The organism is Catenovulum agarivorans DS-2, from assembly GCF_000568405.1.
Taxonomy (GTDB): Bacteria; Pseudomonadota; Gammaproteobacteria; order Enterobacterales; family Alteromonadaceae; genus Catenovulum; species Catenovulum agarivorans_A.
Map to the genome: position 1 here is coordinate 1 of NZ_ARZY01000003.1, position 171989 is coordinate 171989.

General features: G+C 41.0%; 142 protein-coding genes and 2 pseudogenes. 82 read left to right on the forward strand and 62 right to left on the reverse strand.

The genetic code is table 11. The features are described 5' to 3' along the window. From DS2_RS20525 to DS2_RS02475, 7 genes are all read left to right on the forward strand, one after another. Positions 1 to 1071, forward strand: a 1071-nt coding sequence (locus tag DS2_RS20525; protein ID WP_035013056.1) for a hypothetical protein, incomplete at its 5' end; no start/stop codon positions are given. An 85-nt stretch (positions 1072 to 1156) separates the two neighbouring features. Next, positions 1157 to 1861, forward strand: a complete 705-nt coding sequence (locus DS2_RS02450; RefSeq protein ID WP_035013057.1) for a SapC family protein — start codon at positions 1157 to 1159, stop codon at positions 1859 to 1861. 14 nt (positions 1862 to 1875) lie between these two features. Further along, positions 1876 to 3342, forward strand: coding sequence for a hypothetical protein (locus DS2_RS02455; RefSeq protein WP_035013058.1), 1467 nt, complete (start codon positions 1876 to 1878; stop codon positions 3340 to 3342). Between the two features lie 187 nt (positions 3343 to 3529). After that, positions 3530 to 5449 (forward strand): POTRA domain-containing protein, encoded by a 1920-nt coding sequence (locus tag DS2_RS02460; protein WP_035013059.1) that lies wholly within the window; start codon positions 3530 to 3532, stop codon positions 5447 to 5449. Continuing rightward, positions 5433 to 6119, forward strand: a complete 687-nt coding sequence (locus DS2_RS02465; RefSeq protein ID WP_035013060.1) for a sulfotransferase — start codon at positions 5433 to 5435, stop codon at positions 6117 to 6119. The genes DS2_RS02460 and DS2_RS02465 overlap by 17 nt, the downstream gene beginning before the upstream one ends. 4 nt (positions 6120 to 6123) lie before the next feature. Beyond that, positions 6124 to 6375, forward strand: a complete 252-nt coding sequence (locus tag DS2_RS02470; protein ID WP_035013164.1) for a DUF2960 family protein — start codon at positions 6124 to 6126, stop codon at positions 6373 to 6375. Position 6376: 1 nt separating this feature from the next. Then, on the forward strand, positions 6377 to 6952 hold the full coding sequence (locus DS2_RS02475; protein WP_035013061.1) for a tRNA-(ms[2]io[6]A)-hydroxylase: 576 nt from the start codon (positions 6377 to 6379) through the stop codon (positions 6950 to 6952). Here DS2_RS02475 and metJ read toward each other — a convergent pair. Beyond that, on the reverse strand, positions 6949 to 7293 hold the full coding sequence (gene metJ, locus DS2_RS02480) for a met regulon transcriptional regulator MetJ (protein WP_035013062.1): 345 nt from the start codon (positions 7291 to 7293) through the stop codon (positions 6949 to 6951). The genes DS2_RS02475 and metJ overlap by 4 nt on opposite strands. A 197-nt stretch (positions 7294 to 7490) precedes the next feature. Between metJ and metB the strand changes: the two genes are divergently transcribed. Continuing rightward, positions 7491 to 8642, forward strand: coding sequence for a cystathionine gamma-synthase (metB, locus tag DS2_RS02485; RefSeq protein ID WP_035013064.1), 1152 nt, complete (start codon positions 7491 to 7493; stop codon positions 8640 to 8642). 55 nt (positions 8643 to 8697) lie between these two features. On the opposite strand, the gene DS2_RS02490 is transcribed toward metB, so the two are convergent. After that, entirely contained in the window at positions 8698 to 10062 is a 1365-nt protein-coding gene (locus DS2_RS02490; protein WP_035013065.1) for an ATP-binding protein, read from the reverse strand. A gap of 465 nt (positions 10063 to 10527) precedes the next feature. On the opposite strand from DS2_RS02490, the gene argC reads away from it, so the two are divergent. From argC to argH, 5 genes are read left to right on the forward strand one after another with little or no spacing between them, the layout of a single operon-like run. Beyond that, the gene (gene argC / locus DS2_RS02495) at positions 10528 to 11541 is read left to right on the forward strand and encodes an N-acetyl-gamma-glutamyl-phosphate reductase (RefSeq protein ID WP_035013066.1); all 1014 of its coding nucleotides are present in this window, start codon (positions 10528 to 10530) and stop codon (positions 11539 to 11541) included. Beyond that, positions 11542 to 12315: an acetylglutamate kinase gene (gene argB, locus DS2_RS02500; protein WP_035013067.1), complete on the forward strand. Its 774-nt coding sequence runs from the start codon at positions 11542 to 11544 to the stop codon at positions 12313 to 12315. Positions 12316 to 12350: 35 nt separating this feature from the next. Then, complete coding sequence (locus DS2_RS02505) at positions 12351 to 13262, forward strand: ornithine carbamoyltransferase (protein WP_035013068.1); 912 nt, start codon at positions 12351 to 12353, stop codon at positions 13260 to 13262. 12 nt (positions 13263 to 13274) lie between these two features. Then, positions 13275 to 14498, forward strand: a complete 1224-nt coding sequence (locus tag DS2_RS02510; protein ID WP_035013069.1) for an argininosuccinate synthase — start codon at positions 13275 to 13277, stop codon at positions 14496 to 14498. Beyond that, entirely contained in the window at positions 14498 to 15862 is a 1365-nt protein-coding gene (argH, locus tag DS2_RS02515; protein WP_035013070.1) for an argininosuccinate lyase, read from the forward strand. Before DS2_RS02510 ends, argH begins: the two co-directional genes overlap by 1 nt. 299 nt (positions 15863 to 16161) lie before the next feature. Here argH and DS2_RS02520 read toward each other — a convergent pair whose 3' ends face one another. After that, positions 16162 to 16479 (reverse strand): hypothetical protein, encoded by a 318-nt coding sequence (locus tag DS2_RS02520; RefSeq protein WP_035013165.1) that lies wholly within the window; start codon positions 16477 to 16479, stop codon positions 16162 to 16164. Positions 16480 to 16626: 147 nt separating this feature from the next. Between DS2_RS02520 and DS2_RS02525 the strand changes: the two genes are divergently transcribed. Genes DS2_RS02525 through DS2_RS02535 form a run of 3 tightly spaced genes read left to right on the forward strand, consistent with a single transcriptional unit; the run spans position 16627 to position 17488 of the window. Then, positions 16627 to 16881 carry a type II toxin-antitoxin system Phd/YefM family antitoxin gene (locus DS2_RS02525; protein ID WP_035013071.1) on the forward strand — a complete coding sequence of 85 codons (255 nt, stop codon included), beginning with the start codon at positions 16627 to 16629 and terminating at the stop codon, positions 16879 to 16881. Next, a complete protein-coding gene (locus DS2_RS02530) occupies positions 16878 to 17132 on the forward strand; it encodes a Txe/YoeB family addiction module toxin (protein WP_035013072.1) in 255 nt (84 codons plus the stop codon). The genes DS2_RS02525 and DS2_RS02530 overlap by 4 nt, the downstream gene beginning before the upstream one ends. A gap of 20 nt (positions 17133 to 17152) precedes the next feature. Then, complete coding sequence (locus DS2_RS02535; RefSeq protein WP_035013073.1) at positions 17153 to 17488, forward strand: zinc ribbon domain-containing protein YjdM; 336 nt, start codon at positions 17153 to 17155, stop codon at positions 17486 to 17488. 10 nt (positions 17489 to 17498) lie between these two features. Here the strand turns inward: DS2_RS02535 and DS2_RS02540 are convergent, their stop codons facing one another. Further along, positions 17499 to 18554 (reverse strand): pyridoxamine 5'-phosphate oxidase family protein, encoded by a 1056-nt coding sequence (locus DS2_RS02540; protein ID WP_160168533.1) that lies wholly within the window; start codon positions 18552 to 18554, stop codon positions 17499 to 17501. Positions 18555 to 18576: 22 nt separating this feature from the next. Continuing rightward, positions 18577 to 19206, reverse strand: a complete 630-nt coding sequence (locus tag DS2_RS02545) for a glutathione S-transferase family protein (protein WP_035013075.1) — start codon at positions 19204 to 19206, stop codon at positions 18577 to 18579. Positions 19207 to 19334: 128 nt separating this feature from the next. Here DS2_RS02545 and DS2_RS02550 point away from each other — a divergent pair, with 128 nt between their 5' ends. The 3 genes from DS2_RS02550 to DS2_RS02560 all read left to right on the forward strand — a co-directional run bounded on the left by DS2_RS02550 (position 19335) and on the right by DS2_RS02560 (position 24020). Further along, on the forward strand, positions 19335 to 20228 hold the full coding sequence (locus DS2_RS02550) for a LysR family transcriptional regulator (protein WP_035013076.1): 894 nt from the start codon (positions 19335 to 19337) through the stop codon (positions 20226 to 20228). A 142-nt stretch (positions 20229 to 20370) separates the two neighbouring features. Continuing rightward, complete coding sequence (locus DS2_RS02555; RefSeq protein WP_035013077.1) at positions 20371 to 22848, forward strand: ThuA domain-containing protein; 2478 nt, start codon at positions 20371 to 20373, stop codon at positions 22846 to 22848. Between the two features lie 107 nt (positions 22849 to 22955). Further along, entirely contained in the window at positions 22956 to 24020 is a 1065-nt protein-coding gene (locus DS2_RS02560; RefSeq protein WP_035013078.1) for a peptidase M42, read from the forward strand. A 30-nt stretch (positions 24021 to 24050) separates the two neighbouring features. On the opposite strand, the gene DS2_RS02565 is transcribed toward DS2_RS02560, so the two are convergent. The 4 genes from DS2_RS02565 to DS2_RS02580 form a co-directional block, all read right to left on the reverse strand. Beyond that, positions 24051 to 24731: a phosphoglycolate phosphatase gene (locus tag DS2_RS02565; protein WP_081754165.1), complete on the reverse strand. Its 681-nt coding sequence runs from the start codon at positions 24729 to 24731 to the stop codon at positions 24051 to 24053. A gap of 136 nt (positions 24732 to 24867) precedes the next feature. Continuing rightward, positions 24868 to 25191 carry a hypothetical protein gene (locus DS2_RS02570; RefSeq protein ID WP_035013079.1) on the reverse strand — a complete coding sequence of 108 codons (324 nt, stop codon included), beginning with the start codon at positions 25189 to 25191 and terminating at the stop codon, positions 24868 to 24870. A 253-nt stretch (positions 25192 to 25444) separates the two neighbouring features. After that, complete coding sequence (locus DS2_RS02575) at positions 25445 to 26773, reverse strand: DUF1552 domain-containing protein (protein ID WP_035013080.1); 1329 nt, start codon at positions 26771 to 26773, stop codon at positions 25445 to 25447. A 15-nt stretch (positions 26774 to 26788) separates the two neighbouring features. Next, the gene (locus tag DS2_RS02580; protein WP_035013081.1) at positions 26789 to 33355 is read right to left on the reverse strand and encodes a starch-binding protein; all 6567 of its coding nucleotides are present in this window, start codon (positions 33353 to 33355) and stop codon (positions 26789 to 26791) included. A gap of 721 nt (positions 33356 to 34076) precedes the next feature. Here DS2_RS02580 and DS2_RS02585 point away from each other — a divergent pair. The 7 genes from DS2_RS02585 (at position 34077) to DS2_RS02615 (ending at position 42535) form a co-directional block, all read left to right on the forward strand. Then, the gene (locus DS2_RS02585; protein WP_035013082.1) at positions 34077 to 35249 is read left to right on the forward strand and encodes a 3-dehydroquinate synthase; all 1173 of its coding nucleotides are present in this window, start codon (positions 34077 to 34079) and stop codon (positions 35247 to 35249) included. A gap of 177 nt (positions 35250 to 35426) precedes the next feature. Continuing rightward, positions 35427 to 36323 (forward strand): UbiA family prenyltransferase, encoded by an 897-nt coding sequence (locus DS2_RS02590; RefSeq protein WP_160168534.1) that lies wholly within the window; start codon positions 35427 to 35429, stop codon positions 36321 to 36323. Between the two features lie 12 nt (positions 36324 to 36335). Further along, positions 36336 to 37118: an EboA domain-containing protein gene (locus DS2_RS19590; RefSeq protein ID WP_051479549.1), complete on the forward strand. Its 783-nt coding sequence runs from the start codon at positions 36336 to 36338 to the stop codon at positions 37116 to 37118. A 4-nt stretch (positions 37119 to 37122) separates the two neighbouring features. Then, the gene (locus DS2_RS02600; protein ID WP_035013084.1) at positions 37123 to 38007 is read left to right on the forward strand and encodes a TatD family hydrolase; all 885 of its coding nucleotides are present in this window, start codon (positions 37123 to 37125) and stop codon (positions 38005 to 38007) included. A 43-nt stretch (positions 38008 to 38050) separates the two neighbouring features. Further along, positions 38051 to 39286, forward strand: coding sequence for a metabolite traffic protein EboE (gene eboE / locus DS2_RS02605; RefSeq protein ID WP_051479550.1), 1236 nt, complete (start codon positions 38051 to 38053; stop codon positions 39284 to 39286). A 247-nt stretch (positions 39287 to 39533) separates the two neighbouring features. Next, positions 39534 to 40925 carry an alkaline phosphatase family protein gene (locus DS2_RS02610; RefSeq protein ID WP_035013085.1) on the forward strand — a complete coding sequence of 464 codons (1392 nt, stop codon included), beginning with the start codon at positions 39534 to 39536 and terminating at the stop codon, positions 40923 to 40925. 95 nt (positions 40926 to 41020) lie between these two features. Continuing rightward, the gene (locus DS2_RS02615) at positions 41021 to 42535 is read left to right on the forward strand and encodes a tetratricopeptide repeat protein (protein WP_035013086.1); all 1515 of its coding nucleotides are present in this window, start codon (positions 41021 to 41023) and stop codon (positions 42533 to 42535) included. Between the two features lie 32 nt (positions 42536 to 42567). On the opposite strand, the gene DS2_RS19595 is transcribed toward DS2_RS02615, so the two are convergent. Then, the gene (locus DS2_RS19595) at positions 42568 to 43521 is read right to left on the reverse strand and encodes an SRPBCC family protein (protein ID WP_051479551.1); all 954 of its coding nucleotides are present in this window, start codon (positions 43519 to 43521) and stop codon (positions 42568 to 42570) included. 195 nt (positions 43522 to 43716) lie between these two features. On the opposite strand from DS2_RS19595, the gene DS2_RS02625 reads away from it, so the two are divergent. From DS2_RS02625 to DS2_RS21025, 7 genes and pseudogenes are all read left to right on the forward strand, one after another. Next, positions 43717 to 45822, forward strand: coding sequence for a TonB-dependent receptor (locus tag DS2_RS02625; protein WP_035013087.1), 2106 nt, complete (start codon positions 43717 to 43719; stop codon positions 45820 to 45822). Between the two features lie 11 nt (positions 45823 to 45833). Further along, the gene (locus DS2_RS02630) at positions 45834 to 46094 is read left to right on the forward strand and encodes a hypothetical protein (protein ID WP_035013088.1); all 261 of its coding nucleotides are present in this window, start codon (positions 45834 to 45836) and stop codon (positions 46092 to 46094) included. After that, positions 46087 to 46761 carry a nicotinamide riboside transporter PnuC gene (pnuC, locus tag DS2_RS02635; protein ID WP_051479552.1) on the forward strand — a complete coding sequence of 225 codons (675 nt, stop codon included), beginning with the start codon at positions 46087 to 46089 and terminating at the stop codon, positions 46759 to 46761. The genes DS2_RS02630 and pnuC overlap by 8 nt, the downstream gene beginning before the upstream one ends. A 14-nt stretch (positions 46762 to 46775) precedes the next feature. After that, on the forward strand, positions 46776 to 47531 hold the full coding sequence (locus DS2_RS02640; RefSeq protein WP_035013089.1) for a phosphotransferase: 756 nt from the start codon (positions 46776 to 46778) through the stop codon (positions 47529 to 47531). 79 nt (positions 47532 to 47610) lie between these two features. Next, complete coding sequence (locus DS2_RS02645; RefSeq protein WP_035013090.1) at positions 47611 to 48480, forward strand: YicC/YloC family endoribonuclease; 870 nt, start codon at positions 47611 to 47613, stop codon at positions 48478 to 48480. A 66-nt stretch (positions 48481 to 48546) separates the two neighbouring features. Beyond that, a pseudogene (locus tag DS2_RS21020) lies at positions 48547 to 48948 on the forward strand (transposase); the annotation flags it as partial. A gap of 32 nt (positions 48949 to 48980) precedes the next feature. Further along, positions 48981 to 49319: pseudogene (locus DS2_RS21025) on the forward strand (IS3 family transposase); the annotation flags it as partial. Positions 49320 to 49428: 109 nt separating this feature from the next. Here the strand turns inward: DS2_RS21025 and DS2_RS02660 are convergent. Genes DS2_RS02660 through DS2_RS02685 form a run of 7 tightly spaced genes read right to left on the reverse strand, consistent with a single transcriptional unit; the run spans position 49429 to position 56301 of the window. Beyond that, positions 49429 to 49890, reverse strand: a complete 462-nt coding sequence (locus tag DS2_RS02660) for a hypothetical protein (protein ID WP_035013092.1) — start codon at positions 49888 to 49890, stop codon at positions 49429 to 49431. Continuing rightward, complete coding sequence (locus tag DS2_RS02665; protein ID WP_035013093.1) at positions 49883 to 50410, reverse strand: type II toxin-antitoxin system MqsA family antitoxin; 528 nt, start codon at positions 50408 to 50410, stop codon at positions 49883 to 49885. The genes DS2_RS02660 and DS2_RS02665 overlap by 8 nt, the downstream gene beginning before the upstream one ends. A gap of 9 nt (positions 50411 to 50419) precedes the next feature. Beyond that, complete coding sequence (locus DS2_RS02670) at positions 50420 to 50851, reverse strand: hypothetical protein (RefSeq protein WP_035013094.1); 432 nt, start codon at positions 50849 to 50851, stop codon at positions 50420 to 50422. A gap of 38 nt (positions 50852 to 50889) precedes the next feature. Next, positions 50890 to 51771, reverse strand: a complete 882-nt coding sequence (locus tag DS2_RS20690; RefSeq protein ID WP_235188528.1) for a hypothetical protein — start codon at positions 51769 to 51771, stop codon at positions 50890 to 50892. 45 nt (positions 51772 to 51816) lie between these two features. After that, on the reverse strand, positions 51817 to 52920 hold the full coding sequence (locus DS2_RS20695; RefSeq protein WP_200870112.1) for a DUF2357 domain-containing protein: 1104 nt from the start codon (positions 52918 to 52920) through the stop codon (positions 51817 to 51819). A gap of 5 nt (positions 52921 to 52925) precedes the next feature. Then, positions 52926 to 56066, reverse strand: coding sequence for a DUF3427 domain-containing protein (locus DS2_RS02680; protein WP_035013095.1), 3141 nt, complete (start codon positions 56064 to 56066; stop codon positions 52926 to 52928). A gap of 10 nt (positions 56067 to 56076) precedes the next feature. Then, positions 56077 to 56301 carry a helix-turn-helix domain-containing protein gene (locus DS2_RS02685; protein ID WP_235188529.1) on the reverse strand — a complete coding sequence of 75 codons (225 nt, stop codon included), beginning with the start codon at positions 56299 to 56301 and terminating at the stop codon, positions 56077 to 56079. A gap of 925 nt (positions 56302 to 57226) precedes the next feature. On the opposite strand from DS2_RS02685, the gene DS2_RS02690 reads away from it, so the two are divergent. Together DS2_RS02690 and DS2_RS02695 are read left to right on the forward strand one after the other, a co-directional pair. Next, positions 57227 to 58540, forward strand: a complete 1314-nt coding sequence (locus tag DS2_RS02690) for an ATP-binding protein (RefSeq protein WP_035013173.1) — start codon at positions 57227 to 57229, stop codon at positions 58538 to 58540. A 510-nt stretch (positions 58541 to 59050) separates the two neighbouring features. After that, positions 59051 to 60031, forward strand: a complete 981-nt coding sequence (locus DS2_RS02695) for a Fic family protein (RefSeq protein WP_235188530.1) — start codon at positions 59051 to 59053, stop codon at positions 60029 to 60031. A 19-nt stretch (positions 60032 to 60050) separates the two neighbouring features. Here DS2_RS02695 and DS2_RS20970 read toward each other — a convergent pair whose 3' ends face one another. Together DS2_RS20970 and DS2_RS02700 are read right to left on the reverse strand one after the other, a co-directional pair. After that, positions 60051 to 60176 carry a hypothetical protein gene (locus DS2_RS20970; protein WP_268745612.1) on the reverse strand — a complete coding sequence of 42 codons (126 nt, stop codon included), beginning with the start codon at positions 60174 to 60176 and terminating at the stop codon, positions 60051 to 60053. Positions 60177 to 60493: 317 nt separating this feature from the next. After that, positions 60494 to 62488 (reverse strand): cation:proton antiporter, encoded by a 1995-nt coding sequence (locus DS2_RS02700; protein WP_035013098.1) that lies wholly within the window; start codon positions 62486 to 62488, stop codon positions 60494 to 60496. A 242-nt stretch (positions 62489 to 62730) separates the two neighbouring features. Between DS2_RS02700 and DS2_RS02705 the strand changes: the two genes are divergently transcribed. Both DS2_RS02705 and DS2_RS02710 read left to right on the forward strand, forming a co-directional pair. After that, positions 62731 to 63690: a FecR family protein gene (locus DS2_RS02705; RefSeq protein ID WP_035013099.1), complete on the forward strand. Its 960-nt coding sequence runs from the start codon at positions 62731 to 62733 to the stop codon at positions 63688 to 63690. Between the two features lie 125 nt (positions 63691 to 63815). Beyond that, positions 63816 to 66599 carry a TonB-dependent receptor domain-containing protein gene (locus DS2_RS02710; RefSeq protein WP_160168535.1) on the forward strand — a complete coding sequence of 928 codons (2784 nt, stop codon included), beginning with the start codon at positions 63816 to 63818 and terminating at the stop codon, positions 66597 to 66599. Between the two features lie 13 nt (positions 66600 to 66612). Here the strand turns inward: DS2_RS02710 and DS2_RS19600 are convergent, their stop codons facing one another. Next, positions 66613 to 67101 carry an RNA polymerase sigma factor gene (locus DS2_RS19600; protein WP_051479554.1) on the reverse strand — a complete coding sequence of 163 codons (489 nt, stop codon included), beginning with the start codon at positions 67099 to 67101 and terminating at the stop codon, positions 66613 to 66615. A gap of 213 nt (positions 67102 to 67314) precedes the next feature. Here DS2_RS19600 and DS2_RS02720 point away from each other — a divergent pair, with 213 nt between their 5' ends. From DS2_RS02720 to DS2_RS02730, 3 genes are all read left to right on the forward strand, one after another. After that, complete coding sequence (locus tag DS2_RS02720; protein WP_051479555.1) at positions 67315 to 68418, forward strand: Ca2+-dependent phosphoinositide-specific phospholipase C; 1104 nt, start codon at positions 67315 to 67317, stop codon at positions 68416 to 68418. 31 nt (positions 68419 to 68449) lie between these two features. Then, on the forward strand, positions 68450 to 71164 hold the full coding sequence (locus tag DS2_RS02725; RefSeq protein ID WP_035013101.1) for a TonB-dependent receptor: 2715 nt from the start codon (positions 68450 to 68452) through the stop codon (positions 71162 to 71164). A gap of 142 nt (positions 71165 to 71306) precedes the next feature. After that, the gene (locus DS2_RS02730; RefSeq protein WP_051479556.1) at positions 71307 to 73112 is read left to right on the forward strand and encodes a metallophosphoesterase family protein; all 1806 of its coding nucleotides are present in this window, start codon (positions 71307 to 71309) and stop codon (positions 73110 to 73112) included. A gap of 32 nt (positions 73113 to 73144) precedes the next feature. On the opposite strand, the gene DS2_RS02735 is transcribed toward DS2_RS02730, so the two are convergent. Next, a complete protein-coding gene (locus tag DS2_RS02735) occupies positions 73145 to 73396 on the reverse strand; it encodes a DUF2999 family protein (protein ID WP_035013103.1) in 252 nt (83 codons plus the stop codon). Between the two features lie 233 nt (positions 73397 to 73629). Between DS2_RS02735 and DS2_RS02740 the strand changes: the two genes are divergently transcribed. The 4 genes from DS2_RS02740 to DS2_RS02755 all read left to right on the forward strand — a co-directional run bounded on the left by DS2_RS02740 (position 73630) and on the right by DS2_RS02755 (position 77391). Continuing rightward, entirely contained in the window at positions 73630 to 74175 is a 546-nt protein-coding gene (locus DS2_RS02740; protein WP_035013104.1) for a GbsR/MarR family transcriptional regulator, read from the forward strand. Between the two features lie 110 nt (positions 74176 to 74285). Beyond that, positions 74286 to 75653, forward strand: coding sequence for a cytochrome ubiquinol oxidase subunit I (locus DS2_RS02745; protein WP_035013105.1), 1368 nt, complete (start codon positions 74286 to 74288; stop codon positions 75651 to 75653). Then, on the forward strand, positions 75646 to 76653 hold the full coding sequence (locus DS2_RS02750) for a cytochrome d ubiquinol oxidase subunit II (protein WP_035013106.1): 1008 nt from the start codon (positions 75646 to 75648) through the stop codon (positions 76651 to 76653). Before DS2_RS02745 ends, DS2_RS02750 begins: the two co-directional genes overlap by 8 nt. A gap of 78 nt (positions 76654 to 76731) precedes the next feature. Then, complete coding sequence (locus DS2_RS02755; protein WP_035013107.1) at positions 76732 to 77391, forward strand: dUTP diphosphatase; 660 nt, start codon at positions 76732 to 76734, stop codon at positions 77389 to 77391. Between the two features lie 30 nt (positions 77392 to 77421). On the opposite strand, the gene DS2_RS02760 is transcribed toward DS2_RS02755, so the two are convergent. After that, the gene (locus tag DS2_RS02760; protein ID WP_035013108.1) at positions 77422 to 78087 is read right to left on the reverse strand and encodes a YceH family protein; all 666 of its coding nucleotides are present in this window, start codon (positions 78085 to 78087) and stop codon (positions 77422 to 77424) included. Between the two features lie 219 nt (positions 78088 to 78306). On the opposite strand from DS2_RS02760, the gene DS2_RS02765 reads away from it, so the two are divergent. After that, positions 78307 to 79200 carry a sugar kinase gene (locus DS2_RS02765; protein ID WP_035013109.1) on the forward strand — a complete coding sequence of 298 codons (894 nt, stop codon included), beginning with the start codon at positions 78307 to 78309 and terminating at the stop codon, positions 79198 to 79200. Positions 79201 to 79230: 30 nt separating this feature from the next. Here DS2_RS02765 and DS2_RS02770 read toward each other — a convergent pair whose 3' ends face one another. Then, a complete protein-coding gene (locus DS2_RS02770) occupies positions 79231 to 81174 on the reverse strand; it encodes a sulfatase (protein ID WP_081754160.1) in 1944 nt (647 codons plus the stop codon). Positions 81175 to 81216: 42 nt separating this feature from the next. After that, positions 81217 to 81420 (reverse strand): hypothetical protein, encoded by a 204-nt coding sequence (locus tag DS2_RS02775; RefSeq protein WP_035013110.1) that lies wholly within the window; start codon positions 81418 to 81420, stop codon positions 81217 to 81219. A 255-nt stretch (positions 81421 to 81675) separates the two neighbouring features. Between DS2_RS02775 and DS2_RS02780 the strand changes: the two genes are divergently transcribed. Continuing rightward, positions 81676 to 82953, forward strand: coding sequence for an O-acetylhomoserine aminocarboxypropyltransferase/cysteine synthase family protein (locus DS2_RS02780; RefSeq protein ID WP_035013178.1), 1278 nt, complete (start codon positions 81676 to 81678; stop codon positions 82951 to 82953). Positions 82954 to 83111: 158 nt separating this feature from the next. On the opposite strand, the gene DS2_RS02785 is transcribed toward DS2_RS02780, so the two are convergent. The 3 genes from DS2_RS02785 to DS2_RS02800 form a co-directional block, all read right to left on the reverse strand. Next, positions 83112 to 85040, reverse strand: coding sequence for a sulfatase-like hydrolase/transferase (locus tag DS2_RS02785; RefSeq protein ID WP_081754161.1), 1929 nt, complete (start codon positions 85038 to 85040; stop codon positions 83112 to 83114). A gap of 152 nt (positions 85041 to 85192) precedes the next feature. Then, a complete protein-coding gene (locus DS2_RS02795) occupies positions 85193 to 87058 on the reverse strand; it encodes a hypothetical protein (protein WP_035013113.1) in 1866 nt (621 codons plus the stop codon). Then, entirely contained in the window at positions 87055 to 87693 is a 639-nt protein-coding gene (locus DS2_RS02800) for an RNA polymerase sigma factor (protein ID WP_051479558.1), read from the reverse strand. The genes DS2_RS02795 and DS2_RS02800 overlap by 4 nt, the downstream gene beginning before the upstream one ends. A gap of 208 nt (positions 87694 to 87901) precedes the next feature. Here DS2_RS02800 and DS2_RS02805 point away from each other — a divergent pair, with 208 nt between their 5' ends. Together DS2_RS02805 and DS2_RS02810 are read left to right on the forward strand one after the other, a co-directional pair. Beyond that, on the forward strand, positions 87902 to 89773 hold the full coding sequence (locus tag DS2_RS02805) for a sulfatase-like hydrolase/transferase (protein ID WP_035013114.1): 1872 nt from the start codon (positions 87902 to 87904) through the stop codon (positions 89771 to 89773). A gap of 18 nt (positions 89774 to 89791) precedes the next feature. Further along, positions 89792 to 92155, forward strand: a complete 2364-nt coding sequence (locus DS2_RS02810) for a beta-galactosidase (protein ID WP_035013115.1) — start codon at positions 89792 to 89794, stop codon at positions 92153 to 92155. Between the two features lie 147 nt (positions 92156 to 92302). Here the strand turns inward: DS2_RS02810 and ccoG are convergent, their stop codons facing one another. Further along, entirely contained in the window at positions 92303 to 93736 is a 1434-nt protein-coding gene (gene ccoG / locus DS2_RS02815; RefSeq protein WP_035013116.1) for a cytochrome c oxidase accessory protein CcoG, read from the reverse strand. A 119-nt stretch (positions 93737 to 93855) separates the two neighbouring features. On the opposite strand from ccoG, the gene DS2_RS02820 reads away from it, so the two are divergent. Both DS2_RS02820 and DS2_RS02825 read left to right on the forward strand, forming a co-directional pair. Further along, complete coding sequence (locus DS2_RS02820) at positions 93856 to 94230, forward strand: hypothetical protein (protein WP_035013117.1); 375 nt, start codon at positions 93856 to 93858, stop codon at positions 94228 to 94230. Positions 94231 to 94367: 137 nt separating this feature from the next. Then, the gene (locus DS2_RS02825) at positions 94368 to 95600 is read left to right on the forward strand and encodes a hypothetical protein (protein WP_035013118.1); all 1233 of its coding nucleotides are present in this window, start codon (positions 94368 to 94370) and stop codon (positions 95598 to 95600) included. Between the two features lie 31 nt (positions 95601 to 95631). Here the strand turns inward: DS2_RS02825 and DS2_RS02830 are convergent, their stop codons facing one another. The 5 genes from DS2_RS02830 to DS2_RS02850 all read right to left on the reverse strand — a co-directional run bounded on the left by DS2_RS02830 (position 95632) and on the right by DS2_RS02850 (position 102316). Further along, positions 95632 to 96048 carry a CBS domain-containing protein gene (locus DS2_RS02830; RefSeq protein ID WP_035013119.1) on the reverse strand — a complete coding sequence of 139 codons (417 nt, stop codon included), beginning with the start codon at positions 96046 to 96048 and terminating at the stop codon, positions 95632 to 95634. Positions 96049 to 96073: 25 nt separating this feature from the next. Next, positions 96074 to 96682 carry an HD-GYP domain-containing protein gene (locus DS2_RS02835; protein ID WP_152537529.1) on the reverse strand — a complete coding sequence of 203 codons (609 nt, stop codon included), beginning with the start codon at positions 96680 to 96682 and terminating at the stop codon, positions 96074 to 96076. An 86-nt stretch (positions 96683 to 96768) separates the two neighbouring features. Then, the gene (locus DS2_RS02840) at positions 96769 to 97986 is read right to left on the reverse strand and encodes a hypothetical protein (RefSeq protein WP_035013120.1); all 1218 of its coding nucleotides are present in this window, start codon (positions 97984 to 97986) and stop codon (positions 96769 to 96771) included. Beyond that, positions 97983 to 98618 carry a condensin complex protein MksE gene (locus tag DS2_RS02845; RefSeq protein WP_035013121.1) on the reverse strand — a complete coding sequence of 212 codons (636 nt, stop codon included), beginning with the start codon at positions 98616 to 98618 and terminating at the stop codon, positions 97983 to 97985. The genes DS2_RS02840 and DS2_RS02845 overlap by 4 nt, the downstream gene beginning before the upstream one ends. Further along, on the reverse strand, positions 98615 to 102316 hold the full coding sequence (locus tag DS2_RS02850; RefSeq protein ID WP_035013122.1) for an ATP-binding protein: 3702 nt from the start codon (positions 102314 to 102316) through the stop codon (positions 98615 to 98617). The genes DS2_RS02845 and DS2_RS02850 overlap by 4 nt, the downstream gene beginning before the upstream one ends. Positions 102317 to 102453: 137 nt before the next feature. On the opposite strand from DS2_RS02850, the gene DS2_RS02855 reads away from it, so the two are divergent. Further along, the gene (locus tag DS2_RS02855) at positions 102454 to 102927 is read left to right on the forward strand and encodes a hypothetical protein (RefSeq protein WP_035013123.1); all 474 of its coding nucleotides are present in this window, start codon (positions 102454 to 102456) and stop codon (positions 102925 to 102927) included. 61 nt (positions 102928 to 102988) lie between these two features. Next, positions 102989 to 103285 carry a hypothetical protein gene (locus DS2_RS02860; RefSeq protein WP_035013124.1) on the forward strand — a complete coding sequence of 99 codons (297 nt, stop codon included), beginning with the start codon at positions 102989 to 102991 and terminating at the stop codon, positions 103283 to 103285. A 7-nt stretch (positions 103286 to 103292) separates the two neighbouring features. Here the strand turns inward: DS2_RS02860 and DS2_RS02865 are convergent, their stop codons facing one another. Continuing rightward, positions 103293 to 103526 (reverse strand): hypothetical protein, encoded by a 234-nt coding sequence (locus DS2_RS02865; protein ID WP_035013125.1) that lies wholly within the window; start codon positions 103524 to 103526, stop codon positions 103293 to 103295. A 357-nt stretch (positions 103527 to 103883) separates the two neighbouring features. On the opposite strand from DS2_RS02865, the gene DS2_RS02870 reads away from it, so the two are divergent. Next, on the forward strand, positions 103884 to 105821 hold the full coding sequence (locus DS2_RS02870) for a CRTAC1 family protein (RefSeq protein ID WP_152537530.1): 1938 nt from the start codon (positions 103884 to 103886) through the stop codon (positions 105819 to 105821). Between the two features lie 149 nt (positions 105822 to 105970). Then, entirely contained in the window at positions 105971 to 107740 is a 1770-nt protein-coding gene (locus DS2_RS02875; protein WP_051479560.1) for a DUF5060 domain-containing protein, read from the forward strand. Between the two features lie 86 nt (positions 107741 to 107826). Here the strand turns inward: DS2_RS02875 and DS2_RS02880 are convergent, their stop codons facing one another. Next, a complete protein-coding gene (locus tag DS2_RS02880) occupies positions 107827 to 108924 on the reverse strand; it encodes a hypothetical protein (RefSeq protein ID WP_035013126.1) in 1098 nt (365 codons plus the stop codon). A 226-nt stretch (positions 108925 to 109150) separates the two neighbouring features. Here DS2_RS02880 and DS2_RS20775 point away from each other — a divergent pair, with 226 nt between their 5' ends. Further along, positions 109151 to 109360, forward strand: coding sequence for a hypothetical protein (locus DS2_RS20775; protein WP_235188531.1), 210 nt, complete (start codon positions 109151 to 109153; stop codon positions 109358 to 109360). Positions 109361 to 109431: 71 nt separating this feature from the next. Continuing rightward, positions 109432 to 110322: a prohibitin family protein gene (locus tag DS2_RS02890; RefSeq protein ID WP_035013127.1), complete on the forward strand. Its 891-nt coding sequence runs from the start codon at positions 109432 to 109434 to the stop codon at positions 110320 to 110322. Between the two features lie 87 nt (positions 110323 to 110409). Here DS2_RS02890 and fghA read toward each other — a convergent pair whose 3' ends face one another. The 5 genes from fghA to DS2_RS02915 all read right to left on the reverse strand — a co-directional run bounded on the left by fghA (position 110410) and on the right by DS2_RS02915 (position 118140). Further along, the gene (fghA, locus tag DS2_RS02895; protein ID WP_035013128.1) at positions 110410 to 111252 is read right to left on the reverse strand and encodes an S-formylglutathione hydrolase; all 843 of its coding nucleotides are present in this window, start codon (positions 111250 to 111252) and stop codon (positions 110410 to 110412) included. 8 nt (positions 111253 to 111260) lie between these two features. Then, the gene (locus tag DS2_RS02900; protein ID WP_035013129.1) at positions 111261 to 112391 is read right to left on the reverse strand and encodes an S-(hydroxymethyl)glutathione dehydrogenase/class III alcohol dehydrogenase; all 1131 of its coding nucleotides are present in this window, start codon (positions 112389 to 112391) and stop codon (positions 111261 to 111263) included. 217 nt (positions 112392 to 112608) lie between these two features. Next, on the reverse strand, positions 112609 to 115023 hold the full coding sequence (locus DS2_RS02905; RefSeq protein ID WP_035013130.1) for a PVC-type heme-binding CxxCH protein: 2415 nt from the start codon (positions 115021 to 115023) through the stop codon (positions 112609 to 112611). 24 nt (positions 115024 to 115047) lie between these two features. Further along, complete coding sequence (locus tag DS2_RS02910; protein WP_035013131.1) at positions 115048 to 115761, reverse strand: 3-keto-disaccharide hydrolase; 714 nt, start codon at positions 115759 to 115761, stop codon at positions 115048 to 115050. Positions 115762 to 115812: 51 nt separating this feature from the next. Next, positions 115813 to 118140, reverse strand: a complete 2328-nt coding sequence (locus DS2_RS02915; protein WP_035013132.1) for a beta-galactosidase — start codon at positions 118138 to 118140, stop codon at positions 115813 to 115815. Between the two features lie 140 nt (positions 118141 to 118280). On the opposite strand from DS2_RS02915, the gene DS2_RS02920 reads away from it, so the two are divergent. Then, positions 118281 to 120317 carry a hypothetical protein gene (locus DS2_RS02920; protein ID WP_051479561.1) on the forward strand — a complete coding sequence of 679 codons (2037 nt, stop codon included), beginning with the start codon at positions 118281 to 118283 and terminating at the stop codon, positions 120315 to 120317. 132 nt (positions 120318 to 120449) lie between these two features. Next, positions 120450 to 122483, forward strand: a complete 2034-nt coding sequence (locus DS2_RS02925; RefSeq protein WP_035013133.1) for a hypothetical protein — start codon at positions 120450 to 120452, stop codon at positions 122481 to 122483. 64 nt (positions 122484 to 122547) lie between these two features. Here DS2_RS02925 and DS2_RS02930 read toward each other — a convergent pair whose 3' ends face one another. After that, positions 122548 to 123003, reverse strand: coding sequence for a hypothetical protein (locus DS2_RS02930; RefSeq protein WP_035013134.1), 456 nt, complete (start codon positions 123001 to 123003; stop codon positions 122548 to 122550). Positions 123004 to 123013: 10 nt separating this feature from the next. After that, positions 123014 to 123880: an MBL fold metallo-hydrolase gene (locus DS2_RS02935; protein ID WP_035013185.1), complete on the reverse strand. Its 867-nt coding sequence runs from the start codon at positions 123878 to 123880 to the stop codon at positions 123014 to 123016. A gap of 127 nt (positions 123881 to 124007) precedes the next feature. On the opposite strand from DS2_RS02935, the gene DS2_RS02940 reads away from it, so the two are divergent. The 7 genes from DS2_RS02940 to DS2_RS02975 all read left to right on the forward strand — a co-directional run bounded on the left by DS2_RS02940 (position 124008) and on the right by DS2_RS02975 (position 133629). Then, positions 124008 to 124751 carry a sulfite exporter TauE/SafE family protein gene (locus DS2_RS02940; protein WP_035013135.1) on the forward strand — a complete coding sequence of 248 codons (744 nt, stop codon included), beginning with the start codon at positions 124008 to 124010 and terminating at the stop codon, positions 124749 to 124751. A gap of 8 nt (positions 124752 to 124759) precedes the next feature. After that, positions 124760 to 125149 (forward strand): rhodanese-like domain-containing protein, encoded by a 390-nt coding sequence (locus tag DS2_RS02945; protein ID WP_051479562.1) that lies wholly within the window; start codon positions 124760 to 124762, stop codon positions 125147 to 125149. 30 nt (positions 125150 to 125179) lie between these two features. Then, complete coding sequence (locus tag DS2_RS02950) at positions 125180 to 125599, forward strand: YeeE/YedE family protein (RefSeq protein ID WP_035013136.1); 420 nt, start codon at positions 125180 to 125182, stop codon at positions 125597 to 125599. A gap of 16 nt (positions 125600 to 125615) precedes the next feature. Continuing rightward, the gene (locus tag DS2_RS02955) at positions 125616 to 126044 is read left to right on the forward strand and encodes a DUF6691 family protein (RefSeq protein ID WP_035013137.1); all 429 of its coding nucleotides are present in this window, start codon (positions 125616 to 125618) and stop codon (positions 126042 to 126044) included. A gap of 562 nt (positions 126045 to 126606) precedes the next feature. Then, complete coding sequence (locus DS2_RS02965; RefSeq protein ID WP_035013139.1) at positions 126607 to 130176, forward strand: TonB-dependent receptor; 3570 nt, start codon at positions 126607 to 126609, stop codon at positions 130174 to 130176. Positions 130177 to 130194: 18 nt separating this feature from the next. Next, positions 130195 to 132690 (forward strand): hypothetical protein, encoded by a 2496-nt coding sequence (locus DS2_RS02970; RefSeq protein WP_035013140.1) that lies wholly within the window; start codon positions 130195 to 130197, stop codon positions 132688 to 132690. 201 nt (positions 132691 to 132891) lie between these two features. Next, entirely contained in the window at positions 132892 to 133629 is a 738-nt protein-coding gene (locus DS2_RS02975) for a 3-keto-disaccharide hydrolase (RefSeq protein ID WP_051479564.1), read from the forward strand. An 18-nt stretch (positions 133630 to 133647) separates the two neighbouring features. On the opposite strand, the gene DS2_RS02980 is transcribed toward DS2_RS02975, so the two are convergent. Beyond that, complete coding sequence (locus tag DS2_RS02980; protein WP_051479565.1) at positions 133648 to 136179, reverse strand: glycoside hydrolase family 2 TIM barrel-domain containing protein; 2532 nt, start codon at positions 136177 to 136179, stop codon at positions 133648 to 133650. Positions 136180 to 136338: 159 nt separating this feature from the next. Next, positions 136339 to 137352 (reverse strand): zinc-binding alcohol dehydrogenase family protein, encoded by a 1014-nt coding sequence (locus DS2_RS02985; RefSeq protein WP_035013141.1) that lies wholly within the window; start codon positions 137350 to 137352, stop codon positions 136339 to 136341. Between the two features lie 155 nt (positions 137353 to 137507). Between DS2_RS02985 and DS2_RS02990 the strand changes: the two genes are divergently transcribed. Continuing rightward, complete coding sequence (locus DS2_RS02990) at positions 137508 to 139142, forward strand: sulfatase (RefSeq protein ID WP_035013142.1); 1635 nt, start codon at positions 137508 to 137510, stop codon at positions 139140 to 139142. Between the two features lie 56 nt (positions 139143 to 139198). Here DS2_RS02990 and DS2_RS02995 read toward each other — a convergent pair whose 3' ends face one another. After that, positions 139199 to 139486: a SemiSWEET family sugar transporter gene (locus DS2_RS02995; protein ID WP_035013143.1), complete on the reverse strand. Its 288-nt coding sequence runs from the start codon at positions 139484 to 139486 to the stop codon at positions 139199 to 139201. Positions 139487 to 139676: 190 nt separating this feature from the next. Here DS2_RS02995 and DS2_RS03000 point away from each other — a divergent pair, with 190 nt between their 5' ends. Then, positions 139677 to 140516, forward strand: coding sequence for a helix-turn-helix transcriptional regulator (locus DS2_RS03000; RefSeq protein WP_051479566.1), 840 nt, complete (start codon positions 139677 to 139679; stop codon positions 140514 to 140516). 64 nt (positions 140517 to 140580) lie between these two features. Here DS2_RS03000 and typA read toward each other — a convergent pair whose 3' ends face one another. Beyond that, on the reverse strand, positions 140581 to 142404 hold the full coding sequence (typA, locus tag DS2_RS03005) for a translational GTPase TypA (protein WP_035013144.1): 1824 nt from the start codon (positions 142402 to 142404) through the stop codon (positions 140581 to 140583). A gap of 119 nt (positions 142405 to 142523) precedes the next feature. Then, positions 142524 to 143750: an EAL and HDOD domain-containing protein gene (locus DS2_RS03010; protein ID WP_035013145.1), complete on the reverse strand. Its 1227-nt coding sequence runs from the start codon at positions 143748 to 143750 to the stop codon at positions 142524 to 142526. A 385-nt stretch (positions 143751 to 144135) separates the two neighbouring features. Here DS2_RS03010 and glnA point away from each other — a divergent pair, with 385 nt between their 5' ends. From glnA to DS2_RS03040, 5 genes are all read left to right on the forward strand, one after another. Beyond that, positions 144136 to 145542, forward strand: a complete 1407-nt coding sequence (gene glnA / locus DS2_RS03020; protein ID WP_035013147.1) for a glutamate--ammonia ligase — start codon at positions 144136 to 144138, stop codon at positions 145540 to 145542. 123 nt (positions 145543 to 145665) lie between these two features. After that, complete coding sequence (locus DS2_RS03025; RefSeq protein WP_200870113.1) at positions 145666 to 146205, forward strand: DUF4124 domain-containing protein; 540 nt, start codon at positions 145666 to 145668, stop codon at positions 146203 to 146205. 59 nt (positions 146206 to 146264) lie between these two features. Continuing rightward, on the forward strand, positions 146265 to 147347 hold the full coding sequence (glnL, locus tag DS2_RS03030) for a nitrogen regulation protein NR(II) (protein WP_051479567.1): 1083 nt from the start codon (positions 146265 to 146267) through the stop codon (positions 147345 to 147347). 13 nt (positions 147348 to 147360) lie between these two features. Further along, positions 147361 to 148776, forward strand: a complete 1416-nt coding sequence (gene glnG, locus DS2_RS03035; protein ID WP_035013148.1) for a nitrogen regulation protein NR(I) — start codon at positions 147361 to 147363, stop codon at positions 148774 to 148776. Positions 148777 to 148892: 116 nt separating this feature from the next. Next, a complete protein-coding gene (locus DS2_RS03040; protein WP_035013149.1) occupies positions 148893 to 149867 on the forward strand; it encodes an alpha/beta fold hydrolase in 975 nt (324 codons plus the stop codon). Positions 149868 to 149875: 8 nt separating this feature from the next. On the opposite strand, the gene DS2_RS03045 is transcribed toward DS2_RS03040, so the two are convergent. Genes DS2_RS03045 through DS2_RS03055 form a run of 3 tightly spaced genes read right to left on the reverse strand, consistent with a single transcriptional unit; the run spans position 149876 to position 151265 of the window. Continuing rightward, positions 149876 to 150346: a tRNA (cytidine(34)-2'-O)-methyltransferase gene (locus DS2_RS03045; RefSeq protein WP_035013150.1), complete on the reverse strand. Its 471-nt coding sequence runs from the start codon at positions 150344 to 150346 to the stop codon at positions 149876 to 149878. Positions 150347 to 150355: 9 nt separating this feature from the next. After that, a complete protein-coding gene (locus tag DS2_RS03050) occupies positions 150356 to 150820 on the reverse strand; it encodes a ribonuclease E inhibitor RraB (RefSeq protein ID WP_235188532.1) in 465 nt (154 codons plus the stop codon). Then, on the reverse strand, positions 150786 to 151265 hold the full coding sequence (locus DS2_RS03055) for a GNAT family N-acetyltransferase (protein ID WP_035013151.1): 480 nt from the start codon (positions 151263 to 151265) through the stop codon (positions 150786 to 150788). The genes DS2_RS03050 and DS2_RS03055 overlap by 35 nt, the downstream gene beginning before the upstream one ends. Before the next feature lie 147 nt (positions 151266 to 151412). Here DS2_RS03055 and DS2_RS03060 point away from each other — a divergent pair, with 147 nt between their 5' ends. The 3 genes from DS2_RS03060 to DS2_RS03070 all read left to right on the forward strand — a co-directional run bounded on the left by DS2_RS03060 (position 151413) and on the right by DS2_RS03070 (position 155264). Next, positions 151413 to 151904 (forward strand): VOC family protein, encoded by a 492-nt coding sequence (locus DS2_RS03060; protein ID WP_235188533.1) that lies wholly within the window; start codon positions 151413 to 151415, stop codon positions 151902 to 151904. Between the two features lie 69 nt (positions 151905 to 151973). Next, entirely contained in the window at positions 151974 to 153053 is a 1080-nt protein-coding gene (locus tag DS2_RS03065; RefSeq protein ID WP_035013194.1) for a PepSY-associated TM helix domain-containing protein, read from the forward strand. Between the two features lie 75 nt (positions 153054 to 153128). After that, positions 153129 to 155264: a TonB-dependent receptor gene (locus DS2_RS03070; protein WP_035013152.1), complete on the forward strand. Its 2136-nt coding sequence runs from the start codon at positions 153129 to 153131 to the stop codon at positions 155262 to 155264. Between the two features lie 64 nt (positions 155265 to 155328). Here DS2_RS03070 and DS2_RS03075 read toward each other — a convergent pair whose 3' ends face one another. From DS2_RS03075 to DS2_RS03085, 3 genes are read right to left on the reverse strand one after another with little or no spacing between them, the layout of a single operon-like run. Further along, a complete protein-coding gene (locus tag DS2_RS03075; RefSeq protein WP_051479569.1) occupies positions 155329 to 155946 on the reverse strand; it encodes a glutathione S-transferase family protein in 618 nt (205 codons plus the stop codon). A 9-nt stretch (positions 155947 to 155955) separates the two neighbouring features. After that, a complete protein-coding gene (locus tag DS2_RS03080; RefSeq protein ID WP_035013153.1) occupies positions 155956 to 156162 on the reverse strand; it encodes a tautomerase family protein in 207 nt (68 codons plus the stop codon). After that, a complete protein-coding gene (locus DS2_RS03085; RefSeq protein WP_035013154.1) occupies positions 156162 to 156542 on the reverse strand; it encodes a nuclear transport factor 2 family protein in 381 nt (126 codons plus the stop codon). The genes DS2_RS03080 and DS2_RS03085 overlap by 1 nt, the downstream gene beginning before the upstream one ends. 89 nt (positions 156543 to 156631) lie before the next feature. Between DS2_RS03085 and DS2_RS03090 the strand changes: the two genes are divergently transcribed. Together DS2_RS03090 and DS2_RS03095 are read left to right on the forward strand one after the other, a co-directional pair. Beyond that, positions 156632 to 157498, forward strand: coding sequence for a LysR family transcriptional regulator (locus DS2_RS03090; RefSeq protein ID WP_235188534.1), 867 nt, complete (start codon positions 156632 to 156634; stop codon positions 157496 to 157498). Positions 157499 to 157543: 45 nt separating this feature from the next. Beyond that, positions 157544 to 159190, forward strand: coding sequence for a GGDEF domain-containing protein (locus DS2_RS03095; RefSeq protein ID WP_035013155.1), 1647 nt, complete (start codon positions 157544 to 157546; stop codon positions 159188 to 159190). A 54-nt stretch (positions 159191 to 159244) separates the two neighbouring features. On the opposite strand, the gene DS2_RS03100 is transcribed toward DS2_RS03095, so the two are convergent. From DS2_RS03100 to DS2_RS03115, 4 genes are all read right to left on the reverse strand, one after another. Beyond that, positions 159245 to 159487: a Rho-binding antiterminator gene (locus tag DS2_RS03100; RefSeq protein ID WP_035013156.1), complete on the reverse strand. Its 243-nt coding sequence runs from the start codon at positions 159485 to 159487 to the stop codon at positions 159245 to 159247. Between the two features lie 59 nt (positions 159488 to 159546). Continuing rightward, positions 159547 to 160083, reverse strand: coding sequence for a CC0125/CC1285 family lipoprotein (locus DS2_RS03105; protein ID WP_035013157.1), 537 nt, complete (start codon positions 160081 to 160083; stop codon positions 159547 to 159549). A 222-nt stretch (positions 160084 to 160305) separates the two neighbouring features. Next, complete coding sequence (locus tag DS2_RS03110; RefSeq protein ID WP_035013158.1) at positions 160306 to 161079, reverse strand: anti-sigma factor family protein; 774 nt, start codon at positions 161077 to 161079, stop codon at positions 160306 to 160308. Next, a complete protein-coding gene (locus tag DS2_RS03115) occupies positions 161076 to 161570 on the reverse strand; it encodes an RNA polymerase sigma factor (protein WP_035013159.1) in 495 nt (164 codons plus the stop codon). The genes DS2_RS03110 and DS2_RS03115 overlap by 4 nt, the downstream gene beginning before the upstream one ends. A 190-nt stretch (positions 161571 to 161760) precedes the next feature. Between DS2_RS03115 and DS2_RS19605 the strand changes: the two genes are divergently transcribed. After that, positions 161761 to 163227 carry a S8 family serine peptidase gene (locus DS2_RS19605; protein ID WP_051479571.1) on the forward strand — a complete coding sequence of 489 codons (1467 nt, stop codon included), beginning with the start codon at positions 161761 to 161763 and terminating at the stop codon, positions 163225 to 163227. A gap of 64 nt (positions 163228 to 163291) precedes the next feature. Here the strand turns inward: DS2_RS19605 and DS2_RS03125 are convergent, their stop codons facing one another. Next, the gene (locus DS2_RS03125) at positions 163292 to 164095 is read right to left on the reverse strand and encodes a DUF2145 domain-containing protein (protein ID WP_051479572.1); all 804 of its coding nucleotides are present in this window, start codon (positions 164093 to 164095) and stop codon (positions 163292 to 163294) included. Between the two features lie 80 nt (positions 164096 to 164175). Then, the gene (locus DS2_RS19610; protein WP_051479573.1) at positions 164176 to 164577 is read right to left on the reverse strand and encodes a hypothetical protein; all 402 of its coding nucleotides are present in this window, start codon (positions 164575 to 164577) and stop codon (positions 164176 to 164178) included. Positions 164578 to 164740: 163 nt separating this feature from the next. Here DS2_RS19610 and DS2_RS03135 point away from each other — a divergent pair, with 163 nt between their 5' ends. From DS2_RS03135 to DS2_RS03150, 4 genes are all read left to right on the forward strand, one after another. Next, positions 164741 to 165472 (forward strand): helix-turn-helix domain-containing protein, encoded by a 732-nt coding sequence (locus tag DS2_RS03135; protein ID WP_035013160.1) that lies wholly within the window; start codon positions 164741 to 164743, stop codon positions 165470 to 165472. 126 nt (positions 165473 to 165598) lie between these two features. Beyond that, a complete protein-coding gene (gene yiaA / locus DS2_RS03140; protein ID WP_035013161.1) occupies positions 165599 to 166033 on the forward strand; it encodes an inner membrane protein YiaA in 435 nt (144 codons plus the stop codon). A gap of 205 nt (positions 166034 to 166238) precedes the next feature. After that, on the forward strand, positions 166239 to 168902 hold the full coding sequence (locus tag DS2_RS19615; protein WP_051479574.1) for an ATP-binding protein: 2664 nt from the start codon (positions 166239 to 166241) through the stop codon (positions 168900 to 168902). 124 nt (positions 168903 to 169026) lie between these two features. Continuing rightward, positions 169027 to 169428, forward strand: a complete 402-nt coding sequence (locus tag DS2_RS03150; protein ID WP_081754164.1) for a DUF2721 domain-containing protein — start codon at positions 169027 to 169029, stop codon at positions 169426 to 169428. A 75-nt stretch (positions 169429 to 169503) separates the two neighbouring features. Here the strand turns inward: DS2_RS03150 and DS2_RS03155 are convergent, their stop codons facing one another. The 3 genes from DS2_RS03155 to DS2_RS03165 all read right to left on the reverse strand — a co-directional run bounded on the left by DS2_RS03155 (position 169504) and on the right by DS2_RS03165 (position 171806). Beyond that, positions 169504 to 170409 carry a hypothetical protein gene (locus tag DS2_RS03155; RefSeq protein ID WP_035013162.1) on the reverse strand — a complete coding sequence of 302 codons (906 nt, stop codon included), beginning with the start codon at positions 170407 to 170409 and terminating at the stop codon, positions 169504 to 169506. 81 nt (positions 170410 to 170490) lie between these two features. After that, positions 170491 to 171420: a hypothetical protein gene (locus tag DS2_RS03160; protein ID WP_035013163.1), complete on the reverse strand. Its 930-nt coding sequence runs from the start codon at positions 171418 to 171420 to the stop codon at positions 170491 to 170493. A 143-nt stretch (positions 171421 to 171563) separates the two neighbouring features. Beyond that, positions 171564 to 171806, reverse strand: coding sequence for a (2Fe-2S)-binding protein (locus DS2_RS03165; RefSeq protein ID WP_051479575.1), 243 nt, complete (start codon positions 171804 to 171806; stop codon positions 171564 to 171566). Positions 171807 to 171989: the final 183 nt, after the last annotated feature.

Consider the following 171989-nt stretch of genomic DNA (forward strand, 5'->3'; position numbering starts at 1 on the left):
ATTACTGCTGAAACAACACGAGCAACAACTGCAGAAGCTGCGTTGCAAGCAGATGTTGATCAAAACGAAGCAGATGCAGATAGCGCAATCGCAGCGGTACAAGCCGATGTTGACCAAAACGAAACTGATGCAGATACTGCAATAGCAGCGGTACAAGCAGATGTTGATCAAAACGAAGCAGATGCAGATAGCGCAATCGCAGCGGTACAAGCCGATGTTGACCAAAACGAAACTGATGCAGATACTGCAATAGCAGCGGTACAAGCAGATGTTGATCAAAACGAAGCAGATGCAGATAGCGCAATCGCAGCGGTACAAACCGATGTAGACCAAAATGAAGCTGACGCAGATACTGCAATTGCAGCAAACGCGGCGGCAATTACTGCTGAAACAACACGAGCAACAGCTGCAGAAGCTGCGTTGCAAGCAGATGTTGACCAAAACGAAGCAGATGCAGATAGCGCAATCGCAGCGGTACAAGCCGATGTTGACCAAAATGAAGCTGACGCAGATACTGCAATCGCAGCGGTACAAGCTGATGTTGACCAAAATGAAGCTGATGCAGATACTGCAATCGCAGCAAACGCGGCGGCGATTACTTCCAACAACAGCAAAAAACTTGCTGCATTGGCAAGCTTTACTATGGATGACAATGGCGATATTACAGACACCAGCATTAACAACACTGTAAACCTAGCTTCAGGTGGAAGCCAAGGTAGCTTATCTGCAAGTGTTGCCGACATCACAACAAATGCTAGTGCGATTAGTGATAATGCTGCGGCCGCCAGTGGGGCGCAAGCAACTGCCGACCTAGCTAATGCGAAAGCAGATGCAATTGCAGACTTTAGAGTAGGCCAAGGTGATACCACGACTGCCGCAACTAAGGTATCAGAAGTAGCAAGTAGTAATGTCGTGCTTAAAGCGGTAGATGCAGGTAGTGCAACTGTTGGCGATGAGACTCTGGATGAACTAGGCCAAGATGTGAAAGATCTACAAGACGATACTTCGACTGGTAACGGCTTCTTAGATTTCTTCCGCAAATTATTTGGAGACTCAAACTCAGACCAATAACATTGAGTTAGACTCAACTACGTAGGGCAGTTAAGCTGCCCTAACCCTGCACTGATATTAGTTAATAAATATAAGAGAAAACACAATGGAACTTGGCATATATCAAAAAATCGAAATTTTAAACAAAGATCAGCATTTCAATTTAAAAGTAAATCCATTAGAAGGTTATCACTTTAGCGAGCAGTTACGAGAATGCGTAGTTACGGCAGACGAGTTTTTCGAATGTGCCAAATCTTTACCTATTTTATTTACTCAAAATGAACAGAAACGATTTGTCGCATTTGCTTTGCTAGGGATAAAACCGCAACAGAACGTGTTGTTAGATGAAAATGGTCAATGGCGAGCTGGAGAATATGTACCGGCATTCATTCGACGCTATCCATTTGTATTTGTTCAAGAACAACAGCAATTAATGTTGGCATTGGATGCAAGCTCACCTAGCTTGAGTCAAACACAAGGACAAGCTTTATTTACTGACCAAGGTGAAGCGACTGAGTTTACCTTGAATGTTATGAAATTTATGAAGCAATACGAGTCAGCTTGCCGGAAAACAGAAAAAATTATTAGCCAATTTGATGAGCTTAGATTGTTAGAAGACGCACAAGCGCAAATGAACTCGGGCGGTAAGAATTATAAAATTAAGGGCTTTAAACGCATAAACGAAGATAAACTCTCAGAGCTGGCTGACGAGCAGAAATTGCAGTTGGTCAACACAGGTGCATACAAATTGATTATCGCCCACCTAATGAGTTTAGGTAACTTTAAAAAGCTATCTGTATTAGCTAATTGAGATGGAGTAAAACGATGCAACAAGGCTCAAAGGTTTATAAACCTCTAAAATATAGTGCTTTTGCTTTGGCGACTCTAATACTAGCCGCTTGCTCTAGCTCTGAATCAGCAAAAGATCAGGTGAAAAATCAATATACGTATGTTGCGGAAGACGCACTAATTATTGGCTTGTCAGTGGTTGATGGTGATGGTAACACAGCAACCGAAATTGCACCGGGTGAATATCAATTTGCCGAAGGGGTGACACCAGTGCCGCCAGTTGAATTTGCCAGCCGAAATACCGACGAGCAAGCTTTTTTGACTTTCCAAGATATTGATGAAAGTGGCGACTTGTCTGAGGCTGATATCGCTTATAACGTTGGGTTTGAAATGCAATTTGTGCCAGAAGCAGATCCAGCAACTGGGCAAGTAGCACTGTTTGCCAATCCAATTGCTGCATTAATTCCAGCGACAGGAATACCTGCCAGTGGTATAGGTGGTTTGACGCAGGAGATTGTACAAGAGGCTCTGACCAAAGGGGTTAAAGCAGCTTCAACAGCCCCTACCACGATAAATGGTGAGGTAACGACAATCAAAGATGTCATAGCCAAAACCTCGGCTAAATTAACCGCGGTACAAGAGGCTATTGTCGCAAAAGAAGGTAACAAGGTCTCAGCTGGAAATAAGAACTCGTTAAATTTATTGAAAGAGGCAGCCAGTTCTACTAATGGTAGCTTAGTCTCTGATACTGGCCTAAGTGACTTTTTAAACAGCGCGATAAACACGCTCGGTTTAAGCACAGGTGACCAAGAACTTGTCAAAGAGGCTGCAAAACAAATAGCTTTGACAATTTCCGCTTCTAAAGTCGGCAGTGGTACTCAAAAGGTATTATATGAATCTATTATCAAAGTTGTACAAACAAAGGTAAAACCGACTAGTTCAACACAGCAGATTACCACATCGATAACAACTGATGCGGTTAAATCAAGTGCAGAGGGGTTAAATACATCGATTGAGCTGGCTGAACAAGTTAAACAAACTGGCGGCAAAGCTGCGTTTATCAACTCGTTACTGTTAGCGCCTGTACCAGGTAATGAGGGGGAGTTATTGGATAATTCGGTCGCGGGCTTTGAAATGACTTTCAATTCAGCTAGCAACCAAATTACGTTAGCAGCAACAGGCGCATCGTTTGATGGATTGGTGTTGTCATATACACCTGATTCTGGCGTTTATGCAGGCATTGCGGGTAACCAAGCTGTGTTTGTTAGTTTAAGTGCGAATGCTGAGTTTTTATCAGGTTTTGACTTAGCGAATGTGCGGTTAATGGCAAGTTGTACCTTTGATTTTGAATTGGGTATGTGTGGTAGCGACAATCAAGACATGGGGATATACCCGCTTGCGACTAAAGCCGAGCTATGTGCCGCTATGGATAGCACCACTCCGAGTGAGTCGTTTCTACAAAGCTTAAATGCGAATTATGGCGAAAATTGCCCAGCGCAATAATCAATCAGTCTAAAGTTTTAGGCACAGCAAAGCAGCAACTCTGTGCCTAAAATATTGCTTTCATCATCATGTAAATAATTATTAAATAAATAAAACTTCAAATTTCATAACGTACGATTGAGCAATCGTTGAATTAATGTTTTACTTTCTGTTGCGCTAACCAATAAAAAAATAATCAGGGAGTTATATGAATACACGCCAGCCTGCATTTAACTTGACGGCAGTTGCGTCAGCTATGTTATTGTCGAGCAGCTTAGTATCATCGCCTGTAGCCGCCAATACCATTCAAAAATTACAGCAAGACCAACAAGAAAACTCGCAACAAACCCAAGATAACTTGGATAAGCCGACAGATATTCAAGATTTACAAATAGATCAAAATATTCAGCGCCAAGGTCAATCTCAGTTGGCTAAAACAGTAAAATTTCAGCTCAATAGTATAAGTGTAAAGGGCAATACGCTGTTGAAAAATCAGCAAATAATTCCCATCGCCAAACCTTATATTGGCAAAATGGTTACTTCGGCAGATTTACAAACTATCGCGCAGCAGATTACACAAATTTTTCATCAGCTAGGTTACACAACCTCTCGTTGTGTAGTACCAGCGCAGCAAATTAATAATGGAGTGGTGGTTCTACAAATAGAAGAAAACCGCCTCAACCAAATTCAAATCATTGGTGAAAATAGCTTTGAGTACGACAAAAAGTTATTTTTGCGCCATCTAAACGATCTAACTGGCAAAGTAATTCATGCGCCTACGCTTAAAAAGCGATTGTCACGACTGACTTTCTTGCCTTCAGCGCGAATTACGCCAGAGCTAAACAGTGTCGGTTTTGGTAAAACTGATCTCGTACTCAAGATAGATGATATCAAAGCGACTAAAGCTTTGTCGTTATACACAAACGCATCTCGATTAACTGGAGACAAACGGTTGAGTTTGAGCGGCTTGTTTGTAAATCCAACTGGCAGCGGCGATTATTTACAGCTAGGTGCCACAATCGACCCTGCAGAAACTGCAAATTTTTCATCACTAACAGCTAAATATGTTATGCCTTATGGTCAAGAAGGAGGGCGCCTTAGTGCTCAACTAGCTGATATTCGTTATCGAGTTTCTGACGATGTAGTCAACTCGTCGGTATTTGAAATAGGTGGGCAAAGCCGCTTGTTTAAATTATCGGTTGAAAATCCGTTGGCGCTTGGACAAAACAGCCAATACTCGGTTGGGGTGGAACATAAAACTACCGCAAACGAACAAATTCAACATGTAAACTTTAGTGAATTTGTGCCCATGGTTAGTTTAGATGAATGCCCGACGGGTCAAATTGTTACCCAAGACTCGGTTGATTATTGCCAATTCGATGACGCAGATTTACTTGCAGGCTTTAAATGGCTCGACACAGAAGAAACTTTAGTGATGTTGTCGGCCAGTTTATCAAGTTCATTTCGTTATCAACTATTAGGCAATGCAGCTTTTACCAAAGTAGATGTCAAAGTTGCTAAGGCGTTAGAAGGTGCGTTTGGCGGCTTAACGCAAGCGCAAGTTGAAGATAAATTTAAGAATAAAAATGCTCAAACCAATGGTGATGAAATTCGCACGTTAACCGGCCCCGTTGGTAATGACAGCCTGATGCAAGCTGATTTCTGGAAAGCTTATTTAGATTTAACCCATTATAGCCGTATCAATGCTAAACAAAATATTATTCTGGGTGGACATTTTGAATTTACGCCTGAAAAAGCGATTCCAGGCTCGTACAAGTATGGCGGTGCCGACTCGGGTGTCTGGGGGGGAGATATAGATATTGCTTGGCAATACGTATGGACCGACAGACTACAAACCAAACTGGGGTGGCATAGTGAATTTGCGATGAATTATGTCTCGGAGCAAGATTATCCAGATGCCGACGGCGACGGAAAAGTTAAACACTTAACCTGTGGCATTAAAGAAGTTGAAGTTAATGCTTATTTTAGTTGTTGGGTGCATTACCCTTACTTGCAAGCGAGTTATGATTACAACCAGCACAGTTTTTCGGCTATGGTTAGAACTCAGCCGAAAAAGTTTGAATCGCGAGAAAAAGCGCTGACTTTAGGTTATGTCTATCGATTCTAATTTGTCACAAGCCAAAGTTTTTGTGGTGGGTTTACCACGTACAGCAACAACGAGTCTGTGCGTGGCTATGTTAGAATTGGGGTTTAAAACCGCACATACAGCTTTCACCCAAGATGCATTCACTCAGGCACAAGTTATTGCCGATGCGCCTATCTTTGCCGACTTTGTAAAATTATCTCAAGTCTATCCAGAGGCTAAATTTATTTATTTGCAACGAGAGCTTAGCGCTTGGCTACCCTCTATTCAGCAGCTATTGCGGCGGATGCATAAAAATATTGTTCGTCCAGATGGCGGTTTTAACCCTCATTTGAAACGAGTTTATCAGCAGGTTTTTCAGCCATTTAACATAAAAAATATTGATGATGTAATGTTTTTGGCCCAGTGTTACCAACAACACCAGTTGAACGTAGAGGCATGGTTTAGTAATCAGCCAAGCCGATTATTGAAATTGGATGTTGCCAACCCAGGCAGCTTTGACGCCTTAGTTGAATTTTTACAGCAGCACCAATTATTGCCAATGAATCAATTAATTAGCAACAAAGCTTTTAAACCGATAAATATCGCAGGTAAGGTGACTGCTTGGCAACAAATAAGCCATCCCAACAAAGTTGAGTCGACAAGGTTCGGTAAGGTCGATAAACTTGCGTTCTTAACTGATGACCTTAGGTAGTGGCATGGCCGTACGTAAAATTTCATATACTTTTAAAAAACAACCAAAACAAATTAGTTTTGCCTACGACAAATTTAATGATATGCACGAAGCTGTAGCTGCGGCAGAGAATATTGATTTAACTGCTTTTTTACGAATGGAGCAGCAGGTTGCTGCGACCAGTAAAACCTCAGCTGCGGTTAAAAACTATCGCGAAGAATACTTTAAAAAATTGGGTTTTGAGCAGATCCAAATGCTTAAAATTGAAGACGAATAATATGTTTGAATTAAAATACCACACCCCTTTTGAATGGACTGAAGCAGTCTTGGCTGACTTCGACACTTTTTTGCAAGACCATGCTGCAGCTGAAAAAAAAGCCTCGGGTATGGCAGTGTCTATGTTGTCTCACTATCCTGACCGCGAAAAGCTAGTGCGGGCTATGGCTGATTTAGCAATAGAAGAAATGATCCACTTTAAGGAAGTGGTGAAGATTTTGTATAAACGTGGCGCTATTTTGGGCAATGATCAAAAAGACCCGTACATCCATGAAATTCGCGCTTTGTTTCGTAAAGGTACCGATGAGTTTTTTATCGACCGCTTATTGGTTGGAGCTGTAATTGAAGCGCGTGGTTATGAGCGTTTTTCTCTGGTTGCTCAAGCTTTACCTGATGGTTCGCCTGAGCAAGAGTTTTATCAACAAATTGCTGATTCGGAAAAAACACATAAGAACTTATTTGTCGAATTAGCGTATGAGTATTTTGATAAAGCAACGGTTGATACAAGGTTGGAAGAAATTCTCATAGCTGAAGCTGAGATTTGTGCTCGCCAGCCATTTAGAGCTGCTCTTCATTAATCTTCTAACTCATCTTCTTCTTCAAACTCGATACCCATTTCGGCCATAATTCGGCGGGCTTCTGCGGGTATTCTATGCGATGAGTCTTTGGCTAAATCTTCATCGGTTGGCAATGGCTGGCCAGTAAACGCATGTAAAAAGGCTTCACACAATAATTCACTGTTGGTTGCATGTTTTAGGTTATTGATTTGCCGGCGGGTACGCTCGTCGGTCAAAACTTTTAAAACATTGGTTGGAATAGACACAGTGATCTTTTTAACCTTTTCACTCTTTTTGCCGTGCTCGACATATGGGTGAACATAGTTTCCATCCCAAATTGTAGTACCGCTACGTTTTGTCATTGTTGTTCGTACCTTAATAAAGCGAATGCCGAGTATAGCTTAGATAAAATGAGCATTGGGCAACTCAGCTATAGAGTATATAATGTAAAAATTTCCGCAATAATGGTCAAATAAGATAAATTGCTTGACCCATATAGTGCATAACGATACATTTTAGCCGTATAGACGTCTAAAATAAACCCAAAGCAGCAGAATTTATGAGCAAAAAAAATTTAGCAACCATCGCCGTGCGTGGTGGTATTGAATCGGATGGCCAATATAACGCCGTTGTTCCACCTATTTATTTATCAAGCACCTATGCATTTGAAGGCTTTGATCAAAAAGGCCCGTACGATTATAGCCGTTGTGGTAACCCATCGCGCGACATTTTAGCTAATACTTTAGCTGAATTAGAGCACGGTGCACATGGTGTTGTTACTGCAACTGGTACAGCTGCTATTCACTTAGTTTGCCAATTATTGCGTCCAGACGATTTATTAGTTGTACCACACGATTGTTACGGTGGTAGTTATCGATTATTTGTTAACTTAGCGCAACGTGGTGCGTTTAAACTGCAAGTTATTAATCAAACCAATCAACAAGAGTTAGACGCAGCATTTGCGGCCAAACCAAAAGTTATTTGGGTAGAAACGCCAAGTAACCCGCTTTTACGAATTACTGACTTAGCTGATATTTGTAATCGTGCGAAACAAACTGAAACTTTGGTAGCAGTAGACAATACTTTCTTGTCACCAGTATTCCAACAACCACTTACTTTAGGTGCAGATATTGTTGTACATTCAACCACTAAATACATCAATGGTCATAGTGACGTTGTTGGTGGTGTTGTCGTAACCAAAACTAAAGAGTTAGGTGAAGAACTAGCTTGGTGGGCAAACTGTATCGGTATTACAGGTTCTGCGTTTGACAGTTACATGACTTTACGTGGTGTACGTACTTTGGTTCCACGTATGAAGCAACATCAAGAAAACTCATTGGCATTAGTTGATGTATTAAAAGACCATCCAGCGGTAGATAAGGTATATCACCCTAGTTTACCAAGCCACCCTGGTCATGAAATTGCCAAAAAGCAACAACACGGTTTTGGTGCTATGTTGTCGTTTGAATTAAAAGGCACGACAGACGAAGTTACGCGCTTTATCGACAAATTAGAACACTTCAGCTTAGCTGAGTCATTAGGTGGTACTGAAAGTTTAGTTTGTCACCCATCTACCATGACACACGCTGCCATGGATGAAGCTGCACAATTAAAAGCTGGCATTACTCAAACATTAGTGCGTTTTTCTGTTGGTATTGAAGACAGCAGCGAACTAGTTGCTGATGTAAAACAAGCGTTAGATGCGCTGTAATTCACTTCTTTGACTACTTTATTAGCCCGCTGAGATATAGCGGGCTATTTTGTTTTTAGAAACGCGTGAGTTTGTTGTACAAAGATTTGGCTAGATAAATTGGCCATTGCTCAATATCTCTGTTGGAATTTACCTGAACACTTTTCGCCGTTAACTTGTAACCCTTTTTTAATTCAGACTTTTTCATCAAAGCAACTAGACTTTTTGCTTTGGTGTTGTTGCCACTTTTAACCTCTACAGGGATTGGAATTCCATCTTTTCCTTGAATAATATATTCAACTTCTAAATCACCTTTTTTGTATGAATAAATACTAGAAGCATGCGGCGAAGTATGAGAGCTCAACATTTCATTTAAAACAAACACCTCGGCAAGGAATCCATTGAAGGCAAAATCTTTGTTCCTGATTTGGGTAAATTGTATATCTAACATAGCATTTAGTAATCCTATATCCGTTAGACATAATTTAAATAACGATTCTTTGACCATAGCTTTTAACGGAAATTTTTGATTCACCGTATCAATCTGATGGATGCGTCTGACCAATTTTAGTCGTTCAAGAAATGAGACGGGTGAACTTACCTCGTTATAAGTCGTTTTTCTATTGTTCATTGCATCTCGAAATTTGAAACGAGGCATTGGTTTTTCTTCGTGGGTGAGAGACAGCTGTACAGGTATGCTTTTGTAGATCCTTTCTGTGATCATTGGCGATACTTTGTCATCTTCAGCAAATTTGCCAAAATCCATTATGTAATCATCTATAATGTTATTTTGCTTTTCCCGAACGTCGTTTAATCTTGTAATAATATTTGTGTTTGGCGCATTCCAAGCGTGAATAGCTGCGGGCATACCACCTACATACAGATATTCTCTGAATGCTGTCATCAACTTATCATGTGCAAGTTCAGATATTGCATTTGGCTCTTTATGCAGATAATTGGCCAGTAACTCGTTATCCGTTGCCCATAAGAATTCTTCAAAGGTAAATTGATGAATGGTCATTCTAACGGTTTTGCCAACAGGAAATCTTCCAAATAGATCAATGTTTGAGCCAGTCGCTATTAGGTGAATGTCAGGAGCATCTTGGCTGAAAAATTTCAACGACTCGAGTGCATTCCGACACAAGCCAACTTCTTCAAAAAACAATAGATCTGTTTCGCGGTTAAATATCTGATTGGTCGCTAACTGAACTTCTTCTAAAATATTATCAACGGATAGCGAGCCGTTAAAAATTGAATGTAAACTTGGATCTTTCATGAAATCCAATTTTAGAATGTTATTAAAATACTTTGGGGCAATGACTTGTTCAACTAAATAGCTTTTTCCGACTTGGCGAGCGCCGTCAATCAGTAGGGGATGTCTTTCTTTTGTATCTATCCAAGATTGAATTTTTTCTTCGTAAATTCGTTTAAACTTAACCATTGTTGTCAGTCTTGAGCAATTGTTTTTAGTAGGCTATCAGTGATTGCGACTTTTTCAAGGGAAAATTTCCCCATGTTTGAGACTTATTTTGATTTTTAGGGCATGGTTGGCGTGACTTTTTGTCACCAATGCTCCATGTCGTTTTGAAATGCAAATTGTTAGATGCTTCAAAACTCTATAGGTGTACAATTTTCTATGGTCTTTCAAAGTATGCAAAACCAGCAAAACTAAGTTATCCTTTAGCTAGTTTTCTCAACAATACCGACAATTTTATATTTTTGGGTATTTATGAATAATAAGTGAATATATATTCAAGTCTTGCTTGTTATTCGGTTTTTGTTTGGTTAATATATAAACACTTTATGACGCGCACAGAGTTAACGAGAAATCGTTCGCTCTGTGCGCTTTATTTTTTGTGGTTGATTGCTACAATACGCCTTTGGTTTTGCGCTGGGAGTGGGGAATATGATTCGAGTATCTATCGTTGGAGCAAGTGGTTATGCTGGTGCTGAGTTAGCAGGCTTAATCCATAAACATCCTGAATTTGAAATTGCAGGTTTATACGTATCTGAAAATAGTGCAGATGCTTACAAAGCATTTTCGGCACTACATGGTAAATATGCATATCAAATCGACCGTACATTAATTCCAATTAGCGAAAGTCAAATCGCTAAATTAGTACCAGAATGTGACGCAATTTTCTTATGTACACCACACGAAGCCAGTGTTGAAATGGCGGCACGTATTGTTGAAGCCGGTGGTGTAGTTTTTGACTTATCTGGTGCTTACCGCTTATCAGATTTATCCGTAATCAAAGAATATTATGGCTTCTCGCATAAATATCCTGAATTATTAACGCAAGCTGTATATGGTTTAGCAGAGTGGAATGCGGCTGAAATTCGTCAAGCTAACTTAGTTGCTGTACCTGGTTGTTACCCAACGGCTTCTTTGTCTGCGTTAAAGCCATTGCAAGAAGCAAAATTAATCGATAGTTCGGTTATTCCAAATATTAATGCCGTTAGTGGCGCATCAGGTGCAGGTCGTTCTGCTAAGCTTTCAACAAGCTTTTGTGAAGTGAGCTTTAACCCTTATGGGGTATTGTCGCATCGCCATACACCAGAAATTGCTGAGCACCTATCCAACCCAGTTATTTTTACCCCACATTTGGGTAACTTTAAGCGTGGTATATTGGCAACCATCACTTTGAAATTAAACGACGGTACTAACATTCAACAAATTAACCAAGCGTATAACGATGCCTACGAAGGTAAAAAATTAGTGCGTTTACGTCAGTCGTGGCCTGCAATTCAAAATGTTGAAGGTACCCCTTTTGTTGATTTGCACTGGGCGTTAGACGAAAAAACGGGTTATTTAATTGTCGTCAGTGCCATTGATAACGTATTAAAAGGTGCGTCTTCACAAGCTGTTCAATGTGCTAACTTGCGTTTCGGTTTCGACTCTGGCCGAGGTTTAGTATAAATGGCAAAAACCTTAGTTATTAAAGTAGGCGGTGCGTTATTAGAAGACGCAGAGTGCTTAAACGCATTTTTTGTTGAGCTAAAACGCATTCGTGATACCCAACCAGTAGTTGTTGTTCATGGTGGCGGGGCTTTAGTACAAAAGCTATTAACTGATTTAGGCCTAAAAAGCGAAAAGAAAAACGGTTTACGCATTACCCCAGCTGAGCATATCCCTTATGTAGTGGGTGGTTTGGCTGGTAGCGCGAATAAACAAATGGTCGCTATGGCTAAATCGGTTGGTGATAATGCTGTTGGCATTTCGTTAGCCGACGGTGGCGAAATCAACTGTTTTGTACCAGATGCCGATTTAGGCTGTGTTGGTCAAGTTGATGGTGGCCATGCAGGTTTAATCGAAACTTTGGTTAAAACAGGTTATTTGCCTTTGGTCAGTTCAATTGGTTGTGATGAAAACGGCCAGTTATTAAACGTAAATGCCGACCAAGCGGCAGAAGCAATCGCAAAAATGTTACGTGGCCAATTATTATTGTTGTCGGATGTAGACGGCATTTTAGATGGCGACAAAAAAGTAATTCCTCAAATGACCAAAGAATTAGCCGCGCAATTAATTGCTGACGGCGTAATTACTGATGGCATGATAGTTAAAGTGAATACCGCAATAGATACAGCAACCGAGTTGGCTGCACCTATCGGTATTTTAAACTGGCGCAATCCGGCATTAATTGGCCAATGGTTACAAGATCAGTCTTGTGGCACAACGGTTCAGCCTGAATAACAGCAGCCAGATAAATTTAGAAGCGGAGCAGGATCTTGCAAAACTTTCTTAGCGTAAAAGACTATAGCAAAGAGCAGTTGCTCGATATTATTAAGCTAGCAGTCGATTTTAAACAAAACCCAGCTAAATATAGCCAAGCTTTAGCGGGTAAGAGCATTGCAACTATTTACGAAAAGCCTTCATTGCGTACGCGCGTCAGCTTTGATGTTGGTATTGCTAAAATGGGCGGTCATGCGGTTTATTTAGATCAACAAAATGGTCAGTTAGGCAAGCGTGAATCAGTAAAAGATTTTGCTTTAAATCTATCATGCTGGGTAGATGCAATTGTCGCTCGTGTATTTGACCACAACACTCTAGTTGAAATGGCAGAGCACGCAAGTGTGCCAGTTGTAAACTCATTATGTAATTTGTATCACCCATGCCAAGCAATGGCTGATTATCAAACTCTATATGAAGTAAGAGGCGGCTCGCTAGAAGGCGCTTCAATTGCGTATATTGGTGATGGGAACAATGTAGCACATTCGCTTATGTTAGCGGGTGCTATATTAGGTGTTGATGTACGAGTAATCACCCCATTAGGGTACTCAGCGGATGCTAATATTATTCAGTTGGCTCAACACTTGGCAGCGCAAAATGGCGGCAAAATTAGCATTAGCCATGATGTCGACTTAGCCAACGGCGTAGAAGCCATCTACAATGATACATGGATTTCTATGGGCGACTCTAAGTCGCTTGAAGATATACAAAAAATCTTTGCACCTTACCAAACTAATGCCGAACTAATGGCAAAAACAGGTGCAAAATACTTTATGCACTGCCAACCCGTTTATCGAGGTATCGAAGCAACTGATGACGTGGTTGACGGTGAAGGTTCGTTGTTAATTCAGCAAGCAGAAAACCGCATGCATGCGCAAAACGCGGTTTTAATGACGCTATTGTCCAAGTAGGAGCAAATTTAAATGTCAGATATTAAAAAGGTTGTATTGGCCTACAGCGGTGGCCTAGACACTTCGGCTATCATTCCTTGGTTAAAAGAAACGTACAACGGTTGTGAAGTTGTTGCTTTCTGCGCTGATGTTGGACAAGGCGAAGAAGAATTAGAAGGTATTCAAGAAAAAGCAATTGCTTCAGGTGCTTCTGAGTGCCATGTAGTTGACTTGAAAGAAGAGTTTGTAAAAGACTACATTTACCCAATTGTTAAAACCGGTGCGGTATACGAAGGTGAATACTTATTAGGTACGTCTATGGCGCGCCCTGTAATTGCTAAAGCGCACGTTGAAGTTGCGTTAAAAGTAGGTGCAGACGCTGTATGTCATGGTTGTACTGGTAAAGGTAATGACCAAGTACGCTTTGAGTCTTGTTTTGCTGCATTAGCACCACACTTAAAAGTAATCGCGCCATGGCGTGAGTGGTCAATGCGTTCACGTGAAGACCTATTAAACTACTTAGCAGAGCGCAACATTCCGTGTTCAGCTTCATTAACTAAAATCTACAGCCGCGACGCAAACGCATGGCACATTTCACACGAAGGTGGTGAAATTGAAGATCCATGGAACGAGCCGTCAAAAGGCATTTGGACTATGACAGTTGATCCTATGGATGCACCTGACGAGTCTGAAACTATTCAGCTTTCTTTCGATAAAGGTGAGTTAGTTGCAGTAGATGGTAAAGAATTATCACCTTACAATGCTTTAATGTACTTAAACGAAAAAGCAGCAGCACACGGTGTTGGCCGTATCGACATAGTTGAAAACCGTTTAGTGGGTATGAAGTCTCGTGGTTGTTACGAAACACCAGGCGGTACTGTATTAATGAAAGCGTACAAAGCGCTTGAGTGCATGATTTTAGATAAAAACGCGCTTAAATTCCGTGAGCAAGTTGGTTTAGAGTTCTCTCACGTAATTTATGATGGCCGTTGGTTTACTCAATTGTCTAAATCATTATTAGCTGCAGGTGCTTCTTTTGCTGAAGACATCACAGGTGATATTGTTATCCGTTTATACAAAGGTCACGCAACAGTGATTCAACGTCGTACACCAAACAGCTTGTACAATGAAGAATTCTCAACTTTTGGTGAAGACGAAGTTTACAACCAAAAAGATGCAGAAGGTTTCATCCGATTATTCAGCTTATCTAGCCGTATTAAAGCGTTAAACGAACTAGAGAAAAAGGCAGGTAAATAATGGGACTTTGGGGCGGCCGTTTTACCGGTCAAACAAGTGATTTATTTAAAGAGTTTAACGACTCTTTGCCAGTAGATTACCGTATGGCTGAACAAGACATTATTGGTTCGGTCGCTTGGTCACGTGCGTTAGCTTCGGTTAACGTACTGACTGCTGATGAACAGCAAAAGTTAGAAGCTGCACTCAATGCGTTATTAGCCGAAGTGCAAGCTGATCCAAAAGTTATTTTGCAGTCTGACGCGGAAGATATTCACAGCTGGGTTGAAGGCAAACTAATTGATGCAGTGGGCGATTTAGGTAAAAAATTGCACACAGGTCGTAGCCGTAATGACCAAGTAGCAACCGACCTAAAACTTTGGTGTCGCAAACAAGGTGAAGAGTTATCTGAATTATTAGCTGCGTTAATTGACGCGTTAGTCACTTTAGCTGAGCGTGAGCAAGACACTGTATTACCGGGTTATACCCATTTACAGCGTGCACAGCCAGTAACTTTTGCACACTGGTGTTTAGCTTATGTAGAAATGTTCGAGCGCGACAAGCAGCGTTTAGCTAATGCATTAGAGCTAATGAATGCATCACCATTAGGTTGTGGCGCATTAGCAGGTACAGCATACGCAATTGACCGTGAAGCTTTAGCACAAGACTTAGGTTTTGCTCGTGCGACACGCAACAGCTTAGATTCAGTATCAGATCGTGACCACGTATTAGAGTTATTATCAGTTGCGTCTATTTCATCTGTGCATTTATCGCGTATGGCAGAAGACATTATCTTCTACAATACAGGTGAAGCTGGTTTCTTAGAAATGGGCGACGAAGTAACCTCTGGTTCATCGTTAATGCCACAAAAGAAAAACCCAGATGCGATGGAGCTTATCCGTGGTAAAGCGGGTCGTGTGGTTGGTTCATTAACCGGCATGATGGTGACTATGAAAGCTTTACCTTTGGCATACAACAAAGATATGCAAGAGGATAAAGAAGGTTTATTCGATACAGTCGACACTTGGAGCATTTGTTTAAAAATGGCCATTTTGTGTATCGAAAGCATTAAAGTAAACAAAGAGCGTACTTACCAAGCTGCGCAACAAGGTTACTCAAATGCAACCGAATTGGCTGATTATTTAGTTGCTAAAGGCATTCCATTCCGCGAAGCGCACCACATAGTGGGCCGTGCTGTGGTTGGTGCAATTGCTGCGAACAAACCACTAGAAGATATGCCAATTGCGGAGTTAAAAACTTTCAGTGACCAAATTGAAGACGATGTATACCAACATCTAACGATTGAAGCTTGTTTAGAAAAACGTGTTGCTAAAGGCGGTACGTCGAAAGAACAAGTTAAAGCTGCATTGGCTGCGTACAAAAAGTAAGTTTTAAAAACGCTTTTCTAGATTTTTCTCTAAAAAGCTGCCTGAGATGGCAGCTTTTTTGTTTTTATCCCTAGAGCTAAATCAATATAAATAGCGATACTCGCAATTTATATTGATTTAGCTCTAAAATAATTTATTAAATTTGAATAATGTCCAAAATTGACAATCGGCGAACCCTAATTCACTAGGAATTGTGTGAGTGTTACAGGGACGCATGGATATAGCTAGGCATGCTTTGTTGTATAGCTATGTGTTTAAATTAGTTCTTAATAGACTCAAGAATGCTTTGAGTTTTTTAATCAATGAGCTTCGAAAAATTTATCAATGCAAATACTCAATTTGTTACCTATATCTTCAGAGATTTCAGTAAAAGAGGTATCTAACATAGATAAATATTTCTCTGCTTGTTCAGGGGTTAATTTACGCCCTTCAAGTTGCAGTTCTACTTCATCAAGCGACTTGTCATATCTTGGCACAAGCTGCCAATTTAGTGCTTGCTCTCTAATTCTGCTAAACACTGGGTTGGCAAAAGTGCAAAAGTCTTCAACATAATCTTTGCCAGTGGGGCCTAAACATCCAGGTTCAACACGCACCAATATAGTTAGTTTTTTAGTCACTTTTTTGCCTAAAATATGTACATATCTTACAAGTGTATATCTGTATTTAATTTTTACCAAATTTACTACTTTTTTGCGCAATAATGAAATTGCGTACAATGATAAGTGCAAGTACAATGACTTGTACGTTTTAATTAGGAGACGACTATGGATGCAATGAGTTATTCTGCATTTCGCAATCAATTAGCAGGCACTTTAGACAAAGTGAATGACGACCATAAACCAGTTTTGATCACCCGTCAGAATGGTAAGCCAGCAGTGGTCATGAGTTTAGAAGATTTTCATGCTTATGAAGAAACCGCTTATTTGATGGCGAGCCCAAAAAATGCCGAACGATTAAATAAAGCCATTGCAGAAGTTGAAGCTGGCATGGTTGTGAATCAAGGATTGATTGAGGAATGATAATCTCGTGGGCTGAGACTGCGTGGCAAGATTACCTATACTGGCAGGGTGTAGATAAAAAAACACTAAAACGGATTAACACATTAATAAAGGATATATGTCGTCAGCCATATGTCGGTATTGGCGATCCTGAACCTTTAAAACATAATTGGTCAGGCTACTGGTCAAGGCGAATAGACAAAGAGCATAGGTTAGTTTACAAAGTAACAGACTCTGCGCTAATTATTGTACAATGCCGTTACCACTATTAAATTTCTGTTAAGTTGTAATTATGAGTTGTCCACCTTGCCCACATTGCCAATCTGAATTTGTTTATCAAGACCAGTCTTTATTTATCTGCCCTGAATGCGCACATGAATGGAATGCTCAGGATTTAGCGGATGAAAATGAACTCAATGTGTGTGATGTAAATGGCACACAGTTAGCCGAAGGCGACAAAGTTACCTTTGTGAAAGATTTAAAAATTAAAGGTAGTTCGCAAGTACTGAAAATTGGCACTAAAGCGGTTATTCGCCGTATTCACGATAAAGCGGATCACCAGTTAGATTGCAAAGTAACAGGTGCATCGGATATGTTTATCACAGCTAAATTCGTCAAAAAAGCTTAAGTGAGTACAGCTATTTGCGCTGGGTGTATTTTGTTGATTCTTGCAAACCTGCTTTGAACATTTGTTGCACTTGTTGCGAAGGTGATAGTTTCAATTGATTGTGCATATTGTTGGTAGCTGCAGTCAAATTTTGTCGCGCTTGCTGCCAAGTTCCTGTTTGATTTAAATGCGGCGATTGTTCACCCTCGACAAATGTATAAGGCCAAGCATGTTCAGTCCAATACCCATGGCTGATATCAAACTGGACAAATCGTAATGCGCCTTTAAAGTGTGCTAGCAATGGATGTTTAGTTATTATTTTTGCCTGGCCTGTCAGTTGCAGCATATGGCCATTGTTATGCTCTATGAATGTCAGTCCGGCCAAACCGTTTTGCTGAATATTGCCAAGCGTATTAAAAAATTGATTGCCAGAATAGTCTGGAAACAATATGCGATTGCCTTCAACTTTAACAAATCCTGCTAAGCCACCTCTATGTGAAATATCCGCTCCCTGATAAAAACTCGCAATATAAAATGTGTCCGCTTGCTCTATCAATCCTGTTTGCTGAGCGTTTAACTGCTCTATGCGTGTGCTTTGTGTAAACCCCACAGAACGATTAATGCGAGCATTCATTTGGCGAGCTTGAATGTATTTAGGACAATTGCCGAACGATTGTTTTACTTTGAGTTCTATGGCTGTATTTGTCCAGTGAGATATCGATACTGACAAACGGTTGCGCCGCCTTGTCCAAGGTTCGATGCCCAACAAAGCAATATCACTGAAAGCATTCGATGGTTGGAATTTGTTATCTTGCAACTGTGAGTCAAATGTTATGGCTAATTCTTTATCATTTTTGATGGTAACCAATTGATCTTGTGTATTAAATAGTGCGGTTGCCCAAGGTTGCTTGTGTTTATCCACAAATCCTAGCCAAATAAAGGGTAATTGTTGATAAAAGCTTTGGTGCTGTTCTGGCATAAAGTTACGTATATATTGGTTACCAATCTTTTCCATTTTTCGACTGATACCAAGTTGTTGGTGCAGCTTTTGCTCGCCCGCATGAAAAGCACTGTTTTGCTCATTCATAACAATTACCCTTTGATAAGCGTTAAAGTTTTGTTTGCAGTGCGACATAGGTTTTTGGCATAGCGACAAACCCAGGTAATTGTTCAAAACGATTCAACCAAGCTTGCACATTTGGGTACAGGTTTAGGTCTATACCGCCTTCTGGCGCGTGTGCAATATATGAATAATTGGCAACATCAGCTATGGTCGCATGCTTAGCAGCTAACCAATCTCGCTTGGCTAGGTGGGCGTTTAAAGCCGTTAAAATTTGCTCACTTACCTGATGTGCTTGCACTAAGTCTAGCTCGTGATTGAACACATGTTTTATGCGTGCACGCGCAGGACCAAACGCAACTGGGCCAGCAGCAGTTGATAAAAATCGTTGAATTTCAGCCTGTTGCTGTGGGCTTTCAGGATACCACTGGCGGCTAGGGTCGTAAGTGGTTGCTAAATACAGCAAGATAGCGTTTGAATCTGCAATAAACTGCCCGTTATCCTCTAGCACTGGTACTTGACCAAAACTATTTTTGGCTAAAAAGTCAGCTTGTTTGTGTTCACCGCTGGCTAAATCAACCTGAATAATTTTTGCTTTTAAGCCTAATAAAGATAAAAACACACTCGCGCGGTGTGAATGTCCTGATAGCTCAAATCCGTATAATTTTAGATTGTTCATTTTGTTCACCTGTTTAGTGTTGGTTTGATTAATTGCTTGGATGTATTGTTATCCAATTCAATTTATTGATAAACGTGTGTATTATTGATTTATTGTCAATAAATCGTGAACAATGATCTGAGGGATATGTGGATAGATTAGACGGAATGCAGGCCGTAGTCGCTGTGGTTGAAACTGGCTCTTTTACTGCCGCAAGTGAGCGTTTGGGCTTTTCCAAAGCTCTAGTGAGTAAATATGTCGGTGAAATTGAAGCTCAATTAAAGGTAAGGTTGTTTAACCGTACTACCCGGCGAATATCACTTACGTCAGCTGGGCAGCAATATTATGCCCATGCAATACAAATGCTTGGCATGTATCAACAAATGTTGGATGACGTTCGCATTGGGCAATCTAACCCATCGGGTAAACTCAGAATCAGCGCACCTCATACATTTGCCGATGTAAAACTTTCACCCGTTCTGGGCGAATTTTTAGCACGCTACCCAGATCTTTCAGTTGATCTTATCGCATCCAATAGAGCGGTTGATATGGTTGAAGAGGGCATTGATGCGCGCATTCGGGTTGGTTCGGTGCAAGATTCTAGTTTAATTGCGAAACGCATTAACACCTGTCATTTAGTTGTCTGTGCTTCCCCTTGGTATTTAAACCAGTTTGGTGAGCCTGCAGCACCAGAAAAACTTGTTGAGCATGCGTGTTTAGTCGATAAAAATTTATCCATTGCTAATCAGTGGCCTTTTACTGATAGCGCGGGGCAAAAAACCATTGTTCAAGTGAATGCTCGGTTTTCTTCCAATAGCCCAAAAGCTTTGGCAGAAATGGCTGCAGCCGGCAACGGCATTGCTTTGGTTACACAAAACGTGACTGATGAATATATCATAGCCGGCAAGCTTGTGAGGTTATTCAGCAACTATGTCATCGATGAGTTTAACTTGTATGTGCTATACCCGCATCGAAAATATGTGCCTTTAAAATTGCGCTGTTTTTTAGATTTTATGCAGGAAAAATTTGGTGTTGATAACTAAACTGAACAAGATTTGTCCACGAATGAGCAACAGGTGCTAGCTCACGCTGAATTTGTCCTAGTGCTCAACGAGTTTGTTAGATTTATTTGTTTAATAAATGTTGTAAATTAGACTATATTACTTGTATTTTGTTGACATTAAGATGAAATTTATTAAAACAAAAACTATATTTTTTATACTCACCGTAGGTTTGTTAACTGCTTGTAGCCAAGACAGCAAAAAAACACCAGCCGAAAAAACCATAACAAATCAGCTAGACACAATTTTAATTTACTCAAAAACGACAGGGTGGCGGCACGACTCAATTGAAACTGGCGTTGCCACTGTGAGTAAACTTGCAAAAGACAAAGGTTTAAAAGTTATTGCTACCGAAGATGCCAGTGTTTTTAACGATGAGCAATTAGCCAAAATGGCGGCAGTTGTATTTGTCAATACCACTGGAGATGTGTTGGATGATGACGGCCAATTAGCGTTCGAAAGATACATACAAGCAGGTGGCGGTTTTGTAGGTATTCATTCAGCAACCGATACTGAACACAAAGGTGATTGGTATTGGTACCGTCGCATGATAGGTGGGGTATTTTTGTCACACCCAGATGACCCATCGAACGTACAACAAGCACGTATTAAGGTTGTCAACGATGCACACCCAGCAACACAAAATTTACCAGCAGAGTTTTTAATCGCTGATGAATGGTACGACTTCAAAGACCTATCTGACAGGCGTAAAGATTTGTTGGTACTGGATGAAAGCAGCTATCAACAGGGCAAACAAGGGTTTTACCATCCATTAGCTTGGTATCATGAATTTGACGGTGGTCGCGTCTTTTATACCGGTATTGGCCATACTAAAGCTGTTTATCAACACCCGCTTTATTTAGAACACCTGTCTGGCGGCTTAGATTATGCACTAGCCCAACGTAAACCATTAGATTACTCCAAAGCTAAGCCGGACATGCGCAGGTTTGAACAAAAAGTTGTAACCGATAATTTAGTTGAGCCGGTTAGTTTTTCCTTGTCACCTGATTTAACGACAGCTTTGATCACACAGCGTCGTGGCAAGCTGTTATGGGTGGATATCGAGTCTGGTGAAAGACATATCATGGTTGAGTTAGACTTATTTGCCAAAGAGCATAAACGCAGCGAGTTTGGTTTTTTGTCGGCCATATTCGACCCTAAATTTGAGCAAAATCAACTGGTTTATTTAATGTATGATTTGGTTGATGCATCAAAACAGCACGATTTAATTCAACGCATTTCCCAAGTTAAAGTAGTGGATAAAAAGCTCGATATGGCGAGCGAACAAGTACTGTTAGATATTCCAATGGATGATACCTGCTGCCATACAGGTGGTAATTTAGAGTTTGATCGCCACGGCAACTTATTTATCACCATAGGTGACAATACCAACCCGTTTGAATCAAATGGCACAGGGCCTATCAGTAATGTTGCAGACAGAGCACATCATGATGCGCTGCGAACTTCAGCTAATACTCAAGACTTACGCGGTAAAATTTTACGTATTACCCCTAATAAACAAGGTGGTTATACTATTCCGCAAGGTAATTTATTTGCCGATAGCAGCAAAGGCCGAGCTGAAATATACGTAATGGGCACACGTAACCCATATACAATGGCAGTCGACCCACAATCAGATACGATTTATTTTGCGGATATAGGGCCTGATGCGCGTAAAGACAGTGATGAGTTTGGTCCACGTGGTTATTGTGAAATTAATAAAGTGACCGAGCCGGGTAACTTTGGTTGGCCAACTATGATAGCAAATAATCTACCGTATCGAATGTACGATTATGCGCAAAAGAAAACGGGCAAATTATTTAACCCATTGGCACCGCAGAACTTCTCTCCGCGTAACACTGGTCTAACCGAGTTGCCGCAAGCACAACCCGCTGTTTTATATTACCCGTATGCGCCATCAGCGGAATTTCCTGAATTGGGCCAAGGCGGACGTAACTCTCTAGTCGCTGGTATTTACCCTTCTGGTGACGGTTATGCCTACCCAAAATACTTTGAGAGAAAACTCTTTATTGGCGACTTTATGCGCCATTGGTTAAAAGTTGTAACTTTGGATAAATTTGACCGAGTGGTAAAAATTGACAATTTTGCTGAGCATGTCGAATTTGCTGGACTATTGGATATGCAAATAGATGCAAAAGGCCGTTTATGGGTTCTTGAATATGGTGTGAAATGGTGGCCAGAAGAATCGCCTGAAGCTAAATTAAGTTTCTTTGATTTTAACCATGCGCCAATTGAACAAATTATCGCTAAATTGAGTGTAGGCAAAGAGCAAGAAGTTGAACCGCAGTCTGATAAGGTGGTTGATCATCAAACTCAAGTAGCAATCAGTGAAGGTAAAGACGCCGCGAAAGAAAACCGATGTATTGGCTGTCATCAAGAAAAACAAACTTCAGTTGGCCCAAGTTTTATGCAGGTCGCGAATAAATACAGTCAAGTGGAAGAAGGTAAAAATAAGATAGCTGAGGTTATTGCTAAAGGTAGCTCAGGGCAGTGGGGCGAGCATCAAATGCCACCACATGACTTTTTACCACAAGATACACGTGAGCTGATTGCCGAATATATTTTGTCATTGGCAGAATAGCTCGGAGTTACTGAAATCTTATTGGGTAAAAAATCTGCAAAAAAGCTTTGTAATTATAGCTAATAAGCGTATAAGGCAGTTAAATTTTGACTGCCGAGGTTACCCTAATGAACCTACATTTTGCTGATTTTATTGACCTACTAAAAATATTGGTGCGCGAGCCTTGTGTGGTCGGCTCTGAGCACGCTTTTTACCGCGTTTTGCAACGTGAATTAGAAAGCCGAGGTGCTAAGGTAACTTGGTACGAAGGTTTGTTAGTTGCACAAGGCAATCAGCCACAATCAGGCTATTTTTCTGCGCATATAGATCGCCATGGTTTGGTGTGTACAGGCCCGAATGAATTTCAATTTGCAGCATTTGTCGCCGGTAGTCGTTCAGATTTATTGGGTAACTCTGTATCTGAAGCTTTAGTGAAAAAAGTCGCTGGGCGTTTTACCCAAACGCCAGTGTACGCTTACGAGCCTTGGTCAGGCGCTTACCGTGGTGCAGGTGTGATTAAAGGCAGTTATACCTGCGAGCACAGAAACAATCTAATTTTTGAAGTTGAAGGTTTAGAGCACTTAGTTGCTGGTACACCAGTGGCCTTTTCTGACAAATTAGCCATCAATGAAAACTATTTATCTGCACAGCTAGATAATGTGATATCTGCGGCTGTATTGGTGCATTTATTTAGTTTGGGTTTTCAGGGTACGGTATTTTTTACCGCGCAAGAAGAGGCGGGCAAAAGCTGGCGTTATTTACTTGAATGGTTTAGACGATTCGGCGCACAGAACAATCAATTATATGTGGTAGATACCTCACCATTTCCAGACCGAAAAACCGCGGATGACCAACAACTAGTATTACGCAATAAAGACGCCAATGCTGAATTTGCCAAAGGCGCTACTGAACGTGTTGCAACTATTTGTAGTGAGTTAGGTATTAGCGTTATTTTTAAAGATGAATACGTGCGCTTGAAAAACGAAGAAGCCGCTCAAGCTGGTGGTGAACAGCAGTCTTATGGTAGTACCGAGCTTGGACGTATTATAAGCGCATCGAACGGCAAAGTGACAGGCACGACGATTCAAATCCCAACCACGGGTTATCACACAATGGAAGAAACAGCGTCTATCAGTTCAGTGAAAGATTTTATTCGAGTATTGATGGCTTTGTGTCGTAGTGAGCATGCTTAGCCAAGCCAAAAGTATTAATTTGTTGCTGATTTATTCTGATTTTAATAACAGCTCCGCTATATCCGCAAAATTTTCAAACACCCATTCTGGTTTATGTTTGTTGATGTCTTCGCCATAGTTATAACCATAAGTTAAGCCTATGCTTTGCATATTCGCAGCTTTAGCTGCCAGAATATCATTGTGTGAATCACCTATCATTATGGTGTTTTCAACCTTGGCATTCAGTTGTTGGCATATGTGCAGTAGTGGTTGAGGAGACGGTTTTTTCTCTGGCAAGCTGTCGCCACCAAGGCTTGCTGCAAAAAACTCTGCAATTTGTAATTTTTCTAAAATTGGCTGAATAAACTTTTCTGGTTTATTGGTGACTATCGCTAAGGTGTAGCCTGTGTCTTTTAGTTTAGCTAATGTTGGTGCGACACCTTGGTACAGTTTTGAATGCACACAGACGTTTTCTTGGTAGTTGTTTAAAAACAGTGTCAGCGCATCATTTGCTAAGGCTGTGTCTAAGTTCGGATCTATTTGTTGGCTACCAGATAAAGCGCGCTCAATCAGTACTTTAGCGCCATTACCAACCCAGGTGCGAATTTGTTGTTCGCTATAAGTGTTTAGGTTTAATTGGGTTAATGTTTGGTTTACTGCTGCGGCCAAGTCAGGTGCGCTGTCGACTAATGTGCCGTCTAAATCGAATAGTAATGTGCTGATATTTTGCATTTGTGTTTTATCTTTGCTCAGAATTGACGGCATTTTAGCATGTAGGTGCTGGTGCTGCGAGTAATGTGCAATCAAGCCCGTTTGAAGCATAATTTTCCTGCAGACTTCTATACCACGATTTCTCAGCGCTAAAAGGTTAGTGCACTAAAGTCCATTGGGAGAATAATTTTCTAAAATCGCTGTTCGCCAATCCATGGCCGCTCGCAAAAGGCATCCATGCCTTTTGAAGTTTTAGAAAATTAGCATCCCAACAGACTTCAATCTGGCAATCTTGTTGCTGTTGTTTTTGCTGTGAAAAATGAGCTTGGTAGGGATGGGAATTGCGAATAAACATTCCACCAGCAGTAAAAATGTTAAGGCGGGAGAATGGATGTGTTGCGAGCAAAACTTCACAAAACATGGATGTTTTGTGCGAGCGAGTCAGGACGACCTTGAAGCGTTTTTGCGAGGAATACTCCATTTACTTGCTGACTTCTTTGGCACGATTTCTCAGCGCTGAAAGGTTAGTGCACCAAAGCCCATTGGAAGCATAATTTTCTAAAAACGCTTTTCGCCAGTCCCTGGCCGCTCACAAAAGATATCCCTATCTATTGAAGTTTCAGAAAATTAGCATTCCAACAGACTTCTATCTGACATTTTTATTACTGCGCCTAAAACAAAAAAGCCACCTATTTTTCAATAGGCGGCTTTGCGCTCACACAACATAAAACTAACTAAATTTGGAAGCCGTTTATGCCCCCAAAGCTATTACCATAATTCCCCCAACCTAAACCAAAGGCGTTGGATATATCCCAAAATAGATTCGACATACCCGCGCCGCCAGCGTCAATCGCATTACCAGTACGAATTGCACCGCCTGCGCCGCCAGCAACATAAGTGCCTGGGTTGTCCATTTGGTGATTACCACCACCCACTTCAGACATAACTAAAATCAAAGTATTGTCGATTAAGGTGCCGCCATAAGCATTGTCAGGGCGTGCTGCCAATTCATCGATTAACTGGCTGATCATTAGGTTGTACCAGAATGTTTGCGTCGTAAATAAATCTGACTCATTATGCGAACTGACATGGCTACGTGTTTCGTTCCAATACAATTTAGGTTCTATACCAAATTCACCCATTCGTTCTCGTATACTTTCAAAATTAATTCGCACGGATTCATCTTGTGCGCCCATAAATTGAAAGGTTGCTGTTCGGGTAATGTTGGCTTCAAACGCCATTGCAATGTTACGCATTTGCTCTTGTGCAATTAACTCAGCATCAGCATCGTTATCTGTCATGCCAATTGTCGGACGCGAGTAACTACCATTACCGACATTTAAACTATTGGTTAAGGTGTTTTGGTAAAAGTTAAGCGCTTCTTCATGCTGCATTAATTTACCTTGTTGTTGTACATTTAAACTATTGGCTTGTAATAAGTCTAAGTTTTCATGCAAAGATTCTAATACGCGGCGACGGCGTAAAGTTTCTGGCGATGGGTCGCCAGTTGGTTGCCCAACAACATCTGCAAGCAAGTTATCGTAAATTAACTGTGGATCATCTGGCACTAAAACTTTATTGCCGTTTTTATCGGTAAAGGGCATATAGTCGGTGCTTATAGCTTTTGATGAAAAACAGCCAACATGCATATTGTTGGTCAGTTGTCCGCCCAAGCTTTCGCCAATGCTAGTGTCAAAAGTAGGGGCGTAAGACTGACCACCTGAAAACACACCACGACATGCTTCAGGATGGCCTGTACTACCGCCATGACCCGCTAATGTTAAGTTTTTAATAGGTAACATTTTGTCCCAATGTTTCCCAAGTGGCGCCAGTGGACTGGCATCAAAGCTATTGGCATTGAGCGGCCCTGTGGTGTAGTTGTGCCAGCTATCGCGGACACAACCATTTGGGTAAAACACCATGATAAAGCGCTTTGCGTCACCCGCAGCCGCAAAGGCTTTGGATGAAAAAGCAAATTGGCTAGCAAAAGCGGTCGTTAGACCGGCTTTTGCCATAGTGCGTAAAAAATCACGGCGTTGCATTTTGTTTTTTAAGATATTCATATTCATCTACCTCAATTATTTACGCAGAGTGAAGTTTTTGGTTTGAGTAAACTCAACCATTAAATCTAACAAGTTTGCACTGCTTGACGACTTAAAGTTGTTGCCAAAGGCTTGCAAGGTACAGTTATCGTCAGACTCTTCATGTAAACCGCGTGAATATCTAAACCATTGACGTGCATAACAAGACTTACCATGCGCACTATCAGCAACTAATTGCGCTAACTCGTCTATGCCTTGGTAGTTAACTACTGGCTCGCTTGCTGATAAGAAGGTTTCAGCTGAGGTTAAGCTGCCAATATAACCAGCGGCGTTGATTTGTTTAACTTCACCCGCATCGGTTGTTTCAGTTGTCACGTATTGACCAAAGGCATTGTAGTTTTCAAAACCAAAGCCTATACCATCAATAAATTGGTGACATGATTCACAACCATCTTGTAAATGCGCATGTTCGAAACGCTCACGCACTGTTAGTGTTGGATCTTCTTGAGGTTTTAACTCAGCACCAATTGGCGGTGGTGGGAAGTCCTGACACATTAAGTTTTTACGCACGAATAAACCACGTTTTACTGGGTGGGTTTTTTCCGATGCTGATTGAATGGCAAGTATGCTTGCGTGGCCTAATAAACCAGAACGTTCGCCATTGCTTTCTGCTGCTGTGTAATCAACACGTTGCCAACCTGAACCGCCCGGCCATGCAAAACCATAATGTGCAGCAAGTTGTTCTGACATATAGCTGTATTTTGCAGTGAGTAGCTCTGAATATTCGCCGCCACCAAATACAATTCGCTTAACAAACTCTATGGTTTCTTGGCGCATATCGGCTTTTAAGCTGTCAGATAACTCCACTGTTTTGATTTCTCTGTCCAAGTTCAACCAGCCTGCGATAAAGCGTTCAAATGCAACTTCTGCTTTAGCGTCTTGCAACATGCTTGTTAAGGTTGTGGCAATTTGATTTGGTGTGCTGAGCTCACCATTGTCAGCTTTACTCATCAACCAGCTATCAGGTGTGGTAGCCCAATAAGTGTATGCAAGTAAGGTCGCTACTTCGTAATCAGTTAGTTCGAAGTAACCATCAGTATTTACTTCACCTACTTCAGAGCGATACAACATGGCTGGTGAAGATAAAATAGTGCTTAATAGCGCTAATTGACCTTGGTCGTTGTATACACCTGTTAATGACGTTTTTTCTGTTGTCGTTAACGGGCGTCTAAATGCACGCTTAGCAAAATCATCTAAGAAACAGTTAATGTTATTACAACCTGAAGTTAGGTTGTACATATCTGTCACCATAGATGCAGCAGCTTCAGCGGCTAGCACATAACCTTTAGCATAGTCATTGGTAAAGATGGTATTGGCGTTGGTTTTAAAGCCATTCGCTGGAATGTCTGCCGGTACATTACCTGTGGTCACGTCAACGTCGTTGGCAAGGCCAAGTAAATCGCGCACTGAGTTGTTGTACTCAAGTGTTGATAATAAACGATAGCTTCTGTCTTGTGGCACAACGTCGGTTAAATCATCTGCGTTACATACATTCGACGGTGGAGTGAAAGCTTCATCTAAAATCATAGCGGCTGTCGTGCTTGCACATTCACCACTACACATGCCTGGATTACCAATTGGCATGTTGTTTTGGATGTAGTCAGTTAACTCGCTCAATGTATATTGAGTACTCAAACCCAATAGTGAAGGAGAGCCTGTTCCATCTGCACCATGACAACCAGCACAACCTTGGTCGTTGTAGTAGCTGCGGCCAACTAAGTGGTCATCTGTTGCAGGGCCGAATACTGCTAGTAGTGTGAAGGATAGTGCATCAGCGACAACTATTTGAGTGTTTGCAGCTTTAGCGTCAACTAAGTATGCCGCACCTGAGCCTTCCCATTGTTTAAACTTTAAGCCTGTACCAGCTTCATCTGCTGTTACATCTAACACTGTGCCAACTGGGAATAATTTACCAGTTAAGTCTGAACTGCCAGATAAAGTAACAACACCGTTACCAATTTGGATTTGTGTGCCAGCTTCGCTGCCATCACCTGTCGGTACTTGTGCTAACCAGCCTTGGTCGTAATAGCTTGGGTTTGCAATATTCACTGATAAGTCTGCAGTTTGGTTTGCGCCTGCATTGTTAAAGATAATATTGATATCACCATTGCTATTTGCCCAGTTCACCGGAATTAACACTTTCTGCCAAGTGCCGCCTAAGTTATCTGCAGTTTGCGTCACTGCAGAGCCAGGCCAAGCAGCTGAGCGTGTCGTTAACGCACCGTTTTCATTGCTCCAAATATACGCCGTTGGGTTAGTCCAATTGGCAGGTGTATTGAAGTAGATGTATTGAGCAACACCTAGGTTTTCAACTTGAATATTTGTGCTGATACCTTGGTTAGTTACAGTGATGGTCGTAACACCCGCTGTAGAACCTGCACTTAACAAACCTGAGTTAGAAACAGATACAATATTGTTATCTGCACTTGTCCAGCTAGAGCTTAGGGTTGCAGACATGGTTTCATCACCAGCATTTGCAACAGCGACCAGTTGACGACTTTCACCGCTGATTAATTGTACATTTGCTGGTGCAACTATAGTTAAACCATCAATAGGAGCTGGATCTTGTGTTTGTGCATTTACGCTTGCTGGTGCTGAATCAACTGATGTGCCTGTTGCTACAACTTGATAATAGTAGACAGTTGAAGCTGCCAAACCAGAATCTGTCATGCCAGTTGCATTAGCGCCTAGAGTTGAAACGAGTGTGAATGGTCCATTAGCTGAAGTTGCGCGGCTAACTTGATAGCTAACTTCGTTTGTTGCGACATCACTCCAAGATAAGTTAATGCTGCTATCTGACGCGGCAGTTGCGGTTAAATTTGTTGGTGCATCAGGGCCTGTTTCTACATTAATCACAATATTGCCGCTGTAACCACCACTGCTAGCGGTAATAGTCGCAGAACCACTATTCACACCTTGTACTGTCGCTTGACCTGTTGTACCAGACACACTGGCAACCGAAGTATCACTGCTTGACCAAGTAACACCCGCAGTTGGCACCATTTCAAAGCCATTGTCGTACAATGCCATGGCTGAAACCGTGGTACTTGCACCTATGCCGACTGAACTTGCATCTGCAGTTACTTGCATGGCTGTTTGGCTTGCGCCTACACCATCAATCCAATCTGCAATTAATGTACTTGCTAGCGGGTTGGTGATTAAGCTGCCTTTAGGCATACGGTTGGCATCGTCTGCTTGATAGGTATGGACAATACTGACGCTATGATCAAACGGCAACATACGGTAAACCGCACCACGTTTGATGTTCATAATCTCCATGTCTTTTATGTCAGTTTCATAGTTCATATCCATAAAACCGCCACCATGACAGTGAGAACAGTTAGTATCTAGATAAGCACGCGCTCGTTGTTCAATCGATTTACTGTTGTCAGTTGGATCTGGTAATTCTGCTAAGTTAGCCGCAAAACCGATATTTTGGTTGAAAATACCTACTTGGTTGAAGCTATCTAACTGATTAGCAACCATACCCTGGTAATCAAAAGTTTTATTCAACTGTTTAGTATCAATTGCCAGTGGATCTTTACTACCTGTGCCAATGTGACAAGAAGAACATTCAGCACCAGAACGCACTCTATGTTGTACTAAACTTGGCGCTTGATCGTAAAATTGTTCAACCGTTTCTTCAAAAGCTTGGTAAACCAAATCAGCATCTGTACCTTGTGCATTCCAGTAGTAGTTTGCCGCAGCCCAGTTGCCAGCGCTTTGGCGGAATAACACTGAGGTTTGATATGGTGCTGAATCAGTGGCATTCATTGGACGGTCTAGATGTTTAACCAGTACTGTTCCAACCGGTAAATCCCACACATTGTTGGCATCAAAGTTAATGGTTTCCCCATTAGGAATAGCAACAAAGTGGCGCGCGATTAAACCATCAAACCAACCATCAGAGTTTACATCGTATTCAATGACGCCATGCATTGGTGTAAGGCTCGCTAAGTCAGCAAAGAGGCCTGTTGCAGATAAGGTCGCAGGAATAACAGCAGCTTGTACATCACTGTCTACCATGCGGTAAATTGATGATAAACCGCCGTATTCTTCACCGTGTGAGCTGATAAATACTTCTTCACCACTTACGTCTGTACCAAATGATGAGATGTTGCTTGGGAACGCATCACTGACTAACACATCAGTGTCGCCCTCGGCGGCAGACCACATTTTTTTACTAACATAGTCACCATAGATAAAACGACCAGTTAACCCTGGCAGTTGGCTACCTCGGTAAACAAAACCACCTATGATAGACACTGAACCTGTGTTGTGATCATATCCGCCTACAGGGCCGGTTAAGTCATTAGTACAGTCGCGGCTAAAGTTAGCATCACCACCATCGCTGCCTCTGTGAATGTTACCTTCACAGATAGGCCATCCGTAGTTGTTGCCTGCTTGGATGATATTAACTTCTTCAAAGCCTTGTTGACCGATTTCAGTTTCCCACAATGTGTAAGGTAAAACTGTATCAAACGCCCAACGCCATGGATTTCTGTGGCCGTATGACCAAATCTCGTCACGTACATTCGGGTCGTTTACAAATGGGTTGTCATTAGGTATGTCATAGTACAAACCTTGTGCATTTGGTGTATCACGCATAATAATGCGGATAAATGAACCTCGTAAGTTATTGGTTTGTTGTGAGCTGTTATTGGTACGAGGATCTGGCTGAGTTGGCGTAATTGCCGTGTCACCATAGGCACCGTCACCAATACTTAAGAAAAATTCACCAGTCGACGGGTGGAATTGCATCATACCGCCTTTATGATCTGGCCCAGGTTGCGGGATACGTAAAATTTCTACTCTGTCACTCGCAGCGGTTGGCAAGGTTGTATCGTTTAAGGTAATTCGCTCAAGTACAGCATCACCAAATACACCATTGTCACTTTCGTTATCGTTGTTACCTTCAATGTAGAAAATATAGGCGTAACCGTTTGTTGCGAAATTTGGATGGAAAGCAACAGATAGCATGCCTTGTTCATGGTAATCACGCACTTCGCCTGTGATATCCAATAGGGTGGTCACTTGTGCTTGCGTTACATTAGGGTCATTGGCAAAAACGGATAATGTACCTTTTTTGTCCACTACATAGATTAGATCATTTACCCCATCGTTGGTTACATGTACAGGTGATGCAAAATAACCATCTAACGCTGGGAATGCAGATTCATAGGTATAGTTGCCAGATGAAACACTACCTGATAGTGGGAAGTTATGAGGTTTGAGCAACTGTGGACGCTCAGGTAAAGCTTGAGTTGCTGCGACTACTTCTAGTTGGAAAGTGTCGGTTGCACCGCTTGCGAGTGTCATGGTTACAGTGTAAACACCTTGCACAGTTAGCTCAGGGGTTACAACAGTTTCACCCATTAACGAACCAGACCAAGCGTCACTTTGCCAAGTTGTTGCAGCTAAATCACCATTGCCGGCAACTACAGTTAAAGCAAGTTTACTGTCTTGGTTGGCTTTTCTGTCAGGACCCGCGTCAGCAGTGGTTTGAGTTGGAATACCACAAGCGCTAGCTGTCATCCAAACACCATTGTTGTAACACAGGTTATCACCTGTGAAATCTAAATCAGCGGTTTGGTTGGCGCCATTATCAGTGAATATGACTTTACCCGACACAACATCTTCAGGAATATCTAATAACCACGCGTTAAATCCACCAAAGTCTTCAAGTGCATGACCTGGCCAGTTTGAATTCGGCCAACTGCCAGCTGGTAAAAAATCCCAGGTGTGCGCTGTTGGTTGGGCAAAGTTGTTGGTGTTTATGAAATATATGGCTTTGCCTTGAGGGTAGTTGTAGGCTGGCTCTGGACCAGTATCGACGTTTAATCCACAAGCCTCTAACGTTGTCCATTGATTGTTTTGATAACAAACATTAGGCCAAGTTGCCGCTAAGTCGCCAGTTTGATTTGCGCCATTGTCATTAAATATAACGCTGATTGACGTTAAATCAGCTTGGGTGTCGTAACAATGCACATTGCCTGTGGCGGTTAATGCTTCACCTGGCCAGCCTAAATTGGTGAATGCGCCTTGAGGTTGTCCATTCCATAAATACACTGTTGGGTTAGCAAAATTCGCTGAGTTGTCATAACAGATATTACTTGCCGTTACAGTTGGTTGTTCAACTGAAATTAACCCACAATCAGCAAGGCTGCGCCATTGGTTGTTTTGATAACAAGTTGCACCTGCTGGCATAACTAAGTCGGCAGTTTGTGGGTTGCCATTGTCATTAAAAATAACGTTTAGCGAATCAACTGCAACGCCCGGGTCGTAACAAACAAAGTTGCCTTCGGCAGTGAGTGTTTGTCCTGGCCAATTGGTATTGTTTATTGCACCGGCGGGTGCTGAATTCCACATGTGTACTTTAGGGTTGTTGTAACCATTGTTATTGTCATAACAAATGGAGGTGTTTGTTACCGCGGCTTCGGTTTCAAAGCTGAGTGTGCAGCTTATGGCTGAAACGCTTAACACCGGCAACAAACAGTAGTGTAAGGCGCGTTTACTGCGCCCTCTATCCTTTGTTGTGTGCATATATCCACCTCATTTTGTGTGTAAGTACCCTTGTCTCACTAGCCCTAGGGGTCCGTAGCTGAACAAAGCGTCATTTTTGTTCAAACTGGCGCACTGTTCATAACAAAAATTAACACAGCCCTAAACCGCTGACTATGTAACCAAAGTGTAATAAAATGATTCGAACTTGAGTTCTTGTTAACTTTAAGTTTACATGTTGACAGCTCACATCTAGCTGCTTTGTTTAGTCAATTGGATATTTATAACTGTAAATCTACATGAGTGTCATAGGGTAAATGCCATTTATTATCAATGATTTAATACTTTTAACTTTCGAGCTTGTGCTAATTCTATTGAGTGATTTTTTGTTTGAATGTAAAATTGTATTTTTATACTTAATTTATATCGAGCGGTGAGAGTATTAACGATCTTTGAGTTAGGTTTAAATTTATTGACGTTAAAAATTTAATTTTTAAGGTAGTTAATTTTGTTTTATTGTTGACAATTTTGGTTTGGGATGTTTATATTTCCTTATAAATCAAATGGATATGTTTTATGCTTCCAGATGGGGAGCTAGGCAAAAACTCGATAGACAACAAGTGCATACGTATTCAATAGATGATTTTTATGAATACGTATTCATAAGTTGCAATCTATTGACTTGTTTTTAAACAGTATGAAAAAGCCGTATAGTTAACTCGGCATTAACATTTGTTCGACATTTAAAAAAAGCGGGGTCTGTATGTCAGATTTTAGTCGATTGCAGCATAAAACCATCCAACAGAGTTTTACTGTGCAGTATCAATATCCAGTTCTGTTTTTGCGCAACAGTTTTGCGTTAGACAACAGTTCCCTGTCTGAATTAATTGATAACCGCGACGAGCAGCCAAAAATCTTGCCTGTGATTGATGAGCAAGTTGTCGCAAAACAGCCACAGCTAGCACCGCAAATTTATCAGTACATGCAGCATCATAAATTAGATTGTTTGCCTGCCATTCAAATTGCTGGTGGAGAAGCTTGTAAAAATGATACGCAAGTTTTAGACACCATTTATTCAGCGGTTGAAAAACATGCAATAGACAGACATTCCTACATTTTAGTGATTGGTGGTGGCGCCGTAACTGACGCTGTAGGCTATGCCGCCGCAACTGCGCACCGCGGTATTCGTTTAATTAGAATGCCGACCACAGTGCTGGCTCAAAACGATGCGGCAGTTGGTGTGAAAAACGCCATTAACTATAACAAACGAAAAAATTATTTAGGTACATTTGTCCCGCCATTTGCCGTGATTAATGATCACGATTTGCTTGATACTTTGGAAGCGCGCGATAAACGTGCCGGCATAGCCGAAGCGATTAAAGTTGCATTAATTAAAGACCGTGCTTTTTTCTATGAGCTATATAGTGACAAAGATGCGCTGGCTAAATTTGAACAAACCGCAATGGAAAGCATGATTTACAAAGGGGCCAAATGGCATTTACATCATATTGCCACTAGCGGTGATGCATTTGAATTTGGCTCGGCACGTCCACTTGATTTTGGCCATTGGTCTGCGCATAAACTAGAAGAAATTTCTAACAACAGTTTACGCCATGGTGAAGCGGTTGCGATTGGTATTGCGTTAGACAGTATTTATTCACACTTAATGGGCTACATTCAACAGAATGAACTGGCACAAATTTTAATTTTATTAGAAACCCTAGGATTTGAATTAACCCATCCAGCCATTTATCAATTAGACGTTAAACAAGCGCTAAATGAATTTAAAGAACATTTAGGTGGGCGTTTGTGCATTACTTTATTGTCACAAATTGGTAGTGGTTTTGAGGTTAGAGAAATAGATATTTCCGTTATGCAGGATGCAATTCAAGCGTTGCAGTTGCAGGAGTATCTCAACTGGACCGAAGTCGCATAGTATCCTTATCCTTCGTATTTGACGCCACAGCGTTGTTGGCTGCATAAACTCGCCTTAGTCACTTAGTGGCCTAAGCTCCCAAGGTCGAGTTTATTTGCCGCCTAGCTGCGACGCCAACTACTTTGGATAAGCTAATTATGTATGTGGTTTAGGATAAATTTATTTGGAAATCGTAAGTTGAAAGCATATTTACAGTTAATTCGTGCGCCAAATGGCATAACTGCTGTGACCAATATTGTCGCGGCGGCAGCTATTGTTAGTGGTGGGCAGTTAACTTGGCAATTGTTGTATTTAGTTGTTGCTAGCATGTGCTTTTATTATGCGGGCATGGCGCTAAACGATTGTTTAGATTTTGCTGAAGATGCACAAGAGCGGCCATTTCGGCCATTACCAAGTGGGCAAATTTCTTTAGTGCGCGCTCAAAAAATAGTGTCGGTCCTATTTTGTATTGCGCTAGTTGCATGTTATTTATTCAATCCGAATAACTTAACAAGCTTAGTGTTGGGTGTATGTTTAACCCTAAGTATTGTTTTGTACAACGCAGTATTTAAACAAGGCTTACTTGGGGCTTTTACCATGGGCAGTTGCCGCTTATTCAACTGGTTATTGGGCGCCAGCTTCGTTACTGTTACCACAGAGCAATTTGACCTTATTTTTGCGCTGCTAGTTGCCAGTCCTATTTTCTTTTACATCACAGCGGTCACTTTTTTAAGCAAACAAGAAACCCATGCAAGCAATAAAGATACGTTAATAATGGTTGAGTTATTATTAGGCTTAGCGTATTTGCCATTGGTTTATTTGCATTGGTCAGTTTTTCAATTAACTGGCTGGCCAAGTTTGCTTTCATGGATTTTATTAACCGTTGCAGCGTTATTTTTATTGCAGCGTTTTGTGTTGTTAACAACCAATTTTACCCCGAAACAAATTCAGCTGACGATAAAGTGGATGATAATCGCAGTCATCCCATTTGATGCTATGCTTGTAGCTATGGCTGGGCATTATTCAATTGCGCTAATGCTCCTAGTGTTACTGTTTCCATGTCGTATGCTCGCGCAAAAACTTTATATGACCTGATGGGTGGTTAGCATGCAATCTCAAAAAATAATCCAATTACAACAATGGGTTGAGCAACATTTAACGCAAGCTCAAATAGATTGGCTATTATCAGCAAAACAAAGTTTAGTTGAATCCGATCCAGAGAAACAACTCGACGAATTATTAAATATTTCGGCAGGAGTTAAACGCTCGGTACCCGACCAATCACTTGAAGGTGCAGACCAAGCATTTGCCCATTTTGATTTTGCTGAAACCATACGTTTATTGTTATTGGTGCAGGTGGCAAAAACCTGCCCAGATATTGCTTATTTAGTGAAGAGTTACTATCAATTTGGCGATCAAAGTGAAAAAACCGCTCTGCTTAAAGGGTTAAATTTTATCGACCCAAATGGCCAAGCAGTACAAACCGCGATCAAAGCAAGTCGTTGTAATACGACTGTTGAGTTTAGTGCGCTTGCGCTGCGTAACCCATATCCAGCAGAGTTTTTTCCTGAACTAAATTTCAATCAGTTGGTCTTAAAAGCCTTGTTTATGGGGTTGGAAATAGATCAAGTTGTCGCTTTGGATGCACGGCAAAACGCTGAACTTTCAAACATGTGTTTTGCTTATGTTATTGAACAAGCGTTGGCAGACAGAACCCCACCAGCGTCAATATGGTTGGCTATTCAACTGAATAATTTACACGACCATCATTTAGGCGAGCTGGAGCGCTACACCCAACACTTTTATCAAATGAGTGTTGAGCACAAACAACAAATAACGCAGTTACTTGGCAAACAGAACGCCGAGTTACTCGAACAAATAAAAGGATAAACACATGCAGTATTTCGACCCACATATTCATATGCTTTCACGTACAACTGACGATTATCAAAATATGGCAGCAGCTGGCGTTGTTGGTTTAGTTGAGCCTGCTTTTTGGAATGGTCAGCCTCGCACTCAATTGGGCTCGTTTATCGACTATTTTGATTCATTAATTGGCTGGGAACATTTTCGTGCATCACAATTTGGCATTATGCACTTTTGTACTATGGGTCTTAATTCTAAAGAGTCAAATGATATTGAACTCGCTGAAGGTGTGATGAAATTATTGCCACGCTACTGCAAAAAAGACAATGTAGTCGCTGTTGGTGAAATTGGTTACGACGATATTACACCTGAAGAGCATAGATTCTTTTTAGAGCAACTTGAGCTTGCGAAAAACGAAAAATTGCCAGTGTTAGTTCATACCCCACACAGAGACAAAGTAACTGGCACAATTAAAACTATTGAAGCCATTCGTGAAGTGGGTGTACCAGAAGAAATGGTATTAATTGATCACTTAAACGAACAAACTTTGCCCTTGGTACTGGAAACAGATTGCTGGCGTGGCCACAGTATTTACCCAAATACTAAGATGTCTGAAACACGTATGGTTGCTTTATTACAGCAATATGGCCTTGAAAAAATGGTTGTGAATAGCGCGGCGGATTGGGGGATTAGCGATCCATTAGCTGTACCAAAAACTGCACAAGCTATGTTAGATGCAGGTTTTTCAGAACAAGATGTAGAGCTGGTTATGTTTAAGAATCCAATTAACTTTTACGCTCAAAGCGGCCGTATATCGTTAGACATGGTACGCAAAACTACAATCGACCAAACTAAAACCTACAAAGACAACCGCGTAACCCGTGGTCAAACGCCAATTGTGGAGTCCGAGTAGAGTCACAAGCTTAAATGAATCCTTTAAATAACAAAGCTCTAGTATGTCGTTAGCGGCGGGAAAATGGCTGGCCAGCGAACTCGCCTACTGCAGTAATGTGCACCCAGGCGAGACAGCCCAGCAGGTACAATCCAATATAAAAAATCATATCAGCCAAGTGCGTGAGCAACTTGGCTGGCCAGTTATTAGTAGTGGTTTATGGTTATCAGCCAAAGCCGCTGATGAGCTGACTAGAAATCTAGACCAATTAGCTGAATTTAAGCGCACACTAGCAGATCAGCAATTGCAGTTAACTAGCTTAAACGGTTTTCCGTTTGGTGATTTTCATCAAGCTGTGGTGAAACAATCAGTTTACCAACCGACTTGGGCAACGGATAAGCGGCTTGATTACACTTACAAGCTCGCTGGTATTTTGGCTGAATGTTTACCTGAAAACGAGCAAGTCGGCGCTATTTCAACTTTGCCGTTGGCGTATAAAGCGCAGTGGAATGACGAGCTAAATTATTTAGCCATGCAGAACTTATTGCGTTTGGTTTGTATGCTGCAAAAGCTTGAGCAACAAACCGGTAAATGCATTCAAGTTGGTTTGGAAATGGAGCCTGACTGCGTATTTGAAAAAACGTCTGAACTGGTTGGTTTTTTTACCGAACAATTATTGCCCCAAGCTAAACTGCAAAATATCTCAGCTGAAACTGTGCTGCGTTATTTGGGTTGTTGTTACGACACTTGCCATCAAGCAGTGTTGTTTGAAGATATTCAAACATCACTTAGCCAAATCACCCAAGCAGGTATTCCTTTGGTTAAAGTGCAAATATCCAACGCGATTAGTGCCGACTTGTCTGTAGCTGGCATGGCTGAAAAACTTACCACAATTTTTGCTGATAAGAAGTTTTTGCATCAGTGCAAAATCAAGCAAGCTGATGGTGATGTGTTGGTGATTGATGATTTGTCTTTAGTGGCACTTAAGCAAGCTCAAAACAATCATTTAAACAAGAACGACAAACTAGAATGCCGCATTCATTACCATGTGCCGATTCATCTGCAAAAAATTGCTTTGTCGGAAGGTATTGAAATAGCTACAACCCAGCAGGCGATTATCGCAACCTTAAATTTTTTACAAACGAACCCGCAGCTAAAACCTAAATTAGAAGTCGAAACCTACACTTGGCTAAATTTTGTTGAAGACAACAAATTATCGAGTGGTGATTTAATTACGGGTTTAACCCAAGAGCTAGAGTTTTTACAACAACAAATGCAGCGGCTTGGCTTATTAAAATAAGTTGGATTATTGATCGAGCATTTTTGCGAACTGCGAACTGCGAACTGCGAACTGCGAACTGCGAACGACGCAAGATCTTAGACTTAGGGTACTAACTACTAAGCAGACCCTCGATAGCATGGATGCTATCGCGGAGCCTATAGGGATATATTCACGGCGAGTCTGCGTGTAGTTAGTGCCCTGAGTCTTTTGTAAAGCACGAACCAATGGGTTGATAAACAGATAAATAATTGGAAATAAAAAACACATGACAGCCCCACTAATTGTATTAAACGTAGTCGCCCTTAGCCCATATATGTTGGGTGAACATACCCCGAACCTAAATAAATTACTAAAACAAGGCTACGCAGCACAGCCACTGCATGTGCAATTTCCTGCGGTCACGACAACCTCACAAGCTTGTATGTTGACCGGTAAACAACCAAGCGAACATGGCATAGTCGGCAACGGTTGGTATTTTAAAGACTTAGCTGAAGTGATGTTTTGGAAACAAGCCAATCAATTAGTTCAAGGCGATAAAATTTACGATCAGCTCAAAGCTAATCAACCAGACTTTAAAGTTTCTAAACTATTTTGGTGGTACAACATGTACGCCAATGTGGATGCTAGCATTACTCCGCGTCCGCATTACCTTGCCGATGGTGGCAAAATTTTCGACTGTTATTCAACGCCAACAGGTTTGCATCAACAAATTGAAAGCAACATAGGCACTTTCCCATTCTTTAACTTTTGGGGGCCAAAAGCAGGTATAGGTGCGAGTCGTTGGATAGCGCAAGCTGCGGTGGAAGAATTCAAACAGAATAAACCTAACTTGCAGTTGGTTTATTTACCGCATTTAGACTATTGCCTACAAAAATTGGGGCCTAATCATCCGGATATTCCACAAGAAATAGCCGCGATTGACCAAGTGGTGGGGGAGTTAATGGCAGGTTTAGCTGAGTTTAACCCTAACTATTTAATTGTGTCAGAGTACGGCATTACTCAAGTTGATAAAGTTGTCCACATCAACCGCCTGTTGCGTAAAAAAGGCTGGATAAAAGTGCGCGAAACCGCAGGGCAAGAAAATCTAGATTGTGGTGCAAGCCAAGTATTTGCGGTAAGCGACCATCAATGTGCGCATGTTTATCTAAACGACAAAAGCCTACTTGCTGAAGTTAAAAGTTTGCTTGAGCAAACGGATGGCATAGAGCAAGTATTAGATAAACAGCAACAGGCCGCAATGGGTTTAGCGCATGAGCGCAGCGGTGATTTAGTTGCCATTAGCCATGCCAATGCTTGGTTTAGTTATTACTTCTGGTTGGATGATAACAAAGCGCCAGATTTTGCACGTACGGTTGATATACACCGCAAGCCCGGTTATGACCCAGTGGAAATGTATATCGACCCCAATATTAAATTTCCATTGTTGGCTGTTGCTAAACGCATCCTAAAGAAAAAACTCGGTTTTAGAATGTTGATGGATGTTATACCACTCGATGCGAGTTTAGTTAATGGCAGCCATGGGCGTATAACAGATGATGCAAATCAGGGGGCAATTATTATTGCACCAAACCATTTATTGACAGATCAGCAAAACATTCAAGTCACTCAAGTAAACGAACTTATACAACGGCATTTTAGCCGAGACAGCCATAGCTAAGAGCGGGTAATGTAAAGGTTTTGTGATTTTTGTGGACGATTATTCAGCTAAGTTGTATAAGTTGCTTCATCTTACGTTTATAAAAGGCAAGGGACATGAAAAATTGGATTGCGTTCGGTTTACTATTTAGTTGCAGTGCACATGCATTAACAACTGTGATGGATGCGGATGCATTATTTGAAAAACAGCAATATAGCCAAGCCGTGGCTGCTTACCAAGAAAATTTAGATGTTGGCAGCCCACATGCCTATTATCAATTGGGTTATATGTATTTTCAGGGGCTGGGGGTAAAAAAAGACATAGCTGTGGCACTGATATATTTTTCAATGGCAGCTGAATATAACATTTCAGACGCACAGCAAGTCGTTGAACACATCATAGCCAGCTTACCTGAAAAAACACGAAAGCAACAACAGGCTTTTATCGAAGATTTAGTGGCAAAACATGGCAAGCAGGCACATCATCAAAAGTTATTCCCACAGACAATTAATGCATTATTGACCGAAAAAATTACGCTTGAACAATCGGTATATGATGAAGATTGGTTTGAACAATCTGTTGATGAGGTTGATGATAGCTTTGATCTCTCATCCAACGATTTTGCTAGCAGTTTTGCCGAGGAGGGAGAGTTTTCTGATTTAGGCTCTGATAGTGCATCTAGCCAAGCCACAGCGCGTCAATCTAGTTTTGTCAGTTTAAAAGACCGACCTTATTTTGCAGTTATTGATTATCAAATTGCCAAAGATGGTACAGCTCGCGATGTCGAAACCAGCCAAAAAATGGGTTATGTGAAAAGACGCGTTGATGATTTTAGCCGCTTTTATAAATCACCAGTGCTGTTTAATCAACAAGCCAGCTATTTTGTTGGTCAGCAAGTTTTAGGCATTGCTGATATGAACAAGTTCGAGATCAATGACAAACACCCAGAGTTATATTCGCGCATGCGTCGAGTTGCAAAAAAATTGCGAGCTAGTGAAAAACTAGCTGATCAAACTCAACTTGCTTTAGCTTTAATGCGTTTTAAATTTTTAGCGAAAACCCCTGAAGAAGGTATAGAGCTACTCAAACATGCGGCAGAAAAACATTGGCCGATCGCACAATATGAATATGGAATGTATTTGTATCGAGAACAAATTGATATTGCAAAAGGGATCGAGTACATCGGCCTTGCTGCACAGTATGGCTATAGCAAAGCCAATTTTCAGCTCGCAACTTTATTGCAAACAAGCCCATGGGTAAAACAAGATTTAAACAAAGCGTTATTTTGGTATGAACGAGCGGCTGAACAAAACCTATCTCATGCTAAATTGCGCGCTGCCTATATCAGGTTAATGGACGATAAAAAAGAGTACTACAACCCAATGATCGCCAACAAGTATTTAGCTGAGTTAGCAGAAGAGCGTTCGCGTGATCCAGACTACCATTTCTTAAAAGCACTAAGTTATCGAGATAACAACAACCGTCAATTAAAACTTGCTTTTGAGCATATGCGTAAAGCAATTGATTTAGCGGATGATTTAAATTGGGATACCACAGAATGGGAGAACTTATATGCAAGTTGGACTGAAGGGCGGATTTTAGTTTCTGACGATATTAAATCAGACTCTTAACTTCCCCCAAACAGAGATAAAAAGGCGCTCAGTTATTTTACTGGCGCATATATCACGGTTTTGAGCTCACTTTCGGAAACTTGTTCGGGTGAGTTTAAATACACCTCGTACTCAGGTATTTTTTTGTTGGCTTTCAACTTGTTCTCTCTGTTTTGTAAATAACCCATCAAGGTGGCCCAGCCATTGGCTAAATTGGCGTAACTGCCGATGTGGGTCACCGCTAGTGCCTTATGTTCGGGGACAAAACTCTCAACCACATCAGCCGGAAATTCAAAGGTCGGCTTAGTGTGATATGCCATAGCAACAATTAGCTGACTTTGTTTGCTGACAAAATCAAACTTTTCAACTTGGGTGATAACTAAATCAGGCTCTGGAAAGCCAGCGCTGCAAAGCTTTTGAAATACAGGGCCAACGTCGGCAGAAACTGTCTCAGTTGAGCCAGCAACTCGATAACCATAACTATAAAATGCTTTGTTCTGTTTTACGCCGTCTACTGTTACTTTTGAGTTGACAGTGCCTGTTTCTAGCTGCTCTTTTAGCATTTTCAGCCCACGTTCGTAATCACTACCGACTAACGCTGACATAAGTTTTTTCCAGAAAAACATAAATATCGGCAAACTGCCTTGCATAGACCAAACAACATGGCAGGCTTGTTCACCAGTCTCTGTGGTGGATTCTGTTAGCTTAAATTGAGTCTTCGATTGGCTTTTCCATGGGGCGTAAAAAGTTAAATCGTAATCAATCGACTTATCTTGTTGCAAGGCAGATATTTTAATTTCCCCTTTGCCTATTTGTTTGCCATTCCATGCTTGAGCGTGTCCAACGGTTGCGGGTTCAGCCGTGCGAGTAATTGGGCAATCAGGTTCTTGAATTAACCAAGGAGACCAGCAATCCCAATTGGCAAAATCAGCAATATAGTTAAATACTTGATTAACAGGTTGATTGATCGTGATCGACTTTTCGGCGGTAAAAGGTATTGAAAACATAAGCATCCCTACATATTTAGCAAGTAAGTTTTGAGTATAGCCAACTTTGTAAGAATGTTTAATCAATGTTTGTTACACTCCGCGGCAAATAACAACGTGTTTATATTTTTATACAGAATTCGCAAACCCGTGTTCGTCTGTGCGGGATGAGCCTATGTTGCACCAATTGATGAGCGAAAGAAATTTGAGGCAGAAATGACATACACACTCTCTCCAATCACAAAAGCCATTATCATTACGGGTTTAATAGCAAGCTCTGTGACCAGCGTATCCGCTGAAAATGCCGACAATGAAGTTGAAGTTATTGAAATTCAAGGCGACTATCGCAGCCAGAATATCCATACTGCGCCAGTGTCGGTTTCGGTTTTAGGTGCAGACACAATTGATTTTCGCGCTGCCAATCATTTAGATGAAATACTCAATGTCGCCCCCAATGTAAACTTTAATGGTGGCAGTAATCGTGCGCGCTTTATTCAAATTCGTGGTTTAGGTGCAAGCTCTGAGTATGATGCACCGACAAGTTTTCCCGTTGGTTTGTATTTAGATGATGTTGATTACAGCCCAATGGGCGGCGCGGCTACCTTGTTTGATACCAAACAAGTTGAAATTTATCGTGGTCCGCAAGGTACTCGTTTTGGCGCAAACGCACTTGCTGGTTTGATATACGTTAAGTCAAACGAACCAACATCTTATCAATCAGGCCAATTAAAACTGGGGTTAGCTAATTATAATAGCCAAGACATTGGCATAGCTTATTCAAATGGATTAACCGACAACTGGTCGTATCGAGTTTCCGCTTACCAGCATTTTTCTGATGGATTTATGGAAAACATCTATTTAGATAAAACCGATACCAATGGTCGAGATGAATTGAGTTTGCGTGGCAAATTACGCTACGACAACCAGAATGATATTGTTTGGGACTTCACGCTATCACATATCGACATAGACAATGGCTATGATGCGTTTAGTTTAAATAACGACCGTACAACTTTATCTGACCAGCCAGGTTTTGATAAACAAGAATCTTCTAGTTTCAGCAGTAATTTAGCTTATCAGCTAACGGCTGGTATTAAATTACACGCTATCGCCAATTTAGTGGATACAGACACTGCTTATGGTTTTGACGAAGATTGGTCTTATGTTGGCATAGCGCCCGATTCAGAATACTCATCGACTGACTATTATTTTCACGACAAATCAAATCATTCGATTGAAATTAGGTTAAATTCGACCGACCAAGGGCGTATTTTCAACCAATCAACAGAATGGGTTGTGGGCGTGTATGCACAAAACGCAGCAGACGACTTAGTCCGTCAATATACTTGGTTCGCCAATGATTTTACTTCAGAGTTTAATAACGACAAGCGTGCAATATTTACTCAATTGGACAGTCAATTGAGCGCGAGTTGGAAGTTAACCTTAGGCGCAAGGTTTGAAGCGCATGATTTTAGTTATGCAAATAACCAAGGTGTTAGTTCAAGCAAAACTTACGACATGTTTGGCGGCAAGGCGGTTATCGGCTATCGACCAAATAGCTCGGGGTATTATTATGCATCAATCAACCGCGGTTATATGGCCGGTGGCGGCAATATTGATGGTGATTTTCCAGAAGAACAAAGGTTATTTAAGCCAGAATATTTAACTAATTATGAGCTTGGGTACAAATATCAAAATAATGGTTTGTCATATGCAGTAACAGCGTTTTACATGGACAGACAAGATGTACAGTTGACCCGATACGTTGTTGCTGACCGTAACGACGCGGGTGATGGTTTTAGCCCATTGATTTCAAATGCGGATACAGGCTATTCTCAGGGGCTTGAATTTGAAATAGACTATTTGTTAACAGCTGAAACTAGTGTTTATGGTAGCTTTGGTTGGTTAAAGGCCATGTTTGATCACCAACAGAAAGTGCCGACTGAAATTGAAGGCGAGTACAAACTTGTGACGAGCTCACGCGAATTATCGCAAGCCCCTAGCTATACCTATTTAGTTGGTGCTGTTCATACCATTTCTAGTGATTTATGGGTGAGTGCAGAAGTTGAAGGTAAAGACGACCATTACTTTTCAGATGACTATGAAACACGCTCGTACAAAACCAACATAGTTAACGCAACGGTTAACTATCAAGCAGGTGATTGGGTATTTAAATTATGGGCACGTAATTTATTCGACAAAACTTACCCAATTCAAGGTTTCTATTTTGGTAACGATCCACGTGATGGATATGCTGATAAACATTGGTACCAATACGCAGAGCCGCGCCGCGTTGGTTTAACTGCAGAATTAGAATTTTAAGGATTAGCTTGATGCAATTATCAGTTGAAATTAGTTTGTATCCGTTAGCTCAGCAAGAGTTTGAGGAACAAATTTGGGATTTTATAAAACGTATTCGTCAATACCCAGATATACGCATAAAAACCAATGGCATGAGTTCACAAGTGTTTGGTGAATACCACCAAGTGATGAACTGTTTAACTGTTGAGATGGAACGTGTTTATCAAGAAATCGGTCGTGCTGTATTTGTGTGTAAATACATAATGGGCGACAGGTCGCATATTGATGAGTGACACGATGAGCGCAATTGCGCAAGAAATACTGGCGATGAACTGGCTGGAGCTGATAGCGGTGATCGCCAGTTTAGCTTATGTACTATTGGCCGGTAAAAGTAACATATGGTGCTGGCCAGCGGCCATTATTGCCAGTGGGATATATTGTTACATTTTTTTAGATATAAACTTGTTTATGGATAGTGCGTTACAAGTTTATTATATTGCTATGGCTGTATATGGCTGGGCGCAATGGCGGCAAATTAAACTTGGCCTAGATGACAGCGATGACTCAATGGTACAAACCTCAGCGTCTGAAGAGGTTGCACCCGTGCAGTCGTGGCCGCTAGCACTGCATTTAAAAATGATTAGTGCATTGTCGCTTGCATCATTGATTTTGGGGTATGTGATGGAAAATTACACCCAAGCCGATTTTGCCTATTTAGACACCTTCACCACTGTGTTTAGTGTGTATGCAACCTACCTAATTGCCATTCGCTTGCTTGAAACTTGGCTGTATTGGATAGCGATAGATATTGCAGGCATCTACATCTATAGTGAAAAATCACTTAACTTAACCATGTTATTATTTGCCGGTTACACCTTGTTAGCCGCTTGGGCTTATTGGCAATGGCGCACACTTTACTTACAACAGCAAGTTGGTTATCGACAACAACCGACTAGCTAGGCGAACTCTTGGTTATGCTATCAACTGCACAGCAGCAATTTATTCAACAACATCTGGGCTCAATACTCGATATTGAGCCTATCGCTCAAGGGTATAGCAATCAATGTTATAAACTGCTGGTATCGGTAACAGCACAAGTACCACAAAGGGTATTCGTAAAATCGCTCGACAATAAAGACTCTGCTCATGTCCAACATGAACAACAAGCAAGATGTATTGCCGAAAAGGCGCTGCTAACACCAAAGTGTTTATTGCAAAGCGCCAAACTCAAATTGCTCGTGACTGAATACGTGCAAGTGGATACACAAGCATGTATCGAAGATATTGCTTTGCTATTAGCACTTACCCACAGCATTGATAGCGAATTAGTGCAAATTCACCAACCAAATATTATCCCGCAGCAGCTTGCTGCGGATATTCAAGCGCTAATCTCAGCAGACAAAGTAGATAAAACCCAACTTAAACTTGCGCAGCAGCTAGATAATGAATGCACAAACCAAGTGTTCTGCCATGGTGATATATCGCGCGACAATATATTAAAAACGCGGAATAAAGCTTATTTAGTCGACTGGGAATATGCCCGTATGGCTTGCATTGAGTATGACTTGGCTGCAAGTATTTGTATAAACCAGTTTAACCCATCTGAACAAAAGCAGTTGATTGCCCACTACCAACAACAGAGCAACTGCAAAATTAACCAGCAGGCTTTACAGCAATATATTCAGGTATTTGAGTATTTAAATAAACTGTGGTTTGAGCACGCCATTTAGTGCGTACAAGCCTGAATATGCTATAGTATTCACTTTTAATGCATGACTTTAATCAATCTTTTTTGGAGATATAACTTCAATGGCAATTCATAGTATGACGGCATTTGCTCGTCGCGAGCAAAAAACAGAGTGGGGCACATTTGCATGGGAAATCCGCTCAGTAAACCAAAGATACTTAGAAACTTATTTTCGATTGCCAGAACAATTTAGAGGATTAGAGCCAGTACTGCGCGAAAAAATTCGTAAAGCCATGCAACGCGGTAAAGTTGAAATTAACCTACGCATTACCGACACAGACAAAAGCACGGGCAACTTAACTATAAATCAAAACCTAGTTGACCAACTGTGCAACCACGCCCTTAAAATTCAAGCGCAGCTTAACAACGCAGTTGTTAACCCTGTAGATATAATGCGTTGGCCTGGTGTAATGCAAGCTGAAGAGCAAGATTTAGACGAGCAACAAGCTCAGTTACTATCTGAGTTCGATTTAACCATTAAAGACTTTTTAGCTGCACGTGCGAGCGAGGGTGCAAACTTAAAAGCTCTTATCGAACAAAGGTTAGAAGGCATAGCAAGCCAAGTTGCAATAGTGCGCGAACAAATGCCACAAGTGTTAGTTTGGCAACGCGAGCGCTTAACTACGCGTTTAGCTGAATTAAAAGAGCAAGTTGACGAAAGCCGCGTAGAGCAAGAGTTGATTATGCTTGCACAGCGCGTAGATGTAGCCGAAGAACTTGACCGTTTAGACTCGCACATAAAAGAAAGCCGCGACAAAATTTTGAAAAAAGGCGGTGCCTGCGGCCGCCGCTTAGACTTTATGATGCAAGAATTCAACCGCGAAGCGAATACCTTAGCATCGAAATCAATTAATACTGAAGTAACCAATGCCGCGGTAGAGGTTAAGGTGTTGATTGAGCAGATGCGTGAGCAGATCCAAAACATCGAGTAGTGTAATGGTCTAATACAACTGTAGAGATTTATAGCTTACAATTAGCGAAATCTTAAAGGTATAAAAATGACCAGAAAAACCAAAGTTACATTCAGTACGAAGCAAAAGTTAGAATACGCCAAGCTCATGGTAGACGAAGGCTACAGCAATAAACAGATAGAAGAAATATCTGGTGCAGGCAAATCGGCAGTATCACGTTGGAAACAACAATATCTTGCAGAGCTTCAAGGCAAAACACCGGAAAACTCAAAAGCATTAACACCTGAGCAACGGCGAATACAAGAATTGGAGGCGCAGCTTAAACGTGCTCAAAGGGATAATGATATATTAAAAAAAGCAGCAGCTTTCTTCATACTGGACAATCCAAACCACAAGTAGTGAAGCAAATGAAGAAAGCACATCCAGACTTTGGCGTCACAGAGTTATGCAATGCGCTCGGTGTTTGTAGCAGTAGTTTTTACTATGATGCCAAAACACCATCAACAGAAGATGAAGCGCTAAACGTCTTGGTTAAATTGATATTTAATGAAGCAGGCTGCACGTACGGTAGACGAAGAATACAAGCTGAGTTAAAAGCTATTGGGTGTCACGTAGGTTTATACAAAATATCAAAAATAATGAAAAATCAAAGGTTAAAGGCAATAAGACCTAAAACTCAACACCACTACCCAACGTCAGGAACTGGGCATAAATATGCTCCCAATAGGCTCAAGCGTAAGTTTGTTCCAGAAATGTATAATACTTACTATGTTGGTGACATAACGTACATCAGACACCATCAAGGATGGGGTTATTTGGCATGCGTATTAGATTTAGCAACAAAATATATTGAGTTTTATAATTACCAAAGAAGGCATTCAGCCCTTGGTTGCATGACGTCGCACCAAAAGTATATTGAAATGAAAAATGCCGCTTAGAATTTCTACAGGAAAAGTTGACCAATACAAGTTACTGTTTGCTAAATTGTACAGTTGGTAAAACAACCCTTGGCAAACGCAGTCGTTCACATTGAGTACTCAAGAACTCGCGCCAATAGGGCCAAACATGGTAACTCGCGTTTTTTCGTGCAAACTCATCAATGGCCGCCTGTTCAAGTTCCGTATTCACTTGATATTCAGCAATAAAGTCAGCTTCAACAAAAGCTTTAATATCAGGATCACTATCTTCTTTAGGATCAACCCAACGTGTCCCCAAACGAATATAAATACGCACCAGCTGTCCATCACCATCAATATCAACCAATTCACTGCGGTGAACAACATGCATTTGCTGTACTAACAGTTCACCTGTTTCCGTAGACTTTGGATCAAAGCCATCAATACACTGGGCTTGACACGATTTAACGTAAACATCTTGGATCACCAAAGCATCAATAGCCTGTTGTAGTGATATTGATATTTTTTTAGCCATAACACGCCTCTAGTTCGAGTTCGTGCGATGTAATAACTCTCGTCTTTCGAGCAGTCGATGAGAAATCCACTACAGCTACATTTTTCCAGCTTGCCTGGATGTTGCGCTCAACACCCGCATCCGACATTAACTTATCTAAAGCAGCTGGCACTTCCGCCGCTAAACGGAGCAGTTTATCCATTGCGTCTGATTGCATCACATCGTCAGATTCGTACTTGGAAAAAGCAACAGGGCCACCACCAAACACTTTTGCAGCATCACCCTGTTTTAAGCCCCAGCGTTTACGCAAGACCTGAAGTTCATTACCCGTTAACAAGCCTTGCACCTGCTTTTTAAACGCAATCATTGCACGCTTGTTAAAGCGAGCTTCAGCAGTACCTACCTGTTCACTGCCGCAGCAATCACACACGGCATACTGGCTGTCAATTTGGCCTTGCTGACCTAAATGCTCAACTGTAACCCTCTCAGTATGGAGTGTTAATTGGCCCATTTCACAAATTGGACAAGTTTGACTATTCATCACATATCCTCAGCGCGATAAATGACAAGAAACCAGTAATAACAACTTACCTGTCTTGCCTATCGCAAATTTCACATAGTATTCGTAGCGCATTTCTTTGTACGCATACTCCACCCATTCATCCCGAAACAAGCGGTAACCATCGCATGCAGCCCAAGGTCCAGTTGGTTTTTGTACACACCATTGCGAATTCACATACTGACCTTGAGTAATAGCTTGCCTTATAAGCTTTTGCACATCAGCTATCTCATACGACAGCTGCTGAACATGACTTTTACACTGCCTAGTCCATAAAATAGTTGTACTCTCACCTACTTCCAATAGGTTTAATATATCTTCTACCGGATATAACGGCCCGTCAGAGATATAATGTCTGTCATCCCCAACTTCGCTAGGAGGTAGGCCTTTATAGGCGCTTACATTTATCGCATTATTTACCATAATGGTAATTTAATCCAGTTAAAGTTGAACATTTAGCCTCACACCACTGCCGCTGCGTACACTATTTCAACCTCGGTAAACTTAGTGACACTCTCTAGGCGAGTTGAGGTTGTGAGTTTCATCGAGTTTTTCATTGGGCGATGTGGCACATTGGTTACTGGCGTTTGTAGCGACAGCGGTTTGCCTAACTCAAATAAATAATACAAATCAGCAGAACCTGACTTCTTACCCGCTTGATCTTCGGTAATGGCGTAGCGTGGTAACACTGTGACTCGTTTAACCGGCCAAAGTTTGTCAATTTGCTTGGTTGAACTTTGGGAGTCAGAAGTCGACGCCAACGCTAAATAGCGAATTTCCTCGGCAATATGCTGCTCAAATTTCTGCAAAAACGTGCTTTGCGGCAGGTGATACCACTGCGCTGTGCCTTGCTCAAATTGTTCAAAGTAGCCATTGTCACGACCACGTTGCCCACCCAATGCCACAGTCATCGTCAAATCAGGATACAGCACTTGGCGCATGCCGTAATACGGTATGCGTGCTGCTTCTTGTACGTAGAGCCTGTCCGCCATGCCAGCCACAGGATAAATGGCTTCATTGTTTTGCCCTGTTTGTTCATGCGGCGCTGTGCCAATTTGCGCTTGCAAAAACTCTAACAACCACTGATGACCGCAATACCCGCTCCCAGTCTGGCTAAGATCAGTTTGACTAAGTTCGTTTTGGCTAGGCCTATTTTGACTAGGCTCATTTTGGCTAGGTAATAGGGCAAACGCGCCAATACCTACTGCTTCTATCGCGGCTGCGTAGGGATTGGGTGTTGTGGTTTGATCAAAAAAGCCTGGGTATAAAGCAAAGGCACCAAAAACTGGGCGGCTTTTTTTAGCTGGTTGCCCTTCGACTTTACAGGATGGGGACTCAGACAAACGGGGCTCTGATAGGCGAATCAAGGCATCTCGATAACGGTGCATTTAGTTGATGGCATCGTCTGGTACGTAATCCTTACTTTCGATATCTTCATTGCCGTCATCAAAGCGGTTTTTCTCGGTTTTAATACGGTACTTGGCATCAAATAGCCAAATAAACTGCTTTTCTTCTGCTGAGTCTGCTTTCGTTAAATCAGCGCTTTTAGGCAATGTCACTTCCAACACAATATCCGGCTCTTGGTTAACCAAGTACGAGCGGATTGATTGGCCCTTTTTGGTAAATTTCGGCTCGTGTGCCAGCCTAGCGGTCACACCATTGCTGCGTTTAAAACGAAAGGCTCCAGCAAAACCATCTTTTAGTTGGTACTCAAAAAAGTCATTATGGGCGAGCTTAATCGCCCCGTTTTCCTCCAATTCAAAACCGAGATCCTGCTCTAAAATCTGTTTCAAACACAAAAAACACCACACTTCGTAAATCTCGGCCACTGATTTCATTGAAATGCTCGACTGATTGCCAAACACATCTAAATAAAATTTCAGCTCCTGCCAAACACGATACACCGCGCTGTAACCGGTTTTTTGCTGAAGCACTAACGACTCACGCCTTAACCCTGTGTATGCACCCACCTCTTTTAAAAAACTCTGACCTAGCACTTTTTGTAGCGGCTGCTGCCAACTATGCAGCTCATTTAAAAATGAATCTGACAACCGTTGCCGTTCTGGTGCTTGGTTACTCTCCCTAAGCTTTTGTTCAAACTCCGCTAATTGCCGCTTGCTTTTACTCACCGCCATTTTGATAAAGCGATTTTCAGGGGTATCAACACTCAGTTGTTTTTTCTCAACTGCATAGCGCTTATCGTACTGGCCATTGGCAAAGTCTTGCTTAACTTTCTCGGCTAACTTATGTGGCAGGCGGCCTTTTAATTTGGCCGCTTTAATATTGGCTACCGTCGGTTGCAAACGGCTATGTGGTGCGGCACAAATCACTTTTAAGCCTTGCTCAAAACGCTTCCGCAACGCGGCAAAATTAGCCAACCACATCAGTGGAAAATGCCCGCGTTGCTGGCTAGTCGCTGCATCTTGCTCGGTTTTTTCGACCAAACTAAAGCGCCAAAGAGGGTACACTTTGTCGATAGCTGGAGTCATCATTATATTTAACCTACAGCTAACTTCGCAGCTTGTTGCCACATAAAGTGTGGCATTGGCTCTTTTAACTGCCAAGTAATGCTCATTGGTTGTGAGCCTGTATGCGAAACATAGTCCACTTCACCATAATTCACAAAACCCATAGTGCGGCCAAATTCATCTTTGCTTTGCTCACGCACAAATAAAAACAGTCGCTTACCCATTTTTTGGTGTTGGATGTACTCCAAACCACGGCCTTTATCAGGTCTTGCACTGTTTTGCGACTGCCAGTGAAACAGGTGTTCGTTGATCGCGTAATCGTGATACATAGTAGTGGGTGAAAATTGCTTTTCGTTTTTGTCCAAGGTGACAAACATCAGTTCAATATTTTGATCTTTCAACACAAACACCCCTTCGCGTGCTGGCGGTTGGCGCTCAAAAGTGGTCGCACCAAATGCCACCAATATTTGCTCACGCGCATAACGTGCATGCAGCCTCAATGCGACCTCAGGCAAAGCGTGCATTGTTCGTTGCTCATGCTTGGTTTGTGCGAGTTGCCAATTCACAACATCCATTAACTCTGCTTTTAACTCGCAAGCATCCAGTTTCGCCAAGCTTTGTACAATGGAATCGAATCCACATTCAGGCCCCGTTTTCTGCCAGAAATCGTAATGACACATTAAGGCATAACGATGGTCAGCATCTTTAATAACAAAGTTATTTTGGCAAAGCTGTTTTAAGAAACTCAAATAGGCATGATCATCACAGGTCAAAATTCGGTTATGAATGGCCTTTCTAAGCATTTTCAGCAGATCTTCATCAACTGAATTTTCGTTGATTTCATCCTTAGCTTGCTGAACCAGCTGCGACCAACTCCCTCGCTTATAAAGCTCATTCAAGTCGATGTGAGGATTTAAGGTTAAGAAATTCGACAATGTTAACGGCAGTGTGGAATGCTGAGGATATTGGCGGATCATTGCGACTAGGCGCTTCAACGTTAATGAAGCTTGACGAATGTTGCTGAGCACCATTTCTTGAGTGCGCTTACTCAACTCAATGCGACAACCCAGTGGTGCGTGGGGGAACCCTTGCTTTATTTCTTCGCTGATCGCTCGATGACTTTTACCGACTAAGGCTCTAAATTTATTGGCAAAGTCATACTCTGGGCGGGAATTACCAACAAAATCGAGTACTGTGCAGCACTCTTTACCACCCGATAAACGCAATCCTCGGCCAAGCTGTTGCAAGAAAATGGTGAGGCTTTCTGTCGGTCGTAAAAACAATAACGTATCGACTTCGGGAATATCGACACCTTCATTAAAGATATCGACCACGCAAAGCACGTTAATGCTGCCAGAATGAATCGCTTGCTGCTTTTGTTGCCGCTCGTGGCTGTTATCACTGGTCAACACATCCGCTTTAACACCTTTTAATAAGAGTTGCTCTGTCATGTACAGTGCGTGTTCTTTGCTCACACAAAAGGCCAATGCTTTCATTTTGCCTATATCAGTGATGATCTCCTGCATACTCAGCAAAATCTTGTCAAAGCGGACTTGGTTGTGGGTATACAGATTGGTCAGTTGAGCGATATCGTAACCTCCACGACTCCATGCAATGTTGCGAAGGTCGGTATCATCATCAATAGCAAAATACTGAAATGGACAAAGGTGGCGACGATTAATCGCTTCCGGCAAACGGATCTCTGCCGCAATCACGCCACCAAAATCCGCTAAAATATCACCGCCATCATGCCTCTCAGGTGTTGCAGTCAGGCCAAGTAAAATAGTTGGGGAAAAGAGCTCCAGCAGCGCGCGATAACTAGTCGCTGCAATATGGTGCACTTCATCAATGACAATGAAGTCATAATAGTCAGCAGTTAGATTAAGTTGTTTCAGTTGATTGTTCAGAGTTTGGATAGAAACAAACAGTTGTCGATAGTGCTCCGGCGTATGTCCGCCAACCCAAAGTTCACCAAACGTACCATTACGCAATACCCCACGATAGGCAGATCTGGCTTGTTTTAAGATTTCTTCTCGGTGCGCAACAAACAGGAACTTTGCTGTCGGTTTCTCTTTGATAAAGCGCGCAAAATCAAAGGCTGAGATCAGGGTTTTCCCCGTGCCGGTAGCCGCAACGACTAAATTACGAAAGCGCTGGTGAACACTACGCTCAACGGCCAGTTGTTCCAAAATGTCACTTTGATGAGGAAACGGAGAGATATCAAAGAAGTGCGTCGGGCTGGACTCAAAATCTCCGCGCTGCTGACCCAGGGCTTTTTTGAGTTTTTCACTGCTTGTTGCATCGCCACTAAAGTGTTCAAAATCATTAGAAGCCCAATAGGTTTCAAAGGTTCTCAATGATTTATTGATAATGTGTGGGATTTCTTGTGAAGTGATTTTTAAATTCCACTCTAAGCCATTGGTTAGCGCTGAATGGGAAAGATTGGAAGAGCCGATATAACCAGTGTGATAACCCGTGTTGCGTAAAAATAAGTAGCTCTTGGCATGTAAACGTTCACGCTCAGTGTTGTAACTCAGCTTCACCTCGGTATTCGGTAAGCTCGCCAGATATTCCACCGCTTTAGCATCTGTCGCCCCCATGTATGAGGTAGTGATAATTTTTAGCTCGCGACCGCTAGAAGTAAACTCTTCAAGCTCTTGTCGAAAGATCCTTATCCCTGCCCACTTAATAAATGACACTAACCAGTAAATCTTATCCGCAGACAAGATCTCTCGCTTCAATTCAGATTCAAGCGACAATCCCGCATTACTGCCACAAAACAGCTCGCTTTGGCTTAAGCCTGTTAACGGAAAAATGTCGTTAATATAATTTTTTAAATCGGCTGAGACAGGATTTTCGAGCTCATAGAGTGCAGTCAGAATTTTACCTTGACTGGCAAGCAAATTGTCTTCGATAAAATCGTTATCTTGAATTTGTGTTTTTAGCCAGAGTAACAATTGATTGGATAAAGCAATTTGCTGTTGCAGACGATCATCACTTGAGGGGACGGACTCAATCGCGTACTCAAGTATGTGTGATAGGAAACGAGATAACCATGTTGATGCTTCACTGCTATTAAGCTCACGTTTGCCCACATAGAATCGCTCTCGGTCAATACGACTCTCGATAAGCTGTGTTATAAGCTGCTCATAAATTCCGACTTGTTGCATGATATTCCTTTTATTCTAATGGCTGGATCAATAACAACATCGATTGATATCGCGGTTTTACCGCCAATCCATTTTGTGATGTTGTCATCTCAACCAAGTTGTACTCGCCCAATGTTTTTAATGTTCTCGACACATCACTGACAGCTCGGCCTGTAAGCATGGCAAGCTCAGTGACCGATTGCGGCTGTTGCTCGGCGATTACTCTTAACAACTGCTGGTTTTCTTTCGACAGCACATTGGCCACCGATTTCAGGGAATCGAACCAGATATCAACGGGGTAATCGGGGTCTGGGCTTTGCCCCTTAATCCCTATCACGCAGCGCGATTGTTTGCGTTTTTCATTGCTTTACTCACATAGCTTATCGAATCGTTTACTCACTAGGTTCTCGGCAAGTAGATGAAAAGCATTTCACCAATAAAAAGACTGTACACTTATACATAAGCTACTCATATTATCAACTGATGATAATAGCGCAAGGATATTTCCATCATTCAATGCAATGACAATCACTGACCGCAGTAGGTACACAACCAGTACACTAGCGGTATTGTCTGCCTTAGCCTTCAAACCTAGCCATGCTCTTAGGTTGATTGGCGGTTCACTGCCAGGCAACAAGCCCACACAAGATTAATCGCCTCTTTAGTCATCCAAAATACTGCCTTTAACACCCTGTCTAGTTCAAGAGAAGTGCGTGGGCGGGTGTTGTCGGGCAGGCTGACTTTGCGCTGTGGTATGTTAGGAAAAACAGATAGAGGGTGTGTAGGTAATTGTGTAGTTGGGTTCAGTTAGGCGTTTGCCCCGCTATTATCAAAGAGTTAACCGGACGCAGTAGGCAGATAAATACTCAGATCGTGCAGCTTTCTGAGGGTACAGATAGCTAGCTGCCCCAGAATTTTACATAATGCCCCAAGTCATAAATACCCTGTGGGCAGGGTTAGTGTGTGCCTAAGTGGCGTGAACTAAGGCTTTGCCCAAACTGCCCCAGATGCCCAAAGGGTAAGTGCCCAAAGCCATCTCAAGAGGGAAAGCCTTGCCCAACGAAAACGTCATAACACTTTTATGCGCATAAAAATGTAAAATTCCGCACTTTTCTGCGCGTAAAAGTGTAGACTGAGTTATACTACAGGCAGTTAACAGTCTTAATTGGCGGGAAATGACAATGCAGCGCAACTTACTCAACGCCCTAATAGCATGGAAAAGTCAACCTGTGCGCAAGCCATTATTGATCGATGGCGCAAGACAAACAGGTAAAACCTATCTACTGCAAGAATTGTTTGGGAATACCTTTGCCAACATTCTTCGTATCGACTTCCTTGAAAACCCAGCTTACAAAGAAGCGTTCGATGGCTCGTTGTCACCTGACGAGCTAGTAATGAACATTGAGTTGTTAACCAACCAAGCGTTCAATCCAGAAACCGACTTACTGATATTAGATGAAATTGGCGAATGTGAACGAGCCGTAACTTCGCTGAAGTATTTTGCCGAAAAAGCACCGTCTTATTTTGTCGCAGCCAGCGGTTCGAACATTGGTTTGCTCAATACCTTCCCTGTAGGCAAGGTAGAACAATACAATTTACGACCACTGACCTTCCAAGAATTTATTTACGCATCCAACGAGCAAGCACTGATCAAAGCATTTGATAGTCAAGCAAGCACACCGGCGGTGCACACTAAATTGATGGATAAACTAACCGACTATTTTTTTACCGGTGGTATGCCGGAAGCCGTTTCTGCTTGGTATCAGTTTAAGGATTCAAGCATTCTAGAGCGTGTTGAAAAAGTCACAAAAATTCATGCCGATTTAGTTGAAGGTTATCGCCGCGATTTCGGTAAGTACGCGGGCAAGGTCGATGCCACACTGATTGAATCGGTGTTTAATAGCATTCCAGCCCAGCTATCACTTGTCAGCGATGAGTCGGTTAAACGCTTTAAATTTAAGCATGTGCATGAGCGTAAATCTCGTTATAGCGATTTTGAAACCGCGATCCATTGGCTTAACTGCTGCCGCTTAGCTTTGCCAAACTACCCTATTGAAGGATTACCGAAATCTCCGTTGGCGGCCTATAAAAAAGACAATATGGTTAAACTATTTCTGTTTGATGTAGGCCTGCTCAATCATATGCTGGGCAGCAGTTATAAAGAGATTAAGCAACAAAACTATGAATACAAAGGCTATGTGGCTGAAAACTTTGTGCAACAAGAGCTCACAGCTATTGGCGTTGACCCAAGCTATTCATGGAATGACGCCCGCGCCGAAATCGAATTTATTTTGGCGACCGACGAAGGCGATATCATCCCTGTTGAAGTCAAAAGTGGTAAACGTACAAGAGCAAAATCGTTGGCATCCTATATTGAAAAATGTACTCCAAGTAAAACCTTTAAGTTAACGGGTACTCAAGGCTCTTCAGCGTTAGAACAAACCAATATCGTGATGCCTTTGTATTTCACGCAGTATTTACCAGAGAGATGGTAAAGGCACGTTGCCTAGCCCCGAAAGTCTACACAAAGTTACCTTAGGGATAACAATTTGTAGACCTGATGCTTACCATTCGACACTCAGTCTTATCTCTCTTGGATACCATAGTATCCATATTGAGCTTATTTCTATTAAAATGGACACCATAATGCCCATTTCAGGCTAAGTGAGCTTTCTGCTGACTCATTACTATCGTGTAGAACCAGTGAAAAAATGGCAAAGCTATGTTGACGGAAATCATGCTCGATAAAGCCCTTCAAAACTGCTATGTTTTAGCTCTAACAGCAGCATAAAAACGGCACTGTTTTTCCATTGCTAACCACTAAGATTTAGTAAAAGCCATAGGCAAGTGGTGGGCAGTTTGGTGGGCAAACAGGCATTTTTGAATCGCTTATTTCACCTTGAATTTTGTTAAAAAAGGATATAATAAACCTAATTTATAAAAGCTTTCCTTTAAATGACTAAGGTCACACTATGAACATCAATGCCATTAACAATGATAATCCGTTGAATAAACAAAAAGTTAATGAGCTTTTGGTTTTGAAAGAGCGCTTTAATTTATCACTCTTGGCTATTATGGAAAAAACAAAAAGGTACACAGCAAATTTGGATTTGCTGAAAATTTGGCCTGAAACTAAAAATTTGCCAGACTTATTTAATCAGCTATCCGAACTAAAAGCTTGTTTGGATGGTTTCCGTCCGTTCAACTCTTCTATGGTTGAGGCTCTGAATAAGCAATTAGATATTAAATATACTTATGAATCTAACTGCATTGAAGGGAATTCATTAACTTTAAATGAAACTGAACAAGTTATTAATACTGGCTTAACTATTGGTGGTAAGCCGCTTGTTGATCACTTGGAGGCAATTAACCACCAAGAAGCCATTTATTATATTCGTGACTTAGCCACTAGAGATATTGAAATATCTATACGTGAAATCCAAAACATTCATGCACTAGTTTTGAAAGGAATTGATGATCAGCAAGCTGGGCGCTTTAGAAAACATCCCGTGTTTGTAATGCAAGAAGACGGTTCTAAACATGAATTTCCTCAACCATTTATTTTAGAAAAGTTGATGGAGGATTTTATGCTGTTTTTTAACAACAACAAAACCACAATGCATCCAGTTGAAATGGCTGCTCATCTGCATCAAAAACTCGTTAATATTCATCCCTTCATTGATGGTAATGGTCGCACATCTAGGCTACTGATGAATTTGTATTTATTTCAGAATGGCTACCCTGTCACTGTAATAGATTCAGAAATGAGCAAGCGTAAAGAATATTACAGCATTTTATCAAATTACGATGGTGTGTTGACTGGCGGAGATAGTCAACCTTTTCAATTATTTGTTGCACAAAAAACCAAAGAATCTTTGATTGAACAACTTAACTTTTTTGCACAAGATACAAGTGACGAAAGTAGCGAAAAAGGTTATTTATTTTTCAAGAAAGTTGAGCCCTTGTTAGTTCAAAATAAGAGCTAAAAAAATAAAGAAGCCGAACTTATTGTTCAGCTTCTTGTTGTTTTTTCTCTAAAAATTCAATTACATCTTGATTATCAACTCTGTTGTAAATTTCTTCTACCGACACAGTGAAATCAATCGATTCAAATGCTATTGACGTGGTCAATTCAATTAAACCACGTCACATTGAGCTTTTGAATTGATTTAAAACTCATCTTTAAGGACCTCTTCTATACTAGTAGGTAAAGCAGTGCGGTCTGCGCCTGCTTGTGTTAGCCGATAAAGCCTATCGAGTGAGTTATAATGGTCAATTTTTCTTGTGGAAATTCTAAGCGGCCTTTTTCATTTCAATAGATTTTGGTGTGGTGTCATATAACCAAAGGCTGGGTGCCGTCTTTGGTAGTTGCTAAATCAAGCACACATGCTAAATAACTCCATCCTTGGAGGTAACATATGAATCTAACCCTGAAAGGGTTATAGATACTAACCTAGTGCCAATTTATGTATTTCTTTATCAATATCTTCCAATAGTTTTTCTGATTCAGCTGGTTCAAGTACACCTTGTTCGGCTAAATCTTCTATCTTATGGCGGCGTTTGTTGAGTAAAACGCGAGTAGCCAGCAAGGTCTGAATTTGCTTTACCCGTTCGGGTTCAAATTGATTGATGGCGTTTAAATAATGTTGCATCTGTTCAATATTTTGTTTTAGCTCATCAGCGATAGCGTGGTAAATATGTTTAGGGGCTTCCAAGTCACTTAAATGTCGCCAGTTGCTTTTTTGCGCTTGTATAAAACTATGCGCAATGAAAAAGGTTAACTCAAAGTTATGCTCATCAATCGGTTCAAGGTAAATTTCTTTGCGCGGATAAATCTTAGGCTCTCCATCTAGCGCGTGTTCAACGGCTTGATTCAGTGTTTCTACCGCCTTAATATTCATCATCCCTTGGTCAAACTGATACCAGTAAAAGCGTTTTTCGGCTTCCAGTATTCGGCGTTTATATGCAACAATTAGTTCGTGCTCGTCGTCGGTTAAATGGTTTATTTCTGCTTCGGTATTTAGTATTTGAATGTGCTCGTGTTGAAGAATCGTATTCCAATCGGCACTGGAAAAATTATCATCTTTACGTAGTTTTTCCATTTCTCGTTGTAAGCTAAATTGAATATGTAGTTCGGCTTTATCCACCGTTTTTTGCTTTGCTTCGGGCAATTTGTCTAAGCCCAATTTGGTTAATAGTAAGCGAATGGTTCCACCGTTAATGATTATGGTTAGTACCACAATCCCTGCGGTTAAAAATAGAATTTGTTCACCAATAGCTGCTGGAATATGGTCGCTCTGTACGACAGATAAAGCCAAGGCTAGTGCTACCGCACCACGCAAACCACCCCAAATAAGCACAAGAGATTTGTGTTTGGTTAAGCCTATGCCTATTTGTTTTAATAATGGTGACAACGAGATTATTGAAACTCCTCGTATTAGCAATATCGCGATATATAACACGGCCAGCATCAACCAAGCTTGTGGATCATCCAAACGTATCTTTACAGCGACAATAATGCCAACTAAAACAAAAATAAGGGTGTTGGCAAGGTAGGCCATAAGCTCCCAAAACTGATGCAAAAAGTGTTTCACCTCAGCAGAAATTCGCGTGCGGCCTTGAGCCGCTAACAACACGCCTAAAGTAACTACAGCAACTACGCCAGATACATGAAACACCCCTTCTGCGATATAAAAGACTAAATAAGCAGTGGCGATAGAAGAGGTGATTTCAATTAACGGGTCATTAAATATTTTGCCTATCCACAAGATCATTAACCAGCCGCCAGCAAGGCCAATTAAAAAGCCAAAACTGACCACCCAAGTAAAGTCGCCTATAACGCCCAACGCGGTAATATCAGTAGCATGGCTTGCACTTAACATGCTATAAAACAGCGTGAATAATACGATAGCTGTACCATCGTTTAATAATGACTCGCCCTCAATTAAGGTTTCCAAGCGTTTTCGTGAACTCAGTTCTTTAAGTAGTGCTACCACTGCAACTGGATCGGTTGCACTTATCAACGCACCAAACATAAAACAAATTGGCCAACTCCAATCCCAAGGGAATACATATTTAACAAATACAGCGGTTATGCTGGTACAAACAATTAAACCAGGCACTGCCAGTAAGGCGATTTGACTAAAGGTGCGTTTAAACAGGTGAGTTTCTATGGCGTAGGCAGATTCAAATATAAGCGTAGGTAGAAACAAAAAAAGAATTAAATGCGGGTCAATATCGGCAACAAGTTGCACGGTTTGATTATATAAACCCGGCATATCATTGTGGTCAAATCGGTAAATTAGCCCAAATAATATGCCGACTATCAGTAGTGCAACCGTGTATGGGATAGCCACTTGTTTGAGCAACTGGCGCAAGATTACCCCTACCAATAAAGTAACACTAACAAATAATAGAATCTGCACTCCAACATGCTCAAGCATAGTTCAATCCTTAAAGTAAGCTACTGGCTAAGTGTAGCCTAGTTTGGGGAAGACAATCTATTTGGAAAGTGTAACTGGCTTTAAAAATGCAGTTTTTTGTTGAGTGGTTAAACCCTGCAGTAATTTAAATCTTATTTATTTTAGACCGTTATTTTTACTTAGTTTGATATTTCGTATGTCTGTATTATAACCGTAACATTTATATGTTAGAAATTGTCTTTCAGTAGTGTATTGATCAAAGCATGAAAGACAAACAAGCCATTTTCGAACAGGCTGCCGAGTGGGCGGAAATTGTAGATGAGTTAACAGAGCAACAGCAGCAAGAGTTGCAGTTGTGGTTGGCAGCCGACCCCGCACATCAACAAGCTTATGAAAAGTGCATGGCAATTTTGCATTCGCAAGAATTGTCTTATGCATTGCAATCTTTACCTAATCAAATCTCGAAAAAAACAGCAGATAAACCAAGGTTTCTCTTTACTAAAAAGCAGCTGCTCGGAAGCTGTTGTTTAGCCCTGTTGGCTTTGTGCGCCAGTATATTTACTTTAAAAACCTCGCCTGAAATGGTACCTATTGTTGCTGCCACTCCAACTGATGAGCACAATCAATCTCAACAAATTGCTTTGCCGGATGGCTCTGTAATGACTCTGGCGGGGGAAACTCAACTTACCTTTAATCAGCAGCAAAAAGTGCGTAATGTGATTTTGGATAAAGGAGAATCTTTATTCGCGGTTGAACATATTGCTGATGACCAACCTTTTTATGTGCATGCAGGTGAGGTGAGGGTGCAGGTAACAGGTACAACTTTTTCGGTAGATAAAAACGACTACTCAACTCAGGTTATTGTGGTTGAAGGTAGTGTGGTGGTCGGCGCAAACAAGCAACAAGTTGTATTAACTGCAGGGCAAAGTGTTGAAGTAATTAATGGAAAAATCGCCGATAAAATTATTTATCCTCAAGCTATTCAGCATCATTTACAAGCAAATTGGTTGGATGCACAACAAATGAGTTTAGGGGCTGTTATCGCCAAGTTAGATAGAAAGTTAACTGAGCAAATTAGTTTAGAAGATCCAAGTTTAATGGCGATGTCAGTTAACGGTCGTTTTAACTTAAACCAACCTAAACAGACGTTAAAAATGTTAGCTTTGGCGAGCAATTTGCGCCTTGCTGAATATCCGGGTCATATTCTTATCCGTCGCAATTAGACATTATGTGCGCGCTTTATACATTTTGTTTGCGACTGTGCTGTCTAGCGCTGTTTTGTACAGCTAGTACCTTGAGTTGGGCCGCGAGCAAAATTACAGCTGATAACTTATTTGCAAGCTTGCGAATGCTGTCTCAGCATAGCCAAATACCTGTGTTTTTTAGCCCAGAAGTTGCAAATGTTGACGGTGAATTTAGCTTTGTTGTTGACGATAACTTATCTCAAAGCTTAACTTCTGTGGTAGCGCGCCTTGCGCAAACTTACCAAGTTAAAGTAGAGGTGGTGGAAGACTCTATATTAGTTGCCAAGCAGCCAGATGCCAAATTACATACTCAGCAGCCAAAAACAATACCCAAACAACTGCAGAAAAAAGCTTCAGGACAACGTACTGAAGAATTGATCGTTAGTGCGCCAGCCATACAAACTCGCATTAATAGAGGCTTCCAAAGTTACGATAATGCTGAATCTAATTATGGCGTGCGCGTTGAAAGTTTAGAAGTTGCTAATGCAACCAGTTATCCAGTAAACAACTTAGCTGAGTCGTTATTAACTGTACCTGGTGTGGCTGCAAGTTTTGATGGTGGGGAAGGGCGGCAAATTGCGCTTAGAGGTTTAGGAGGTGATTTTGTTTATATTGCACTCAATGGTATGCAAACTTTAGCCGTACATGGCTCAAGCTTAGATTCAAGAGAACAAAATGAACGAGCACTCGCGTTTGATTTTAATGTACTGCCTACCGAACTGTTTGAACAAATAAATATAAGCCGAGATTATGCCGTTACCCAAGACAGCGGAGGTATTGCGGCCAATATCAATGTGTTTTCGAGTGTGAGTGATGAGTTGCGAGTTGATGGTTGGCAATTTAATGCTTTTGTGGAAAATAATTACCATCAATTGGCCGACAAAGTTGGCAGTAGTGTGGCGTTCAATTGGCAAGCTAATTATGGTGATTGGTTTTACGCATTGTCTGCCAGCTACAAACAAAAACATACGCAAGAACAAGGTTTTAATACCTACAGATGGCGCAATATAAATATAGCTGACACAGATATCAGCCAACTAGCAACAGACACACAAGAATTATTGCAACAGCAGCAAGTGTATTTTCCGCGCGGCAACAGATATTCAGTTTGGTACAATCAAATTAAGCAAGCTGGCTTTACTGCAGCCTTGCATTATTTGTCGCCAAAATTGCAGCACAAACTTGATGTGGTCGTAAGTCAATTGAGCAATCAAAAATCTGAAGACCATTTAGCTACACGCGGCATTGGCAGCAGCGCTTTGGCGAAAGTTGATCAGACAAACTCACAAGTCTCTAAGCTATTAGATTTGCAGTTAGATGAATTTAATTTTGCCAACTATGCCAGGGTTGAACATGCTCAGCTGGCAAGTGAAAGTCGCCAGCTGAAAAAAGATAGCCAGTTTAGCCAGCTGACTTGGGCGGGAGAATCACATCTCAACCAGCAATGGACATTGCATTGGTTAGCGGGGACAGCGCGGAATATTCTAAAGATACCGCACGATCATAAAGTCTATTTAAAAACCTATGCCGATTTTGTTAGCGATTATCGGTACAACACGGATTATCCACGAAATACCTATTTTGCTGACTTGACCCAAGCACCGCAGTGGCAACTAGATGAAGTGGATGTTCAATCAAGTCGGTACAAATTAACCCAGAAACAATTTAAGCTGGCGGTTGATTATCAACAGCAACAACAAAAATGGACTTTTGCCGCTCAAACTAAAAGTTTTGCTGATCGCCGACTTGTTTACCAGCAAGGCGATTTATTTAAAAGCGAATTTGCGCAAGGGGTGATAGACAATCAGGTAACAGACCCATATTACAGGCTAGCGAATAAGCACAAAGAACTAGAGTGGGCTGGGGTAAATCTCCAACAGATAAAAGCAGACTTGCTGCCAGACCATGCTTTTAGTGATAGTGAGCTAAATCAGGTGCAAAGTTATTCTTTAGAGCGTAAGCAATATGCCGCTTGGGTTGGATATCAACATCAGCAAGATGATTTAACGGTAAATTTAGCTGCTAGGCATGAACAATTGGTGACAGACATCCGAGATGCCAGTAATGTGAGAGCTACTACACCTGCACAGCATAAGCTGATGTTATTATCGGCTAACTTGTTGTATCAATTAGATGAAGGTTGGCAACTGCGCTTGGTTGCTAGTCAAAACTATACCCCTGTACAAACCAAATATTACGTGCCGACCCCTTCGCTGATAAGTGGCATTGACGGTTATTTAGTTGGCAATAGCCAATTGGCGCCGTACAAATCCAACCAGATAGCACTGCAATCTAACTTAACTGTCGACGACAGTTATTTGTCTGTTGCTTTATATAACAAACGTTTGGATAACTTAATCAATTATCAGCAAATAGGTTTTTATGCTGACAAACCTTTATACCAAAGTGTCAATGCTGAGCATGCTTGGCTAACAGGCTTAGATGTGAGTTGGCAACAGCAATGGTCGCCCCAGTTTAGCAGTCAGCTCTCATATAGCTTTGCAGATGCGGCACGCACGCACAAATTTGCCGACATTGCTGAGTATTGCGCGCAATTAGAGGGGTTATCCAAACACATTGTTAGTATGACTTTGGACTACCAATACAAAAATTGGGGTGCTCGATTGGCGGCCAATTATCGCAGTGGTTATGTTGACCAAATAAAATTTGAACGTGCAAAACTCGACCAAATTGAATCTGGTTATTTAGCCTATGCGCGAATGAATGCTTCTGCTTTTTATAAGGTTAGCCGCGAATTAGAGGTCAACTTTGGTGTGCAAAACTTGGCTAATCAGTACTACCGCGAATACGCTGGCAAACATCAACACCTATACAATACGACAGAAACCGGCAGGCAGTTTTATCTGCGTTGGGTGTTGATGTTGTAGTGGTATTTAATAACTAAAAATCCACATGCATTGCAATTTGTGCCAATGCGCGGCTGATATGTTTTTTAACTGCTTCTTCGCTTAGGTCTAATTCTTGCGCGATTTGCTCGCGTGATTGATTGTGCAAACGGCGGCGAATAAATACTTGTTGGCGCATTGGTGGCATGGCGTTGAGTACTTGCTGAATTTTTTCAATTTGTTCGTTTTGCAACAAACTGTCTTCAGCGCTGTGGCTTTCGCGTAAATCGCTGCTTTCGTCGTACACTTCAAAACTGCGATTGCCAAGTTTCCAAGCAAAATGGCGTGCAACTGTTATTGCATAAGCAATTGGATTTTTTATGGGGGATTGTTGGTGTTGTTCAATCACTGTGGTGAGGGTTTCTTGATAAACATCGGCTTGATCATGCTGATCGGCAACCCATTTACGGATCACACCTTTCAGTTTTGATTCTTCTTTTAATAATTCTGAAGTTATTGAGTAATCGCTATTGTTGTTATTCACAGCCAGCTACCGTCACCTGCTTGCCTAAAACGGTCAACATGCTGGCAGAACATTGTGACAACTAAATTACTGTTTAGTTAAGTATTACTTTTATGCCAAAACCCTAAAACCCTTCATAAAAACGTCATAAAAATTTTTGTCCCCGGTTTGACCTGACAAATCTCATTTATCTACGAACGCGCTTTTTACCGCGATTTTTAGGAAATGAGAAAAATGATTTTACGTATCGCCATCTATCTAACTTTGTTAACTACATGCTCAGTGCATGCTTTGCCGCTAAATCAGTTGCAGGTTATTGGCAGCCACAACAGTTATAAAAAAGCTTTAGACTCTGATATCGCAAAACAGCTTAATAGCTTACAAGCAGGTTTTGCTGACAAAATTTCCTATGCGCATCCAAGTTTAACTCGCCAGCTGGATATGGGGCTACGTCAATTGGAGATTGATGTATTAGCCGACAGCCAAGGTGGTTTGTATCAACAACCGCTGGCACAGCAATGGACAAACCAAGCTTTATATTCAGCCACTGAAAAACAGCAACTCGCCGAGCCGGGTTTTAAAGTTTTGCACATTCCAGATGTGGATATTGCGAGTCATTGTATTCAATTTTCTGACTGTTTGGCTGAGCTAAAAACTTGGTCGATAAACAACCCAAATCACTTGCCTGTGTATGTAATGTTTAACGTTAAAGAAAGTCGCTGGGGCAAAATTAGCGGGGTTAAACCAGAGCAATTTACAGCAAAACATTACCAACAACTCAATCAATTGATTGTTGATCAATTAGGTTTAGACAAGCTTTTAACTCCAAGTTTAGTGCAGCAACAAAATTTGTCGTTGGCACAGTCGGTTAAACAATTTGGCTGGCCGGATGTTGAGCAAGTGCGCGGTAAATTTATTTTTATTTTTGACGGTAATCCGAAGCAACTGGATTTGTTTGAACAAGCGGGTGACACAGTTATTTTTGGTGCATTTAATATTGAGCACAACCAAGCAGCGATTTTGCTTTACAACAATCCGCAGCAGCAAGCAGAGCAAATTAAACACGCTGTTGCACAAGGTTTTATCGTGCGTACCCGTGCCGATGAATTTAATGCCAAACGTTCCCCTAATCAGCGTGCGCTCGCGGCAATTAACAGCGGCGCACAAATTATTTCGAGCGATTTTTATCTAGGTGCAATGCAACAGCCCATCAATGCGCCATCAGTCAGTTTTCATTTGTTAATGCCACAACTTCAACCACAGCAAACGCAGGTGCAAACAAATTTGCCCTTTGTTCGCTGTTTGTCCGAAGTCGGTGTTAATGGATGCAATTTTTAAAATTATAAATGTTACTTAATTTGGAGATAGTATGAAAATGCAAGGTTCAAAACAGCTTATTCGTGTAGCGGTACTCGCAGCACTCGCAGGTTATTCACACAATAGTTTTGCTGAACAAACAGCTGAGCAACAAGCGACAATGGAAGAAATTACCGTTAAAGGTTTTCGCCAAAGTTTATTAAAAAATCGTGACGTAAAACGTGATGCATTAATTGCACAAGACAGCATAGTTGCAGAAGATATTGCCGATTTTCCAGATTTAAACTTGGCTGAATCCCTGCAACGTGTACCGGGTGTAACTATTACCCGCGAAGGTGGTGAAGGCCGGCAAATTTCTTTACGTGGTTTAGGCCCAGATTTTACTCGGGTGGAATTAAATGGTTTAGATGTTTTAGCAACCAGTGGTTCTAGTATGGATAGCCGCGGCCAAAGTAATCGTTCACGCGGGTTTGATTTTAACGTATTTGCCTCTGAATTATTTAGCCAAATTGATGTTAAAAAAGCCTTTTCTGCCAGCATGGAAGAAGGGGGCATTGGCGGCACGGTAGCGTTGCGTCCAGCTAAACCATTTGACTATGAAGGTTTTCAAGCCGCTGTGTCAGCACAAGCAGGTTCTAACTCAATGGCGGATAGCACTAGTCCAAGATTTGCTGCATTAGTTTCTAACCGTTGGGATAACTTTGGGGCTTTATTCTCAGTTGCCTATAGTCAACGAGATACTGTAGAGCAAGGTACCAATACTTATAGATGGCGTCCAAAAGATGCATCAGGCTCAGATATCAGCAAGCTAGACCAAGCAACACAAGATAAAATTAATAATAAAGAGCTGAGATTTGCCCGCGGTAATCGTTATTCAGTTTGGGAGAACGACCAAGAGCGTTTAGGTTTGACTGCTGCTTTCCAATACAACGCCACTGATAGCTTGTCGTTTGACTTAGACATTTTATATGCTGAGTTGAACAACAATAAAGATGAACACCATATTGCCACGCGCGGCTCAAGTTCTACTGCATTGGGTGGTACAACGACTGCTGGTGGGCAAACGGTTGGCGGTGCTGTTATAAATCAGCTGCAATACAACCAAAATGGTGAGGTGGTGTACGCTGATATTGGCAATGCAACTCTGGCAACCGAAAGCCGTAAACAACAAATGGACACGTCCTTTAGCCAAATTTCATTGTTAACTGAGTGGCAAATAACCGACTCTACAGTGGCTAAACTATTATTAGGTCACTCTGAAAATGAGTTTGTAATTCCGGTGAGCGACAAGGTGTATTACGAAGGTTTTGGTGGTATTACGTCAGATTACACCAAAGATAGATTTTATGCAGAGCATAGCTATGACTTTGATATTGCTTCAATTGATAGTTGGAAAATGCACGAATTCGACTTAGACGAAAGTGTGCAAAATACCCAATTTGATTCAATAAAACTGTCGTTCGAATCGTTTTTAACTGATTCGGCAGAGCTTAAATATGGTGTGCTACACAAGAAGTTTGTTTCTGATGGTTACAACTATAAAGTTAAAGATGCATTAAAAGGTCAGTTTCAGTCTGGTGAAATTTCCAATGTATTGGACCCGAGTTATTTTGAAGTATTTACCGCACACGACAAAGCGGATTGGGCCGCTGGTGATGTGGCTAAAACATTAGCATTTTATAATGTTAATGCTGACTTAACAGCTGATGATTTAGATATTAATAGTGTTTACGATTTATCTGAAACCACAAGTGCTGCTTGGGTGGAATACCAATGGCGCAATGAGGTGCTGTCGGGTAATTTTGGTGTACGTTATGTTGAAACCGAAGTTGAATCAGCTGGTTACATTCAACAAGAAGGTGACAGCCAACCTAATTTAACAAGCGTTCCGCAAGAATACACTGATGTATTACCTGCTCTAAACTTAGTTTGGCATGTTACCCAAGACATGCAATTGCGTGCTAGTGCCAGCAAAAATTTAACTCGCCCCGCGTTAGCTGATTTAGCCATAGCGGGCAAGGTGAACACTGAAGTAAATGAACTGCGCTCGGGTAATCCTAGATTATCACCGTTTGAATCAACTAATTATGAAACTGCGTTGGAGTGGTATTTCACTGATAGTGGTTTTATGTCGGCAGGTGTTTTTTACAAAGACATTAAAAACTTTGTTATTAGTAAAGCAATAGAAATGCCGTATGGGCAAACCGGCTTCTCAACTGATTTATTAGCGCAAGGGCAAAGCGCCGATACCTTGTATACTTATTACACTAAGGTAAATGGTGAAGACACCAGCATTCAGGGTTTAGAGTTAGGCGGTCAGTTTGATTTTAGCTTTTTGCCTGCACCCTTTGATAACTTAGGCGTGATTGCTAACTATACATTCGCCGATGGTGAAATGGATTACTACGACGCGGGGGAGTTGTTTGCAACCAAAGCTTTCCCTGGGTTGTCTGAACATTCTGCTAACGCGACACTTTATTATGAAACTGAAACTTGGGGGGCTCGTATTTCCACCGCTTATCGCAGTGAATATATAACCCATATAGAAACACCAGGTAATTCAGATCAAGATGAAACTGGCTTCCACGGCACTACTTATGTTGATTTTTCAGCATTTTATCAGTTGAACGACACAACTAAGTTTACCTTTGAAGCGATTAATTTAACCAACCAAAGAGAAGAGCAGTACAGTGACTCGGACGATCGTTTATATAACACCACTGAGTTCGGTTCTACTTTTTACTTAGGGGTTAATTTTAAATTCTAATCTTTCAAAACTAAACTCGGCAAGCCGCAGCAAGCTTGCCGAGTTTTATAACAAAGCAGTGCTCATTAAAATGTCTAGGCCTGTACTAATTGTATGTACTAGCACCGCTTTTTATTTTGGCTCTCTGTTCAGGTAATTATTTGTGAAATATTTCAACCCAATGCTGTTGGCTGGTTTGCTGTTATTTTTTGTGTGCCAAAAAGGCTATGCAGAGCAATTTGCGTTATTACCAGATATCCACTTTCAAGATATTTATGCTCAGCCTGAGGCATTAAATCATCACCCGCATATCGATAAACTAGTACGCTCCATGCATGCGCAGCTCACATCAACTCGGCTGTTTAATGAACCTTATTTTGCGTTGTTGGCTGCGCTAGATGAAATAGCCCAGCAACAAATTAAGTGGGTTATATTACCCGGTGATTTTAGTGACGATGGACAACCGGTACATATTCAAAAACTAGCGAGTTTATTTGCTGAATATGAGAAAAAGTACCAGATGCGCTTTTTCCTCGCGCCTGGGAATCACGACCCTGTCCGCCCCAGCGAACAATCGCACGGGAAAAACGATTTTCTGCAAAATAATGGGGCTGAATTTGCATTATATTCGAGCCAACACAAGCGGTGTTTATCCAATAGCAACGAAAATAAGTTAACCCTGTGTGATGACGCAATTAAAGCACTTGGCTACGCAGGTATACATCAAGCGTTGAAAAACTTTGGGTTTACTCCTCGCCAAACTGATTTGTTTTTTCAAACCCCTTTTCAGCCAATTGATTATAAAAAATATTCTTATCAACAAGGTTTGCAAGCCGCTGCGTTAAATAACCGAACTTACCCAGTGTGCGATGAGCAAGGCCATTGCAAACATATCAATGATTTAAGTTATGTGATAGAACCCGTTGAGGGTTTTTGGTTGTTATCTATTGATGCAAACGTTTATGTACCGCAAGATTTATCTGGTGAGCATCAGCAGTTTTCTGGATCTAGCAACACGGGCTATAACCACCTAGCCAAACACAAACCATTTTTAATCCCTTGGATTACACATGTTGTAAAGCAGGCTAAACTTAATGATAAAAAACTGCTGACATTTAGCCATTTTCCTTTAGGCGATTTTTACGATCAAGCTGCTGAATATGTGCAGAAAATTGGCGGTAAAAGCCATTTTAATCACGCTAGGTTTCCGAGCGAACAAACTTTATCTTTATTTGCGCAAACAGGTTTGCAATTGCATATTGCGGGGCATATGCATATTAACGATGCTTCTATTTATAAAAGCGGCGACAATACTTTGATAAACATTCAAGCACCAAGCATTGCTGCGTATATGCCAGCTTATAAAGTATTAACTTGGCAGGATGACGCACATTTGGCCATGCAGACTCATGTGCTTAAAAATGTAGATGATTTTGACAAGCTATTCCCTATGTACCAGCGTGAATGGCGTTATCGGCAGCAACATAAGCATGTTATGTGGGATAAGGATGTATTAACAGCGCAGTCGTATTTGCAACTAAGCCAATGGCATATTAGAGAACTGGTTCGTTTACGTTATATCCCTAGAAATTGGGGTGAACAAGAGCAAGCCTTATTGCAACCCAAAGCTGTGAGTTTGTGGATGTTCGCGCAAACTCAGACTCAAACTAATGTTATTGATACAACTAAGCCATTAAAACGCTGGCAGCAGTTGTATTTGTTTGATCTGCTGGTTGACTATTACAAATTGGCCAGCGCGGATTCACTAGCTCTCAAATATGATATAGATGATGAAAAAATACGTATTTATCGTCAATTAGCTAACCAGCTTGAACCGCTAAATAGCCGGAATGATTTTGCGGGAAAAATCGTTAATATTTTGCACGCGATATTAAAATATTCGAGCCAAACCGATGCTGGTGATGTGTTGATTGACTTGCAGCAGGGGACAATTAGGCCAGTTGAATAGTATGCTGGCCTAATGCTAATACGTAGCAAGTTTTATTTGTTCAACTTGGCTTTTGCTTCTTCTACTTTTGAAAAATCTAAACCTAGCTCGTCTACCGCTTCTTTTATTAGGTTTGGTTGGCTCATTACTAACATTATTAGTGGCTGTAGCTTTTCTTGCGGTATGCCAAGAGTTTGTATGGTAGACATTGCTGCCAATGGGTTTTGCGTGAGTTCTTGGAATATTTCACCAATTTTTTGATCTGAGATGTTTTGTTCTTTGAGTAGTTGGATAATTGGGTTCATGGTTTTTTTTCCTGTCGATCTTTTGCGGCAAATTTAGCTTATGTGGGTGGTTTTATCAAATAGACTTTTCTTCCCAGAAAAGTAGGTTTCGATTCGGAAAATATAAACCCTATCCTAATTACTGGGTTGCTTGTGATTTTTTATCGCCACAAAAAATCTGCATAAATTTTGATTGAAATCAAACAATGTTTGTTTTAAAGTTTCAGTAATTTCTGAAACTTCGGTAATGAACCATGAATTCAAAACTAGAAGCCTTTGTAATGCACTGTGGTGAAATGGGTAGTCGTTGGGGTTTTAACCGTACTATTGGGCAAATGTGCGGGTTAATTTTAATCTCAAAAAATCCACTCACAGCCAATGAAATCTCAGATGCACTGAACATCTCGCGCGGAAATGTCAGCATGGGTATTAAAGAATTGCAGGCTTGGCGCTTAATTCAAGTTCAGCATATTCCGGGTGATCGCAAAGAATACTATGCACCAGCGGGGGATATCTGGACATTAGCTTTACGTGTGTTTGAAGAAAGACGTAAACGCGAAGTAGACCCAACTTTGTCCTTGCTACGCGACAACCTGCTAACAGAGCCGAGCAATGATGCTGAATTGTATGCGTTAGAGCAAATGCAGCAAATTCATGACCTGCTTGAAACCATCACCCACTGGGCAGCAGAGTTGCCAAAAATGGGCCCAGAAAAACTTAATACCTTGATGCGTTTGGGGGCAGGGGTTGGCAAAGTGTTGGATATGAAAGATAAATTTTTAAACTCAGCAGACAAATAGCCACAACAGGGGTTAATCGCAAGTTTACCTAAGCTTTATATAACAGCTTGATGGGCATAAGCGAGTTTGTAGGGCCTAGGTAAATTTACAATTTTTTTAGGAGGCTGGTTATGGAGCTTTTTCTCGGGCTCGATACGCTGGTGTTGTCACGCATACAGTTTGCACTCAATATCAGTTTTCACATTTTGTTTCCAACCATCACAATTGCTTTGGCTTGGTACCTATTTTATTTCAAACTTAAGTTTCAACTAACCCAAGATCCAGTGTGGATGCGAGCTTATCGCTTTTGGGTCAAAATATTCGCACTCACCTTTGCATTAGGTGTGGTTAGTGGCATTACTATGTCGTTCCAGTTTGGCACTAACTGGCCGGGGTTTATGCAAACCGTCGGTAATATTGCTGGCCCATTATTGGGATATGAAGTGCTAACCGCATTCTTTTTAGAAGCGACGTTTTTAGGCATTATGTTATTTGGTATGCAAAGAGTGAAACCTTGGGTGCATACTTTGGCGACCTTTGTAGTGGCTTTTGGAACCAGTGTGTCAGCTTTTTGGATACTGGCGCTCAACTCGTGGATGCAAACGCCCACCGGCTTTGAAATGATAGACGGGGTCGCACATGTAACGAGCTGGTTTGAGGTTATTTTTAATCCATCTTTTCCATATCGTCTTAGCCATATGCTGGTGGCATCTGGTTTAACTGCATCGTTTTTTATTATTGGTTTAAGTGCCTACCGCATATATCGAGGGGATGAGAAACGTGCGCCAAAACAAACGCTTAAAACTGCATTAACCATTGCAGCCTTGCTTGCTCCAACTCAAATATTTTTAGGCGATATACATGGGTTAAACACTCTAGAGCATCAGCCGCAGAAAGTTGCAGCAATTGAGGGCGTTTGGCATACAGAACAAGGCGCACCGTTAGTTTTATTCGCCTTGCCAGATGAACAAACGCAGCAGAATTTATGGGCGCTTGAAATACCTAATCTGGCTAGTTTTATCTTAACCCACGACTGGCAAGGTGAAATTAAAGGCTTAAATGAATTCGAGAAACACCCACCGGTCGCACCTGTGTTTTATGCTTTCAGAATTATGGTTGCGCTGGGTATGTTGATGCTATTGGTGGCTTGGGTTGCGCGCTGGCAATTGTTTCGCAAGCAACAAACATCTGAGTTGATTAACCGAGTACTTATCGCTATGACTTTCTCAGGTTGGGTAGCAACACTTGCGGGTTGGTATGTAACTGAAATTGGCCGACAGCCTTATTTGGTTTCGGGAATTCTTACGGTAGAGCAAGCTGTTACACCAATTGCCCCTGAAAATGTAGGTTTTAGCTTGCTGTTATATATTTTGGTCTATAGCGGCTTACTGGTCGCTTATATCCATACGGTATTTTTAATGGCTCGTCGTGCCGTGGATATCGAAGAAATTACCACAGAAGAAGCCAAACAAGCATCTTTGGAGGTGCAAAATGCATAACTATTTATCAGCTGATAGCTTGGCGATTATCTTTGCAGGCTTAACAGGGTTAGCAGTGCTTTTATATGCCATTTTAGATGGGTATGATTTGGGTGTGGGGATCTTGTTGCCGACTAACGACAACCAAACCGCGTCAACTATGATTGCATCAATCGGCCCGTTTTGGGATGCCAACGAAACTTGGTTAGTATTGGCGGTGGGTTTGATATTGATTGCATTTCCTGCTGCACATAATTTAATACTTGAAGCACTCTATATTCCGGTTGTGATTTTATTAGTTGCATTGATTATGCGTGGTGTTGCGTTTGACTTTAGAGTAAAAGCTGCAATGAGCCACAGGCCCAAATGGAATGTTTTATTTAAACTCGGTTCTATATTAGCAGCGCTGAGCCAAGGTTATATGTTGGGTTTGTATGTTATGGGATTTGAGACGAGTGTTACCGCTTATTTATTTGCTGGCATAAGCGCATTGGGGGTATTGGCCGCATATGCGTATATTGGTGCTTGCTGGCTAGTGATGAAAACTGAACACGAGTTGCAACAACAAGCAACCAAGTGGGCACGCGCAGCCGGACGTTTTGCTTTTATGGGCGTTGTGAGTGTTTCGGTTGTTAACCCCTTGATTAATCCTGCTGTTTTTGACCGTTGGTTTAGTCTACCAAATGCAATTTTGTTGCTACCGCTGCCGTTATTTTGTTTTGTGCTGTTTTTAGTGGTCGACAGGCTGCTAAAACGTATGCCATTTAAACAGGATGTCAGTTGTTGGATCCCGTTTGTTGCGGCTGTTGTTATCTTTTTTATTTGTTTTTGCGCATTTGCTTTTAGTTATTTTCCAGACATAGTGCCAGGAAAGCTCGATATATTTAGCGCAGCTTCTGCTGCTGAAAGTTTGAGTTTTATGTTGTGGGGCGCGTTAATTGTAGTGCCAACTATTCTCTGTTATACCTTTTACTCATACCGAGTATTTTGGGGCAAAGTACGCGAGCTGAGTTACGACTAACAATGAATTGGCTAGAATATCCAATCTAAGCAAGCTAAACTGCAGGCAGATTTATTCAGATAATAACGAGGATTAAAAATGCTTTCGACCAACCAAGCTGCGACTATGTTGGCACTACAAGACAAAATGAATGCGAAAGTAAACCCAGACTGGATTGCGGTTAAGTCACCATTTTTACGCGCTGTGGTGATTGAAGCGGCTGAAGCGATTGAACACCACGGGTGGAAATGGTGGAAGAAACAAGAGTGTGATTTAGAACAACTGCAAATGGAGTTGGTGGATATTTGGCACTTTGTTTTGTCAGCGATTTTAATTAAACACGAAGGTGCACAGCAACCAGCGTTAGATGATGTGTTTGCTGAGTTAGGTAGCACAAGCGTAACTTTTGACGGCCAACAAATTAGTTATGCGTCATTAAACTTGTTAGAAAAATTAGAACTAACTATAGGTTTAGCTGCAGCAAAACGTTATAGCTTAGGTTTATTCTCAGCGCTTTTGGCCGATTGCCAAATGAGTTGGGACGATTTATACGCGCAATATGTTAGCAAAAACGTACTAAACTTCTTCCGCCAAGATAATGGTTATAAAGAAGGCTCTTATGTGAAAATTTGGAGTGGCCGCGAAGACAACGAACACTTAGTTGAAATTATGGCTAAGCTGGATGTTAAATCAGACAGCTACCAAACTGATTTATACAACGAGCTGCAAGCGCGTTATAACTTGTTGGATATGGCTTAATCCGCATATTGAGGTTGAGTCAGTTAGGGGTTAATCAGCCCCTAACTGCTGTTTCAATTCGGCAAGTTCAACGGTTAGTTGGTTCACTTGAGCTTTTAGTTGTTCAAATTCCTCAATCGAAACCGTACTGTTTGTTGAAGCCACTGAGTTTTGGCTCAGACTATGCGCTTCAGTTACTACCTCTGCCACCTCTCCACTAAACAAATGGCCAAACCTATGTTCTCGTTTGCCTGGTTCCCGAGCAAGTTTTACCACAAATGGACCATCTTCGGCGTTAGCTAATTCATTTAAACAAGCTTCTACTTGGCCAACATCGTTAAACGGATTTAATCTTTGGCTGCGAGTTCTCAGTTCACCTGGTGTTTGTGGACCCCTAACAAACAACAGACATAGAATAGCCGCTTGTGCTGAATCAAAATTAAACGCTGAAAATTCACTGCCGTAAAATCTGTGACGGTATTTATTCACTCGGCCGCTTGGTCCTGCGTCGGCCAACAGTCTTTGTTGGATTAATTCGTCAACAACATTTTGTACGTCAACTTCTGAGTATTGAACAACTGGATCTCGATTACTTTTTTGATTACAAGCAGTTGTGATTGCATTTATCGACATTGGGTATTGGTCAGGTGTGGTAATTTGTTTTTCTAACATCACACCTAATACACGAACTTGCTCTGCGGATAATTCTAACTTCATGGCAATTTCCTTTTTTCTTTGTGCAAGGTTCAGTATAAACCGAGCCGCAGAAAATGGCATGAGAATTAGAGTTGAATTTTCTGCATATTTTCCTGCTGTATGTTGATTGTTTCGTGAATAAATAAATTGCCTGTGGTTATTTGTTCAATCACGCAGTAAGATGTCGAAAATTTAACCGTATCAATTGACCATTACTCAATACAACTGGCGGAGTGTAACATGACTAGATTGCTTTCAATTGGCGAATGTATGATGGAATTAAATGCCATCAACCCTCTTAACTTTAAACGTGCATTTGCTGGCGACACATATAATACGGCGGTTTATGCACAGCGTTGGGCACCTGAATTGTCGGTATACTACATGTCGGCGATAGGCTCTGATAGTTTGAGTGAAGAGATGTTGGCACAATTTAAAGGTGAAGGTTTAAAAACCGATTATGTATTCCGCCAACCTGACGGACAAATTGGTTTATATTCAATTACTCGTGATGCACAAGATCAGCGCTGTGTAAATTATTGGCGGAAAGAATCAGCCGCAACACAATTGATGCAATTGTTTGCCGAAAAAGGTGGTGTTGAGCAGCTGCGCCATTTTGATGTTGTGTATTTCACTGGTATTAGTTTGGGTATTTTGGCAGACGAAGACAAAACTAGGTTGCTTGACTTAATAGCTCAATTGCGCGAGCGTGGTAGCTTAATTGCGTTTGATCCTAACTATCGAGCCAAATTATGGCAGTCACCAGAGCAAGCAAAACACTGGTATGAACAAGCTTATCAATTAACTGATATCGCGTTACCGGGTTTAACTGATCACCAAAATGTATATGGCCACAGAACACATCAAGAAGTTAAAAACTATGTGTTTGCATTGGGCTGTAAAGAGGTTGTGGTTAAAAGCTCGGCTGGTATTTATGCGTTTGCACCGCAAATTGACTATTTTTCGCCAGTGGTTGAAGGCGCGCCTTGTATAGATACCACAGCTGCAGGCGACTCGTTTGCTGGTACTTATCTAGCAGCGCGTATGCAAAAAACTGAAATTGATGACGCAATTGCTGCAGCTGCTAATGTTGCACAAAGTGTCATTCGCCATGTCGGCGCAATCACTCACTAATTATTTTTCCCTTTCTGCTGAAAGCCGCAGTTAATCACTGCGGCTTTTCAGGTAATCTATTCTTGCGTTTGTCCAATATTGGGTAACACGCTGTTGATGGTTGTCAGCTTGCCGATTGCTCGATTTTTGCCAGTTTTCTCTAATTGGTATATCGAATGTGTGTCCTGCAATATCATGCAAGGTGGCAGCAATATTCAGCATTTCAAGTGCTTGTAAGGTGTTTTCAGTCGTTGCAATTAATTTGGTTAAATTTTCTGTTGGCTGGAAATGATTTGCCAAGGTTAAAAATTCAAGCGCTCGAGCTTTGACCAATGTGTTTGTCGCTGAGGTAAATAATTTGCGTACTTGTGGCACAATTGACTGTGCTTGCTGATTGAAGCTCGACAAGCCAATAAGCGCCCAATATTGCTGGATACTATCGCTAGAGTTTAGTGCTTTGGTCAATTCAATTTTGGCTTGTTGCCATGGTTTTAATTGTGCATTGGCAATATCAATCAGTTTAGATATATTGTGTTTATGTAAGTTGGCAAATTTTGCTGGGTTAGAAAGTGCATGCTGATGCAGATAGTATTCTGGATAAAAAGACAGGTCGGGCATGGCTTTTAACTTTTCGGTCAGCTGAGCTCTTAATCTCCTGACTGTCTGAGCAAATTGTGGTTCAGTTGCAAGGTTATTGCTTTCAAATGGATCCGCTTCAATATCATACAAAGCCTCAGCGCTTTTTGCTTGGAAAAAGCTAGCTTGCTCAGCAGTCAACTTTCCTGCATTAAATAATGCTCGCCATTCTCGGTACGCAGCTTGCTGATACCTGTATTGATTGTGTAACCCATCAGGAATAAAAGGGAAGAAATTGCGTACATATTTATACTTGCCCACGCGCAAACTTCTTACCATATCTAATTTTTCATCAAACCTGTCAGCATAGGCAAAACTGGTATTGCGTTGGTTTAATTGTTTTAAACTTATATCAGCGGTTAAAAATGCTTGGCCATCATGGTATTTAGAGCGAGGAGCTCCGGCTAATTCAGCCAGAGTTGGCGCGAAATCGACAAAATTAACGACTCCGTCAATTCTGGCGTTTTGCAAGTTTTGCAGATCTGGATGAAGCAAGTGTTTAAAGTTTTTCGGGATACGAACAACCAACGGCACGTGTAGACCGAGCTCGTTAGCATATCCTTTAGTGCCAGGAATGACTCCGCCATGATCGGCAAAATAAAAGATAAAGGTATTTTCTAATTCACCGTCCGCTTTTAGTTGTTCAATCACTTTGCCAATCTGTTGATCGAGTTGCTGATGTTGGTCTAAATATCTCGCATAGGTATACCTGAATAGCTCGGTATTCGGGAAGTTTTTTGGCAGTTTTATTTTGTCGGGATTATGCTTTGTCGGTTTTGTTTTTACGTCGCTTGCTGGAAAGTGCAAATTGTACTCATGAGTTGTTGTCCATGTTTGCATATGGAAAAATGCTTGACCAGCTTCTCGATTTCGCCAGCTGGCGCTATTGCTTGAGTCATGCCAAACCGGATCTGCGGTATTTTCAACAAAGTTAAAATCGTTTTTGCTGTTGTTGCTTGTGTAGTAACCTGCATCACGAAGAATTTGTGCAATTGGTTTTAATCCTGAGGGTAGCTGGCTTTCTGAATATCGCCTGTGGTAGTTTAACGCCAATTTGGGGGCATAAGCCCCCGTCGCTAACGTTGTTCGCGCAGTAGAACATACGGGAGCATTGGAAAATGCGTTATTAAATATTAGGCCTTGTTTGGCTAATGCTTCAATATTCGGCATTTTTGCGCCCTGTTCGTGGTAGAGGCGCGAAAAGATATAAGAATTATCTTCCGATACTAACCATAAAAAATTGGGTTTCTCAGCTGGTGATTGAGCAAAACTACTATTGAATTGAGTGAAAATAGCAATCATGCTCAACGTCAGAACCTGAAAAGCTTTTAAGTGTTTTGTCTGGTTAGTCTTCATCATATACGGCCTTGTGTTATCTGCGATATTTAAGTTTTTATCATTCTATTCAGCACAACGAGAGCGAGCGCATAAACGGCGCAATGCGCCGGCATCTGCGTTTTTAATGGCGTGATTAATGTTGGAGATCAGTTTCCAGCCTGTTGCAAATGGGTATTGAGCATCGAAATCGATGGTTTTTGCTATCAATTTGCTGCTCAATAATAAAAAGCAGCCTACTATGAGTATTAGTGTGTTCGGTCGTTTCATAAAGTCACCATAAAAGTAGATAACCTGAATTGAGGTTAAACAAAGCAATTAACTAAGCGTGTCGAAGTTTTGATATACATGGTCTATTGGTGATTGTTTACCAAATTGACACATTTATTTAACGAAGAACAGGGGCATTCAGGCTTAGCAAACTATCCAATGCAGTTAATTACGATTATTTACGATGTGTTTTTGCTTTTGCTAAATCAATGAAATATGGTGTCACCCGAAAGTACCATTCAGGATTTAAATAAAGTGAAATTAGAAACTTTAGCACTGCACCACGGTTACGAGTCTGAGGTGACCACTAAAGCGGCGGCTGTGCCTATTTATCAAACCACATCTTATACCTTTGATGATACTCAGCATGGTGCCGACCTAAACAATATGAAAGTTAAGGGCAATATTTATACTCGGATCATGAATCCAACCACTGAGGTATTGGAGAAACGGGTTGCGCAAATGGAAGGTGGTGTTGCTGGGCTTGCTTTAGCATCGGGTATGGCGGCTATCACGTATGCAATCCAATCACTCACCGAATTGGGCGATAACATTGTTAGTACTAGCCAATTGTACGGTGGTAGTTATACATTATTCACGCAAGTTTTACCGCGCATGGGTGTTGAGGTGAAAATGGTATCTGCCGACGATTTTGCAGGATTTGAAGCGGCAATCGACGACAAAACAAAAGCAATTTTTTGTGAGTCTATTGGTAACCCTGCGGGTAATGTTGTTGATATTGCAAAGCTTGCTGATATTGCTCACCGTCATGGCGTGCCGCTTATTGTCGATAACACTGTAGCAACACCGTATTTATGTAAACCTTTTGAGTTTGGCGCTGACATTGTTGTGCACTCTTTGACTAAATACATTGGTGGTCATGGCACAGCCGTAGGGGGAATGATAGTTGATTCAGGCCGATTCGATTGGGTTGCCAATAAAAAACGTTTCAGAGTATTAAACGAACCAGAGCCTGCTTATCATAATTTAAATTTTGCCGAAGCTTTGGGCGAATTGGCTTACATTACTCGTTGTCGTGTGGTTTCGCTCAGGATCACTGGTGCGGCTATAGCGCCCATGAATGCGTTTCAGATCCTACAAGGGCTAGAAACGCTCGGGCTACGAATTGAGCGCCATTGTCAAAATGCAGAAAAACTAGCTGCATTTTTATCGTCACATGAAAAGGTAAATAAGGTGAATTATGCCGCTTTACCTACTAGCCCTTATTACCAAACTTGCCAGAAAATAGTTGGTGGTAAAGCATCTGGCATTTTAAGTTTTGATATTAAAGGAGGGCTTGAAGCCGGAGCTCAATTTATTGATGCACTGAAAATGATTTTGAGATTAGTGAATATTGGTGATGCTAAATCGTTAGCCTGTCATCCAGCTTCAACCACACACCGCCAGTTAACGCCTGAGCAATTACAAAGTGCAGGGGTTAGCCAATCACTTGTGCGTATTTCTGTGGGGATTGAACATATTGACGATATTATCGCTGATGTGAGCCAAGCATTAGATGCTGTGACTGTTTAGATTGCCTTAAAAATCCCATATAGGCAGTTTTTGCTTATATGGGATTTTTGCATTTGCGCTAGGCGAAAGCTTTGACTAGCTTTACTGGCAAGTCGGCATGGTTAAACCATCCAATTCTGCTAAGTTGCGATTATGTGCACCGCCAGCAAAATTACCGATTAATCAGGAATTAAATCAGCTGGAATATTTAAGCTTTTATCATCCGCACCTTTAGCAAAATTACTGATGTGATAGCTGTTAGCTTTTGACCAGTCAGCTTCTACACGGCCATCACCTAACACTATGTTGCCGAGTTTTTGTCTAAACCAGTTGGCAAGCGCTTTGTATTCTTTATCGTAAGCGACATTGTTACGTTCTAGCGGATCTTTGGCCAAGTCGTATAAACTCATTTCCACTTTTTCTGCTGGTGCAACTAATGCCCATTGCAAGTTTTTACCGAGCTGTTTTTCATTCACCCAATTATTGAATGGGCGGGTTCGCATTGAAAATCTAAACCTGTCGCTGTGTAAATACGCCCTAGGGCCGGCAATCACGTTTATTTCACCCAGTATATAATCCCGTTTGGGCAGGTTTTCGCTGTATACATCAAATAGGTTTAAGCCATCTAAATATTGGTATTTTTGTTGATAAACATTGTCGCCAGCCGCGGTCAAAATTGTTGGTGCGAAATCAACAAATTCAACTAGGTCACGGTAGACACCTCCTGCTGGCACAATAGATTTATCTGACGCAACGGCTAAAATTGCATTCGCGACCGACTGCTTCCATGGGCCAAACTTGGCTTCCATTCCTTGCTCACCTAAATGCCAACTATGATCGCCAATAGCGAATAGAATTAAATATTCTTGGTTGTTTTCTTCACTATATTTTTTAAAAGCCTCAACTGCTTCGCCAATTAATGCATCACCATAGGCGGTAAATGCATAATAATCTCGGATGGCTTGTTGTTTTTGCTCGTAGGTCATCTCGTCAATTTTGCCGGCGTTGTAAATACGCTTTAATTGCTCAGGTAGTTTATCCAGTTCAGATTTTTCAAATTTAGGGATGTCATAAACTTTATCTTTAAATCTGTCTCTAAAGGATTTTGGTGGTAATACTGGGGTATGTGGCAAATGGAACCCTAGATTCAAAAATTGCGGTTTACTGGTGTCGGCACCTTTGGCGGTTTTGCCCCACGAGGTTTTAAAGCTTTTATTTGCGTTGGCTAAGTAGTTTTTAAACTCTTTAACAATATAAGCATCTACCGTTTCGCCTGCTGGCTGTGGGTTAACGCCGCCTAAAATTAAGTTAGTATTGCCACGGGTATAAGCACGTAGTAAATCGAACTCTTGATTAACGCTCTCGATTGCTGCTATGTCTTGTTGGGTAAGATCAGCTTGGTGCCGTTGCAGGAAATATTGTTTCTTGCGTCCATCAGGATACAACACTGTTTCAACCGTGCCTTGTTTGTTAGGTTTTTTATTCCAATCGTACAAAACTTTAGTAAACAGGTCGCCTTTGCCATTTTTTTGCAAGTCGTGTTTAAAGTGCACTTTATAGTCATATAAATTGGCGTCATGGAAACCTTGCCCAGGACCCCATTTAAATATGTAGCTGTCTTCTTTACCAAAAGTTGCAGTTTGATAACCCAATTCACGTATTGATTGCGAAACTGTAGGTTTGACAAAATCTGGGTTTTGATGAGTTAGTTCAAATGCATAATGGCCGTTTCTAAACGGGTATCGTCCAGATAACATTGAACCGCGAGATGGCCCGCACACTGGCGATTGGTTAAATGCATTGGTATAAAATACCCCTTCGGTTGCGAGTTTGTCGATATTTGGCGATTCAACATAGCCTAACGGACTATTTTTTTGTCCAAAAACTAGTTGGTTGTAGTAACTAACAGAATCAGGTCGTTGATCATCGGTAATGATCCATAATATATTTGGCTGCGATTTAAACTTGGCAGACGGCTTTTTCGGTTCAAACACCTTGTTAGCTGCGCTTGGCGATTGGCTGGTCGTAGGGGCTGTGCAACTTGCTACGGTTAATGGAATCAAACAAGTTGCCAACAAAGTTCGACTCGAACGTAAACTCAACTTCATAGTCAGTGTCTCTTAGTTTGTTTATCTCTGTTAACTTGTTGGTAAATTGTTTACAAAGTGACACATTTATTTTTTGATTTTGCTGTGATGAGTGTTGCGCGTGCAAATAGCTGTTTGCACGCGCACCGATAAACATTGAGCTGCTGTGGGGATTAGTCTTCCGTTACTGCAGAAAATTCAAAGTTATCAAAATGAACTACTGCACCTTCTTTCATCAGCATCTTCATTTCAAACCGGCCATCTTCAGGTATTTTTTCAGCAGGTATTTTAATTCGTACCCTAATTAAGCCGTCATTATCTACCCAATAAATACCCCGTTGATAACCATAACCGGCCCATTCTGGCGTGTAATAAATACCGCCAGTGTTGGGCATTTGCCTGAGCGCAGCTTTACCTTCCACTACACGCAAATCGTAAGCAAATAAATAGTCGGTTTGGTTATTTATTTGGTCGGTGATAAACGCATCACTGGTAAATTTAATATGCATTTCGCCTGTGGTGCTATTAGCATATAAACCATAATTTCCATCAATTGCTGCTTCTTCGGTTACTTGTAAAATAGCAAAGTTTTCCTGACCTATTTCACGCTGTATAGTCAAACCTGTGCCTAAAGCGCCGCTTTCAAAACCACGGGTTTGTTCTTTTATAAAGTTTTCTGCAGGTGGAATTTCCACAAGTTCCACATTGTCTAAATACCATTCTTCGTTGGGTGTCCAAAAAGCTATTTCAACAAAGGTGAAAGTATCTGGCCAATCTTGCCCATGGATTATTTTCTCATGATGCTGCCATGTGTTGTCTCTTGGCATTCTAAACCACGGGCCATGTGCAGTTGTTTGATATTTGGCGTTAAAACTATTATTAAATCTTGTGTAACCAATAGCGGATTCGGCATTATCAGTCAGGCGTTTTATGTCGTAACTGAGCTTGTATTGTTTGTGTTTTTTAACAAAACCCGCTGGTAAAACCGAATGTTTTATTTTGATAAACACTGGACCAGAGTTCATGGTGTTTATGTGTAAACCATAGTTACCAGACTTAGCGGCCTCAGGTGTTACTTCTGCAAAACCTAAACTCTTTACATCGACCAACCAATGGGTTAAATCACCAGTTTCGAATCCCATATTGAGTCCACTTACGATATTGATTGGCGTATTGCTGTGGTTGTTTGTTTCTGCTGGGTCTTGTTGTTGTGGCTCTTTGTGACCTGAAGGCGCGATGCTTTTCGGTTTTATGCTTTCAACTTCATTGCTGCTTTGTTTATGGATACTGTCGAGCGAACCTGATGTTTTTACTTCGCCCTGCGCATCTATTGTAAACGAAAATGGCAAGTTTTCCTGGCGGTAAATCGGAGTGACGTCTGCTTCTTTTGAGTTTGCCAACGCCGATACTTGGCGGTCATTTGCTTGGGCGATAACATAATTGGCACTGGCGGTTTGCACGTAAAAAGCGGGCGAATTAGCCGGTAAATCGACAGCTAATTGACCTTGAATAATTCGGACATTACTGGCACTTTTTATATCTAAATGCGTTGGCGAGCTAGCTGTGATTTTCGTACCATTGTTAAATTGTATATGCGCCTGACCACTCAGCATTTGAAAAGGGCCAGGAGACAACTGAAATGCCTCTAACTCAGAGACTTGCACTTCGCTTGTTACGGGTTGGTATTTTACACTTGCAAAGGGTTGGTTTGGTTGTTCTAACGAAAACCAAATTAATGCACACAAAAAAATGCTTGCCGCAATAGAGGTACCTTGAAACCAATAACGTTTTATGTGGCTAACTTTAGCTAAGTTTGCTTGCTGAGTTGTTTTTTGTTGTTTAATGCGCGCCATAATTTCATCGGAGAACTCAGCTGAGTCGTGCTGCTTGAGTTTGACTTGCATCAACCTATGGGTTAACACATGGCGAGCCGATTTTTGTTTAAACTGTGGATCTTTTTCCCATTCTTGCTGCAGCTCAGCCCGGTTATCTTCACCCGCTATGAAACTTGCTAATAGTTCATCTTGATACTTGTTCATGCCATTGTTCCAGTTAGACGCTTGTCTATACAGTTGCGTAATCGTTCACGAATTCTATGTAGGCGCATTGTCATTGCTGAGTGTTTTACTTGGTGTAATTTGGTTAACTCGTCCACTGTATAGCCTTCGGTATAATGCTGCTTAATCAATGTATGGAATTTGTCATCTACTTTTTCTAAACACTGTTCTAGTGCGATTAACATTGAATCTTCACTATGATTGCTCAGCTCACTTTCTATTTCTGCGGATAAAACTTCTTCAAAATCGCTAATATCTACACTCGTTCTGCCGCCGTTTTTTCTGAAATAATCTTTTAGCAAGTTGAGCGCTATGCCTTTTAACCAAGGTCTAATTGAACGCTTTATGTCAAACTCATTGAGCTTCTTATACGCGATAATAAAGGCTTCTTGGGCGATATCATCCGCTTCGCTGATGTTTTGCATACGGACCGCCAGAAAAGCTCTTACATCGCTTTGATAACGTTTTATTATTTCAGCAAAAGCTTGATCATTGCCTTGCTGAGCTAAACGAATAACTTCGCTTTCTTCGTCAGAATTCAAAAACTCCCCCAGTCGACAAATTGAAGTTTCTTTTTGTGCACTTCTTATATTGGTGAATAAATTGCTTTTTGACACAATTTTTTGCAGTTTTTTTGCTGAACATAAATTTAATTGCGTCTATCCAAGTTAGGGCTTGATGAAAAATTAACAAAAATAAAATGTGTCAAATTGTTAACAGCTTGCGAATAAGGACTAATCTTCGCTAAAAGGGTTGTGTACGCCCTTGAAGTTTGCCCTCCTATATTAGGAGGGCTTTTTTTAATTAGTATAAACTTAGGTGAGCATGATGAACAAAAGTATCGTTGCGTCTATGTTGCTGGCGTGTACAGTGAGTTTTACTGGCGTGGCAAAACAACCAAACATTTTATGGATTATTACCGACGACCACCGTCCTGATTCTATACAAGCTTATAATCGGGCAACAACTGGCAAGAGCGAAAGTGAACTTGGTTATGTAATGTCGCCAAATATCGATAGGTTAGCGAGCGAAGGCACCATGTTTACCATGGCGTTTAATAATTCTCCGGCTTGTGGCCCTTCACGAACGTCAATGCATACTGGGCGTTATCCTTTTCGCAATGGTAAATATGGCTGGGAGCAAACCCACCAAGAAGCTGATTTTGTAAAACCCGCTATCTCGCAAATATTACGCGATGCTGGCTATGCCACTGCGATTGTCGGTAAACACCATGTGGGCATTTCTGAAAAGCGTAATTATCAGGGCAAACCTATTTTTGATTTTAGTTTGGAGTACAATCGTGATTTACATAAGCATGGTTTTGGCGGCCTATATTCAACTGGAGCTTATGGTTTAGTTGATGAAGTGTTATTGCGTAAAGATGCAACTGAAACCATTTTTTACCCAGACGGTCGAGTTAAGACTTATCAATTATCATGGGCTGACCGCAAACTTAATGCTGCCGAGTTAGCTGTAAAACGTAGTGTTGAACAAGAGTTTGATATCTTGCGCGCATATACGCGCATCAATACAGGCCTTATTTTAGGTGGGGTGAACCCTCAGCCTGCAGACAAAACGGTAGATGCTCGTATTGTTGAAGAGTTTAAAAACCATCTTGAACACGCGGGACAGTCCTACCGGACCTTGGCTGGAAAAAAAGTTCAAGGTGCAGATGCAAGCAAACCATTATTTGTTAATTTGGGTTTTCACTTACCACACACGCCTGTGTTGCCTCCTAAAGAATTTCGTGACCAATTCAAACATAGAAAATATAAGTTACCAGAATTTGATTCTGATGAGCTGGCGTCTTTTTCACCACAGCAACAGCAGATTTATAATGAATCTAAAACCGACATGATGACTTATGCCGAAAAGCAACAAGCAATTCAAGACTATTATGCGTTTACTGCGTTTGGCGATGCGTTGATTGGTGAAGCGGTGGAAGCATTTAAACAATATAGCCAAAAACAGGGTAAGGAATATCTAATTGTATTTACGGTCGGTGATCACGGTTGGCACTTAGGTGAGCAAGGCATTATGGCCAAATTTGGCCCTTGGAAACAATCAACTAACGGTGCTGTGATTGTGGTTTCGTCAGATAAAAAACAGTTTCCCGCGGGCAAGGTAGTCGATACTTTTGTTGAGTATGTTGATTTTGCGCCAACGTTTTTTTCAGCTGCTGGTTTAGATGTTAACAGTAAGCAATTTTCCTATTTGGATGGATTTGATCTCGATACTATTTCCAATAATCGCGATTTTAGACGTGACTACATTCTTGGTGAAATGAATTTAGTCAGTGGTCATCGAGCTTATCTAAGAACCAAAGATTTTGCTTTTTCTATGCGCACACGCGATCGCCGTACAGTCGCAAAAGCGCCACTATTAAACGACAACATTCGCTGGGCATTAACAACAGATCCACTTAAAGCGGACATGGCTTTATATGATTTGCGAACCGACCCGCTCGAAAGGCGTAATGTCGCTTACACGGTTGAATACCTCAAGCTGGCCAATTGGTTTAGGCAAAAATTGGGCAATATAGTGCTGGGGGATGGTCGAATTGAAATGGATTGGACGACCAAAAATAGCTACAGCTTAAGTAACTTTGCTGCGGGCGCTGATGATAAAAAAATCGAAATTCCGACTGAGTTAGTTCCAGAGCAGGGGATTGTGCGCCCAGAACGTTTGAACCTATAAAATGTGAGAAAAGATATTATGAATTTTCGCCGAAAGACTATGTTGCACTTGGTATGGCCAATTGCGTTAGCATCGTTAGCCGCTTGCCAAGCTAAGCAAGAGCACAAGACCAAAGATACCCTGATATTTGGTTTTGAAAGTTCCCAAGTGCCTGCTGAGATAAAACTCTCGAACGCGTCCGCCGAGCTGGTTTCTAAAACTGAAGGGACCACTGAAGGGGCGCAAGCACTGCGGGTAAAATTTTCATCTAAACACAACGAACATGCTGCAATCCATATTGAGCCAGCTAAGCCATTTGATTGGAGCGAACTATCCGACTTTAACCTTGCTTTTGATATGGCAAATCAAGGCAAGCATTCTACCTATTTATGGTTAAAAGTAACAGATGTGGATGGCAAAGGATTTTCACGCGCGATAAATGTACCAGTTGGTGAGAGCCGAACCTATTACGCTAAGTTAGATGGACATGATTTGGGGTCGCCAAATAACGATAAAGGTGAGCAGGTTGAGTTAAATTTAAGCTCTGGTTTGCGTTCAAATCCACCGACCTGGCAAAGTGACGATGAACAATTCACATGGATGTGGGGAGCTAAACATTTAAACCTGAGTGGAATTAAAAGGATTAGCTTAAGCGTGCAATACAATATGCATGACAAAGAAGTCACAATCGATAACATTCGGTTACGCGCTAATCCTGCAATGGATAAAAACTTCTTGGTCAATATTGTGGATAAATATGGCCAGAACGCCAAAGCTGAATTTGCCGAAAAAATTCATAGCGATAAAGAATTGCAGGCAAAAACTCAACAAGAATTGGCAGAGCTTAAAGCTAATCAACTAATGGACGATCGTTCCGACTATAGTGGTTGGAAAAAAGGTCCAAAACTTCGTGCAACAGGTTATTTTAGAACGGAAAAAGTCGATGGGAAATGGTGGCTTGTTGATCCACAAGGCTACCTATATTTAGCCACTGGTATAGATATTATTCGCTTAGCCAACTCTACCACTATGACAGGTTATGACTTTGATCAAGCTTTAATGAAAAAGCGTGACACAGAGAATGTCACACCTGAGGACTCGCAAGGTTTAAATACGGTGGACAAAAATATAGCAAAAACACGTCAATTGGTTTCAAGCACGCGTGCCAATATGTTTGAGTGGTTGCCAGAGTCATATGATGATCCATTAGCGGACCATTTTGGCTATCGTAAAAGTGCTCATTCTGGGCCGTTAAAACACGGCGAAGTGTTTAGTTTTTACAGTGCAAACCTTGAACGAAAATATGGTGAAAGCAGCAACAATTCTTTTTTAACTGACTGGAAGAATGTCACAGTTGATCGTATGCGCAATTGGGGTTTTACCTCACTCGGTAATTGGACCGATCCTATGTTTTACGACAATGCCAAAATTCCATTTTTTGCCAATGGCTGGGTGATAGGTGACTATAAAACGGTATCAAGCGGTAATGACTTTTGGTCGCCTATGCCAGATGTATTTGATCCAGAATTTGCCCGTAGAGCGGAAGTCACTGTTAAACAAATTGCGGCTGAAGTCAATAACTCACCTTGGTGTGTTGGTGTATTTATCGACAATGAAAAAAGTTGGGGTCGTTCTAACTCTCGCAACAGTGAATTAGGCATTGTGATCCATACCTTAACCCGAGACGGTAAAGATAGCCCAACCAAAGCCAAATTTACTCAAGTAATGCGCGATAAATATGCTGATATAAGTAAGCTTAACCAAGCGTGGGGCACTGACATTCAATCTTGGTTGGCGTTTGATCAAGGTCAGTTTGATTCAAGTTTAACCAATGAAGTACAAGATGCTGATTATGGACACTTGTTATACGTATATGCACAGCAATACTTTAAAGTTGTTAGTGGCAAGCTAAAACAATATATGCCAAACCATTTGTATTTTGGGGTCAGATTTGCCAGCTGGGGTATGCCAAAAGAGGTAATTAAAGCATCTATTCCATACACAGATGTAGTTAGCTACAACCATTATAAACAAGGTGTAACCGACAAAAAATGGCAGTTCTTACAAGAAATTGATAAACCCTCTATGATAGGTGAGTTTCATTTTGGCGCTAAAACTTCAGGTTTCTTTCATCCTGGGTTGATTCAAGCGGCTGATCAACAAGACCGCGCAGCCATGTATAAAGATTACATGCGCTCTGTATTTAATAACGATTACTTTATTGGCGCACATTGGTTTCAATACATGGATTCACCTATCACAGGTAGAGCTTACGATGGTGAGAACTATAATGTAGGTTTTGTTACTGTGGCGGATATTCCATACGAAGAAATGGTCAAAGCTGCCAAAGAATTGCACAGCGAAATGTATCAAAAACGATTTGAGCGTAAGGCAAATAATTAGCGCGGAAAAGTAAAATCATTGAGCCAATAGCTTTGTGGCTATTGGCTCAATTTTCTGCTTGCTAACTTTATTAAGCTATGGCTGCAATGGGTTAGTTGAGTAAACCTTGATATAACTACCTTTGCTCAGTGCAGGTGGCTTTCATTATCACCTCAGACGATTAAAAAATCGACTTTCCTCATACAAAGTAATTGGTTCAGCATCGTCAGGTTTCATAGTGATGACAAAATAGAAATTAGTCTTTTTCTCGTGTAAATGTTCTGGAGCGACCACCAGGCTGACCGGCACATTTGCAACATCACCAGCATGGACTAGCACAGTTTTGTCACCAAGCCAGTTATATTCTTCTGCCAATTCGTCAGCGGATAAATGATAAATAACATCTTGTTGTGATTTATTGAGGATCTTCAATGTGAAGGTATTTTCAATATGACCATCAAAGTTTTCACGATAAAGCTGATTTCTGTCTCGAATGATGTCTAAATCAAATGGTTTGCGTGTGACAAGTGCATTGGCAAACAACGACGTCATAACCACCAGAACAAGGCCATAACCGACTAATTTACCTCTTAGAATATGAGACTTCCCACCTTCTAAAATGCGCTCTGTTGTGTAACGAATGAGTCCTTTTTTATAGCCCATTTTATCCATTACACCGTCGCAGGCATCTATACATGCGCCACAGTTTATGCACTCGTATTGCAGTCCATTGCGAATATCTATACCCGTTGGGCAAACTTGTACACATAAGTTACAATCAATGCAATCGCCTAAACCAAGTTTGGCCGGATCGGCTTTGCGTGATCTTGGCCCTCTGCTTTCACCGCGGTTCGCATCGTACGAAACTGTGTAGGTATCTTTGTCAAACATGGCTGCTTGAAAGCGTGCATAAGGGCAAATGTGGGTACACATTATTTCACGCATCCACCCTGCATTTCCGTAGGTGCATGCGGTAAAAAATAGCACCCAAAAGCCAATCCAAAAACCCGTGTTGAAAGTAAAAAAGTCGATATACAAATCCGCTATATTGGTAAAGTAACCAACAAAGGTTAGACTGGTGTGTAAACTAAAAAGAATCCAGCAAGTGTGCTTAAGCGCTTTTTTGAAAAACTTTTGTTTGGACATTGGTTGCGCATCAAGCTTCATCCTCTGGTGTCTAGTGCCTTCAATTTTTTCTTCAAACCAAATAAAAATAAAGGTCCAAACCGTTTGTGGACACATGTAGCCGCACCAAACGCGACCAATAAATGTTGTTACAAAAAATAGTGCAAACGCAGCAATTATAAATATCCATGCCAGTAGCATAAGGTCTTGTGGCCATAGCGTTAGCGAAAATATATTAAACTCTTGATTGGGCAAATCAAAAAGAATGGCTTGTTTGCCATTGTAAGGTATCCAAGGTAAACACATAAATGCAGCCATAAAGACTAAACCCATACGACGCCTAACCGTTTGATATAAGCCTTTAACCGCTCTTACGTAAATGCGGTTGCGGCCAGACTTATGTGGGTGGCTGGTGCTTTTGGCCGGTTGGATTTTTACTGGATTAGTATCTGATTTTATATCAATTTTGTCCGTCATGACTTAGGATAGGCTCTATTGATGATAGTTCGTCTATTGGCCTTTTAGTATAGCGGTTAACTTAGCTAAAACTAAGTTGAAATTTGACGTTTTTTGTCTTTTTATGTTGTGGATCAAATATGTTAAAGAAGATATTAATTTGGATTATCTTGATCGCTGGTGCAATGCATATCTGGAAAACACCTGAGTTTCAGGAATACAAAAAGCGTATCGTTGGTGATGTATGGCAGTCTGCAGGTTCAATTACCAAAACACAAAGCATGGTAAAACCTGTTGATTTATATGAACACTTTGTTCATAGGTTTAATGAGTTTGCTCCACCTGAACAACAGCATCTTAAACAAATTAGCCGCAGTGTGGATAGCATAGATAGATTTGTTGACAATTATTGTTTTGAATCAGACCCCTATCATCCTATTTTTAGTGATAAAAACTTAACCAGTGTTTGCCGACAAGCGATTAAAACACAAAGTGCCTTGCACAAAAACAGATAAAAGGTGTTGATTTTTTGTGCTAAAGATGTAATAAACGTGATAATAAGTAACTAACCAAGGTTCATATAAAACTTAATCTGAACTTAACCACTAGGTTACTTTGTTGTTCTACAGTGTTTAAAGGATCAAGGAGTTGTATGTCCTTTTTAGATGATATTCCGTTTGATGGTGACACCAGTACACCGATTGAAGAAATAAAGCTCAAAAAAAAGGCACATGTGCAACTCAGTTATAGGGATAGATATAGTTTATCTGGACGAGTTACGCCTGCGCAGCAAACATTTTATCATTACCTAGCACAAGGCAATTTACAGGCCCGACTAGAAAAAGAGCAGCAAGCATACCAAGCCGAGCTAAACCGGCAACTCCTTGAAGTTGAAATTGAAGCACTAAAAAAACGCCAATCAGATAAAAATAGCCAACTTGAAAAAGTCAATGCAGTGCATCGCAGCATCGATTTGATGCTTGAGAAGCAACTAGACAATACCTTAAACAACTATCCTCTTAAGTATTTTGCTGATAGTCGAGATATGGGACACTTTAAACGAATTTTTTCTGTTTTAGGTGACGATAGGTTATCTGTTAGTGGTTTAGAATCTGCGATTACGCCATGTAAATGGTTAGCAGATAAATTTGTCTTTTTTTGCAATAGCTCTGATTGTCGCAGCCATTTTGCAAATCAAGAGTCGAAAGACTTAAAACAGGCCACTAATTTTCTGAATGTTAAAGGGATTACTGCATTAATTCCTGTATTTTTGGTTGAGCAAAAAGTAGCGCTACAAAAAGATTTTTTAAAACAACCTTGGTCGCGATTTCGGCGCTTTGCTTATTGGACCGCATTATCTGCACTATTTATTGGTCGCCGAGAAAAGCGCAATGATTTGCATATTGTATTTTTACTCGCTTATCTAAGTGTATTTGCTGAGCTGATGTTATTTAGTTTGTTGTCGAGTGTCGCAAAAGACGTGCAGCAAGATAGCATTTATGCCGCGTCCAAGCGCCAAAGTGATTTTAGGGTTAAGGCGATTGAAAGTTATCAACCCAGTGGCGAAATTACCGCAAATCTGATGCAATTAATTGAACCTAGTTTGCATAAAATTATTGATGCATTGCATTTTAATTACATTCCTGCTGCACAGATTTTCGATTCACAAGGTGACGAACACCAAGCATTACGCAATATAATGAGTAAGGCAAAAGCCTTTACTCAATATAAAATGCTGTCGATTGCAAAAATGGATGAACGCGAAGATATTCTGGAACTGCTCAAATTGGCCAATATGGATAATGCAACCATGCAATTTTTACGCGCTCAAGACTACAATGCGGTGTCGATATTCCATGCGTTGGAGTGGATCCGTAAAGCATAAATCAATGTAATTGTGTTGCAGGCCAATACGGTTAGGTTTTTTGGTAAGCTTCTTCAAGTTTACGCATAACATCGCGCCATGTCACAATTCCTTGTACTTTATTATCTGGATCAACAATTGGAATGCAGGATATTTTGTGCTGATTAAAAATGCGAACTGCTTGTTTAATGGTGGCCGTTGGCAATAAAGTAATTGGATTGCGAGACATTATTTGATGGGCTTTTTTGTTTAAGCAAGCTAATTCTCTTGCTGTAACACCAGCGCTATCTAGGTTAGGGCTCAATGCTTTTAATAAATCTCTGTCGGATATGACACCCACTAACTTGTAGTCGGACAACACAACTAAGTGGTGAAATTCTGCATTATCAAAAATGCGTTTTACTTCGGCTAACGAGTCATCCATTTCTACCGAAACCACTTTGCCACTCATTATCTTAGCAATACTCATATTCACCCCACACTCGTTTTTAGCTTTACTGGTGTAAAGCTGCTAACTTGGATATAAATACGTCATCGTCCATTTTTGCGCATAATTTAATGCAAGCATCAACAACATCGGCGTCATATAGTATGCCTTTATTGTGAGATATTTCTTCTAATGCCGTGTTAATCCCAAGTGCTTTTCTATAAGGGCGAGCCGCTTGCATGGACTCAACTACATCGGCAACTGCTATTATTTTAGCTTCGAGTAAAATTTCTTCACTGGTTAAACCATCTGGGTATCCTGATCCATTTAACCTTTCGTGGTGTTGGCGTACAGCCAATGCCACGGGATAATCAAAATCAATGTTTTTCAAAATATCGTAGCCAATTACTGGATGCAGCTTAATTAATGCAAATTCTTCTTCACGCAATTTCCCCACTTTAGTTAGTATCGAAAGAGGCACTCCCAATTTACCAATATCATGCAAAGTTGCTGCAATACGCACACATTCAACGATCTCTTCAGACAGTGCTAACTCTTGGGCAATACACCTAGCTAAATTCGATACATGACTTTGGTGCATTGAGGTATAGGCATCTCGATATTCTGCTGCGGAAGAGATAGCCGTAACCAACTGATAAAGCGTTCTTTTATCCAATGTGACTCCCTACTTAAGTTATTTTATATTCCAATTAAATTTACGATTATTGTGCTATTTGAGTATAGGCAATGCTAGTTATTTAGCTAGCTAAACCACAGTGAAACATCTTCAATAATTTTATTGCCATTAAATTGTGGGTGATCTTTTATCGATTTTTCTAAGCCGAAATAAGCTTTGTCATTGCTGGGCAAAGCTTCGTAACCACCAATAACTTGATAAATCCATGCTTCGTGATCAAATTCAAGTTGATGCTCAATATGATAATCAAGCGCAGATAAGCGCTCACCAGTGTCAATGATTCGACAAAAATAATCTTCAACACAACGGCGAATTTTATTTTCTATTAGTTCTACTGGTTGGCTTTGTTCTATTTTTACCGTTTGCGCTGCAGCTTGTGGCGTATGGTTGCGCAGGTGAAGTATTGCTTTTATGCGGCCAACAATTTGCGCTAAGTCTGCTTCATGGTTGGCGTTGCGCACATCTATTGCCGCGGGCTGGATAATAGCTTGCGCTTGATTGAACACACTAGGCACTTGGCTATGTTTAGCATAGTTTTGTGGGTTGTAGTCGGGTTGTTGTTCAATGTGCAACACAAAACCTTTTAACAAACGGGTACGGCCTTGAAATTCTCTAAAACGACCGAGCAATTCGTTTAACCTTGCCTGCACCAAGCTTAGCTCTTGTGTCACTGCGGCAAAGTTTGACTGCAAGGTAACGACTAACAAGCGGCGTAAGTCACGGTTACTGCCAGCCTCTTGCGCAAGGTTATCAAAGTGGAACATTTCTAACTGGCTCAAAATGTCAGTGACTTGTTGTTGTGCCAGTTGGTTTTCACGTATTTTTGCATCGATGGATGCAACATAACCAAACTCTTTGTGAATTCTGCTCCATAAACCGCGCACCCCTTGTTTTAACGAGTCGATCATTGCGTAGGTCAATTCTGTTAAGTCGGCAAAGTGTGATTCTGCTTCGGTGAATCTGTGTTTATTACAAGCTTCTTTGTAATGCGCGACTAATGTGGTCACCTTTGCCAGTGCTGAGCCTATATTCGCATCCACTTGGCGGTTGCGCTCGTCACTTAGTCCTTCTTCTAACAGCGCTCTTACGATGCGGCGCAAACGTAAGTCAGATTCAATGTCAGGCCGCCATAAAATGCCTAAGTTTTGCAGGTTTTCCAGCACTTGTGAGCTATACAGGCTTTCGTCTACCGCACCTTTAACATAGGCTTGCATAATAATGTCGCTATGACGCGCCATGGCGCGCAGGAGTTTTTGACCAGCTTGGGTAATATTATCCTTCACAGTAACACACCCTGCTGCATCGCAGCTTCTGCTTGTTCGGTTAACGACAGTGCTTCGGTTTCATCAATAAAACGGATAACTTCGTACAGATACTCTAGTTTGCCAGTCGCTATATATATTTGTTTTTCGCTGTTGGGTTTAACCAAATATCCTAATTCACCTAAGCGTTTGAATACTTGTTTAAGTTGGCCATCGGCGGTTTTGCTGGTGGAGCCAAACAGTGGGAATGTGGATATTTTGCCTAGTTGCTCTAGCAAAGCAGGGGTGTCTTCTATCGTTGTTTGTAGTTCGTTTAGGCGAATAGCACTGCCTTGGGACAATGGCACATCTTGCCCTGTGCTTTCTTGCACTAGCAATAACCACTCAACTAAGGGTAATAAGTTGGCGGTGATTTCTTTAAACTGTCGTTCAAGCACAGCCCGTTCTTTGTCAGCTAGTGATAAATAACTTGCATAGAATACCTCGCCATCTGCCGCTTTGGTCAATGTACGATTTAAGATATTCAGTTGGTTTTCAATTTGCTGTGCCGTTTGTGGCTGTTGCAAAAAGTTAAACATATCTTCGTTGCTAATACGGCAAACAAAACCACCAGACAATAAGGTTTCTAACACTTGGCCTTGTTGAGTCATCATACGTTGGCATCCTCTGTGGTTTTAACTGTTTGTTTTGCTTGTTGAATACGCTGCGAAATTGCACTAATGCGTGGTTGTACAATTTGTAGTTTGCGAGTTTGTTTATCAATTAAATAGCGGTTGTCGAATAATGATAAAATTTCCGATTCTGGATTTGGGAACGCACCAACAATCGCGATGTTATTTTGTTCACATGCTTTAAAGATTTTTTGAATATTATTTAAATGCAGTGTGCCTAGTTCATCTATTGGCCAATGGATTATGGCAGCTGATTGACCTCGCAGTAATCGGGTGAAAGCCAGCAAGAACTTACATAAAATCAAATAAGCCATACCATGGCTTGAAGATTCGTTTAGTTGGCGGTCGGTGCGGATCACTAGCTCGCTATTGCCTTCTTTGATACGTAATTCAATATCCAGCAGTTTGCTAATACCACCGGTTAACGCGGCGCGACCCAAAATATCCAGTACTCGGTGCATACTCGCTGCATATTCACTTGAAGGGAGTTGGTGGGTACCTTGTTCCAGCCAGTCTAAATACAATTGGTGGAATTGTTTAAGTTCTGGCCAAAATTCCAATTCACTGATTTTTGACCGGATCGTCACCGCTGAATCGGAAATGCCGTCTAAGTAAAGCTCAGCGTCTACTTCTTTACTTAAGCGTTTGCTCTGGCTAGCAATACGTTTGTCTATGTCGGCAAGGACTTGATAATAGCTGGTTAAGCCAGTACCAAATATCTTGCCTTGTTCACATAAACCTTGATGTTTTTGTGGGACAAATACATTGATGAGCTCCGAGAGTTTTTCGACTAATTTAATATGGTTGATTTGACGTAAGCCTTTACTATCAGTGTAACTGCACTCTTCGCGCGACCTATCCCATAATTCAGCTAAACCTGTACCAGCTTGCGCGGCAATTAAGCTGTCGAAATGCCCGAGTTTGTGTTTGACGTTTTGGGTTAGCTCTTCGCGTTCTGCTAGTTGTTCGCGACTTTCGTTTATGCGCTGGGCCAAACTGGCATTTTCTTGTACTGGAGCACAAGGGGGCAGTTTCAGTCTGTTTAGCTCGCGCGATACTTGCTGCAATTCTTGTTCAAGTTGTTTAGCCTCCCGTAAAGCTTGCTCTGAATCGGTTTTTACTTCGTTAAGCTTTTGTCTTTGCTGCTGGTAGGATTGAGCGGCTTGGTTTAGATTGCGCTCGGTATCCGCTTGTATTTGTTTGGCTTCTGCTAGCCCTTGTTGCCATTTTATTTTATGGCCGTTAAATACTGTTTGGTACCAGTGCTGATAGTCATTTACCAAGTTTCGATTTTGTTCAACATAGCGAATGTCTTTTTGTAATTGCTGAATTTCTTTTTTCACTTGGCCGATTTCGTCGACATCGACACCACGTTGCGACAGTTCATCTTTTAGCCATAAGTCGCATTTTTGTTTGTCTTGTTTAAAGCTGGTTTGCGCTTGTAAAATACGATGTTCAACTTGGCTGATGCGCGCCGATAAATCTGCAATTAGTTGTTGCCAATGGGCTTTGTGTTCAAGCTCTGCTTCTGCACGTTGCTCGGCAATCTCGTCAACACAGGCTTGTTTTTCATTGTGCAGTTTGAGTTGGGCTTGTTTGTTTTGCTCAAGTTGAGCTGTGTAACGAGCTTTTCGCTCATTTAGGCTATGTTGGTACTGCTGATGTAAGTTATCTTTGTCGAGCTGGAAGCGACGACGTTGCTGGCTTTTGTGCTCTACATCACTTTTTAACTGGCTCAATTGGTTTTCGAGTTGTTGCAGTTCGTTGCTGCATTCTGCTAAATTCTGTTCGGCTAGTTCAACTTGTGCTTTTGCTTGTTTGACCGCCTCATGTGCTTGTGCCTGTTTAGCTTTTAATGCTTGTTCGCTTTCAGCGTATTCTGGCGTCTCTAAAGCCAATAAATCGACGAGTACAGCAAATGCATGTTCGCTCTGTTCCCCATCGGTTAACTTGGCTAATTGTGGTTTTAAGTCGGTACGGTTTAATAATTGTGGATGAATTATTTTTCCTAAATTATTTTCCCAGCCTGCTTTTTCTCTGCGCAAAAACTCCAGTAAGGTGTTTTGTCCTGGATAGAGCAGCTTTTCAATAGCTTCAGCTGCCTGCTGCTTTTGCTGTAGCGTTTTGTGCGCTTGATTAAGCGCATCAACCAATTTTTGCCTTTTCTGCTGTTGCGAGCTTCTTTTCTGCTCTAGCTGGGTCAATTGGCTACGGCTGTGATCTTCTTCGTTTACCGCTTCTTTAATTTGCGCATCAAGCAAGTCTAGTTCACTTTGTTCATGCGCGGTGAACGCAACATGCTGCATAATGCTGTTTATTTCAGTATGCTCGTTAACTAATTGATGCAAGCTGTCTTTAAATTCACTCTCAATACGGCTCAGCTGATTTTGGTAGTTTTGTTTAAGCTGTTGGAGTTGTTGCTGTTCTTGACTTTTCTGTTCGGCCAATTGCTCATTTACTTGCTCTTTTTCTGCACGATAGGCTTCTATCTCTTCGGCGTGTTGTTCACTAATTTGAGCGAGTCGTTTATTGTACGCCGATTCAATATCCGAGTGCTTTTCGGTCAACAACTGGTAGCGAGAATTTAACGTATCTAGCTGGCTTTGCCATTGTGGCAGTTGCGTCACTTTTTGTTGTAAGCTGTCGATATCTTTGTCTTGCCAGTCTAAATAATCACTCTCAACTTGTTCTAAATCAGCTTCGAATTGGGCAACATCAGCCCGTGCACTTGATAGAGTTTGGTTGAGTTTATCTTGTTGGTACGACCATTCACTATTGAGTTTTTTTAGCTCAATTTGGCTTTGCTCAAAGCTGTTTTGCAACTCGATAAGCTCTTTACTTAATTTTGATTGGTCTAAACTAAAATGGCTTTTTAGTTGCGCTAAACGTTTTTCAGTTATTTGTAATTGTTTATGTTGTTGTTCTAGCTGCTCAAATTCAGGCTTAATTTGGTTAAAACCTTGGATGAGTTGGCATTCTCTAATCCAATCGTCTACTTTGTTGATATTTAAGCTGCTTTTAGGTGGTGTTACCCCATCTTCTTCTAAAATCGCTGAAACCATAGCTTTAATGGTTTCCATTTTTCCTTCTTTAGAATGTACTGCTTTGGCGAGTTTTTCGATATGTCGCAGGTTGGCGTCATTTTCACACAAACTAAATTGACGTGCGTATGCCAATAATTCGCGTCCATTGCTGCTTTGGTTGAGTTGACTGCGGTCGTTTTGAATTATCGCTCGGTACTGAGTTGTGTTGAGCAAACTTGTGGTATGCACGCCTTCACGTTTAAGATTGCGGCCAAGCTCAACCATAGTGACAGGTTTATAATCGCCAGTGATTTGAGCTTGTAAATAGTCTTCGATTGCAAAAGCTTTGTCGACCAATCTGTAGTTAACCCCATTACCAGAAGAAGCCAATACAGCTTGACAAAACTTGCCTTCACCACGGCTGTATTCGTAAATAATAAAGCTAGATTCGCGCGGCAAATACCATTTTTCAAAACTATCACGTGTTGCAGGAACAACTCGGCTAGGAAATTCACCATAAAATACTGGGATTAATCTTTGTAAAGTTGTTTTACCCGAAGCGTTGGTGCCACAAATATTGGTATGGCCCTCTAATTTTAGTTCTACCACGCCTGGTAAGTGGGTATCTATTAATACAATGCGCTGCAAACTTGGCATACAAACCCTTTGTTATCTTGATTAAGCAGCCCAACATTATGCGTATTGTTGGGCTAAAGGCAATTGCCAAAAGTAGAATTATTCAGGTAGCATACTCAAATATTTACTCAGTTTAATAATAAAAATAGGTGGTTGTTGTGATTTTTGTCGGTGCGGCGTTTGCGGTATTGCTGTTGGCTATTTTCTATTTTGCGTCAAAAACAGAAGGAGTCCGTAAGGAGTTAACTGCCTGTCAAACCCAGCTTAATAACATTTCGAATGACAATAAAAGTCAAGCTGAAGTCATTTCCTTGTTGGCAGACGAGTACCAACGTCATCTAACCGATAAGCTTGCTTTGGTAAAACAAACGCGTGGTGATTTAATGCAAGTGAAAGTCGCCGAAGCAATTGTTGGCAATAGCACTTATGTTATTCAAGATATGGTGTATAAAAATTTATCGATTAAACAAGCGGTTGAACGTAATTTGGGCCGCAGTGGCGAACTCACAGCAGAGCAAATGCATAACTTTTTTGTTGATCAATCTCATGCACTTAAACAAGCCTGGGCGGGCACCCATGTTCGCCAGCATATGGACTTATGCCGTCAGCTAATAGAACTAGCTGACAGCTAACCATTCGCTAATTTACTGCTATACTTTGGACATATAGGCAGATTTGAATGGACAAAGCAGCATGGGCCTGACCGAAACAGATTTATTGTTGTACATAATTGGTATTTGTTTTTTTCTTCTACCGATAGCTTTAGTTGCGGGTGACAAACGGGCTATGGGTCAATCTAAAAATATGTGGTTACTGGCAACTTTATTTTTGTCGTGGCTAGGGTGGTTGGTGTATATATCAACAGTTCAAGCCGAAGAAGAAAAGAAAAAAGAACAACAGCGCCGCGCAGATAAAAAAGCGGCTGAAGAAGGAAAGCGCAGAGCGGCTAAATTAAAGCAACAGGCGACTGCCAAAGCGAATAAAAAATAATCTTTTGTTATGTTCGCAAGGTGATATTCGGCGCGTTATCAACGTCGCCTTCTTCGTTGAGGGTAATTATATTGTCATCACACATCAGTACCGCTAGTTTGCCATGCTCCGTTTGGCGAATAAACTGTAGTTGATAACCATATTGGAATAGAGAGTTTGCAGCAAACTTTTGTGCCATAGATAAATGCTCCCACCATTGATTTGGGTCTAAGACTAATTTGCGCTCGTATCTTTGTGTCATACTACTTACCAATAACAACAATCAATATATTTTTAATCTTAATCTAATTTGTTTCATTTTAAACCGATTTTGTTAAAAAATCGCAAAAATGCGACCCATTTGCTAAGCAACTCGTTTACTAGCAGCTATTCATCCTTTTCGAACAACCAGAAATGGATGGTACTTAGTTTGATTAACAACTTTTGATTTATAACTTCTCTATTTTATCTGTGCCTGTGATTTTTTATTTTCATATAAAAATAAATTAATCAGTTAAAGCTATTTATAGATGTTTTGTTGTATGTATAATGTAAACAATTTGTTTGGTTTGGTGTTTAAACTAAATGGGTCGATGTTTATATATAAATTGAGGTTGCTATGATTAGACTTAACAAGGCTGCGTTAGCTACATTGTCGGCACTTACATTACTGCAGTTTAGCTGCAGTTCAACAAATGAAGTGAGCCAAGAAAATAAAAAAGTTACTTTTGAAGATGTTTCTAACCAAGTTGGTTTAGTTACCGAGGCAAATTGGAAGTATGGTGGGCCTTCTATCGCCGATTTGAATCATGACGGCCATTACGATTTATTGCTGACCAATCACAATACCACACCAATCGAGTTATTTATGGCCAACGGTGATGGTACCTATCGCAAGAATGAAAATATTTACCCAAGAGTTGATTTGCACGGTATTGCCTCTGGCGATTATGATTTGGATGGTGATCAAGATGTGCTTATTTCATTAGGAGGCGGTAATGGGAAAAAACCGCAACCGCAAAGGTTATTGCGCAATGACAATGGTAAGTTTGTTGATGTAACTGTTGAAGCTGGTTTATCTGAAATGGGCGCGCGAGGCCGGGCTGTGCGTTGGATTGATATCGACTTGGATGGTGATCTTGATTTTATGCAAATCAATGCTGAAAAAATGATCAGCGAAGAGGTGCCACGCAATATATTGTTTGAAAACTTGGGCAACGGCAAATTTGTTTATCGCTCCAGTCCAGAATTTGAAGAAATAGACGCTGAAAGGGTATTAATTACAGATTTGAACAATGATGGAGTGTCCGACTTGATTGCTTTTAATGCGTACAGCAAAACAACTGTATGGCAAGGCAACAAGGACTTCCACTATACCGATGTCACCCAAAAAGTATTGCCTCAAACAGCTGATGGTTACCATGGTGTGTTAACGGTGGCTCAAGCAGATATAGATAATGATGGCGATTTAGATTACTACTTTGCACGTGGCAAACTTTATTACACCATTGCAAACAACGCGATTTCGTTTAATCCACAAACAGGTCGATTAGATCTTCGAGATGAAGGTAATAAGAGTCAAGATGGTTTTACCTTACACGCACATGGTGACCTGACTTTGACTGATTTTTCTCACTTCCCACGTGCCCGCCGTATGGAATATATGCCAGTTTATTTAGGCAAAACCAAACAACAAATAACGACACCCGCTGAGGCAATCAGCATAAGCCAGCAGCAAGCACAGGGCTTCCCTGAAGAAATTAACGAAACGGGTTGGTATATTGGTTATGTTGGTAACGGAAACTGGCGTGTTGAATGGAAGTTGACTGATGATCTAGCATGGGATATTCGAGCTTCGTTTATCGGGGTTGAAAGTTATGATGCTGAGTGGAAGCCACAAGAATTAGGCTTGCCAGATGCGTTACTGCGTAATGATGGTGGAAAATTAGTGGATATCTCGAGCAACTTACCGAGTATCGCACAGGACAACAACTGGGGCGTTGTAACGGGTGATTTTAACAATGATACCTTTGCTGACTTTTTCTTATATCGCTTTGGCGAGTTAAAAGAGCGCGTTGCCGATGCGTTATTGATTAACCAAGGCAACAACCAGTTTAACCTGCAAATGCAACATGGCGCAGATACTGAAATTGGTATGGACTCTCATGGTGACATGGGCGCTGCTTTTGACTATAACTTTGATGGTAAGTTAGATCTTTTAAGTGGTGATGATGACAATGGCCGTTGGCATTTATATCAAAATACCTCTGATTTGGCCGATAATAACTACTTATCGCTGCGCATTGGATACTCACCTAAAGGGACAGATCCATTGGGTGCCAAAGTAACAGTGGTCACCAAAGATGCGAGTCAGTTTCAATTGGTTGGATCGCATAGTGCATCGCACTCTCAAAGTGTCACAAATATTTGTCACTTTGGCCTAGCTCAAGCCGACATGGTTGAAGAAGTTACTATTCAGTGGCGTGATGGTAGCCAACAAAAGCTACAACAAGTAGCAGCCAATCAATTAAAAATTGTTGGTCACTTTCCTAAATAACACCCGCTATATGACTGAGACAGATTCGGCTTTTATGCGCTGGATTTGTCTCAGTAAATCTTGGGTTTTATCTGTTAATCTATGCCTTGTTGGTTTTTTTGCCAATGCAATTAGGCATTATTTAATAATTAAAATACTAGGAAAGAAAAATGAACAGCCAAAATCTATATAAATATGCTTTGGGGAGCATATTGCTCATGCTACTGGCAGCATGCCAGCCATATGATAACTCACACAAAATAGCTGTAATGGAAACTTTTACGTTGAACGTTGAAGGGCCCATGACCAACGAACAAGCGCAAATAAATCCATTTACGGATTATTTGTTGCTAGCGCATTTTGAATTAAATGGTATCAGCAAAACGGTTCGGGGCTTTTATGCTGCAGATGGTAAAGCGGCAAACACATCCGCGGAGTCGGGTAATATTTGGCAAGTGAACTTTACCCCAGAGCAGGCTGGCGACTGGCAATATCGATTGGAGTTTAAGCACGGTAAAAACATTGCAATTAATCCAAATATAGTCGACGCAGAGCTGATTCAATTACAACATGAAAGTGGTGTAATCGAGGTAATTGAGAATAATCAGCACACTATCGCTAGCGATTTTCTGACAGTGAAAAATGGTTATTATTACCAGCGCAACAACCAACAATTTGTGCTAAAGATGGGGGCAAATAGCCCTGAAACTCTATTCGCTTATGCAGATTTTGATAATACATATAGAGCACAACGCCCTGTCAAAAATCCAGAAAAAAATGATACGGCTTACAACACACAGTTGCATGAATATTTACCGCATATTGCTGATTGGCAAGAAGGTGATCCTACTTGGCAAAGAGGCAAAGGCAAAGGCTTAATCGGTGCAATTAACTATTTAGCCAGCACAGGTATGAATAGTATTTATTTTATTACCATGAATATCACTGGTGACGGTAATGATGTGTGGCCGTATACCGACCACCAAACCTTTGATAGATTTGATGTTAGCAAACTGGCGCAATGGGATATTGTGTTTGCACACATGCGCAATAAAGGCATGATCGCACACATTATATTGCAAGAAACGGAAAACGAACTTTTGTTAGATAATGGTGATACTCAAAGGCTGCGTAAACTTTATTTGCAAGAATTAGTGGCACGTTTTGCTCACCATTCCAACATACTCTGGAATATAGGTGAAGAAAATGGCCCTGTGGGGTTTTCACCAAATGGTCAAAGCCCTGAACAAGTAAAAGCTATGGTTGATTATTTAACCGCAATTGACCCGTACCAACATCCAATTATTATTCACAGCCATGCAAGCAATAAACACAAACATGAAACCTTAACAGGCTTATTGGGGCACAAAAATTTATTAGGTTTGTCTTTTCAAGTAGACCAACCTGCAAGAGTCGGAAAAGAGATAGCAGAGTGGCGACAAAAATCACGTCAAGCTGGTCATATGTGGACAATTTCAATGGATGAAATTGGTATTTGGCACACTGGTGCAAAACCAGACGCAGATGATCCAGAGCATAATATCATGCGCCAACAAGTATTGTGGCCATCACTTATGCAACAAGCGAGTGGGGTAGAATGGTACTTTGGTTACAACTATGCACATAACGACTTAAATGCAGAAGACTGGCGCAGCCGTGATAATTTATGGCAGCAAACGCAAGTCGCACGCGAATTATTTGAACAGGCAGGCGGTTATAGTTTAACCAGCAATTGTGCAGCAAAAAACTTAGCATATTATTGTTTAACCGATGGCAAACGTGCTTTGTATTATTTCCCATCGTTTGATTCTGCACTAATTGAACAATTGCCGATAGCTGCGCAAGCAAAACAAACTTGGTTTAACCCAAAATCGGGCAATGTTGTTGCAGAGCCCGCCTTGCTAACAAGCCAAAACGATTGGTTGTTATTGGTTGAATAAACAAAACTTTTGTTTTATCCGCGAAAAGCCATTAGTCTTATTTCCTCTGTTTGAGTAAGGAGTCGCTAATGGCTTTTGATTACCAGTTAGAGCTGTGTAGAGGTTAATGCTCCACGCCACTCAATATAACTCTGTTTCTGTTCAATAATTAAGCTTTCTACTTGCTGGCTGTATTGATCAAGTGGCAGCGGCGAGCATTTGTCTTCAGCTTCTTTAATCATTAACTGAGTAAACTCTTGAGGTGTTTGCGTGATTAAATAGTGGGTGAGTAGCTTAGCTGAAAAATATAAAGCAGCATAATCATCTGGTGTCCAGGATGGATAAGCAGTAAATAACTCGTGCGGCTCAAGCACATAATCTTGCTGTTCAAACTTGTTTAACTCATTCGCAATTGTATAGTTCTGTATCGCTGAACTTTCAAAATACTCGGCTAAACCTTCATTAATTACTCTGGCCGTAAAACCAAAAAAATATTGGTTAAGCCGATGAATGCTCTCGTGCACCGCAGTTTCAACGCTTTGCTCTAAAGTAATTAAATTAACAAAAGCCAAATTGGTATACGGAAAATACACGCCGATACTAGATTGGCCATCAAAAGAAATTTGCTCCAATAAATCTATATATTCGTCACGCTCTGGTAGTAAAAACAGCACAATTTCGGTCGGTTTGATTAAACTAAACGACAGCTCTTGCGAATAAACTTTTAATACATCCAACAAACGGTTTTTATATAAAGCCCAAAACGCATCGTTAAAACCAATAGGATAAATGACCTGCACTGACAAGGTATCGTTTATTTTCAGTTTGCCATATAGGTAGTCATGTTGGGTGAAGGTGTCTTCTAGCATATACATAACTTGCTGATATAAATCTTCATCTTTTTCTATGGCGCAGTTGTTAATGCTCGTGGTGTTGGCAAGCAGTTGGCCAACATCAAATACCTGCTGCTCGGGCACAACAACCTCTAATTGTTCGGCTGGCTTAGAATCGTTAGTTTCTAGCGGCTTTAACCCAAGCTTATCTAAGGTTCGTACACTGGGTGTAGGAGGTGTTTTATTCGCTTGAGTTGGCTGTGGTGGTGCTTGGTTAGTATCGGGGTACAAAAAAAACAACAGCGCAGCTATAACAGCCAATAAACTGAATAGAATAGTAAATAAATTATTGGGTTGCTGATTATGCGCCACGACTTGCTAAGAATTTTTATTTGGATTAGCGGTTAAGTTAACTGTAGTTGCAGACAAAGTAAATGGAATGGTTTTATCATGTTTGGTTTTGCGAAGAATCAGCAAGATAATATCAGCAAAAAAGTATTAAAAACGTTGAGATGAATGGCCAAAGAATTGCTCAGTTATAGCGAGGAGCAGATATTAACTGCGATTAATAAAGGTGAATTAATAGAGGTAAAACACAATGAGTAACAACATTTTAGATGTGATGCATGAAACAGCGAAAGGTCTTGCTGATGCTGGTGTTATGGATGTGCAAACTATGCGTAAATTCGACGCTTTATGTTTACCCGAAGTTGAGCAATATGGAGCTTCTGAAAAAGAAGCAACTTATGCTGCAGCCAAAGCTGTTGCTGACAAACCCTTGGTTATCCCAAATTTAACTGCTTGTTAAAAATTTGCAAATACAAAACCTTTGACATAATATGTCTTCCGTTCAATTCGAATTAATCACGAGGGAAAGTTATGTCATTGAATGCATTATCATCTAATCAAACTGTTACCAACAAACTTAAATTTGGCTCAAGTATCGTCTTTGCAATTATCGCTATCTCGATTGTGTTTAGCAGTGTGTATACGGTTGAGGAAGGGCATGTCGGCATTGTTAAACGTTTTGGCGAAGCCAAATATCAAGAAAATCCAGGGCTACATTTTAAACTACCTTTTATCGACTCGGTTGAGCCAATCGAAGTGCGTACGCGTAAAAATGCTGAAAAAATGGCATCTAGCACTAAAGAGCAAATGCCAGTTACGATTGCTGTAAGTGTTAACTGGACGGTCGACAAAAACGCTGCGTTAGACTTATTTAGAAAATATGGTGGTTTAGTGCAATTCGAGCAACGTATTTTAGATCCGCGTTTTCGTTCTGCCACTAAAGATACTATTCCAAGATATGAAGCTGAGCAGTTAATCCAAGACCGCGCACTGGCCATTCAAGGCATAGAGCAAAGGCTGATTGAAGAAATGGAAAGCTTTCCAGTGGTGGTGGATAACATTCAAATTGAAAATATCGAACTACCAGCAAAATATATTCAGTCAATTGAAATTAAACAAACAGAGAAAAATTTAGCCGCAGCCGAAGAGCATAAACTTGAACGCCAACGTTTAGAAGCCTTGCGTGAAGTAAATACTGCTGATGCTAAAGCACAAGGTATTATTAAAGTCGCTGAAGCTGAGGCAAAAGCTATTGTGTTAAAAGGTCAAGCTGAAGCCACTGCAATTGAGGCCAAAGCCAAAGCACTGCACAATAATCCGCTAATTGTGAGTTTGACCGAAGCGCAAAATTGGGATGGTAAATTACCAAGCACGATTATGGGTGAGGGGAGCTTACCTATTTTGGATATGCGTAAAAACTAGTATGCGCATAGAGTTCTTAGTTTTAAGTTAAAATTAGGCTTGCTCAGCACATTAGACGCTAGCAAGCCTTTGGTTTAAGTTAATACCTTAAACCAAATACCCCGCATGAAACGCTAAATGTTTATCAATAAAACTGCTGATAAAAAAGTAGCTGTGGTCGTAACCTTCATGCGCTGTGTAGTTTAATGTAAAGCCTTTTTCTGCTGCTATATCTAACAAAGCTTGTGGCGTTAGTTGGTTGTGTAAAAACTGATCTGCTAAACCTTGTTCAATCATTATCGGTTGAATTGAGCTTGCCTGTTTTAGCAATTCGCAACTGTCATATTCAGCCCAAGTTGTTTTGTCTTCACCTAAATAACCACTAAAAGCTTTATGCCCCCACGGAACTTGTGTTGGGTTTACTATAGGTGAAAAGGCAGAAATCGACTGATAACTTGTTGGATTTTTAAGGCCAATAGTTAAAGCGCCATGCCCACCCATTGAATGACCGCTAATTGATCTTTTGTCTGAAACATTAAACTCTGCTTCAATCAACTCCGGCAACTCTTGGGTAATATAGCTATACATTTGGTAGTGCTGTGCAAACGGCGCTTGTATGGCATTTAAATAAAAACCAGCACCTAAACCAAAGTCGTATGCGCCTTCTTTATCATCGGCAACGTCGTTACCGCGTGGGCTGGTATCAGGTGCAACTATACAAATTCCCAGCTCAGCAGCCTTTTTAAATGCACCTGCTTTTTGCATAAAATTTTCATCTGTACAGGTTAAACCCGACAGCCAGTACAATACTGGAACTTTTTGCCCTTGTGCAATTTGTGGCGGCAAAAAAATTGCAAAAGTCATTTCACAATTATTGACGGATGATTGATGGCTAAAGCGCTGGTGCCAACCACCAGCAACTTTGTTTTCACTTAACTTAGTTAATGACATTTATTTGCCTATTTATCAAAGTGAATCACAGAACGAATGCTTTCGCCTTCGTGCATTAAATCAAACGCTTTATTGATATCTTCCAGTCCCATGGTGTGGGTAATAAAGTCATTTAATTTAAACTCACCTTTTAAATATTGTTCAACAATACCAGGCAATTCACTGCGGCCTTTAACCCCGCCAAATGCGGTGCCACGCCATACTCGGCCTGTTACTAATTGAAATGGTCGTGTAGAAATTTCTTGGCCTGCACCAGCAACACCAATAATCACTGACTCACCCCAACCTTTATGGCAGCACTCTAATGCTGAGCGCATCACGTTAACATTACCAATACATTCAAATGAAAAATCTACACCACCATCGGTTAATTCAACAATCACCTCTTGTATTGGTTTGTCGTAGTCTTTTGGGTTGATTACGTCAGTCGCGCCAAGTTGTTTGGCTAAGTCAAATTTTTTGTCGTTAATATCTATTGCAATAATGCGGCTGGCTTTAGCCATAGTTGCGCCGATAACTGCGGATAAACCTATGCCACCTAAACCAAAAATAGCAACTGTGTCACCTTCTTTAACTTTAGCTGTATTTAAAACTGCGCCCATGCCTGTGGTGACACCACAGCCTAATAAACACACTTCTTCTAGTGGCGCATCTTTGTTAATTTTGGCTAAAGATATTTCGGGTAATACAGTGTATTCAGCAAAAGTAGAGCAACCCATGTAGTGGTAAATCGGCTGGCCGTCTTTATAAAAACGTGTCGTGCCATCTGGCATTAAACCTTTGCCTTGGGTTTCACGAATTTTTTGGCATAAGTTGGTTTTGCCCGATAAACAGAATTTACATTCGCCGCATTCTGGTGTGTATAACGGAATAACATGGTCGCCTACTGCAAGGCTTGTTACACCTTCACCAACCGCTTCAACAATACCACCACCTTCATGGCCTAAAATGGCTGGGAAAATACCTTCAGGATCTTCTCCTGATAGGGTAAACGCATCTGTATGGCACACACCTGAGGCGACAACTTTAATCAGTACTTCGCCTTTTTGTGGTGGCATTACCTCTACTTCTTCAATTTTTAACGGTTGCTTTGGTCCCCAAGCAACGGCTGCTTTTGCTTTAATATAAGCTTGTGTCATGTTTTTTATTTCCTAGTAAATTTGTTATTTATATTTGCTTGTTATGGTAGCTGAGTTTTGCACTGTGTTAAACCCTGCTTGTTTATCACAATGGCAGATAATGAATATAGTATAGTTAATGATTTTTCTTAGGTGGTAATTGTTAGGGATAGCTGAACTTGTTAGAGCTCGCAAGTTCAGCAATGTAATAAGGATAACAAGCGCCTAAAACTGCATACTATTGAAAATCTTTCATAGTATAAGGCTGATTTTGCCCTTGAGTGGCTTCTCGTACCTTTTTTATCACTTCAGGTGACACTTCACCGTCGGTGTCAGCTGTGTTGGCCCATGTGTTACGAATATAGGTCGCTATTGCCGCTAGGTCTTGGTCGGATATATCAGGTCTAGTTGCGTAACCAGGCATAATTGCGCTGGTACGCCAAGTCATCCAGCCTATTTTTATTGGTCCCTGTAAACCATGCAATAATACTTTTGCGAGCTTTTCTTCAGACTCAATCACCCATTCGCTTTTCCAAAATGTTGGCCCTAAACCCGAAATGCCGTCACCATCTGGACCATGGCAACCTGCACAGCCACCTCTGCCCATAAACAGCTCTTTACCCTGATCATACAGTTGTATACCAAGTTCAGAAAGTTGCGCGCGGTTGTTTATCTCTGCTGGTTTTTTACCTAAATTGTTCATAATGTACATAAATTCTGAGTCTGGATATTCACCATTGTGCATGGCCAAAAATTCGGCTGCGCGTGTATTTAAACCACTGGCTACTGCTTGACGGATGTATGGCTGTGGTAAATATTGGTCGAGTATTTGTTTTAATAAAATGAGCACATTATCTGATTGCAAAGCGGCCGCGGTCACTGCAGATTGCAATGCAAAGTCGTAGTTATTTTTCGAGAGCTCAATGGCTTTATCAACAAATGTTTGGTGGGCCGGCTTCGGCAGTTTAGCTGCGACTGCTATTGCTGCTTTTTTGCTACTGGCTGGCAATTTAGCACTGTTTAAAACAGAGTTCACACTGGCTAAATCCACGGCATCTAATCCATATAAAGTCCATAATAGGTTGATGCTGGCAACTTCGTTGTTGGTTGAGCTGAGCTGTTGTTTTATGCGGTTAATTGCTGCTTGAGTGTCGGCTTGATTTGTTGCTATCAGTGCATGCTGAACTATCATTTGTCTTGCTGTGTCGCGCCACCAGCCATTGGCATGGCTTAAAAACTCTACCAATTGTAACGATGATTTATTGGTAAGGTTAGGTTGTTTACCCGCAGGGGCATTAGCCCAACGTAACCGATAAATTCGCCCCATTGTATGGTTGCCTTTATCTAAATCACGTTGTTTTATCTGGTTGCCTAAATAACTGGTTAAAAATTCTTTATGTTGAATAATCCCATGGTACATATCTACTATATACAGTGAGCCATCGGGTGCTGTGTATAAATTAACCGGGCGGAATCTTTCATCCGTTGAAGTTAATATTTCTTGTTGAGGAAATATCGCTGTACCTGCAAGCTCACCGACTTTTTCTTCAATAAAACGAGCGCTAATTAGGTTACCCGCAGGCTCTGGAGTTAAACCCATGCCATAATATTTTTTAGGGAAGTTATCACCGCGGTAAATCAAACTGCCGCTGGCGGCGGTAAACTGTTTAAGTTTGCCATAGTTTTTTTCGTCAGTGTGTAATAATCCATGCACATAACCACGGTTTACGCCTGGGTTCATTCTAGCTGGGTAAATATTATTGGTGCCAATTGAGTGTGCACCCATTTTGGGCCAATAGCCCGGATTATGTCTAAGCGAACCTGGCAATAAATATTCGCCCTGAAGTGGCTGGCTGTTGCCATTGTGATAAAGCCGGCCTTGGTCATCCATGGTTAACCCCCACTGACCGCGGTAGTCGGATTGACCTTTAATTAGTTTCCAATATTGGTTGCGATAGATTTCTTTGCTACCTCTGGGTACAGGTGCATTGTGAGCTAACACTTGGTATTTTTTGGCACTTTTTGCGTTGTAGTACCAATTGTCTATGCCATAAAGCATAGTGTTGGTTTTATGCTCTACATTGCCACCTTCTGCATATGTGGCATCGGCAACTTGGCGATTTTTAACGACAATTTCGCCACCTTCTTCATCTAATTCAACAAAATAGAGCTGTTGATTATCCGCATAAAAAAGACCACCTTCCACCATTGCAATGGTGCGCGGCATTTCAATATCGGTTAATAACTCAGTGCGTTTATCAACTTTGCCATCCCCATTGGTGTCTTCTAATACGGCGATACTTCCATCAGGCATATGTTCTGTGCTGCCTGTTAGGTCTTGCATAAAGCGGGTCATTTTACAAACAAATATCCGCCCGTTACCGTCAAAAGCTAACGCGACTGGGTTAAATATATTAGGCTCTGAAACGACATTTTCGAGTACAAAGCCAGGTTGTAATTGGAATGATTTTAATGCCTGTTCGACCGTTAAAATAGGTGAAGGTGGAATATGCTCTGCTGGAATAATGTCTTCCATTACATGGCCGGCTCTGTCGCCTTTAAAGGTGATTTTTTTGTCTGCTTCTGCACTTATCGAGTGCATACTCATGAATAGTTGGCTAATGACCGCGGCTTGGATAAATGATTTTTTCATAACGAACTCTAGCTATATCGTCGATTATTTTTCTTCAATTCGAATGTTACGGAACAAAACAGTGTTGCTGGTATCGCCGTTTTGCTTAAATTGCCAACTACCATGATGTTGAATACCGATTAAACCTTCGCTCGACTTGGTATCAATTACATGTGTGGTTAAAACATCATTGACCCAAATTTTTATTTCGGGGCCGATAGCACTGATTTTGTAATGATTCCACTCTAGGTGTTTATACGCGTTGGCTTTTGCTTCAGTCCACTCGGGCGAGAGGTTTTGTTTAAAATCATCATCTGGAGCAGAGCGCTCAGGGTGAATTGGGTGCAGCCATTGGCGAGCTGTTCCTTGTTCATAGAGGCCGCCACTCCATTTACGTTTGCTTGGGTCTATCTCAGCTTGGTAGCCATATGCATAGTGGCCGTCAAATTTATCCGAAGGGCGGGTATTGGCACGAAAGATAATACCAGAATTAGAATATTCTTTAACATCTGGCATTTTTACTTCAAGTTCTAATACGAAGTCTGAGTATTTTTCTTTGGTTAAATAGAACCAATTTCCGGTTGAAATGAGTTCAACTTCACCAGTGTCCTGGTTGAAGTTTGCTTGCCCATAAGGGTAGACGTTTTGCCAATTTTGCTGGTTTTGACTGATTAGAGAAGGGCTGTTGTTACAACCTAAAATGTTTATCCCTAATAACAGCAAAACCAGACTTTTGTAATGTCTGGTTTTGTTTTTCATAATGATTGAGTTTATATGTGAACTTTTTATTTTAATCTATGAAATACATTACTATTTTTTAACAGTATTGCCAAATTTTCTTTGGTATAAATTGGCGTTCACTTCTTTGGCTGCTTCAACCATTTGTTGATATGGCACGTCAGTAGTGGTTACAAAACCCGTATTATAGTTTTCGCCATCATAGGCTCGGCCAGTCAGTGGTGAGTCTAAATATTGAAACCAATGTGCACCCACCATATAAGGGTTATCAATGACACTGTACATGTAGTCTTTATACATTTGCGCGCGGTCTTGTTGGTCGGCTGCATGAATTAACCCAGGGTGGTATAAGCCCGTATCGCTGGTTGCCCCAATGTGAAATTCACCAATTAAACTGGGTTTGTCTAAACGCTCTAAAAACTCCCAGGCTTTAGGGTGAGCATATTCACGGTAAAAGTTATAACTCATTATGTCGGCATATTGTGCGGCTGCATTGGCAGCTTCTGTAGTTAAACCCCAAGCCGCCATGCGTACACCCATATACATGTGATTTGGGGCGACATCCGCTAATGCGTCGTGAACAATTTTGAAATATTCATTGGCATAGGTAAACGACATGTCAGATAAGTCGGCAACAACTGTGTCATTTAAGTCGGTAACTTTTACCCCTTTGCTAAAGGTCTGCCAAGAATCAATGTCGGTTTGCCATGCTTGGTTTAACGCTTGGATGCTTTGATATTTAGTTTGCATCATTTCAGTCAATTTTGCTTTTAATGGGCTGTCTGAATCTTCCCGTGTTAGCGTATTTAGCACAATGCCATAGCGTCTTTGCAAGCTACTGTCGTTACCCCAGCTCTTTTCGTTATCGACAAAAATACCAATACACCAAGGGTTATTTTTAATTTCTTCGCCTATAACTTGAGCTGTGATAATTGCACGTCGTTTAAATTCAGGATCAAACGGGTCTGGCATACGAGACCAAACGTCTTGACCTGAACTAACAGTTTTAAAGTCACCAATTATCCAGCCATTAGCAAAATACGGAATGCGATTCATCTGATAAAAGCTCGCATCAGTCCAATTACCTGTTGAAGTAAATCCCCAGTTTTTAAAACGTTTGATGGTTACATCTCGCCAAGTATCTAAATATGAGTCTGGATATTCTTCGCCATAACGTCGTTCTAAATTTGCTTGATAAAAGCTGTAGGTTTCACCGTGTGCCATTGGCCCTTTATGTGATGAGCGGCGATAGCTATAGTGGTTGGCTAATTCATGATCATAACCTGGCAACCAAGTAAACATTTTATGGCGCATGTCTGATCTGATATAACGTGTTTGTTGTGCTTGGTTTGATACTGGGCGTATGCCGAGTGAATCTTCTGGGGTTACATCTTCTGGATCTACGTATCTAACCGAGTCATCTTTAAAATCTACACCAGTAAAGGTTGTGGTGTTGGCGATGCGAATGTTGGCCAAAGCAGATGAAAAGAATAAGTGTCCTTCTGGGTCGACTATTGCCCATTTTCCATCGACTTTTTCTGTGCGGAAATAGCCCGTGGCTTCAAGTTTTGGGCCACTTGCCCAGCCGCCAAATTTGCTGCGATCAGCCATAGTACCTTGCTGCTCAAGTTGGGCAATTTCAGCTTCAGCTAAGGCCTTTAATTGTTCGTCTGATGTTACTTTGGTTGGGTAGTCAAATTTATAGCTTTGGCCATACGCATCGGTTAAATCTTTTAGATAATCTTGATTGAACCTTGGGTTTTGTCGTACGCGCAGGTTATCTATTAACAAGGTTTTGTTATTTTTTATCGATTCAACAAAAAAGCGAACCGAAGTGATTTTATCTAGTTGCAGTTTTTTTGCTCCACGCATCCAAAACATTTTATGGTCATCTGATTGCCATGACTTTGGATCTTCACGCAAGCCGCTGTCTAATTCCAGTTGTGGGCCCTTGAGCAGCGCATAATAGGTGCCAGTATACTTAGCTGGAATACTAACGCTGCGAATATGTGGCCAGCCCGTGGCGTCTTTAATTTCAATGTAAATTTGAATCGACTCAGTTGATAAATTGCTGATGTCGGCCGCTAGATTAATATCGCCATATTGGCTCCAATCCCAAGGTTTTGCGGCTTTAAAACTAAGCTCTGACTTGAGATGTGTTGCGTCAAACTCAATTTTTAACGCTTTATTGCCTTCTAGTTCGCTTGTATTTGCCAATTGCGCTTTGGCATTTAACGTTTTAAGCGTATTTGGAAGACCCTGTTCAAAAGTCGCGATCGGCCAGCTCTGTTCGCCCTTTCGTTGTTGTGCTTGTTCCGGGGTTTGGTTTGTAGAAGCTGATTTATCACCACATGCCGCAAGCATCAGTGCGACTAACGAGCTTAGATAGATCTTATTCATATTATTTCTCGAAATTAAAGTTGTAATTTTGTAATAGATTTTTATTTAATTGTATACAATCTATCATTTGGTGTGTTATTTGTATATAAAATCTTTGGTTTTCATTTAAATAGTATATTCGAGTTATATAGAGGTGATACATGAAACTAACAACTCTCACATTGGCTGTTGCTTTTAGCCTAACATTAACGGGGTGTGCGGGCGGAGGCGACTCTGCTGGTAAATCGCCCGAACCAACTCCTTCACCTACGCCTGCACCTACGCCAACTCCAACTCCTACGCCGACGCCGACACCAGCGCCGTTGAAAGTGGATGTGAATACATCGGTAAAACATCAAACAGGAGATGTAGACAGCTTTGACCGTAGCCGGTTTATTACTTTGCATGCAGAAATTGGTGACAAAGAATGGCCAGATCGACAAACAGAAAAAGAGTTTTTTGAAAATTACGATGTATATTTGGGTCGTCAAAATGGTGCCTTGCCTTGGCAACTCAGCCGATTAAAAGACACGGCGAACGCTGGTGTTATTGACGAGGATGAAGCGATTAAATTTGGCACGCAAAGTAAAGGTTGGTATGCCGCCAAACCAGAGAATTTTCAGTATGAAGAGCGTGCAAAAAACATGATGTTTGGTGGCCAGCCAATAATGTACCCACTGCAAGAAACGGGCAATGCTTGTAAAGATCCATGTAAAGCCAATGAGTGGTTAGCTGGATACGATGAATTAGCTAATTTCTACGATTATTTTTTAAGCCATTATTTCGGTACTGGTGGCACCACAGGTATGCCTAAACCAACAATCATTGAGGTGATGAATGAACCTTTTGTTCATGCTTGGGAGCTGCCAACAACCAACCAGAATATTTCTAAATTGCATAAAGTTGTTGCCGACAAAGTTCATCAAAACCATCCTGAAGTACTAGTAGGCGGTTACACCGCAGCATACCCACAATTTGAAGCGAATAATTTCAATGGCTGGGAAAATACATGGCGAACTTATATAGATATTGCCGGTGAATCAACCGACTTTTATTCAGTGCATTTGTACGATGGTTATGCCAACAACAAATTTCAATATCGCTCGGGTTCAAATGTTGAAGCAATTTTAGATATGGTTGAGCATTACAGCTTGTTAAAGGTGGGAGAGGTGAAACCTTGGGTGATTTCTGAATATGGTTTCTTTTCACCAGTTTTAACAGGTAAACAGCCTTATTCTAAAGAAATGGATTGGCGTAACATTCGCTCTTTTTCATCTATGATGTTGGCACTGATGGAGCGCACTGACAAAATCATTACCTCAATGCCATTTAGCATATTAAAAGCGCTTTGGTCGGGCAATAATGGTATTGATGAAGATGGTCATAGATATGGTCCTCGCATGTTTGTGCTCGAAGGTGAATTAGACGGCAGTATTAATGTTCAGGATGATGGCCGTTGGGTGTATTCTGAATTCGTAAAATTCTACCAATTGTGGGCTGAGGTTAAAGGTACACGCGTTGACAGCTTTGCTAACGATCAAGACATTCAAGTAGACGCTTATGCTGATGGCAAAGACTTGTACGTTATTGTAAACAACCTAGAGTTTGATGCACAAACGTTAAAACTTAATTTAAATGATGAACACAGCAATTCAATTACATCAATTAGTAGTAAACATTTGTATTTTGATGATGTGACTAAATCACCGATTCTGGCTGAAGAAACTCTAGCTAATAGTGTTGATGAAATTACTGTGGCTGCTGAGTCGACACGCATTATTAAAGTCACTTATGCGAATGATATAAACATCAATCAAACCTCTAAAGAGCATAAATACTACGCGGATAAATACAAACAAAGTATAAATGCTAATGCGGCAATTAACTTTAAGTTAGACGGTGTTGATGTTTCAACCAGTAATGGTGAAGCAATTTTGCGCATTGGTTTAGGCAGAGCACATGGCCTCAGCTTACAGCCAACTGTTATGGTTAATGGTAGCGAAATTTCAGTACCTGAAGATTTTAGAGGTTACGACCAGAAAACGCGTGATAGCTTTTTTGGGGTAATTGAAGTGCCGTTTGATTACAGTTTGCTACAAGCCAATAACCAAGTATCGGTTAAGTTTACTGATACGGGTGGTTATGTAACCTCAATGTCGATGCAAGTGTTTAATCAAACAGTAGAGATTAGCCGATAAGATAAACTGCAAAACAATTGGCAAATTTGTTTTCCCCTATTGGACAAAATGCCAATTGTTATCTAAACCTACAAAGTAACTGTTTAAAAGTTGTTCAATAAGATTGTTGCTTAAAATCAATAGGGACCAATTATGAAGTTTAAATTCCAGCAAAGTGCAATTGCTGTCGCTTTAACTGCCGCTTTAACCGCTTGTAACGTATCCGTAGATATAAATGACGACGAAGATGATAAGCATGACGTTCCACACATGCAGCTTAAATATGGTGTATTTGTTGATAGTCCTGTAGAAGGTGTGTATTACGAGACTGACACACAAACAGGTATGACAGACTCTGATGGTGGTTTTTACTACTATCATGGGGAGTATATTACCTTTAGTGTAGGTGACGTAGAGCTGCCGATGGCTATGGCATCTCACCATATAACCCCGCTAGATTTAGTGCCAGATGCGGCGGACGAAACAGACCCAGAAGTGGTCAACATTCTGCAGTTTTTACAAAGTTTGGACTCAGACGGTGATCCAGATAACGGCATTTATATTGATTCTGCCGCCCATGGCGAATTTGACGACATGTCACTTGATTTTACTACCGATGATTTTGATACAGTATTTGCTGCACATTTGGGCAACTTGGGTTTGACACTGGTTTTGGAGCAAGACGCGATAGATCACTTTAAAGATGGTGACGATTACCCAGATGACTATCCAGACGATTACCCACCAATGCATGATATGCAACAAGACTTGTATGGCAGTTGGATATTTGAAGAAACTGACGATAATGGCGATTTTGTTGGTCGCCATGTTTTAACTTTTTTACCAGGTAATAAATATATTCTATCGCACGAGACGGATGATGCAGAAGGTCATGACCAAATTGCTGGTTCGGTTGAATTTGCCAAATATGAAATTGATGAGCATGGTCAATTTCATGTTGTACAAGTCATTGAAGCTTCAGATGGTGATGGTGGTTTAGAAAATGAAGGTCGACCCAACGAACAGTTTTTCTCATACAATGATATGGGGCAGCTTGAATTAAAAATGCGTGAAGCACCTGATTTAGGTGATGGGCAGTGGGATACGGATATGAATAATTGGGGGGATTATAATGTAATGACATTAGAAAATGCCTTCGACCCGAATGATTCAATGACTGGCTCTTGGGTTTTACAAGACATGGATGACTCAGGTATGCCGGTGATGGACTCTTACCATGTAATTACTTTGTTTGGTGGTGGCGAATATTCTGTTGCGCATACAATGAATCAAGAAGCTTATGATGGTATGGCTGCGGTGGCAGCTTCTTCTGAGTGGGGTTCATATGCCATGGACGACAATGGTTTTATGATCAATACGCCGCACGTTGATTTAGATGGCCCTGGTGGTTTGTATGATGCTGATAATATCGATGGCAATATTCAAGATATTAATCTAACTGCTGACGGGTCGTTAGAAATTACCGAAGACGGTGATAGCTTCACAGTGATGCCGGTATTTAGCATGAAAATGCTAATGGATGCGGATGTTATGGGAAGCATTGTTTTTCATACAAACCCTGGCATGGGCGGAGACTTGGAATTTGTCGATGTATTTACGTTTAATTCGGATGGTACTGGCTCTTTTTATTGGATGGACGATCCCGATGAAGTTGAAAATTTCGATTGGGAAATTAATGATATGTATCAGTTAGAAATTGAGACTGAATTAGGCTCAATTGGCCATTACACCTTAGTTGCAGGTAACTTAAATGCGGGTTATTTGATGGGGATGTGGGATGAAGATGGCGACGGTCATTTCGAATCTGCCAACGACATAGTTGTAACCTATACCCAAATGCAAACCTTACTCGGCGACATCTTATTTAGTTATGGTGACAACGAAGGCACAGGTCATTTTTCGTTTATGGATGATGGTACAGGTTCAGTAATGTGGGATAGTGATCCAAATGATGTTGAAGGTTTCACTTGGATGTTCACCGACAATGGTGAATTGCAGGTAGGTCTTGCCGATGCGGCCGGTTTACCAGATATCTACACTATTGTCAGTGGCACATTTATGGATGGTGAGTTGTCAGCGCAAATTGATGACGATGAAAATGGTTCGTATGAAGTCATAGATTTGAAGGTGGTTGCAACACCAATTACCAGTGCTGCTGCGAATTAGTTTCGCTGGTTAACAAGGTACATTTTAGAAAGGCCTAGTTTTAGTTTCTAGGCCTTTTTTCATTTTAGGCATTCACCACTAGTTTCAATTGTTGCATTACTTTATCTGCAAATTCTGGTGAACTTGCTGGGATCACATAGCTATCCTTGCCAGTTAGAATCAATATTTGTGCAGGGGTGGTTAGCAATTTCCATTGGTATTGTGAGGGTTGAAACTCAAAGCTTTCGATTTTGTTGTAAGGCAACCACCATAATGTCGCATTAAGCTGCTTCAGCGCCAATTCATTATCTTCAAATTTAACCGAAACTTCAGGCATTTCATTACTTAGATGATTGGTAAAAAACATTAAAATCCCACACAATATCATAGGAAACAACCAAGATTGTTCTGTGTTGAACAGCCATCTGTTGATCATTACGGCTATTAATACAAACAAAATCGATACGGCAATTTTTTTGCTTTTACTATATTTTTTTGGGTTGTATTTAGCTTGCACTGGTGCGCTAATTTCTACGTCCATGTTTATATCCTTATTGATTGGTTAATTTCATTGGTACTTTAATATAGCTTGTACTGTTTTGTTCTGCAGGCGGCATTTTACCAGCACGAATGTTAATTTGAATGCTTGGGTAAATTAATTGTGGCATACCCAGTGTTGCATCGCGGCTTTCACGCTTAGCCACAAATTCACTAACTGAGGTTTGCGCATTTATATGAATATTATGTTGTTTATGTTGGGCGATAGTCGCAACATATTGGAGTTCTCGACCATTAGGTTGATAGTCATGGCATACCCATACATTTGTGTCATCAGGTAGTTGATAAAATTGTTGCACTGTTTCGTATAATCTAGTGGCGCTGCCACCGGGAAAGTCGCAACGAGCTGTTCCTGCATCCGGCATAAATAAGGTGTCGCCAACAAATAAATTGCCGTCGATTAAGTAGCTAATGCTATCGTTGGTGTGCCCAGGTGAGGCGAAAATTTTGATCGCTTGTTTACCTAAATCAATCTGCTCACCTGCACTTAGCAGTACGTCAAAGTCTTGCCCGTGAATATCCTGATAGTCTGCTAAGTTTAGTATGTGCTTAAAGGTACTTTGTACTTTAGTTATGCCTGCCCCAATGGCAATTTGACCTCCTAGTTTTCGTTTTAAATATTGTGCTGCGGTTAAGTGCTCGGCATGGGCGTGAGTCTCCAAAATCCACTTTATTTTTAATTGTGCTGATTCGACAAACTGAATAATTTGCTGGCTAAACTCAGTGGCAATGTTGCCAGAAGCGTAATCAAAGTCATAAGCGGGGTCGATTATAGCGGCATGTTTTGTTTGTTCGCAGTACACCACGTAACACAGAGTTGAAGAGGCTTGATGAAAAAACGGTTTAACCACTGCTGACATAATTTTAAAAACCTTACTTAAATAAAATTCAATTTGTAAAAACAACTTGCACTTTAGCAAAGAAAAATCTAGCATACAAGATAAATATTATATGTAATTCCTTTTGGTTATAAGTGGGTGTTTTTCTATGCAAATCGCGGCCTTAGCAGGTTCTAGTATAGGTTTAAGCTTGGGTATTTTTGGCTCTGGTGGTGCTGTGCTAGCGGTTCCTGTATTGATCTATTTGGCCGGATTTACAGCAAAAGATGCGGTAGTTAATTCACTTGTGATTGTTGCATGGATTAGCCTGTTTACCTTAGTTGCAACTAAAAGTTGGCGCGCGATTAGTTGGCGCATGGCATTTCTGCTGGGTAGTACTGGCTTTATCGGTTCTATTGTCGGTATATATTTAGCGGGTTTAGTTCAGCCTTGGCTGCAATTATTGGTTTTTGCTGCATTATTGCTAATTGCCAGTGGTTTTATGTGGCGTAGTCCTGTTACACAAGCTGACGGACAAGCTGTCGGGACTTTATGGTTATTGTTTATTGGATTACTGGTTGGTGGGTTAACTGGGTTTGCCGGTGTTGGAGGTGGCTTTTTGCTGGTTCCAACTTTAGTGTTATTGGCAAAGTTAGACTTTTTTCAAGCGCGCTCTACCAGCTTAGCGTTAATTGCTTTTAACGCTACTATCGGTTTTGCACAGTATCAATTTATTAGCACTAACAGTTATCAGCTTGATTGGGGACTAATTATGGTTTTAGCCGCGCTGGGTGGTGCGGGTGCCGTATGGGGGCAAAAATGGTCGGCTAAATGGCCTCAAACGCAGCTACGTAAAAGTTTTGCTCTGTTTTTGCTGCTGTTGGGATGTTTTATCTTTTTTAACGAATTTTAGGAGGTATTGTGACTGAGCTTATAACTGTACAAGCTTATTTGGCGCAAGTGACAAAGCAAGTTAGTGAAATTACGCCAGAACAGCTTATTGGTCGATTGAAAAATCATAAAGATAATGATGGAAAGTTGGTGATTATTGATGTGCGTGAAACAGCCGAGTACTCGGCTGGGGCAATTCCTTGTGCTAAACATATACCTCGTGGCATTTTGGAAATGTATATACACGACCATTTGTCGGCACTTGGCAAGTTATCCGCGGAGCAAGAAATTATTCTGTATTGTCGCTCTGGTGGCCGTTCGGCTCTAGCTGCGCTTAGCTTGCAAAACATGGGGTTTAACAATGTTTTTTCGTTAGCGGGTGGCTTTGTTGGCTACAGCGCATGTGAGCTAGATAGCTAGATAAATTAATAGCAATAGAGGGTAGTCATAGTGGAAAATTTTACGCCAGTTTCGGCTTTAGTCGGTGGAGCATTTATTGGCTGCGCTGCGGTATTTTTATTGATTTTTTTGGGCAGAGTAGCTGGTATATCCGGCATTATTAGCCAAGCATTTTCTACTCAATCAAATTGGTTACAGCGAAATACTTGGCGGGTGGCGTTTGTGTTGGGGCTAATAATGGGGCCTATTGTAGCGGTTAATTATTTTGCAATTACACCTCCACAAGCACCAGCAGGAAATATCATAACTCTTGTTATTGCAGGTTTACTTGTCGGATTTGGGGCCGTGTATGGCAGTGGCTGTACTAGTGGACATGGGGTATGTGGTATCAGTCGATTTTCAAAGCGTTCGATTATTGCTACAGCTACCTTTATGGCAACGGCTGGTATGACTGTTTGGGTAATGGCTTAAGGTGCGAGGTATAAAAATGAGCAAGATAAAGAGCGGGCTAGTTGGTTTTATATCTGGTGTGTTATTTGGGGCTGGCTTAGCTGTAGCACAAATGACCAACCCACAAAAGGTATTAGATTTTTTAAATGTAACGGGTGATTGGGATCCCAGCTTAGCGTTAGTGATGGCTGGTGCATTGGTTGTTAGTTGGGCTGGGTATCGAGTTAAAGCACGCATGCAGCAACCTGTGTATGCGTGCGATTTTTCAGTCCCAACGAATAAACAGATAGATCTGCGTTTGATGCTGGGCAGCGCGACATTTGGTATTGGCTGGGGATTGGCTGGGTTGTGTCCGGGTCCTGCAATTGCTTCTTTGAGCTACGCGAGCTTTGATTTACTGATATTTGTTAGTGCAATGTTGGTTGGTATGTTGCTGGCTAAGGTCGTGATACGGACAACATCCTAACGATGGATATGTAACGAATATAAAAAAACACCCGATAAAATCGGGTGCTGGAGATCGCTAAGAGATGTCAGTCAAATTAGCGAATATTACTTAAGTACATATTTGATATTGTCGAATCAAATATAAATCTAGATTAGAAGGAGATACCTTGTTGGTCAAGCTTAAGCTTGGTATTAAATTTTATTGTGTTGGTACAAAATTTTGCTTTTATTTGCAGGCAACTTGTCACTTTTCTCGATATTATCAATTTATTTAAGCTTAATTTCTATAATTTACTTTTGCTTTCATATTTTTTTACCCCCAACCAATTTTAAATCTATTGTTGTTAACCTTCTGTTTTTAAATGGTTTTGTTGTTTTTTCTGGCTTTGCGCCCAGTAATGTTTAATTGATTTTTCTCATTTAAATACAAAAACTTTATTTTGTATATTGATCTTGGTCTATTGTAGACAATATGCTGTAAATGATATGTGTATATTGTGTATTTTATATGTGTATCGATTCGGTGGCTCTAAAACAGAAAACAACAGAGCCAGTCAATAGTTTTTAATCGGAGTGATTAAATGATTATTCGGAACACAGGATACCAACTGAGCAAGGTTTCAGTGGCGGTATTATGTGGCTTGTCACTTAACGTCCAGGCTGCAGAAGAAAACAAAGACAACAAAAATGAAGAAAAAGATACAACCGAAGTAATTGAAGTCACGGGTTACAAAGGTAGTGTCTTAAAGTCTATGTTTGAGAAGCGTAACGCAGGCAATATCTCAGACTCTATATTTGCCGAAGACATAGGTAAATCAACTGACCAAAATATCGCAGATGCGCTTTCACGCGTTACAGGTATTTCGGTACAAAGCACGGATGGTGAAGGCGCTCGTATTACAGTGCGGGGGGCTAATCCTGATCAGAACATGATCACTTTAAATGGTGTGCAGTTAACCAGTTCGGACTTTAACCAAGCGGTTGATTTAAGTGCTTATTCAGCGGATATTTTGTCACATATTAATGTGGTAAAAACGGCCAGTGCTGATCATGATGAAGGTTCTTTAGGCGCGTCTGTGCAGTTACATACCAGTAAACCGCTTAATTTGAAAAATGATGTCAAGAGTTTAACTTTGCAAGGTCGATATAACGACTTTTCAGAGAAAAGTGATTACAAACTAGCGGGTTCTTATTCAGAAAAATTCTTTGATGACTCGTTTGGGGTGTTGTTTACCGCATACAAAGAGACTAACTCGGTTCGTCGAGATGAATTTAAAGTAAATAACTTTGAAGCAAGAAATTTAGCCGTTGCGTCAACAACCGATGGTCGAACCATTACCGATAGACGTGTGCTTACCGCCAAAGATTTTGAATATGCGTTATATACCAACGAGCGCAATCGCCATGGTGGAACTTTAACCCTACAATTCTTACCAACTGACGACACAGATGTAGCGCTTGATTTTACCTATAGTAAACAAGACCTTGTTGATACAAATCATTCTGTCACTATTCGTACCCGTCCAGATTTACCTAACTTTATTGAAGGCCAGGTGGCTCCTTCGAGCACTAGACCTTGGAATTGGCCAGCAGATGTAGATTTTATTCCAGAGTTTTCAGACCCTCAAGCAGACTGGTTTGTGGTTGACGAAGCATCAAATACCTTAGTTAAGTCAGTCAGTCGTTTCGCTGATGGTGGCTTTCAACGACGCAATGGTGGGAATTCAACCGAAAATAAAGTGGCCAACTTAAACATCAAACACCAAATTACCGATGATTTTAAAGTGGAATTTGGCGCCAATTATTCAAACACTGTACGTGATCCTGGTGAAGGCACGGTTCAAATGAATCTGTTAAATAACACCATGAATGTTGGTCTAAAAGCATTGGCAGGGCCTTATGGTCAACCACATACAGGTATCCAACCCGCTGGTTTTGACTGTACTACAGGTATATGTGAAATGGTGTTTGGCGACGGTGTCGTATCGCTGAATGATCCTGAAAATATTTCAGATAACCGTGGTTACTCAGCATTTAGCCCTGATGATATTAAAGCGCAAACCATTAACTGGATGGCGTTGACTGAACAAGCAGTTGAAGATGAGCTTTCAACCTATCGACTTGATTTTGATTTAGACATTGACGTTTTAGGCTTTACTAAAATTGAGTTTGGTGGCAAATACAGCGAACGTTCTAAGTATGTTGATGACCAAAACCGACAATTCCGTAATACTAAAGTACCGGTTCAAGTTATCGCTTATGATGAAGATGGCACGCCAACTGGGGTTAAGGCTATTCTTGCTGGCAGTGGTATCGGCAGTATTACCGCAGATAATTTTGCCTCAGACGAAGCGTTTCCAGTTGATAACTTTATGGAAGACTTAGGTTTTGCTCGTAATAATATCACCGATGGTTGGACCATGGTTGATGATGAGAAGTTTTTGGCACTAGCGTATGCCAACGAAGATTATGAGTTAGAAACCAATAGATTAAATACCCGCTCGGCAGATTTAACCACAGCCGCTGGTTATTTTAAAATGAGTTTTGCTTATTTGGATGACAGCTTAACGGGCGACTTTGGTATTCGTTATATTAAAGATACAGTCGATGTATTGGGATACTCTGGGGCCGAATTTACTGAGACGGTTGCACAAAGAGCTATTTATGATCCATTTATGTGGCGCCAGCTGCGCAATCCACAACTCGATAGCTGTGAGTTTGACAATGCATTAGCGCCAGACGATAACCCGTATTTCAACCGAATTGACGGTTATGGTTGGGATACCAGTGGGACACCAAATGATACTAGTGACGATGTGCGTATTCCGGCAGATCCTGCAGGTTACCCTTGTTACGATAAATATACAGAGCAAGGTTCTGAGCGTTCTGGTTGGTGGTGGAATCAACGACATGTCGATAGATCAACATTAAAAAATGATGTATTTACTGGTAATGCGGTTAAAGGTGAAAACCGCTCGCTGCGTGTTTTTGAAACCACAGGTGATAACGAATATGACATGTGGTTACCTAGCTTAAACCTAAACTATATTATCAGCGAAGATATGATTGGTCGTTTTGCCATTTCTAAAACCATGTCACGACCCAATATTGATTCGCTTAAACCTGGTTTCTTTATGCGCGAGAGTTTCTGGGGCGACCCATCTACACCTCGTGGTTCATCTATTCGGTTAGATAACCCTAAATTGTTACCGCAAGAATCTATTAACTATGACTTATCTTGGGAGTGGTACTTCAATAAAGGTAGCATGGTATCGGTTGCACTTTTCTATAAAGATATGACCAACTTTGAAGAAGAAGAGCAACAAATTGTCTATGCAGACGATTTGCGTAGCAAAGATTTAAGCAATTACTCGGCGGACCAATTGTTTAAAACCGAAGAGCAGTTACGTGATGCGTTTGCCAACGATGAAACTGGTACTGGTTTTGGTATTTGTATGCCTAAACGCGGCAATATTAATGATGTTGCGGCCGATTGGTGGTACGACGACTCAGATTTATTGAATTACTGTGCAACCTTTGCAGCTACCACCAAACGCAATGGTGCAGGTGCTGAGATTGCTGGTATTGAGCTGACATACAACCAAAGTTACGACTTTTTACCGGGGATCTGGGGTGGATTAGGCAGTAGTTTCAATTACACCTATCAAGATAGTAAAACTATTCCTGGCGATTCTAACCTAATTGCTGGCAAAGCATTAGAAAGCTTACCTAGAACTTGGGTTCCACAGCATAGCTATAACGCAACTGTTTATTGGGAACAAAATGGTCATCAGGTCCGTTTAGCGTATCGCGGCAAGTCAGATGAGCTTATCGACCCTTATTTTAGTTATGGCTCACGTTGGAATGAAGGCAGTGACAACCTAGATTTATCAATTGGGTATAAAGTAAGCGACGCAGTTTCCGTGTCATTCCAAGCAATAAACTTAACCGATGAGAGTCAACGCGTATATTGGACCAATCGAGATTTGGGCATAGAGCCTGAGTTAAACGATGCGGGTGAACCGATTACCAATAAATACATTCCTCTGAATGAAGGCAATGCGTTAGATGGTGACGCTCCAACATCTCGTACACAGATATTACGTAAAAATGGTCGTACATTCCGTCTTGACCTACGTGTGAACTTTTAAGGTTTGGGAGAATTAAGCATGTTAAATAAACAAATTAAATCTTTATTGCTTCCAACCGCTATTGCCGTATTGGCAGGTTGTGGCAGTGATACTAACGATGCATCAAATAATATTGCACCTGTGTTAACTCAATCTGAATTGGAAGTGGCACATAGTAGTGTATACGAAAACGCTAACAAGCCAGGGCAAATTGAATGGGATTTTACCTTTCAAGAGAGTGATGATGTTTTCACCCAGCCTAATGGTGAGGTGACCGACTATTATGTGATTGATTTACTGCAAGGGGTTGAAGACCCTGACGGTGATTATTTATCGGTCGAAGATATTAACTTTATCTGGGTTGGTGCTGACTGTAGTAACTTTACTGCCAGACAAAACTACCCTGAAGTATGCGATCCTATTTTGGCGCATTTTGGTTTAACCAAAGAAGATTCAACTACTTGGGAGCAAGATCAGGAAATTAAAAAATATCAAAACCTGCCGTTGGTTACCGATCCAATATATGGTTTTGAATTGCATGAAACTAGTTTAAAAGTGACTCCTAGTAAGTTTGCACCTGTGTTAGATACAGACCAAACCGCTGAATTAGCGATGGTTTATTATGTATCTGATGGTAAAGAGCAAATTGAGCGTCGCATCAAGGTTGAAGTGGTTGGTGAGAATCGAGCGCCTATCTTTTTGCACCAAAATGAATTTGGTGAACCTATACTAGATGAAAATTTAGAGGAGCAACCAGTCGAGGATAAATACACTAAATTGTCGCTATCTGAGAAATCTTCTCCTGTTAAAGTTAATCTTTTATATGGCATCTATGACAGAGATGTGGCTGATGTCAAAGCTTTGGAAGCTGAAATTGGCGATTTAGCAAACACTTATGACGATGCACACTATAAACCTGAACTCATTACTGTACATAGTTTTACTAAACCAGCTGGTTTAATAGAGGGTACTGCGACTCAAGTTAGTGGTGGGTATCGTGAAGGTGTAGGGCAATATAAATACGAATTTGTATTTGACCCTTCACCATATAAAGATGATTTGGCCCGTGGTGAAACCAAAGAACTAGTGTTTAACTATATAGTGACAGATGGTGTAAATGATGTTCCGCGTTCATTCACTTTTACCATTGTTGGTGCCAACGAAAAAAATGAGCCACTGTTTGATGATGCCGATTTTGTCAAAACGGTAAGTAATGTAGAGAATACTTTGGCTGTAGATTTAGCAGAAGGCGCTTATGATCTAGACGGTGATGTGATGTCGGTTGTTGACTTTGCGCCAGCAGCCGGTAGTGAAGACCAATATGGAATTGATACGTCTGAAGTGTTGACCACACGTCGTATTATGGTTGAGCCGTATGCATTTACTAATTTAAAACCTGGAGACACCCAATCATTTGTCTACACCTACAAATTAACCGATGGTGAGTTAACTTCTGTAGAACGAAAATTCACGATTGAAATTGTTGGTGGCCAGTCAAACTTATTTGCCTTAGGGACAAATTCGGATCCTGGTTTGGAACAAGGTAGTCTAGCTGCAGGTCCATTTGCTTGGCAGTGGAGCCCAACGGGTGAAGATAAGCTTGAGGTAAATGCCGGTGCCGCACGCACGGGTAGTTATGGTTTAGAGGCTAAAGAAGACAATGTGTTTATTCGGTTAAACTCTACAGGTTTTAAAGAAGGCACATTCTCTAAAAATGACCGAGCGTATTTAAATTATTGGGTTACTTCGAATAATTGGCAAACGGTTCGTGTCACACTAAATCAAGATTATGACTATGATAAAAAGTTTAATCTAACCGATATTCCAGACAATGGCGGAAAACCTGGTCAGTGGATAGAACATACAATGGATTTAGTTGATTTAGACGAAAAAGTCTATGGTGACAACGCCAAATTTGATTTTACCTTCCAAACCAACGCGCGTAAGTTAGATGACTTTTCATTGATTAAATACAATTACGCTCCTGTTCGTGACTTAATCCCAGAAGGTGATTTTAGCGATGGCATTGATGGCGGTTGGAAAGCAACTGGAACTGCAACTCTAGAGGTCAGTGAAGAAGCAAATCGGGTGCAAGGTACGGACGATGTGCAATATGGCTTAAAAGTGACAGGTGGTGCATCTGGTGGTGAAATTACTTTAGACACCAGCGTATTCCCACAAGGTAAGTTTAAGTCGGGCGTGCGTTATATTGCTCAGCTTGATTTAAAACATCCAACCTTTGTGGATAAATCATCAGGTGGTGCCGGCCCTCAGCCAATATATGTGCGTGTGCGTGCTGATAATGGCACCATGAGCCAAAAAATGGTTTACGCTAAGAAAAGCGCAACCGCTTGGAATACTTATTACATTCATATTAATAACCAAGCAGACAGCGAGTATTTCTTTGGTAAATTAAATACTGACGTTAATTATGATTGGTTATCAGCATCGGGGACTACTTTCTCAATTGCTATACCAGCTAATCATACTTACTTAATTGACAATATTAGGTTCTTCCCTGTACCTCAGTACTAAGTTGTTGCAACTTAGCTAATTGAGCTTCAGCATCTAAAAGCGGGTTTGCTAGCAAACCCGTGTTTTTTATTTGCTCTACTGGTTTATCCTGCTCTAGCAAATAGTCGTAAGTTTAATATCCTAGTTGCCTTTGTTGGCGATCACGGTTAGTGTTTGTTAGCAATAAAAACTAAAAATGTTCCAAGCAGGCAAAACATTAAAATGAACAATAACAAACTAACGACTCAATTTACATTCGCGGTAACAAGCCTATTATTAATGACAAGTGTGTATGCACAAATGTCGCCAAAAGAAACTGAAGTTTGGTCGCCAGAGCCAGAGATGGTGAATCCTCACCCTGTGCCTTCAGATTCGGTTGTTCTATTTGATGGCAAAGATGTTTCACAATGGCAGCATGCTGATGGTAGTGCGGTTAAGTGGCAAGTTAAAAATGGCGAATTGTCGACCTTACCTGGTACCAAGAGTATTCAAACTAAACAAGCCTTTTGTGATGTGCAAATTCACCTTGAATGGAAAACGCCACCTTATATACCGGGGCTATACGCGCAGAAGCAAGGCAATAGTGGGGTATTTATCCAAGGGCGCTACGAGCTACAAGTGCTAAATTCGGTTGATAACCCAACTTATGTAAATGGTCAAGCAGCAGCTATTTATAAACAAAATCCACCTTTGGTTAATGCCAGTTTGCCACCTATGACATGGCAAACGTACGATATTATTTACCACGCACCAAAGTTTAATCCTGAAGGGGAGTTGGTTAAGCCAGCCGATATTACTGTGTTACATAATGGCGTATTGGTGCAAGACGCGTTTAAAATTAAAGGGCCGACCACTCACAAGGGATTACCTAAATACCAAGCCCATGGTTGTGCCCCGCTTGTGTTGCAAAACCATGGTGAGAAAATCTACTATCGAAACATTTGGATTAGACCAATCTAGCAGATGCAAGCATAGAGTTTAGTCAATGCTAAAGTCTATGGTTTTTGTTGCCAACCCGTCAGCTGAAATGGTCACTTTAGCAGGGCCTTGAGTTAAGCCCTGTATAATTGCAAGTGCCTGACCTTCATTGGTGACAACCGTGTCGGTATTATAAGTCGCAATTTGTTCAGTCCGGCCATTGTCAGTACCGAGCAGTCGCAAGTTCTTATCAACAGAAAATGTAACTTGCACTTGTTGATGTCTGACTGGGTGGCCTTGCGCGTCAATAACTTGAACTTCTATGTGCGCGGCATCTGCATCTTTTACCGATAATTTGCTTTTGTCAGTGTTGATGACAAAAGAAGCTGCTGGGCCCGCAGTGTGGATTTCATCGCTTGTGGTACATTCACCTAAACCTTTGGCGACAACTTTACCAGCTTGATAAGGCACTGCCCATTTGTAGGTACGGTCTGGGTGGTCTGCCAGTTTTTGCACGCCAAATGATTTATCATTCACAAACAATTCAACTTGGCTACAGTTACTATAAGCCTCAACGGCAATCATTTGTTGCGCTTGATAATTCCAGTGTTGATTAACGTCGTACCAATACCAAACTCGCGTTTGCCAACCATCGGCTTTTTTCTCGACCAGCTGGTTATTGTTTATTAGCTTGTATGGCGATTGCTCAAGTATGTTTGTGGTTAAATGAATATGTGGTTGTTCATTCCATAATGATTTAAACATGTGGAAACTTGGGTTGGCAAAACCTGCGGTATTTAATAACCCTGAGCGCACTGCTTTTGAAGGCCATTTGTTGTGTTGCTCGCCAAGGTAGTCGACCCCTGTCCATAAAAATGTACCAGCAACAAAAGGTCGCTCGATAACGGCTTTCCATTCATGCCATTGCGGGACATTTTCATGGCCCATGACCATTTTTCCTGGATAAAGTTTGTGGCCATAATCATAAATCACTCGTCGATAACTATAACCAATTACATCTAACGCATCGGTATAACCCGAAATATGGCTGACCGATGGTAAAATTAGGTTGGCGGTCACTGGACGAGTGCTGTCCATTTCTTTAACCCAGTTTGACAATTTTTTCGCTGTTTTGGCTAATACATATTCACCTTCTGGGCTGTTATGAAATCTGTTGTAAATTTCTTCAGGCGTTATAAAAGGTGGGTTGTAAAAATAATTGCCAGAAGCATTCATGTCGAAATACCCTGTCGCTGCTTTATATCTAGGGTAGGTCCATTCGATTTCGTTGCCTATACTCCACATGATAATCGATGGATGATTTCTATCACGTTTCATCGCAAGTTTAAGATCACGCTCAGCATGCGTTTGAAAGTAGTCTGCATACCCACGGCTAATATAATCATCGTGTCTTTCTTGTTGATTGAGACGTTTGTCTTTGGGGTAGTCCCATTCATCAAAGATCTCGGCTTGTACTAAAAAGCCCATTTGGTCACATAAATCTAAAAATGCTTCGGAAGCTGGGTTATGTGCGGTGCGAATCGCATTAACGCCAGCCTCTTTTAATTTTTCAAATCGTCTACGCCATACATCATCTGGCACTGCCGCACCTACTATTCCGGCATCGTGGTGTAGGTTTACCCCTTTGATCAAGGTATGTTTACCATTTAAAAAGAAGCCTTTATCTGGGTTAAATTCTAGTGTTCGAAAAGCAAAAGTTTCCCGCTGCTGAGCTACTACTTTTCCCTGCTGGGTGAGTTTGATTATGGCAGAATATAGTTTTGGTGACTCAGGCGACCATAATAACGGGTCCGCTACGGTTAATTGTTGAGTCAAAGCCGTTTTTTGGTCTGCTAGTATCTGTCCAGTTTGCACTTGCTGCGCGACAGTTTGGCCGCAGGGTGAAATGATTTCTGTTTCCAAGTTGAATGTTTGTTGTTGAGCAAATTGGTTGTTTATTTCAACTTGTAGTTTCACGCTAGCTGATTCATCGGAAATGTCTGGTGTCGTGATATAGCTACCCCAAACAGGAATGTGCAATTTGTTGACTATATGTAGCTTCACGTCACGATAAATGCCAGAGCCAGTGTACCAACGACTATCAATATAACGGGTTCGGTTTACTCTAATAGCGAGTAAGTTGTTTTGTCCTTGAGGCTTTAGGTGTGGTGTTAAATCCAATACAAAAGGGGTGTAACCGTTTACTTCACCACCAATTTTGTGGCCATTTAGGTAAATTTCACTGTGATTATAAATGCCATCAAAGTTCAAGTAATATTGGTGGTTAGATAAATCTTGTGTGGTTTTAAAGGATTTTTGATACCAACCAATTCCGCCTGCTGTATAGGCAGTCGCTCCATTTAAATTTTTATCGAACCCAAGTTCTATTGTCCAATCGTGCGGCAGTTGCACTGTTTGCCACAGCTGTTTATCGACAGCTTCTGATTGGTATTTTTTATTGTCGGTTAATGTAAAGCGCCAATCTTGATTAAATAACTGCTCTGACTGTGTTAGTACTTTTTCTGCTGGAGATGAGCTGCAAGCTGCAATTAGAGTTACAGCACTGAGCAGAATTAACGAACGTAAAAACATGAATAAAACCTTTGTTAAAATTTAGACTTATTTTGGTTGTTTATAAACCAGTTTATATTTTGATTACGTTTAGGTAAAGATGTTTTTAGTTAAATGTAGACAATTATTCTGTTGATGGTTGACAGCCATGTTGGCTACAACATGGCTAAGACATTGGTTTTAGTTGACTTCTATAACGGCTTTAACCACACCTGAATCACTTTGTGCCCATTTGGGAAGCAGCTCAGTTATTTGATCAAATTGTCCAGTATGAGTGACAAACGATCTTGGTTTAACTAAACCCTTGCGAATGCATTCCACCACATATTCAAAGTCCTCTTTAGTTGCATTACGACTACCCATTAAAGTGGTTTCGCGTTTATGAAATTCAGGATCTTCAAAACTGATCTTGTTTTTTACAATACTGACAAAAACAATCGTGCCGCCATGAGCCAAATTATAAAAAGCCGACTCCATCGCGTGGACATTGCCAGTGCAATCAATGATGATATTAGGATACTGTCCTTGGGTAAGTTGTTTAAGTTGGCCGTTCAAATCATCGCGACCATTAAGAACAGCATCAAATGTGTAGTTTTCGACGCAAAACTTTATTTTGTCTGGACAAACTTCTGAAATAAATACACGTGCTCCTGCTGCTTGGGCAAATTGTGCTGTGCCTAAACCAATTGGACCTGCACCCAAAACCAGTACAGTATCTTGGTTATTGATCTTTGCTCGTCTGCTTGCGTGAGCTCCGACGGCTAAACATTCAATCAGCGCCATATCTGTAAATGAAAGATCATCCGTGACAACAATGGCAGATTCGGGAACCGCAATATATTCACACATACCGCCGTCTCGGTGCACACCTATCACTTCTATATTGCTACAGCAGTTAGGTTTGCCAGATTGACAGGCAAAACATTCACCGCAACTCACATACGGGATGATATAGACTGATTGACCTACTTTGCTCTGAGTATTTTCGCCGACTTGTGCTATCACACCTGAAAGTTCATGACCTAAAACTCTTGGGTAGCTAAAATAGGGTTGTTGACCTTTATACGCATGAATATCTGTACCGCAAACACCAATTGCACGAATTTTTACCAGTACTTCACCCGCTTGCGGACTCGGTTTGTCGACATTATGTAAGCTAAGCTCATGTGGTTGATTGCAAACAACTGACTTCATTGCGAATTATTCCTCGGGACTTAAAACTTTATATCTAGACGATAATGCAGTTATAATTAAATGAATATTTAAAAGTGTGGTTTTATATATAATATGTTATATGTAAAGTTGTTAACAGTAAACTTATTTATTAAAACAACAAAATAGGTGCTCAGATGATTAAAAGAATATGCGGCATAATTGGCTCGGTTTTATTGGCTGCAGCCTGCCAAAATACCCAGCTGGGGCCAACAGCTGGCTCAGCTAAAGAGGTGACAAATAATAAGCGTGAATACAATGTGTTATACATTATGACCGACGACCATGCTGCCCGAGCGGTGGGCGCATATGGGGGACGACTTGCGCAACTAAACCCAACTCCGACTTTAGATAAACTTGCGCAACAAGGTATGTTGTTTGAAAATGTATTTGTTACTAACTCAATTTGTACACCCAGCCGCGCGACTATTTTGACAGGGCAATATAGCCAATCTAATGGTGTATTAGATTTGCAAGGCTCGTTGACCAGCGAGCAACAAAAATTACCACAGCTGATGAAACAAGCAGGTTACCAAACTGCGATTATTGGTAAGTGGCACTTGAAAAAAGAGCCTGGTGCATTTGATCATTATGAAGTGCTTGAATTACAAGGAAAGTATTTTGATCCTGTATTTCGTGTGCGCGGTGATAAACCTTGGCCAAAAAACGAAACAAATTATAAAGGCCATTCTTCAGATGTGATCACCGACTTGTCGATAGATTGGTTAAAAAACCGTAAGCAGAACGGTAAACCGTTTTTTTTGATGCACCAGTTTAAAGCGCCGCATGATTACTTCGAATATGCACCTCGTTATGAGACTTATTTAGCTGATGTAGATATACCTGAACCAGCCGATTTATACCGCTCACCAAATACCCATGGTTCAATTGCGACTAAAGGTCAAGATGGCAGCTTGATGAATGATCTTGGGACCTCTATTTCTAAAAGGCATAATCGTCGTAGCTTAGGGGTAGATCTTGGAATCGATCCTAATTTACCTGAGCCTGAATTTACTCGGCAAAGTTATCAGAAATTCTTAAAAGCCTATTTGCGCTGTGTTAAAGGGGTTGATGACAATATTGCTCGGTTAATTCAAACGTTAAAAGATATTGGAGAGTACGACAATACCATTATTATTTATACTTCTGATCAAGGCATGATGCTAGGCGAGCACGATTACCAAGACAAACGTTGGATGTATGAGCCGTCTATTCATATGCCGTTTATCGTACACCATCCGGATATGCCTGAAGTGGGTAAGCGCAGTGACCTATTGATTAATAACACTGACTTTGCCCCTTTTATTCTTGACTTAGTTAACGCCCAAGTGCCAGATAATATGCACGGACGTAGCTTTAAAGCAGAGTTGTTTGGTCAGTCACCTGAGAATTGGCGGACAGCTTCATATTACCGCTATTGGACGCATAGGATGTACCACGATGTGCCAGCCCACTTTGGCATTCGAACTAAAGATTACAAGCTAATTTTCTTCTATGGTCAAGGGTTTAAACAGCACAACTGGTTTTATGACCAAGCTTGGGTGAAGAAAACAGGCCTAAATAACAATGATATTGCAACCCCTGCAGCTTGGGAGCTCTATGACTTGCGCAATGATCCAGAAGAGTTGAACAATGTTTACGCCGATCCTGCTTACCAGCAGATAATCGCTGAGTTAAAAGCGGAAATGCTTAGGCAGCGTGCTTTGTATAATGAAACGGATAAAAACTACCCACACTTACAAAAAATTATTGAACGTCATTGGAATGATTAGTTGTGGTGAAACCACAGGCTGGCGCACCCAGCCTGTGGTTTATTTTAGAAATGCTTTTAAACCTGATATTGGTTGCGTTTGCTAACAATAAATTCATTGTAAATTTTTATCGACAAAATGGTTGCAGATAATAACAAGGTTATCATGTTTGCAACTATCACCGCTTTATCTTGCTGAACAAATCCGTATACCATCCAGCTGGCCACACCAATGGTGAAAATGCTATACATAGCTAACGAAAGAGATGCAGTCTCACGAGTTTTGATCACTTGGATCGCTTGCGGAAGAAACGAGAAAGTGGTTAAAAACGCAGATACGAAGCCTAAAATTTCTACATTTGTCATAATGTTTCCTCAATTTTGCTGCGCCATGTAGCGCAAAGCCCAAAAAATATTTACCGCAGGTTAAGTAAGCGTGTTGAAAGATTACTTGCTGCAATGGTGAAAATTATCGCTGAATCACTAGATTTTTGATATGCAATAATCTATCTTGTTTTTATCCAAAACTATCATTGTTTAAAAATGAGGCAGTGTTGTGATCGGTTGTGATATTGAAGAAATTCTCGAAATTAGCCCACAATGTGATGAACGGTTTATTGATCAGCAGAGTGTACCTGAGTTGGCTGATTTACATATCGGTGTTTCAGGGGTTTCTACTTTGCAAGAGCATTATAAAGTCGGGCGAAAGAACCCAATGCATCATGCTTTATTGTTCAGTGTGGCAGGCGAAATTGAAGTGACCACTGAAAGTGGTATATGCAAAGTTGCTCACGGGCAATTAATCTATTTTCCGGCGGGGCAGCCGTTTTTAATGCAACTTAAAAGTAAAATGTGGCGCAAAGTATGGTTTGAATTAGACGACAACTCAGTCTGGCGTCGATATTTAGCTAATCAACCTTTAGTCGTTGACTGCCGGCAAACACATCAACTCTATCATTTACTCAGTTTGCTCTATTATGAAAAATCAGTTGAGTTGCGTCGGCCGTTGGTTAAGCAGCTAGATGGTTATATTAAACAATCGCTTAAGGTGGAACATACTAGCAATGCCGATGAACAGCGACTTACCCAAGTGATTGACCAGTTGGAAGCTAAACTCCATTACCCTTGGACTGTTGACGACATGGCTCAACTTGCAAATTACTCAGCACCTCATTTGCATCGATTATTTCAGAAACAATTTGCTCGTTCACCACTGCAACAATTGATAGAAATGCGTATGCAAAAGGCCAAATATTTGTTGGCTAATACCAACTGGAGCTCAGAACAAATTGCTGAGCAGGTCGGTTATGCTGACGTGTTTAACTTTGCTAAACGCTTTAAAAAGTCTGTTGGTTTAGCACCTGGGCAGTATCGTAAAAGCAACAAATCAGCATAAAAAGGACAAACAAAAAAGGTTGCCAGCGGCAACCTTTTTTAAACCTTTAATGTAAAATTAAAGACTAGTCTTTCTTCTCACGCGCAGCACGACGACGCTCGTTTTCAGTTAAGAACTTCTTACGAACACGAATGCTCTTAGGTGTTACTTCAACTAACTCGTCGTCATCAATAAATTCTAACGCTTGCTCAAGTGTGTACTTAATTGGTGGTGTTAAAGTTAACGCTTCATCAGTACCCGCGGCACGTACGTTGGTTAACTGCTTACCTTTTAATGGGTTAACTGTTAAGTCGTTGTCACGGCTATGAATACCAATCACCATACCTTCGTAAACTTCAACACCGTGCTCAACAAATAAACGACCACGTTCTTGTAGCGTAAACAATGCGTATGCAACAGCTTTACCCATACCGTTTGAAATAAGTACACCATTTAAACGTTGACCGATTTCGCCGCCTTTGTGTGCAGCGTAGTGGTCAAACGAGTGGTACATCAAACCAGTACCAGAAGTTAACGTCATAAATTCGTTTTTGAAACCAATTAAACCACGGCTCGGTACGATAAAGTCGATACGAATACGGCCTTTGCCATCTGGCACCATGTCAGTCATCTCAGCTTTACGTAAGCCAAGTTTCTCCATGATAGTACCTTGGTGCTCTTCTTCGATATCTACAGTTAAAGTTTCGAATGGTTCTTCTAATTGACCATCAACTTCACGTAAGATCACTTCGGGACGAGATACAGCTAACTCGTAACCTTCACGACGCATGTTCTCGATTAATACGCCTAAATGTAATTCACCGCGGCCAGAAACACGGAATTTATCTGGATCTTCGGTTTCTTCAACACGTAATGCTACGTTATGAACAAGTTCGCTTTGTAAACGCTCTAAAATTTGACGAGAAGTAACAAATTTACCTTCTTTGCCCGCAAATGGTGAGTTGTTGACTTGGAAAGTCATAGTTACAGTTGGTTCATCAACAACCAATGCTGGTAAAGCTTCAACTGCATTTGGATCACAGATGGTGTCGGAGATTTTTAATTCGCCCAAACCTGTGATTGCGATAATATCACCAGCACTTGCTTCGTCTTTTTCGTATTTATCTAAGCCTAGGTAACCTAATACTTGGCCAATTTTACCGTTACGAGTTTTGCCGTCAGCACCAATTACTGTCACTTGTTGGTTTACTCTCGCAGTACCACGAGTGATACGACCAATACCAATTACACCTACATAGTTAGAATAATCTAACTGTGAGATTTGCATCTGTAATGTGCCTTCAGGATCGGCTTGTGGTGGTTCAACGTGTTCTAAAATTGCGTCGAACAAATCATTCATGTCGTCTTTTTGTTCGCCTTCATCTGCACTGGCCCAGCCGTTAATTGCAGATGCATAGATAATAGGGAAATCTAATTGCTCGTCAGTTGCACCTAAATTAACGAATAAGTCGAAAACTTGGTCGATAACCCAATCAGGACGTGCTGCAGGTTTGTCAATTTTGTTGATAACAACAATTGGACGTAAACCATGTGCGAACGCTTTTTGTGTTACGAAACGCGTTTGTGGCATTGGACCTTCTTGTGCGTCAACTAATAACAACACAGAGTCAGCCATTGAAAGTACACGTTCTACTTCACCACCAAAGTCGGCGTGTCCTGGGGTGTCTAGAATGTTAATACGGAATTCTTTGTAATCGATAGCGGTGTTTTTCGCTAAGATAGTAATACCACGTTCTTTTTCTAACGCGTTGCTATCCATTATACGTTCTTCAGCTTCACCGCGACTTTCTAGCGTGCCAGATTGTTGGAGTAGTTTATCAACTAGGGTAGTTTTACCATGGTCAACGTGCGCGATAATCGCGATGTTGCGTAAGTTATTCAAGTTCATCAGGTTAACTTCTATATTTACAGGGTTTAACTGAGGTTAACGCCCTATGTTGAGCAACCTCTCGAAAATTTGCGCGTATTATACGCGAATTTTAATCAATTACCTATATAGAATATTTGTTAACAAGATTCAAAGTTGTGTGCCCAGTCCACAGCTTGTTGATAAAAGCCACAGATGTCCTCGTAACTGAACTTAAGCTTCATTGCTTCCATCGTCGTTAGATGCCAACTACCTTGTTCGAATAACTGAATGGTTGAAAGAGCGATTTTGATCGGTGTTTGATGTTGGGTCGTCAGCGCTTCAATAATTTCTTCAGACAAAGGCAGGGTGTGCAAAATTTGCTCTAGCGGTTGGTCTAAAATGGCATCTAATAATGAAAACAACCCTGCGAGAAATGCATGTTCTCGTAATGAAGGGGTATTTTTGTGCATCATTAATTCGCAAAAACGTGCTCGAATCGTCGCGACTTGAATTAGTTCACGAGGTTTGTCGTAAGAAAGCACGCTTGTGGTTAACAATGCGATTAAGCGGCGCATTTCATTTTCACCTAAGTACACAATCGCCTTGCGGATTGATTGCATTTTCTGAGTGATTGGAAGCAACCCTGAATTGATAAAACGCAGTAACTTAAAAGACAAATTTAAGTCTTGCTCAAAGTATTGAGTTATCTTATTAAAGTTTAATTCTTCACGCATCAGTTCTTTGTATAGCGCAATCAAAATGCGCTTGTTGCTTTCAATTTCGCTAGATGCGTACATTTCTGGTTTGCAAAAAAAGTAGCCTTGAAAGAAATTAAAGCCAGCGGCTTCTGCTTGCTCAAACATTTGATGGTCTTCGACCTTTTCAGCTAAGAAACGACAGTCCTTCCTGTGTCGGCGAATTTCATCCATGTGTGTTTGTGCTGCTTGAATGCCAGTGTGTTGCAAATCAAATTTTACCAATTTGACATACTTAAAAAATGGCTGCCATTGGGCATCATAAATAAAATCGTCAAGTGCGATATGATAACCTGCGTGATAGAGCTTTTTAAACATCGCAAGAATTTGCCCTGTCGGCTCTACACACTCTAGCACCTCAATCACAATTTTGTTTTTTGGCAATAACAGCGGCAGCTCTTTCAATAAACAGGTTTCTGAGAAATTGATCAGGGCAGGTTTGTTATTGGTTATCCGTTCAATCCCTTGCGAAAAATGGGTTCTAACTAGCAAACGTGAAGTCGCTTGGGTTGCATCGACATTTTGCGGGAATATGTTGTCTGGGCCATCGCGGAACAATAGTTCGTACGCAACCACATTTTGTTTGCGATTGAAAATAGGTTGCCGCGCGGTATAAATTTTGTTGGCCATAGTTGGATTAATTTAAACGACTTGATGGTAAAGCTTAATTGACCATGAGTTCTTTTGCCAATTATCTCAGCGATTTTGTTAAACATATTAGCAAATGAAAATAATCTGCTAAAACCTAATGAATATTTTGGTCAAGCTATTCTCTTAACTGACACAATACTGTATTTTAAGGCAGCGAAGTTAGCGCACTTTAGGCACATAAAAGGGGTTGCGCTTTTTTGGTGCTTTTTATGCACCTTGTTGGTGCGCGCTGGTTTGGTCACGCATTAATACCAAGCCTGAAAGCTAGTAAAGTTGTGTATATGTTAGTTTGGTACAATTATTGCTAGTTACTGGCAACGCGTTTTTGTGCGCTGTTAAAATTATAATTTTCCGGAGGATTGCAATGTCTGCAGAAATTCTAGATATGTTAAAAGAAGGTGAAATCAAGTTTGTTGACTTACGTTTCACTGATACTAAAGGTAAAGAACAGCACGTTACTATTCCTGCTCACCAGGTTACTGCTGATTTCTTCGTTGAAGGTAAAATGTTCGACGGTTCTTCAATCGCTGGTTGGAAAGGCATCAACGAATCTGACATGATTTTAATGCCTGACGCATCAACTGCTATTTTAGACCCATTTGCAGAAGAAGCTCAATTAAACGTTCGTTGTGACATTATCGAACCTGCTACTATGCAAGGTTACGATCGCGATCCTCGCTCTATCGCTAAGCGTGCAATGGAATACTTAAAATCTACTGGTATTGGTGACGACGCTTACTTCGGTCCAGAGCCAGAGTTTTTCTTATTTGATGACGTTAAATACGGTCAATCAATGGGTGGCGGTTTCTACAGCGTAGACGCAGAAGAAGCAGCATGGAACTCAAACAAAGATTACGAAGGTGGTAACACTGGTCACCGTCCTGGTGTTAAAGGTGGTTACTTCCCAGTTCCTCCTGTCGATTCAGCTTCTGACATCCGTGCAGCAATGTGTTTAATCCTTGAAGAAATGGGTCAAACTGTTGAAGCGCATCACCATGAAGTTGCAACTGCTGGTCAAAACGAAATCGCAACTAAATTCAACTCTTTAGTTGAAAAAGCTGACGAAGTTCAAGTTAAGAAATACGTTATCCATAACGTTGCTCACGCTTACGGTAAAACAGCTACTTTCATGCCTAAGCCTGTTGTTGGTGACAATGGTTCTGGTATGCACGTTCACCAATCTATCTCTAAAGATGGCAAAAATGTATTCGCTGGTGACAAATACGCTGGTTTATCTCAAGAAGCTTTATGGTACATTGGTGGTATCATCAAGCATGCTAAAGCAATCAATGCTTTCACAAATGCGTCAACTAACTCTTACAAGCGCTTAGTTCCTCATTTCGAAGCACCAGTTATGTTAGCTTACTCTGCTCGTAACCGTTCAGCGTCTATCCGTATCCCATACGTAACTTCTGATCGTGCACGCCGTATTGAGTGTCGTTTCCCTGATCCAACACAAAATCCATACTTAGGTTTCACAGCTATGTTAATGGCTGGTCTTGACGGTATCATCAACAAGATCGATCCAGGTGCGTCTATGGATAAAGACTTGTACAACTTACCACCTGAAGAAGAAGCAGTAATTCCAAAAGTTGCTTCATCTTTAGAAGAAGCATTACAAGCATTAGATGCTGACCGTGCATTCTTAACAGCTGGTGGCGTAATGAGCGATGAGATGATCGACGCTTACATCGAGTTGAAAACTGAAGAAGTTAACCAAATCCGTAATACTCCTCATCCGGTTGAGTTTGAGTTGTACTACAGTGTATAATTTTTAAAACAATTGTTTTTTAAATGTTAAAAAAGTCCGCAAAAGCGGACTTTTTTTATGGATAAATAAATTTAGTCAGAGTAGAGTAACGGGCTAGATGTTAGTAAAGGGAATCATTACACAGTGGTTAAATCAGTTGGTTTGTATAGCCGTATTTGCATAACTTGTTTAACTTTGCTTTTTGCGTTGGAAGCGGTTGCGGCAAAAGTGTATGTACATCGCAATGCCGAAGGCGTGTTAGTCTTTTCGGATACCCCCCACCCAGACGCTGAAGAAATATCACCTAAAAGTAAAATTGAGTCGATACCGAGCTCAACTCCACAAACATATTCGGGTTCGAGCAAACAGCAAGCGCAATCTCCACAATATCAAGTTAGATTGGTTCAACCGATAGACCAAGCAACAATTCGAGATAACACAGGTTCAGTGTATGTTGCGGTACAAGTCTCTCCCACTTATCAAGCGGAGCATCAAGTTAGAGTATTGCTCGATGGTGAAGCTGTCATCCAGCCACAAAATCGTTCGGTGTTTATGTTAAAAAATGTCTTTCGCGGCGAGCATAAATTAAAAGTTGAATTGCTTGATGCAAACGGCAAGGTTATTGCATCGTCTAAGCCCAGAACTTTTTATATGCACCGGGCATCTGTTATAAAGCCGAATTAGTCAAGATTCTAATTGGTATTTAGTTGTCTAGGTGTTACATTTTGGTGCACTGATTCAGAATGGTGCGTTGGGCTGTATGCAACGAGGCAAAAGTGTTTAGCGAGCTAATCCTTAACAATATTAATAGCAGCATTTTAGTAACTGATGCAGAGTTAAAGATACTCTATGCAAACCCAGCTGCGGAAAGCTTTTTTAAGCTGAGCGCACGCAGGCTCAAAGAATTATCTTTTGAGCAGTTATTTCGTTATAGCTCATTCGATTTAGAGCGTGTCCAACAGGCCATTCCAACCAATCAAGGTTTTACCGATACGGAAGTATCACTTGTCACTATAGATGAAAATCATGCGATGGCTGAAATGTCGTTCACGCCGGTAAAATCACATAAAGAAACTCATTTGTTGATAGAAGTTCACCCAATCGATCAGATTAAGCGTGTCAGCCAAGAGAGTTTTGTGCAATCGCAAATGTTAGCTTCGCGTGATTTAATTCGTGGTCTTGCCCACGAAATTAAAAACCCGCTTGGTGGTATTCGTGGTGCTGCACAATTATTGGACAAGATGCTGAGTGACAATGAACTGAAAGAGTGCACTCAAATTATAATGGACCAATCTGACCGGCTAAGAAATTTAGTAGATCGACTGTTAGGTCCTAACAGGTTGCCTAAGCGTAGCCAAACCAATATACATAAAATACTAGAGCAAATTCGTCAGTTGATAGAACTTGAATCTGACACTGATGTGGTCAAATTTTATCGAGATTACGATCCTAGTATCCCTGAATTTGTTGTTGATGAAGAACAAATTCATCAAGCACTGTTAAATATTGTGCGTAATGCCTATCAAGCATTACACAGCCAAGGGCAAGGTAAAATAACCTTCCAAACCCGAATCGCGAGTAAAGAGACCATACATGGTCAGCGCCACAAGCTTGCTGCCATTATTAAAATTATTGATAACGGCCCAGGGATCCCAGAGCATATTCGCGACACGTTATTTTATCCAATGATCACAACCAAATCGGATGGTACAGGTTTGGGTTTATCCATAGCTCAAACTTTAATTAATCAACACAGAGGACGGATTCATTGTGAAAGTTGGCCTGGCCACACCGAATTTACCGTTTATTTACCGATAGAGTTATAGGAATAAAAAGGTTATGAATGCGACTAAAGTCTGGATTGTAGATGATGACAGCTCAATTCGATGGGTGATGCAAAAAGCCCTAGACGCAGCTGATATCAGCAATACTTCGTTTGAATCGCCACTTGATTTGTTAGACGCGCTGAAAAACGAGAGTCCAGATGTGGTGATTTCTGATATCAGAATGCCTGAAATGGACGGTATGGAGCTGCTGGAGCAAATCCACCAACAAGATGCTGAAATACCGGTTATTATTATGACCGCCCACTCTGACCTTGATTCAGCGGTAAATGCGTATCAAAGCGGTGCATTTGAATATTTACCAAAACCTTTTGATATTGATGATGCGGTCAGTTTAACTCAGCGTGCGTTGACGCATGTAAAAGAGAATAGCCGTAAAAAACGTAGTCGACCAAAAGAAGAACAAATCTCTACAGATATCATTGGTGAAGCGCCTGCTATGCAGGAAGTCTTTCGGGCGATAGGTCGTTTGTCGCGCTCGAGCATCAGTGTTTTGATTAATGGTCAATCAGGTACAGGTAAAGAGTTAGTTGCGCGGGCACTACATAAACACAGCCCTCGTCGCGACAAAACATTTATCGCATTAAACATGGCAGCAATTCCAAATGACTTAATAGAATCTGAACTATTTGGCCATGAAAAAGGTGCGTTTACTGGTGCAAATGCGGTGAGAGAAGGGCGCTTTGAACAAGCGAATGGTGGGACATTATTTTTAGATGAAATCGGCGATATGCCATTGCAGGTTCAAACGCGTTTGTTACGTGTGTTGGCTGACGGCCAGTTTTATCGAGTGGGTGGACGACAGCCTTTAAACGCTGATGTACGTATTATTGCCGCAACCCATCAAAATTTGGAAAAGTTGGTGGCGGAAGGTAAATTCCGTGAAGATTTATTCCATCGCTTAAACGTTATCCGTATTCATTTGCCGCCACTGCGTGAGCGCAAAGAGGATATTCCTCGTCTTGCTGCGCAATTTTTACAACAAGCGGCCAAAGAAATGAGCGTTGAAGAAAAACGTTTGTCGCAAGAAGCTGCCGATTATATTAGTCAATTAGATTGGCCAGGAAACGTACGACAATTAGAAAATACTTGTCGTTGGTTGACTGTAATGGCCAGTGGCCAAGAGGTGTTAATTACTGATTTACCTCCTGAGCTGCTCGACGCACCAGCACCAACACTAGAGGCAACTTCTGAGGTGTCAGGTGACTGGCAAACCTTGTTAACGCGTTGGGTCGATGAGCAACTGGCATCTGGGAAAAACGATATTTTAGATGATGCTCTAGCAACCTTTGAAACCATCATGCTTAAACGCGCATTGCACCATACCATGGGGCACAAACAAGAAGCGGCTCGCAGACTCGGTTGGGGGCGCAATACCATTACCCGTAAAATGAAAGAGCTTAATATATAAAGTTGTTGAGGGTACTGCGCCGTTTAATACGGCGTAAAAAATCCTTAATTGACATTCTGTTATGATAAGTTAGCCTTTTATAAACGCATTTAAGCAAAGTTTTTCGGAAGCTAACTATGTCGATCCGCCTGTCTGAGCGAGAAGCAAACTGGCAAGGGTTTATTGCCCAAGAAATCACACCATTTTGGCAGTGTTATCATCAAGCGATTGAATTAACAACGCTTGATGGTTTAACTCAGTCGTGTGCTACTTTCCGCCATCCGCAGGCAAAGCGTAATATTATTTTATTGCCTGGGCGGGTTGAAACCTACCCAAAGTATCAAGAAGTTATATTTGATCTGTTCAATACCCAAGCCAATGTTTTTGTAATTGATCATCGTGGGCAGGGCCATTCTCAGCGAATGCTCAAAAGTACCCAAAAGGGTCATGTTGCTCATTTTAACCACTATGCTGAAGATTTAGAGCAAGCATTGGCGTATACCAGGTTTATCGATAATGATTTGCCAACAAGTGTAGTTGCTCACTCAATGGGGGGAGCGATTGCGTTAAATTGGTTGCATTTGTACCAGCCGAATATTGATAAGTTAGTTTTATGTGCGCCTATGTTAGGTATTAACGCTGGATTATTGCCGCAGAAAACGGCCTTTTATATCGCCTGTTTTGTTGATCGCATCAACCGAATATTTAAAAGTGAACCGGGGTATTTTTTTGGTCAGCAACCATATAATCGGCCTGACTTTTCTGACAATGTATTAACTGGCAGTAAAGTCCGCTTTGATTTTGGTCAAGATATTCAAGCCCAATGCAAATTGGGAGGCGTGACGACGACTTGGTTAAAAGAGGCGCTGCGTCTGATCAATCGTTTGCCGTCACAGAGCCGATTCTTAAATTGTGATGTGTTGTTGTTGCAAGCTGAAAAAGATGTGGTGGTGAGTTTGCCAGCGCAAGATAAGTGGCATGAATACGCTAGTGAGTTTGATAAAAATGTAATTAAGCGGCTGGTCAAAAATGCACGGCATGAGATTTTGATGGAGTCTGATGATATTCGCGCTGAAGTTATTACACAGATTCGGCATTTTTTGCAGGGGTGATATAAAAACTACTCTCCACCTAGAAAATCAAGTTGTCGCCATGCTTCGTAGCTAATAATCGCCACTGAATTCGACAAGTTTAAGCTTCTGTTATTGTCGGTTTTTACCATAGGAATACGTATTTTATGCTCTGCCGTTATTTGTTGGTGAACATCTTCAGATAAACCGTGAGTTTCTGCTCCAAATAGCAATACATCACCAGCCTGATACTGAATATCTGTATGGCTGCGAGTACCACGTGTAGTACAGGCGATAATGCGGTTACCTGCCACTGCTTTAACAAAATCAGCGTAGTTTTTGTGAATGGTTAAATTTGCAATGTCGTGATAATCCAACCCAGCGCGACGTACTTGTTTTTCATCTAACGAAAAACCAAGCGGTTCAATTAAATGTAATTTAAAGCCATTATTCGCGGCTAGGCGAATGATGTTGCCGGTATTAGGGGCGATTTGTGGTTCAAATAAAGCGATATGTAACATAATAAAACCTTATAGTGCTATGCCCCAGCCGTCTGAATAACCTTTGAGTTTTTCTACGCAATCAGTAAAAGCTTGATCCCATTTATCCAGTGTCTCGGCGTTTGGAATTAGGTTGACTGAGGCAACTAGCTCAACACCACCTCCAACTTCAGGTTTTTGAACCTTAACTTTAGTAAAACTTAGTTGATTAACTTGCAATTTTTGCACTTGCGGTAAAGCCTTTTCCGCTTGTTCTTTAAATTCAAACGCAGCAAAAAAGTCAATTTGCATTGGCTGGCTAAGGTCGATGCCTTCAGCTGCCATTTCAGCCAAAATCTGGCTGGTTTCGTCTTCTTGTGGCAAATCAAACATGGGTAAACTCACAATAAATTTTGTCGTATTATACTCAAGAATTTGCAATATACCCAGTTTTAGCGCGGTTAACTTGCGAACGACTAAACTAAAGCATTTTTTGCCAGAATTCTGCTGGTCCACCTTCAATGCTAAGTTGGTAAGGGGCGAATCCAAATCCTTCGTATAAGTCCTTTGCGATGCTATTTTCGCGCAGCACCTCCAAGGTTAGTTTGCAATAATCATGCGTTCGACAGTGCTGCTCTGCGGCATTAAGCAACTGTTTGCTTAAACCTTGCCCACGGTAATCTTTATCAATGGCAATGTCGTGAATGTTAAGTAAAGGTTTAGCATAAAAAGTTGAAAAGCCTTCAAATGCATTGAGCAAACCAATAACTTTGTCACCATCAAATGCTAGCCAGCCATAATAGTCACTGCGTTGCTTAAGTTTATTGACTAAATTTTGTTGCACATAGTCAGATAAAGGTGCAGCACCACCCATAGGGTCAAGTGCATAGTTGTTTAAAGCTGCTAGTAATGCTTGTTGATGGTCAGCGTTTGTTATGTCGGTTGGAATAACTGAAATCATAAATATTAAGTGTTTAGTTAAGTGGTTTTAGCCTTGGGCGCTTGCCTATCTATTGGCTATTTTGCTGTAAAATTTTCTGCATACTTTAAATAGAAACTCAGAAAAAACCAGCTAAATATGTGTTTTGCATTCGCAACAAACCTGACCATGAACTACATTTACTTTCAAGTCGCTCAGCAATTGGAGTGGTCAACCATGGGGAAAGTTATGGCAAATGTGCAAGTTCAACCTTATTTATTTTTTGCAGGTCGTTGCGAAGAGGCGATCAAGTTCTATGTCGAAGCGCTCGGGGCAGAGCTGCAAATGTTGATGCGTTTTAGTGAAAGCCCTGAGCCTATGCCGGAAGCCATGCTACCTGACGGATTTGACGATAAAATAATGCACGCCAGCCTGAAAGTAGGGGATTCGGTTGTTATGATGTCTGATGCGGTGGATATACAAAACCAATTTGGTGGGGTGTCATTGTCGATTAATTGTATGAACAAAGAAGACGCACACAAAATGTTTGATGGTTTATCGGTAGATGGTGAAGTGCAAATGCCATTAACGCCAACTTTTTGGTCTCCTTTATTTGGCTCGTTAACTGATAAATTTGGCGTGTCTTGGATGGTAAATTGTGAGCCAGCAGAGAATAGCTAATTAAAAAAAAGCTAGTGATAATAATTATCATTTGTTATAAAGCCAACTTTTCCCAAGTTGGCTGGTGTTGTGTTACATAAAAATTTCTTTAGACAAATTCATTTAGCTCTTGCCTGTTGTGTATGTGTTTTTTTAATTGTGCTCTCTGTTACAGGTGCATTATTGGTTTATGCCAAAGATATTCAAGCATGGTGGAGTCCGCATTATTGGCTAGTCGAGCCACCTAACAAGAGTCAATTAATTGATTATGACCAATTATTGGAAAATGCTGAGAAAGCATATTCTCAGCCTGTCAGTTATTTGAGTATAGAGTCGCAGCGCGATAAAGCTTGGCAGGGCCGGTTCTTAGACGGAAAGTATTTCAATGTTAATCCATACACTGCGCAGGTGTTGGTGATTTATGACTACACAGATACTCTGTATGGTTTTACTTTGTATTTGCACCGATGGTTATTGTGGCAACAAGCAGATGATTATCCATTGCGCAATTTGGTTTCTACCGCTGTATTGCTATTTATCATCTTGTGTTTAGTTGGCCTTTATTTGTGGGCTAAACCAGCTAAGCGGTTAAAGCGCCTGCGTATTAAACCGCATAAAAACAAGCGCATATTCTATTACCAATTACATTCAGTTATTGGGGTGTATTTAACTATCCCGTTAGTGTTAATCGCTTTTAGTGGATTAACTTTTAATTGGTCTAAACAAACTAGCGCTGTTATTGAGTTTATCACGCGCGGGCCAATAGAAGCACGTGCTGCTAGCCCACAAGTGACGACAGCTGAATCAAATCGACAGTTAAGTTGGCAAAAGGCCATATCGCAGGCAATGCAATCTATGCCGGATGCACAGTTACAACGCATCTACTTTGCCAAACCGGATGAGCAAGTTGTGATGCTTAGGGTGAAGAATCCAGGTGAATTCCATCCATATAGTTATATTTGGTTTAACCAGTTAACCGGTGAAGTGTTGCAAACTCAGAATGCTAGTATTGCCAACGTCACTACTCAAATTTGGAATTTCCGCTATCCGTTTCACATAGGTAATTTTGCTGGACCATTGTTACAGTTTTTCTGGTTTATTTTGGGGCTGTCGCCTCTATTGTTTGTGTTTACTGGTGGTTATTTATTTATCAAACGAAAATGTTTTTAGTAATGGTAATGGTTATCATTTGTGTTTACTTGTGGTTTATCTTACAATGCGCGCACTTTTTACAGGAGCGCATTTATGAAACATACACCACTTTCACTTGTTAGTTTGGCTGTTGCCGCAGCCGTTAGTTTACCTAGTCAAGCTATAGCCAATGACGAACTGGCTAATATGGAAAATATCATAGTGACCGGAAGTCGTGTTATTGAAAGTATTGACGAAGTACCTGCTTCAATTACTGTGATTAGCTCAGAGAAAATCCAACAGCATTTAAAAGTATCACCAGAATTGCAAAGTTTGCTGTCAATGTACGTACCTGGTATGGCACCTGATACAGGAAGTTCAAGTAACACTGGGCAAACTTTACGAGGAAGAAAACCCTTGGTTATGATTGATGGTGTCCCTCAGTCAACGCCTTTGCGCAATGGTTCATTAGGTGTTAAAACGCTTGATCCAAGTGCAATTGAACGCATTGAAATTATCAAAGGTGCAACCTCAATCTTTGGCAACGGTGCCGCTGGCGGTATTATTAACTACATCACTAAAAAAGCCAGTAAAGAGCAAGTTGCAGGTCAGGTCAGCTTATCAAGCCGCTTTAGTGCGGTTAAGTTGGAAGAAAGTGCCGGAGGCCGGATTGAAGGTGCGTTGCATGGCACTTTAGATAAATTCAGTTATTTGGTTACAGCTAGTTATGAAGAAAATGGGGTTCAACGTGACGCCGAAGGCGATATTTTAGGTCTTCAATACGGTATGTCTGACTCTGTTACCCAAAACTATTTCTCTCGATTGGCATACCAATTTGACCAAGATAAATCGCTGCAAATGAGTTACAACTTTTATAGCTCGCAACAAAAAACCGATTTAGGTGATGTTGTTGGCGATATTAATAAAGGTGAAAAAACTTACGCAATACATGTTCCTAAAGAACAGCAAAAACGTGGCAAACCTCAAGGTCCTGAAGGCAATACTAACTTCACAATAAAATACACCGACAACAATATTTTTCACAATACCCAATTGACCGTCGACTTTTACAAACAGAACATTGAGAACGTCTTTTTCTTTTCAACCTCGCTGGCAAACCCTTCTGAAGGTTATGATGGTGGCCAATCTGTTATTAAATCCAACAAAACCGGAGCTCGTGCTACTTTCAACTCAATGTTTGAGCTGGCAGGTGCTGATGTAACCTTAATTTATGGTGTGGATGCGCTAAGAGATGTGACTTCACAACCTTTAGTTGACGGGCGAATCTGGGTACCAGAAATGGACATGCAAAACCTAGCTAGTTTTGTGCAATCGAAATGGGTATTTGATGACGCAGTCGTTGTTAAATTAGGTGTGCGTCAAGACAATATCGATTTAGCCGTGGATGATTATAAAACTTTGGTTTTATGCCGAAATGGTTCCACTTGCTCAGAGGAATTTGCTGTCAAAGGTGATACGTTAGAATACGACGCAACCACCTATAATGCAGGGGTTAAGCTTAAATATACACCTTATTTCCAACCATTTTTTAGCTACTCGCAAGGCGCTGACATTTCTGATATCGGTCGTTTATTGCGTAGTGCGACAGTGACAGATATAGCTGATATTCGCACCGAAGCGTCGATTATCGATAACTACGAGGTGGGTTTTACATCAAATGTGAATGCAGATTTAAGATTCGAAGTTGCGGCTTACCGCAGCACTTCTGAATTAGGTACTACTAATAGCTATGATGAAAAAACGGGTATTTATATGCCTGTACGTGCTCCACAGCGCATTTGGGGCTATGAAGCCTTGGTCGATGCACAATTGCATGACTCGTTGCAATTGGTTGCTACATACAGTTATGTTGAAGGGAAAAACACTGAAGCAGACGTCTACTTAGGCAGCCAAGCAATAGCTCCGCCAAAAGCAACTGTAAGTTTAAATTGGCGTCCAACTAATGATTTATCAGTCAGCTTAAACCATTTGTATGTCGGTGATAGGGACCGTTTTGAAGCGAATGCTGAAGGTAACTATACGGTTGATCAGCGCCCTGTAGAAAGCTACCAAGTGACACATTTATCAAGCCAATATCAGGTAAGTGCTAATTTGTCGGTTTTTATGGGAGTGGAAAACCTGTTTAACCAAGACTACTTCTCTGCTAGGGCTCAATCATATACCTATGGTGGGTATAATGTTAAAGGTTTGGGCACAACGGTTAACTTTGGTGTGGAGTATAAATTTTAATTAGTCAGTCCCAAAGCTAAACATAAAAAGTCGCCAAAGCGACTTTTTATGTTTTTGCATATTTTTAAGAATTTAGCGGAATCGAGTGAATCGCGCCTTCACGTTGGTAAGCCAACTTAAACTCTGGTAACTGGGCTATTTTCTCGACGTGTTGAATTACATTATCGCCCAATTTAAATGAAAGCTCAGGGAATACATTGCCCCAGTTGGCGTATATGGCAATTAGATAATCCATAACCGAAAGTTTATCGCCAACTAGGTAATCATTGTTGGCAAGCTGTCTATCCACTATTTGCCATAACTCGGAAATACGCTCAGCCATATTTTGATAAAAGTCATTTCTTGCGTCCGAGTCTGGCATTTTAGTCATGCTCGCAAATAACTTACTGTAAGCAGGATGTAGAGTTGCATAACAAAACATTAGCCAATAATAAAATTGCTGTTTATCTCCCCAGTCATCCAAATTAATGCCGTGTTTTTCCAATAAATATAAAACGATTGCTGCGCCCTCGGTTAAAATTGTATCGCCGTCTTGCAGTGCGGGCACCTGTTTGGTTGGGGCTATTTGATGATAATTATTAACTTGATCAAAAGGTATAATTTTAACTGGCCGCTCTAACTGGTTAAGTAAAGTATGAATGGCGGTTGAGCAAGTACCGGGCATAGAGTACAAGGTATACATAGTTTTCTCCTATTTATTAAATTTTTCTCTAAAAGCTAATGCGGGTAACCCTGCAACACCCCAGTTGTCTAAGTTAACTTCTTCAATTACAACAAAGGTGGTTTGTGGATCTTTATCTAATACTTGGCTGAGCATTTCAGTTGAACGTTTAATCAATTCAGCTTTTTGCGCTTTGCTCACGCCTTCATCTGTCACTTGAATGGTAACAATTGGCATCATGACTCCTTATCTATTTGGTAGTGGAATACTTTGCTGATAATTTGCCAGCGTCCATCAAGCTTGATTAAGCTAAGCAAATCGACAAAGTGTTTGGGGGCAATGCTGCATTGAACTTTGGCTAATGCTGTACAGTCGCTAACAACATCTATCTGTAATATTTTGTCTGTACGAGTTTGTTGTTTGCTTGCAGGGGAAATACGTTGTTCGACTATCGAAAAATAATCAGGCATGGCTAAATTAATCAATTCGCCTGAGCTTGCTGTGACGTACTTTGCCTGTGGGTGAAACACTTGGTTTAATAAACCGACATCACTGTGGTACAAAGCATCAAAATATATTTGTAATACTTGCTTAATTGCTGGTTGAGCTGAATCCATTGTTTAACTCCTGTGGTGATTTGATTAGCAGTGTACATAGCACAGGTTTGTTGATAAATTCACAGAAAATGCACAGTGGGTTTGCAAATATGCACAGTTGGGATGACTTTAGGTATTTTTTACATGTGGTGGAATATGGCAGTTTTTCGCAAGCCGCGGCAAAGTTAGGTGTTAATCACTCAACTGTATCTCGGCGAATACAAGCTTTAGAAAGCGCCCATGGGGTTAAGCTATTAGAGCGCACACAAACTGGCTATCAAATGACTGATGCGGGCGCTTCGGTGTTTGAATTGGCAGAGCAAATGCAGCTGGCTAATTTAGCGGCATCACGCGTTTTACTTGGGCAAGATGCAAGGTTGGCAGGGGAAATAAATTTAACTATGCCACATGAGCTATTTGATCATGTATTGGCAAAACCTTTACGCCAATTCACGCTTAATTACCCGGAAATTCGGCTGAATTTACAAGTATCAAAAGGGCTGCGCAATATGGCAAATCGTGAGGCTGACTTAGCCGTACGTTTTACTGAAACACCACCTGAATATTTAATTGGCAGCCGTGTCACAACCATGCAACATGGGTTTTATAAACATAAAGATTTGGATGTGCAAAAGGGCACGCCGTTAATTGTTTGGCAGCGCGATAAAGGCATACCACATTGGGCCTCGCAACTGCTTAAGCCTGAGGTGGTTATGCAAGTAGATGATTTGCAATCTATGTATACTGCGGTTGCTGCTGGTTTTGGCCTTGCCAGAATGCCGTGTTTTATGCCAGATGTGATGCAAAACAATGATATTGAACGTTTGCCGAATCTGTTACCAAGATCTAATTGGGGCGTATGGATTTTAAACCATGTTGATTTACGCCACACGGCAAGAATTCAAACGTGTCGGCGGTATTTGCAGCAAGTTTTATCTGAATATATTCCTTTGTTTGCGGGGGAATGGTCAAATTAGGGAGTAGTTGGGCTATACTGATAGCTGGCTAACGGAATTTAAAACATGAAGAACTTATTCATAAAATCGATATTACTCATAGTTAGCTGCTGGTTTGCTGTTTTTTCAGTGAATGCGCATGAACTAACATCTGAAAAACGAGTGATACAAGATGACGCGCTTTGGCACTTGGTTGATGACAACAAAACCCCTGATATTACCCAGTTAATTAAGCAATATAATCAATCTTCAAATGCAATCTCTTCTTTATTAGGCCGTAGCGGCGCCGCGCTAGCTAAATTACCTATTACAGCCATGCAAGCTGGCAATTGGTATGTAATGCCGGTGGCCAATTTTGTAGACCAAGGCCATGCGTATTGGCAAGACGAATTGGGCAATATTAAACAGCTAGCCGACTTCTCGCAGTTTCAGCAACCACAGTCTGTAGTCTTGATGCATGGGCAAGCATTTAAATTAACCTTAAAAAAACCGAGTACAGGTAACTTATGGATATATATAAAGGCTAAGCATTATCCAACACCTGCGCATATTGCAGTTGTGCCTGAAAGCCAATTTATAGCGAGCTCGTTTGTGGTCAACTCACTGTCTATTGTCACTATAACCGTGATGTTGATGTTGGCAATAATGGCGCTGATTTTGTTTATAAAAACGCGTTATAAGGTTGCGGCTTTTTGTTTTGGTTATGTTGGTTTACATGGTTTAGGTTGGGCAATGGCAGCAGGACTTGGGCAAATTATTTACCCAATGTCGCCAGTGAATACTAGTTATGCAGGTATGTATTTATTTCCATTCGCGATAGGTTGCGCTAGTTACTTTGCTTACTACTTGTTTAACTTTAATCGATTAAAACCAATAAAAAACCGTTTGCTGGTGTACTACGCAAATATAGCATTGCTGTTGGGGGTGGGGATGCTGTTTTTACCTTTTACCTGGGTGTTTTATTTATCGCATCTACTTGCAAGTATTTGGGTATGGGTCAGTTTGTTTGTTGGTTACAAAATGCTGAGTTTGCAAGACTTTAGAGCAAAGTACTTTTTCACTGGAAACCTAGTGTATAGCTTGTCGCTGGTTTATTACATGCTGTCACACTTTACCGCCTTTGATGGTCCATCACCAGAGCTTGTAGTGATGCTGGCTTTATCGATAGATTGTGTATGTATTGTTATGTCGTTGTCAGAGTGGCTAAGGTTAAAACAGCAAGAGTTTAACCATGTAATGCACCAGTCTAGATTTGACGCATTAACGGGCGTTGGCAACCGCCTGTTATTAAATGAAAAGTTGGCAGATCTGCAAAACAAATATTTAGTGGTATTTATTGATTGTGACAGCATAAAACAATTAAACGACCAGTTAGGTCATGCGCAAGGGGACCAGTTTTTAATTTATGTCGCCGATTTAATGCAACAACAATTAGCTGATTTAGGTCAAGTGTTTCGTACTGGTGGTGACGAATTTATTGGGTTGTGCGAAGTAAACCAAGGTAATGACCTAGTCAGTTTAAAGTGGAATATAGAAAAGCGCTTGCAGGAAATAAATATCCAAGTAAAACAACGCTGGCCTGCTTCTGGTATTAGTTATGGCATAGCAACTAGTGAAGAAGGCAAATCTGCTTCTCAATGCTTATCTATCGCTGATAGCCGTATGTATGAAGTAAAATCGCAACATAAAGCGCAAGCGACTAGTGAAGTTTAGAGTTGGTTTTTCATTATGCGAGTTAACTTAGACTCGCACTAGTGTCCGACAAGCTTAAAACGCCACTTCAACAAAATGTGGATTATCCACTGTTACCCGTAACTTAGCTATCAAGTCCAAGACCACTAACGTGTCTTTGCCTGCAACATTCAGTTTGATACATTCTTCGCGGGCGTCATTGCGGGCGGTATCTAATGCTGTGCCTATAATGCAGTCACCGTTCTTTAGCGTCAGTTGGATCGGGTAGTTAAATAAACAGACTATTTCTATATAGTCGTAGTCACTGCAACTTATCATGGCTATTTCTCAAAAAAGATAACCCGCGCTTGGCGGGTTACCTTGGTAGGTTACTGATTTTATTCGTCTTTAGTTAACGGCATCAAATTATTGTATAACTCGCTGGCTAAATACGCTTGGTCGTTATCCGGCAATTCGCCTTTGCCAAGTTTAACTTCGAGTATGCTTTCAATTTCACTTTTATCTCTATCACCAAAACTCATGTTTACACCAACACTGGTGGTTGGTTCACTGCGTGTTCGACAGCCAAGTAATCCACATTCGCGGTAAACATTATGGTTGCGACCAACAGATACACCACTTTGAGGGCTGACTCTTTCTTTGTCGATTATGGTTTCGCGGTTGGTTACGACAAACCAGTCATAATCGTTTAGTTTAGTTATCTCAGCAGCACGCAATAACGCTAAGTTCATCGCCTGTGCTCTGTCGTCGCTGCGGTGTTTAAAATGCACGCGATACTTGTCTTGAGTTAGTTTGACTTCTTTATAGCCAAACCCGTTATCTTTTGCCGGACGATATGCCGGTTGGCTGGCACACGCCGAAATTAAAATAACACTGATTAAAGTTAATACTAGTCTGTTTAAGCTGTTCATCATGTGTACCTCTTTAAATCAAAATTACCTAAACTTGATGCATACGTAGAGGCAATAATCTAGAGCAAAATGTACTTTTCAGGGATGAAAAGTCCAAGCTTACAAGGACGTACTTGCAGCGTTTTTGCGAAGATTATGGCTCTAAGGATGTATACTCCGAGCTCTAAATTATTGTTCCTATACATTTATTGGCAAATTGGTATCTGCGAGTTTCTCACCTGCAATTTACTTCACTTGCCATTTTTTTTGTTTAAGCGATTGCTCCTGCTGCGGCATTAAAAAGTCGCTGCTGATCATCGCATCAATGCTTTGCTGCATTAACTGCTCTGCTCCGACATTGCTTGACGATGCAGTACCAGACGCAGTTTGATATTCATTAGTCGCTGTTTCAGGGTAAAAACTTGCAACTTTTTGCCAGTTATCACCACCCTTACAGGCTATGTGTTTACTAATCTCACCAGCTGTAGATGAAACTTTATATTGGCGGCAAACTTGTTGACTGTAGTTAATAAAAGTTAACTCAGGGGTTAGTGTGCTGCCGTCATCCAAACTAAAAGCATTGCCCGATATACTGTTTTCTAACACCGCTGCTTGTTGTTGCCAATTATCAGTTGCAGTGGGTAATGACGTTTGAGTTTGACTAAATACACCTAACATCACACCCGCTACTAACGCAACACTGGCAGCTTGTGCAGCATGTTCAGATAAAAACTGACTCAACTGCTTAACTGGTTTTTTCCAGCTAGCCATTTCAACTACATTTGACTCAGCTTGGCTTGTTGCGCTTGGCTGTGCCAATAAGTCATTTAACCCTTGTGGCAATGGCTGATCATCAATTTGGCTATAGGTCGCTCTAATTTGTTCATCCACCATACTCAACTCAGCTAAACGCATAGCAATTTGTTCGTCGTCGGCTATTTGCTGACGAATTTCCGCCATTTCATTTTCAGCTAGTTGAGCATCTAAAAAGGCTGAAAGTTTTTCATCGGTGATCTTCATGCGTTTGTCTCCTGTGGAGTCACTTTTAAATATTCTGCTAATGCACTGCGGGCGCGAGCCAAGCGGCTCATTACTGTGCCCATTGGTAAATCTAGTGCCGCAGCGGCTTCTTTGTACGATTTACCTTCAAGCGCAATTAAAGCAATTAAACTGCGCTGATCATCGGGTAATTTATCCATCGCCTGATTTACTTGATTGAGGGCAATTTCGCTCTGAATGGCATGTTCACCATCCACTGTTTGATTGTCGGTTAACTCAGGTTGAGTTGTCGCTTGGCTGCGTACTTTGCGCGAGCGATATTCATCAATCCATAAGTTTTTACAAACTCTAAACGCCCATTTAGTTAAGTCTTGCTCGTCACCTTCAGGGGCTTGGCGCAATAACTTCTCGATGGTGTTTTGCAACAAATCGTCGGCGTCGGCATGGTTGCCTGTTAGAGCAAAAGCAAACCGCCTAAGTTGTGGCACAATTCTAATAATCTGTTGTTGCATACTGGCTTATGCCTCGTTTTTGTTAAACTGTTATTTAGATAACGTATCAGCAGAAAATTTATTCCAAAAAAAATTAAATTTTATTTCGTACTGTTTTTTTGATGTCGTATTTTTACTTTATATGGGAATAAATAATGCCTTTTAAACGTTAGCTTAATATTAGAAGGGTTGTAATCAACGAGTGTGTGAAATGGTTAAATTTATTCGATTAAATGCAGGGTTATTACTTGTGCTGAGTTTTACTACTCAATGGGCCGCTGCAGATGTACTTGAGCAAGTAACAGATGTTGTTGAGCAATCAACTGAAACAGCTGAGCAGCGGCTTGAGCAGGTTTTACAACAAGCTGATAAAAGTGCGGACAAACTGGTTGAATTACCAGAGCAGTTGCCTGCTCAGTTACCAGAAAAACTACAACCTTTGCTTGATCCTATTGAACTCGCCGCTGAATCAGAAAATATTTTATTGGCAGGTATTAGCAATAATCTTCAGCAAACTTTTACTATTGTTGATGCACAAGGTAGAAAGGTTTTTGACGAAGCTGTATACCCGCCGCAGCAATTGGCAGTGGCAAACGAGTGGTTAATTCAGCTAGACACAGAACAAGTGCAAAAGAAATGGCAACAACAGCTGCAACAGGCAAATAAGCTAACCGCCATAGAGCAATTTTCTATTGAAAACTTAGCAGCGCTGGACATGCAAATTATCCGCTTGCGCACCACACCAGCAGCAAGCAAACAACTGAACCAAGATGCAAGTCTTGCCGAGCAGCAGGCATTTTTAGCACAACTACTGAATATGCCTGTGGATGTGATACAACAGCTGACCCTTGAGCGTAATTTTATTTACCAGCTACAAGCTGAGGGGAGATCACCGGCAGCCAATACTCAGCAAGTACCAAACAAAGCAGTGTGTCAGCAGCCGCTAAAATTAGGCATGTTGGATTCAGCAATCGAGCTGAATCACCCACAACTACCAGCTAACAAGATAACCCAACAAGATTTTACTGAGGGCGGTTTGACCCCAGCAATGGCACATGGTACTGGGGTGGCGGGTATTTGGATGAGTAAAGATCATGCTTTTGCCCAGTTGCCAAATGCGCAGGTGGTGAATGCCTCTGCTTTCTATCAAAGGCCCGACGGTAGCCAAGGTGCAACCATGTTAAGTTTAATCCGTGGGTTAAATTGGTTGACTGAGCAAAATGTGAAGGTGATTAATATGAGCCTAACTGGGCCGGATAATGCGTTATTGCAACGGGCAATTAAAAAAGTAGCGGCTAAACCTGTGGTGATAGTTGCTGCGGTTGGTAATGCCGGACCTGCATCAGCCCCGTTATATCCAGCTGCTTATCCAGAGGTTATTGGTGTAACCGCAGTGCAAAAAAATCAAAAAATATATCGCTGGGCAGTGCGTGGTCAACAAGTTGATTTTGCCGCACTGGGTGTGGATATGCCGGTACTGGCCGATAAACAACAGGTTATCCGCCAAAGTGGTACTTCGTTCGCTGCGCCAATTGTAGCGGCACATATAGCCTGTTTAATTAATGATAAACCCACTTTGGGCTTAGAAGCTAAATTAAGGTTGCGCAACCAAGCGGCTGATTTAGGTGAGCCAGGAAAGGATACGGTTTTTGGTTATGGTTATATTGGCAGAGGATAAATAATGGTCGGGCAAATAACAGCGCTATCGTCAATCTTGGATAGCGCTGGTTAATGCGCTTTTGTTACAGCTGGTAGCTAATTGCATGCGCTAACAAAGCGTTTTCTTCCAAGTAAGTTTTTATGCGGCTAAAGGTAGCGGTTTTTGCTTTACCCTTGTGATCGCTTAAATGCACACCATCAACAAACGCTCGGCCTAACCACAATTTAAAGCGGCTATGTTGCACTGGCTGCGGAGTAAAATGCGCTAGGCTGGCAGCTTTTAGCTCTGCTACATCCGTTGTTTGATAAATCGCACTGTTAATCATATCCAAAGTAAACTCAGTACAGTTTTGATATTTCGAATTGAACGGGTTAGCAATTAACGAGTATTTGGGGTTGTGAAATTTTGCATGATCATTGCGTGCAACCAGCTCGATTAATTTTTGTTGTAACTCTGGTGTTGGAATTAAAATACCAGCTTTAAGTTGATGTACTTGCCAGAAAAAGTCGGTTGGATAGTCAACCACTAATTGGCTGCTGTCAGCGTCACCTGCGTTTTGATAAAGGTTGTGGATCGCATACCCAAAGGCAACTTCGCCATCTTCCAAAGTGATTTGTGAATAAATCGCCACAGCTGTATGGGTAAATTCTATGCCTTTTGGCAAATTTTCTGCTGGTTGACCAACTCGAGCGATAATAAATGCACGCGCATTTTTAGCTGCTGCGTATTTTTCAACGGATTTGGCAAACTCAGTGATTTCTTCAGGGCTAAATTGAGCTTCACCTGTTTGTGTGCTGCCTGCAAAACTAAAACCACTGATTAATAAGGTGGTGGCTATCGTCGTGAATAAAGCTAACTGAGCAAGTAATTTTTTAAACTGTTGCATAATTTTTTCCTTTAATTTTGTGCTTGTAACTGCGCTATAAACGACTAGGGCAGCTTGTGACTATTTGTTTAGCTCTGGGATTAATTAGTTGTTGTTTGCTGCATGGCTTTTTTCGGTGAGGGTGGCAGCTCATTTTTAGCGACTTTGCCTTGTTGGGTGACTACTTTGTCACTGATATGCAAACCCATTTCATCCGACATAGCTTTGGAAACATCAGTGGTAATTTCTTTAACTACTGCATCTGTGGTAATGGCGGTCACAACAACCGATGCACCAACTGCAACTACAGGCACAGCAACTGCGGCGCTAACCACTTGCATGCCAGCGACAGTTGAATGACCAACAGCTTGTGCACTGTGTTTACTTGCTTGGCTAGTATGTTGTGACGGGCCTTGTTGCGAACCAAGTGCTGCGGCTTGGCCGGCGAACAATAGAGATGTTGTAATTAAGCTTGTTTGAATAAATTTGTTAAACTTTAACATTGTGAAATTCCTCTTCGGTTTTGCCAACAATATGTGTGGTGACGAAGAGAAATTAGTCTTGTGTAGCAAAATGGTAAACACCTTTGCTTAATGTGTAGAAATGAGCTACTTTTGGTCTATTAATTTAATACCTTTATGCTTAAACAAGGGACTGTAAATAACAATGAGCCAAATTAAGCACATTACTAATACACTTAAAGCTTTATTAAAACAGCATAAAATCACTTATAAAGAATTGGCCAAACACTTGGATATGAGCGAAGCCAATGTAAAACGGGTTTTCTCTACGCAAACATTCACTTTAGAAAGGCTTGAGCAAGTTTGTCATGTGATGAACATCAATCTGTCTGACTTGTTTTTATTGGCAGAAAAACAACAAGACCAGCTAACTGAATTAACCGAAGAGCAAGAGCAACAATTGGTGGATGATTTAAAGTTATTGCTGGTTGCCGTGTGTGTGCGAGATGGTTGGAGTTACGCTGAAATCATTGAACATTATCAAATAGACAGGTTTGAATGTACTCGATTGATGGCTAAGTTGGATAAGTTAAAAATGATCCAGCTATTGCCAAACAACCAATACAAATTGTTAATTGCACAAGATTTTCGTTGGCGTAAAAAAGGCCCTTTAGAGCGTTTTATGCAACAGCAAGTATTAACCCAATTTATGCAAACTAATTTTGAAGGTGCAGATTGTTTTCGATTTTATCTACGAGGCAGTTACTCGGACGCTTCAATTGTGACCATTCAACGCAAACTTAACCAAGTGACCAAAGAAGTGGCTCTACTTAATCAAGAAGATGCGCAATTACCTTTATCACAACGCAAACATATAGGTTTATTAATGGCGATGCGGCCGTGGGAGTTACCTCAGTTTGCTAAGTTACGTAGGTAAGGTATTAAAAAAATAAACTTTAGGTTGTGTAAAACAAGACTATTGCCATTTTGGTTTATTATTTTGTTGGTTGAATTACCTTTAAACCACCTAAACGAGGTTTAATTAATTTAAAGGAAATCAATTATGACAAATTCAATCACTCAAGTTACTAAACCTACATCAGCGTATAAATTAGCCTCTATCGTTGCCTTGTTGTTGGGTAGTGTCAGTTATTCAATTGGCTTAATTAATGCTGATTTACAGCTAAATGAAAAAGGCTATTTTTTGATTATTTTGTTGTACGGATTATTCGCCTTTGTGTCTGTGCAAAAGTCAGTGCGCGATAAAATCGAAGGCATGCCAGTTTCAAAAGTGTACAACATTATTTGTTGGGCTTCGGTAGGTATAGTATTGCTGTTAATGACGATAGGTTTGTTTAATGCACCGTTAGCACTCAGTGAAAAAGGCTTTTTCGCCATGAGTTTTGTTTTAAGCTTATTTGCCGCAGTGACAGTGCAGAAAAATATTCGAGATAACTTGCTGGTGGATGAAGTCACCGAGCTAGAGCAATCAAACTAAAGCGAAATTGAATTACGCAGGGTACTTGTACCCTGCAATTAAGTTACCTATAGTGATGCTTGGCGATATCGGGAATGTCTATTTGATTCGCTTGGGTAAAAGCTGACATTATTTTGTTTTAAGCTAAACTTAGTGGATGTCGCTTTGACTGTGGTGTCTGGTTGAATGTGCTAAAGTTATGTGCCCCTAAATATAAAGGATTGCGATGAGTATTAAATACAAAATCTTGCTGATATTGTTGTTGCTCGTTTTTGCAAGCCATGCACTTATTACATCTGTTTATTACACCAATTCACAAAAGTTGGTGAAAAACTTAGCATCAGAACAATTGCTCGCCATTAGCAACCTGCAACAGCAAAGAATGGTCAGTTTTGTCGACAACAATTTTGAGAAGTTGAACTTAGTCAAAAGTCGTACGCAACTGAGACGTTCTTTGGCAAATTACCAAAAGCATAACCAACCCAAAGATTTACAACTGATAAATAGAATTATCGTTGATGCAGTTAATCAATCCCATTCGGTTGAAGATATTTTTATTATCGATCTAACAGGCAAAGTAGTGACCACAGCTCAAGGTAAACTTGAGGGCCAGTCTTTTGCTCAGCATAAATTGTTTACTCAAGGCAAACTGCAACCGACAAGTACCTTGTTGGTTAATGAAGTTGAAGTGGCTGTTCCTAGCTTTATTTTTTCAGCTCCGCTTGAGCTAAATAGGCAGATATTAGGTGTCGTTGCTATGCAGGTTAGTACGACTGGCCTGGAGCATTTCCTGCAAGACTATACTGGATTGGGAGAAACCGGGGAGGTATTGATGTCGACTGTAGCAAAAAACGGCAATGTTTTGTTTTTTACCCCACATAGATTTGCTCAATTTCCGCTAAGTTTTAAGCCATCACACTCTGCAAACATGTTTGACAATAAAGGCGACTTCAACATGCCTGAGCCAGTTATCTCGGCGCAAGATTACCGAGGAAAAGCTGTGTTTGCGATTAGCCGGTATTTGCCAGAATTGGACATTCGCATTGTGGTTAAAATGGACCAAGAGGAGGTGCTCAATTACAACGATGAACTGACTAATTTAATTCTATTTTTAATTGTATTTCTTGTACTTATTGTATTTTTTGTGTCACTGGTACTCGCGCACAAAATAACTCGACCTGTGATAGATATAACAAAAGTGGCGGTTGAAAGTAGTCAAGGTCATTTTACTCGGCGCATGCAAAGCTATCCAAATGACGAGTTAGGTCAATTGGCACACGCTTTGGATTCAATGGCTGAAAAGCTCATTAAACACAACAAAGATTTAGCAAGCGAAGTGGCTGCTAAAACCGCTGAGTTGCAACATGTAATAAAAAAATTAGAGCATGAACAGCATAAATTTGAACAATTTGTCAATCTTGTGCATGTTGGTATTGCTATAAACAGGTTGAGTGATGGCGCATTTATATTTGTAAACGCAGAGTTTAGTCGATTTACTGGCTATAGTATCGAAGAGCTGAATACTCTGGATTATTGGCAACTCACGCCTAAAAAATACCAACCACAAGAACATCAGCAGTTGCAATCAATGAATCAGACTGGTCGATATGGCCCGTATGAAAAGGAATATATTCATAAAAATGGTCATTGTTATCCAGTTTTATTGCATGGGGTAAAAATAAATACAGATGGTGTGGATTATATTTGGTCAGTTGTGCAAGATATTTCGCAATTGAAAGAGAATGAAAAAGAGCTGTTAGTAGCAAAACAAAAGGCTGAAGCTGCTAATGAAGCAAAAAGCCAATTTTTAGCCAATATGAGCCATGAGATAAGAACGCCGATGAACGCGATATTGGGTGGTTTGCAGTTATTGGATGAGCACGTTAGTGACGAAAGTGCTAAGAATTTATTGTCGAATGCATCATATTCAGCCAAAAGTTTAGTGACTATAATTAACGATATTTTGGATTATTCTAAAATTGAAGAGAATAAACTAACGTTGGAGCAGGCGCCTTTTTCCGCGTTAGAGGTCGTTAATTCAGTGCACTATGACCTAGAAGAAGTCGCAGTTAGCAAAGGAATTGCCCTTATTGTGAAGGTCAGTGACAATTTTGTGGATGGCTGGGTCGGTGATTTAGTCAGGGTCAAACAGATTCTCCTGAATTTAGTATCAAATGCGGTTAAATTTACCACTGAAGGGGAAGTCGTTGTTCAGCTAAATGCTGCGCGTGTTACAGGTAAACAAGCGATTGAGTTTAGGGTGACCGACACTGGCATAGGTATGAGTAAAGAGGCGCAAGGTCGTATGTTTGAGCGCTTTGAGCAAGCCGATATTTCAACAACACGTAAATTTGGTGGCTCTGGTTTAGGCATGTCTATCACAGTCAATTTGGTTAAAATGATGGGCGGCAGCATAAAAGTGCACAGTGAAGAAGGCAAAGGCACAAATATCCAGGTTATTTTACCACTTCCTCAAGCCGATCTTTCCGATAGCACACAAGCGCCTGTAGCGAGTCATATCCCACTGTTACCAGGTAAACGTATTTTGGTAGCGGAAGACAATATGATCAACCAAGCTGTTATTGAAGGAATGTTGCTACCAACCCAGGCTGAATTTGTAATGGTCGAAAATGGTTTGTTGGCAGTTGAGTCTGTAGCTGACAGTTCGTTTGATCTAATTTTAATGGACATCCATATGCCGGAGATGGATGGGGTTGAAGCCTTTCAGCAAATTCATAAAACGCACCCTGACTTACCTATTGTTGCTTTCACTGCGAATGTAATGCTAGAAGATGTTAAAGCTTATTTAGCTCAAGGGTTTGTTGCACATTTGAGTAAACCGATAGATATAAAAGATTTATATGCCTTACTCAAACAATATCTGGTGTAACCAATATCACAGCCTATAGGGCAAATCTTTATTATAAGCAAAAGTGATAATAATCGACTTGTTTTATTTGCGAGTGATTGTTTTACTGGAGCCAATAGGGAACGAAGCTTCAAAAGGTTTTTAAATGTCACAGATAGATATCACCAGCCCATTGTTACTTTTCCCAGCTATTTCTTTACTGTTGCTTGCCTATACTAACCGGTTTATTGTCATCGCAGGGTTAACCCGCTCGTTGTCGCAGCAATATGAAGAAACGCATGACGACTCAATGTTCGCGCAAATTAAGCATTTGCGTTTACGCATTCGGTTAATTCGCCACAAGCAACTTTGGGGGGTTGTATCGTTTCTACTGTGTACTTTGTCTATGCTGTGTAACATCACCAACTATCTTGCGGTTGGGGGGCTATTATTCGCGGCAAGTTTAGTTACGCTGGTGGTGTCGTTGCTAATTTGTTTTGTTGAAATCTACATTAGCGGCTATGCGTTAAATGTCCAGTTAGAAAACTTGGGTAAACGAGGCAGCTGATTTACCCCAAGTGTGGGCGGAGCATACGATACCTTGACGTTATCTCGGTATTGCAGCACTTCCGCCGATATCCAACTAAAAACTGAGTTTTACTCTGACTTGCGCGAGTGTTTCTGAATAGTCGGCGCTGGTTAAGTTTGATTGATTATCTCTGTATTCAATGTTGCTGATGAAGGTTAAATAGCCCGCAAAAGGTTGTTGCCACTCAATACCTGCGGCTTGGTTATTATCGCTGCGTACCGCGACTGGTTCGCCTTGAACATTATTGATCGGGTAATGATGGTAATTTTTTTCTAACCATTGATAGTGTAATTGTAGTTGTGCCGTTTCACCAAAGCTGGAAAACTTATAGGTATAACTGCTACGCATTTTATGCTGGCTGTAATCAAACCTTTCATTATTTGCCGTTTCGTTTTCTTGCGTCAAACTTAATGCTAAGTGATGATTCAAATTTATAAAATAAAATGCATCTAAGCCAAATGCAAGGGCGTTGGCGTTACGCTCACTCAGTTCTGAAAAATCTTTGTTTTTGATTGTACTCGATAATCTTAGGTACGTTTTTTTGCCAAACATTGAGCCGATATCTAGTGTTAGCATTTGCATGTCTAATAATGGGGTATTGGCAAGCTCAACGTCGGCAAAGTCGTAACGAGCACCTAATCTTACTGAATCAAATAACCATTTTCCCGCCAAGTTGAATTGTTTAAGTTCGGTATCATAGCTTTGTGTAGATTGGTAGTCTTTGCGGCTCCACTGCAAACCAGCTGAAACTTGACTTACCTCTGTTATGTCAAATTGGCCTTTCAATTTCGCTTTTAACATGAGTGCATGATCACTTTGATTTGACGCTGTGCCATCGAGTTCTGCGATGGTTAATTGGCTGTCATGTTGCAAACCAGCTTCAGTGGAAAATTGGATGTGATTGTCAGCCATTAAACTAGGTGATAAAAAAGCTAATATTGTGGTTGCGACTCGGTACATAACAATGACCTCTTGTAAATACTTTGGCTATAAATGGAAATGTGGCGTCCTTGCCACTACTCGAGGAGATTAAAATTGATATTACAGGTCAGCTAGTGCGTCTAAGCTGTTTTCAGCTGCGAGCTCTAACGCTGTGCCTACTTGCTCGTCAATATTAGAGGCAATTTCGCTTTCGACACTTTGTTCAACAGATTGCTCTGCAGTTGCTTGTGCGGTAGATTCAACCGAGCTAGAAATTGACTCGCTAATTTGTTGGTCAAAATCGAGTGATTGAGCTAATGCACTATCAAGGCTACTTTCAATTGCGCCAGTGACTGTGCCAGACACAGCACCATCAATTGTTGAATCAATCGCACCTGAAACACTTTCCGACACGTTGCCAACCACATTAGCGTTTACCACTGTATCAATGCTTTGTTCTATGCTGTTGCTCACTGCTCCGGCAACGTCAGATGCTTGTTGCACATTTCCATCGACGGCTAGTGCAATATTGGCCGCTGCACCTTGGGTGTATTCAAGCGTTTTATTGATCCCCGCGGTCAATTGTTTATTGATTTCTGCTTGAGAGTTACTCACCGCTTGTTCGCTAGCTTCAGTATCATTGTTGGCGGTTACTGAACCTTGTGCGTTTGACTGAGTGTTTGATTCAGCACTTGAGTTCGACTCAGTTTGATTATTCGTGCTGGCTGTCTCAGTTGATTCAGACGGTGAAGTTTCAGTCTCCGTTTCAGAGTTTGCGACAGGATCTGTTTCAGTTGAACCATCAACTTGTTGTTCTGTTGAGGTATCTGTTTGGGCGTTTACATTTGCATCCGCTTGAGTTGATTGTTCCGCTGTCGCTTCAGCTTGTGCTGTGTTTTCTGCATCAGCTGAGTTTGGCATATTTGCTGAGTAGCTAGCAGAAGTTGATTGCTCAAACTGCACATCAGCATCAATGTGAGTGTTCGCAGCTGCAGTCGCAGAAGTTAAAGCACAGATAGTTAAGATTGCAGATTTTTTTAAGTTAAACATAATCGTTCTCCTAGTGAACTCATTTTAAACATTGATGCGTTTTTGCATCAGATTCACTAAGGTAACGATTGGGCTCGAAGGTTTATTCCGAAAATATTTTCAGGTTAAAATAAATTGAGCATTGGTTCACATTCTGTTGTGAGTTACAAGCCTAAATCTATTCCATGGATACATTCTATAAGCCTTGATACATCGCGTTTGCAGCAGCCTGAACCATCGGTTGCGTATGTTTTTCGTCTGACAGCTTCTAGTGTGTCTGCGCCATCCGCTATGGTTTCGATGATTTCCATTTTGTTGACTTCGTTACAGACACATAGGTTGCTGTCGAGATCTTTTTTTAGAATGTCGGGTAGTTTGTCGAGCGGATTTTTTACGATAAAACTCATGGGAATACGTCGCATTGGTTAAGGTGAACTGCGCCATTATATCAGTATATGGGAAATTTGTTTTCGGGGTATTTGTTGTGTGTTGCGGAATTTCCATGCGACCGTGCACTAGACCTCGGAGTGCGGTTCTGGTTGCTGTTAGTGTTGTTGCTATCAAGCCCATTTGCAGCATGTTTTTCAAAA

Excerpts from the sequence above, each read along its gene's own strand:
- DS2_RS02940 (WP_035013135.1), top strand. The coding sequence starts at position 124,008 with ATGCAAATCGCGGCCTTAGCAGGTTCTAGTATAGGTTTAAGCTTGGGT.
- DS2_RS02465 (WP_035013060.1), top strand. The coding sequence starts at position 5,433 with ATGTCTATCGATTCTAATTTGTCACAAGCCAAAGTTTTTGTGGTGGGT.
- DS2_RS03100 (WP_035013156.1), bottom strand. The coding sequence starts at position 159,487 with ATGATAAGTTGCAGTGACTACGACTATATAGAAATAGTCTGTTTATTT.
- DS2_RS02600 (WP_035013084.1), top strand. The coding sequence starts at position 37,123 with ATGCAGTATTTCGACCCACATATTCATATGCTTTCACGTACAACTGAC.
- metJ (WP_035013062.1), bottom strand. The coding sequence starts at position 7,293 with ATGACAAAACGTAGCGGTACTACAATTTGGGATGGAAACTATGTTCAC.
- DS2_RS02750 (WP_035013106.1), top strand. The coding sequence starts at position 75,646 with ATGCATAACTATTTATCAGCTGATAGCTTGGCGATTATCTTTGCAGGC.
- DS2_RS02535 (WP_035013073.1), top strand. The coding sequence starts at position 17,153 with ATGAGTTGTCCACCTTGCCCACATTGCCAATCTGAATTTGTTTATCAA.
- DS2_RS03070 (WP_035013152.1), top strand. The coding sequence starts at position 153,129 with ATGAAACATACACCACTTTCACTTGTTAGTTTGGCTGTTGCCGCAGCC.
- DS2_RS02905 (WP_035013130.1), bottom strand. The coding sequence starts at position 115,023 with ATGAAAAAATCATTTATCCAAGCCGCGGTCATTAGCCAACTATTCATG.
- DS2_RS02925 (WP_035013133.1), top strand. The coding sequence starts at position 120,450 with ATGAAGTTTAAATTCCAGCAAAGTGCAATTGCTGTCGCTTTAACTGCC.
- glnL (WP_051479567.1), top strand. The coding sequence starts at position 146,265 with ATGGTGCGTTGGGCTGTATGCAACGAGGCAAAAGTGTTTAGCGAGCTA.
- DS2_RS02720 (WP_051479555.1), top strand. The coding sequence starts at position 67,315 with ATGATTTTACGTATCGCCATCTATCTAACTTTGTTAACTACATGCTCA.
- DS2_RS02735 (WP_035013103.1), bottom strand. The coding sequence starts at position 73,396 with ATGAACCCAATTATCCAACTACTCAAAGAACAAAACATCTCAGATCAA.
- DS2_RS03115 (WP_035013159.1), bottom strand. The coding sequence starts at position 161,570 with ATGCAACAACAGATTATTAGAATTGTGCCACAACTTAGGCGGTTTGCT.
- DS2_RS02610 (WP_035013085.1), top strand. The coding sequence starts at position 39,534 with ATGACAGCCCCACTAATTGTATTAAACGTAGTCGCCCTTAGCCCATAT.
- DS2_RS02920 (WP_051479561.1), top strand. The coding sequence starts at position 118,281 with ATGAAACTAACAACTCTCACATTGGCTGTTGCTTTTAGCCTAACATTA.
- DS2_RS19595 (WP_051479551.1), bottom strand. The coding sequence starts at position 43,521 with ATGTTTTCAATACCTTTTACCGCCGAAAAGTCGATCACGATCAATCAA.
- DS2_RS02470 (WP_035013164.1), top strand. The coding sequence starts at position 6,124 with ATGGCCGTACGTAAAATTTCATATACTTTTAAAAAACAACCAAAACAA.
- DS2_RS02965 (WP_035013139.1), top strand. The coding sequence starts at position 126,607 with ATGATTATTCGGAACACAGGATACCAACTGAGCAAGGTTTCAGTGGCG.
- DS2_RS02555 (WP_035013077.1), top strand. The coding sequence starts at position 20,371 with ATGAAATTTATTAAAACAAAAACTATATTTTTTATACTCACCGTAGGT.
- DS2_RS02990 (WP_035013142.1), top strand. The coding sequence starts at position 137,508 with ATGATTAAAAGAATATGCGGCATAATTGGCTCGGTTTTATTGGCTGCA.
- DS2_RS02460 (WP_035013059.1), top strand. The coding sequence starts at position 3,530 with ATGAATACACGCCAGCCTGCATTTAACTTGACGGCAGTTGCGTCAGCT.
- DS2_RS03040 (WP_035013149.1), top strand. The coding sequence starts at position 148,893 with ATGTCGATCCGCCTGTCTGAGCGAGAAGCAAACTGGCAAGGGTTTATT.
- DS2_RS19605 (WP_051479571.1), top strand. The coding sequence starts at position 161,761 with ATGGTTAAATTTATTCGATTAAATGCAGGGTTATTACTTGTGCTGAGT.
- DS2_RS02585 (WP_035013082.1), top strand. The coding sequence starts at position 34,077 with ATGTCAGATTTTAGTCGATTGCAGCATAAAACCATCCAACAGAGTTTT.
- DS2_RS02910 (WP_035013131.1), bottom strand. The coding sequence starts at position 115,761 with ATGAAAAACAAAACCAGACATTACAAAAGTCTGGTTTTGCTGTTATTA.
- glnG (WP_035013148.1), top strand. The coding sequence starts at position 147,361 with ATGAATGCGACTAAAGTCTGGATTGTAGATGATGACAGCTCAATTCGA.
- DS2_RS02955 (WP_035013137.1), top strand. The coding sequence starts at position 125,616 with ATGAGCAAGATAAAGAGCGGGCTAGTTGGTTTTATATCTGGTGTGTTA.
- DS2_RS02755 (WP_035013107.1), top strand. The coding sequence starts at position 76,732 with ATGCTTTCGACCAACCAAGCTGCGACTATGTTGGCACTACAAGACAAA.
- DS2_RS02975 (WP_051479564.1), top strand. The coding sequence starts at position 132,892 with ATGAACAATAACAAACTAACGACTCAATTTACATTCGCGGTAACAAGC.
- DS2_RS02690 (WP_035013173.1), top strand. The coding sequence starts at position 57,227 with ATGCAGCGCAACTTACTCAACGCCCTAATAGCATGGAAAAGTCAACCT.
- DS2_RS02860 (WP_035013124.1), top strand. The coding sequence starts at position 102,989 with ATGGGCCTGACCGAAACAGATTTATTGTTGTACATAATTGGTATTTGT.
- DS2_RS19615 (WP_051479574.1), top strand. The coding sequence starts at position 166,239 with ATGAGTATTAAATACAAAATCTTGCTGATATTGTTGTTGCTCGTTTTT.
- DS2_RS02765 (WP_035013109.1), top strand. The coding sequence starts at position 78,307 with ATGACTAGATTGCTTTCAATTGGCGAATGTATGATGGAATTAAATGCC.
- DS2_RS02980 (WP_051479565.1), bottom strand. The coding sequence starts at position 136,179 with ATGTTTTTACGTTCGTTAATTCTGCTCAGTGCTGTAACTCTAATTGCA.
- DS2_RS20775 (WP_235188531.1), top strand. The coding sequence starts at position 109,151 with ATGAGTAACAACATTTTAGATGTGATGCATGAAACAGCGAAAGGTCTT.
- DS2_RS20695 (WP_200870112.1), bottom strand. The coding sequence starts at position 52,920 with ATGATGACTCCAGCTATCGACAAAGTGTACCCTCTTTGGCGCTTTAGT.
- DS2_RS02450 (WP_035013057.1), top strand. The coding sequence starts at position 1,157 with ATGGAACTTGGCATATATCAAAAAATCGAAATTTTAAACAAAGATCAG.
- DS2_RS02630 (WP_035013088.1), top strand. The coding sequence starts at position 45,834 with ATGCAATTATCAGTTGAAATTAGTTTGTATCCGTTAGCTCAGCAAGAG.
- DS2_RS02930 (WP_035013134.1), bottom strand. The coding sequence starts at position 123,003 with ATGGACGTAGAAATTAGCGCACCAGTGCAAGCTAAATACAACCCAAAA.
- DS2_RS02670 (WP_035013094.1), bottom strand. The coding sequence starts at position 50,851 with ATGGTAAATAATGCGATAAATGTAAGCGCCTATAAAGGCCTACCTCCT.
- DS2_RS02795 (WP_035013113.1), bottom strand. The coding sequence starts at position 87,058 with ATGAACAAGTATCAAGATGAACTATTAGCAAGTTTCATAGCGGGTGAA.
- DS2_RS02570 (WP_035013079.1), bottom strand. The coding sequence starts at position 25,191 with ATGGAGTATTCCTCGCAAAAACGCTTCAAGGTCGTCCTGACTCGCTCG.
- ccoG (WP_035013116.1), bottom strand. The coding sequence starts at position 93,736 with ATGACGGACAAAATTGATATAAAATCAGATACTAATCCAGTAAAAATC.
- DS2_RS02890 (WP_035013127.1), top strand. The coding sequence starts at position 109,432 with ATGTCATTGAATGCATTATCATCTAATCAAACTGTTACCAACAAACTT.
- DS2_RS02580 (WP_035013081.1), bottom strand. The coding sequence starts at position 33,355 with ATGCACACAACAAAGGATAGAGGGCGCAGTAAACGCGCCTTACACTAC.
- DS2_RS03135 (WP_035013160.1), top strand. The coding sequence starts at position 164,741 with ATGAGCCAAATTAAGCACATTACTAATACACTTAAAGCTTTATTAAAA.
- DS2_RS02575 (WP_035013080.1), bottom strand. The coding sequence starts at position 26,773 with ATGAATATCTTAAAAAACAAAATGCAACGCCGTGATTTTTTACGCACT.
- DS2_RS02830 (WP_035013119.1), bottom strand. The coding sequence starts at position 96,048 with ATGAGTATTGCTAAGATAATGAGTGGCAAAGTGGTTTCGGTAGAAATG.
- DS2_RS02560 (WP_035013078.1), top strand. The coding sequence starts at position 22,956 with ATGAACCTACATTTTGCTGATTTTATTGACCTACTAAAAATATTGGTG.
- DS2_RS02660 (WP_035013092.1), bottom strand. The coding sequence starts at position 49,890 with ATGGCTAAAAAAATATCAATATCACTACAACAGGCTATTGATGCTTTG.
- DS2_RS02785 (WP_081754161.1), bottom strand. The coding sequence starts at position 85,040 with ATGAAGTTGAGTTTACGTTCGAGTCGAACTTTGTTGGCAACTTGTTTG.
- DS2_RS03055 (WP_035013151.1), bottom strand. The coding sequence starts at position 151,265 with ATGATTTCAGTTATTCCAACCGACATAACAAACGCTGACCATCAACAA.
- DS2_RS03095 (WP_035013155.1), top strand. The coding sequence starts at position 157,544 with ATGAAGAACTTATTCATAAAATCGATATTACTCATAGTTAGCTGCTGG.
- DS2_RS02645 (WP_035013090.1), top strand. The coding sequence starts at position 47,611 with ATGGCAATTCATAGTATGACGGCATTTGCTCGTCGCGAGCAAAAAACA.
- DS2_RS03010 (WP_035013145.1), bottom strand. The coding sequence starts at position 143,750 with ATGGCCAACAAAATTTATACCGCGCGGCAACCTATTTTCAATCGCAAA.
- DS2_RS03110 (WP_035013158.1), bottom strand. The coding sequence starts at position 161,079 with ATGAAGATCACCGATGAAAAACTTTCAGCCTTTTTAGATGCTCAACTA.
- DS2_RS03160 (WP_035013163.1), bottom strand. The coding sequence starts at position 171,420 with ATGTTTAACTTAAAAAAATCTGCAATCTTAACTATCTGTGCTTTAACT.
- DS2_RS02935 (WP_035013185.1), bottom strand. The coding sequence starts at position 123,880 with ATGTCAGCAGTGGTTAAACCGTTTTTTCATCAAGCCTCTTCAACTCTG.
- DS2_RS02540 (WP_160168533.1), bottom strand. The coding sequence starts at position 18,554 with ATGAATGAGCAAAACAGTGCTTTTCATGCGGGCGAGCAAAAGCTGCAC.
- DS2_RS02970 (WP_035013140.1), top strand. The coding sequence starts at position 130,195 with ATGTTAAATAAACAAATTAAATCTTTATTGCTTCCAACCGCTATTGCC.
- argC (WP_035013066.1), top strand. The coding sequence starts at position 10,528 with ATGATTCGAGTATCTATCGTTGGAGCAAGTGGTTATGCTGGTGCTGAG.
- DS2_RS02915 (WP_035013132.1), bottom strand. The coding sequence starts at position 118,140 with ATGAATAAGATCTATCTAAGCTCGTTAGTCGCACTGATGCTTGCGGCA.
- DS2_RS02810 (WP_035013115.1), top strand. The coding sequence starts at position 89,792 with ATGAATTTTCGCCGAAAGACTATGTTGCACTTGGTATGGCCAATTGCG.
- DS2_RS02825 (WP_035013118.1), top strand. The coding sequence starts at position 94,368 with ATGTCCTTTTTAGATGATATTCCGTTTGATGGTGACACCAGTACACCG.
- DS2_RS02995 (WP_035013143.1), bottom strand. The coding sequence starts at position 139,486 with ATGACAAATGTAGAAATTTTAGGCTTCGTATCTGCGTTTTTAACCACT.
- DS2_RS03155 (WP_035013162.1), bottom strand. The coding sequence starts at position 170,409 with ATGTACCGAGTCGCAACCACAATATTAGCTTTTTTATCACCTAGTTTA.
- DS2_RS02615 (WP_035013086.1), top strand. The coding sequence starts at position 41,021 with ATGAAAAATTGGATTGCGTTCGGTTTACTATTTAGTTGCAGTGCACAT.
- DS2_RS03075 (WP_051479569.1), bottom strand. The coding sequence starts at position 155,946 with ATGTATACCTTGTACTCTATGCCCGGTACTTGCTCAACCGCCATTCAT.
- glnA (WP_035013147.1), top strand. The coding sequence starts at position 144,136 with ATGTCTGCAGAAATTCTAGATATGTTAAAAGAAGGTGAAATCAAGTTT.
- DS2_RS03125 (WP_051479572.1), bottom strand. The coding sequence starts at position 164,095 with ATGCAACAGTTTAAAAAATTACTTGCTCAGTTAGCTTTATTCACGACG.
- DS2_RS02725 (WP_035013101.1), top strand. The coding sequence starts at position 68,450 with ATGAAAATGCAAGGTTCAAAACAGCTTATTCGTGTAGCGGTACTCGCA.
- yiaA (WP_035013161.1), top strand. The coding sequence starts at position 165,599 with ATGACAAATTCAATCACTCAAGTTACTAAACCTACATCAGCGTATAAA.
- DS2_RS02530 (WP_035013072.1), top strand. The coding sequence starts at position 16,878 with ATGATAATCTCGTGGGCTGAGACTGCGTGGCAAGATTACCTATACTGG.
- DS2_RS02680 (WP_035013095.1), bottom strand. The coding sequence starts at position 56,066 with ATGCAACAAGTCGGAATTTATGAGCAGCTTATAACACAGCTTATCGAG.
- argH (WP_035013070.1), top strand. The coding sequence starts at position 14,498 with ATGGGACTTTGGGGCGGCCGTTTTACCGGTCAAACAAGTGATTTATTT.
- DS2_RS02845 (WP_035013121.1), bottom strand. The coding sequence starts at position 98,618 with ATGATGACTCAACAAGGCCAAGTGTTAGAAACCTTATTGTCTGGTGGT.
- DS2_RS02820 (WP_035013117.1), top strand. The coding sequence starts at position 93,856 with ATGTTAAAGAAGATATTAATTTGGATTATCTTGATCGCTGGTGCAATG.
- DS2_RS02625 (WP_035013087.1), top strand. The coding sequence starts at position 43,717 with ATGACATACACACTCTCTCCAATCACAAAAGCCATTATCATTACGGGT.
- DS2_RS02545 (WP_035013075.1), bottom strand. The coding sequence starts at position 19,206 with ATGAACAATCTAAAATTATACGGATTTGAGCTATCAGGACATTCACAC.
- DS2_RS02455 (WP_035013058.1), top strand. The coding sequence starts at position 1,876 with ATGCAACAAGGCTCAAAGGTTTATAAACCTCTAAAATATAGTGCTTTT.
- DS2_RS03085 (WP_035013154.1), bottom strand. The coding sequence starts at position 156,542 with ATGGATTCAGCTCAACCAGCAATTAAGCAAGTATTACAAATATATTTT.
- pnuC (WP_051479552.1), top strand. The coding sequence starts at position 46,087 with ATGAGTGACACGATGAGCGCAATTGCGCAAGAAATACTGGCGATGAAC.
- DS2_RS02865 (WP_035013125.1), bottom strand. The coding sequence starts at position 103,526 with ATGACACAAAGATACGAGCGCAAATTAGTCTTAGACCCAAATCAATGG.
- DS2_RS02705 (WP_035013099.1), top strand. The coding sequence starts at position 62,731 with ATGAAAGACAAACAAGCCATTTTCGAACAGGCTGCCGAGTGGGCGGAA.
- DS2_RS02900 (WP_035013129.1), bottom strand. The coding sequence starts at position 112,391 with ATGACACAAGCTTATATTAAAGCAAAAGCAGCCGTTGCTTGGGGACCA.
- DS2_RS19610 (WP_051479573.1), bottom strand. The coding sequence starts at position 164,577 with ATGTTAAAGTTTAACAAATTTATTCAAACAAGCTTAATTACAACATCT.
- DS2_RS03060 (WP_235188533.1), top strand. The coding sequence starts at position 151,413 with ATGAACTACATTTACTTTCAAGTCGCTCAGCAATTGGAGTGGTCAACC.
- DS2_RS02510 (WP_035013069.1), top strand. The coding sequence starts at position 13,275 with ATGTCAGATATTAAAAAGGTTGTATTGGCCTACAGCGGTGGCCTAGAC.
- DS2_RS19590 (WP_051479549.1), top strand. The coding sequence starts at position 36,336 with ATGCAATCTCAAAAAATAATCCAATTACAACAATGGGTTGAGCAACAT.
- DS2_RS02870 (WP_152537530.1), top strand. The coding sequence starts at position 103,884 with ATGATTAGACTTAACAAGGCTGCGTTAGCTACATTGTCGGCACTTACA.
- DS2_RS02760 (WP_035013108.1), bottom strand. The coding sequence starts at position 78,087 with ATGAAGTTAGAATTATCCGCAGAGCAAGTTCGTGTATTAGGTGTGATG.
- DS2_RS02490 (WP_035013065.1), bottom strand. The coding sequence starts at position 10,062 with ATGGTTAAGTTTAAACGAATTTACGAAGAAAAAATTCAATCTTGGATA.
- DS2_RS03150 (WP_081754164.1), top strand. The coding sequence starts at position 169,027 with ATGTCACAGATAGATATCACCAGCCCATTGTTACTTTTCCCAGCTATT.
- DS2_RS02665 (WP_035013093.1), bottom strand. The coding sequence starts at position 50,410 with ATGAATAGTCAAACTTGTCCAATTTGTGAAATGGGCCAATTAACACTC.
- DS2_RS03165 (WP_051479575.1), bottom strand. The coding sequence starts at position 171,806 with ATGAGTTTTATCGTAAAAAATCCGCTCGACAAACTACCCGACATTCTA.
- DS2_RS02710 (WP_160168535.1), top strand. The coding sequence starts at position 63,816 with ATGCTGTCTCAGCATAGCCAAATACCTGTGTTTTTTAGCCCAGAAGTT.
- DS2_RS02850 (WP_035013122.1), bottom strand. The coding sequence starts at position 102,316 with ATGCCAAGTTTGCAGCGCATTGTATTAATAGATACCCACTTACCAGGC.
- DS2_RS02700 (WP_035013098.1), bottom strand. The coding sequence starts at position 62,488 with ATGCTTGAGCATGTTGGAGTGCAGATTCTATTATTTGTTAGTGTTACT.
- DS2_RS02775 (WP_035013110.1), bottom strand. The coding sequence starts at position 81,420 with ATGAAACGACCGAACACACTAATACTCATAGTAGGCTGCTTTTTATTA.
- metB (WP_035013064.1), top strand. The coding sequence starts at position 7,491 with ATGAGCAAAAAAAATTTAGCAACCATCGCCGTGCGTGGTGGTATTGAA.
- DS2_RS02875 (WP_051479560.1), top strand. The coding sequence starts at position 105,971 with ATGAACAGCCAAAATCTATATAAATATGCTTTGGGGAGCATATTGCTC.
- DS2_RS03045 (WP_035013150.1), bottom strand. The coding sequence starts at position 150,346 with ATGTTACATATCGCTTTATTTGAACCACAAATCGCCCCTAATACCGGC.
- DS2_RS03080 (WP_035013153.1), bottom strand. The coding sequence starts at position 156,162 with ATGCCAATTGTTACCATTCAAGTGACAGATGAAGGCGTGAGCAAAGCG.
- fghA (WP_035013128.1), bottom strand. The coding sequence starts at position 111,252 with ATGTCATTAACTAAGTTAAGTGAAAACAAAGTTGCTGGTGGTTGGCAC.
- DS2_RS02525 (WP_035013071.1), top strand. The coding sequence starts at position 16,627 with ATGGATGCAATGAGTTATTCTGCATTTCGCAATCAATTAGCAGGCACT.
- DS2_RS02740 (WP_035013104.1), top strand. The coding sequence starts at position 73,630 with ATGAATTCAAAACTAGAAGCCTTTGTAATGCACTGTGGTGAAATGGGT.
- DS2_RS02565 (WP_081754165.1), bottom strand. The coding sequence starts at position 24,731 with ATGCAAAATATCAGCACATTACTATTCGATTTAGACGGCACATTAGTC.
- DS2_RS02745 (WP_035013105.1), top strand. The coding sequence starts at position 74,286 with ATGGAGCTTTTTCTCGGGCTCGATACGCTGGTGTTGTCACGCATACAG.
- DS2_RS03090 (WP_235188534.1), top strand. The coding sequence starts at position 156,632 with ATGCACAGTTGGGATGACTTTAGGTATTTTTTACATGTGGTGGAATAT.
- argB (WP_035013067.1), top strand. The coding sequence starts at position 11,542 with ATGGCAAAAACCTTAGTTATTAAAGTAGGCGGTGCGTTATTAGAAGAC.
- DS2_RS02640 (WP_035013089.1), top strand. The coding sequence starts at position 46,776 with ATGCTATCAACTGCACAGCAGCAATTTATTCAACAACATCTGGGCTCA.
- DS2_RS02475 (WP_035013061.1), top strand. The coding sequence starts at position 6,377 with ATGTTTGAATTAAAATACCACACCCCTTTTGAATGGACTGAAGCAGTC.
- DS2_RS02805 (WP_035013114.1), top strand. The coding sequence starts at position 87,902 with ATGATGAACAAAAGTATCGTTGCGTCTATGTTGCTGGCGTGTACAGTG.
- eboE (WP_051479550.1), top strand. The coding sequence starts at position 38,051 with ATGTCGTTAGCGGCGGGAAAATGGCTGGCCAGCGAACTCGCCTACTGC.
- DS2_RS02770 (WP_081754160.1), bottom strand. The coding sequence starts at position 81,174 with ATGATGAAGACTAACCAGACAAAACACTTAAAAGCTTTTCAGGTTCTG.
- typA (WP_035013144.1), bottom strand. The coding sequence starts at position 142,404 with ATGAACTTGAATAACTTACGCAACATCGCGATTATCGCGCACGTTGAC.
- DS2_RS02985 (WP_035013141.1), bottom strand. The coding sequence starts at position 137,352 with ATGAAGTCAGTTGTTTGCAATCAACCACATGAGCTTAGCTTACATAAT.
- DS2_RS03105 (WP_035013157.1), bottom strand. The coding sequence starts at position 160,083 with ATGATGAACAGCTTAAACAGACTAGTATTAACTTTAATCAGTGTTATT.